This is a genomic window from Kribbella sandramycini (assembly GCF_013131805.1).
GTDB lineage: Bacteria > Actinomycetota > Actinomycetes > Propionibacteriales > Kribbellaceae > Kribbella > Kribbella sandramycini.
This window is the reverse complement of the sequence record NZ_JABJRC010000009.1, coordinates 55,788-286,473: the sequence shown is the minus strand read 5'-3', so window position 1 is coordinate 286,473 and position 230,686 is coordinate 55,788. Positions and strand designations below refer to the sequence as shown.

Below are 230,686 nucleotides of genomic sequence, written 5' to 3'. Positions count from 1 at the left end.
GTCAGCTCACGCAGTTTCTCGACATCGTCGAGCAGCGGCTGACCGGCGTACTCGACCAGCACCTTCCCGAGGATCTCGCCGAGCAGACGAACGTCGGCGCGCAACTCCTCGGGCACCTCGAACCGCGCGCGGGTACGGGTCTCACTACCGGTCTCGGTCACGTTCGCCCACCCTAGCGGGCGCACCCCACCTGCACCCCTCGAAGTCCGCCAAGTGGATGCCGATCGTGACCGTTTTTCACGCTACTTCACGGTACGTCACTCAGACATTGCCGAAACCGCCGCCGACGACCTGCGAGACCACCGTGGCCAGCTCGGCCGGCGTCCGGTCGGTGCCGTCGACGACGAGCATCCGCGCGCAGGACTCCGTCATCGACGCGAGCAGCTCGGCCAGCACCGGGAGGTTGGCGCCGGGGTCGGTGACGCCGGGGAGGGACTTGAGCAGCGTGAGGCGCAGGCCTTCGACCAGGAAGGCCCGGGCGGCCAGCACCCGCTCGGCGACCACCGGGGCGGCGCCGTACTGCGCGCCGAAGACGATCCGCCAGGACTGCGGGTTCTGCGCGGCGGTGGTCAGGAACGCCGTCAGGCCCTCGAGCACATGCTCCTCGGGGGTGCCGACGGTCGGGTCGGCCGGCAGCGCGGCGACGATCGAGACCACCAGGTGCTGCTCCTCGCGGGCGAGCAGCGCCAGCAGCAGCTCGTCGCGGTTGGCGAACGAGTCGTAGACGACGGGTTTGGTCACCCCGGCCGCATCGGCGACGGACTGCATCGTCGTCCCGGCGTAGCCCTTGGCGGAGAACACCTGAAGGGCGGCGTCCAGCAGCATCGGCCGCCGGCGCTCCGGGCCCAGGTGCGCCGCTCGGCGGCGTTTGTCGGACCCCTCCACCACTTGACAAAGCTATCAGATCATAGGAAATTCCTACGGTCTGGTAGGAACTGCCGCGCGGGGGTGGTGGGCTCGATGACCGAACGTGGGAACGCAGTCTGGCTCGAATCGGACCGGCTGACGTCCCTGGACGCGAGTGAGCTGGCCCGGCTGGTCGACCGGACATCGGAGCGAGAGCTTCGGCATCGACTCATCGGGGGAGTGCGAGAGATCGCGTTGCGCGAGATCTTTCGCCGGATGCCGGAGTATCTCCGGCCCGCCCGCGCGGCCGGATTCGACGCCGTCGTCGCCTGGCTGATCACGGGGGCGGGCGCGGACGGGCGATCCGTCGACGAGTACTGGCTGCACATCTCCGGCGGCCGCTGCACCGTTCTCGCAGTGCACCCGCTCAAACCGGACATCTCGATCCGCACCGACCCGGCCACGCTGCTGCGAATCGTCACCGGTAACGAGGACCCGATCCTCGCCGTCCTCAAACAGCACCTCTCCGTCCGCGGCGACCTGGCCCTGGCCGCCCGCCTCACCAAACTCTTCGCCGTCGGCCCAACTCCGTAGGCGTCAGCGCGCAGGTGTACCGCGGGTCGCGATCTGTTCCACGGGCTGCGCCGTCCGCCGTCCCTGGGCCGCTTCACCTTGCGGTACCCGCGGCGCTCCAGCAGCCGGCGCCTGGCCTTCGAGGACACCACGAAGTTTGTCCAGCTCCTGGGTGGGGTGGTGCCAGGTGCGGTAGAACTTTTCGGCGTCGCGGACGACGTCCGACGCGCCGGCCGCGATCTCCAGACCGCGCTGCTTCGAGATCGCGTCCCGATTCGCTCGCGGGTCCCAGTACAGGGCGTCCAGCTCGGCGAATTTCCCCTGGATCCAGTCGGAGATCTCCTCGCGAACGGTCTGCTCCTCGGACGGCGGCACGACGTTCGGGAGGTCGGAGGCGTCGTACAGCAGGTCCGCGACCACGCGCGCCTTGCCTTCCAGGGTTTCCGCGGACATCCGGCGCAGGACCTCGGTGCCGTCGAGGCCGACGTCGGCGCCGACCCGGCCGGCGAGCGACCGCGCCGCCGGCTCCCAGGCCGGGTAGGCGTGCGGGCCGCGCACATCCCGGACCGCCTTGATCTGCTCGGCCATCTCCGCCGGGAGCACCCGGACGGCGACCCGATCGACGACGTCCTGGCTCCACGCCTCGGTGACGCCCTCTTCGATCGGGCGCGCCAAGCCCCTCCTCAGCTGCGCCTCGCGATCGGCGTGCGTGTGCCCGTCGGGCGCCGTGACGTGGCTGTACTCGTGGATGACGGTCTTCAGCGCGTTCCGGCGCTTGATCCACTGTTCCGGAGTGGCCGGCTGTCCGGCCGTCGCGTACATCTCCTGCAACGGCTCGACGACGTCCGCACGGTTGAGGCACATCCGGCCGTCTTCCCAGGTCTCACCGCGGTTGGCGTTGTTGGTGTAGTCGAGCTGACCGTTCCACAGTGACGTCTCCGCGCCGGACTCGGCCTGGACGGCGTCCCGAATCCGCTCCCAGAGCCCGTTGCCGACGTCCGGGATCTCGCTGTCCGGCGTCCGTCCGACGTTCATCTCAGCGCGTTTCGCCGTCGAGGACGCGGATGAACTCGGCGAGCGCTCCGTTCATCTCCAGCGCGGCGTCCCGCTCAGCGCCGGTGGGCGCGGCGGCGGCGATCCGGCCGATCTCCTCGATGGCCGCGCTCGCTCGCGCGCGCTGCTCGGCCGGCGTACCCGTCGTGCTCAGGCCGCGGATCATCGCGTCGTTGGCCGCCCAGACGACCTGGCTGCTGGGCGCCGGCGTCCGGATGCTCTCGATGAACTCGTCGAGGAGCGTCAGGTGCCGGAACGCCTTGGCCCGGTCCGCGTCGCTCGCGATGGCCGCGGACTGGGCGCGGAGCCGGTCGGCGGCGGCCTGGAGGGCCTCGGGGTCGGCGGTCTCCCGGCCGTAGGCGCCGGTGATCCGGCGGTTCTCCGCGTCGAAGTCGGCGTACTGCATGCGCGGATCATCGCACGCGAGGGGTCGTTGCGGCCGAGGTCACAGGCAGCAGGGTCTACTGACGCGTAGGGTGCTGGCATGGGAGAGACGGTGAACATCCACACCACCGCCGGCAAGCTCGCGGATCTGGAGCAGCGGCTGGACGACGCCGCGCACGCCGGGTCCGAGCGCGCGGTGGAGAAGCAGCACGCGCGCGGGAAGAAGACGGCCCGCGAGCGGATCGCGCTGCTGCTCGACGAGGGGTCGTTCGCCGAGCTCGACGAGTTCGCCCGGCATCGGTCGACGAGTTTCGGGCTGGACGCCAACCGCCCGTACGGCGACGGCGTGGTGACCGGCTACGGGACGATCGACGGCCGCCAGGTGTGCGTGTTCGCCCAGGACTTCACCGTCTTCGGCGGCAGCCTCGGCGAGGTCTTCGGCGAGAAGATCGTCAAGGTGATGGACCTGGCGATGAAGATCGGCTGCCCGCTGATCGGGATCAACGACTCCGGCGGCGCCCGGATCCAGGAGGGCGTGGTCAGCCTCGGGCTGTACGGCGAGATCTTCCGCCGCAACGTCCGGGCGTCGGGGGTGATCCCGCAGATCTCGCTGATCATGGGCCCGTGCGCGGGCGGCGCGGTCTACTCCCCCGCGGTCACCGACTTCACCGTGATGGTCGACGAGTCGTCGTACATGTTCATCACCGGGCCGGACGTGATCAAGACCGTCACCGGTGAGGACGTCACCCAGGAGGAGCTCGGCGGCGCCCGGACGCACAACACGAAATCCGGGAACGCGCACTACCTCGGCAGTGACGAGGAGGACGCGATCGAGTGGGTGAAGGCCCTGGTCGCGCATCTCCCGCAGAACAACCTCGAGGACCCGCCGGTGTACGACGCCCCGGCCGACCTCGAGCCGTCGGAGACCGATCTGGCGCTGGACACCCTGATCCCGGACTCGCCGAACCAGCCGTACGACATGCACACCGTGATCGAGGCCGTCGTCGACGACGGCGACTTCCTCGAGGTGCAGTCGCTGTTCGCGCCGAACATGATCGTCGGCTTCGGCCGCGTCGAGGGCCGCCCGGTCGGCGTCGTCGCGAACCAGCCACTGCAGTTCGCCGGCACCCTCGACATCGACGCCTCCGAGAAGGCGGCCCGGTTCGTCCGCACCTGCGACGCGTTCAACCTGCCGATCCTCACCTTCGTCGACGTCCCCGGCTTCCTGCCCGGCACCGACCAGGAGTGGAACGGCATCATCCGCCGCGGCGCCAAACTGATCTACGCGTACGCCGAGGCGACCGTCCCGATGATCACCGTCATCACCCGCAAGGCCTACGGCGGCGCGTACGACGTGATGGGCTCCAAACACCTCGGCGCCGATATCAACATCGCCTGGCCGACCGCCCAGATCGCCGTGATGGGCGCCCAGGGCGCGGTCAACATCCTCTACCGCCGCGAACTGGCCGGCGCCGAAGACCCCGAGGCCCGCCGCCAGCAGCTGATCACCGAGTACGAGGACCACCTCGCCAACCCGTACATCGCCGCCGAACGCGGCTACGTCGACACCGTCATCAAGCCGAGCCGGACCCGCGCCGAGATCGTCCGCGGCCTCCGCCTCCTGCGCACCAAACGCGACACCCTGCCGCCCAAGAAGCACGGCAACATTCCGCTCTGATGGGAGCCCCCGCCATGAACCTCCAGATCACCAAGGGCGACCCCACCCCCGAGGAGCTCGCCGCCCTGGTCGCCGTCCTCGCCGCGCGGCCCGCGGCTTCACCTGAGCCCGTCGAGACCGAACGCGCGAGCAACTGGGCGACGTACTGGCGAAACGCCCGCCAGCCCTTCCACGCCGGCCCCGGCCAGTGGCGGGCCTCAGCCCACCCCTAAACCTGGGTCGCGGGTCTGGCTGGTCGTCTTGGCAGTCACGGCCGGCGGGGCGGCCGGTGCGATACCGCCGACCGGCGGTGCGATACCGAAGCGCGGATCGAACGCGACATCGGCTGATTTGACCGGTTGCTCAAGGCCCTGTTCCTGCTGGGCAATCAACTCGAGCGCCGCGGTCGCCGTCCGGCGTCCGCCGTTGGCCGACTGCGCAACCGGATCGACGCCGCCGATCTTGGTCAGACCGGTGTTCTTGACGTGGCTCAGGTTCTCGAATTCACCGCGGACGAGTTCGGCAACCTCGCCCTCGGCGACGGCGTACTCCGAAGGGTCCTGCTCGGCGAGTTCGCGCATCTGCGGCGAACCGCTCATCAGCAGCCCGGCAGCGACATCCGGCGTCCACTGCAGGGGCGCGTTGTTCATCCGGTGCAGCGCCTGCTCGGCCGACATCCCAGTGCGCTCGGCGATAGCCTCGGCGAACGCGTAGCCGGCCGGAGCGTTGCGGTGCACCTGAGCCAGAATCTGCCGGCGCTGCTGGGGATCTGCCGCCTCCCAGCCGAGTGCGTAGTCCTGCGTCGAGCCGGGCGGGAGGTGGCCGCGGCTCTCCAGATCGGCCAGCACCTTGTCGTAGTGCGCGGCGGTCCAGGCGCCTGCGACCGCCTCCTGAAGTCCGCCGTACTGCGGTTGCACTCCGGCCGCTGACTCGGCGATGGTCTCCTCCATCGACTTCAGCGTCGTGCGCATGCCGGAGTAGGCGAGCTGCCGGTCCCGGGTCCAGCCGTGCTTAGCGCTCAGGACGCCGTGCTTCGGACGGAACGGGTTGTCGTACGCGGCCGACTCGGCCAGGTCGGCGACGGCTCGCAACGACCCGACCAACGCGCCTCGCCGTGCGTCCCGCTGGTCCGCGGACGGTACGTCCGGGCCACGCAACCGCCGGCCGACCCGCTGCGCCGCGTTCGGTGCGACCAGCTCCTTCAGCGTGCGGTGCTCCTGCTCGCCGTACAGCGGGGTGGCCAGGCTGCCCGGCGCGACCGTCAGGACGCCGCTGCGATGCAGGTCGACGCGTGGCTGCTGCATCATCGTCCGATTCGGATGCCCGGCGCCGAGGTCGGTGCCGACGATGCGCATCGACACCTGCATGTGCCGCAGCAGCTCCCAGACGCGCTCGTGCGCCAGCGGCAACGTGTAGAAGCGCGCGAACGGCCCACGCGGCTTCGACGGACCGGTATCGAAAGGACCTGAGACCATTGCGACTCCTCAGCAGGCTGTGTGCCGCCAGCCTCACATCAGCACGGGTCGTCGAGGCCCGGTCGAGGTGGCTCTCGCCAACAGTTCATCCCACGTTCAGTCCGACCCGGGTTGCAGCCTCGACTCGTCGTACCAGAGCTCGGCGGGGACGCGTTGTTCGAGTTCGGTGAGGAGGGTGTCGGCGGCGGCGAACATGGCGGTGGAGATGGGGATCGAGCAGCCGTTGGCGCCGAAGACGATGGTGGGGTTGTCGGCGGAGCCGCGCATGATGCCGGCTACTTCGTCCCAGCGGATCTGGTGGACGCCGTCCTCGTCGCGGAGGGCGAGGGCGTCGTCGGTGCGGACCCAGCGCATGGTGCGGGCGTCCTTGATGACGGCGCGGGCGAAGAGCGGGGGCTTGAAGGTGCGGCCGGCGGGGAGGTCGGTGGTGACGGGGCAGGAGGAGCCGCGGGTGAAGCCGAAGGGCTCCCAGATGGCGGCGGTGTCCTCGGGGGTGTAGGCGAGGGCGGTGGGTAGCGCGTCGGCGAGCAGGGCGGCGATGTCTTGTGGGGTCAGGGCGCGCAGCTGGTCGACGTCGAACGGCTCGACCTCGGGCTCGCCGAACAGGCTGCCCAAGAGGTTGTTGTACTCGTGCCGGAGACCTTCGGGCTCGGTCTTCAGGCGCTCGAGGTAGCGGTCGACCTGGTAGTTGAGCTCCTCGTCGGTCGGGCCGTTCGCGGCGAGGTCGAGCAGGCTGTCGACGACGGCGCGGGCGACGGACTCCTCGGTGCCTTCGCGGGCCTCGGCGTACACGATGAAGTCGGCCGCGCCGGAGGTGCTGGAGACGGAGTCGCCGCCGACCTCGTAGCTGTGGCCGCCGACGTGCCGGCACTGCTCCTCGATCCGCTGGCGGAGGATCTCGGCGGCCAGGGAGGAGCGGCGGACGGCGTCCTCGGGCGGCAGCGTGAGCAGGACGCCGGCGGCCGGGATGGCGTACTCGATGACGGTGCGGCTGGGGAACGTTCGTCCGGCCGGGTAGGAGCGCTGGGGTACGGCGTCCGCGGGCAGCTCGAAGCGGAGGGTGTCGGGGAGCGGGCCGGTGACCTGCAGGACGGCGTTCGACTTCACGTACCAGCGGGCGGTCAGCGCGGTGACGTGGTCGGCGGTGAGGCCGTCGTACCCAGGGCCCTCCAGCCAGGCCAGGCCGGGGCCTTGGGCGCCGTACTTCACGTACAACAGCAGCGCGACGACCGGGTGGGCCGCGTGGCCGTCCTCCGCGGCGAGGACGCCGGCCTCCAGCGCGAGCCGGTCGACGGGCGGGTTGGTGAGGCTGCGGCAGACCTGTTCGAGGAACTCGCCGACGCGCTCGGGTGAGCCGGCGGCCATGAACGACGTCGTCAGCACGTCGACCTCGGCGTTCATCTCGATCGGCATCCGGCGGACGGTGCTCATCACAAGGTGTTCGAGCGCGTGCGCGACGCCGATCGTCCGCAGCGTCTCGTCCCGCGCGCCGACGGCGAACGTCAGCGTGGCTTCGGTGTGGGTCTGCGTACTCGGATGCCGCAGCACCCGGACGCCGTCGAGGTACTCAGGCACGCCGGAATCTTACGACCGGATACACCGGCTCGGCGCCCGCACCGCGCCCCGGCCCGACGAACGACGTCGCGCCGTCCAGCACCAGCCCGTACGCCGCCGCCCGCGCGACCAACCGCGTCAGCCCGTCCTGCGACCGCACTTCGTTCGGCCCGCGCCCGTCCGCGAACCGGCTCGCCTCCGTCTTCTCCACGGTCGTCACGAAAACCCCACCCGGCCGCAACACCCGGGCTACCTCCCCCAACACCACCTCACTGTCGTCGACCAGATGCAACAGCCACACCGCGACCACCGCATCCACCCGCCGATCCCCCACCGGCAGCACCCCGGCGTCCCCAACCGCCACATGCCCCGGCAGCCGCACCTTCGCATGCCGCAACATGTCCGCCGACAAATCGAACCCGTGCACAAGGTGGCCGAGGGCAACAAGCTCCGCCCCCACAATCCCGGTCCCCACCGCCAACTCCAGCACTCGGTTGGTTCCAGTGGGCAGGAGCGCGTGGACCGCCTGCGCGGCGGCTTGGGCGCGGGGTTCGCCGCCGCGGGTTTCGTCGTAGCGGGCGGCTTCGGTTCGGTCGTAGGTGAGGCGGGTCTTGCGTGGGGTCCAGAGGGCGTGCCAGGGGATGCCTACGGTGGCGAGCAGGGTGCGGAGGAGGGGGAGGGAGAGGCCGACGACGTTGTGGTGGTCGCCTTCGATGCGAGTGACGTAGGCGCCGCCGAGGCCGTCGACGGTGAAGGAGCCGGCGACGACGAGGGGTTCGCCGGTGGCGACGTAGGCGTCGATCTCGGCGTCGGTGAGGTCGGCGAAGTAGACCTTGGTGGAGGCCAGTTCGCGGATCTCTTGTTTGGATTCGGTGTCGATGAGGGTGTGGCCGGTGTGCAGGATGCCGACCTGGCCGCGCATCGCGCGGAGGCGTTCGCGGGCGACCTCCGGCGTGCCGGGTTTGCCGTAAGCGACGCCGTCGATCTCGAGAACGGAGTCGCAGCCGAGGACGGTCGCGTGCTCGTCGAGGGTGGCGACGACGGCACGCGCCTTCAGCGCGGCCAGCAGCCGGGCCAGCTCGGCCGGGCTCTCGGCGGTGACGTTGTCCTCGTCGACACCGGAGACGATCACCTCGGGCTCGATCCCGGCGTTGCGCAGGGTCTGGAGGCGCGCCGGCGACTGCGACGCGAGTACGAACCTCACAGCTTCGCCAGCGCCCGGCGCAGCGGGTCCAAGCCGAGCGAGCCGAGGTTCAGCGCGTCGGAGTGAAACTGCCGCAGGTCGAACCCGGACCCCTTGCGCTGCTTGGCCTCCTCCCGCGCCTGCAGCCAGATCCGCTCACCGACCTTGTACGACGGCGCCTGGCCCGGCCACCCGAGGTACCGGTTCAGCTCGGCCTTCAGGAACTCGGTCTCCAGCCCGGCGTGCGCCCGCAGGAACTCGAATCCGAGGTCGGCGTTCCACCGCTCCCCCGGTCGCCAGCCGAACGGATTGTCCTTCGGGATCTCCAGCTCCAGATGCATCCCGATGTCGACGATGACGCGCGCGGCGCGGAAGCCCTGCGCGTCCAGCATGCCGAAGCGGCTGCCCGGGTCGTCCAGGTAGCCGAGCTCGTCCATCAGACGTTCGGCGTACAGGGCCCAGCCCTCGCCGTGCCCGGAGACCCAGCAGCCGACCCGCTGCCAGCGGTTCAGCAGATCGCCGCGAAGGATCGTCTGCGCGCACTGGAGGTGATGCCCCGGGACGCCCTCGTGGTAGACCGTCGTGACCTCACGCCAGGTGGCGAAGTCCTCGATCCCGTTCGGCACGGCCCACCACATGGCGCCGCGCCGGCTGGTCAGATCCTCACTCGGGGGCGTGTAGTAGATCGACCCGTCGGACGTCGGCGCGATCCGGCAGTCCAGCGTGCGGATCGACTCCGGGATGTCGAAGTGCCGGCCGGCAAGCTCCGCGACGGCGGTGTCGGACAGCTCCTGCATCCACTCCCGGAAGGCTTCCTTACCGCGGATCTTGCGCGCCGGATCGGCGTCCAGCAGCGCGGCCGCGGCCTGGATGTTGCGGTCTCCGCCGTTCAGCTCGGCGGCGATCGCGGCCATCTCGCCCTCGATCCGGGCCAGCTCCTGCCAGCCCCAGGCGTAGGTCTCGTCGAGGTCGACGGTCGCGCCGAGGAAGTTCCGCGAGGCCAGCTCGTACACCTCGCGGCCGCAGGCGTCCCGCTGCGGAGCGCGCGGCGCGAGCTCCGCCGTCAGCCAGCCGCCGAACTCCGCGAAGGCCTTCGCCGCGGACGCCGCCGCGGCCTCGACGGTCGGTTTCACCGGGCCGTCCGGCGCCTGCGCGGCCAGCCCGCCGAAGAAGTTGTCGCCGTTCGGATCGGTCCAGCCGGCGATCCGGCCGGCCAGATCCTCGACCTGGCGCAGCGCGGAGACGCGACCGCGGCCGGCCTGCTCGAGCAGCGTCCCGCGGTACTGGTCGAGCGCCGTACCGACTTGGTTGAGCCGGATCGCGATCGTCTCCCAGTTCTCCTGGGTCGCGGTCGGCATCAGGTCGAACACCTTGCGGATATGCGCCGGAACCGACGAGATCGCGTTCAGCTGATGCTGCGGTACGCCGGCCTCGTGGCTCGCCCCGATCAGGCCGAGCCGCTCGACGAACGCGTCCCGGGCGACCTCCTCGCGCGGGCTGCCCGGCTCGATCTCCGTGGTCTCGGCGACGGCCACCCGGGCCAGCTCGGCCAGCCCGTCGAAACCGCCCGGACTGAAGTCGGGGAACTCGTGGTCATGGCCCGGGATCCCGATGAACGTCGCCTCGATCGGCTCCAGGGTGACGTAGTCCTCGAGGTACCGCTCGGAAAGCTGGTCGATCGGGCTGTTCGGCGCGCTGTCGGTCACCCGGCCGACCCTACCCCGGCCCGGGATCCCGCCTCAGGTGGTTAATCGACGAGTTCGGACGGCGCGACCTGCCGCCACGAGTCGAGCAGGATGTCGCGCAGCTCCGCGTCGTCCTCCAGCGCGGCCAGCCGGGCGCGCACCCAGTTCGACCCGGCCTCGTGCCGCGGCACCCAGAACTTGTCCGGCTCGGCCAGGATCAACTCATCCCGCTCCAGCCGCGGACACCGGACCGCGAACGACGTCTGGTCGTCCGGAACGGTCAGGAACATCCGCCCGGCCACGTCGAACGTCGGATGCCCCCACCGCTTCTTCTCCACGGTCTCCGGGAAGGTCAGCGCGATCCGTCGTACGTCGTCAGCGTCCAGCACGGTAACACCTTCTCAAACCCGGGGAGCGTCGTTCGACCGGTTCCGGTCAGCACCTTCGACAACCGCGAAAACCGTTGTTAGCTGCGCGCATCGCTCGCACTGTAAGCATTATTGAACAGTGAGGAGTGTCCGATGAAACCTCCCGGCCTACTGACGGCCGTCGGCGTCGTCGTCCTGTCCCTACTCGGCGCCCAGCAGGCCCTGCCGGCCGGCGCAGCCCCACCGGTTGTCTGGGTGGTGAACAACGCCGACCACGTCTTCTCGTCATCCGCCCGACCAGCCGGCGCGACAGCCGCCATCGACCTGGACGCCGCCCGCGGTGAGGCCGAGGGCGCCCAGGTGCTGATCCGGCCGGACAGCCGGCTCACGGGCGTCCAGCTGGGTACGCCGCAGGCGCTGACCGGCCCCAACGGCGCACAGCTGGCGGCTAGCGCGATCACCGTCCGCCGCCAGTACAACCACCCGAACGTCCTGGTCGCCCAAGACGAGATCCGCCTGCAGGACCCGCATCTGCCGCCCGACGGCAGCCGCAACTACTACGACGCCCTCGTCGATAACACCGCGGTCGAGGTCGCCGCCAACTACACGCAGGCCTTCCACTACGGCGTCAGCGTGCCGGCCGGGCAGGCACCAGGTCTCTACACCGGTTCGGTCGTCGTGCGGAACAGCGCCGGTGACATCACCGTTCCGGTCCGGCTGACCGTGCACGACGTGACTGTGCCGCCGGCCAACCAGTCCGAGTTCAAAATGAACAACTGGTTCACCTCTGTCGGCTGGGACTACACCGGCACCGAACGAGCCATCCCGTTCCAGTACGACAACGCAGCGGCGTACTCACCGAACTGGTGGCGGGTGATCGGCAACTTCGCCAAGCTGCAGGCCAAGCAGCGCAACAACGTCGTATACGTCGACTTCCAGGCCCTGCTCATCCCCGGTACGACGATCGACGCAGCCGGCAACTACACCTTCGACTGGACGCACTTCGACCGGTTCGTCCAGCTGTTCGTGGACTCCGGCGCGATGCAGTACCTCTACACGCCGACGCTGCTGGAGGGCGCCCCGGACGCTCCCCGGCTGGAGATGCTGAAGAACGTCAACGGAGTCACCACGAAAGAGCTGGTGCAGCCGAACACCGCCGAGAGCACGGCGTACCTGCGCAAGGTCTTTCCGGCGCTCAAGGCGCACCTGGACGCCAAAGGCTGGACCGACCGGTTCTACATGAGCGCGCTGGACGAGCCGACCCACCAGAACCAGGCAATCGCCGCACGCTGGCTGTACGACGTCTACGACGACTACTTCCCCGAGCCGCTGACGAACGAGGCGCACGGCTACACGTTCCTCCCGGACGCCGCCGAGAACATCACTACGATGACGCCGTACACCGAGAACTACGAGGACCACGCCGGCTACTGGCAGCAGGCCCGCCGGGACGGCAAGGAGCTGTGGCTCTACACGTGCATGGTCCCGCAGCACCGGCACATGAACCGGCTGATCGGTGAGCCGCTGGCCAAGACCCGCCTGCTGCCCTGGCTGGTCTGGAAGATCGGCGGCAAGGGCTTCCTGCACTGGGGTTGGAACTACTGGCACCGCTCGACCGGCGACAACAGCCGGGTCTACGACACATTCAACGAGCCGCAGAGCGGTGACAACTACATCGTCCGGCCCAACAAGGCGGCGTACGACGTCTACGACAGCATCCGCGGCGAGGCCCAGCGCGACGGCCAGGAGGACTTCGAGCTGTTGGCACTGCTGGCCAAGACGAAGCCGCTGACCGCCCAGGCGATCGCGGAGTCCACCGTCACCGACTTCTCGGTGTACGACCGGTCCGGCGCGACCGTGACCGATCGGCACAAGCAACTCCTGAAGGCGATTGCGTCCACCGCACCGGACGACAGCGCCAGTGCGGCGTTCAGTGACGACTTCGCGGCCGGCGCCGACAACTTCCGGTTCGGCGTGAACCGAGAGGTCAACAAACCCGGTGGCCAGTGGAGCGTCCAGAACGGCGAGCTGGTGCAGTCGTACGTCGGCGACTGGATCACCGCCGCCGCAGCCGTCGAAGGCCGCAAGTACCGGGACGCCGTCGTCGACGCCGACCTGCGGATCACCGCAACCGGCGGCCGCGAAGACAACTGGGCCGGCGTCACACTTCGCAGCATCAACGGCACCGACTACCAGACGGGCTACTTGGCCGCGATCCGCAACAACGGCGCGGTCTTCCTGTATCGCGGCGGCACCACGCTCGGCAAGGCCGCCATCCCCGGCTACCGAGCAGGGCAGTGGACGCATCTGCGTCTGATCGCCGAAGGCACCAAGCTCCGCGTGTACGCCGGGACGACGACAACCCCGCTGATCACCGTCACCGACGACTTCTACTCCGCCGGATCAGCCGGTCTGGTCACAGGCGGAACCGCCTCCCGTTTCGACAACGTCCGGATCAACCCAGGCATCAATCCGGCCGCTGGCGGCACCGTGACGGCGTCCAGCTCGTACGAGGCCGACGGGTGGAGCAAGGCCGCGCTGACGGACGGCAACCGTGGCTCCTCCGCGCAGAGCAACGGCTGGAGCAGTGACGCGAACACTTCGGTCAACCACACGGAGACTGTGACTGTGGACCTCGGTAAGGCAGTCTCGGCCGGCCGGGTGGACCTCTACCCGCGCACTGACTCCGCAGCCGGTTTCCCGGTCGACTACACCGTTGAGGTCTCCGTGAACGGCAGTGCGTGGACAGCGGTCGCCAACCGCACCGGCGCTGCGCAGGCCGCGCAGTCAGTGGACTTCGCCGCCCAACAGGTGCGCTATATACGAGTCACGGGCACCAGTCTGCGGAAGGACCCATTCGGCGCCTACCGGATGCAGCTGGCCGAGCTGGAGGTTGCTGGCGGCAACTACGCAGCCGGGCGACCGGTGACGGCATCGACGTCCTCGGAGTATCTGGACAACGGCTGGCGGCGCAGTGCGCTGACGGATGGCATCACCACCTCCAACCTCGGCTACTCGATGGGATGGAGCAGCGAGGCCAGCCCGGCCAACGGCGCCGCCTCAGCCACTGTCGACCTGGGCGGCGCCAGCCGGATCAGCCAGGTCACGCTGGCGCCGCGGACCGATCTACAGGCCGGCTTCCCGATCGACTACACCATCCAGGTCTCGCCGGACGGGAACACCTGGACGACGGTCGCCAGCCGCACTGCACAACCACAGCCGCTCCAGCCGGTGCAGCTGACCTTCACAACCACCACATCCCGCTACGTGCGGGTGGCCGGGACCAAACTCGATCCCGGCCCCGCCAGCGACTACCGCATGCAACTGGCCGAGCTAACGGTGCACTGACCGGCGGCCGGGGAGAAGGAGAGCGAGGGCGGCGCCGACGGCTACGGCGGCGGCGCCGACCCAGACTGCGGGTACCAGGCCGTCGACGAACCGGATCGGGTTCTCGTAGGAGCCGGCCGAGGCGAAGACCGATGCCAGGACGGCGACACCCATTGCGACGCCGATCTCGCGGATGGTGTTGTTCGTGCCGGACGCGACGCCACGGTCGGCGTCCGGCATCTCGCCCATCACGACACTTGCCAGTGGCGCGAAAGTGAGGCCCATCCCGATGCCGGCCAGGACGAATGCGACGACGTACTCACGGTAGGCAACGTCGGCTGTAGTGACGAGCGCGATCCAGGCGAGCCCGATCAGCAGCAGCACCTGTCCGGTCACGACCAGCAGCCGCGGTCCGACCCGGTCGACCAGGAGGCCGGCGATCGGCGCGACCACCATCGGCGCCATCGTCCACGGCATCGTGCGGACGCCGGACTCCAGTGGGCTGTAGCCCTGCACCACCTGGAAGAACTGCGCCAGCAGGAACACCGAACCGAAGACACCGAGCGAGAACGTGAACCAGACCGCGTTCACGACGCTGAACGAGCGGACGCGGTACAGCCGCATCGGCAGCATCGGCGTCGGCGTACGGCGCTCCCAACCGACAAACGCGGCCAGCAGGACGACTCCGGCGATCAGCGAGCCGAGCACGCCGGCCGACGTCCAACCGTCGTCAGCACCGTGCACCACGCCCCAGACGATCCCGAGCACCCCAGTGCTAGACAGCAGCAGGCCAAGCAGGTCCAGCCGCTGCTTGACGCCGTACGACTCAGACAGCACCCGCGCAGCCAGTACGACGGCGACCACACCGACTGGCACGTTCAGCCAGAAGATCCACTGCCAGTTGAGGCCGTCGACCACTGCGCCGCCGACAACCGGGCCGACCGCCACACCGAGCCCGGAGATGCCACCCCAGACGCCGATGGCAGCACTGCGCTGCTTCTCCGGTACGGCGCCGGCCAGCAGCGTCAGCGACAACGGCATCACCGCGGCCGCGCCAACGCCCTGAATCGCCCGGGCGCCGATCAGCATCCACGGTTCGGTAGCCAGCGCGCAGGCCGCGGAGGCCAGCGTGAACAGTGCGATTCCGGCCAGGAACAGCCGGCGGCGGCCGAGCCGGTCGCCGAGCGCGGCCGCGGTCAGCAGCAGCGCGGCGAAGGACAGCGAGTAGGCGTTCACGAACCACTGCAGGTCGGACAGCGAGGCGCCCAGCTCGGTCTTGATCACCGGCAGCGCGTTCGTCACGACCAGGTTGTCCAGCGTGACCATGAAGGTCGGGATCCCCACCGCGGCCAGCACGGCGCCCAACCCGTACCGACGGCCGGGCGCGGCGACTGCCGGCTCCTCGAGAGCGGTCGAAGTCATCGTCAACTCCTTGTTGTAATTCACTGATAACAAGCTCGATCACCAAAGTATGCATCGACTGATAACTTGTCAAGCGCACCTCGAAATGGGCCGAGATTGCCGCGAGTTCCGCCTGACGGGAATCGGTTCAGATTGCTCGGTAAACGCTTGCCAGCACCTCGCGACGGGCCGCATGATGACCTCCTGATTCCGCCCTCAGGAAGGTGCTCGATGACGAACCTCTTCAGTCGACGCAGCGTGCTCGGCGCCGGCGGCGCGGTGGCCGGGGCCGCCGCGCTCGGCTCCCTGGGCCTGAACCAGGCCGCCGCCGCGTCCGGGACCAGCCGGCTCTGGCAGTCGGAGAAGGTCCGCTACGACTCGCGCTACCGGCTGGTCTACGCCGCCGACGCCGAGGGCAACCGGATCCCCGATTTCAGCTATGCCGGCTACAAGTACGGCGACAGCCCGATCCCGCACGTACGGACGGCCACGACCGTCCGCCCGGTCGCGGGGGACAACACCGCGCACCTCCAGGCCGCGATCGACGAGGTCGGCGCCCGCACCCCGGACCGGAACGGCTTCCGCGGCGCCGTACTGCTTGCTCCCGGCAACTACCCGGTGGCGGGCACGCTCCGGGTGAACCGCTCCGGCGTCGTCCTGCGCGGCTCCGGCGACGGCGCCGACCCGGCCAAGCACACGATCATCCAGGCCACCGGCAACACGCCGGTCTCCCGGGACGTCGTCGTCCTCGGCGGCTCGGTGAGCACGGGCTGGCGCGGTGAGGTTCCCGGCACCCGGACGGATATCACCAGCGACTGGGTCCAGGTCGGGGCGAAGTCGTTCGAGGTGGCCGACGCGAGCGGGCTGAAGCGCGGCGACAACATCATCCTGATCCACCCGTGCACCGAGGCCTGGCTGGCATCGGTCGACTACGGCGGCACCGCGAAGGACGCCGGCTGGGTCGTCGACAGCCAGCCGATCACCTACAACCGCCATATCAAGTCGATCCGCGGCAACACCGTGACCGTCGACGTCCCGCTCTTCGAGCACCTGCGCCGCGCGCGGTCGCAGTCGTACCTGTATGTCTGGGACCGCGCCGGCCTGGTGACCGACGTCGGTGTCGAGAACCTGCGGATCGACATCCAGTTCGCGGGCGATCCGGATGTCGACGAGGCCCACGCCTGGGTCGGTGTGAAGGTCCGGCAGGTCGAGGACGCCTGGGTCCGGGACAGCACGTTCCTGCACTTCGCGAAGGCCGGTGTCGAGACCACCGAGGCCACCCGGGTCACCGTCCGGAACTGCAAGGCGCTGGATCCGGCGTCCGTCGTCACCGGCGGCCTGCGCTACAACTTCAACTCGGAGGCGTTCAGCCAGCAGATCCTGTTCGTGGACTGCTATGCCACCAAGGCCCGGCACGCGTTCATCTCGAACGGCGCGAGCAGCGCGTCGGGCATCGTCTTCCTGCGCGGTACGTCGGAGGGCGCGCTCGCCTCCAGCGAGGGCCACCGCCGGTGGAGCCAGGGCCTGCTCTGGGACAACCACCGCGATATCGCGCCGAAGGTCGATCTCGTGCTGGGCATCTACAACCGGGGCGACTACGGCACCGGCCACGGCTGGGCGACGTCGCACTCGGTCGGCTGGAACTGCGACGTCGGGACGGCGCGGCTCGTCGTCCAGAAGCCGCCGACCGCGCAGAACTACGCGATCGGCGGCAAGGGCGTGATCACCGGCGACGGCCCGTTCCCGAACCCGGCCGGGTTCATCGAGGGGGCGAACCGGCCCGGCCTGTTCCCGCCGTCGCTGTACCAGGCGCAGTACCTGGATCGGCATCGCTGATCGAAAGTATGCATCGACTGATAACATAGGCTCAGGCGATCAGCGGAGGAGTGACGATGACGAAGGTGCGGCTGACAGCGGCCGAGCGGGGCGAGGAGGTGCTGCGGGCCGCCGTGGTCGCCTTCGGCTCCTCGGGCTACGAGGGCACCAAGACCGATGAGATCGCCCGGCTCGCCGGCGTCTCGCAGCCGTACGTCATCCGGCTCTTCGGCACCAAACAGCAGCTGTTCCTGGCCGCGGTGCGGTCGGTCTGCGACCGGATCAAACAGGTCTTCGCCGAGGCGGCGGCCGAATCGCCGGAGCTGGCCAGCCTGGCCCGCGGGTACACGAAGCTGTCGGAGGAGCGCGAGGTTCTGCTCGTGCTCCTCCAAGGCTTCGCGGCCAGCTCGGACCCGACCATCGGCGCCGTCGTCCGGGAGGGTTTCGGCAGCATCTACGAGCTGGTCCGCGAGGCGACCGGGGCCTCACCGACAGAGGTCCGGGAGTTCTTCGCGACCGGCATGCTGCTGACCGTGATGTCGGCGATGAATGTGACCGGCCCGGATGCCTTCCCGGCCGGCTGGGCCGAGGAGATCGCCGGCACCTTCACCGGCGAAATCTGAGGTCAGTCCTCCCCAAGCCGCTGGCCGGCGGCGAACCAGACCGTGACGGTCGCCAGCACCAGCGCGCCGACCGTCACCAGCAGCGACCCCGGTACGTCGGCGCCACGCACGAGCGCCGCCGCGACCGCGACCACCGGGCCGATCAGCACGGCGATCACCGCCGGCGCCAGCCAGCGTCGTAGCGCCTTGCGCCCGACGCGGACGTACGACGGCAGCTGCGCGGTGAAGGCCGTCGCCAGATGCACCAGCAGCAGGGCGATCCCGGTCACCACCACACCCCAGCCCAGCTCTGCCGGGGCCCGCATCAGCCAGCCGATGAGCACCGTCAGCACGAACAGGAGCGCGGTCAGCGAGTCCGGGATCGCAATCGTGGCTATCAGCAACGGAACGGCCAGGATCGGGATCAGGTCGAGCTGATCCCATGGCAACGCTCCCGGCAGCACGATCGCCACCGTGCCGGCGATCGCGATCAGCAGCCGGGACAGCACGATCGTGCGGCCGGCCGCACGCAGCTGCGCCAGCCACAAGGTGAGTCGTTCGGCAACGCTCATGAGCGGATCCTCGGTGCGGAGGCGAGCCGGGCGGCGTCTCGGAGTACCTCGTCGAGAGTGCCTGGGCCACGCCAGGGCACGGTCGGTACGCCGAGGTCGCCGAGCCGGTCGAGTTCCCGGCGGCGCTCGAGGAGGCGGAGCCGCCAGGCCAGCGGCCAGGAGCGGGCGTCGTGCTCCTCGACGTCCACGATGTCGCCGATGTCCGGCGGCAGGGTGTCCACGGCGATCACTGTGCAGCCGGACTGCACGAGGGTGACGACGTACCCGAGGACGACGGAGCGCAGCAGCGGGCTGAGCACGATGACAAGGCTGTCGGAGCGGATGCGGTTCCGCTGTGCGAGCTGCTCCGGGTCTTGCTGCCGGCCGCGGCGATCGGCGTGCACCAGCGCATCCAGGATCCGGCGCAGGTGCCCGCGGCCGCTGCCGGAGCGGACGCCGCGGATCAGGCCGCCGGTGTCGATCAGTCGGACCCGGTCACCATGCCGCAGGTAGTGCTCGGCCACTGCGGCCGCAGCACGGACTGCGGTGTCCAGACTGCTCGATCGGCCGTCGATACCTTCGCTGATACCGATCTCGCCGCCGGTGTCGAGCAGGATCACCACCTCGGTGTCGCGGTCCGACCAGGTCGAGGTGACATGCAGCTCGCGCGTGCGCGCTGACACTGCCCAGTTGATCCGCCGCAGCCGGTCCCCGGTTCGGAACGGCCGCACACCAGCCAGCTCGGTCCCTTCCCCCGGACGCCGGGATCGGTGCAGGCCGACGAGCCCAGCCGGCCGCGGTACCGAGTCAACGGCCTCGAACCCCTCACGTAGTGGCAGCGTCGTCACGCCGAGCGCATTGGTCGAGGTCACCTGCGTCCGGTACGCGCCGAGCACCGAGGTGGCCGCTACCGTCGGCCGCTCCAGGGCTCGCTGCCCCCAGCGCTTCGACCGGACGCCGACCTCCAGCTGCACGGCATCGCCGTTGTGCACCTGCTCGGCGATCGCTGCCTGCGCCGGCGCGTAGTCGAACCACTGCGACCGCGGCAACGCCGCAACGATCAGGTCGACGTCAGGGTCGGCAACCCCGGCCACTCGAAGCCGGTACGTCGTTGCCTGCCCTTCGAACAGCACGTCTGCATCCAGCTCGCTCTCGACCGCAGGCTGCGCGCGCGGCCGGAAGAACCGGCCCCAGACCGCGATAAATGCGAAGGGCAGCCCGATGACCGCGGCGTCCGGCCGCCGCGCGATAACCGCCACCAGCAGCAGTACTGCGGCCACACAGATCGCGCGAACCTGCGCATGGGTCGGCTGCCAACTCACGTCGTGCCCCCGGATCAACGCGCCACGGTGGGCGGAGTCGGTACCGCGCCGAGGACTGTGCGCACCACAGTCGCGCCGGTCACTTCGTGCAGCCAGAGCTCGGGCCGCACAGTGATCCGGTGTGCCAGCGCCGGTACGGCGACCGCCTTCACGTCCTCCGGGACGACGTAGTCCCGGCCCTTGATCACGGCGTATGCGCGGGCCGCCAGCAGCAGTGCGAGTGAGCCACGCGGCGACGCACCGACCAGGACCTGCGAGTCCCGACGCGTTGCAGCGGCAAGGTCGACGCAGTACTGGCCGACGGTGTCGTCAACGGTCACTGTCTCGATGGCCCGCTGTGCTGCGAGCAGACCGGCCGCGTCGGTAACCGCCTCTACTTTCTGGTCTTCAGTGCGGCGGCTCATCCGGCGTCGGAGGACCTCCCACTCCTCTGCCGCAGTTGGGTAGCCGAAACCGATGCGCAGCATGAAGCGGTCGAGCTGGGCCTCGGGCAGCGGATAGGTGCCTTCGTACTCAACCGGGTTCGCAGTGGCGAGGACATGGAACGGCACGGGCAGTGGGAAGGTCTGCCCCTCGACCGTCACCTGATGCTCCTGCATCGACTCCAGCAGGGCGGCCTGGGTCTTCGGTGGCGTGCGGTTGATCTCGTCGGCCAGCAGCAGGCCGGTGAAGATGGGCCCCGGCCGGAAGACGAACTCGGAGTCCTTCTGGTCGTACACGAAGGCGCCGGTGACATCGGAGGGCAGCAGGTCCGGGGTGAACTGCACGCGGCGGAACTCCAGCCCCAGCGCCTGCGCAAACGAGCGGGCAGCCAGGGTCTTGGCCAGGCCGGGGTAATCCTCCAGCAGGACGTGGCCGCCGGCCAGCATGCCGGCCAGGACCAGCTCCAGCGCCTCAGCCTTGCCGACGACCGCCTGACCCACGCGGGCCAACACCTGCTGGCTCAGCTCCGACACGTCGGCCGGCGAGAGCTCCGTCGTCGAGGTGGCGGTCACAGAGTCGGTCACAGTTCCTCACAGGTTCTCGATGGTCTGGATCGCGGCCTCGATCTCGCTGAGGCTCGCAGTGCGCTTCTCGTCTGCCGTGACCAGCTCCCACAGCTGCTCGCCGGCGATCTCCCGGGCCCGCTCGGGCTCTACCGCCGGGTCGACGCCGTGCCGGTGCACAAGCCGGTCGGTCGTCAGCTCCAGCAACAGCGGCTGGATTCGGCGTACGAAGGTCTGGGAGCCTTCACCGGCCCGCCGCTCCCGGCTGGACTCCTGCAGCCAGGTGGCCAGGAACTGCGTCCGGTTGTCGCTGTTTCGGCCCCGCTTGGCCGCCAGCTCCTCGTCGTGCCGCGCAGGCCAGTTCGTCAGCAGGAGCTGCGGAGCGATCAACCGCAGCGCGACCGCACCGAAGCCGATCGCGAGCGCCGTCGCCACGAACCACAGCGGCCGCGGCGCCATCCCGGCCGCACCGAAGATGGCGACGAGCAGCAGACTGAGCACGACGATGCCGCCGACGTACTGGACGATGATCTTGTTCAGCCGCATCGACCGGACCTTGGGCTGCGGCGTCCGCTCGTCGTCCTCCAGCGGCGTCCACTTGTACGACGTCATTCCGGCACCACCGCCGCCAGCTCCGCCCGCAGCCGCAGGAGGGCCGCGCGGGCTTCGCTCCGGGACTCTTCGGTCGAGCCGTGCGTGGAGTAGCGCGCTTCGCGGTAGAGCGCGCCCAGCCGAGTCAGATCGGGCTCGGAAACGCCCTCGACGCCCAGCACGCGCACAGTGAACTCGGTCGGCGTCTCGGCCGGGTCGCGAGTCACACCGGCCGAAGCCGCGGCCTGCTCGAGCGCAACCCAGCAGGCGATCACCGCGTCGGTCGCATGGCCGGTGTCGATCAGCGCGAGGCCGGAGTCAATCGCCTCGGCGAGCTTCTCAGTCGCCACGCGCTCCCAGTCCGGATCCGGAGGCGGAGCGTCCGGCAGCTTGACCCTGCGCAGGACGCGGTAGAGCAGCAGGCCGATCAGCGCCGCGACGGCAGCCGCAATGACGTAAACGAGGGCCTCGAACAGGCCCTGGATCCACTCCGGAGTTTCGCGGGTCTCCTGGTTCCGCTCCGGCGGCGGTGTGACCGACGGATGCGGCGGCGGGGTGATGACCTCCACTGAACGGTCCGGGCCGGGCTTCGGCGTCAGCGTGCTGTCACTGAGCGGCCGGACCGAGCCGCCTGCCGAGGCGAGGACGACGAAACCGGCACCGGCGACTCCGAGGAGCAGCACGGCCACCAGCACCCAGGTGCCCCGGCGTTGGATCGGCATCTGGGCAGGCTAACCGATTAAGGGGCGGGTGGCGGTAAGCGTTTCCTCTTTGTGCCAATAGGTGGGCCCCTCCCCCGCGAGAGGCCCACCTCAGCTGGTCAGACGGTGATCGACCAACCGGTCAGCGTTCCGATGTCGCCGGGCCCGTTGTCACCGATCCGCAGCGTCCAGGTGCCGGCTGCGGTCTCGTCCGCCGGGACGCTGTAGGTCTTGGTGGCCGGCAGCGGGTGACACGTACTGCCGCCGTACCGCTGCAGGTAGTACCAGCGGCCGCTCGGCGAGACCAGGCTGATGTTCAGGTCTTCGAGGCAGGTGTGGTTGCCCTCGACCGTCACCTTGAGCGGACTGGCCGTGCGGCCGGCAGCGGTCGACTTCACCGTGCTGACCGCGACCTGGAAGTCCCGGATCGGGTAGTCGGTCGGGTTGGCGAAGGTGCGCGGGCCGGGCTCCGGGTCGGGGTCCGGATCCGGGTCGCCGGTTCCGGTGAGCAGGGTGAGGTTCCATTTGGCCAGCGCCTCGCTGACCGGCTGGAAGATCGAGTTGTCCTGATCGCCGGTCACACAGGACGAGTTGCCGCCGGAGTGCAGGCCAACAGCCTTGTCACCGCGCAGCCAGGCGCCACCGGAGTCGCCACCCTGCGAGCACGCACTAGTCGTCGTCAGGCCTTCAACCACCACGTTGCCGTAGTTGATGGTCTGGTTGACGGCGCTGACCGTCCCGCATTCCCAGTTCGGCGCAGTGTTGCCGGAGTGGCAGACCGTCTCGCCGACGATCGCGTCAGCGGCGCCGGTGACCGTCACAGCGGGCGAACCGTAGGTGTTGACCTTGGCCGACGTCGTCCAGCCGGTCTCGGTGACCGCGACGACACCCATGTCCCCTTCGCGGGCGTTGATGCTGCGACTGCCGCCGACGTTGGACGTACCGAGGCGGTTGGCCTGGCTGATCGCGCCGTACGCCGCCTGGTTCGCATCGTTGGTGCAGTGGCCGGCGGTCAGGAAATGCTTGTTGCCCTGCGCATCGGTGGCGGGGAAACCCACCGAGCAGTAGGTCTCGCTACCCGGCCACCAACCGTCACCCGGGTTCACCTCACCGGCCTGCTGCTGGAACTTCGTTCTGACCGACTCCACCCGGACGCCGTCGGTTCCGCGAAAGGCGTCCGACCCGCCGACCGCCTTGACGACGACCTGGTTGCTGATCGGGTCGATACCCCAGCTGCGCAGGTTGCTCTGCTGGCGGGCGATCTTGTCGACCTTCGCCATCAGCTGGTCGAGCTGCTGCTGGTCGCGCTGCACGTACTGCGGGGTCGCACCGGCGGCTCGCACCCGCGCAGCGGCGGCGTCCGTGGTGACTGCGATCTTCAGCCGGCCGTTCTCGATCCAGCGACCGGCGAAACCGGCAGAATCCGGAGGGGGTTCAGCGTCGGCGCGGACGGGTGCGACAAGCAGGGCTCCGCTCAGCAGAACCGCCGCTATGAATTTCCTTCGCATGGTGCACTCCTCGGGTTGGGACGGGTGCCCTGACCGTAGGAGTGCAACAAGCGGGTGAAAATTGCCGGAACGCCTTTCACAGTTAAGAGTCCGGCGTTAACAGTTCACACCCAGGCCCAGCGGAAACCGAGCCGCCCGGGGCCGAAGTTGAGGACGACAACGTGCACCTCGGACGCCACGTCGACCGCGCGGGCCTGTTCGGCGCCGTCGTCCAGCTGGGAGAACGCCGTACAGGTCGCGGGCAGCACGTCCGGGTCGAAACAGACCTCCAGGACGAACTCACGCACTGGCAGCCGGAACTTGCGCTCGTAGTTCGTCGCGGGCGGATAGGGCGCAACGTTGACCAGCTCGTGTTCGGTGATGATCGTCTCGCCCTTACGCAGCGGGCGGTCGAAGAGCAGCTCTGCGACGAGCAGGCCGTCCGCGGGACGGCGTACGGTCCGGCCGAGGGAGCAGTGCCGGAGCGGTCGGATGACGGGCAGCGGACGGTCATGCTCGTCGAGGTGCATGATCACGACCCAGCGGTCCGGGCCGTCGGCTTCGGCCCGTAGTACTTGGCGGGAGTGGTACGAATGCTCACCGCGGTCCGCACCGATCGACACGCGGTCGTGCTGGCTGATGCGGGTGAGGCGTTCGTCCCAGTGGATGTCGACCTCGCTGACGGCCGATTCGACTGCATCCGGGCGCGGCCAGTACGCAGCGACATCCGGGCGGTCCGGGACGGTGCTCAGCCAGCGACCACGCGGGCGTGGCGGGCCCAGCGACGCGGAGAGCGTGCCGGCCGGGACCTCCAGCACCTCTTCGAGGACGGCGATCGCGGCGAGCGAGCCCCGCCGTTCAGGGCGGGAACGGCCGGACTGCCAGTAGCTGAGGGTCGCCATGCTGACCGAGACGCCCTGCACCAGCAGGCGTTCGCGGATCCGTTCCAGGCCTAGGCCACGCGCCTGGATGGCCGCGCGCAGCACGTCGGCAAACTCGCGCTCACCCATGGCTGGACCCTAGACACGACTGGCCGTGCGCGACCAGGGTTCACGCGCTTAACTGTTAACAGGACAACGGACTGGAGTTGTGCTGATGAAAACCATTTTCATATACTCGATGCCATGACCGCTCCTCTCTCTGTTGTGCGGGTTGTCGACGACACTGCGGCAACCAGTGCTGGAGGCAATGATCGACGCCGGAACCGTGGCCGTGGTGGTCGATCAGGACGACCTCCAGGCGCGCGGCGTGCTGAACTGGCGCGTCCTGGACGCCTCCGGGCCGATCGACTCCGGTGAGTTCACCGTGGCCGACGACTGCGGCGCGTGTCAGCTGATCGAGTCCCTGCTGCCACTGCTGGAGACGCTGGTCGCCCGCGGGCACTGGGACCACATCGTCCTGTCGGCGCCGCCTGCGATGGAGGCGCGGCCGCTCGCGAGCAGTCTGGTCGCGCTCCTGCCGGAGGTGGTCGTCGACACCGTCACCTGCGTGGTCGACGCCGTACTGCTCGTGGAGCAGCTGTCCGGTGACGAACTGCTCGATGAGCGCGGTCTGGCGCTCGGCCTGCCGGATCGGCGCAACGTGGCCGAGCTGACGGCGCGCCAGATCGAGTACGCCGACGTCTGCGTGCTGGCCAACGCCCACCGCGCCAAAGCGCCGGAGCGCCTGCAGAACCTGCTGGTGCACCTCAACCCGCGGACGACGGTCGTCGCGGCCGACCCAGTCGGCGTACCGGGCGGGCCGGTCGCGCGGACCGGGCGCTTCGACTTCGAGGCGGCCGAGGCGTGGGCGGGTGACCTCGCTGCGTCCGACCGGCTACAGCCGAGCGCGGACGGCGTGACCACAGTCCTGTGGCGGTCGACCAGGCCACTGCACCCGGCCCGGCTGAACGATGCGCTCGAGGACATCGTGGACGGCGTCGTCCGCAGTCGCGGTGTGGTCTGGCTGGCGAACCGGCCGACGCAACGCGTCCGCTGGGAGTCGGCGGGTTACAGCGCGTCGCTGGGCACACTGGGCGAGTGGGCGGACACCGAACACCTGGCTGAGTGCACTGTGGTGGCTACTGGCATGGGTCTTGACCCTGCGAAGCTGCAGTCGGTGCTCGACGCCTGTCTACTCACGGAGTCCGAGCTGGCCAGTATGGACTGGGAGCAGCTGGAAGACCCGTTCGCAGGAGTGCTCTAGCCGCGCGCTACCCGGAGGTGTTCGGCAGCGATCGCCTCTAGGTGGCTCAGGTCGGAGGAGACCGTGGCGAAGCTGTAGCCCTGCTTGAGGCGGCGGTTGGCATTCTCACCGTCAAACGTGTGGATGCCGGCCGCAATGCCTGCTGTGGCGGCCGCCGCCGCGATCCGGGCGACGGCGTCCTCGAACGCGTCCGCGATCTCCGGGTCACCCGGGTAGCGGGCCCCGAGCGCCAGGCTCAGGTCGACCGGACCGACGTACAGGCCATCCAGCTGCGGCGTCGCGCAGATGGCCTCAACGTTCGCCAGCGCCTGCGCGGTCTCGATCATCGCCAGCACGACGGTCTCCGCGTTCGCCTTGGCCGGCTCCGGCCCGAACCGCAACGCCGACCGCATCGGCCCGAACGAACGCCGTCCGACCGGCGGATACTTCGCAGCGCGCACCGCGAGCGCAACGTCGTCCGCAGTGTCGATCAACGGCACGATCACCCCGGCCGCACCGGCATCCAGCGCCCGTCCGATCGGCGTCGGGTCATTGGCCTCGACCCGCACCAACCCGGTCGACCCACCCGCATCGATCGCGAGCAGCCCGTTCAGCAGGCCTTCGTACCCGATCAACCCATGCTGGCCGTCGAGCACGACATAGTCGTACCCGGCCCGAGCGATCCGCTCGGTCGCCGGCGGCGCATCCATCGTGATCCAGTAGCCGACGAGCTGTTCCCGGTCCCGTAATTGCTGCGCGAAGGTCACCGGATCACCGTATCTTGCGTCGCATGGACGCCCTCCTCCGCGAACTGGTCGCAGCCGCCGGCCTCCCCGCCGTCCGCGAAACGACGCCGATCAGCGGCCACGGCTTCGACCACACGATCGTCGTCGCCACCCTCGCCGACAACCGCCGCTGCTGACCGTCGTCCGCGAGGGGCGCGCGACCGACGGCACCTGGCGAGCAGTCGGGAGGGCGTTCCAGCGGCTGCATGCGATCCCGGCATCGGATCTCCCGGCGGGGATGGTCGAGCCGGCGCCGGCGGACCGGGTGCAGGCATTGCACGAGCAACTGGCCGTCGACGAGCGCTATCTGGCCGAGCATCTGCCTGCGGTCGTGCCGGGGCTGCCGCGAGTGCATGCGCTGATCGATGAGCTGGCGGCGGAGCTTCGGCATCCGGCAGTGCTGCTGCACTTCGATGTGAACCCCGCGAACATTATCGTCAGCGCGGATTCCGCACAGTAGATCGACTGGTGCGACCCGGAGATCGGCGATCCGGCGGCGGAGATCGCGGCGCTGGAGGAGCAACTCTATCTGGTCGACCGGTCGGAGCAATTGCCGCCAGCGTTCTACGCGACGTACGGCGACCGCGGCCCGACCGTGGATCTGTATGGGCTGACCGGGGCGATCGGGTGGTTCGCGAGTGGCGACTTCGAGGAGTGGGAAGAGCTCGACCCCGCCCTCCAGCCACGGGCGATCGGCTGGCGGACGGGGCTGGCGACGTACTTGACTGCCCAGCTGACCTAAACCGGCGGGACGCCGTGCCGGCGGGTGGAGAAGTGCCGGTCCTTGGTCTGGGCGGCGCCCAGGCGGGCGATCAGGTCGGTGCGGAGGTCTTCGGGCTCGACGATGGCGTCGATCACGAGGTCGGCGGCCAGGCGGAGGATGTCGATATCGGTCTCGTACTCCTCGCGGAGTTTCGAGACGTACTCGACCCGCTCGGTCTCGTCGGCGATCTCCTGGATCTTGTTGTAGTAGACGGCGTTGATGGCCGCCTCGGGGCCCATCACCGCGATCTTCGCGGTCGGCAGCGCGATACAGGCGTCCGGCTGGAAACCGGGGCCGCACATCGCGTAGAGGCCGGCGCCGTAGGCCTTGCGGACGACCACCGAGACGGTCGGGACGGTCGCCTCCGAGACCGCGGTGATCATCTTCGCGCCGTGCCGGATGATGCCGGCCCGCTCGACCTCGCTGCCGATCATGAAGCCCGGCACATCGCAGAGGTAGATCAGCGGGACGTTGAACGCGTCGCACAGCCAGATGAACCGGGCCGCCTTGTCGGCGGAGTCGACGAACAGGACGCCGCCCTTGACGGCCGGCTGGTTCGCGACGATGCCGACCACCTGTCCGGCCAACAGGCCGAAGCCGACGACCAGCTCCGGCGCGTACGTCGGTTTGATCTCGAAGAAGCTGTCCGCATCGGTGACCGCGTCGATCACGTCGTGGATGTCGAACCCGACGCTCTCCTCGGCCGGGACCAGGTCGCGGGTGAAATCGCGGCCGGGCGGGGCGGCGTCGTACGCCGGGGGTCGGTGCCGCCAGGAGCCGGGGAGGTAGGAGAAGTACTGGCGGGCCAGCTCGATCGCCTCGGTGTCGTCGGACGCGAGCAGGTCGCCGCAGCCGGAGACGCTGGTGTGCATCCGGGCGCCGCCCATCTCCTCCAGCGTCACCTTCTCGCCGACGACCATCTCGGCCATCCGCGGTGAGCCCAGGTACATCGAGGCGTTGCCGTCGACCATGATCACGATGTCGCAGAACGCCGGAATGTACGCGCCGCCGGCCGCGGACGGGCCGAACAGGCAGCAGATCTGCGGCACCTTGCCGGACAGCGCGACCTGGTTGTGGAAGATCCGCCCGGCGCCGCGGCGGCCCGGGAACAGCTCGACCTGGTCGGTGATCCGGGCGCCCGCGGAGTCGATCAGCCAGAAGATCGGCAGCTCGTCGCGGAGCGCGATCTCGGTGATCCGGACGATCTTCTCGACCGTCCGGGCGCCCCACGAGCCCGCCTTGACGGTCGGGTCGTTGGCCACGATCAGGGCCGGCCGGCCGTCGACCAGGGCGCGCCCGGTGACGACGCCGTCCGCCGGGAGGCCCGCCTTCAGCGCGTTGGCGAGCTGCGCCTCCTCGACGAAGGAGCCCTCGTCGACGAGCAGCGCGATCCGGTCGCGGACGTACAGCTTGTGCTGACTGTCGAGTTTGGCCTTCGCCTTCTCCGGCGGGGTGAGTGTCGCCTCGCGGGCGACCTTGACCTCTGTCCAGTGATCCCGGCTCATGCGGCCATCATTCCACTGGGAGGCCGAGGCTTCGGGCGATCAGCATCCGCTGAACCTCCGACGTCCCCTCGCCGATCTCGAGGATCTTGGCGTCGCGGTAGAACCGCGTCACCGGGTACTCCTCCATGAAGCCGTAGCCGCCGAAGACCTGGGTGGCGATCCGGGTCGCGGTCACCGCGGCCTCGGTCGCGTACAGCTTGGCGACCGACGCGGCCTGCTTGAAGTCCTGGACCGACGCGCCGGCGTCCTTCATCGCGGCCGCCTTGTAGACCAGCATCTCGGCCGCGTCCGCCATCACCTTCAGGTCGGCGATCTGGAACGCGACGCCCTGCTTGCGGCCGATCGGGCCGCCGAAGGTCTGCCGCTCCCCGGCGTACTGGACCGACATCTCCAGGCAGGCGCGGATACAGCCCAGCGCCACCGCGGCGATCGCGACCCGGCCGTCGTCCAGCGTCGCGAGGAACTGCGCGAACCCCTTGCCCCGCTCACCGAGCAGGTTCGCCTCGGGGACGCGGACGCCGGTCAGCGCCAGCGGGTGCGTGTCACTCGCGTGCCACCCGAGCTTGTCGTACGCCGCCTCGGCCACGAACCCCGGCGTACCGCTCGGGACGATGATCGTGGAGATCTCCGGCTTGCCGTTCTCGCGGGTCCCGGTCCGGGCCGTCACGGTCACACACGAGGTGATCGTCGAGCCGGAGTTCGTGATGAACTGCTTCGAGCCGTCGATCACCCACTCGCCGCCGTCGAGTGTCGCCCGGGTCTTGGTCGCGCCGGCGTCCGACCCGGCGTCCGGCTCGGTCAGCCCGAACCCGGCCAGCTTCTCCCCCGCCACCAGCTCCGGCAGCCAGCGCTGCTTCTGCTCGTCCGTCCCGTACGTCAGGATCGGGTTGATCCCCAGCCCAACCGCGGCCTCGAGGGTGATCCCCATCGACTGGTCGACCCGGCTGATCTCCTCGATCGCCACGCACAGACTCGTGAAGTCGCCGTCGGACCCGCCGTACTCGGCCGGCGCGGTCAGCCCGAACAGGCCGAGTTTGCCCATCTTCTGCACGACCTCCACCGGGAAGTAGTGCTTGCGGTCCCACTCGGCCGCATGCGGCGCGATCTCCGCCTCGGCGAAATCGCGCACACTGCGCCGGAACTCGCGGTGCTCCTCGGACAGCTCGAACATGTACGCACTCCTCTGTGCTTGACGCTTACGTAAACGTAAAGCACAGTAAGTGCCATGCACAATATCCAGGTGGCCGAAACCTGGACGATCGCCGAACTCGCCACCGAGTACGACGTCACCCTGCGCACGATCCGCTTCTACGAGGACCGCGGCCTGCTCACCCCCGAACGCCGCGGCACCGTCCGCGTCTACCACCCCCGCGACCGCGTCCGCCTGGCCCTCATCCTGCGCGGCAAACGCCTCGGCTTCTCCCTCGACGAAATCGCCACCATCGTCGACATGTACGACACCGCCCCCGGCGAAGAAGGCCAACTCGTCTACCTCCTCGCCCAGATCGCCCACCGCCGAGCCGACCTCGAACAACGCCGCGCCGACCTTGAGCAAACCCTCACCGACCTCGCCGAAGTAGAAGCCCGCTGCCAGGCAGACCTCGACGCCCTCCGGACCCGCCGCGGCTGAGCTGCCGAGCGGGCACGGAGGGCTTGCGCCGGGTGGGTTACTTCCAGGGGGCGGGGGCGATGGTGGTGGTCAGGGAGGTGTAGCCGGTGGTCTTGCCCTTACGGGGGCCGTCGGTGGCTACCTGGCGGTTGCCGATGTAGTCGCCGGTCTTGGGGTCGATGATGACTTCTTCGCGCTGGGAGCCGTCGTCGCTGGAGTAGGCGACGCCTTCGCGGCCGTCGAGGTTGACGGCGCCGTCGACGATCTTGAGGTTCTTGAGGTTGCCGAGGGCGCGGTAGAGGGTGGCGCGGGTCTCGGCGGGGACGACGCCGGAGCGGAGGGCGTCGTTGGCGTAGACGAGGAGCTGGGTCTCGCCGCGGGAGTTGCCTTCGAGCCGGCCGGGGGCGTCCTTGTCGAGGCGCTTGTAGAGGGCCTTGGAGTCCTTGGGGAGGCCCTTGAGCCAGTCGAGGGACGGGTCCTGCCAGCCGCCGTTGGCGCCGCAGAGGCCGCCGCCGAAGAAGGCGCCGCACTTGGCGGTGCTGGTGGTCGAGGAGCGCTTGAAGGTGATGCCGTTCTTGCGGGCCAGCTCGTCGTTGCCGTCGATCCACTGGTGGCGGCCGGTGTTGGTCTCGCGCTTGTACCAGGTGCCGCGGACGTCGGCGGGGATCCAGACCTCGGTCACCGACTCCTCCATCCACTGCAGGCCGCCGCCGCGGATCTCCGAGTAGACGCCGGTCCAGGCGCGGCCGGTGAGCTTCTTGTACTTGCCGGCCGGAATCACCGGGTCGGAGGCCGAGGTGACGTGGTCGGCGGCGCCGTTCAGGGAGTCGGCGACGGCGGAGCCACCGGCGAGGGTGGTGCTGTAGAGGGAGCCGCCGGCGACCAGGGCCAGGGCGGCCGCGGTGGCGATCAGCCAGCGACGGCGGCGGTGCGGCTTGGTGGCGGTCGTCATGAGGGGCTCCTGGGTGATGGCGCCGAGGAAGGCGGCGCGGGTCTGCTCAAGGCGTACGGGGTCGGTCTGGACGTCGTCGTTCAGGGCGGACAGGGCCCGGTCGAGGTCGTCGGTGGAGTGCAGGTCAGGCATGGCGGTTCCCCTCGGTCAGGGTGCGAAGTTGGCGGCGGACCCGGTGCAGGCGCGAGCGGACGGTCCCGACCGGGATACCGAGCGCGTCGGCCACTTCGACCGTGGTCAGACCGGCCCAGGAGGTCAGCAGCAGGACGTCGCGGTCACCCTCGGACAGGTCCGCGATGGCGGGGGCGATCTGGCGAGCCAGGTTCTCGGCGTCCACCCGGTCGGCGATCCGGCCGTCGTGCGCGGCCAGCTCGTCCGGCTCCCGGCGTACGGCGCGGGCGGTGGCCTGCAGACCACGCACCTCCTGCCGGACGTGCCGCCGGGCCAGGTTGGTGGCGATGCCGTACAGCCAGGCCTTCACCGCGGCCAGGGCCGGGTCGTAGGTCTCACGCTGCCGGTACGCCGCCAGGAAGGTCTCGCTCACCAGGTCGTGGGCCTGTTCCGTGCCGACCCGCCGCGCCAGGTACCGGTGCATCGGCGCGGCATACTGGTCGAACAGCCGGGCGAACTCCTCCGCCACCGCAGGCCCGTCCAGCTGCGGACGGTCCCCCACCAGCTCCGGTGGCGGCTCCGCGGCCACGGAATCGGTCGTTTCGGTCAATGTCATACCCCTGGTTGCCCGCTGGCGCCCGGGACGTTCACGCCAATTGCAGGCTAGACCGCCAGGGGTACACCGCGGAGCGCCGCGTCGTAGCGGCTGAGCGCCAGCCGGGCGAGGCGCGGGTCGGCTCCGAGCGGTGCGCTGACGCGGTGGCCCGCGGCCAGGCTGTGCAGGCGGTCGGAGAAGTAGCCGGGGGCAAGCAAGTAGTTGGCGACTGCCAAGCGACCGGGTGTGGTGGCAAGGACAGCTGGTAGCCGTCGGCCACGACCAGCCAGGTAGGCCACGGTGACCGGGCGCTGGATGCGTGCATGCAGGAGGGCTGCGGTCCGCTCGCAGTCGGCCTGTGCGCGCGGGTCGCTGGAGCCGGCTGCCGCTAGTACGACGTGGTCGGTGCGGGAGAGGTTGCCGAGCCGATCCGCCAGTACGTCGGCCAACAACGGATGCGGGCCGAGTGCGGGGGCTGCGGTCAGGCGGGTCGGGTACTGCGCTGTCTGCGCGCCGATGTCGACGCGCACGTGGTAGCCGCTCGACAACAGCAGTGGGACCAGTACGGCGTGCTCGGTGTCAGCCATTACCCGTCTGACCAGTCCTGGCAATGCAGGCCCGACCACATCGACGAAGCCGAGTGAGACCGGGAGCTCAGGCCGCAGCCGAGCCATCTGGCGCACCAGCTGATGTACGACCTGCAGTCCCCGTGGGTCGGCGGTTCCGTGGGCGACCGCAACCAAATCAACACTCATGTGGGGACTCCGGCTGGTTGGGCGGCTAGGCGGTAGCCGCGGCGGACGACCGTGCGGACCAACTCGGGGCGACCAACGGCCGTGCGGAGGCGGTTGACGGTGACTTCGACGGCGTGGACGTCCTCAGCACCCGGCAGCACGGCGAGCAGGTCGGGACGCGAGACCACGTCACCGCCGGCAGCGACGAGAGCGGCCAGGACGGCGCGGGGGCCAGGGCCCAGCGGCAGGACGACGCCGTCGAGCACAGCGGCGCCGCCACGGATCACGAGCAGGCCGAACTCGGTTTCGATCGAGCGGGCGTTCTCGTCGGTGAGGCGGTCGGTGACGATGCGGATGAGCGCGCCGAGCCGGTAGCGGTCCGGAACCAGCGGTTCGAGGCCAAGATTCACGAACGGCGCCGCGGTAACCGGACCGACACAGGCGTTCAGGACGCGACCAGTACGAAGAGCTGCGATCAGAGCGTCGTACTGGCCGGTGAGGGCCGCGGCGTCGAGCATCGCCTGTGCGCCAGGCGCCGACGTGTGGACGACGGCGTCGACTGCACCTGTGCAGACCTGTCCAATCACCCGCTCGACCACAGCCGCATCCGGTGCCGGCCCCCAGCGGTAGACCTCCAGCCCGCGCACAGACGCGCCGGCACTCCGCAGCGCGTCCATCAGGCCCGGATCCGACAGTCCGTGCAACTGGACGACGATCTTCCGCCCCTGCACGCCTTCTGCGCGCAGCCACTCGACGACCTCAGCCGTCGTCTCCGACCGCGCCGACCAGTGCTCCACGAGCCCAGCAGCCCGAATCGCACCCCGCGCCTTCGGACCGCGCGCCAGCAGCCGCGCCTGCTCCAGCGTCCCGAGCAGATCGGCCGCCAGCCCCGCAGTGTCCGCAGCCTCGACCCAACCGCGGAATCCGACCGCGGTGGTGACGACGACGTCGTCCGGCGGGTTGGCGATCACCCGCCGGGTCGCCTCGATCAACGCGTGATCGTCGGCGACCGGCACGATCTGCAGCGTCGGCGCATGCAGCACCTTGGCGCCGCGGCGCTCGAACGACGCGATCAGGTCGTCCGCCCGCCGGTGCGCGGTCACCGCGATCGTGCACCCGCTGAGCGGACCCGGCCTACTGTTCGCTGTCACCGTTCTCCCCTACCCGAACCATCCCGTCGACGACCTCGACCGGATAGACCGGCAGCGCGACCGCCGGATCGTCCAAACACACCCCGGTGCGCAGATCGAAGACCTGCTTGAACATCGGCGACGCCACCGTCGGCACGTCGCCGCGGTCCCCGACGATCCCGCGTGACATCACGTTCGCCCCGCTGAACGGATCCTGGTTGCCGATCGCGTACACAGCCCCGTCGTGCGTGCGGAACAGCGCAATCTGCACACCACCGGCCAGCGCCGCCACCCCGCGCTCCGGCAGCAGTACGTCGTACCGGCACACCACCGTCGACCCCACGGCTACGACACTCATCGACGTACCTCCAATCGGGGGCCGGCGAGCAGCACCGGCTCCAGCTGTCCGCGTTCGGCCGGGGTGGCCGGGCGCGGCTGGTTGCGTTCGACCACGTAGCGCAGGTCCTCGTCCGGCTGGTCAGGTGCATTCACGAACGACACGAAGCGCGCAAGCTTCTCCGGGTCCTCCAGCGTGGCCCGCCACTCATCGACGTACGCACCGACGTGTTCGGCCATCGCAGCGTCCAGGTCGGCAGCAATCCCGAGGCTGTCGTTCAGTACGACGTCCCGCACGTGGTCCAGTCCGCCTTCGATCTCCCGGATCCACACCGACGTCCGCTGCAACCGGTCGCCGGTCCGGACGTAGTACATGAGGAAGCGGTCGATCGCTTGGGTCAGTTCGGCATCCGACAGATCCGAGGCGAGTAGCTCCGCGTGCCGCGGGGTCATACCGCCGTTGCCACCGACGTACAGGTTCCAGCCGTTCTCGGTGGCAATGATGCCGACGTCCTTGCCGCGTGCCTCGGCGCACTCCCGCGCGCAGCCGGACACCCCGAGCTTCAGCTTGTGCGGTGACCGCAGCCCGCGGTAGCGCAGCTCCAGCGCAATGGCCATCCCGACCGAGTCCTGTACGCCGTACCGGCACCAGGTGGAGCCGACACACGACTTCACCGTCCGCAACGCCTTGCCGTACGCGTGACCCGATTCGAAGCCCGCATCTACCAGCCGCTTCCAGATGGCCGGCAGTTGCTCGATCCGCGCCCCGAACAGGTCGACCCGCTGACCGCCGGTGATCTTCGTGTAGAGCCCGAAGTCACGCGCCACCTCGCCGATCGTGATCAGTCCCTCCGGAGTGATCTCGCCACCGGGGATTCGCGGGACGACGGAGTACGTGCCGTCCTTCTGCATGTTGGCCATCACGTGGTCGTTGGTGTCCTGCAGCGGCGCCCGCTCGCGGTCGAGGACATGCCCGGCCGGATCGATGCTGGCCAGGATGGAACCGACCACAGGCTTGCAGATGTCGCAGCCGCGCCCAGTGCCGTGCCGCTCGATGATCTCGCTGAACGTGCGCAGCCCAGTCACCCGCACCACATCGAACAGCTCTGCCCGCGACTGGCTGAAGTGCTCGCACAGCGCCTTGCTGACCTCGACGCCGGCCTTCAGCAGCTCAGCGTTCACCAGTGTCTTCACAATCGGCAGACAGGACCCGCAGCTCGTCCCGGCCTTGGTCCGCCCGCAGACCGACTTCACGTCACCGCAGCCCTCGTCACGGACCGCACAGCGAATAGCGCCCGCAGCAACGTTGTTACACGAGCAAACCGGTGCGTCGTCCGGCAGCTCCAGCTGAACCGGCGCTGCGCCCTCAGGCAGCAGGAAACCGGCCGGGTCTGCCCCCAGCTCGCGCCCGACCATCGGGCGCAGCCCTGAGTACGCCGAAGCGTCGCCAACCAGGATGCCGCCGAGCAGCGTGCGCGCATCGTCGGACAGCACCAGCTTCTTGTACACACCGGCCACCGGGTCGGCGTAGACGATGTCGAGCGCGCCCTCGGTCGCACCGAACGCGTCACCGAAGCTCGCGACGTCCACCCCGAGCAGCTTGAGTTTGGTCGAGGTGTCCGCCCCGGGGAAGGTCGCCGCCCCGCCGAGCAGCCGATCGGCGACGATCTCGGCCATGGTGTTGCCAGGAGCAACCAATCCCCAGACGCGGCCGTCGATACAGGCCACCTCGCCGATCGCCCACACCCCGGGCGCCGACGTCCGGCAGGCCTCGTCGACGACGACGCCGCCGCGCTCGCCGATCGTCAGCCCCGCAGCCCGGGCCAGCTCGTCGCGCGGACGGACGCCGGTCGCGAAGACGACCACATCAGCCGGCAGGTCCGGGCCGTCGGCCACTGCCATCGCCCGGGCGGCGCCCTGCGACGTCAGCTTGACCCGGGTGGTCTGGGTCGAGGTCCGGACGTCGACGTCCAGGCCGCGAATCAACCGGGCCAGCGCCGCGCCGCCACCCTCATCGACCTGCAGTGGCATCAGCCGCGGTGCGAACTCGACCACGGTCGTCGCCGCCCCCAGCGCCCGCAGAGCACCAGCGGCCTCCAGACCGAGCAGACCGCCGCCCACGACCACACCGGTGACCTGCTCGCGCTCACCGCGCAGTCGTTCGACGTACGTCCGCAGTGCGGCTACGTCGTCGATGGTCCGGCAGACGAAACAGCCCTGCGCGTCGCTGTTCTTCACCGGCGGGACGAAGGCCGACGAGCCCGTCGCCAGCACCAGTTCGTCATACGCGATCTGCTCCCCGCGCGCGGTGGTGACGGTGCGCCCGTCGACATCGATCGCCGTCACCTGCGTGCCCTTGCGCAGTACGACGGCTGGGTCGTTCCACAGCTCGGGGTCGCCGAGGGCCAGGTCGTGTGGGTCGCGGCCGGAGAAGTAGCTGGTCAGTGCGACGCGGTCGTACGGAAGTCGCGGCTCTTCGGCCAGCACGGTGATGCGCCACTCCACACCGGTGTCACGGGCTCGCAGCGCCTCCACCAGTCGGTGCGCGACCATCCCGCCGCCCACCACTACAACGTGCCGGGCCTTGCTCAGCTCTGTCATCGTCGCCCTCCTGGCCGGTACTGGTTCGGTCTCGCCGCGGCGGAACCGGTCGAGCAACTCCCCGACCGCGCCGGTGCAACTGCCGCACCCGGTCGTCGCCCGGGTCGTGGCGGCGATGCCGGCGACACTGTCGGCACCTCCACGCCAGGCCGCCTCAAGAGCCGCCCTGGTCACTCCGTTACAGCGGCACACAGTGACCGCTTTCTGCTGCGGTACGACGGGGTCCGCCAACAGCCCGTCGGCCACCACCGGCGTCCCACGGTCCGCCAGCAGCACCAACTCGGCCGCAACCTCCGGTGCGCCCACAGCCACCGCAGCCCGCACCACGCCGTCCTTCAGAACAGCCCGAACCCACCGATCGCCGTCCTCGAGCCGGACCTCCTCGCCTTCGGCCTCCTGGTCGCCCAACACCAGTACGTCGAGCGCACCGGCCGTCAGCCGAATCACCTCCGGCGCGAGCTCAGTCCGGGTCCCGCTCTCCAGCCAACTGGCGAGGGCCTCCGCATGCGCCCACGCCGACGCCACAGTCCCGCTGACCCGACCATCGACCTCGGCACAGTCACCAATCGCGTGCACACGCGAGTCATCCGGGCTGGTCATGGTCTGGTCGACCACAATCCCGCTCCGCACAGTCAGCCCAGCAGCCAACTCAACACGCGGCCGCACACCGCAGGTCGCGACAAGTTCGCCGAAGATCTGCTGGCCGTTCGCAAGAGTCAACACGGTGCCCTGTGCCGCGACGGCCTGCGCGTTGAGCAGGACCTCGATACCGAGCTGCCGCAAGGCCCGCGTGACCCACCGCCCAGCTGCACGCGGCATCTGCTTGTTCAACAGCGTCTCGCCGTCGTGTACCAGCGTGACCGCGACCCCGCGCCCGCGCAGCGCGCACGCTGTCTCGACTCCGAGCACTCCACCGCCCAGCACCACCACACGCCGGGCTGCTGTCCCGGCGAGCAAGCGTGCGTCCTCCGCAGTGCGCAGCACTCGCCCAGCGACGGGTACTACCGGTTCGCCGCCGATTGCGAAGACCAGGTGGTCGTACGACCACTCCGAACCGGCAGAGTCCGTCACCACCCGCCGACCTCGGTCGACTGCGACCACTGTCGTCACCGGCTCGGTTCCCAACACGGGTGCGGGTGCACGGCCGGCGACGTACTCGGTCAGTCGGTGCCGGTGGTACGACACCTCGTTCCCCAGCACGGTCACGTCGTACGACGGCAGCAGCTGCTCCAACCGCCGCCCGGCCATGCCGCCGCCGATGATCACCACGCGCTCGCTCATGCGGACACCTCCGCCACCGGCAGCGCCGCAGCCGTCACCTCGACCGCACAGGCCTTGAACTCCGGCATCCGCGACACCGGGTCCAGTACGTCGTTCGTCAGCTCGTTCACCGCACCCGCACCGCCGTAGTGGAAGGGCACGAAGACGGTGTCCGGACGGACGTCGGTCGTCACCCGAGCCGGTAGCACCATCGACCCGCGCGCAGTCCGCAGCTGAACCGGCCGCCCGTCCGCGATCCCCAACTGCGCCGCAACCCGCGGGTGAATCTCGACGAACACCTCTGGCTCCGACTCGGCCAGCTCCGGTACCCGCCGCGTCTGCGCCCCACTCTGGTAGTGCTGCAACAACCGCCCAGTGACGAGATATATCTGCGCATCAGCATGCAGATCGTCCGCAACCGGCCGGTGGTCGACCGGTACGACGTGCGCCCGACCGTCCGGCGTACCGAATCGGTCGGCGAACAGCCGCGGCGTACCGGGGTGGCTCTCGTGCGGCACCGGCCAGAAGAGCGCCTCCTCGTCGAGGCGCTCCCAGGTGATACCGGAGTAGTCCGCCTTCCCGCCGGCGCTCGCCAACCGCAGCTCGGTGAACACCTCGGCCGGGTCGGTCGAGAAGCCAGCCACCCCGAGCCGATCAGCCAGCCCCGCAAACACCGCCAGGTCGCTGCGCACCTCACCAGGGGGTGTCACAGCGGCCCGGCGGCGCAGCACGCGGCCCTCCAGGGAGGTCATCGTGCCGTCCTCCTCAGCCCACTGAGTGACCGGGAAAACCACATCCGCCAACAGTGCGGTCTCAGAAGGCACCACATCGGCTACCACCAGCAAATCCAACGCAGCAAGGCGTTCCCGCACCGACGCGAGGTTCGGCGCCGACACCAACAGGTTGCTGCCATGTACCAGCAGCGCCCGCGGGCCGTCGCTGGTACCGAGCGCGTTGATCAGCTCCACCGCACTCCGCCCCGGCCCAGGTAGCTCGGACGGATCAACACCCCACACCCCCGCTACATGCGCCCGAGCAGCCGGGTCGGCGATGCTGCGGTAGCCAGGCAGCTGATCGGCCTTCTGGCCGTGTTCGCGCCCGCCCTGTCCGTTCCCCTGCCCAGTGATACAGCCGTAGCCGCTGCCGACGCGCCCCGGCAAACCCAACGCCAGAGCCAGGTTGATACATGCGGTCACTGTGTCCGTGCCCTTGCTGTGCTGCTCAGCACCCCGACCGGTCAGCACGAAGGCCCCAGCACCCCCATGCACCGGAGCGGCAGCCGCCAGCACCCGAGCAGCCCGCCGAATCGTCGCAGCCGGTACGCCGGTCACCCGCTCGCCCCGCTCCGGCCACCACGCCGCAGTCGAGCGGTACAACGCATCAGCGTCGTCCACCCGTTCCGCAAGGTAAGCCGTGTCAGCAAGCCCTTCCTGCAGTACGACGTGCGTCAGCGCGAGCACCAGCGCCAGATCGGTCCCCGGCGTCGCCTGCAGGTGCAGTGCGCCTTCCAGCGCGGCAGTGGCCGACCGGCGCGGGTCAACCACCAACAACTGCGCCTTCTCCAGATGCGCAACCGCCGGCGGCATCGTCTCGGCGATGTTGCTGCCGACCAGCAGTACGGCGTCCGCACCGGCCACATCTGTCAGCGGGAACGGGAGCCCGCGGTCGATACCAAAGGCCCGGTTCGTCGCTGCTGCGGCCGACGACATGCAGAAGCGGCCGTTGTAGTCGACGTTCGCCGTGCGTAACGCCACTCGGGCGAACTTGCCCAGCGCATAAGCCTTCTCGTTGGTCAGACCGCCACCACCGAAGACGGCGATGGTGTCGTGTCCGTGTGCACGCTGCAGGGCCGTGATGCGGTCCGCAACGAAGTCCAGCGCGTAGTCCCAGGTGGTGGCGACCAGCTCACCCGCAGCGTTGCGCACCAGCGGCTGTGTGAGCCGGTCCGGCACCGTGAGCACCTCCGGCGCCGTCCAGCCCTTCCGGCACAGCCCGCCCCGGTTGGTGGGGAACTCGCGCGGCCGCACCTCCACTGCACCCGGCCGGTCGACCGGGTGCAGGGTGGTCGCACACTGCAGCGCGCAGTACGGGCAGTGTGTCGGGACTGCGGTCACACGCGCTCCTGGCTGAGCGGGCTGCCCTTGCGCAGATAGCAGAAGTACGTGACGGCCAGGCAGACGACGTAGAAGCCGCAGAAGACGTACAGCGCCGGGATCAGCGAGCCGAAGTTACTTGTCGACATTGCGAACCCGCGCGGGACCAGGAATCCGCCGTACGCGCCGACCGCCGACGCGATCCCGATACACGCGGCCGCCTCGCGCCGGGCCCGGCCCGGGTCGCCCGGCGTGGTCAGCCGGAAGACCGCGGGGATCATCCGGTACGTCGATCCGTTCGCCGCGCCGCTCGCGACGAACAAGAACAGGAAGCTGATCAGGAACCCGGCGAAGCTGCCCGCCTGCAGCGCGAAGATCGCGGCCAGGATCCCCAGCCCCATTACGACGAACGCGTAGACCGTCACCCGGGCGCCGCCGACGAGGTCGGCCAGCTTGCCGCCGAACGGCCGCGCCACCGAGCCGACCAGCGCGCCGAGGAACGCGATCCCGATCGTGATCGACGGGAACGTCGTCTTGATCAGCAGCGGGAACGCCGCCGAGAAGCCGATGAACGAGCCGAAGGTGCCGATGTAGAGGAACGAGATGATCCAGGTGTGCGGCCGTTTCGCGGCCATGATCGACGTCCGGAACGACGACGTCGCGACCGACAGGTTCGCCATCACCCGCCAGGCCAGGACGGCGGCCAGCAGGATCAGCGGCAGCCAGAGCAGACCCGCGCGGTTCAGCGTCAGCCCGGCGCCCGCGACGATCGCGACCGGCACCAGGAGCTGGACGACGGCGACGCCGAGGTTCCCGCCGGCGGCGTTGATGCCGAGCGCGAACCCCTTCTCCTTCTCCGGGTAGAAGAACGAGATGTTGGTCATGCTGCTGGCGAAGTTGCCGCCGCCCACACCCGCGGTGGCCGCGACCAGCGCCATGATCCAGAACGGCGTCTCCGGCCGGCTGATGAAGAAGGCCAGGCCGCCGGTCGGGATCAGCAGCAACATTGCCGAGACGATCGTCCAGTTCCGGCCGCCGAACCGCGGGACGGCGAACGTGTACGGCAGCCGCAGCGTCGCACCGACCAGGCTCGGCAGCGCGACCAGCCAGAACAGCTGGTCCGTGCTGTAGGTGAACCCGGCTCGCGGCATCGAGACCACCACGATGCTCCACAGCTGCCAGACCGAGAAGCCGAGGAACTCGGCGAAGATCGACGGCCACAGGTTCCGCCGGGCCACCGCCCGGCCCTTGGCGGCCCAGAACGTCGCGTCCTCCGGATCCCAGACGTCGATCCAGCGGCCCCGCCGCGGCGCCTCGACCGTGCCCACCGTCCCGGCCCGCTCGCTGGGAGCGACGACCTCCGGTCCTGCCTCGAGCGTCATCGTGCGTCTCCGTTCGTCCGACCTCACTGATTAGGCCAGGACGCTATGACCGGGGTGTTTCCACGTGGTCATCTCGTTGTTACGCCGCCGAAACGGCTAACGCACACCGCTCGCCGGGTAGTGAGAGGAAGTGGGTACTGTGCCCCTTACCGACGGAGGGGACGGAACCGTGAGCGAGCAGAGCGGGAAGCCGCGGGGGCGCTGGGCGTGGCGGAGCGCGATCGCGCTGGTGCTGATCGGCTGGCTGGTGCTGGGCGGGATCGGCGGGCCCACGGTGGGCAAGCTGAGCGAGGTCCAGGAGAACGACAACGCCAGCTTCCTGCCGAAACAGGCCGAATCGACGCTGGTCAACAACGAGGCGGCGAAGTTCGTCGACTCGGCCGCGCTGCCGTACTTCGTTCTGATCGAGCGTGACAGCGGTATCACTCCAGGTGACCTGACCGCGGCGCAGGCCTTCCTGGCGAAGGTGCCGTCGCTGGAGCTGCACGGCGGGAAGAAGCTCGGCGACTACCTGACCGCCGCGCCGAAGGCCGTCGTCCCGTCGGAGGACAAGAAGGCGCTGCTGCTCACCGTCGAGCTGGACGGCGAGCGTGCGGACGAGGTCGTCACGGAGGGCGAGACCGTGCTGTTCGCGGCCGCCGACACGATGCGGCAGACGATCAAACAGGATCTGACGCCAACTGGTCTGCAGGTCTACGTGACCGGGCCGGGCGGCGTCTTCGCGGACTTCGTGGTCGCCTTCGGCGGGATCGACGGCATCCTGCTCGGCGTCGCGCTCGCGGTCGTCTTCGTGATCCTCCTGATCGTGTACCGGAGCCCGGTGCTGCCGATCGCCGTCCTGCTCACGGCCGTCTTCGGGCTCGCGCTGGCCGCGCTCGTCGTCTATCCGCTGGCGAAGAACGGCGTGATCGAGCTCAACGGGCAGAGTCAGGGCATCCTGTTCATCCTGGTCGTCGGGGCCGCGACCGACTACTCGCTGCTGCTCGTCTCGCGCTACAAGGAAGAGCTGCACGACTACACCAGCAAGTACGACGCGATGCGGATCGCCTGGCGGGCCTCGCTCGAGCCGATCGCGGCCAGCGCCGCGACGGTCATCCTCGGGCTGCTCTGCCTGCTGCTGTCCCAGCTGGGCAGCACGAAGGGCCTCGGGCCGGTCGGCGCGATCGGTATCGCGGGCGCGCTGATCGCCTCGATGACGTTTCTGCCGGCGATTCTGCTGGCCTTCGGACGGCGGATCTTCTGGCCGTCGATCCCCCGCGTCGACCATGTGCACGCTGCGGACCAGGTCGGCGGCCGGAAGCTCTGGGGCCGGGTCTCCGGTCTGGTTGGGCGACACCCGCGGCGGGTCTGGGTGCTCAGCGCGCTCGGTCTGCTCGTCTGCGGCGCGTTCCTGCCGACCTTCCAGGCCAGTGGGATCTCCCAGGAGGATCTGTTCCTGGACAAGGTCGAGTCCGTCACCGGGCAGGAGCAGCTCGCCAAACACTTCGACGCGGGCGCCGGTACGCCGGTGCAGATCCTCACTCCGGCCGATCGGAGCGAGGCCGTTGTCCGGGCGGCGAGCGCGGTGGACGGCGTCGGTTCGGCGTCCGCCTCGCCGGTGCCGGGCCAGCCGCCGAAGGTTGTCGACGGCAAGGTTCTCGTTCAGGCGACGCTGAAGGTGCCGGCCGACTCGCCGGACGCGACCAAGGTCGTCGAGCACCTGCGGACCGAGCTCGACAAGGTCAGCCCGGACATCCTGGTCGGCGGCACCACCGCGATCAACCTCGACGTCCTGGATGCCAGCCAGCGCGACCTGCGGGTGATCATCCCGGCCATCCTGGCGGTGATCTTCCTGGTCCTGATGCTGTTGCTGCGCTCGATCGCCGCCGCCGTGCTGCTGGTCGTCGCGAACGTGATCTCCTTCGGCGCCACCATCGGCGTCAGCGCCCTGGTCTTCAACCACCTCTTCGACTTCCCCGGCGCCGACCCCGCCATCCCGCTCTACGGTTTCGTCTTCCTCGTTGCCCTAGGCATCGACTACTCGATCTTCCTGATGACCCGGGTCCGCGAGGAGTCGATCACCCAGGGCACCCGCCCCGGGATCCTCACCGGCCTCGCCGTCACCGGCGGCGTCATCACCTCGGCCGGCGTCGTCCTGGCCGCCACCTTCTCCGCCCTCGCCGTCCTCCCCATCCTCTTCCTGGTCCAAACCGCCTTCCTGGTCGCCTTCGGCGTCCTCCTCGACACCACCATCGTCCGCTCCCTCCTCGTCCCCGCCCTCGCCCACGACCTCGGCAAGAAGGTCTGGTGGCCCAGCAAACTGGCGCGCCAGAAGTAGCACTAAAAAGAAGAAAAACAAAAGCAAAATATGAATAGAATGTGTGGTCACCTTCGATTGAAGCTGACACTTGGCCTTAGCGCGTCAACTGGCCTTGGAGTGCAGGAGTGAAACGGCTTCTTGCGCCAGATGATCTTCCTGGCCGACGGCAAAAGGCAGGACACCGAGATTGCTCCAAGCTTCCTCTGCGCCTTCGAAGATCTCCCGTTGCACGGCCGAAGACGGCGGAACGTAGAGTACGCGGATCGGCACGTCTCGTGAGAGACGCACCGGCTCCTGCTTGGTACGCGCGGGATTCAGCAGCAGTCCGCCGTCCTCCCGGAGCCGCTTGATCACATAACTCGTCGCCTGAATATCGCCGGACAGGCCATCGAGCGACTGGCGCTTGAAGGACCACACGTGCGACAGTTGAGCAATCCGGTCGCGGCCGATCGCGAACTCGAAGCGCGCTTGCTGCCGGCCGACCTGCAGCCGCACTCTGCTCTGCACATCCTTTGGCGAGAGTTCAGGTACGTTGTAGAAGGCGTCGCGCAGTTCGCGAATCGCCGTGTTTCTATCTGTCGAACGCGGCCCTTGCGTCGACTCCACGATCAACTGGCTGTACAAAATGTCAGCGGCGCTGTCGGCGTCCGCGGCCCGGAGCGGAAGCGGCTCGGTGATCTGGAACGAATTGTTGAGATGACGCCTGATCCGGTCGAGAGACGCGAAGGAAAATCCCGACGACGAACTCTGCGTAGGCGGCCGCATCAAAGGGAGATCGGAACCGACCGCCGCCTGGAATCGTGCCAGCCAGTCTTCAACCCAGCGCGCGTCACCGCCTAGTCGTGAAGCTCTGCTAAGCGACGGCACCGTCCGCACAGCCCAATCAGCCCGTTGTTCGTTGCCGACGATGAGACCGACGTTGACGAACTCTCCACGAGCCGAGTCAGGGACGTAGCGAAGCATCCAGTACATGTACGGCGTGCCACTCACGCGATCCGCTGTCATCCTGCCCTCCCCGCTGCTCTGAGTCGGTTCGCCACCGGCGTGCGCCTTCGATACAAGAACCAGGCTACGGTCTCCAGCTCGAACGGCGGCACGTCCCAGGCTACAGGCACCCCTGCCACGACCTCGATCAACTGCTCTGCGGTGACCGCCTCGATTCGGTCCGCGACGTCACCGAAAGCGGCTTTGTCCATTCCTGTCACGGGCTCGGTCCACCACCAATTGGCAGCAACGTCATGCGCCAACTGGTCGCCGCTCCAGCCAAATCCACCGCCGAGCCACAGCCCGTGATCGAACGTCCAGATCGAGTGGTCGTCGCGGAGGTCGTACAGCCATTGTTCGTCCTCGCCCAGGCACCAGTCCCATAATGCCGCGAGAGCCGGCTGCCGGCGTGCGTTGTCGTCGTCCGACGTGTACAGCAACTCATCGATGACGTCTGCGAACTCCAGGTTCAACGAGCCGTGCGCAATGCCGGCGGACAGGCGGTGTACCTCGCCGTACTTCCACCCAGACAGTTCTTCGGGAATTTCGATGAGCGCCGTCGGCCGCACCGGTGCGCCGATGAGGCGACCGGCCGCAGAGACCAGTTGCTCGGTGACCAGGATCTGATCGCCTTGAGGGTTTCCCAAGGGTTTGATCCAGTACTGCCGCTGGCTCTCGGCCAGCCCCAAGAAGGCTGCGGCTCCGGACTCCGTGCGTCGTATCGGGGCCATCAGCACTTCGGTCGCTTCGTGGCGGCGCACGCCGTCCAGCGCGCCGCGCCAGTCTTCACGGTCGTCCACCCGCATGAGAATCCCACAACCATTGCGGTTTTCCCATTTCCGGCGATCCCAGCACGATGGATCTCGGTTGTCACTGGCGCAGGTAGCGGCCGGTGATGCTCTCCGGTATGCCGGGGAGCAGCTCGGGGGTGGTGGCGGCGACTATGCGGCCGCCTTGGGTGCCGCCGCCGGGGCCGAGGTCGAGGACGTGGTCGGCGTTGGCGATGAGGTCGAGGTCGTGTTCGATGACGATGACGGTGGCGCCGGCGGCGATGAGGCGGTCGAAGACCGAGAGGAGGACTCGGATGTCGGCGGGGTGCAGGCCGACGCTGGGCTCGTCGAAGATGAAGAGGGTGCCGGTTTGGGGCTTTTCGAGGTCGGTGACGAGTTTGAGGCGCTGGGCTTCGCCGCCGGACAGGGCCGGGGTGGCTTCGCCGAGGAGGAGGTAGCCGAGGCCGATCTCGTCGAGGGTGCGTAGGCGGGCCTGCATCTTGCGGAGCTTCTTGAAGTACGTGCGGGCTTGCTGGACGGTGAGTGACAGGGCCTGGGGCATGGTCAGGCCGTCGAGGGTGACGGCGTCCGCGTCGGGGCCGTAGCGGGTGCCGCCGCAGAGCGGGCACGGGATGTCGACGTCGGGGAGGAACTGGACGTCGAGGGAGATCTGGCCGGTGCCGTCGCATTGCGGGCAGCGCAGGCTGCCGGTGTTGTAGGAGAAGTCGGCGGCCGACAGCGGGCCGGCCGCCGCGTAGGCGCGGCGCAGCTCATCGAGTACGCCGCTGTACGTCGCCACCGTGGAACGCACGTTGCGGCCGATCGGGACGGCGTCGACGACGACCGTCCGCTCGATCCCGCCGGCGTCCACCCGGCGGACGTGCGGAGCGCTGCCGGGCCGGATCAGCTCCGCGGCGAGGCTGTCGAGCACGAGCGTCGTCTTCCCGGAACCCGATACCCCGGTCACCGCCGTCAACCGCCGGATCGGGAACTCCGCCGTCAGCGGCTGTAGCGTGAACCGCTGCTCGGTCTCGATCCGGATCCGCCCGTACTCGAAGACCTCCGCAACCCGCGGCCGTACGACCACCGGCTCGGCCCCGCTCAGAAACCCGCCGATCAACGATTCGTCCGACGCTTCCAACGAGGCAACGGTGCCAGCGGCAACAATCGAGCCGCCGTGCGCACCGGCCCCTGGGCCGATCTCGATCAGCCAGTCCGCCCGCCGCAGCACGCGGACATCGTGATCGACCAGGACCACCGAGTTGCCGGTCTCGACCAGCCGCCGCGCGACGTCGATCAGCGCATCGACGTTACTCGGATGCAGCCCGACCGACGGCTCGTCCAGCACGTAGAGCAGGCCGGTCGCGCTGCTCCGCAGTGTCCGCGCCAGCTGCACCCGTTGCAACTCACCGGTCGACAACGTGCGTGAGGCGCGGCCGAGCGACAGATACCCCAACCCGAGCCCGAGCAGATGAGTCGCCGTCGGGGTGAACGCGGCAACGATCTGCGCCGCCATCCGGCGCAGCGACTCCGGCACCTCCAGCGACTGCAGGAAGGACGTCGTCCGGTCCAGCGTCCAGGTCGACAGCTCGTCGAGCGGTACGCCGTTCAGCAGCACCGACCGGGCCCGCTCGTTCAACCGCGACCCGTGACAGGCCGGGCACTCGGCGACCTGCGTGAACCGATCGAGCCTGGCCATCGTCTTCTCGCTCTGAGCGTTGCCCAAGGCATCTTCGATGACCCGGTTCGCGTTCCGGTACGTCGCGTTGAGGTCGAAGACGTTGCCCTTCCGGCTGGTGACGATCACCTGCCGCTTCGTCTCCGGCCCGTGCAGGACGATCTCCCGCTCCGCATCCGTCAGCTCCCGGAACGGTACGTCGGTCCGCACGTCCAGCGCGGCGACCACCTGCGGCAGCAGACTCGCGCCCATCGAACCCCACGCCGCGACGGCGCCCTCGTCGATCGAGAGCGACTCGTCCGGCACCAACGACGCCTGGTCGATCTGCCGGGTCTCGCCCGTCCCTCTGCAGACCTCGCAGGCCCCGTCACCGTTGAACGCGAAGTCCTCCGCACCCGGCACCGCGAACCGCACCCCGTCGACTGGACAGGTCAGATGCCCGGTCGAGGCGATCTCGATACTCGCCGGCACCGGATGCCCGTTGGGACACAAATGCGTCCCCAATCGCGAGTACATCAAGCGGACCGAGTTCAACAGTTCTGTCGCCGTCCCAAACGTACTGCGCACACCAGGCACCGCGGGCCGCTGATGCAGGGCGATCGCGGCCGGTACGCCGTCCACGGCGTCCACATCGGCCCGCGCCGCCTGCGACAGCCGCCGACGGGTGTACGTCGACAGCGCTTCGAGGTACCGGCGCGAGCCCTCGGCGTACAGGACGCCGAGCGCCAGCGACGACTTGCCCGACCCGGACACGCCCGTCAGCCCGACGAGCTGCCGCAGCGGTACGTCGACGTCGACGTTCTGCAAGTTGTGGACTCGAGCCCCACGAACCGCCACCTGCTCGCCCCAGTGCATATGGTCAGGCTAGCCCCGGAGCGCACGCGGTATCTGGTTGCGCCGGGCCGGGAACTGGTTCGCGGCGCTCCAGAACCGCTAACCTCCGGTAAACGGTCGAGACGTGAGGAGCCCGGATGGCTGACACATCGACGGACCACGGCAGATTCGCGCTGCCGACGAAGAACCTCCCCGCTCCCCAGGTCCGGGACCTGCCGGAGCCGCCGACCCAGACCTGGAAGATCGTCGGTCCGGGCATGGTCGGCGCCGGGGTCGGGCTCGCGTCGGGCGAGTTCATCCTGTGGCCCTACATCTCCAGCCAGGTCGGGCTGGTGTTCCTCTGGGGCGCCCTGGTCGGCGTGGTGATCCAGTGGTTCCTGAACATGGAGATCGAGCGGTACACGCTGGCCACTGGTGAGACAGCGTTGACCGGCTTCAACCGGTACGGCAAACACTGGGGCCTCTTCTTCGCGATCATGACCTACTTCGCGAACATGTGGCCCGGCTGGGCGACCAGCTCGGCCTCGATGCTCACCTATCTGTTCGGCGGCGGGGACCCGCGCTGGATCGCGATCGGCATCCTGGCCTCGATCGGTCTCATCCTGACCTTCGCCCCGGTGGTCTACGTCATGCTGGAGCGGCTGATCTTCGTCAAGATCCTGGCCGTCGGCCTGCTCGTCGTGCTGGCGCTGATCTTCGCGATCCGGGCCAAGACGTACGACGCCCTCGGGCACGCGGTCACACATCCGGAGTTCCCGGTCGACCAGCTCGGTTTCGCGCTGATGATGGGCGCGATCGCGTACGCCGGGGCCGGCGGCGGCCAGAACCTGGTGCAGAGCAACTGGATCCGGGACAAGGGTTTCGCCCAGGGCATCCACGTCCCGCGGCTGACCTCACCGGTCACCGGCGAGCCCGAGGCCGATCCGACCGCCAACGGCTACGTCTTCACGCCGAACGACGAGAACCTGGCCCGCTGGCGGCGCTGGTGGAAGTTCGCCAACATCGAGCAGGCGGCGACCTTCGTCGCGATCACCGTGCTCACGATCGCGTTCACCTCGATGCTCGCGCACGCGACGCTGTTCGGCAATCCCGACGTCAAGAACAACATCAGCTTCCTGAAGATCGAGGGCGTCACGCTGCAGACCCTGGTCGGCGGCTGGTTCGGCTACCTGTTCTGGGCGATCGGCGCGTTCTCGCTGTTCGCCGCGGCCGCGGGGATCGTCGACTACACCTCCCGGCTGACCGCCGACATGATCAAGGCCCGCTACCTGCGGACGTCGAAGGTCAGCGAGTCCAAGCTGTACTTCGGCCTGGTCTGGGGTCTCGTTGCCTTCGGCATCATCGTGCTGCTGGCCGGGCTGACCCAGCCGCTGGTGCTGCTGGTGATCTCCGCCTGTACCGCGGGCACGATGATGTTCGTCTACTCCGGCCTGCTCTGGTGGATGAACTCCCGCGCGCTCCCGAAGGCGATCCGGATCACCCCGCTGCGCACCGCCGTCCTCGGGTTCGCCTTCCTGGCCTTCGGTTTCCTCGCGGTCTTCACGATCATCGACCAGCTCAAGAAGTTGTGAGCAGCAACGCTCTGATCGTCTCCTGGTCCGGCGCGCCGTGCCGGACCAGGAGGTCGAGGGCGATCCGCCATTGGACGGCGGCCTCCTCGTGCCGCCCGGCGGCGGCCAGGACGCGGCCCAAGTGCTCGCGGACGCCGACCTCCGGCTGCCAGGTGCCCGCGAGTACGGCGAGGGCCGCGCGCAGGTAGTCCTCGGCGGCGTCGAGGACGCCGCGGGCCAGCTCGATCCGGCCGAGACCTTCGAGCGCCTCGGCGACGGCGAACTCGTGGCCGGCGCCGAGCGCCGTCGTCCGGCACTCCTCGAAGTAGCGCAGGGCCTCGTCGTAGCGGCCGGTCTCCAGGTACGAGGAGCCGACCGTGTTCAGCACCGACTGCCGCGCGTTCGGCGTCCCGGCCCGGCGGACGAGTTCGACAGCGCGGCCGAACTCCTCGTCCTGCGTCGCCGTCCGGCCCTGTCGGCCGGCGATGATACCGAGAATGAGCCGGCCGTCGGCCTCGGTGATCTCGTACTCCCCGCGGACGGCGCCCGCGACCGCGCGCTCGGCCGCGACCCGCGCCTCGTCGTACCGGCCGAGCTCGACCAGGTACTCACCCAGATGGACGTCGGCCTCCAGCGTCTTCATCTCGTAGTCGAGGGCATGCAGCGCCGCGAGCGCGGTGGTCATGTAGCCGAGCGCCCAGGAGTAGTGACCGGCCGCGCCGCATTGCTGGGCCAGCTCGAAAGGCAGCACGGCGGCCGCCAGCGGGTTCGCGATCGCATCCGCGGTGACGACGGCGATCGTGCCGAGCAGGACGCCGTCGGAGTAGCGGCGGCGGAGATGGAAGTACGGCAGCAGACCAGCCACGAGCTCACCGACCAGGACCCGCTCCGCCTTGGTCGCCGCCGCAGTTGCGGCTCGGCGGACCGCGCCGATGATCTCGTCGGCCTCCGCATCGAGCCAGGCCAGGCCCTCTGCCAGCGTGCGATCCTCGGCCCCGGCCACCCAGTCGGCGTCCATCCAGTCGTCGATCAGGCAATCGAGGAAGTCGAACGAGCGGACCCGCCAGGCGACCGAGCGATAGAGCCGCAGCACCCGCATCCGCGCGGCTTCCCGGCCCGCGTCGTCGACGAGCTGGGCCGTCGTCTCCTGGACGAAGCTGCGGAGCAGGTCGTGCAACTGGTAGCGCCGCGGGGCCACCGAGTCGAGCAGGTGCAGATCGACCAGCCGCTCCAGGATCTGCTCCGTCACGGCGACCGGCAGGTCGAGCAGCGCGGCGGCGACCTCGACGTCCAGCTCTTCGCCGTCGTGCAGGCCGAGCAGCCGGAACGCGGCGATCGTCTCCGGGTCGCGGTCGGCCGCGGCGGCGACCGAGAGCTCGATACTGGCCCGCAGGTCCAGGTCCGCGATCGACAGCTCGTCCAGGCGGCGGTGCGCGGCGTCCAGGCGGTCGCTGAGATCCGCCGCCGTCCAGGTCGGTTCGGCGGCGAGCCGGGCCCCGGCGATCCGGAGCGCGAGCGGCACCCCGCCGCAGAGCCGCGCGATCGCCAGCGCGCTGGCCGGATCGGCTGCGATCCGGCCGTCAGCGACGACGGACGCCAGCATCCGGACGGCGTCCCGGTCGGGCAGCACGTCGAGGGTCACATGAGCGACGCCGGGCAGCTCGGTCAATCCGCGGCGACTGGTGATCAGCACCGCACAGGTCGATGCCCCCGGCAACAATGGCGCCACCTGGGCCGCATCGGCCGCGTTGTCGAGCAGTAGCAGCACCCGGCGCCCGGCCAGCGCCGACCGATAGCGCGCGGCCGTCTCACCGACGTCCGCCAGCTCGTCGGCGGCTTGCAGGCCGAGGCTCTCCATCAGCCGGCTGAGCGCCTCTTCGACCGTCATCGGCTCCCCCGGCCCGAAGCCGCGCAGGTTCAGGTACAGCTGGCCGTCGGGGAAGCGGTCGGCCACGCGATGCGCGACATGCACGCCGAGCGCGGTCTTCCCGATCCCGCCCATCCCGGCGATCGCCGACGTCACCACGACGCCCGGGCGGCTCTGCTGGGCCGCGAAGACCCGCTCCAGCTCGGCGATCTGCTGGTCACGGCCGGCGAAGTCGTCGAGGTCGTCCGGCAACTGCCTGGGCACGCTGACCCGCGTCTGCTTCCGGTCGCCCGCGGCCGCGAGCTCAGCGCGCTGCTCGCTCGTCAGGCCGAGCCCGTCGGCCAGCAGGTTGAGCGTGGCCGACCGCGGGTACCGCCGCCGGCCCGACTCCAGCGTCTTGATCGCCTCGACGCTGACACCGGCTGCCTCGGCCAGCCGCTCCTGCGACAGCCCGGCGTCCTTGCGGAACTTCCGCAGTACCGGCCCGAAGTCAGACATGTGCGGCGTACGGCGGGGCCGCGCCGTTCACGGTCGTATAGAGGGAGTAGACCGAGGTCGTGGCGGTGATGAAGAGCCGGTTGCGCTTCGGGCCGCCGAAGGTCAGGTTCGAGACGACCTCCGGGACGAGCAGCTTGCCGAGCAGCGTGCCGTCCGGGTGGTAGACGTGGACGCCGTCCGCGGCCGAGGCCCAGACGCGGCCCGCGGTGTCGACCCGGATGCCGTCGAAGGCGCCGTTCCCGCACTCGGCGAACAGCTCGCCGCCGGAGATCCGATCGCCGTCGACCGTGAAGACGCGCATCGTGGCCCGCTCGGTGTCGGTGATGTAGAGCAGCGATTCGTCGGGTGAGAAGGCCAGGCCGTTCGGCCGGTCGAAGTCGTCGGCGACGCGGGTCAGGACGCCGTCCGGCGCGATCCGGTAGACATGGCAGCCGCCGGTCTCGATCTCGGCCTGATAGCCCTCGAGGTCGTTGTCGATCCCGTACGCCGGATCCGTGAACCAGACGGAGCCGTCGCGCTGGACGACGACGTCGTTCGGGCTGTTCAGCCGGTTGCCCTCGTGCCGATCGGCGAGCACGGTCACCTGGCCGGTGTGCTCGGTCCGCGTCACGCGGCGGTTGCCGTGCTCGCAGCTGACCAAGCGGCCCTGCTGGTCGAGGGTGTGCCCGTTGGTGTAACCGGCGGGCTGCCGGAACACCGACACCTGGTACGACGTCTCGTCCCAGCGCAGGATCCGGTCGTTCGGGATGTCGCTCCAGACCAGGTAGCGGCCGGCCGGTGAATACGCCGGCCCTTCCAGCCAGCGGCCGCCGGTCCACAGCCGCTCGAGGTGGTGGTCGCCCCGGATCCCGTCGAACCGGTCGTCCAGTTTCTCCCACACCGCCGGCACGGTTCCCGCCAGCGGCTCCAGAATCCCCGACATCTCGACTCCCTCAGATCAGCGGCGTACTCAGGTCCTGACCTTATTCCGTCGCTGTTCGGCGGCGCGCCCGGCACCGGATGTGATCAACGCCCTCCCCACTGTCCAGACTTTGGACTCTAGAGTGGCCTCAGGCTTGAAGGGAGTCGTGCATTGTCCGAGATCACCAAAGTACTGGTCGCCAACCGCGGTGAGATCGCGGTGCGCGTCGTCCGGGCGGCGGCCGACGCCGGCCTGGGCAGCGTCGCCGTGTACGCCGATCAGGACCGGGACGCGCTGTTCGTCCGGCTGGCCGACGAGGCCTACGCGCTGGACGGCGCGACCCCGGCCGACTCCTACCTGAACATCGCCAAGATCCTGGACGTCGCGGCCCGCTCCGGCGCGAACGCCGTCCATCCCGGCTACGGCTTCCTGGCCGAGAACGCCGAATTCGCCCAGGCCGTGCTCGACGCCGGGCTGATCTGGATCGGGCCGCCGCCGTCCGCGATCGACTCGCTCGGCGACAAGGTCAAGGCGCGGCACATCGCCGAGAAGGTCGGCGCGCCGCAGGTCCCCGGCACGCCGAACCCGGTCGCCGACGCGGCCGAGGTGGTCGCGTTCGCCGAGGAGTTCGGGCTGCCGATCGCGATCAAGGCGGCGTACGGCGGCGGTGGCCGCGGAATGAAGGTCGCGCGGACGCTCGACGAGGTGCCGGAGCTGTTCGAGTCGGCGACCCGCGAGGCGGTCAGCGCGTTCGGGCGCGGCGAGTGCTTCGTCGAGCGCTACCTGGACAAGCCGCGGCACGTCGAGACCCAGTGCCTGGCCGACTCGCACGGCAACGTCGTGGTCGTCTCCACGCGGGACTGCTCGCTGCAGCGCCGCTACCAGAAGCTGGTCGAGGAGGCGCCGGCGCCGTTCCTGACCGCAGAGCAGCTGGAGACGCTGTACACGTCGTCCAAGGCGATCTTGCGCGAGGCCGGGTACGTCGGCGCCGGGACGTGCGAGTTCCTGGTCGGGCAGGACGGGCTGATCTCGTTCCTGGAGGTGAACACCCGGCTGCAGGTCGAGCACCCGGTCTCCGAGGAGGTCACCGGGCTGGATCTGGTCCGGGAGATGTTCCGGATCGCTCAGGGCGAGGAGCTCGGGTACGACGACCCGGAGGTGTCCGGGCACTCGATCGAGTTCCGGATCAACGCCGAGGACGGCGGGCGCGGCTTCCTGCCCGCGCCCGGCACCCTGACCAAGTGGAAGCCGCCGAGCGGCCCCGGCGTCCGGATCGACGGCGGGTACGACGAGGGTGAGACCGTGCCCGGCGCGTTCGACTCGCTGGTCGCGAAGCTGATCGTCACCGGCCGGGACCGGACGCAGGCGCTGGAGCGGTCGCGGCGCGCGCTGAAGGAATTCGTCGTCGAGGGGATGCCGACGGTCATCCCGTTCCACGCGGCCGTCGTGTCGGATCCGGCGTACGTCGGGGATGACGGGTTCACGGTGCACACGCGCTGGATCGAGACCGAGTACGACAACCAGCTGACGCCGTACGACGGCGCCCCGGGCGAGGCCGCGGAGGCGGGCGAGCGGGAGAAGGTGACCGTCGAGGTCGGCGGGAAGCGGCTCGAGGTCGTGCTGCCGGCCGGTCTCGGTGTCGGCTCCGGTGCTGCGGCCGGTGGCGGCGCGGCGGCCAAGAAGAAGCCGGCGCGGCGGGCCGGCGGGTCCGGTAAGGGCGCCGCGGCGTCCGGTGACTCGCTCACCTCGCCGATGCAGGGCACGATCGTGAAACTCGCGGTCGAGGAGGGCGCCACGGTCGCCGAGGGCGACCTGATCGTCGTCCTGGAGGCGATGAAGATGGAGCAGCCGCTGAACGCGCACAAGGCCGGCACCGTGACCGGCCTGAACGCCGAGGTCGGCGCCACCGTGTCGGCCGGCGCCGTCCTCTGCGAGATCAAGGACTGAGGTCGAGGGCGCCGCGGGCCTGCAAAGCCGCGGCGCCCCGGCGCACTCAGTAGCTGAGCGTGCCCTTGACCAGGTAGCCGCCGGTACCGGTGGCCGGCGAGAGCAGCACCAGGAAGCAGGTGCCCTTCGCGATCCCGGTGGCCAGGGTGTGGCTCGGCGCCTTCTTGGTGAACTTCTTGACGTCGCCGAGATCCGGGCCCTCGCACTCCTCGACGAGGACCTGGGTGTTCTTCTCCAGCGTGCTCAGGTTGAGCTTGATGTCGCCGCCGGTGGCGATGTACGTGCCGCCGGTGTTCCAGTCCTTGCCCTGGACGAGATGGGTGTAGGGCTGCGACGTCTGCGCCTTGGCCGGCGCCGCGTGCGCCGCCACCGGCGCCGCCGCGAGCATTGCCACGCCCAGTGCCGCCCCGATCAGCCGAATCCTCATGATGTATCCCCTCTTGGTGGATTGCATACTCGGTATCTAGATACTGAGTATGCACGATGAAGAGGTCACTCCGCCAGTCACCCCGGGGTCGCCTATAGTCACCGGGTTCGAGTGAGGCTGAGGAGTGGAATATGTGGCGGGCGCGGGCGCGGTACTGGTTCGACAGCACGATGTCGCGGGGGACGCCGGCGCTGGTCGGATGGCTGGGGCTGGCATCGACCTTGCTGGTGCTGATCGTGTCGGTGCTGGTGATCTGGCTGGTGCCCGGCGACGTGCAGCAGCACGGCGGGTGGCCGGATGTCTTCTGGCTGACGCTGATGCGGGCGATCGACGCGGGCACTGTGAGCGGGGACTCCGGGAGCCCTGTGTTCATGGGGTTGATGCTGGCGATCACGGTTGGCGGGATCTTCGTGGTGAGCGCGTTCATCGGGGTGCTGACGACCGGGCTCGAGGGCAAGATCGCGGACCTGCGCAAGGGGCGGTCGAAGGTGGTCGAGCGTGGGCACACCGTCGTCCTGGGCTGGTCCGAGCAGGTGTTCACGGTGGTCGCCGAGCTGGTGCAGGCCAACCACAGCCAGCGGCGGTCGTGTATCGCGATCCTGGCCGACAAGGACAAGGTCGAGATGGAGGACGCGCTCCGGGCGCGCGTCGGTGATCTCGGCCGGACGGTCGTCGTCTGCCGGACCGGGAACCCGCTGCGTCCGGCCGACCTCGACCTGGTCAACCTGGCCGAGGCCCGGTCGGTGATGGTGCTGCCGCCGCCGGTCGAGGACGCCGACATCCAGGTGATCAAGATCCTGCTCGCGCTTGGCGACCGGTCGCGTGCGTCCGGCGGTCCGCAGGTAGTGGCCGCGGTCAACGATTCCGACAACCTCGCCGCGGCGCAGCTGGCCGGTGGGCCGCGGACGCAACTGGTCGGCGCGGACGATCTCGCCGTCCGGCTGATCGTCCAGGCGCACCGGCAGTCCGGGCTGTCCGCGGTCTGCACCGACCTGCTGGCCTTCGCGGGGACGGAGTTCTACCTGCGTGCCGAGGCCTCCGCGGCCGGGCAGCCGTTCGGCGAGGTGAGCCGGACGTTCGACCGCGGTATCCCGGTCGGGCTCCGCGCCGCCGACGGCAAGATCGAACTGAACCCGCCGTCCGCCCGGATCGTCGACGCGACGGACGAGCTGATCGTGCTCGCGGACGACGACAGCCTGATCCATCGTGCGCACACCGCCGTCCCGATCCTGCCGAACGCGATCGCGCCGGTGGTTCGGCGTCCGGCCGAGCCGGCGCGGACGCTGATGATCGGCTGGAACAAGCGCGCCCCGAAGATCGTCGCGCTGCTCGACGAGTTCGCCGCACCCGGCTCGCACCTGCAGGTCGCCGGGCCGGACCCGACCCAGCTCGGCTCGTACACCCACCTGACCGTCGGTACGACGTACTGCGACCCGACCAACCGGGCCGAGCTGGAGGCGCTCGACGTGGCGACGTACCAGCACGTGATCGTGCTGTCGGCCGACGGGCGCGGCGGTCAGGAGGCGGACGCGCGCACACTGCTGACGCTGCTGCACCTGCGCGATCTGGAGCAGCAGCTCGGCGACCCGTACTCGATCGTCAGCGAGATCAACGACGAGGCGAACCGCGAGATCGCCCAGGTCACCCGGGCCGACGACTTCGTGGTCAGCGAGAAGCTGATCAGCCTGCTGCTCACCCAGCTGACCGAGAACCGGAACCTGGCCGGCGTCTTCGCCGAGCTGCTCAGCCCCGACGGCGCGGAGATCTACCTCAACCCGGCCGCGGACTACGTCGTCCCCGGCGAGCCGGCCAACTTCGCCACGCTGGCCGAGGCGGCCCGGCGGCGCGGGGAGACCGCGATCGGGTACCGCACGCACGCCGATTTCCACCGGCCCCCGGCGTACGGCGTGGTCCTGAACCCGGCGCCGGACGCGCCGGTGACGCTCGGCGCGGGTGATCGGGTGGTGGTGCTGGCTGATCACAGTTCGGCCGGTTTAACAGACAGTTCTCAGGTTGACGCTGTAAGTTCCCTCCAGACATCTCGGTGAGGGAGGGTTTGCATGTCCAAGAAGACCCATGAGCAGCAGCTCGCGGCGCGGAAAGCCAAACGGCAGGCCGAGCGGCAGGCTGAACAGGCCAAGCAGCGCCGCAACCTGGCGATCACGGTCACGGCCGTGGTGGCGGTGGTGGCTGTCCTGGTCGGGGTCTTCGTGGTCTTCGGCACCCGCGGCGACGACACCCCGGCCGCCGGCGGCGAGACCCCGCCGCCGACCAACGAGCAGCCGACCGGCGCGGAGAACAAGCCGAAGAGCATCCCGACCGCCCTCGCGGCCGCGCCCAAGCGCGACAAGCCGCTGCCGGCCGAGGTCGACTGCTCGTACAAGAAGGGCGAAGCGCCCGCCAAGAAGGTGAACGCCCCGGAGGACGGCAAGACCAAGGCCTCCGGGACGACGAAGGTCAGCCTGAACACCTCGGTCGGCGACCTCCAGCTCACCCTCGACAGCGCGCTCGCGCCCTGCACCGTCAAGAGCTTCCTGAGCCTCACCGGCCAGAAGTACTTCGACAACACCACCTGCCACCGCCTCACCGTCGGCGACGGCCTCCAGGTCCTCCAGTGCGGCGACCCGTCCGGCTCCGGCTCCGGCGGCCCCGGCTACAGCTTCGCCGACGAGGTCTACTCGACCCTCAAGTACGGCCGCGGCATCGTCGCCATGGCCAACGCCGGCCCCGCCACCAACGGCAGCCAGTTCTTCATCGTCTACGGCGACGCCTCCGCCCTGGGCCCGCAGTACACCGCCTTCGGCACCATCGACGAGCCCTCCCTGAAGATCCTCGACAAGGTCGCCCAAGCCGGCGTCAAACCCCAGAACGGCCCCACCGACGGCGCCCCCGCCACCCCGGTCAAGATCAACACGGCAACCTCAGCCGCCTGAGCAAACAACAGCCGCCGCCGAAGCTCGCCTTCGGCGGCGGCTCTTTGCTGCGCTGCAGGTTCGTGCAATCTCAGCCGAATCCAACGTGCTCGAACTGAGTATCGATCAGCGCGGCAGCAACCTGGTCCGGCAGGTCAAGGTCCGGCCCGGAAGTGGGATCTACCAGACGTCGCACCCACCCGGGTCACTCGGTCTGGAGGTCCCGCAGACCGTTGCGGCCAAGGCCGGCCACAAGCTCACCGTCCCTTATCAGCTGACCCGCAGCTCGAATCGCCCCGATACGCCGACGAAGGTCAGCATTACGGCACAAGGACTTCGGGTCCACGGGGACGCCGCCCGTACGGTCGACTGCGTCGGCGACCGCGCCACCGGGCAGTTCACGCTCACCGGCGCTCCAGGCGACTACGTTGTTCAGGTCGCAGCCGTCGGCGACTACAACAGACCCATCGGCAACGTCGCCGTCCACATAGCGGCCGAGACCTCAGCCGGAGACACCCCACGGCTGATTGCCGGTGCACTGCTGGTCTTCGCCGCGATCGGCGTCACCCGCTGGGGAGCGGTCCGGCGGAGCAGGTCCAAGAAACCTCAGCCCTAGCGGTCGCGGCGCTCGCGCAGGAGTGCCAGGCCGAATCCGCACGCCAGCCCGATCGGGGCTGCGAGCAACGAACCGAAGATGATCGAATCCGATTGCTCACCAGGGCCCGAGACCAGCGTCAACAGCACATTCAGCACAATCAGGATCAGGGCGCCGTACAGCGCCCATGACCGGCGGCGACGGTCCCGCGGGGAGATTCCCATCCACAGACCGTAGCCCGCCCGGACCGATCACCGGAAGGTCAACTCGTCCTCGAGGTTCGGCCTTCGCCGTCGGTGCGACCGCAGCAAGCAGTCGCACCGACGGAGCCGGGTTCAGGCCAGGAGGCCGTATTTGGAGCGGGGCCAGGCCAGCAGGGCGTGGATCTGGGCGATACCGGACTGTTGGAGGAGTTCGACCGGGCCTTCGCGGAACTTGTAGAGGTTGGTGGCGGGGTCGCGGAGGGTGGTCCAGGTGTCGTCGGCGTAGGACTGCATGGCTTTGCGGTAGCGGGGGTCGGGGCTGACGGAGTCGAGGATCAGGAGGTTCTTGAACCAGATGGAGTTGAAGGCGGCGCCGTTCTTGGCGAGGAGTTCGCGGGTGTTGTAGAAGGCCAGGGAGGCGTTGGCAACGGACTTGGCGTCGCGGAGGTAGCGGTGGTCGCCGGTGGCTTTGTAGAGCAGGACGCCGGCGCCGAGCATGACGCCCTGGTTGTAGGTCCACTGGGTCTTCTCGATGGTGCCGGCGAGGTCGATGTGGTCCCAGTAGAGGCCGTTGGGGGCGAGCATGCAGTCCTGGGCCCACTGGTACATGCGCTTGGCCCAGGTCAGGTAGGTGCGGTCGCGGGTGAGCAGGTAGAGGTGGGCGCCGAGTTCGGCGCCCGGGCCGTTGGAGATGGTGTTGCGGTCCTGGCTCCAGGGGGCCTGGGTCCAGTAGACGCCGCCGGCGCAGGGATGGGTCGGGTCGGTGTCCCAGCCGTGGATGACGAGGGTGAAGATCTCGCGGGCGCGCGCGAGGGCGGCGCGGTCGCCGGTGCGCTTGTGGTGCTGGACGAGGTGCAGCCCGATCCACTCGTTGTCGTCGTAGAACTTGTCCCCGCCCTGGCCGAGCGGCGGCCGGACGTAGGAGTCGTAGCCCTTCGGCGTCGTGGCCGCGTTCCAGTACGGCGCGTAGCCGTCGATCCGGCGGTCGGCCTCGGCCGACGCCTTGTGACCGGCGCCCGGGATCCCGGCGAGGTTCTCCGCCGCGACGGCCGCCTGGGAGTAGGGCCAGATGTACGAGTACGGGTTGGAGTGCGTGTTCGGGTACTCCTCCAGCAGCAGCCCGGGCCCGGCGCTGAAGTACTTGTTGATCGCGTCGTACGACGCCTTCGCGCGGGCCGCGTTCGTCGCCGGATTGATCCCGGCTTCAGCCGTCACGGTCTGCAGCGAGCCCACGACCGCGACCGCGAGCAGGCCCGCCGCGATCCGAGTTGATATACCCAATTTTCCAAGCATCGACCGGCTCCTCTTGAGCGGTGGCGGTTGACATCGATGTCATGTTCTAACCGGCACAAGGGATTTCCGTCAATGGGTCAGCGACCGGCGACCGCGGCCGACAGAGTTGTCATATCAAGTGGAGCCGCCGGGAAGGCCAGCCAGGCCGACCGCAGGTGCAGCCGCCCGCGGAGCTTGTCCGCGCTCAGCTCGCGCGTCCCCTTCGAGCCGACGGCGACCACGCGGACGGCACGCCCGCCGCTCGGCCCGACCCCGGTTCGCCGCAACACCCGCAGCGACCGGATCGCGCCGACATCGAAGGCGGCCTGGACGTCGGCGGCCGATCGGGTCACCGTCCAGGTGACGTTCGGGTTGCCGTTACCCGGATAGGCATCCCAGGCGTCGACCTTCATCACCTGGTACGGGACTTTGCCGGCCGCCGTCGCGCCACCGTTCGACGAGGAGAACTCGGCGATGATCGGTTTGCCCTTGTAGAGCCGCACCTGCCCGGCCGTCGCCGTGATCGCGGCGTTCGTCGCGGCCTTCTCCGAGTCGTAGCCGCCGTACACCTGACAGGCGATCGTGTCGCACAGATCGTAAGCCCGCTTGGCACTCCGGCTCCGATGGAAGACCGAATAGGTGCGAGCAGCAACGGACTGTGCCTGCAGCGCGGCCGGCTTCCAGGTCGACAGCGCCTCCCGCGGGACGACGCCGCGCAGGTAGTGCTCCAGCGACACCACGTTGACCGTGTCCAGGTGTTTGCCCCCGACATCGATCGCGCGCAGCCCGCCGCGATACCGCCGGACGGCGCCGCTCGGCAGGATCAGGCTGGTCACCGCGGCGCCCTCGAACTGCGTCATCGAGCCGAACGTCTTCCACAGCGTCCACTTGCGCGTCTTGGTGTTGTACGAGCTGACCTTCGTCCCGTGCTCGCCGTGCGGATCGATCGACCACTGGTTCCGGGTCGATGCCTTCGGCAACACGTAGACCTTCTTCCGGACCAGGTCGCGCACCTTCAGGTTGTTGACCGCGGCAACCCGGATCCCGTCGGTGGTGTCCGCGCTGATCCGGACCCGGATACTCCCGGTCGCCTTCCCGCGGGTCGTCCCCGGGTAGTAGAAGTCCAGGATCTGCTGCGCCGACTTTCCCGCGATCGCCGCGCCCTGGGCGCCGTACTGCGACATCCCGCGCCCGTGCCCGAAGCCGCGACCGCTGATCGTGGTCTCCTTGGCCGCATCCGGCTCGATCTCGCGGGCCTGCGCCGTCGCGCTGACCAGCGCGGACCCGACGACGACAGCAGCGATCAGACGCTTCCTCATGAGCCACTCCGATACTGGACGAGCACCGTCCGCCGGTGCGCGTGGTAAGTCAGCCACCCGTTCTGATACTTCTGCCGCAGACCGCCGCGCACCTTGTAGATATCGGTGATCGGCAGCCCGAGCCGCGACCGCTCGGCCCCGAGCGCGACGTACTTGCGGTAGATCAGCCCGGTCACCGGGCGGACGCCGTACGGGCGCGCCCAGTAGAAGCCGCCGTCCCGGAAGATCTGCACCCGCGTCCCCGGGACGCGGCCGTTGTGTACTTCGGTCGTCGGCAACCCGAGCCGGACGTCGGGGCCCATCCGGCGATAGCGATTCCGGAAGACGCCCGCGGTCGAGTGGGCGCCGGTGGAGACCGAGTAGAAGACGTCCCGGGTACCGAAGTACGTCGCCCAGCCGGTGCGCGTCGGATGCTCACCCCAGTACGGCTGGCCGAGCGTCCGGAAGCCGATCTTCTTCGCGAACCGGTAGATCGGCGTCGTCACCGTGCCGCCCATCAAGGTGTTGACCCGTTGCTTCAGCCAACCGAGTTCGGCGTAGAGCTGTTGCCCGGGGCACGCGGTCGCCTTGGTGTCGCGATGCCCGGAGATCGTGTGCACCTTGTGCCCGGCCAGCACGATACTTGCCGACGGCGACCGGTAGTTCGCGTCGAGTTTCCAGGCGATCACCCGGGCCGTTGCCTCGAGCATCGAGGCCGGCGGCGCGACCTTGTCGAAGTTGCCGATCAGCGCGACGCCGAACGAGTTCCCGTTGAAGGCCTCGGTGTGCGCGCCGAGCACGGGCAGCGCGGCGCCGCCGTACCGGCCCTCGAACGCGCGGCCGAAGCGGTCGACGAGGAAGTTGTACCCGAGGTCGCACCAGCCCCGGCTCTTCACGTGGTACGCGTACATCGCCCGCACCATCGCCGGGGCCTGCGCCCGCGTGTAGTCGTTGCGATCGGCGGTGTGATGGACGAACGCCGCCAGCACCGTCTTGGTGTACTTCGGCCGCGCACAGCCCTTGTTCCGGCTACGCAGCCGCTCGTCGGCGCCCCAGCGCTTGCGGCTCCACACGTTCGGCATCGGGTACGGCGCGCGCGTCGCCGCCGGATCGACGTCCTGCGTGGACGGCGACTCGCCACTGTCACTCGATCGGACGCCGGGCTGGATCAACGTCACCACAGCCCCGGCTACCGTCGCTCCGCTGCCGTCGACCGCGCTGGCCTGGACGCCGTCCGCATCACCGACCCAGAGCGGTTCGGTCCCCGGCCGGCCCTCGGGGACGTCGGGGCCGTGGCTGTCGTCGATGTGCAGCGGCTGCCACTCCGTCCACTGGCCCGCGCGTTTGACCCGGACCTTGGCCTGGACGCCGGCGACGCCGGCCGGCCAGGTGACCCCGAGCAGCGCGAACGGCTTCGTCTCGGCGGCCGTCGAGGGACCGGTGATCGCGAGCTCTTGGTAGCTGTCGTCGGCGGCCGCCGGTGTGGGCGCCGACGTCGGCTCCGGGGCACCCGGCAGGGCCTGCGGCGCGGTCAGCGAGAGTGCGGTCAGGGCGAGCGTGACGAGTCGGAGGGTCTGGCTCATCGAACAGCCTTCCGGCGGAGGTGATGCGGTCGCTGGGCGGCGGTAATCGATTATGCGCGTTCCGTGACCGCATTCGGCGGATTGCGGTCACCCTGCGTGGCGTGCCGGGTTTGCGGGGTTCGATAAGCTCGCCGTAAAGCCCCATAATTTGAAGAGGCCCGACATGACATACATCCTGATCATCGCTGTGGTGGTGATCGCGGTGCTGGCGTACCGCTCGTACCGTCGGACCCAGCTGCAGACCAAGAAGCAGCACGAGATCACCGCGGCCGAGCTCGAGTCGGTCAAGCGGACCGCCGACGAGGACATCACCCGCTTCGGCGAGGAGCTGCAGGACCTCGATCTGGAGATGGTCGGCAAGGATCTCGGCGACGGCGCCCGGCAGGACTACCAGCGCGCGCTGGACGCCTACGAATCGGCCAAGCAGGCCGTCGGCCAGGTCACCGAGGCCGACCAGATCAAACACGTGATCGAGATCCTCGAGGACGGCCGGTACGCCGCTGCCTGCGTCCGCGCCCGGGTGAACGGCGAGCCGCTGCCGCAGCGTCGTCCGTCGTGTTTCTTCAACCCGCAGCACGGCCCCTCGGTCGTCGACGTGATGTGGTCGCCGCCCGGCGGCGCCCCGCGCGAGGTCCCGGCCTGCGCCGCGGACGCCGAGCGCGTCCGGGCCGGCGCCGAGCCCGACGTCCGCAAGGTCATGGTTGGCCCGCAGCGCGTCCCCTACTGGGAGGCCGGCCCCGCCTACTCCCCCTACGCCCAGGGCATGTTCGGCGCCCTCGGCGGCGTGATGACCGGTATGTTCCTCGGCACCATGCTCGGCGGCATGTTCGCCGGCGGCGCCTACGGCGACTTCGCCGGCGGTGACATGGGCGGCGACATGGGCGGTGGCGACATGGGCGGCGACATGGGCGATGCCGGCGGCGACGCCGGCGGCTGGGACTTCGGCGACTTCGGCGGCGGCGACTTCTAGCCAACTCCCGGAAGGCCCCGGCGACCAGCACGGTCCGCCGGGGCCTTTTGCATCAACCTGCAATCCGTTCGCGCAGACACCCCGAGCACCCGAGCGGTAGTCTCCGCCTGCGCGACCGTGGGGTGACGGTCGCCCTCACCAAGGAGACCTCCATGCGTTACCGCTCCCTCACCGCGGCCCTCGCCGTCCTCGCCGCCGGAGTGCTCACCGGCCAGGCGCCCGCCACGGCCGCACCGCAGGCGCTGCCGAAGTGTTCACTGCCGGTGCCGGCAAAGCTGACCATCAACTCGCCGAGCAGCTACATCTACAGCCTGAAGCTGGGCAGCGGCTGCCCCAAGACGGTCCAGGACACCAACTGGTGGGCGGTACGCCCCGACGGCAGGTACAACTACGGCGTCGGCGGTCCCTGGGACAGCGTCACCATCTGGGTGAACAAGACGCCGATCGGCGTCACCACCCGCTGGACTCCCGACGGCTACGGCCGCGACAGCGCCGGTCGCAATGTCGCCACCCTGCTACCGGCCACCTCCACCACCAAGTGCGCCGCCGCCATCGGCCTGACCGGCGTGCGGAAGGGGACCAAGACCACGCTCTCCGCGCGGGCGACGTACTACGCCACCAAGACGAACGCCTTCGCGCGGCACCACGGCCGGGTGCTGTTCCAGAAGCGCGACGTCGGGTCCACCACCTGGACCGACCTCGGCTGGGCGTACCCGAACTCGAAGACCGGCGCCGCCAGCTTCGTCATCACCACCAACCGCGCCCGCGACTACCGCGTGTACGTCCCGTCGAGCCAGACGGTCTGGTACGCGTACTCCGCGACCAAGCGGGTCTGAATCAGCCGACCACGACGACCGTCACGGCCGCTCCGGGTGTCAGGACTGTGCCCGGGGCGGGCCGGACGTCGAGGAGGTCGCCGGCGAATTGGCCGGAGGCCTTCTTGGTCTCGACGACGGGCCGTAGTCCGAGTGCTTTTAGTTGCTCGAGGTACTTCGTGCCCGAGGGACTCGCCGACTGCTTCTCGTGGTACCACGGCTCCGGGACCCCGACCCGATCTGGAGCAACCGTGACCCAGCCGAGCATCCGGTCGACGGTGGCGGCGTCCGTGCTGGACTGCGCGTGGATGATCACGCCGAGGGTCGGGAAGTAGACCGCGCCGGAGCAGGTCTCGACCCGGTTCAGGGCCCCTGGAGCGCAGGTCGTCCGTTGCCGTTCGGCTCGGACGCCACCGATCTCGACCACCTCTTCGGACCGGAACGCGAACCGCTTCGGGTTGCCACCGGCAAGCTCGATGCTCTCGGTGTCCTTCGGTCGCGGCGCCATGCAGAACGTCAGGTGCCGCAGGTCGATCACCACCGTGTCCTTCGTCGGCGTACCTCCGCACCTGACCGCATTCCGGCCCCAGGTAACCGGCACGGCGACCGCCACCTGCCCGATACCCACCAGCCGCGTCGGACCAGCCGGCGGATCGGCGGCCACCGGCGGCTGCGTAGCCGCCGGCCCCTGGGCCAGGAACGCCGTCCCGCCGGCCACCGCCACGATCGCCGCCACCGCACCCGCGACCCCGGCCCGGCGCCGCCGCCGGATCCGCGCCGCACCCGATCGAATCGCGTCGATCCGCGGCGGCCCGACGACCTTGTCCGCCACGGCTCGATCCAGCACATCGCTCAAGTTGGGTTCGGTCATCGTGCCCCTCGCAATTCCGCCAGTCCCGGATCTTCCGCAAGGATCTTCGAAGCGCGCGACAGCCGGCTCTTCACCGTCCCGACCGCCACCCCGAGCGCCGCAGCCGCCTGCTCGTCGGTCAGGTGCGCGTAGTACCGCAACACCACCGCAGCCCGCTGGTCCTGCCCCAACCGCTCGAGCGCCCGCATCACCGCGTCAGTCATATCGACACCCGCCGTCTCGTCCGGCGTCGCCCGCTCCGGAAAAACAGCCACCGGCCGCTCCCCCGACCAGCGCCGCCGCCGCGACGAGATGAACGTGTTGACCAGAATCCGGTGCACGTACGCATCCCGATCCTCAGCCACCCGCACCTTGGCCCACTTCACCAAACAGCGCTCCAGCACCGTCTGCACCAGATCCTCGGCCTCCGGATCACTACACCCGAGCAACATCGCCGCCCGCACCAGCGCACCCCACCGCGCCGCGACGTACGCGGTGAAGTCGGAGTCGTCGGTCATCACTTGGTCCTTCCCGGAGCCCACACTCATACAGACAGGCGGGCTCCGGTCAATGGTTCCCTGGGGTCAGGAGACCGCGAGCGAGGCCCCGTAGTAGGTCAGCACGTTCTGGATCCGGGTGAAGACAATGGACGACGAACACCAGCGGGTATCAGTGGGGTAGGACGAACAGACGAATTGCCCTTCGGCTGTCGTCGGCCCGGTGACAATTCCGGAGTAGCGTAGCCCGGGCGCCACAATGTACACCGGTCCACCACTGTCGCCTTGACCTGCCGCAATAGCCCCGGCGCGGGACGCCTGGGTCAGACCACAACTGTCATGGGCGTCGGAGCAAAAGTTCGTGCGACCGATCTTCAGATTGCAGGATTCGCCGGTGAAAGCACCGCCGGTGCACACCGTCTGCCCGGTGAGGCTTTCCCACGGTGTCGCTTGGACGGTATGGAAGTTGTACCAGGTTCGGTACATCGTCGGGCTCATGTTCGTCGGGATGACCATCGCGTCGAGGTTCGGATAGCCGGATCGGTTCGAGACCCTGCCGATGCTCGGCAGGTTGGACAACACTCCCGGATGTCCCTGCTGGATGAGCTCACCGGTCGTTCGGCCGCAGTGCCCGGCGGTCAGCATGTACTCGTTCGAGCCGATGCGCAGGCCGGGGCCCGAGGTACAGACACCGCCGGTCCAGTTGTTGTGGATGAACGTTCCGGAGCTCCAGGGTGCGAAGTCCTCGACCCGGCTGGAGTAATGCAGATCGTCCTCTGTCGGCGCCGGTCCGGGCACGAACTCGAGTGGGGTGCCGGGGGCGAGGGCGGCGACGCGCTCGCGGAGCTCGGGCGTGCTGGGCCCGTGGACGGCGATCTCCAGGGCGTTGCCGGGCTCGTTGACGTCGACCTGGACGATCTGGGACTTCGCGTCGCTCAGCTTGTCGCGAGCGGCGAAGACCTGCGCCATCCGCGCGTCGAGGGCGGCCAGCGAGTGGGTCACCTTGACGACCTCGACCGGGGCGTCGGTGTCGGCGGACAGCTTGGGCAGCGGCATCGCCTTGGTGACCAGGACCCGGAGTACGCCGTTGTCGGTCACGTAGGCGCCGGCGTAATTCGCGGCCGGCAGGGCGGCCCGGATCTTTTCCAGGGAATCGCCACTGCGAAGGGTGGTCAGGTCGGTTTTCGCGAGCTCCGGCGTCGGGGCCGGGACTTTCGCCGTGGCGACCGGTACCCCACCGGCCGCCACCAGGGCTGCGGATATCGCAACAAATACACCGAATTTGCGCATTTCTCTCCCCACCGCTTTTGAACAGGAGTGTGTGACTCCGGTCTATCAACGGCGGTTCGGGCAGGTCCAGGTACGTTGTGATGTCACAACGTGCAAAGGGCCTGCCACAAAGTGCAAAAGATCAGTTGCGGAGGTGGAGGCGGCGGGCGGCTTCGGCGATGGAGCCGGAGATGGAGGGGTAGACGGTGAAGGAGGCGGCTACCTGGTCGACGGTGAGGCGGGCGGCTACGGCGAGGGCGATGGGGTGGATGAGTTCGGAGGCTCGGGGGGCCACGACGACGCCGCCGACGATGATGCCGGTGTTGGGGAGGCAGAAGAGTTTGACGAAGCCGTCGCGGATGCCTTGCATCTTGGCGCGGGCGTTGTCGGCCAGGGGGACCTTGACGACCATGGCGGTGGAGCCGCCGGCGTCGAGGGTTGCCTGGGTGAGGCCGACAGTGGCGATCTCGGGGGCGGTGAAGACGTTGGCCGAGACGGTGGACTGGTCGAGCGGGGCGACGGCGTCGCCGAGGGCGTGGGCCATGGCGATCCGGCCCTGCATGGCGGCGACCGAGGCGAGCATCAGGACGCCGGTGCAGTCGCCGGCCGCGTAGACGCCGCGGGCGGAGGTGCGGGAGACCCGGTCGACCTGGATGAAGCCGCCGTCGGTGAGCGACACGCCCGACTCGACAAGGCCCATTTCGTCGGTGTTGGGCAGCGAGCCGACGGCGAGCAGGGCGTGCGAGCCCTCGACCGTCCGGCCGTCGGTCAGGGTGACCACGACGCCGTCCCCCTGGCGCTGGACGGACTCGGCCCGGGACTTGCCCAGGACGGTCAGGCCGCGGCGCTTGAAGACGTCCTCCAGGACGGCGGCCGCGTCGGCGTCCTCACCGGGCAGGACCCGGTCGCGGGACGACACCAGGACGACGTCGCTGCCGAGCGCGTCGTACGCGCTGGCGAACTCGGCGCCGGTGACGCCGGAGCCGACCACGATCAGCCGCTCGGGCAGGTCGGTGAGCTCGTAGACCTGCTCCCAGGTGAGGATCCGCTCGCCGTCCGGCTCGGAGCCCTTGAGCACGCGCGGCCTTGCCCCAGTGGCGATCAGGACGACGTCGGCGCTCAGCCGCTCGTCGCCGACGACCACGGTCTCGGGCCCGTCGAGCCGGCCGCGGCCGTTGACGATCCGCACCTTGTCGAACTCGAGCCGGCGCTCGATCCCCTCGCCCTGGGCCGCCGCGAGCGCCTTGACGCGCCGGTTCACGACGGACAGATCGACGCGGACGGAGTTCGCCGGGTCGTCGTCGCCGTCGTCCACCCGGACGCCGAGCTCACCGGCCTCCTCCACCTCGGTCATGAGCTCCGCGGTGGCGATCAGGGTCTTGCTCGGAACACAGTCGGTGAGTACCGCAGACCCGCCGATTCCGTCGGAATCGACGACCGTCACCTCCGCTCCCAATTGGGCGGCCGCACTCGCCGCTTCGTACCCGCCAGGACCGCCACCGATGATCACAACTCGCGCCACGAGAGGCCATTGTTCCGTATCCTGATTTCTCGTGAGCCTGTACGCCGCTTTTGCGTCGAATCTCGACCCGAACCTGATGTCCGAGCGGTGCCCGTACTCACCCCTGCGCGGCACCGGCTGGATCGCCGGCTGGCGGCTCACCTTCGGCGGTGAGGAGCTCGGCTGGGAGGGCGCCATGGCGACCGTCGTCGAGGACGCCGCCGACCCGGGCAACCAGGTCTTCGTGGCGCTCTACGACATCCACCCCAAGGACATCGAGCGCCTGGACGAGTGGGAGTGGATCGACCAGGGCGTCTACCGCAAGATCCAGGTCCGGGTGCAGACGCTGGACGGCGAGCAGCTGGCCTGGATGTACGTCCTGAACGCCTACGAGGGCGGCCTGCCCTCAGCCCGTTACCTGGGCATCCTCGCCGAGGCCGCCGAAGCCGCCGGCGCCCCCGACGACTACGTCGCCGAGATCCGCTCGCGCCCCTGCCAGTCGTCCGGACATTAGTTAACCTGCGGTAGTGACTGATGAGCTGCGTAGCGCCGCCGAAGCCTGGCTGAGTGAAGACCCTGATCCGGACACCCGCGCCGAGCTGACGGCGTTGCTGGCGGCCGGTGACACCGCCGAGCTGGCTGATCGGTTCGCCGGGACGCTGGAGTTCGGGACGGCGGGGCTGCGCGGAGCCGTCGGCGCCGGGCCGAACCGGATGAACCGGGTCGTGGTGATCCGGGCGGCGGCCGGGCTGGCGGCGTACCTGAAGGCGAAGGGGCTGACCGACGGGCCGGTGCTGATCGGGTACGACGCCCGGCACAAGTCCGACGTGTTCGCGCAGGACACGGCCGCGGTGATCCGGGGTGCGGGGCTGGACGCGGTGTTGCTGGATCGGCATGCGCCGACGCCGGTGGTCGCCTTCGGCATCCGGCATCTGAAGGCGGTGGCCGGGGTGGTGGTGACGGCGTCGCACAACCCGCCGCAGGACAACGGCTACAAGGTCTACCTGGGCGACGGGTCGCAGATCGTGCCGCCGGCGGACGCCGAGATCGCGGCCGCCATCGCCGCGGTCGGGCCGCTCGCGTCGGTGCCGCGAGGTGACGACTGGCAGACCATCGGCTCCGAGCTCCTGGACGCCTATCTGGACCGGATCGCCGAGTTGGTGCCCTCGGATGCGCCGCGGGAGCTGAAAGTCGCCTACACGCCCCTCCACGGCGTCGGACGCACCCTCGCCGAGGACGCCGTCACCCGCGCCGGCTTCGCCGTCCCCGCGGTAGTTGCCGCGCAGGCCGAACCCGACCCCGATTTCCCCACCGTCAGCTTCCCGAACCCCGAGGAGCCCGGCGCAATCGATCTCGCTCTGGAGCTGGCGCAGGAGATCGGCACCGACATCGCCGTCGCGAACGACCCGGACGCCGACCGCTGCGCGGTCGCGGTGCCAGACCCGGGGGTAGGAGGCGGGGCGGAGGCGAGCGCCGCAGGCGGGGCCGCGGCGGGCGCGGGCTGGCGGATGCTTCGGGGGGATGAGCTCGGCGCGTTGCTCGGGGAGTTCCTGCTGTCGAGCAGGCCGGACGGGGTGGCGGCCTGTTCGATCGTTTCGTCGTCGCTGCTGGGGAAGATCGCGGCGGCGTACGACGTCCGGTACGTGGAGACGCTGACCGGGTTCAAATGGATCGGGCGGGTGCCGGGGCTGGTGTTCGGGTACGAGGAGGCGCTGGGGTACTGCGTCGACCCGGGCGCGGTGAAGGACAAGGACGGCGTGTCGACGCTCGTCCGGGTGCTGGAGCTGGCGGCTCGGGCGAAGGCCGACGGGAAGACGCTGGTCGACCTGCTCGACGAGCTGGCGGTGAAGTACGGGCTGCACGCGACCGACCAGCTGTCGGTGCGGGTCGAGGATCTGAGCCTGATCCAGACCGCGATGGCGAACCTGCGCGCGACGCCGCCGACCGAGCTCGGGGCGCACGGCGTCGTCCGGGTCGACGATCTGGCGGAGGGTTCGGCGGAGCTGCCGCCGACGGACGGCCTTCGGTACACGCTGTCCGAAGGCGCCCGCGTCGTCGTTCGTCCGTCCGGCACCGAGCCGAAGCTCAAGTGCTACCTGGAGGTCGTCGTCCCCGTGCAGAACGGGGATGTCGCCGCGGCGAGAACCACCGCGGCCGGCGACCTCGCCGGTATCAAGAAGGCGCTCTCCACAGCCCTGGGGCTGTGAATCAGTGCGCGGCGGCGGCCTCGGCCTGCTCGGCGCGCAAGGAGGCCTGCAGCGACGAGTGCAGGATGCGCAGGGTGCTGGTCGACTGCATCAGCGCGTCCCGCTCGTCGGGGTTCCGGGAGGCCAGGCTGGTGATGTCGTTGATCGCGCCCTCGATCCGGCTGATCCGGTCGGCGACCGAACCCTCCTGGCTGCTGGCCCGGCGGATCGCCTCGGAGGTGACCGTCCAGACGTCCTCCTTGTCGTTGGTCCGCCGCGACATGTCGACCATCTGGCTCAGGGCGGCCAGGTCGCTGTCGATCTGCGTCCGCTCCACCGGCGCGGTGATCCCGCCGGTGGCCTGGCGCAGCCGGGTGACATGCCCGGACAGCTCCGACCAGGTGGCCCGACCGCTCTTGATCTTGTCCAGCACCTTCGCGTACTCGGTGTTGAACTCGTCGTAGTTCACTGTCCTTGACTCCTGCCGTTCGACCGTTCGACTCAGAACTGTAGGGCGTGCGGATCCGAAACAAGTAACCACACGATCGCAGATCGTGTGGTTGTCGCCAAAACGCAACAGCCGCCTGGTACGGCAACGCGTACCAGGCGGCTGAGTTACGTGCGGATCAGGAGCAATCAGGAGACCCGCGACGGCGCGGATTCGTAGGTGTTGCACCGGGCCGCGGTGGTCGTCGAGCTGGTCGCGAAGAAGCCGTGCTCCGACCACCAGCCGTGGTTGGCGAACGAGCCGTGGTCGCGCGGGTAGCCCTTGACGTCACCGGAGTGCGTCACCAGCCAGCGCCACTCGTTGTAGAGCGCGCCGGTCATCGGGTAGAAGCGGCGGTTCGCGCCGATGTACGCCGAGCCCAGGCAGGAGGCCTGCAGCTCGCGGCGGCGGCTCTCCTCGAGCTTCTGGGTGTTGGTCTTCATCGCGCGCTGCCGCCACCAGGACGCGTCCATGATGCCGGTCGCCTCCTGGATGTGGTGACCGTACTCGTGCGCCATCGTGTTGGTCGCGTAGACCCGGGCGTACGTCGGGCTGGCGGTCTTCCAGAAGTTCACCACGACCTGCGCCGGGAAGTAGATGTTGTTCTCGCAGTAGAACGCGCGGGTCAGCGAGATCACGCCGCAGGGCGTGTTGGCGCGCTGCGCGGTGGTGACGTGCAGCTTCGGCCCGGCCGTGGACTTGGCGCCGGCCTGGGCCAGGATCGGCTTCCACGCGGCGTACATGCACTTGTACAGCTGGTTCACGTACTGCTGGACGCCGGCCGTCGTCCGCATCGAGACGTTGACCTCTTTGCAGCGCGACGCCGGGATCGGCTTGGTCTTGTAGAGCTTGTTGTACCGCACGATCTTCAGCGCCGACGGGCCGGTGTAGCCGGCCAGTGCGACCGGGGCCGCGTCGACGTGCGCGTGCTCGGACTCGGCCGCCTTCTCGGTGACCGGCAGCGGCCGGTTACCGGTGCTGCCGGCCTGCGCGGCGGTCGGCGCGACGACCGCGAGACCGGCCAGTACGGCGACGCCGGCCATGCCGAGCCGGGTGGTACGGGAGAGGTTGACCATGAGCTCCACTCTCGAGAACTTGGGGACTGTCGGGACCATCCTGGGCCGGCCGGGGGTTCACCTCCCGGCCTGGACACGGACTCCGACGTCAACGATTTCGTCCCAGTTCCCACTAATTTCGAAGTTCCCTGCCGAGGAACTCCAACTGGGCCGGGAGCATGCGCCGCCAGTAACCAGGTGTATGCGCTCCGGCCTGTTGGCCACCGCCCGCGCGCAGCTCGCGCCGCAGGTCGGCGGCGGCCTCGGCGAACGGGTCGTCCCGCCCGCAATCGATGCGGACGGCAACATCCTGTAATCCGACCCGGCGGCCGAAGAGCTGACCGCCGTCGAAGTCCTCTTGGTTGTCGAAGGCCCCTGGTGCGGCATCGGCGTACGAGCGCCAGATCGCCGGGCTGAGCGCGCCGACGGCGACCGCGCGCGTCCCCGGCCGGACGCGGCGCTGCCACGACCGCAGGGCCGCCAGCAACAGCGCGCCGTACCCGCCCATGGACCAGCCGAGGACACCGTACCGGGCGGTGTCGAGACCGCGTTTCGCCAACAGGGGCAGGAACTCCTGGTCGAGCATGAAGCCCGGGTCCTCGTCGGTCACCCGCCGGTGCCAGTACGTGTCGGCGCCGCCGTCGACGGTCGCGAGGGCGAACGGCGGCGTCCCGGATCGGACGGCAGCGGTCAGGTAGCGGTCGATCCCGAGGTCGCGCACCGCGGACGTGTGATCACCGCCACGCCCGTGCAACACCAGTACGACGGGCAACGGGTCGGTCGGCTCGTACCCGTCCGGGTAGAGCACCGAGTAGCGCACGGTCGTCCGCCGCCCGAACGACTCGAAGCTCCCGGACGCCGCCGGGCCGGCCGGTACGTCGGGGATCACACCATCCGGACCGGTCAGTCCGACCAGGTCGTGCACCCGCGCGCGACCAGGGATCAGCCCGGTCTCGAGGCCGACGACACCCGCGGTCGCGCCGACGACCAGCGCGGCGCCCCCGGCGCGCAGGATCGTCCGCCGCTCGACCACGCGGTCAGCGCAGGATCGCGGCCACGACGGCGACGACGGCCAGCACGGCGATCACGATCAGCTCGATCCGCGCCCACGACGTCCGCAGCTCGCCGCCGGGTTCCTTGCCGTACTGGCTCATATGCGCCTCGATCCGGTCCACGACCAGGTCGGCGCGGGACAGCGAGCTCTCGCTCGCGGGCTTGTCGCGGCCCATCCGCTGCTTGCGCAGGTCGCGCATCACGAGCTGGACGCCGGGCGCCCGGAACCGGTCGTTCTCCGTGTGCACGCGGAGGATGTCGGTGATATCGGCCCCGGTCACCTTGTCCCACGGGATCCGGTGGTCGCGCAGATGGTTACGCAGCAGCAGGTCCGTGCGTCCGAGCGTGACCGACGGCCGGATCAGCCCGACGTACGTCAGCATCATCGCGATCGCGATCAGGCACCCCACCAGCAGGCCGGTGACCGTCCGCCATTCGATCACGATGTCCAGCAACCCGAGGGCGCCGATGAACATCACGATCACCCCGGTGATCCGGTTGGACGTGGACAGGTACCGCTCGGTCTCGGCCGTATTCGACTTCACGTGCACAAGGTAACGGGGGCCCTGGAACAGCACTAGACTCGCCAGGGTGACAACTACCGACAGCGGGGTCGACACACTGGCCGACGTGACCTCGTCCGAGGACCGGCTGCGCCGGTTCCTGCTCGGCCTGCCGGGCGTCGACCAGGTCGGCGCGGAGGCCCGCGCGGCCACGCTGAGCACGCGGTCGATCAAGACCACGGCGAAGGCGTACGCGCTCGACCTGGCGATCCAGATGATCGACCTGACCACGCTGGAGGGCCAGGACACCCCGGGCAAGGTGCGCGCCCTGTGCGCCAAGGCGAAGCGGCCCGACCCGGCCGACGCGACCGCCCCGCAGGTGGCCGCGGTCTGCGTCTACCCGGATCTGGTGGCCACGGCGAAGTACGAGCTCAAGGGCACCGGTATCAACGTCGCGAGTGTGGCAACCGCCTTCCCCAGCGGGCGTTCGAGCCTGGCGATCAAGATCCAGGACACCAAGGACGCCGTCGCGTCCGGCGCCGACGAGGTCGACATGGTGATCGACCGCGGCGCGTTCCTGTCCGGCCGCTACGGCCTGGTCTTCGACGAGATTCTGGCGATCCGCGAGGCCGCCGGCGACGCGCACCTGAAGGTGATCCTGGAGACCGGTGAGCTGGTCACCTACGACAACGTCCGGCGCGCGTCCTGGCTGGCGATGCTCGCGGGCGCGGACTTCATCAAGACTTCGACCGGCAAGGTTTCCCCGGCCGCGACGCTGCCGGTCACGCTGGTGATGCTCGAGGCGGTCCGCGACTACCACGAGGCCACCGGCCTGCACATCGGCGTCAAACCGGCCGGCGGGATCCGGACGGCGAAGGACGCGATCAAGTACCTGGTCACGGTCAACGAGACCGCCGGCCCCGACTGGCTGGATCCGGAGCTGTTCCGCTTCGGCGCCTCCAGTCTGCTGAACGACCTGCTGATGCAACGCACCAAGCTGGCCACCGGGCACTACCCCGGCCCCGACTACTTCACGCTGGACTGAGGCATGAGCAGATTCGAGTACGCACCGGCCCCCGAGTCGCGGGCCATCGTCGACATCAAGTCGTCGTACGGGCTGTTCGTCAACGGCGCCTTCGTCGAGGCGACCGACGGCAAACCCTTCAAGACCGTCAGCCCCGCCTCGGAGGAGGTGCTGGCCGAGGTCAGCGAGGCCGGTCCGGCCGACGTCGACAAGGCTGTTCGCGCGGCCCGCAAGGCGTTCGAGAAGGTCTGGGGCCCGATGGCCGGCCGGGACCGGGCGAAGTACCTGTTCCGGATCGCGCGGCTGATCCAGGAGCGCGCGCGGGAGCTCGCCGTGCTGGAGTCACTCGACAACGGCAAGCCGATCCGGGAGTCGCGTGATGTCGACATCCCGCTGGTCGCGGCGCACTTCTTCTACTACGCCGGCTGGGCCGACAAACTCGAGTACGCCGGCGCCGGCGAGGACCCGCGGCCGTGGGGCGTGGCCGGGCAGGTCATCCCGTGGAACTTCCCGCTGCTGATGCTGGCCTGGAAGATCGCCCCCGCGCTCGCCGCCGGGAACACCGTCGTGCTGAAGCCGGCCGAGACGACGCCGCTGACCGCGCTCGCGTTCGCCGAGATCTGTCAGCAGGCGGATCTGCCGCCCGGTGTGGTCAACATCGTCACCGGCGCCGGCCGCACCGGCCAGGCCCTCGTCGAGCACCCGGACGTGAACAAGGTCGCCTTCACCGGCTCGACCGCCGTCGGCCGCGCGATCGCGAAATCCGTCGCGGGCACCGACAAGGCGGTCACGCTGGAGCTCGGCGGCAAGGCCGCGAACATCGTCTTCGAGGACGCCCCGATCGACCAGACCATCGAGGGCATCGTCAACGGCATCTTCTTCAACCAGGGCCACGTCTGCTGCGCGGGTTCGCGGCTGCTCGTCCAGGAGAGCGTGTACGACGAGGTGCTCGGCCGGCTCAAGCGCCGGATGGAGACGCTCCGCGTCGGCGACCCGCTGGACAAGAACACCGATATCGGCGCGATCAACTCCGCGGCCCAGCTGGCCCGGATCCGCGAGCTGGCCCAGATCGGCGAGGACGAGGGCTCCGAGCGCTGGTCGCCCGAGTGCGAGCTGCCGGCCCAGGGCTACTGGTTCCCGCCGACGGTTTTCACCGGCGTCTCCCAGGCGCACCGGATCGCCCGCGAGGAGATCTTCGGCCCGGTGCTGTCGGTGCTCACCTTCCGCACCCCCGCCGAGGCGGTCGAGAAGGCGAACAACACGCCGTTCGGCCTGTCCGCCGGGATCTGGACCGAGAAGGGCTCCCGGATCCTCTGGATGGCCAACCAGCTGCGCGCCGGCGTGGTCTGGGCCAACACGTTCAACCGTTTCGACCCGACCTCGCCGTTCGGCGGTTACAAGGAGTCGGGTTACGGCCGCGAAGGCGGCCGCCACGGCCTGGAGGCCTACCTTGCCCACTAAAGACAGCGGCCGCCTCGAGGTGCGCAAGACCTACAAGCTGTACGTCGGCGGCGCGTTCCCGCGCAGCGAGTCCGGCCGGTCGTACGTGGTGAACAACGCCAAGGGCAAGTTCCTCGCGAACGCGTCCCAGGCCTCCCGCAAGGACGCCCGGGACGCCGTCGTGGCGGCCCGGAAGGCGTTCGGCGGCTGGTCGGCGAAGACGGCCTACAACCGCGGCCAGATCCTCTACCGGATCGCCGAGGTGATGGAGGGCCGGCACGAGCAGTTCAGCGCCGAGGTCGCCGCCTCCGAAGGGCTGTCGATCGCCAAGGCCCGCGGTGTCGTGGACGCCAGTATCGACCGCTGGGTCTGGTACGCCGGCTGGGCCGACAAGATCGCCCAGGTGGTCGGCTCCAGCAACCCCGTGGCCGGCCCGTACTTCGACTTCTCGTTGCCCGAGGCAACCGGCGTGGTCGCGGTGCTGGCCCCGCAGGAGTCCAGCCTGCTCGGGCTGACCTCGGTGATCGCCCCGGCGATCGTCTCCGGGAACACGGTGGTCGCGGTCTCGTCGTTCGAGCGCCCGCTGCCCGCGGTGACGCTGGGCGAGGTGATGGCGACGTCCGATCTGCCCGGTGGCGTGGTGAACATCCTGACCGGTTCGGCGACCGAGATCGGCCCCTGGCTGGCCTCGCACCTCGACGTGAACGCGATCGACCTGGCCGGGATCGACGACCTCGACGAGGCTCGTGAGCTGGAGGCAGCCGCGGCCGAGAACCTCAAGCGGGTCCGCCGCCCGGCCGATGAGGACTGGGCCGAGTCGCCGGGTCTGTCCCGCCTCACGCAGTACCTGGAGCTCAAGACCGTCTGGCACCCGATCGGCGTCTGATCACTGCGGGACCGGGAGTCTGGCCGCCTCTTCGGCCACTCCCGGCGGCGCGGTGGCGATGACCGCCTGCAGGGTGTCGAGGGCCGTGCTGAGCTCGGCGATCGACGCCGCCAGCCGGTCCCGCTCACGGTAGAGGTCGAGCAGCAGTTCAGGGCAGTCGGCGATCAGCCGACCGCCTTCGGAGCCCATACAGGGCAGGACATCGGCGATCGTGATCGTCGAGAGACCGGCGGCGAGCAGGTTGCGAATGTGGCCGACCTTCTCGACGTCGGCCTCGGCGTACTCGCGGTAGCCGCTCGGACGACGGACCGGCTCGAGCAGGCCCTGTTCTTCGTAGTACCGGAGCAGGCGCTGGCTGACCCCGGTCCGGCGTTCGAGTTCTCCGATACGCATGGATCTCCTCTTGACTCTGACATCCATGTGAGACTTTACCGTCGGAGCATGTCACTGAGAAGCACCGCCGGTCCGCGCGAATGGCTCGGGCTCGCGGTCCTGGTCCTGCCCACGTTGCTGCTGGCGATGGACGCCACGATCCTCTATCTGGCCCTCCCCAGCCTGTCCGCCGACCTCCGGCCGTCGCCGAGTGAACTGCTCTGGATCACCGACGCGTACGGCTTCCTGGTCGCCGGATTTCTGGTCACGATGGGGACGCTCGGCGATCGGATCGGCCGGCGCCGGCTGCTGCTGATCGGCGCGGCCGCCTTCCTCGCCACCTCGATCCTGGCCGCCTGTGCGATCAGCCCGACGATGCTGATCATCGCGCGCGCCTTGCTCGGGATCGCCGGCGCGACGCTGATGCCCTCGACCCTCGCCTTGATCAGCAACATGTTCGCGGACGGTCGGCAGCGTGGGACTGCGATCGGGATCTGGGCCGCTGGGTTGTCCGGCGGCGTCGCGCTCGGGCCGGTGGTCGGCGGCGTTCTCTTGGAGTGGTTCTGGTGGGGTTCCGCGTTCCTGGTCGCGGTGCCGGTGATGGCGCTGCTACTGATCGCGGGTCCGCTGTTGCTCCCGGAGTACCGCGATCCGCAGCCCGGCATACTTGATCTGGGCAGCGTGCTGTTGTCGCTCGGCTCGGTACTGCCGTTCATCTTCGGGATCAAGCAGCTCGCCGAAGGACAGCTGGCCCCGGCCGCTGCCGGCCTGGTCGTCGGCGTCGTGCTGGGCGTCTTCTTCGTTCGCCGTCAGCGGGGCCTGAGCGCACCACTGGTGGACGTCGGGTTGTTCGGCAGCCCGCGGTTCCGCGGCGCGCTGATCGTGCTGCTCGGCGCGCTCGCGGCCGTTGCCGGGGGCTACCTTTTCGTCTCGCTCTATCTCCAGCAGGGGCTGGCGTTGTCGCCCCTGCGCGCCGGGTTGTGGCTGCTGCCGTCGGCGGCCGCGATGATCCTCACCTCGATCCTGAGCCCGGCGCTGGCCCAGCGGATCCCGGCCGGCCGGTTGATGGGTTTCGCCTTGTTGCTCTCGGCAATCGGGTTTCTCGTGCTGACACAGGTGAACAGCGCCCTGGCGGCAGCGGCTGGGCTGGTGGTCATCTACCTCGGCCAGGGGCCGATCATGGCCTTGGGCACCGAACTCGTCGTCAGTTCAGCACCGCCGGCGCGCGCCGGCGCCGCCTCCGCGCTCTCGGAGACGAGTGTCGAGTTCGGGCTCGCGTTCGGGGTCGCCGTCCTCGGGAGTATCGGTCTGCTCATTGAGCGTTCGCACGGGTTCACCGATGGGCTGGCAGTGGTTGCGGTGATCGGCGCGGCGGCCTGCCTGGCCCTGGCCGCGGTGGCCTTCCGCTCGATCCGGACGGCTACTTGACGGTCGTTCGGGTGAGGGCCGGGTTCGGGTCGGGGTAGCAGCTGACCGGGGAGTTGATCGTGACGAACTTCCACTTGATCTTCGCGGTCAGCGTGAGCCCGGGGTCGTCGTACGACGTGCCTTTCAGCCGGGTCTCGATGACCGCGCCGCGGCGGCCGGCCTTGAGCCGGACCGTCAGGGTCGGCAGCTGATAGTTGGCGCCGCCGGCGATCGGGCCGGCGACCGAGATCACCGCGACCCGGCCCTCCAGCCGGACGGACGGCGTCGAGTTGAGGCCGGAGCCGCCCGTCAGGGTGGCGCTGACGTACGACGAGTTGGCCGGGATCGGGACCCGGAGCCGGAGGTCGCGGACCTCCTTGAGCTTGAAGCCCTTGACCTCACCGGGCAGTGAACCGGGTTTGAGGTCGACGGTGATCGAGAAGCGGTGGTTGGGTTTGACGGTCGCGGGCGCCTTCGCGTCGACGCCCTGCCGCAGCGACAGCAGGTGCTTGCCAAACTTGGTGTCGGCCCGGCACGCGTAGCTCGCGACCGGCGCGGCCGCGGCGACACCGGCGCCGGCGACGAGGGGGAGGACGGCGGCACCGAGGATCAGCAGATTGCGGTGAGTAGCCATGTCGCTACCCTATGCAGTCGAGTCGGGTCTTGAGGACCCCGCGTCTCACTGACCGAACAAGTACCAGCCACCGGCTCCGGCGGCGACGAAGAACAGCGGCAGCGACACCGCGAACCACAGCCACAGCCGGCGGCGTCGGCGTACGGGCGAGTTGGTGGCGACGGTCGTCGACACCTCGTCAGCGGTGATGCTCGTCCGCTCCTGAGCCCGCAGCGGCGCCTCCTGCTCCAGCCGGTAGGCCTCGGCTTCGAGGCGCTCGGCCAGCAGCTCGGCCCGCTCGAACCGGTCGACCGGGTTGTAGGCGAGGGCGCGGGCCAGCACGTCGTCCAGCGCGCCGACCGCGTCGTGCAGGAGCGGGCGCAAGGACGGCGGCGGCTGGTCGGGGTCGCGGTTCAGCACGTCGCCGATCGAGCCCGCGGAGTACGGCGGGCGCCCGGTGAGCAATGCGTAGGTGACGGCGCCGATCGCGTAGATATCGGCCCGCTCGTCGAAGCCGCCGTCCCCACGGCCCTGTTCGGGCGCCATGTACGCCGGCGTACCGACGGCCTGGGTGAGCCCGGAGGCCTCGGCGGCGCGCTTGGCCAGGCCGAGGTCGGCGAGCACGATCCGGTGCGTGCCGCCGCCGGACTCGATGCCCTGGTTCTCGCGGAGCAGCAGGTTCGCCGGGGTGACGTCGCGGTGCACGACGCCCTCGTAGTGCAAGGCGGCGACGGCGCGGGCCAGATCCGCGCCCCACCAGAGCGCGTCCACCGGCTCGACCGTGCCACCGCGTAGCACGTCGCCGAGCGTCCCGCCGCCGACGTAGTCCATCACGAAGTACGGGCGCCCATCCGGCAGGCGGCCGAGGTCGAAGACCCGGACCACCCGGTCGCTGGAGATCCGGCGCATCAGCCGCGCCTCGGACAGGAACCGCTCCCGGACGTCGGCCCGCGACGCCCAGTTGTCGGCGAGGACCTTGACCGCGACGTCGACGTCGAGGTCGTCGTCGTACCCGCGCCAGACCGTCGCGAACGCGCCCGCGCCGATCTTGTCCCGCAGTCTGTACCGTCCGATGACATCCATCCCGGCTATTGTCGACCACACATGAGCTCACTGCGGACTGGGGCACGATGAACGAGGAACTGGAATCGCTGGCGGCGCGCGTGATCGCGGACCGCTCGGAGATGCCGGAGCTGCTGCAGGCCATCCGGCCGATGGTCCAGCGCCGGGTCGCGAAGTTCCTCCCCTACCGCGAGGACGCCGAGGAGGCCGTCCAGGACACCCTGTTCCAGGTGTCCAGCAAGCTCGACACCTTCAAGGGCACCGGCACCTTCGCGGGCTGGGTGACGATCATCGCGACCAACCAGGCCCGGCAGACCTACCGCTCGCTGAAGCGGCGCTCGGTCGAGCAGACCGCGGAGTACCTGCCCGAATCGGTCGACCCGCGGACGACGTCCGTCATCGCCGGCTCCCGGCTCGACCTGCTGGAGGCGCTCGAACAGCTCGAGGCCAAGCACCCGCAGCTCGTGCAGCCGCTGGTCCTGCGCGACCTCGGCGCCTTGTCGTACGCCGAGATCGCGGACGAGCTCGACGTACCGCTCGGGACGATCAAGGCGCGCATCCATCAAGCGCGGAAGGCCGTCGCCGAGCGGCTCACGGTGCGCTGACCCAATCCTTCAGCAGGTCGGTCGCGGCGGCGCGCTGCGCGGCCGGCAGGTCGGCGATCGCGGCCGCGTGGTTGCCGGCTGGGACGGTGAACCAGTGGCAGTCCTTGCTGCCTGGGCCTGGCTCGAACTTCTCCGCGCTCCAGGGGTCGTTCTCGCCGTAGACGAACAGCATCCGGGTCGCGGCGGACCTGACCCAGCGATCGACGTCCGCCATCGCCTGGTCGTCATGCGGCGGCGGGTTCGGGATGGTGGCGGGGGCGGCGGCTGCTTCCGGGTAGTGCAGCAGGCCTTTCAGCCAGGTCGTGCCGGACGAGACATCGGGCCAGTTGAGCTGCCCGGAGGCTTGGTAGAAGTACGCGCGATAGGGCTCGATTCCGGCGTCGGAGTACGACGTGAAGTCGGCGATCTGGTCGATGAACGTGAAGAGCTGCTGGTCGGTCGCCGTCCGGCCGGGGATCCGCGCGCAGCTCGCTGGGGTCTTGTACTGCCAAAACTTGAACGGGGTCTCCAGGACGGCGGCCTCGAAGGCCCGGTCGGCGGAGCCGTAGGCGGTGGTGTACTTCTCGCCGCGGGCGACGAGCATCGGGAGGAGCGTCGCGCGGCGGTAGAGGGCGTTGCGTTGCAGGGTGCGGAGGGACTCGTTGCAGGTCTCGTCGGCGCCGGCGCGCTGGATGAAGTCGACGTAGGTGTCCTGCTGGTTCACGACGTCCTGGGGAGCGACGTACGCGACGGTGGCGTCGACGTCCGCGGGGTAGAAGCGGCGGTGATAGACCGATGTCATACCGCCCTTGCTCGCCCCGGTCGAGAGCCACTTGGCGGCGTACACGGTTTTGAACGCTTCGACGATGCGGTGATGGTCGGTAGCGGCCTGGCGGATGTCGAGGGTGGACCAGTCCTTGCTCGCGGGTGTCGAGCCGGCGAAGAAGCGCTGCTCGACATTGAGCTGGTTGCCCTCGACGAGCCTGGTGGGCTCGGCCGCGAACGCCCCGGCAACACCTTCGTATCCGGTGGTGTGCAAAACGGTCGGCCGGTCGAATCCCTTGTGCCACAAGGTAATCCGCTGCTCGAACCGCTCCCCTTGCAGTTTGTCGTGATCAGCGGGCTGGGCGTAACGCAGCACGAAGAACGGCCGCCCGTTCATCAGCCTGCCACTCTCGATCCGGAGCCCGGCAATCTTCTCCAGCTTGGCGCGAACGACCGCCACGGAGTCCGCCGCAGTCGCCGGGACGGTCGGACTGAGCAAGAGCCCAAGCACAACCAGGAACCGCACCGATCGCATAGGGTGACTCCTCAGACTCAGGCCGACACTCTGCGTGATCAGACTAACTGAGCTGTCAACCGCCGCTAGGTGAGCTTTTCGTGGATCAGGCGGGCCAGGGCCTGGATCTGGGGGTCGGTGGAGGGTGCCGTGGCCTGGGTGATGGCGGCGGCGTCCTCGGGGTGGGCGAGGGTGGTCAGGACGTTGAGGGCGCTGACGTGGTCGAAGCCGGCTGGTACGTCGGTGTCGCCTGGGGCCGGTGGGCGGGCGAGGATCTGGAGCGCGACCTGGCGGGTGTCGTCGGCCAGCTCTTCCAGGGGGTTGCCGCCACTCAGCTGGGTGTAGGCGGCGGCCACCTGGTACATGTTCAGCGCTCGGCAGACCGTGGCGACGTTGTCGCTGTGCAGCAGCGCGCTATATGCGGCCAGGGGGATGTCGGTCATGCCTGCACGCTAGCTGCCGCGTGCAGGTGCTGGGCGAGGAGGTGGGCGGCCTCGGGGGCTCTGGCGGCGTAACAGAGCAGGTGTGCTCTGGTGGACCAGGCATCCTGGAGTGGGCAGATGTCGATCGAAGGGATCGTGTCGACGGCTCGGCGCGGGACGATCGCCAGACCGGCGCCTGCGCTGGCAAGGGTGATCAGGGTGTGCAGGGTGGGGACGAGCGTTCGGTAGCGCGGGACGGGAGCTTGTGGGCCGAGGCGCTCCTCCATCCAGAGGGCGAGCGGGGTGCCGCGGTCGAGGGCGACGAGTGGGTGTTCGGCGACCTCGGCGTACGCGATCGAGACGCGACCGGCCAGGACGCCGCCGGCTTGGCCGATCACCACGAGCGAGTCGTCGGCGAGCGGCTCGGTGCGGAGCGCGGTCGGCTCATCGTCCAGGATGACGCCGAGGTCTGCCTCGCCGGCGGCGAGGATGCGGACGCTGCGGTTGGTGCGGCGCTCTTTGACGTTGACGTCGTACTCCGGGTGGTCGCGCAGGAAAGTGGCGAGCGCGGCCGGGACGAGCAGGTGCATGGCCGAGCCGCCGGCGACCAGACGGATGGGCTCGGCGCGGGAGACGACGTACGAGGCGACGGCGCTGTCGAGGCGGACTGTTTCGGCGAGCACCTCGCGCGCATGCCGGGCCAAGGTGGCGCCGGCCGGGGTGAGGCGGACGCCGCGGCGCTCGCGGATCAGGAGCGGGACGCCGGCCTGGGCTTCGAGGGCTCTGACCCGCGCACTGGCCGAAGGCAGGCTCAGGTGCATGACGCGAGCACCGCCGGTGATCGAGCCTTCGAGGGCGACGCTGGTGAACAGGCGGAGGTCGTCGAGGTCGTACCGCATGGGTTCAGCCTACGCCTCAGGCTTAGGCTGGCTACGGAGATCGCGCATTGTGAAGTCGGCTGCGAGCGCTGATCCTCGAAACGTGCTGATGATTCTTCTGGCCGGGGTGGCCGCGGGTGCGCTGAACGCCGTCGGCGGCGGCGGGAGCTTCGTCGCGCTGTCCGCGCTGGTCGCGGGCGGGATGCCGCCGGTGCTGGCGAATGCGACGTCGACGGTCGCGTTGCTGCCGGGGAATGCGACCAGCGCGTGGGTGTACCGCCGGCAGATGCACGTGTTCGAGCAGGTGTCGACGCTGCGACTGACGCTGGCGAGTGTGCTCGGCGGGGCGCTCGGCGCGGGGCTGCTGCTGTGGTTGCCGTCCGCATCGTTCGACGCGGCGGTGCCGTGGCTGCTGGCGTTCGCGACGCTGGTGCTTGCTTTTGGCAAGCGATTGAACCGGGCGATCCGGCTGGGAGCGCCGGGGCCGGCGGTGATTCTGGCCGGGCAGTTCCTGCTGTCGATCTACGGCGGGTACTTCGGCGGCGCGGTCGGGGTGATGATGCTGGCGTTCTGGACGGCGACGACGTCACTCGACACGGCTCGGGGGACGCCGTTGCGGGTGATCCAGGTCGGCGCGGTGTTCCTGACCGCGGCGGTGATCTTCATCTTCGCGGCCGATGTCCTCGATCAGCCCCGGCACCTGCTCGCGATGCTCGTCGGGGCGATGCTCGGCGGGTACGTCGGCGCCCACCTGGTGCGCCGGTTGCCGGCCGTCGTCCTGCGGGTGCTGGTGCTGAGCACGGCGGTGGCGATGACCGCGCTGTTCTTCGTCCGGGCCTTCGGATGAACAAGGCCCAGCTGGCGATGGCGTACCAGGCCTGCGAAGTGGCTGACCTGGCGCAGGAAGCGGTCACCGCCTGCCCGGCCGAAGCCCTCGAACGCGCTCACCGCGTCCTGGCCGCCGCCCAACTCCTGGTCGCCGCGGCCGCCCGCCTCGACAACCCGGCCGCGCCCGCCGACCCGCTACAACTCTTCGCCTACGAGCACCCCGACGAGGCCGCCGACGACGTCAGCGACTGGCTGGCCCGTCATCCAGCTGCTGCTTCCGCTCGTGATTCAGGTACAACCCGGCAGCCGTAGAAACACTCGTCAACAACCACACCACCACCCCCGCGTCATCCGTCACCCCGATGATCGGCAACAGATCCGGCAGGATGTCGATCGGCGACACCAGGTAGACGAGCGCGAACACCCACAACGCCATCCGGCTCTTCGGCAGCTCCCCATAAGTCCCCGCCCGAGCCGCCCGCACCAACCGCGGCAACGCCTTCGCCCGCTCGATCACATCCCCCACCGGCACCGGCTCCCCCTTGGCGATCTTCCGCGCCCGCACCTTCCGCCGCCGCACCACCCCAAACCCCGAAGCCGCGGCCCCCACCACCATCAACCCAACCCCAACCCCCACCGCCGGCAACCCCACCACATCGCCGTCCCGGAACAACACCGTCCCAAGCCCAAGCACCGCCAACAGCCCACCGAAATAAACCATCCCCCACTCTAAGCCGCCCCCACCCCGCCACCCCGCCCTCGCGCAAGCAAGCACACGCGCGTCTCCCGCCAGGCAGCTGAAGGCACCACGAACCACCTCCTGCGGCCGCCGTGGACTTGACCATCGGCGAAGTGTTCGGAGCGGACTGGGGCAGGGCGGTCGAGGAGCGCGGAAGCCACCGGCCGCCGGGGGTGGTGAGTACGGCGGGAGGTGGCTGGCGCGCAGAAGTGAAACGGTGTTTCAGTTGCTAAGACGGTGTTTTAGTCGATCAGGGTGCGGACGATGGTGGTCATGCGGTCTACGGGGATGGCGAAGCCGATGCCGATGTTGCCGGAGCGGGAGGCGCCGAGGGTGGCGATGGCGGTGTTGACGCCTACTACTTGGCCGGCGGCGTTGACGAGGGGGCCGCCGGAGTTGCCGGGGTTGATGGCGGCGTCGGTCTGGATGGCGGTCTGGCGGGTGTTGTTGTCGCCGAAGCGGGCCTGGCGGTCGACGGCGCTGACGATGCCGGCGGTCACGGTTCCTTCCAGGCCGAGTGGTGAGCCGACGGCCAGGACCGGGTCGCCGACGCGGAGCTGTGCGGACCGGCCGAGCGTGAGCGCACGCAGTCCCTCGGCCTGGCTCGGTGCGACCCGGAGGACGGCGAGGTCGTTGTTCGCGTCGACGCCGAGCACCTCCGCGTCGACCCGCCGGCCGTTCGGCAGGACCAGTGACACATCGCTCGCTCCTTCCACCACATGCGCGTTGGTGACCACGTGCCCGTCCTGGTCGATCGCGAACCCGGAGCCGGTCGCCCGGCCGGCCCGCACGGACACCACACCGGGCAGCACACTCGCCGCCGCGGCCGAGATCGACCCCTGCGCCGCGGCCGGCGGAGCCGCCGCCTGGGGCAGCTCCACCGGGCCGGTCGTCCCGCGATCCCACCCGCCGGTGACGGCGCCGGCCAGACCGCCCGTCACCAACGAGAGGGCCAACGTGCCGAGGACCAACCCGACATGTCGTTTGGGACCCGTCACCCCGGCCTGAGGTGCCGGCGCCACCGGAGAGGGGGGAGCCAGTGGCGCAGCGGAAGCCGGGGTGACGGAGAACGGAAAGGCAGCCGGTTGCGGCGCCTTGGCCGGAGGTTCGGGCGGAGCTGAGGGTGGTGGGCCGGGGATGTAGTCGGGGCCGCGGAAGGGGGTTCCTAGGTGTGGGGTCATGAGCGTTCCTTCACGACTACGGGAGACGGGAGAACCAGAGGAGGGAGGCGAGGGCGGAGAGCAGGGCGACGGCCAGCGCGAGCCCGGCCACCCAGTTGGTGATCTCGCGGGACTCCGTCGTCCAGCCGATCGAGGACTGCAGGTCGGAGTAGACGTTGCGGAGTTGCTCGTCGCTCTCGGCGGAGTAGAAGGAGCCGTTGGTGGCATCCGCGAGGGACTGAAGCGCCTCGGTGTCAGCAGGCACGGGTACGTCCCGACCGTCGAGGTTCACAGTCCCTTCAGGGGTGCCGTAGGCGATCGTGGAGACCGGTACGCCGGCCTCGACCGCGGCCGCCGCCGCCTCGTCGATCGGACTGCCTGCCGTGTTCCCGCCGTCCGAGATCAACACGATCCGGCTGGGCGGCGGGTCCTCCGGGTCAATCCCGCGCACAGCTTGCAAGCTGGTCAGGACGGCGTCCCCGATCGCGGTGCTGTTACTCAACTGCAGGCCGCTGATCGCGTTGACCGTCGCCTGGTGATCCGTCGTCGGCGGCGCGACCACCGTCGCCGTCCGCGCGAACGAAACCAACCCGACGTTGAACTGCTCCGGCAGCTCCTCCACGAACTCGGTCGCGGCCTGCTTCGCCACCTCGAACCGGTTCGGCGCGACGTCCGTCGCAGCCATCGAGTTCGACACATCCATCGCGACCAGGACCGTCGCCCGCTCCCGCGGCACCCGGATGTCGGCCACCGGCCGCGCGATCGCAATCGCGAGCACCGTCAGCGCCGCCAGGAAGGCCACCGCCGGCGCGTGCCGCCGCCAACCGGGCCGCGTCGGCGCCACCTTCTCCAGCATCGGCAGGGTGGCGAACCGGACGGCGTACTTCGTGCGCCGGCGCTGGGCGATCAGGTACGCGGCAACCAGCGCCGCGACCAGCACCAGCAGCCAGAGCCACAGGGGTTGCTCGAATCTCATCGGATACCGGTCCTCGAAGTCGGATGCCGGCGGGTACTGGACCGACGGCGGGCTGTTGCGAAGGCGGCGACGTCGCGGACCCAGTCCGTGTCCGTCCGCAGCACCAGGTGTGCGGCGCCGGCACCGCGAATGGCTTGGGTCGTCCGCGTCCGGTGCGCGGCCATCGCCTCGGCGTACCGGCGGCGCAACTTCTTGCTACCGGTCTGCACCTCGCGACGACGGCCGGTCTCCGGATCGACCAGCGTGAGCAGCCCGACCTCGGGCAGCTCGAGCTCCCGCGGGTCCAGGACTTCGACCGCGAGTACTTCGTGCCGGGCGGACAGCCGGCGGAGCGGATCCGCCCAGCCGTCGTCGTGGAAGTCGGAGACGACCACCCGCAGCCCGGGCCGCGGGTGCTCCCGGTTCAGCCTGGTCAGCGCGCGGCCGAGATCGGTCCGCGGATACTCGCCCGGTGTTGCCCTCGGCAACGACAGCAGCGTGCGCAGGGACCGTCGCAGCTGGACCCCGCCCCCGGCCGCCGGCAGCCTGCGCAGCTCGTCACCGACCGCGACCCGGACGCCGAGCCGGTTACCGGGACCGGCGGCCAGCAGCCCGACCGCCCCGACGACGGCGATCGCCAGGTCACGTTTCTCGCTGAGCGCCGTCCCGAAATCCATACTGGCCGACGCGTCGAGCAGGGCCCAGGTCTCGAGCTCCCGCTCGGCGAGCGGCGCGCGAACGTGCGCGTCCAGCGAGCGGGCCGTGACGTTCCAGTCCATCCGGCGGACGTCGTCCTGACCGGCTTGGTACGGGCGCGCCTCGTTCGGCTCGCTGCCGGGCCCGCTGCGCAGCCCGGTGATCTCACCGTGCAGGAAACCTTCCAGCTTCCGCTTCACGGTCAGCTCGAGCGCGCGCAACGCACGCTCCCGGCCGGCCAGTAGGTCTGGGCTGCTCATGGTCAGGCCGCCGCGCTGTCGGACGGGACGACGTGCGGCTGCTCGATCGTGTGCAGGATGCGGGCGATCACCGACCGCGGGTCGACGCCGTCGGCGAGCGCGTCGAACGTGAGCACCAAGCGATGCGCCATCACATCGACCGCGACGTCGTACACATCGGCCGGGAGCACGTAGTCCCGACCGCGCAGCAGCGCCAGCGCCCGACCGGCCGCGACCAGCCCGAGCGTCGCCCGTGGGCTGACGCCGAACTCCAGTACGCCGGCCAGGTCGGCCAGCCCGTACTGATGCGGCTCCCGGGTCGCGTGCACGAGGCGGACGACGTACTCGGCCACGGCGTTGTGGACGAACACCTCTTCCGTTGCCAGCTGCAACTGTCGGACCTGCTCGGGAGTGAGGACGGCGTTCGCGTGCGGCCGATGGGCGCTCATCCGCTGCAGGATCGTCAGCTCCTCGAGCGGGCTCGGGTAGTCGACGGTGATCTTCAGCAGGAACCGGTCCCGCTGCGCCTCGGGCAGCGCGTAGACGCCGTCCGACTCGATCGGGTTCTGCGTCGCGAGCACCAGGAACGGCTCGGGGAGCCGGTAGCTCGTGCCGCCGATGCTGACCTGGCTCTCGGCCATTGCCTCCAGCAACGCGGACTGCACCTTGGCGGGCGCCCGGTTGATCTCGTCGGCGAGGACCAGGTTGGCGAAGATCGGGCCCAGCTCGGTGTCGAACCCTTCGGTGGACGGGCGCCAGATCCGGGTGCCCATGATGTCGCCGGGCACCAGGTCGGGGGTGAACTGGAGCCGGGCGAACCGGCCGCCGATCACCTCGGCGAGGGTCCGGACCGCGAGCGTCTTGGCGACCCCGGGCACGCCCTCGAGCAAGCAGTGGCCCTGGGCAAGCAACCCGACGAGCATCCGCTCGACCAGCTGATCCTGCCCGACGACGACCCGCTTCACCTCGAACAACGCGTGTTCGAGGGAAGCGGCCGTTACGCCGGGACGCGCAACGTGAGTGTCGGTCATGCGTTACCGGCCGGGCTGTTCTGATCCGGCTGGGTTGGCTGCGCCTGGCCGCCCTGACCGCCCTGCTTGTCCGGGCAGTCGCGCCCGTCCCGCGCCGCCGTGCCGTCGCTCTGCTGCGGCGCGCCGGTACTCGGCTGCGGGGTGCCTTCCTCGACGGTGACGTAGCCCTGGTCGGGCGCCGGGTCGCCGTTCGCCGCGTAGGCGAAGCCGCCGACGCCGAGGGCCGCGACCGCGACCGCCGTACCGAGGAGGATCCGCTTGCCTGGGATGTTCATGAAAGCTCCTTCGTGTCGAGTGGTCCCACCTCATCAACCAGGTGCGAAAACGACCGGAAAGCCGAACGAAAGTCCGCCGAAAGAGCAGGACGGCGGGCCGCGCCGGGCCCGCTACCTTGGTGTCGTGCGACTACTGGTGGTGGAGGACGAGGAAGGCCTGGTCAGCGCGCTGCGCTCCGGACTCGGCCGGGCCGGCTATGCCGTCGACACGGCGCTGAACGGCGCAGAGGCGGTGGAGAAGCTCGCGACGACGGCGTACGACCTGGCGATCCTGGACATCACGCTGCCGGACACCAGCGGGCTGGACCTGTGCCGCGCCGTCCGTCGCGGCGAGATCGAGGTGGCCTCCGGGCGGGAGCTGCGGGTGCTGATGCTGACCGCGCGCGCCTCGCTGGCCGACCGGGTCCGCGGGCTGGACGAAGGCGCCGACGACTACCTGACCAAACCGTTCGCGCTGGTCGAGCTGCTGGCGCGGATCCGCGCGCTGCTGCGCCGGGATGTGACGAACGGCAGCACGCAATTGCACGTGGGTGACCTCGTGCTGGACTCGTCGCGGCACTTGGCGACGCGGAACGGTCGCGAACTCCCGCTGACGCTGAAGGAGTTCGGCGTCCTGCGGTATCTGATGTCGCGGCCCGGGCATGTGGTGTCGGCCGAGGAACTGCTCGAACACGTGTGGGACGAGAACGCCGACCCGTTCACCCAGAGCGTGCGCGTGACCGTCGGGACGCTGCGCCGCAAGCTCACCCAGGACGGCGAGGAGCCGGTGCTGGAGACCGTGATCGGGCGCGGCTACCGGCTGCGAGGTGAGGACACGTGAGCAAGCTGCCCAGCTGGGCCCAGACGATCCGATTCCGGCTGACGCTGACGTACTCCGCCGTCCTGATCGCCCTGTCGGCGTTGATGCTGGGCGGGGTCTACTTCGCGCTGAAGGCGTACCTGGACCCGAAGCCGCTGAGCCCGATCGTGGTCAACAAGTACTACAAGGACTCCAGCGGGACGGTACACATCAAACCGGGGAAGACGATCGAGGCGGCCGAGATCTCGACGATCCAATCGGCGGTCAACTTCCAGACGCTGGAGATCTTGCGCACGTACTCCGTGGCCGGGATGGGCGCGCTGTTCGTGGTCAGCCTCGGGACGGGGTGGTGGCTGTCCGGGCGGGCGCTGCGGCCGGTCCGGCAGATCACGGCGACCGCGCAGGAGATCTCGGCCACCGACCTGTCCCGGCGGATCGCGCTCGACGGCCCGCGGGACGAGTTGCGCAACCTGGGCGACACCGTCGACGACATGCTCGAACGGCTGGAATCGGCGTTCGTCGCGCAGCGCCAGCTCGTGGACGACGCCTCCCACGAACTGCGCAACCCGCTCGCCGTCATCCAGGCGAATGTGGACGCCGTCCTCGCCCACGACGACACCCCGTCCGAGGACCGCGCCCAGGCGACCGCGATCGTCACCCGCGCCATCCAGCGGATGACCCGCCTCGTCGAGGACCTGCTCGCCTCGGCCCGGCGCTCTTCCCCCGCCTTCGTGGACGCCGACGTCGACCTGGCCGCCATCACCGGCGAAGCCGCCGAGGAGTACCAGCTGATCGCCGCCGATCGCGAGCTGCACGTCGTCCGCCGGCTCTCCCCCGGCCCGATCGCCGCCGGTGACGCCTCCGCCCTGCGGCGCGCGGTCGACAACCTGCTCTCGAACGCCGTCCGCCTCGCCCGCGGCGGCAGTCAGCTCGTGCTGGCCGTCGGCAGCCAGTCCGGCTGGGCCTGGATCGCCGTCCGCGACGAAGGCCCCGGCATCGCCGCCGACGACGCCGACCGCGTCTTCGACCGCTTCTTCCGCGCCGGCCGCCCGCAACCCCCGGCCACCGTCCCCTCCACCGGCCAGCGCCGAGCCGGCCTCGGCCTGGCCATCGTCCGCCAGATCGCCGAATCCCACGGCGGCACCGTAGCCCTGCACTCCGAACTGGGCATCGGCAGCACCTTCATCATCTGGCTCCCCGACCGAGCCCTCAACGACAACATCCGCCGCACCCCCACCCCACCCACCGAAGACCCCCTCGGCCCCCGCCGCTAGTCCCGCAGGTTCACGACCGCCCCGATCAGAAATCCCACGGTCGGCACACCGAGAAAAACGGCGGGAAACCAGTAACTCAGCCCGTAGTCCTCGGCCTGCATCCGCCGCGGCTCGAGCGGGTCGTAAATCACCGCGATCGACTGCCCGACCTCGGCCTCTTCGTAATTCGTCGTCCCCTCGACGATCGTCTCCCCGGCACCGGTCACATACCGCACCTCGATCGACGGGCTCTTCCCACTGCTCTTCTCCAGAACAGTCCCCATCACCACCTCACCCCGCTCCCGCAACCAGTACAGATCAACAATCTGCACCGCCCCCACCACCCCGAACCCAACCGCCGCAGCCAGGAACGCAACGAACTCCCCGCTCACCCGCCAGCCCCGATCCCGCCGATGCCGCCGCCGCTCCACCACGTTCCCTCCCACCCACATCATCCCGCTGCCCACACCCCTACGACGCCCGGCACCCCAAACCGGCTCCCACTCAGGACTGCGAGTCGCGCAATTTGGCGACGCCGAACGCGAGGAAGGCAAGACTCGTCAGGCCGTAGAGCGCCGCCGTCGACCAGGGGTCAGGTGCCCAATCGGCCCCGTGCATCCGTTGCGGCTTGCCGGGGTCGTAGATGATCTGGATCGACTTGCCGACCTCGGCGTCCACGTAGTTCGACGTGGTTTCGACGTAGGTCTCACCGGTGCGCGTCACGTAGCGCACCTCGATCGACGAGTCCCGGCTGCCCCACTCGTCCAGAACGGTTCCCGTCACCACTTCGCCGCGCTGCCGCAGCCAGTACTCGTCCACGACCTGAAACCCACCGATCGCGGCGATCACCAGCGAGAACAACAGACACACGGCGCCGGTGAGCGTCCAGCCCCGACCCAGCAGACCACGCCGTTTCTCCTGCTCGCCCATGTCTCGGCCCATCAGTAGCGGGCGCGTCGGAGCATGGCTAGGCCGCCGCCGGCGGCGGCGAGGCTGAATACGCCGAAGATGATGACCGGCCAGCCGTAGCTGCGGGAGAAGTCGGCGGCCTGCATGCGGTCGGGTTGTTCGGGGTCGTAGATGACGTCGAGTTGGGCGCCGACGCGGATCTTGTCCATGTCGTAGGCGTTGGAGGTGTCCTCGGTGACGGTCTCGCCGGCGCGGGTGGTGTAGCGGACTTCGATCGAGGGAGATCGACCGTCCACGCGGTCGACGACCGTGCCGGTGACGACCTCACCGCGCTGCCGTAACCAGTACAGGTCGTTGACCTGGATGCAGGCGAAGACGACGAACACCACCGCAACCGCCAGCAGAACCGCGCCCTCTTTGCTCCAGCCCCACTGTCGCTGGGCAACGCGTACGCGGGCGCGGCGGCGGCGGATGCCGGCGTTCTCGGCGCGTCGCTGGCGACGGCGTTTCTGGCCTGTCCCGCGGCGGGCCTGCCGCTGCTTACGGCTCACGGCGGCGGATCCGGCGGACGGCGTCGATGATGAAGAGGGCGGGGAAGAGGACGCCGAGGGCGAAGACGGCGTCGCTCCAGAGGGGGATGTCGGCGTCTTTGAGGCGACTGGGCTTCTTGCGGTCGTAGTAGAGGTCGATCGAGTCGCCCTTGGCGTACGGGTTCGCCGCGGTGAGGTCGGTGGTGACGGTTTCGCCGGCGCGGGTGGTGAAGGTGACGTCGACGGACTTCGTCTTCTCGCCCGGAGATCCGGAGACGACGATCCCGGTGGCGGTCTCGGCCCGTAGGAGCAGCGCGAGCTTGCCCGCGCCGTGGATCGCCGCGGGCACGGCGATGAGCAGCGGCAGGACCAGCATCAGCACCGCCGCGAGGCCGAAGCGCGGTTTCGGGGCGCGCGGGTAGGCGGGCTGGGCCGGGTAAGTCATGCCGAGTACGACGCCCGCCGGAGCGCGTCAGTTCCCGTTGTACGACGTGGACAGGAGCGGGCGGGTGTTGGTGAGGACTTGGGCGTAGTTCGCGCGGACGGTGGCGGCGTCGAAGGTGATCGCCGGCTCGGGTTTCGCGGTCGGGACCGACCAGGTGGGGAGGGCGCCGGTGAGGGCCCAGGCCGCTTGGCGGGCGGCGCCGAGGGCGACGTACTCGGCAGGGTCAGGAAGGACGACGTCGGCGCCGAGAAGCCCGGGAGCGAGGGCCTGGACGGCGCGGGACTTGGCGCCGCCGCCGAGGAGGTGGATGCGGTTGACCGGGATGGACTGGGCGCGCAGGGCGTCGACAGCGTCCGCGAGGCCGCAGAGCAGGCCTTCGACGGCGGCGCGCGCCATGGTGTCGGGGTTGGCGGTGGCTCGGGTCAGGCCGTAGACCAGGCCGGTCGAGTGCGGGAGGTCCGGCGTCCGCTCGCCGTCGAGGAACGGCAGCAAGACCAAGCCCTGGCTACCGGACGACGCCAGCGCGGCCTCGTCGAACTCCGCCAACGACATCCCCAGCAGCTGGGCGGTCGCGGACATCACGCGGGCGGCGTTCAGCGTGCAGACCAGCGGGAGGTACTCGCCGGTGGCGTCGGCGAAGCCGGCCACGAAGCCGGTGGTGTCGGCGGTCGCGTGGCTCGACCGGGCGAACGCCGTACCGCTCGTACCGAGTGAAACCGCGACGTCGCCGACCTGCAGGTCGAGCCCGAGCGCGGCCGCGGCGTTGTCACCGGTGCCCGCGGCCAGGGCGGCGCCGGACGCCGTCCGCCCGACGATCTCCGCCGGCCCGGCAACCCGCGGCAGGGCGAGCGGCCGGCCGAACGCGCGGACGACGAGGTCCTCGCGGTAGCTGTTCGTCGCCGGCGACCACCAGCCGGTGCCGGAGGCGTCACCGCGGTCGGTGGTGATGCCCTCGATCCCGCTCCGGTCCGCGGCGAGCCGGTGCGTCATCCAGTCATGCGGCAGGACGACGGCCGCGGCCCGCTTCGCCGCCTCCGCCTCGCGGATCCAGCGCAGTTTGGTGACGGTGAACGACGCGACCGGCACCGAGCCGACCGCCTCGGCCCAAGCCTCCGGACCGCCCAGCTCATCGATCAGCTCCGCCGTCGCATCCGCCGAGCTGGTGTCGTTCCACAACACCGCCGGGTGGACGACGTCGCCGGCCTCGTCGAGCAACACCATCCCGTGCTGCTGCCCGCCGATCGAGATCGCCTCGACGCCGTCCAGCAGCCCGTCGGACGCGGTCTCCCACGCCTTCCACCACTCACCGGGGTCGACCTGCGTGCCGTCCGGATGCGGCGCCCGCCCTTCCCGAAGCACCGCCCCGGTCTCGGCGTCGCACACCACAACCTTGGTCGCCTGAGTGGAACAGTCCACCCCAGCCACCAACCTCGGCTCAGTCATCGAAGCTCCCTCTCGCTGGACGGCGGACCCCAGCCACTGCACAATCTCCGCGTTAACGCTCAGCCGAGCGTCAACCAGGTCCCGAAGGGCCAGTTGTGCAGTGGTGGCGGTCCGGCCCCAGCCTAAAGCCGCTCGAGTGTGGCGCGCGCGCCGATCTCGTGCAGCGAGTCGAGGGCGGCGGCGTACTCGGCGACGAAGCGCCCGTTCTGGGCGAGGTCGGCGAACAGGTCCGGATCGGAGATGAAGGCGAGCGGGTCGTCGACGTTCTGCTGGGCGCGCTCGACCAGCTTGTCGCGGAGCCGGTCGACCACCTCGATCGGCTGCCCCTGCTCGTCCACGCCCTCGGCGTACCGGGCCCAGGAGGCGACGACCAGCGCCGACGCCCTGATCTCCCGATCGGCCGCGAGCTGCTCCCGGATCACCGGGACCAGCCACTTCGGGATCCGGTCCGAGCTCTCCGCGCACAACCGCGCCAGCGTGTCCTTGACCTCCGGGTTCGCGAACCGCTCGATCAGCTGATGCCGATACGCGTCCAGATCGACCCCAGGCACCGGTGGCAGCGTCGGCGTCCCCTCCTCGGTCATGTAGCCGAGCAGGAAGTCCACGAACAGCTTGTCCTGGCAGACCTCATGCGCGTACCGATACCCCGACAGGTACCCCAGGTAGCAGAGCGCCTGGTGCGAGGCGTTCAGCAGCCGCAGCTTCATCAGCTCGTACGGCTCCACGTCCTCGACGATCTGGACGCCGACCTGTTCGTACGCCGGCCGCTCGCCACCGAAGTCGTCCTCGAGCACCCACTGCGTGAACGGCTCGCACACCACCGGCCAGCCGTCCTCGATCCCGAACCGCTCCGACAGCGCGGCCCGATCACCGTCCGTCGTCACCGGCGTGATCCGGTCCACCATGCAGTTCGGGAACCGCACCTCGTTCTCCAGGTACGAGGCCAGCTCCGGGTCCTTCAACCGCGCGAAAGCAGCCAGCATCTTCCGCGCGACGTGCCCGTTACCCGGGATGTTGTCACACGACATCACCGTGAACGGCGGGATCCCGGCCGCCCGCCGCCGGGCCAGCGCCTCGACCACGAACCCGAACGCGCTCCCCGGTGTCGCGCCCGGCTCCAGGTCGGCCTCCAGCCCGGTCGTGTCCAGCTCCCCCGTCACCTGGTTCACGTGGTAGCCGCCCTCGGTGATCGTCAGCGAGACGATCCGGGTGGCCGGGTCGACCATCCGGTCGAGGACGGCGTCCGGGTCGTCCGGCGCGAACAGGTAGCCGACGATCGAGCCGATGACCCGCGGTTCGAGCGTCCCGTCCGGGTGCTTCACCACCAGCGTGTAGAGGTGGTCCTGCGCGGCCAGGACGTCGGCCATCCGCCGGTCGTGCGGGAGGACGCCGACGCCCACGATCCCCCAGTCGAGGGCCTTGCCGTCGTTCATCAACGCGTCCAGGTACATCGCCTGGTGGGCGCGATGGAAGCCGCCGACCCCGAAGTGCACGATCCCCGGCGTCACCGCCGTCCGGTCGTACGCCGGGACCGCGACGTCGTTGCCCAGAGCTCCCAGTACGCCGGTCGCCAGCGCCGTCACTTGACCGCCCCCAGCGACAACCCCTGGACGAGTTTGTCCTGGGCCGCGAAACCGGCGATCAGCACCGGCAACGAGACCACGATCGACGCGGCGCACACCTTGGCGAGGAACAATCCTTGGCTGGTCACGAACCCAGTCAAGAACACCGGAGCCGTCTGCGCCACCGTGCCGGTGAGGACCCGCGCGAACAACAGCTCGTTCCAGCTGAAGATGAAGCAGATCAGCGCGGCCGACGCGATCCCCGGCGTCACCACCGGGGCGACCACCGACCGCAGCGTCCGGGTCAGCGAGGCACCGTCGACCGAGGCCGCTTCGAGGATCTCCGTCGGCACTTCAGACAGGAAGCTGCGCAGCATCCAGACCGCGATCGGCAGGTTCATCGAGGTGTACAAGATGATCAGCAGCCAGATGTTGTCCAGGAACCCGACCGACTGCGCAAACAGGTAGATCGGCAGCAGCCCGGCCACCACCGGCAGCATCTTGGTGGACAGGAAGAAGAACAACACATCCGTCCACTTCCGCACCGGCCGGATCGACAGCGCGTACGCCGCCGGGAACGCCAGCAGAATCACCAGCGCGGTCGACAGCACGCTCGCGGTCAGCGAGTTCGCCAGCGACGGCCACGGCCCGGTCGCGAAGAACTCCTTGTACCCGCCCAGCGACAGCGGCGCCCCGAAGTCCGGCGGGTTCTTCGCCGCGTCCTCCTCGGTGTGGAACGACGTCAGCAGCATCCACAACACCGGCATCACGAACAGCAGACCCACGACCCAGGCCAGCCCGGTCAGCGCGAACCCGCCGCCCCGGTTCTTCTTGCCAGTAACAATTGTCACCTGGCCGCTCATCGTCCGGTCTCCTCTCGGAACAGCGACGACACCGACCGCAGCGCGAAGGTCGCGATCAGGATCGTGCCGATCACCACGATCACGCCGGCCGCCGAAGCGCGGCCGTAGTCGTGCGCGGTGTAGAAGGTCTGGTAGATCGTGTAGGGCAGGTTCGCGGTGCCGAGACCGCCGGACGTGATCGTGAAGACCGCGTCGAAGTTCTGGACGACGTAGATCGAGCCGAGCAGCGCCGACAGCTCCAGGTACTGCCGCAGGTGCGGCAGCGTCATGTAGCGGAAGATGTCCCACTGACTCGCGCCGTCGATCCCGGCCGCTTCGATGACGTCGAGCGGGCGGCTCTGCAGCCCAGCCAGCAGGATCAGCATCATGAACGGCGTCCACTGCCAGACCAGCGCGAAGATGATCGACCACAACGGCTGGTTGCTGATCCAGTCCGGCTGGGGCGCGTTCTCACCGAAGACGCCCTTCAGCAGACCGTTGAAGAGCCCGTACGACGGGTTGTACAGCGCATGCTTCCAGAGCAGCGCCGCCGCGACCGGTACGACGAGGAACGGCGTGATCATCATCGTCCGGACGATGCCGCGGCCGCGGAACTTCCGGTCCAGCAGCAGAGCGATCATCAGCCCGAGCACCAGGCTGATCAGCACGACGCCGACCGTCAGCAGGATCGTCACCCAGATCGCGCTCCGGGTGTTCGCGTCGGTCAGCACCCGGCGGAAGTTGTCGATCCCGGCGAACCCGCGCTCGTCGGGGTAGTAGGCGTTCCAGTCCATGAAGGAGGTGATCAGCGTGACCACGAACGGCAGCTGGGTCACGACGATCATGAAGATCAGCGCCGGCAGCAACGGCGCCCGGCGAGCCCAGTCGCCGGTCTTGCGCATCATCGACCCGCTCTGGCCACCGGAATGCTTCGGTGTCGCGGCCGCGGGCTTGGTGTCAACGGACATGGCTCACTCCCCTCACTTCGCCGCGCGCGAGCGATACCGCTCCGCGACGTCGTCGGCGAGCACCTGCCCGCGTTTCAGCGCTTCCTCGACGGTCATCCGCCCGGCAATCGCCGAGCTCACGTCCTGACTGACCTGGGTGCCGAGATCCGGGAACTCCGGGATGTCGACGAACTGGATCCCGATCGCGGGCCGCGGCTGGGTGCCCGGGTTGCGCGGATCCGCGGTCTCGATGGCCGCCTTGGTCGGGGCCGCGAAGGAGCCGGCCTCCTGCAGGTACGCCGGGTTCTCGTACGTCGACGCCCGCTTACCGGCCGGGACGCGGGACCAGCCGAGCTTCTCGCCGACCAGCTGCTCGTACTCCTTGCTGGACGCCCAGGAGATGAACTTCCACGCGTTGTCCTGTTTCTTGCTGGCCTGCTGGATGCTCCAGGCCCACGCGTACAGCCAGCCCGACGAGTCGGTCTCCTTGACCGGCGCCGGCGCGTATCCGATCTTCCCCTTGACCGGTGAGTTCGGCGCCTCCAGCGAGCCGGCGGCCGACGTCGCGTCGTACCACATCGCGACATTGCCCTGGATCAGGTTGTTCAGGCACTCGGTGAACCCGGCCTGCGGCGCGCCCGCCTCGCCGTGGTTGCGGACCAGGTCGACGTAGAACTTGGTCGCCTCGGTGAACTCCGGCGAGTTCACCTGGGCCTGCCAGTCCTGGGTGAACCAGGTGCCGCCGAAGGTGTTCACGACCGTGGTGAGCGGCGCGAAGAGCTGGCCCCAGCCGGGCTGGCCGCGCAGGCAGATCCCGCGCATATCGGGCTGGGCCTTGTCGACCTTGGCCGCGATATCGGCGACCTCCTGCCAGGTCGGCTTGGCGGGCATCGTGACGCCCTTCGACTCCAGCACGTCCTTGCGGTACATCAGGAACGACGACTCGCCGTAGAACGGCTCACCGTAGATCTTGCCGTCCTCGCCGGACAGCGACTCGGTCATCGGCTTCAGGATGTCGTCCTGGTCGAAGGCGCTGTCCTTGGCGATGTGATCGGACAGCGGCGCGATCCACTTGCTCTTGGCGTAGATCGGGATCTCGAAGTTGCTCAGGGTCGCGACGTCGTACTGACCGGCCTGGCTGGAGAACTCCTGGCTGATCTTGTCCCGGACGTCGTTCTCGGGCAGCACGGTGAAGTTCACCTTGATCCCGGTCTGCTTGGTGAAGTTGTCGGCGGTCAGCTGCTGCAGGTCGACCATCTGCGGGTTGTTCACCATCAGCACGTTGATGCTGTCGGCCCCACCCCCGCCGGCCCCGCCGCCCCAGCCGGCGCACCCGCTCGTCGCACTCACCAGAAGTGCGACAGCGATCGCTCCGACGCGCTTTCCCTGTCTCGACACGAGCAACACTCCTCCGCTCATTTGAGCATGCCTCCGCTCACTGGGCACGAGTGAAGCGGAGTAGGGGTTGACCTGTCAAGAGGTTGTGCCACACTGTGCAGGGACCCGCTCATATGAGCGGCACACGTTTGGGGAGGCGGGATGGAGCCCATCGCGGGCGGACCGGCACAGCTGGTGCTGACGGCGTCGATCGCACGCCGGTACTACGTCGACGGCCGGTCCAAGGTCGAGATCGCGGACGAGTTCCGGCTCAGCCGGTTCAAGGTCGCGCGGCTGCTCGACCAGGCCCGCAGCAGCGGCCTGGTCCGGATCGAGATCAGCCATCCGGGCAACGTCGACCTCGACCTGTCCGCGCGGCTGCAGGAGACCTTCGGCCTGCGCCGCGCGATCGTCGTCGACACCCCCGAGGACGACCCGGCCGCGCTCAGACTCCAACTGGGTAAGGCCGCGGCCGACCTGCTGACCGAGATCGTCACCGCGGACGACGTACTCGGGCTGGCCTGGGCGCGCGCGGTGACCGCGATGACCGACCAGCTCACCTCGCTCGCGACCGTGCCCGTCGTCCAGCTCACCGGGGCCCTCACCCGCCCGGACGTCGAAGCCAACTCGGTCGAGCTCGTCCGGCACACGGCCCGGTTGTCCGGCGGTCCGGCGTACCTCTTCTACGCCCCGCTCGTCGTGCCGGATGCGACCACCGCGCGAGCTCTGCGCCAGCAGCCCGAGGTCGCGGACGCGATCAGCCACTTCGATGTGGTGACGAAGGCCGTCGTTGGGCTGGGCTCGTGGGCGGCCGGCCAGTCCACGCTGTACGACGCGATGGACGAAACCGCGTGTGAGCAGCTCCGGAAGCGGGGCGTGGTCGCCGATATCTCGGGTGTCTTCGTCGACGCGAACGGCGTCCCGGTGCAGAGCAAGGTGACGGATCGGGTGATCGCGATCAACGCCGAGCAGATGAACGCGATCGACGAGGTGATCGCGATCCCGTACGGGTTGGCGAAGGTGGACGCCGTGCGCGCCGCCGTCCGCAGCGGGCTGGTGAATGGCCTGGTGACGCACAGTCCGCTCGCCCGGGCGCTGCTCGACGCCCACAATGAATGAGGTGGAAACCCCTCTGCTCGGCGGCACCGCGAACCGCGGCCTGGTCGTTCGGGTGCGCGACACTGTCCGCCGTCCGATCCGGGCCAGCAGCCCGTCCGTCCATGCGGTCCTTCGCCATCTGGAGTCGGTCGGTTTCGAGGGTGCTCCGCGTTTCCTCGACGTGGACGCTCAGGGGCGGGAAGTGCTTTCCTACCTCCCCGGCGAGACCGTGACACCGCCGTACCCGGCGTGGGCCATGACGGACGCCGCGCTGGACAGCGTCGCGATCCTGCTCCGCGAGTACCACGCGGCGGTCGCCGACTTCCCGGCCGCCGGTTTCAGCTGGCTCGAGCCGGTGCCCCCGGCGTACGTCGACGGCCTGATCAGCCACAACGATCCGAACCTGGACAACATCGTCTTCCGGGACGGCGTCGCCGTCGCCCTGATCGACTTCGACCTGGCCGGCCCCGGCTCCGCCCTCTGGGATGTCGCCGCCGCCGTCCGCCTCTGGGCCCCGCTCCGCCCGGACGCCGACATCCACGACGCCCGCCGCGGCCGGACCCACAGCCGCCTCCGCCGCTTCGCCGACACCTACGGCCTCGACGAACCCGACCGCCACCGCCTCGTCGAAGCCACCGCCGCCAACCACCTCTGGTGCATGGACTACGTCCGCCGCGGCGCCGCCAACGGCCACCGCTGGTTCCACGAACGCTGGACCACCGGCGAAGCCGACCTAACCACCCGCACCAACACCTGGTTCACCCACCAGACCCCAGCCCTCCAGGCCGCCCTGTTGCAGTAGTCACGGCCCCAAGGACAGGACGTAGTCGGCTGCGTAGAGCGGCCCGGGAGCGGGGCGCTCGGGGTGGAGCGGCGGTCCCCAGGGGGCACCTCCTGTCGTTCGTGTCGGAGAATGGGGCGGGTGAGTGCGCGTGTGGTGTTGCTGGCCGGGCCTTCGGGGGCCGGGAAGTCCCGGTTGGCCGAGTTGACCGGCCTGCCTGTGGTTCGGCTGGACGACTTCTACCGGGACGGCGACGACGAGGCGATGCCGCGCTCGCCGCTCGGCATCGTGGACTGGGACGACCCCGCCTCCTGGGACGGCGAACGCGCGGTGGCAGCGCTGGAACAGCTCTGTACGACGGGGTTCGCGGATCTGCCCATCTACGAGATCGCCGCCGACGGGACGGTCGGGCACCAGGAGTTCAGCACCGGCGGCGCATCGCTGATCATTGCCGAAGGCATCTTCGCCGACCAGATCACCGGCGCGCTGCGGGAGCGCGGCCTGCTGGCGGCCGCGTTCTGCGTCTATCACCACCGGGTGGTGACCTTCCTCCGCCGCTTCCAGCGGGATCTGCGCGAGCACCGCAAACCGCCGTTCACGCTGCTGCGTCGCGGTCTGCTGCTGCTCCGTGACGATCCACAGGTCATCCGGCGCTGTGTCGAGGCCGGGTGCGAACCGCTGCGCCCCAAGGCCGCTCGCCGCCGGATCGACGCCTTGTTGGCCGAATCACAGCGCATGGGAGGTACGCCCTAAGTTCGACCGTTGTTCACCTCATCCTGATTCGCTGGGCGGGTGAACCGCACGGCGCCAGGTATCGCCGCTGTTGTGACCGCCCTGCTGCTCGGTCTGACCGGCTGCGGCAGTGACGCGGGCGCTGCGGTACGTCCGGCCGAAGTGCCGAAACCGAGCGTCGCACCGGTCAAAAGCCCACTCGCCGGGCTCGCGGTCCTCCCGCGCGGCTACATTGCCGACCCGAAGAGCGCCCCAGGGCCCTTCACCGCCACGAGCTTCCTGGCCGAGCACTCCGCCGACCCCGCGCTCGACCGCGCCCTGCTGCTGAACGCCGGGTTCGTCGAGGGCTACCGGGCCAGCCGCCTCAGCCCGGACAAGAAGCAGCGGTACGTCGTCCAACTGTTCAAGGCCGCGACCCCAGCGAAGGCCAAGACCCTCCAGGAAGGTCGCTGGTACCAGACCGCCCGCAAACACCCCTTCCGTGTCCCCGGCGCGCTCAGCGACACCCAATCCGGGTACGACGGCAGCCACGGGCGCAATGAGGCCGTCGCCGAGGCGAGCTTCGTCGTCGGCTCCCTGGTCGCCGAGCTGTCCGTCCACGGCTCAGCCCCGCTGGGCACCGACGTACGGCCGGACACCGCGCTCATCACCGCGCTGGCCGCTCAGCAGCAGGCTCGGCTCACCAGCAAGTCCGGCTGACGGTCGCGTTCGGGCTACCCCTGGTGGAGCCCGCGGGGTAGTTCGCTCCTGCCGCGCGATTCGTAACGTGCTGTGAATGAAGCGATTAGGGATCTTGAGCGGCTCGGTCGGCTGGTTCGTCGGGGTGGTGCAGTTCTTCCTGGTGATGACACTGGTCGAGCTCGCCTGGACAACGCCGTACAGCTGGGCGCACAACAACATCAGCGACCTGGGCAACGTCTCCTGCGGCGACTTCGGCGGCCGCTACGTCTGCTCACCCCTACACACCTTGATGAACGTCTCGTTCACCACCGGCGGAGTCCTGATCATCCTCGGCACGATCCTGACGTACGCCGCCTGGCCACGCACCGCGATCAGCTGGCTGATCCGTCTGTTGCTAACAGCAACCGGCATCGGCTGGACCATCGCCGGCCTCTACCCCGCCGACGTCAACGAGAACCTGCACGTAGTCGGCGGAGCCTTCGTCATCTTCACCTGCGGCAACCTGGCCCTACTCCTGACCGCCTTCCTCCGAACCGGCCCCCTGGCCAACCTCCGCCGGCCAGGCCTCACCTTCGGCGCCCTCGGCCTCACCGCAATGCTCCTACACTTCACCGGCACCGGCCTAGGTCTCGGCACCGGCGGCATGGAACGCCTAACCGCCTACGGCATCCCAATCTGGCTAGCCCTCGCCGGCCTCCGCCTGTTCCGCACCGACCCGCTCAAGACACATGACGAGATCGACTCGCCCCCGCCGGCCACAGCTCCTCGATCAGCGCCTCAGTCTCCGGGCTCAACACCAGACCATGCCTGACCACCCGCTCTCCGAGCGCTTCGACAACAGCCTCCGCCGCCGCAACTCCGCCGTACCGATGCTCGGCCTGCAGCAGGTCACGCCACAGCAGATCGGAGCCTGAGGCAAGTCTGAGCCCGGCGCGGGCGGCACTGACCGCACCGGCCGGATCGTCATCGCCCAACGTCAGCTCGAACAGCCGATGGGCAGTATCGACAACCAGATCCGGTACGACGCGCTCAAGGTGGACACGAGCGATCCACGAGTAGCCGCCGCGCGGTCGGCCGCTCAGGAACGGGCCGCGGACGAGGTGCAGACCGCGACGCAGGAGTTCGCGCTCGTCGCGGATCGTCCGGGCGGTGCGGCTGCGCCGGACCAGGTCGCAGAAACAATCCCAGTCGACCGCCACCTCAGGCCCGAGGTAGAGCCGGCCGTTCGGATCCAGGCGAAGCTGGTGGCCGCCCTGCGAGTCCACACCGAGCCACTGCCGAACCCGCTCGACCGCCAGATCCCGAACCTCCGACGTCACACCCCGGGGCCAGACCGACGCACCCAGCACGCTCGGGTGCACGCCGCCGGGATGCAGGGCCAGGAACGTGACGATCTCCGTCGCCAGCGGCCACCGCTCGGCATCGATCGCGTTCGGACTCCGAACCTCGACCGTCCCGAGGACTCCGACCCGGACCGCCGCGGTGACCCAGTTCGAGTCGTCGCCGGCGCTACCAGTGGCCGGAACGCGAACCCGGCTACCGCTCTCCGACGGAAGCCTGGTCGTCGCCCGGGCCGCAGCCAGCAGCTCGGTCACGAGCTCAACAGTCGGTTCGGACAGCCGACTGGCCGAGAGCACCAGCCCCAGCGCAGGAATCAGCAACGTGCCGGACTCGTCCACCTGCAGCTGCCACCGAGCACCAGGCACCTCGCCCGCGACCATCAGCCCGAACCCGGCCCGGGGCCGCGCCGCGAGTACCGCGAGCCGACGCCCGGCGTCCTCGTCCGGCGGAGCGCCCAGGACGACGTACTGCGGCGCTGCGTCAGCCGACCGGGTGACCCGGCCACTGAGCACCTCGGCCGTCGACTCGCCCTGCTCGAAATCGGGGAGTACCGCATCGATGTCCGGGACCACACGGAGCCGGTCGGCGAGCACTTCGCCCACGGATTCCGGTAAACCGGAGGTGGTCACCTGGAGCAGATCACCCCACGGGTTGGTCGCCAGCTGCACCGCGACCGACGTCGCGACCTCGCGGGCGACGACCGAGTCGCCGCGGACACTCAGCGCACCACCGGCCGCCTCGAGGTCGACGAGTACGTCGCGCTCGTGCTGGTCGCGACCGAGACAGACCAGAGCGGGGTACGGCGCGGGGCCGGTCGCGTCGGCCGCGACATCCGATCGCTCCAATCGCCATCGCCGTCCGTCGTCGAGCGCTTGCCACGGAGCCGGAGCGTCCGTGCGGGCCGGCGCCAGCAAGAGCTCGATCGCGTAGTCGTCGACCGCGGCGGCGAACAACGGTGGCAGTGGAACCTCCGCCGCGTCGCACTGACCGACCAGACCACGCAGCGCCCGGTCGAGGGCCTCCGACCGGGCCGGGTCGGAGCCAACCCGCAAGGCCACCTCGGCTACCGCGGCGGCCGGCTCCGGGTCGCGACCGCGCCGCCGGTACCGCTCGGTCAGCAGGAGCCCGAGGATGCCGGCCGCGACGAGTCCGCCGCCGAGCAGGTCGTTCGGCAACCTCCAGCGCGAGTCCTGGTGCCCATTGTCTCCGGCCGGTTGGTGTTCGCCGCCGCCGGTGGGCGTCTGGTGGCCGGAGCCACCCGCGCCGTCGGCACCGCTGCCACCGGTTTGCTCGATGTCTGGGGCGTCCACACCAGGCTGCGGCGAGTCGACCGGCCGGGGGTCGGCCGTCCGGACCGGCGTCGGCGCCGACTCGACCGGCTGTCGCTCGACCCCAGTGGCGTCCTCGGGCATGATCAGCGTCCAGCCCGGCTGGATCAGCCGGGCAAGGTGCAGGTGGCGGCCGTCGGGCTGCACCCGCTCCTTGTTGAGCTCGTAGATCTCCTTGTAGCGCCGGCCATCGCCCAGATGCTTGTCCGCGATGTCCCACAGGCTGTCGTGACGGTGCCCGTGCGGCGCTTTCACGACGTACACCTTCTTACCCGCCAGCGGGTCCTTGCTGGTGACCTTCCCCGACTCCTGGGGTGTGAACCGATCGAGGTCGATCCGCTGCTCGGTGGCCGGCTTGTCGGCCTGGGTACCGGCGGAGATCGAGACCGACGACTTCGGCGTGACCGGGACGCCGACGCCCGCCGTCACCGCACCAGCCTGACCGGCCGCGATCCCGGTCAGCAGCAGAGCGCCGACCAGGACCCTGGCCAGCCGCTGACTCCCACCGCCGAGCGGAATCGCTCGCGGCACGCCGCGGCCGCGGACCGCGCTGACGAACTCGGCGAGCACGCAGCAGGTGAAGTGCAACCAGGCCAGCCAGACGACAGCCCGCAGGACGGTGAGCACGGCGTCGACACCGATCGGCGCCGTCAGGTCCTCGCGGCTCGGCCAGCCGTGCGGGAACGGCGGGGCTCCGGTCAGCAGCAAGAGCGCGACCGGCACGCCGATCACGAGCAGCAGCAGCGCCAGGGCAGCCAGAGCGGCCGTCGCCGTGGACCGACGCTCCACCGGCGGCTCCTGGTGGAAGCGGCCTGGATCCGGTGCCTCGGTGAACCGCTCGGGCCGGGGTCGCTGGGTCGTCATGCTGGTCGTCTCCTAGCCGATCCCGATCTGGGGCACCGCGGTGGCCGCACCGCGGATCGTGAAGGTGTTGATCCCGATCAGCGACAGGATCGCCGTGTCGACGCTCGACTGCGCGGACGCGCTCACTTCGTTGCCGTCCACAACCACCGAGATATCCGTGTAGCCGCGCGCGCTGAGGAAGTCGGTGGCCACCGCTGTGGCCTGATCCGGGTCGACCCGGATCAGCCCGGTGTCGCGCAGGGTGGGAACGTCGATCGCGTTCGCGGCCGAGCGGGCCGCCTGCTCCGTGTCGTCGGTCAGTTGGCTGCGTTTGTTCAGCGCCAGACCGCCGTCGATCACGATGCCGGCGCCGACCATCAGCACCGTGGCGAAACCGAGCATGAAAATGGTCGCCGAACCACGCTGGTCACGGCGCCGCCTGCCGAGCCGGCTCATCCCGTCCTCCGATAGGTGTCGATCGGTGCCGAACTGCTGATCGTCACCGTCTTCGAGCCGGGCAGGCCGATCAGCCCGAGACCGTCGTACGAGACCTCACAGCTGATCGTGACCGTCAGCATGCCGCCGGACACGAAGTTGCCGCTCAGCTCCGGACCAGAACACGCGCCGACGTCCTGCAACGAGGCGGCGGCGATCTCGGCGACGACGGCCAGCGCATCGCCTTCCTCTTTCTCGAGCGTGGCCGCGCGGACGGCGTCCCGGGTCGTGGCCTCGATGTCACCGCGGACAGCGACGTACCGGCCACCGGCGACGACCAGCATCATGAACGCGACCATCAGCGGCGCGAGCAGGACGATCTCGACGGCCATCGAGCCCCGGTCGCCGCGCTGCCGGCGCAGTCGCCACTCAGTCGTCCGCACGGAATTCCTCCAGCGGCGCCTGGACGACCTGGGTCACGGTCGGCGGGTCGACGAACGGTGTGATCTTCTGCGCGTGACCGGTCACCTCGACCCGCACCTGCTCGGTGCCGACCGGGCTGACGACCACCCGCACGTCCTCCAGGATGCCCTTCCCGATCTTGGCGGTGTAGGCGATCCCGGCGGCCTCGGCCTGACCCGCGTCCAAGGTGGTCCGGGCGACCCGAGCGGTCTCCCGGGCCGCTGCGGACGCGGCCTGGTTGCCCAGGTAGATCAGCGACAGCTGGATCGTCAGGAAGATCGCGAGCATCAGAATGGGCATGTAGAGAACGAGCTCGATGCTGCTCGCACCGCGCTCGTCGCGCCGACGGCGGGCCTGCTCCCGGCCGGAAAATTTCATCGGTGTCCGGTCAGCCCAGGTCGAGGTTCTCGGCCTTGCCGGTCAGCTTGTCCAGGATGATCGCGCCGACGGCGATGGCGATCCCGATCAGCAGCGCCGAGATCAGCACCCATTCGACTGCGGAGGCACCCCGCTGTGACCGGCGGGCATGCTGGATCCGGCCTTCGACCAGAATCTTGAGCAGAACGAATGCCTGGTTGGTGGGGTTGAACATGTCGATCACTCCTCGGTGCGGTCCGGGCTCACAGCCCGACCACACGGGCTACCGCTGGATAGGTCAGGAACAGCAGAAATCCCACGCACAACAACATCTGGGCCATCAGCATGGATTGGGACCGCGCCTGCGCGCGGCCTTCGGTGTCGGCGAGTTCTCGGCGGCGCATCGAGACCGCCCGGGCGACCAGTGAGTCGCGGACCTTGGCGCCGTCCTCGGCGACCAGGGCCAGCGCGGCCGAAAGATCCCGTAGCTCGTCGAGCGAGACCTCCTCGCCGAGCTCGCCGAGCGCCGCCCACGGGGTGACACCCTGTAACCGCGCCGTTTCGAGAGTGTCCCGGATCCGGACGAATGCCCACCCGTCGCTGATCCCGGCCGCCGACGACAACGCCTCCGGTACGCCGCGGCCACCGGCCAGGTTCATCGCGACCAAATCCAGGAACGAGCTGACCACGTGGCGGAAGTCCCGTCGCCGGTCGGCCGCGACGGCCCGCAACTGGACCGTCGGCAGGATCGCGCCGGCCACCGCCCCGACGACCGCCAGCCAGATCGGCACGATCCCCGGCAGGCTCCCGGTGACGACGCTGACCGGCAGCAGCAGGAAGAAGGGGACCACGAAACCGGCCAGCGCGCCCACCAGGCTGCTCGCCAGGTGGGCCTCCAGAGACCGGCCGGCGATCCCGAGGTCGGCGCGGACCGACGTCGGCAATTGGATGCCGCGGGCATCGAGTGCCCGACGCAGACCGGACCCGAGCCGCCGCATCCGCAGCGACTCCTCCTGGTGCCTGCGATCCGCGGTCAAGCTCACCTCGCGGCGGTAGCGCCGCCGGTCCGCGTCCAGTTGCAGCAGCCCGGCGGCGCCGCTCGGAGCCGAGCTGCCGAGGAACCGGATCAAGAGCAGTAGGCCCGCACCGACCATCGCACCGGCCAGCATCACCAGCGTCATCGCACCGCACCCCGCTCCGGCACCCGGTCCCGGGCGTGCAGAAAGCGTTCGGGCATCTCGAACGTTGACAGCCGCCGGAGCCAGAAGAAGCCGACCGCGAACAGCCCGAGAATGATCAGCAGCACGAACTGGCCGACCGGGGTCGAATAGGGCTGAACGTACGGCTTGTTGAACAGCGACAGCCCGAGCACGACCACAACCGTGACAGCCATGACGATCTGGACACTGCGCCGGGTGCTGCGCCGGCCGGCATTCACCCGCTGCCGCATGTCCAGCGCGGCGCGGGCCGACTCCGACAGCGAGGTGAGCACCTCACGCAGTCCGGGTCCGCGGAGCCTGGAGTTCAGGATCAGGCTCGCGACGATCAGGTCGACGCTGGAATCGTTCATCTCATCGGCGAACCGCTGCAAGGCCTGCGGCAGCGGAACGCGTACCCGCAGCCGGTCTGCCAGGGCGGTCAGCTCTCTGGAGATCGCCGGCGAGGCGGCGTACGCCGTGGCCGGGATCGCCTGTTCGAGACCGACCGCGCCGGCCACCGTGTCTCGCAGCGACTCCGTCCAGCCTGCCAGCCCCTCGAGCCGGGCGATCGCCTTCGCCTCCGCGGCCGCGCCGCCGAACAGCGCGGGCCAGACGAACACCAGCACGCCCGTCGCCGCGGCGGCCACCGGCCACCTGGTGAGCAACAGGATCAACAGCCCGACGCCGATGGCGATCGGTAGCCGCAGGCCGGCCCGGCGGAGCGCCGCCGTCAGCGCAGACGGCGGCTTCAGCTCCGGGTCCTCCGCACGTGGGATCAGCGCCAGGACCAGAAGCAAGACGCCGCCGCCGACCAGCCCGCCGAGCAGGATGATCAACAGCAGCGTCGCCGACGGAGCCGTCACGAGGCCCACCCCGCCGGGGCCGAGCCGCGGTAGCCGACTGCCTGCAGTTCGGGCAGGCAACTGATCGGCGCGGCGGGCATGATCACGCCGTCCGGTCCGGCCCGGAAGATCTCGCTGGACAGCACCCGGCCGTCGACGCCATTCACCTCGCGCACCGACGTGACGATCCGGCGCAGCTCACCACCGGCCGCGAACTCGTTACGGCGCTCGACGAACACCACGAAGTCGATGGCGCCCGCGATCAGCATCATCGTCGCGTCGGCCGGCAGCCGTTCGGCCGACTGGATCGCGTAAGTGCAGATCCGGTTGAAGACCTCCAGCGAGGAGTTCGCGTGGATCGTCGACAGCGAGCCGTCGTTGCCCTGGCTCATCGCGTTCAGCATCGTGACGATCTCGTCGCCCAGCACCTCACCGACGATCACCCGGCTGGGGTTCATCCGCAGGCTGCGGCGGACCAGATCCGCCATCACGATCGCGCCGTGGCCTTCGGAGTTCGGCAGCCGCTCCTCCAGCGAGAGCACGTTCGGATGCAGGTCCTCGTACTCACCCAGGCCGAGCTCGAGCGCCCGCTCGATGGTGACCAGGCGCTCGTCGGGCGGGATCTCGTTGGCCAGCGCCCGCAGCAGGGTCGTCTTGCCGGCGTTGGTCGCACCGGCGATCATGATGTTCTTGCGGGCCGCGACCGCGGCGGACAGGAACGACGCCAGCTCCGGCGACATCGTGCCGTACTCGACCAGCATGTCCAGGCTCACCCGGGACAGCCGCGCCCGCCGGATCGACAGCGACGGCCGCGCACACACCCCCATCAACGCCGAGAGCCGGCTCCCGTCCGGCAGCCGCAGGTCGAGCTGCGGGTTGGCCGAGTCGAACGGACGGCTGGCCAGGCCCGAGTACGCCGCCAGGGTCTGGATCAGCTCGACCAGTTCGTCATCGGAATCCGCGACCGGCTGCCCGATCTCTTCCCGGCCGTCGGCGTACCCGACGAAGACCCGGTCGCAGCCGTTGATGTCGACGTTCTCGACCATCGGATCGTCGAGCAGCGGCTGCAGCCGGCCGACGCCGAACAGCGCGGCGTGGATCCCGTCGGCGAGCTCCTGCTCCTCGAGCGCACTCGGTGGAGTGCGACCGGACGCGATCTCGCCACGGGCATGCGTCTCGAGGACCCGGCCGACGACGGCTCGGGCGAACTGACGTTCGTCCTCGGCGGTCATCTGCGGCAGACCGTTGGCCGTGTCCTCCCGGCGCTGCCGGGCGAGCACCTCCGCGACCTCTTCGCGCAACCGCCGGACCAGCGACTGATCCATCAGGCCACCCCCCAGCTCTCGGCAGCCTTGGCGTTCTGCAGCGCGATTCTGCGGAGCCGCTCGGTCAGATCGGCTGCCGAACGCACCAGCAACGACGCCCTGGCCTTGCGCCCGGCACCGGCCCGGATCGCCGCTGCGGCCTTCACGTCCTCGGCCAGCACACCGAGCACGGTGGCCTGCAGCCGGGCCCGATCCAGGATTGCCTGCACTTCACCCACGACGTGGGTGTCCCGGTACGACGCGATCAGCGCGACACCGACCGGTACGGCGTCGTACGTGCCCAGCCGGAGCACCTCGGAGAAGCCGCGGATCCACTCCCGCAGATGGGACAGCCCCTCGACGGTCGGTCGCGCGATCAGCAGCAGCGCATCAGCATTCTGCAACACCGGGACCGTCGCGGACCCGGGCATCAGCCGGCCGCAATCGGCGATCACGTCCCGGCCCGGCACGCTCCGGAACAGCCGCGCCAGATGTTGCCAGGCCGGCCCGAGGCCTTGCACCTGACTGGGCGAAGTCACCCCGACCAGCACCTCGAGACCACCGGACAGCATCTGCACGTGGTCGGCGAGCTGCACCTCGGTGCTCCCCCGGCGCACCGCCGCTCCCAGCGAAAGCAGACCGCGCTCCGAGTCCAGTGGTACGCCGGCCTGGTCGCGGTACCGCAACGCGATGTCGCCACCGGCCGGATCGAGGTCGGCCAGGATCGGATCACCCGGCCAGGCTCCGGCCAGCGCGACGGCGGCCGTCGTGACGCCTGGAGAACCCTTGGCCGCAGCCAGGACGAAGAGGCCCATTACTTCGGCTCCACCGACGTACCGCGCTTGAGGACGGCCGCCGCGATCCGATTGTTGCCTGAGGCATCAGTAATCGCCTTGACCAGGGACCGCTCCACCAGCACCGTCGCGCTCTGCGCGGTGGTTGCCTTGTCACCCAGCCCCGACCCGGTGGCGGCCGGCTTCGGTACGTCGAGCACCGTCCCGGTGCCGATCGTCACCGGCGCCGTGGTGCCGTTCCCGATCTTCACCAGCTCGACCAGATCGCCTTTCAGCAGCCCGCCGGCGGGCACCCGGCCGCCGACCAGCACGATGCCGACCTCCGCCTTGCCGTCGGCGATCGGCGCCTCGGCGGTCGTCTGCTGCGGATCGAGCAGCTGCCCCTTGAGCATGTTGACCTTGGCGTACCGGTTGAGGATCTGATCCACCTGATCGACCCGGACGACACGGAGCGAGTCACCCGCCACCCGGGTCTCGGCCAGGTCCGCCCGGGTGATCCGCTGCCCGACGCCGATGTTCTCGCGAACCTGTACGACCGCCTGGCGCTCGTCCATCCGGATCGCCAGCAATCCGGCGATCAGCGCCCCGCCCACGATCAGCAATGCGGCCAGGGCCGCAACCGCCGGCCGCCGCCGCGCCGAGTTCGTCGGCAGCTTTCCGCCGGGCCCACGAGTCGTCCCGACCCCACGCTCGGCCCGCTGCCGCTGCCGGTCGACCGCTTCCCTGCCGGTGCTCGTGGACATCTGCCCCGCTCCTCGAAATCGCAGGGCAACTCTGAACCGTTCCGGCGCAGCTCGCCCCCGTCTGGCGTCCCGTCCGACCCTAGTGCCCGACCGGACCAGACCCACCAGGCCCAGCTCGATCCGCCCAGCCGAACCTCTGAATCCTAGCCCACGAGCCGCAATCGATCGAACACGAACAGTTGTCGATCGCAGCCCCGGAGCACGGCTGAGCGCGCGACGGAATCCGCCGTCCAGCCGCGCACATGGTAAACGTTGACACTGCCATCCGGTCCCGGATCCGGCACCCTTTGCACCTTCCTGCAAAGGTTTCATCGCCTCGGCCGCGCGGCGCCGGGTGCGCATTGCAACAAAGTGCAGCCTGGTTGCGGGTGTTACTCGGGAGCTGTCAGGCTGCGGATTGATGCCCTGAGCAGGTATTGCCGGGTGTCTGGCGAGGGGGCCGTCGACTGGCCCTCCGGAGCGTTACGTTGTAGCTACGAGGTGCTTGGTTCGCACCACCAGGAGATTGGGGAGTTCCGATGTCGGGAGACATGGTCGGCGGCAGCCTGCCGGAGATGGAAGCTTTGAAGAAGAAGCTGACCGAGTTCCAGACGCAGCTGAGCCAGCTGAAGACCGCGTCCTCGGGTGTGGTCACCAGCACGACCTGGAAGGGCAAGTACGCCGACGACTTCCGCACGGCCTGGAGCCAGTGCGAGAAGAACATCGGCAACATCGAGACCGACCTGGCGCACGCCTCGACCGCGGTCGAGAAGAACCGCCAGGCCATTCAGACCGCCACCGGCGGCTGACCCAGCTCTCCTCCGGGAGCCGGCCGACCTCATCGAGGTCCGGCCGGCTTTCGCGTTCCGGCGGTTTCAGGTTGCCGAGGGCAATCAGTCGCCGGGCGCGGCGACCTGGACGGGTTCCCAGCGGCCGCCGGCGACGAACAGCGCCCGGCCGGGCGGAGTACCCCCGGCCATCCCGCGCGGCAGGTTGATGCCGAAGATCTCGGCATCGTCGTACTTCTGCGGGCTCAGGACGATACCGGCCCTGGACTTCTTCATCGAGGCTGCCGGGCCGCGGTACATCGTGGTCAGATCGCCGGCTGTGCCCGCTCCGATGACCAGGTTGCCGGTATCGCGCAGCAACCCGACCCGGGCGTCCACCAACTCGGCCATCGGGCTGTCCATGCCGAGCAACTCCAGGTCGTCGACAACGATCGCGAAGGGGCTGGTCAGTCCGTCCAGGACACTCTTGACCTGCTCGATATCGGCCTCCGCCCCATACACCCCGGCGATCCCCGGCTGTCCGGTCAGCTCCCGCAGTGGGCTACGCCGCGGCACCACGGCGAGCACCTGCCAGCCGCGCCTGGTGACCGAGTCGATCATCGTCAGCAGCGTCGTACTGCGCCCGGACCGCGGTGGCCCAACTACCAGTAGCCCAGGCCCGTGCTCGTACGCGTCGAAGGCCCGGATGCCGAGGTCGTCGCCACCGACGCCGACCAGAACCTCGGTCGGCCGCAAGGGCTGCGGACCGAGCTCCAACGCAGCGGCCGTGCCGATCGACGCCGGCAGCGCGTCCACCCGGAACGGCCGAAGACCGATCGGGATCTCCGACTTCGGCGTCGCGGCTGCGCCGATCCGGTGCAGTGCGGCAACCTGCGCCGTGCCGTCGTCGTCCTTGTCCAGCAGGGCGACTTGGGTCTCCAGCAGGCCCGACGAGCGGAATCCCCGGCCGGGCGGGAACTTCTCCGGAACCTCCTTGGTCGGCATACCGATCATCAGGAAGTCGGACGGATCGGTCATCCGCAGCATCAGCCGGTCCTCCATCAGGGTGGAGATCCGGCCGACCAGCGCCGTCCGGTCCGCGGTCATCACCACCTTGACGCCCACCCCCGCCCCTTCCTGCAGGATCTGCATCCAGGCATCGACCAGCCGGCCGCCGTCGACCGATTCGAACGCCGCCACGAATCCTTCCCAGCGGTCGAGCAGGACGACGAGATAGGGCAACCGCTCGTCCGCGGGGGCGGCTCTGCGCTGCTCGGCGACGTCGGCGAAGCCTTTCGTGGCCAATTGCTGCTGGCGGTTGCCGATGACCGCCTGAAGCCGGCCGGTCAAGCGGGTCAACCGGTCGACCTGCTCACGGGACACGACCGCGCCGGTGTGCGGAAGGCTGATCAGCGGAAGCAAGGCGTTGTTACCGCAATCGACGCCGTACAGGTGCAGATCCCTCGGCTCGATCAAGCGGCCGATCGAGCCGGCGATGGCGCGTAGCGTGGCCGAGCGCCCGCTGCGGGGAGCTCCGATGATCGCCAGCTGGCCGGCTGACTCCAGGTCGTAGGTCGCCACCTCGCGAGCCTGCCGGTTCGGCACGTCGGTCAGGCCGAAGGGGATCGGCGGCAGCACGCCGTCCTTGTCGGCGGCTGCCACCTCCAAGTCGGCCAGGGTGATGATGTCGCCCAGCGGCGGCAGCCAAGGACTCGGCGGCGTCTCGATCCCGGCCAACTCCGCCGCACCCCGCAGAGCCTTCACCAGCGTCGCCAGGTCGGTCGGCACCATGACGTCGTCCTCGGCCTCCTGCACCTCGAAGATCGCCGGTCGGCCCAGGTCACGCCACTCGATCGGCCGGACGCCGACCGTCGCGGCCACCAGGCCCGGTGGGCGGCCACCGACGCGGGAGGTCTGGAACGGGATCAACGAAGAGTGTCCCAGCCGGGCGTAACCCCGGCCGGGTGTGCTCTTGGAGATGTACGCCGCATCGGGCGCTTCGAGCACATCGGAGCTGTCCCCGGCATCGGTGACCCGGAGTGCGATCCGCAGGTTCGTGTTCGCCTTGATGTCATCGCTGACCACACCGGCTGGGCGCTGGGTGGCCAGGATCAGGTGCACACCGAGCGACCGGCCGCGCCGAGCGATATCGACGATTCCAGTGACGAAGTCGGGCAGCTCGGACACCATCGCGGCGAACTCGTCGATCACGATCAGCAGCCGTGGCATCCGTTCGTCGGTCGCGCCCATCCGCTCGAGGTACGCCTCGATGTCCTTGGCGCCGGCACGGTCGAGCTGGCGCTCGCGGCGGTGCAGCTCAGCAGCCAGCGAGGCGAGGGCCCGCGTGGTCAGGTGACCGTCGAGGTCGGTGACCATGCCGACGGTGTGCGGCAGGTAGCTGCAGTCCTTGAACGCCGCGCCGCCCTTGTAGTCGACGAGCACGAAGGTCATCTCGTCGGGTCGGTTGCCAACGGCAAGCGATGCGATGATCGACTGGAGCAGCTCGGACTTTCCGGCGCCCGTCGTACCGGCCACCAGACCATGTGGACCGTCCCGGACGATGTCGACGCCGAACGGGCCTTCGGCGTCCTCGCCGATCATCGCGTAGGTGGTGCGGCCGCCGCTCAGCGCCCACCCGTTGGCGAGCTGGTCGGGTGCCGGGGTTTCCATCCCGAGCACCGTCAGCAATCGGCTCGAGGCCGGAACGGACGTAGCGTCGTCGCCACCGGAGACATCCTGGATCGGCGCCAGCGATCGGGCCAGCCGGTCGAGCCACTGCGGAGTGACGAGGTCCGGGCGGATGCCGTCGATGATCGGCGTACCGGTCCGCCGCAGCCGCCACCACTGGCCGTGCGGCTCGATCACCGCGTTCGCCTCGTCGGGCAACTGCCGCCCGTCGCTGTCCAAGCAGATGAATCGGACACCCACCGACGGCCCGTCGTTCAGCAGCCCGACCACACCGGGGATCAGCCGCAGCCGGCGGGCGCCGTCCATGATCACCACGATCTGCTCCGCGAACAAGGCCGGTTGCGGGATCGGCGAGTGGGAGTTCAGCGCCTTCCGGCGCGCCTCGACCAACCGGGCCAGCTCGTTGATCCGCCGTACGGTCGTCTCGTCGTCGTTTCCGATCGTCCCGAGGAAGCCGTCGTCCTCGGTACCGCGAACGTGCGGAAGCCAGCGCATCCACTGCCAGTTCGCCGCGGATTCGGGCGGGCAGAGGACGGTCAAGCGCAGCGTCCGAGGACTGTGCAGGGCCGCGAGCTGACCGGCCAGCCAGGCGCCGATTTGCTGGGCCGAACCGCCGCTGCCGGAGACACCGAGCACACCGACGCCGACGAGCGGAAGGGTGGCCGGCACGTCAGGCGCCGTCCAGGTCCGCTTGCGCAGATGACTGTCGAGCGACTGGTCCTCGACCATCACCTCACTGGGGAGATCCGCGATGCCGACCCTTAGTTCCAACCAGTCAGGGTCGGTCGGACGCCGTTCCCACAGGCGAGCACGCGGACCGGTGGCGAGCAGCAGCACAGCGGCCGGATCCGGCAGGTCGCGGCGCCGAGCGTTGCGTTCGGCAACGAGTGCCCGGCGGGCATCACGCTCGACCCGGGCCTTGTGTTCCTGGTACTTGGCAAGCTGGACACGGTATCCGGTCTTGCCTTCTTTCCGGCTCTGCAGATACTGGCCGACGTACATCAGCGGCGACAACAGCCCGAACAACAACATGCCGGGCTGCTTGAGGATCAGTGCGAGGGTGACGCTCCCGACCAGCGGCAACATCATCACGAGAAGCGGGAAGGTGGGTTTCTGGGCCTTCTCCGGCTCGGTGGGCAACGCGAACTCGGTCATTCGCGGCGGCGGCAGCAAGCGTGGCGGGCGGTTGAAGTCGAGCGTCCCCCCGGCCGGGTTGGGCGACAGCGAGGCATCCGGAGGCTCGACGGCGGCGAGGGTGAGCATCACCGGGCCGATGGTCAGCTGGGCGCCCGGAGGCCAGTCGCTGCCGGTCCAGCGGCTCCCCGCGCTCAGGTCGCGGCGGTCCAGCTCGACCAGCGCCGGCTGCTGCCCGGGCTCCAGGACGTACGTCGTCTCCTCGGCGCCCGTCTCGTCCGGGATCACGATCGGGCCGGCCAGCGGATTGATCGGGCGCTCCATCCCGGTCGCACCGCCGAACTCCTCGGGCCGGATCGTCACTTCCCCGGTCACCGCGACGTTCAGCGTCGCCACCAGCGGCGGAACACCGGAGCCGATCAGGCGAACGCCCGCATCGGCCGAGCTCCCCATCGTGTAGGTGCCCATCCCCAGCCGATGCACCGACCCCGCACCAGGACCACTGACGACCCGAACCTCGACCACCCCGAGCGGCTCGGTCGGCAGACAACCGCGCGAGTCACCGATACTGAGCAGCGTCCCCTCGCGCAATGGCGAAGCGGCCAGCGCCAGCCGCGGATCCACCGGCTTCCCGTCCACGAACACCGGCGGCACGACCTCCCCGACCGGCGCCGATTCGTGCAGATTGACCACATTCCCGGGCCTCGCCGTCCCCCGCCCGACCGCCGCCACCAACCGCGGAACCAACGCCCCCACCGTCAGCCCGGCCTCAGCATCGACCAACACGTCGACACTCTTCCCAGCCGCCGGATCAGCCACCGTCAGCACAAACCGCATGCGTCCCAATCCCTTACCTCGACCAGCGCGACCCACCGATCCTGCCACGCCCGGACCGCAAACCAGCCCGCCCAGCCCCTAACCCCCCGGCGTAGCCGTCGGACGCGGCAACTTCCCCGTCGTCGGCAAACCCAACTGCGTCACCGTCTGCCGAATCAACGCCACCGCGTCCTGAATCGCGTCCCGGCCATCGACGCGCGGGTGAATGCTGACGAAGTAGTGCCAGTCGCCGACGATCAGATGGGCTGTAGCTGCCTCGTCCAGGTCGTTCTTGCTGGTCGCGAATCCCATTCCTTCACCCGCCGGGAAGACGAACTCCACTCCGCCGCCCGCCAACTTCGAGGGCACCAGGTTGTCCCAGCGCGCAACGCCACCGATCTGCGTCACCGAGATATCCAGCGCCTTGAGCGGAGAGTCGTTGGTGTAGACGCTGCAGCCGGCCTGGTTCAGCTTCGAGCCGTCCTGGTTCCGGTTGTTGCCACGCAGGTCCGTCTTGGCACCCTGAATCGAGAACTTCGAGGTACCGATCGCCGTGACGACGCTCTGCTCGGACACGAACCCGCAAACCGTTTTCCCCGTCACACTCTCAGTCGGCAGCGGCGTCGCTCCGACCTTCTTGTCCGGGTCTGCGGTACAACCTGCCAGCACCATCCCAGCGACCGTGATCGCGACCACACCTCGCCGTACCGTGCTGCTGATCATGCTTGTCATCACCCACCAAACAGCGGGAACTCGTCCCGGTAGACATCCACGATTGTGCCCTGGATCCATTCGTACGGCGCTTGCCCACCGCGCTCGCCCCAATCGAGATACGCCTTGCTCTCGAAGTCGAACCGCAACGGAACCAGCGGCTTGCCGTCAGGCCCCATCTTGAAGGCTCCCGGCGGCGGTGGGACGAACTTGTTCGGTGCATCGGGCGTATTGGCCTGCTGGTAGAACTTCGGATCGAAGTACCCATTGGCCAGCAGGCTGTTCATGGCCAGCTTCCGCAGACTGTCCTGACCGTCGCCGGCCGCCGGGTTGTAGAGCTCCTTGGCATCCTGTTTTGGGCCCTTCCCGAGCCCGTCCAGCGCCGCGGACTTCGCCTGGTCGATGATCAGGCCGGACCAGTCGCCGGTCGGCGACGGAATGACCGGCAGTTTCAGCGCCACCCCGAGCGCCTTGGAGATGGCCTCGGCCCGCTTCTTCTGGAACTCCTGGTCAGTCTTGTCGCCTTCGTAGCCGGCCGTCATGACGAAGCCGAGTGTATTGGCCAGCTGTGTGGCGGCAGCGTTCAGGACCGGCGACTTCTCGTCGTCCTTGATCATGTCGACCGCGGCGTTCGGATCCTTCTTGAGCGCCTCGGCCATCGAGTGACCGAACATGAGCTGACCGGCCGCCAACACTCCGGTGGACACGATGGTGAGGTTCTTCTGCTCCTCACCGACCACGCCGAGCAGCTTCCTCATCAAGCCCGCGCTCATGACCGCGCCGTACGGCCCTCCCGGTGGGAAAGAGTCGCCGGCTTCTGCCGTCCAGCCACCACCGAGCGGATCACTGGACGGATTCTCGGTACCCGCGACGCGGATCAGGTCGGGGCTGTAGCTGGCGAGGATGTGGGCGAGGCTGTCGCGCATGTCGGTGCCGGGTTTCCAGCCTTGGCGGGAGTTGAGGCCCAGGGCCCAGACGTCGCCGCTCTTCTTGCCTTCGCCTGCTTTCTGGCCGAGGAGGAGGAAGGTCTGGCTCGCGATCACCGCCGAGATGCGGCCGTTCTCGGAACGGTCCCGCCAGTTGGTGGTTGCCGCCTGGAGGGCGTTGCCGAGGGCGTCGGCGTTGTCGTACTTCCAGGTTCGGGCCTGGAGCAGGTACTTCATCCGGTCGTTGACCTTGAGCTTCTGACCGTTGACCTCGATGTCGGCGGTCTTGGCGTTGGGGTTGCCGACGTCGAAGAAGTTCTGCGCGGCCTGCGGGTTGTGGCTCAGCGCCTCCATGATGTTCGCCATCGGGTCCGGCATGATGCCGCCGTCCGGCATGTAGGCGCCGCCGAAGGCGTGGTCCGGCGGGTAGTAGCTGCGCGGCTGCCAGACCGGGCCCTTCTTGCCGTGCTCACGTTCGTAGTCGTACACGGTGTTGCTGACCGTGCCGAGGAATTCGGTGGAGTACTGCCCGTAGCGCATCAGCAGTGTGAGTGCGGAGGCTTGGCCGTACTTGACCTGGCCACCGTCACCGGGCTGCGTCCCACCCTCGGTGATGGCCGCGGCGTACTTCCTCGCGAAATCCGCCGGTAGCGCGAGCTCACCGGTGTTGCGGGTCGCCGTACCGAGCGTCGTTCCCATTGCGGAGACCAGCGCCGGGTAGTTCGTCTTCCACTTCTCGTACTCCGCGGCCGTGCGCGAGGTCGGGTGGCGCATGATTTCGTCGCGCTGACGGGACACCCTGAGCAGGTAGTCCGACATCTCGGTCGGCGTCATACTCCTGGCGAACCCGGCCGCGAAGTACGGGTCGTTCTGGTACTTCGTGATCTGCGCGATCAGGTCCGGATCGAGCTTCCCGTCGGATTCCTTCAGCTTCTTGGCCGCGGCGGCGCCATCGGCCTGTGCTTGTGCCGGCGGGACGTTCGAGAGCAGCGACTCGTCGATCTGGACCGTCGACTGCGGGCCCTGCGTCTGCGCCTCGATCTGCTGGGCCAACGCGAGCCGACGCCGCAGGCCTGGGAGCTGGTCGTTGATCCAGCCGGCCGACTGGCTGATCTTCGTCGTACCGGACGCCGTACCGAAAACATGCGTACTGCTGGACTTCATACTGCCCGCCGAGTCGGTCAAGGACTTCGACGCCTCGGCCAGCTTGCCGATCAGGTCGGCCATCGCCGCCAGCCCGATGCCGGACATCACCATCTCGGCACGCTCCGCCCGGTCACAGGTTCCGCCAATGAATCTGCCAGGCGCCCGGCTCGACCTTGTCCGGCTCCTTGGCGTAGATCGACTCGAGCTCCGTCACACAGGCGTCCGCGCCGCCTTTGGCGCTCGTCCCGTTACCGGTGAGATCGGTCAGGAAAGCGGCCGACGTCCCGCCGGTCCAGGCGCCCGCGGCAAAAGCCTTCTTCGCCGCATCCAGCGCCGTCGACACCGTCGTCGCATGCCCGCGCACCGTCCCCAGCGCACGCCCAACAGCGGACTTGTACGGATTAGGCACCTCGCCGGTCATCGCCCCGTCCTCCCCGAAGGAACCAGTCGTCGAAATCGTAGTCTGTAGCCGGTCCAGTCACACACTGTGACGCCCGCGCGTCAGCCGACCTTCCCGGTACTCGGCCGGAGACGGGTGTACGACTGCGCCGACTGGCGGGTCGACACGGTCAGATCGCGCAGTTCGGACGACGCTCCGGACCCGAACGGCATCGTCTCCCGCACCAGCGGCGCCGGGCTTCCGCCAGCTTCAGTGCCCTGCTGGATCAGGTTCCGCACCCGCGTCCGCAACCGGTCGGATGCCGCGCCGACGTCCTCCAGCGCCTTGACCAGCAGCCGGACGCGTGACGGCGTGATCGAGACGTATCCGATCATCGCGGGCCCGCCGCTTTCTCCTTCTCCTTGCGGCGCTGGTCCCCGGCCTGTTCGTCGAACGCGTTCGCATCCCGCTCGAACTGCAGCGCCGCGTCCCTGATCGCGTTCTCCGCGCCTCGGACGCTGCTCTCCCAGCCGCCCAACGAAGCACCGAACTCGGCAGCCACCGGCCCTTCCCAGGTCTCCTTGGTCTGGAGCTCCTTGGCGCCTCTCAGCAGATCCGCCACCTTCGGAGCCTCCTTGCGCAGATCGCCCGCGATCTCGCGCAGCCGAAGCGCCTTCTTCTCGAGCTCAGCGGGCGACGTCACCCACCGATCCTCCCAGACCCCAGGCCCACCCCTGCCAAACTTGCACCAACCTGCAACCCGATCCGCTGCGCGGTCAGCAACCTGCGGCTGAGGACGCACTCGTGCAGCGGGTCGGGTACCGGATGGTCAGCGGTTGTAAGTGCCGATTTCGCTCACCTGGATCGTCGTCAATGAGGGGGTCACGACAGGCTGAGTGGGGATGTCGCCTTGCGGGGCGCCGTTCGCGGACCAGGTGGCGTGCCAGGTGCTCTGCGTACTGACGGCGGTGGGGCCGGGCCGGGTCAAGGTGATAGCGCACGCGCCGGTGGCCGAGGGCGAGTACGGGACGCCGGGGCCGTCGCACACCGCGGTCTCCGCACCGTCCGCGGAGACGGTGATACCGGTCAGCATCACGTCCACTCGGGCCGAGGTCGGACCGCCCATGGTGTTGGCCGTCGCTTCGACGTACAGGCTGTCGCGGCGGTCGGTCAGCCAGACCCAGGTATCGAGATTGACGATCGTGCCGTTGCTCTCAGCCGTCTTCGGGTTCCAGTCGATGGTTGGCGTCGGCAACTCCATCTCGGCAATGGCCGCGTCGCGCAACACCTCCGGCGGCACCGGCGGCACCGGGACCGGACGACCGGCGCGGATGAAGGTGAAGGGATGCTCCTCGAAGTACGCGGCGGACACCTCGAGGAACTCCTTCGTCGGCCCGTCGTAGTTGCCCGAGTTACACGTCCCGCCCCACCAACGCCCGGTGATGTCGTCCTTGTACTGCTCGTACCCGGGCTCGGCAGTCAGATTCTCACCCATGTGCTGATTCACCCAAGCCATCCCGCCACGCTCGCGGTACTGGCCAGTGCCTGTGACGAACTCGTAGTACTGCTTGCCCGTGTAGCTCGGCTCCATCCAGCAAGGCGACGGCACCGACACCTTCCTCGACACCGCACGCCCCGGAGACCCACCCTTCAACGCCGTCCCCGACACCGTAATCGTGACCGTGCCGCCGGTGGTGACAGGCTTGCTCGGCGGAGGATCTTCCTCGCCGAAGCCCGCGGAAGCGATCGTCGACGTTGTGATCGCCAGCGAAACGCTCAGTACTGCCACGGCGAGACAACTCGCTGACCTGGTCAGCATGGTGTGCTTTGCAGCTTGTACTCGCTGACGCGCCAACCGGCCGCGCTCCGGATAGTGATTGCCTGGATCCCCAGTCGCGGCTTCCGCTTGACCAGGTCGTTGCCGAACCGGGTACCGTCCGAGTGGATGCCGTAGCTCTTCGACTGATCGAAGCAACCCCCGATCAGAACGATTCCCGTCTTGGCTTCTTCCACCGTGGCTGTCACGGTCAAAGTGCCACCCAATCGGTCGCCGTCCTTGGTCTGGTTCTTCAGTACCTTCTGGACATAGTCGAGGACGGCCGGGGCGGCAATTGTCTTCAGCGACGGATCGAAGGTGTTCGTGCCCAGAGTGCGGCGGAAAGCTTGCTGGAAGAGTTTGTAGGCTTTCAACGCAGGGCGGGTCTCGACGGCGACATTCGCCGGCTGATTGAACACCAGCGTCAGATCCTTGTACTTCGTGACGACCTGCGTCGGATCCGCGGTCGGTGTCGGAGTCGTGCTCGGAGTGGAGGTAGGGCTCGTGCTGGTGATCGGCTCCGGGGTGAGAGTCGGCAGGTCGCCGGAGCTGGCGTCCGTACCGCCGCAAGCGGCCAAGGAACATGCCAAAGCAGCTGCGAGCACCACGGACCAGACGCCAGACTTCGTCATCACATCATCCCCTGAGCTTGTCGACGAACCTGTCCCTCACACTATCGACCCGGGCGACCACCGAGTCACATCCAGTAGTTGCGTAGGCCGATCTTGCACTTTGTTGCAAAGGGGACCGGCAGATTCGGTCTCGTCAGCGGTTGTGGGTCTGGACTTCCGTGACAGGGACGTTTGTGGTCAGCGGAGGTGGATCCAGTTGCTCTGGGGTCAAGCCCTGAGGCACACCGTTGGACAGCCAGGTCGTCTCCCAGCGGGTCTGCACGGTGACCGGCGTGCCGGAACCGGCGGGGCTTGCACGGCGAAACTTGATACTGCACTCACCGACGGCGCCACGAGCGTAAGGAACACCGCCGTCCGCGCAGTCCGCCGACCCGTCAGTCGGCGTGCTGACAGTCATCCCGGTCAAGTTGGCATCCACTCGCGCCGAGATGCGCCCAGCAATCGAGTCGACCGACGCCTCCACGAAGAAGACTGTCCGGCGATCCCTCAGCCAGACCCAGGTATCGAGATTGACCACCGAAGCGCTACCCGAATATTTGGGATTCCAGTCGATGGCCGGCGGCGGCACCGTCATCGCCTCGAACGCGGCGTCACGCAACACGACCGGAGGAACCGGCGGCACCGGCGGCCGTCCCCCCGCAGGTACGTAAATCGCCGGATGTTCGGCGAACCACTTCGTAATGAACTCGTTGAACGCGGCCATGTCATGGCCGAAGAGCTCCGACGAGCACATACCGCCGTACCAGTGGCCCTCGTCGTCGTCCTTGTACTGCTCGTACCCGGGATGCGGCTTGAACGGGACGCCGTCCTTGTCACGCCCCAGCGGGGCGCCACCCGCGATGTACTCGTAGTACTGCTTGCCAGTCATCCCTTGGATGTAGTTGCAGGGAACCGGTACCTGTTTGACCAAAGGTCGCCCAGGACGTCCGCCTTTGCCGTTACCAATACCCGTGCCGGTGATACGCACGCTGATCGTGTTGCCCGAGGCACCAGGGGTGGGCGGCGGAGGCACCAGCTCCGCGTGAGCCTGCAAAGTTCCGGCCACCAACGACAACGTGACCGCGGATGCCGTTCCCAGGGCCGCGAGAACCTGTCGGCTCAGCATTTTTCCCGCTTGATGTTGTACTCCGCGACCTTCCATTGGCCGTCGAAAACTCCAAGGACGACAACGACCTTGATCCGCGGGAAAGCCTTCGTGCCGGGCCCGACGTAAGCGGTGCCATTGGCCCTGACCAATACCGACTTCGATTGATCGAAGCAGGTGGTCAGCGCCCCGATCCGGTCGATGATCTGAACCTTTGTGGTCAGGTTGACCTGGCCACCGGTCACGACCTTTTTCGCCTTCTGATCCGCCAACTGAGCACGTATCGTGGTCAGCGCCGCGCCAACCGCATACTTCGGTAGCGTCGGGTCCTCGACATTGGTGGCCGTCGACTTGTTGGCGGCCCGCTCGAAATTGTCGTACGCCGCCAGCACGTCGTCGGAGTTGGCAGGCGGGTTCGGGTGGTTCAAGATCACCGTCAGCCCGCCGTACTTCTGAGTGCTGGTGGTTGGCAGCGCCGTGGGCTTCGGCGAGGCCGACTGAGTGGGGGGCGGGCTCGTGGTGCTGGGCTCAGCGGTGAGGGTCGGGAGGTTGCTGGACTTGGCGTCGTTGTCGCCGCAGGCGGCCAACGAACAGACAAGAGCAACTGCGGGCAGCACGGACCAGACGCGAGACCTCGTCATGACTTCTTCCCCTGAGCTTGTCGACGAACCTGCCCTTCACACTAACGGGTCAAGCGGTCACTAAATCACACTGAGTGGTCGCGTGGTTCGTTATTGCACCTTGTTGCAAGGGTTAGCCGATGCGGTCGATGATGAGGGGACCCGCCTCGTAGGAGGTTGAGACGGCGACTGCGTCGGTCAGGGACTCCAGGGCGCGGTCGAAGCGGGTTGGGTTGTCGGTGTGGAGGGTTAGGAGTGGTTGGCCGGCGGTGATGGGGTCGCCTGGTTTTGCGTGTAGTTCGATGCCGGCTACGGCGGATACCGGGTCCTCTTTGCGGGCGCGGCCGGCGCCGAGGCGCCATGCGGCTACGCCGACGGCCAGTGCGTCGAGTTTGGACAGGACGCCGGACTGCGGTGCTGTGACGACGTGCTGCTCGGGGGCGACGGGCAGCTCGGCGTCGGGGTCGCCGCCCTGGGCCGCGATCATCGCGCGCCACGCATCCATCGCCGTACCGTCGCGCAGCTTCTCGGCCGGGTCGACGTCGGTGACGCCGGCCGCGTTGAGCATCTCGACGGCCAGCGCGACCGTGAGCTCGACGACGTCCGCCGGGCCGCCGCCGGCGAGCACCTCGACGGATTCGCGGACCTCCAGGGCGTTCCCGGCGGTCAGCCCGAGCGGGACGGACATGTCGGTGAGCAGGGCAACGGTTTTCACGCCGGCATCGGTGCCGAGCGCAACCATCGTCTCGGCCAGCTCGCGCGCGTCGGCGAGGTCCTTCATGAAGGCGCCGGAGCCGACCTTCACGTCCAGCACCAATGCGCCGGTGCCCTCGGCAATCTTCTTGCTCATGATCGAGCTGGCGATCAGCGGGATCGCCTCGACGGTGCCGGTCACGTCGCGGAGCGCGTACAGCTTCTTGTCGGCCGGGGCGAGGCCGTCGCCGGCCGCGCAGATGACGGCGCCGACGTCCTCCAGCTGGCGCAGCATCTCGTCGTTCGACAGCGCGGCGCGCCAGCCCGGGATCGACTCCAGCTTGTCGAGCGTGCCGCCGGTGTGGCCGAGGCCGCGGCCGGACAGCTGCGGGACGGCGACGCCGCAGGCGGCGACCAAGGGTGCCAGCGGGAGCGTGATCTTGTCGCCGACGCCGCCGGTGGAGTGCTTGTCGGCGGTCGGGCGGGACAGTTTCGCGAAGTCCATCCGCTCGCCGGAGGCGATCATCGCCGCCGTCCAGCGGGCGATCTCGCGGCGGTTCATCCCGTTCAGCAGGATCGCCATCGCCAGTGACGACATCTGCTCGTCCGCGACGTCGCCGCGGGTGTAGGCGTCGATCACCCAGTCGATCTGCCCGTCGCTCAGCTCACCGCGATCCCGCTTGGTGCGGATCACGTCGACCGCGTCGAAGCTCACTTCTCCTCCAGGAACTCAGGGCCGAACGCATCCGGCAACAACTCCCGCAGCGGCCGGCTCCCGGTCGCGGTCTCGATCCGCAACTCCGGCCCGCCGTGCTCCTGCAACAACTGCCGGCACCGTCCGCACGGCGTCAGCAACTCCTCGTTGTGGTCCACACAGGTGAACGCGACCAACCGGCCGCCGCCGGTTCGGTGCAACTCCGACACCAGGCCGCACTCGGCGCACAACGTCAATCCGTACGACGCGTTCTCCACGTTGCACCCGGCAACGACCCGGCCGTCGTCCGTAACTCCGGCCGCGCCCACGGCGTACCCGGAGTACGGCGCGTAGGCGCGGCGCATCGCCTCGACCGCAACGGCTCGCAACCCGACCCAATCCACATCCACCACCCCAGCATCCCTCACCACCCCACCCTCACCCACCCCCACCCGCCTTTGCTGGGCCCACCCAGCCATTTGCTGGGCCCGCCCACACGACCGTGGGTGTACCAGCCGCACGCGGTTGGCCCACCCACCACGCCGTGGGCCGGCCCACCAAAGGGTGGAGTGCGGAGCCAGCCCTGAGGTGGGGTGGGTGGCCGGCGGAGTCGCCGGCCCGAGGTCGTGCGGTTGGGTGGGTGGGAGGTCGGATGGGTGGGTTATTCGGTCACATACGGTTCGCCATCTGCCTTGGGAGCGCGGACCCGGCCGACCAGACCGGCGACGGCGATGATGGTGGCCAGGTAAGGGGCCATCAGCAGCAGCTCACCGGGGATCGGCGTCTGGATGATCTGGAGCTGGGACTGGAGCTGGGTGGCGAAACCGAAGAACAGCGCCGCGACCATCGCGCCGATCGGGTGCCAGCGGCCCATGATCAGGGCGGCCAGCGCGATGAAGCCGTTACCGGCGGTCATCTCCTTGGTGAAGGAGCCGGCGTACCCGACGGTGAAGAACGCGCCGCCGAGACCGGCCAGCACCCCCGCCCAGAGGACGGCGGAGTACCGGACGCGCTTGACCCGGATGCCGACCGTGTCGGCCGCCTTCGGGTGCTCGCCGACCGCGCGGACCCGCAGGCCCCAGCGGGTCTGGAAGAGCACGAACGTGACGACGGCGACCGCAATGTAGGTCAGGTAGACGAGCGCGGTCTGGTTGAACAGGATCGGCCCGATGAACGGGATGTCGCCGAGCCCGGGGATCTTCACCGCGGACAGCACGTCCGGGGTGTTCAGCTTGGCCGCGTCCTCCTGCAGGAACTGATCGAACAGGAACCCGGTGATACCGGTCGCGAACACGACCAGCACGACGCCGAGGACGACCTGGTTGACCAGGTACTTGATCGAGAACACCGCGAGCAGCAGCGCCATCAGGACGCCGGAGACCGCGGCCGCGATCAGGGCCGCGACCGCGCTGCCCGTCGTACTCGCGACCACCGCCGCGGTGAACGCGCCGACCAGGAACTGGCCCTCGATCGCGATGTTGATGACACCGGCCCGCTCGCACAGGACGCCGGCCAGCGCGCCGAGGATCAGCGGGGTGGCGAAGTTCAGCGTGCCCTGGAACTGGTTGGCCAGCGGGAAGGTCTTGCCGGCCGCGGCCCAGCACAGGAACGCGCCGATGAAGCAGACGCCGAGCACGATCGCCAGCCAGCCGGAGTACTTCTGCGGCACCCGGCGCAGCACGTAGGCAACCGCGGCCAGCACACCGAGCGCGCCGAGCAGCAGCGCGACCGGCTGCGCGGGCAGGCCGAGCAGGTTGTTCTGCAGGTCGCCGGAGACGAGCTGGAAGGTCGCCTCGCCGCCCTTGGTGAAGATCGCCAGCCCGAGGCCGATCAGCGCGAAGACGAGCATCAGCCCGCCGACGCGCAACCGGCGGACCCGGTCGGCCGGGGCCTCGATCGCCGCCGGAGCGGCGGCCGGGACCGTGTCCTGAACCGTCACGTCGCTCATCCGTTCCAGCCTTTCGCGAGGATGGCGCCGGCGCCGCGATCCTTCGGCAGGAACCGGAAGATCGAGCGGACCAGCGCGGGCGCGGCGACGAACAACACGATCGTTGCCTGCAGCACCGTCGTCAGGGTCAGCGGCGTCTGGGTGATCAGCTGCATTTGCAGGCCGCCCGCGTTCAGCGCGCCGAAGAGCAGACCGGCCAGCACGGTGCCGAGCGGCGTCCCGCGGCCGAGCAGCGCGACCGTGATCGCGTCGAACCCGACCGACGCGGCGACGCCGTCCGTCAGCGGCAGGTCGGTGCCGAGCACCTGCTGGGTACCGGCCAGGCCGGCCAGCGCGCCGGCGACGACCATGGCGACGACGTACGCGCGGCCGACCGACATACCGGCCGTCTTGGAGGCGTCGGCGTTCGCGCCGACGGCCCGCAACTCGAAGCCGATCGTCGACTTGTTCAGCAGCCACCAGACGAAGACCGCGGCGACCAGCGCGAGCAGGAAGCCGACGTGCAGCCGGGTGTCCCCGAACTGCGGGTACTGCGCGTTCGCGTCGACGATCGGCGAGATCGGGTCGGCGCGGCCGGGGCGCTGGAAGGTGGACGTCGTCAGCAGCCACTGCAGCAGGTAGATCGCGACGTAGTTGAGCATGATCGTGACGATCACCTCGTGGGCGCCGGTACGGGCCTTGAGCAGACCGACCATGCCGCCCCAGATCGCGCCGCCGATCAGGCCGGCCACGATCGCGACGATCAGGTGCAGAACCGGCGGCAGGTGCCACGCGAAGCCGACGTACCCGGCGAGGATCGCGCCCATGATCAGCTGGCCCTGGGCGCCGATGTTGAACAGACCGGTGCGGAAGGCCAGCGAGACGGCCAGCCCGCCGCAGATCAGCGGCGTCGCCTGGGTCAGCGACTCGCTGATCGGGGTGATGCCGCCGATCGCGCCGACCGCCAGCGCCTGGTAGGCCTCGCCGACCGCGGAGAACGCGGCCGAGATGGTGTCCATCGGCGCGGCGCCGAAGTACTTGACCGCGGCGTTCACCTCGTCGTCGCCGACGATGATCAGGATCGCGCCGACCAGCAGCGCGAGCACGATCGCGCTGACCGAGACGAGGCCCTGGATCGCCCACGACGGCAGCCCGGACCGCTCCGGTTTCGCGACCGGCGGGGTGGCAGTTGCTGTGCTCATCTAGATGGTTCCCAACGTGGTCGGGTTCTCGATCGCGACATCGTGCGCCTCGGTCTTGGAGGCGCCGGCCATCATCAGGCCGAGCTCGTCGCGCGGGGTGTCGGCCGGGACGACGCCGACCACCTTGCCGCGGTACATCACCGCGACCCGGTCGGCCAGCGCGGCGATCTCGTCCAGCTCGGTGGACACGATCAGGACGGCGGTGCCCTGGTCGCGCTCGCGGACGATCCGGCCGTGCAGGAATTCGATCGAGCCGACGTCGACGCCGCGGGTCGGCTGCGAGGCGACCAGCAGCTTCAGCGGCCGGGACAGCTCACGGGCCAGCACGACCTTCTGCTGGTTACCGCCGGACAGCGACGAGACGGTCAGGTCGATGCCCTGGGTGCGGATGTCGAACTCCTCGACCCGGGCGTGCGCGTTCTTGTCGATCTCGTCGGTGTTCAGCGCCAGGCCGTTGCCGAACGGCGCCTTGCGGAACAGGTCGAGGACGAGGTTCTCCGCGACCGTGAACGAACCGACGAAACCGTCGTGCCCGCGATCCTCGGGGACGTAGCCGATCCCGGCGTCCAGGCGGTGCCGGGTGGATTTGCCGGTCAGCTCCGCGCCGCTCAGCTTGATGCTGCCGGCGGCGATCGGCGTCAGACCGAGGAGCGCCTCGGCCAGCTCGGTCTGACCGTTGCCCTGGACACCGGCCACGGCGAGGATCTCACCGGCCCGGACCTCCAGGTCGACGTTGTCGACGGCGGTGAACCCACGCTCGTCGATCACGGTCAGCCCGGTCACCTGCAGGACGGCGTCCTGCGGCTGGGCCGGCTCCTTGTCGACGACGAGGTCGACCGCGCGGCCGACCATCAGCTCGGCCAGCTGCTCCTCGGTCGCCGAGGGCTCGGCCTGGCCGACCACCTTGCCGCGGCGGATCACGGTGATCTTGTCCGCGATCGCCTTGACCTCTTTGAGTTTGTGGGTGATGAAGACGATCGAGGTGCCGTTCTCCTTGAGCTGGCGCATCACCGCGATCAGCTCGTCGATCTCGGCCGGTGTGAGCACCGCCGTCGGCTCGTCCAGGATCAGCACGCTGGCGTCGTTCGTCAGCGCCTTGATGATCTCGACCCGCTGCTGGACGCCGACCGGGATGTCCTCGACCAGCGCCTCGGGGTCGACCTCGAAGCCGTACCGCTCGGACAGCTCGCTGACGAGCGCGTTCGCCTTCTTGCGGTCCAGCACGCCGCCGGGGTGGGTGTTCTCCCGGCCGAGCATGATGTTCTCCGCGACGGTGAACACCGGGACCAGCATGAAGTGCTGGTGGACCATGCCGATGCCGTGTTTGATCGCGTCACTCGGCGAGGTGATGGTCACCTTCCGGCCGTCGATGACGATCTCGCCGGAGTCGGGCTGCAGCAGCCCGTACAACATGTTCATCAGCGTGCTCTTGCCGGCGCCGTTCTCACCCAGCAGGCAGTGGATCTCGCCCGGCTCGATGACCAGGTCGATGTGATCGTTGGCGACCAGGGAGCCGAAGCTCTTCGTCAGGCCGGACAGCTCGAGATGCATGCGCTTCCCTCTCGGACCTCTCGTAGCGCGAGCCAGGAAGGCGCGACCTGTCGGTCTGCCTTCCTGGCTCGCACCGTACTACGCGATGGTTCAGGACGCCTTCGGCTGCGCCTTGGACTCGATGGTGATCTTGCCGCCGACGATGTCGGTCTTGAGCTGCTCCAGCTCGGTCTTCAGCTCGGCCGGGATCTTCGAGTCGAACTCGTGGAACGGCGCCAGCGAGGTGCCGCCGTTCTCCAGCGTGCCGATGAACTGCGAGTTGTCGAACTTGTTGTCGACGACGGAGACGATCGCGTCCTGGACGGCGACGTCCATCCCCTTCTTGACGCTCGTCAGCAGCACCGAGCAGTACTCCGCGGCGGACTCGCAGCCGTCGGTGTCGACCCAGATCGCGTTGACCTTGCCGTTGCTGGCCTTGGCCGCCTGCAGACCGCCCAGACCCGCCGGACCGGCGACCGGGAAGATGATGTCGGCGCCCTGGGTGATCAGGTTCTGGGCGTTGTTCTGGCCCTTGGCCTTGTCCTCGAAGTCACCGGTGAACAGACCCTCTTGTTTGACGTCGTCCCAGCCCAGCACGGCGACATTCTTCGACTTCTGCTTGTTGTAGTACTTCACGCCCTCGGCGAAACCGTCCATGAAGATGGTCACCGGCGGGATCTTGACGCCGCCGAAGGTGCCGACCTTGCCGGACTTCGACATCGCCGCGGCCAGGTAACCGGCCTGGAAGCTCGACTGCGCGGTGTTGAAGCCGAGCGGCTTCACGTTCGCGATCGGCTTGGCCGGCGCGGAGTCCACGATCGCGAACTTGACGTCCGGGTTCTTGGTGGCCGCGTCGTCGGTGGCGTCCTCGAGTTTGAAGCCGACCGAGATGATCACGTTGCACTTGGCGTTGACCATCGCGGTCATGTTGGTCGGGTAGTCGTTGTCCGACTTCGACTCCGCCTTGACCTCGGTCAGGCCCTTGGCTTTCACCGCGTCCTGCAGCCCCTTGTACGACGTCTGGTTGAACGACTTGTCGTCGAAACCGCCCGAGTCGGAGACCATGCACGCCTTGAAGGCCTTGTTGTCAGAGCCTCCCGTCGAGCCGCTTTCGGTCGGCTTGCTGCCACAAGCTGCGACGGCGAGCGTCAGGACGCCCACGATCGCGGTTCCCCGCACGTACTTCTTCACCGGACGTCTCCTTCGTCGTACCAGTCTGTTTGCCCGCACGCCTGCCCCTGCGTGCCATCCGCAGACTATAGGTGCGGCCAGTGCTTCTTTGAACGCCAAGTTGGCCTCGATACCGGAAAGTGATCGGCACTTTCGTCACATTTCCGCAACTCCTGCGGCGCGATCACCGTCAGCCTGGTAGTAGTCACGGTGCGCAAGCCCTCTGGTGGCACTGGTATGACGGTGAGTGAACGATTCAGGCCCGTGCCACAATCGCGGGATGAGTCATCAGCTGCTGGTCGCCGACGTCCTCGCCCGGGTCGAGGAGGTTCGCGAGACCACGGTCGAGCTGCGCCGGGACCTGCACGCGCACCCCGAGCTCGGCTGGCACGAAGTCCGCACGACCGAGCTCCTGGAGCGCCGCTTGAAGGAGGCCGGCCTGTCGCCGCGCGTCCTCCCGACCGGCACCGGGCTCATCTGCGACATCGGCTCCGGTGACTCCTGCGTCGCGCTCCGCGCCGATATCGACGCCCTGCCGGTGCCGGACGGCGTCGAGGCGCCCTGGCGCTCCACGATCGACGGCGTCGCGCACGCCTGCGGCCACGACATCCACACCGCCGGCCTGCTCGGCGCCGGCCTCGTCCTGGCCGGGATGGCGCGGGACGGCGTCCTGGACCGCCGGGTCCGGCTCATCTTCCAGCCGGCCGAGGAGGTGATGCCCGGCGGCGCGCTCGGCGTCATCGCGGCCGGTGGCCTCGACGGCGTCCGCCGGATCTACGGCGTCCACTGCGACCCGCGCCTCCAGGTCGGCCAGGTCGGCCTCCGCGTCGGCGCCCTCACCGCGGCCGCCGACCGCATCCTCGTCCGCCTCAGCGGCCCCGGCGGCCACACCTCCCGCCCGCACCTCACCGGCGACCTGGTCTACGCCCTCGCCACCCTCGTCACCGAACTCCCCGCCGCCCTCTCCCGCCGCGTCGACCCCCGGGCCGGCATGTCCCTCGTCTGGGGCCGCATCACCTCCGGCTCCGCCGCCAACGCCATCCCGTCGCGAGGCGAAGCCGAAGGCACCCTCCGCTGCCTCGACGTCAACGCCTGGCGCCAAGCCGCCGACCTGATCCCCAAACTGGCCAACCAGCTGGTCGCCCCCTACGGCATCCAGGTCGACACCGAGGTCACCCACGGCGTCCCCCCGGTCATGAACGACCCCGCCGCCATCGAAACCCTCCGCAACGCCGCCACCCAAACCCTCGGCGCCGGCGCCATCAGCCCCACCGACCAATCCCTCGGCGGCGAAGACTTCGCCTGGTACCTCGAACACGTCCCCGGCGCCATGGCCCGCCTAGGCGTCCGCCCACCCACCCTCGACACCACCGGCGACCTCCACACCCCCACCTTCGACCCCTCCGAAGAATCAATCTCCCTAGCCACCACCCTCCTGACCTCCACCGCCCTCCTCGACTAGGGCGAACCGCCACCACTCACCAACAATGCGGAGCAGCTGCTGACGCAACCGCTCCGAGCGTGCGCGTACCCCGGAGCACCCGGCCGTAGGCGAGTTGGTGAGTGCCCCAGATCCGCTCCCACCGAAGGCGGCACGGGCAGTCACCGCGAGCGGCCGTCCCCGAGCGATGTTCGGGGCGATGCCATTCGAGTACTCAATCGCGTTCTTGGGCAGTTGAACGCGGCTGGCGGCGAGTGGTCGAGTTCGTCGGAGCCGCAGTGGGCTGCCGCTGCGGTTGACGGTTCGCTAGTAGGCGCTCGGCTCTGAGCGCGAGTAGCTGGAGCTCACGGTCGACGTCGCTGCCGTCGAGGATGAACTCGAGCGCGCCTTCGTCGGTGTAGTAGCGACGGACGAGCTGTTCGAGGTCGGCGGCTGAGGGGGCTTGCAGGTGTATGGCGGTCGGCGAGTACGACGATGTCTGCGGCGTCCTTGCGGCGTTGTGCCACGAGTTTGGTGGCCAGGAGGAACTCGTCGGCGGCGTAGGTGATGTGCAGGCCCGCAACGTCGTCGTGCTGCAAGGCGTCCGGCGGCAGCGGTGGCACCCAGGCGCCGGCTCGGGTGTTCAGCCAGTCCTCGGGGAGTTTGCGCTGTGCTGCGATCGCGCGGGCTTCTTCGAGGACGACGTCGTCCCGGGTGATGGCGTCGATGTCCTCGGTCCGCCGAGGGTTGTCGCGTGCGGTGACGGCGATCGCGGCGCCGCGGGCCTTCAGTCTCTTGTCGAGCTCCGAGAGGAGGTCGACGATTTCGGCGGCTCTGAACTCGTGGGGTGTTTCGCTCATGCGGTCACCAGGTCTCGTGCGGGGACGAAGATGTTGAGGCGGGCCAGGTAGTCCGGGGTCTGAGCGATGATCTCGTCGCGGCTGAGGAACGGGTGGTCGGGGATCCACGGTTCCGCGAGCGGTTCGACTTCGGTCCAGGTCGGGGGATCTTCGCCGGCGGCGGCGAACTCGCGGGCGGTGAGAGTCGCGAGCAGGGTGTCGAAGGCGGTTTGGCCGGTGGTGGCCGGGGCCGCCTCCCAGGCTGCTTCGGCGCCGTCGTGGCGCGCGAGCAGCAACCGCAGGTGGTCCCGGCCCTGGAGCAGCACTCGCCAGGCCCACTCGACATCGGTTGCTTCGCGGATGGCGGCGGCCGTCGCCGGGGCCGTCAGGATGCGGTACTCCCGAGCAGCCTGAAGCGCGCTCGCGATTCGGCCGGCTCGCAGGAAGAACTGCGCGGTGGGCTTGGTCTTGCCGGATCGATAGGTCGAGAACCGCGAAGCCGATGTCCCGAGCGCGGTCGCGAACGCAGCCTGCGACAGCCCGCTCACCGCAACCGCACGCCCGAGCGCCTCAGAAACCGCCAGGCTGTCCCGATCCATCACTCCTCCAAGTATTATCTAATTAGATAATACTTGGAGATGGTCAGAAGGTGTCGGCGGGGACGTAGACGCCCCAGACGGCGCGGAGGGTGTTGCAGACTTCGCCCACGGTGGCTCGGGCTTTGAGGGCTCGTTTCATGGGGTAGAGGCAGTTGTCGGAGGTTTCGGCGGCCTTTGTGAGCTCGGCGAGGGCTTCGTCGACTTCGGTTTGGTCCCGGGAGGCCCGGAGGGCTTTGAGGCGTTCGACTTGCTGAGCCTCGATGGCTGGGTCGACGCGGAGGGGTTCGTAGGGTTCTTCGGCGGAGATCTTGAACTTGTTCATGCCGACGACGACGCGTTCGGCGGCGTCGATCTCGAGGGAGATGCGGTAGGCGGACTGTTCGATCTCCTGTTTCTGGAAGCCCTTTTCGATGGCGGCGACGGCGCCGCCGTACTCCTCGACCTGGTTCATCAGCTCGACGGCTTCGGCTTCGACCTTGTCGGTGAGGGCCTCGACGACGTAGGAGCCGGCGAAGGGGTCGACGGTGGCGGTGATGTCGGTTTCGTAGGCGAGGACCTGTTGGGTGCGCAGCGCGAGACGGGCGGCTTTCTCGGTGGGCAGGGCGATCGCTTCGTCGTAGGAGTTGGTGTGCAGGGACTGCGTGCCGCCGAGGACGGCGGCCAGGCCCTGGACGGCGACGCGGACCAGGTTCACCTCGGGCTGCTGGGCGGTCAGCTGGACGCCGGCGGTCTGGGTGTGGAAGCGCAGCATCATCGACTTCGGGTTCTTCGCGCCGAACTCGTCGCGCATCACCCGTGCCCAGATCCGCCGGGCGGCGCGGAACTTGGCGACCTCTTCGAGCAGCGTCGTCCGGGCGACGAAGAAGAACGAGAGCCGGGGCGCGAACTCGTCGACGTCCAGCCCGGAGGCGACGGCGGCGCGCACGTACTCGATCCCGTCGGCGAGGGTGAAGCCGATCTCCTGCGCGGGCGTCGCCCCGGCCTCGGCCATGTGGTAGCCGGAGATCGAGATCGTGTTCCAGCGCGGCAGCTCCGCCTTGCAGTACGCGAAGATGTCGCTGATCAGCCGCAGCGACTCCTTCGGCGGGTAGATGTACGTCCCGCGGGCGATGTACTCCTTCAGGACGTCGTTCTGGATCGTCCCGGTCAGCTTGTCACCGGCGACGCCCTGCTCCTCGGCCACCAGTTGGTACAGCAGCAACAGCACCGACCCCGGTGCGTTGATCGTCATCGAGGTGGACACCTGGTCCAGCGGAATGCGGTCGAACAGCACCCGCATGTCGTCGATCGAGTCGATCGCCACGCCGACCTTGCCCACCTCGCCGGAGGCGATCGGCGCGTCGGAGTCGTACCCCATCTGGGTCGGCAGGTCGAACGCAACCGACAGGCCCATCGTCCCGGCGTCGATCAGCTGGTGGTACCGCTGGTTCGACTCCGCGGCCGTCCCGAACCCGGCGTACTGACGCATCGTCCACGGCCGCTGCGTGTACATCGTCGGGTACACACCCCGGGTGAACGGGAACTTCCCCGGCTCACCCAGCTTCGCCGCCGGGTCGAACCCGTCCAGCGCGTCCGCGTCGTACACCGGCGCGAACTCGAACCCGGACTCACTGCGATGACTCATCTCCCCACCGTAGGCCGAACCACCCCGCCACAGGTATGCAGCAGCCGGGTGAGATCGAGCACTACCGGTCCGTAACCACGCGCTGTTCGCCTGCCCGCCGCCGCCGGACGCCCACCGGTCACCGCGCAGACATCAAGCGGCATTGAAGGCGTCGACAGGGCATCGACCACGTGTCACGGAGTCGTCGCCGAGGGTTCACGCACGACCCGGAACCTCCGAAGGGTGCGAATCGTGATGGTTGCCGAGACCTTCCTGCCGCAGATCAATGGCGTGGCGAACACGGCTCGCCACGTCGCCGACCGGCTGCGTGCCCGCGGGCACGAGCTGCTCATCATCGCGCCCGGGCCGGGGCCCGATCGGTACGGCGACGTCCCGGTGATCCGGGCCCGGAGCTTCCGGACGCCGGGGTACAAGGAGTTCCCGGTCGGTCTGCCGGACCCGTCGATCGAGCGGGCGATGGCCGATTTCCGGCCGGATCTGGTGCACCTCGCGTCACCGTTCATCATCGGCGCCTACGGACTGCGCGCCGCGCGCAAACTCGGCCTGCCGACGGTCGCGATCTTCCAGACCGATATCGCCGGTTTCGCCCGTCAGTACCCCTGGTTCGCCGCCGCGGACCGCGGGATCTGGCGCTGGGTACGCCGGACCCACGGACGCGCGGATCGCACGCTGGCCCCGTCGTCCGCCTCGGTGGAGGCGCTCGTCCAGGGCGGCGTCCCGCGGGTGCACCTGTGGGGCCGCGGCGTGAACCTCGACCTGTTCGACCCCAAGCACCGCGACGACGCGTGGCGCCGGGAGATCTCCCCGGACGGTCAGCCGATCGTCGGGTACGTCGGCCGGCTGGCCGCGGAGAAGAAGGTCCGCCGGCTCGCCGAGCTGGCCGACCTCGGCTGCCGGCTCGTCATCGTCGGCGACGGACCCGACCGCGCGGCCCTGGAACACGCGTTGCCGACGGCAACCTTCCTCGGGATGCGCCGGGGCGCCGACCTGGCCGCGATCTTCGCCGGGCTCGACGTCTTCGTGCACACCGGTGAACACGAGACGTTCTGCCAGACGATCCAGGAGGCGCAGGCCTCCGGCGTCGCCACGGTCGGCCCGGCCGCGGGCGGCCCGCTCGACCTGATCCACCCCGGCGAGAACGGCCTGCTGTTCGAACCCGGTAAGCCCGGCTCGCTGCGTGCGGCGGTCAGCACCCTGCTCGACCACCCGGAGGCGCGCGCCCGGATGGCGGCGAAGGGGCTGGAGCGCGTCCAGACCCGGACGTGGCCCGCAGTCGTCGACGACCTGGTCGACCGGCACTACGCCGAGGTGCTGGCCGAAGCCGCGGCCGTCCGGCGGGTCGCGTGAACGGCCTCCGGATCGCCCAGCTGGCCAACTTCGTCGGCCCGACCTCCGGCGGTATGCGGACGGCGATCGAACACGTCGGCCAGGGGTACGTCGAAGCCGGCGCCGAGCGGATCGTCATCACGCCGGGTGAGCGGGACGTCGTCCTGGAGACCGAGTTCGGCACCGTCGTCCGGATCAAGGCGCCCAAGGTCGGCGGCGGCTACCGCCTGATCACCGACCCGTGGAAGGTGATCGACACGCTGGAGAAGTTCGGCCCGACCACGGTCGAGATCTCCGACAAGTCGACCCTGCTGCCGGTGGCCCGCTGGGCGCGGCGGAACGACATCGGGTCGGTCCTGTTCAGCCACGAGCGCCTGGACGCGATGCTCTCGCTGCGGACCGCCCGTCCGAAGATGCTCGGCGGCGAAGGCGCGCAGTACCGCCCGAGCGTCGCGACCGGCGTCGGCGCGCTCTATCGCCTGCTCAGCCGGACGTACGACGCGGTCGTGGTCACCTCCCGGTACGCCGCCGCCGAGTTCGACGAGGTGACGACGCCGCTCGTCCGCATCCCGCTCGGCGTCGACCTGGACACCTTCCACCCGGAGCTCGGCGAGCCGACCGACGACGGCGTCCTCAAACTCGTGCACGCCGGGCGGCTGTCCCGCGAGAAGAGCCCGCACCTGGCCGTCGCGACCGCGGTCGAGCTGCACCGCCGCGGCGTCCCGCTCCGGATGGACGTCTACGGCTCCGGGCCGCACCTCGACGAGCTGGAGGCGATCGCCGGCGACGCGCCGATCACCTTCCACGGGTACGTCGACGGCCGCCGCAACCTGGCCAGGCACCTCACCGAGGCGGACGTCGCACTGTCCGTCTGCCCCGGCGAGACCTTCGGCCTGGCCGTCCTGGAGGCGCTGGCCGCCGGGACGCCGGTCGTCACCGCCGACACCGGTGGCGCCCGCGAGCTGGTCGACGACTCCTGCGGCCGCTGGGCACCCGCCAACCCGGCCGCGCTGGCGGACGCCGTACTGGAGCTCGCCCAGCTCCCCGGACGCCGATCCGCGGCCCGGCACCGCGCCGAGCGCTACGACTGGCCCACCTGCATCCGCCACATGCTCGCCCTGCACCACCGCCTGGCCACCGCCAGACTCGCCGCTTAGGACAGGAGGTACTCGCCGGATCCGGCGACGGTCAGGCGGCGCTGAGCCTGCGAGCGGCACCGGCGGCGCACTACCTCCTGTCGTTAGCGACGCCTAGGTGAGGTGGTCGTTGGCGCCGCTGGTCCAGGCCATGTGCCGGTCGGCGGAGCGGCGGACGATCGCCTTGGCGTCGACCGGGATGACCGAGCCGAAGTTGTTGTAGAGCCGGTCGTACTCGAACCGGTCGACGGCGCGCGCCACCCGATCCACCACCGCGCCCGACAGCGGGATGCGGTTCGGGTAGCTGCGCATAAAGCTCACCGACGTCCGGTCCGGGTTGGCGAAGATGGTGTCGCCGGACAGGATCACGCCGCGCCCCTCCGCTCCGGCGGCCCAGTGCACCACCGCGCTCCCCGGGAAGTGCCCACCCGGCTGGATCAGCGTGACGCCGGGCAGCGGGTTGAGCTCACCGGACCACGGCCGGATGACGTCATCCGGCCGGGCGACCCACTCGGCGTCCGCCTCGGAGACGTAGACCGGGACACCGCCCAGCCGGTGGCTCCACTCGACCTGAACGCCGTACATGTGCGGGTGGCTGGCAACGATCCCCACCACGTCGCCGAGCTCGCGGACCCGCGCGACGGCGTCGTCGTCCACGAAACCGATCGGATCCCAGAGCAGGTTGCCCTCGGCCGTTGTCACGAGCATCGACTGTTGGCCGATCCCCACCGGCGGCTTGGAGGTGACGCCGTACAGACCCGGCTCGACCTCCTCGATCGCCACCGTCGTCCCCGCCGCGGCCAGCTCGTCGAGCGTCGTCCACTGCTGCCCGTCGGCGGGCACCCACTGCCGCTCGTCGGCGCAGATCAAGCACACCTCGACCTGCTCGGCATGCTCGACAGCACAGGTTGCACAGATCCAGAAACTCACCGTGATCTCCCCTCATTCGGATCCTCAGCCTGGAGGTTAAAGACCGGTTGAGGTCAACCCGCCGCGAGAGCGATGTCACACCTGTCAGGACAAAAGCCGCCGAACGGCAGGACTACCATCGAACCGGCGCGGTTTCCGACCGGGCCGAGCCGAGATCGCGGCAGCCGCATCGGCTCTCGAATCCGAGATCCGATCGGAGGATCGGTTTGCCCAGCAAACCAGCCGGCACGCTCTACCGTGGCCGGGAGGGCATGTGGTCGTGGGTCGCGCACCGGATCACCGGCGTGGGAATCTTCTTCTTCCTGCTCGTGCACGTACTCGACACCGCGCTGGTCCGGGTGTCGCCGGAGGCCTACAACGAGGTCATCGGCACCTACAAGAACCCGATCGTCGGCCTGATGGAGGTCGGCCTGGTCGGGGCCATCCTGTTCCACGCGTTCAACGGCATCCGGCTGATCCTGGTCGACTTCTGGGCCAAGGGCCCGCGGAACCAGCGCAAGCTGATGATCGGCGTCGGCGTGGTCTGGGTCGTGCTGTTCGTCCCGTTCGTCGCCCGCCACCTGACCCACGTCTTCGGAGGCTGAGATGAGCGACATCGCGGCGCCCCGCTCCAGCTCCCGCGCCCGCAACCTCAAGGGCGGCGGCCGGAACCGCTCCGGCCAGACCAACTTCGAGCTCTACAGCTGGCTGTTCATGCGGCTGTCCGGCCTCGCGCTGGTGGTGCTGGTCCTCGGGCACCTGTTCACGAACCTGATGCTCGGCGACGGGATCAACGGCCTGGACTTCGCGTTCGTGGCCGGCAAGTGGGCCAGCCCGCTCTGGCAGGTCTGGGACCTGCTGATGCTGTGGCTGGCGATGCTGCACGGCACCAACGGCATGCGGACGATCATCAACGACTACGCCGAGAAGGACCAGACCCGGTTCTGGCTGAAGGCGCTGCTGCTCACGGCCTCGATCGTGATCGTCGTCCTCGGCACGCTGGTCATCTTCACCTTCGATCCCTGCCTCGACCCGCACAGCACGCTGTCGGTCTGCCAGTAGTTTTAGGAGAGGTTCACAGATGCAGCGGCATCAGTACGACGTGGTCATCGTCGGCGCCGGCGGCGCGGGGATGCGCGCCGCCCTCGAGTCCAGCAAGCGGACCCGGACGGCCGTGCTCACCAAGCTCTACCCGACCCGGTCGCACACCGGCGCGGCCCAGGGCGGCATGTGCGCCGCGCTGGCCAACGTCGAGGAGGACAACTGGGAGTGGCACACCTTCGACACCGTCAAGGGCGGTGACTTCCTGGTCGACCAGGACGCCGCCGAGGTGATGTGCCGCGAGGCCGTGGACGCCGTCCTCGACCTGGAGAAGATGGGCCTGCCGTTCAACCGGACGGCCGAGGGCAAGATCGACCAGCGCTTCTTCGGCGGGCACACCCGCAACCACGGCGAGGCCGTCGTCCGCCGGTCCTGTTTCGCCGCGGACCGCACCGGCCACATGATCCTGCAGACGCTCTACCAGCAGTGCATCAAGCAGAACGTCGAGTTCTTCAACGAGTTCTACGTCCTCGACCTGCTGATGGTCGCCGGGAAGGCGACCGGCGTGGTCGCCTACGAGCTGGCCACCGGCGAGCTGCACATCTTCAGCGCGAAGTCGATCGTGTTCGCCTCCGGCGGTTTCGGCAAGGTGTTCCGGACGACGTCGAACGCGCACACGCTGACCGGCGACGGGATGGGCATCGTCTGGCGCAAGGGCCTGCCGCTGGAGGACATGGAGTTCTTCCAGTTCCACCCGACCGGCCTGGCCGGCCTCGGCGTCCTGCTCTCGGAGGCGGCCCGCGGTGAGGGCGGCATCCTGCGGAACAAGGACAACGAGCGCTTCATGGAGCGCTACGCCCCGACCGTGAAGGACCTCGCGCCCCGCGACATGGTCGCCCGCGCGATGGCCAACGAGGTCCGCGAAGGCCGCGGCTGCGGCCCGGACGGCGCGTACGTGATGCTCGACCTGACCCACCTCGAGCCCGCGCACATCGACGCCAAACTGCCGGACATCACCGAGTTCGCCCGGACGTACCTGGGCGTCGAGCCGTACACCGAGCAGATCCCGGTCTTCCCGACCGCGCACTACGCGATGGGCGGTATCCCGACCAACATCAAGGGCGAGGCGCTGGCCAACAACGACGACGTCATCCCCGGCCTGTACGCCGCGGGCGAGGTCGCCTGCGTCTCGGTGCACGGCGCCAACCGGCTGGGGACGAACTCGCTGCTCGACATCAACGTCTTCGGCCGCCGGGCCGGGATCGCCGCCGCGGAGTACGCCGAGACCGCCGCCTTCGAGGAGCTGCCGGAGGCGCCGGAGGCCTTCGTCGTCGACCTGATCGAGGGGATGCGGAACGCCACCGGCGAGGAGCGGGTGGCCGCCATCCGCAACGACCTGCAGGCCACGATGGACCTGAACGCCCAGGTGTACCGCACCGAGGGCTCGCTGAAGCAGGCGCTGGTCGACATCGAGCGGCTGAAGGAGCGGTTCGCGCAGGTTTCCGTGCAGGACAAGGGCAAACGGTTCAACACCGACCTGCTCGAGGCCGTCGAGCTCGGCTTCCTGATCGACCTGGCCGAGGTGCTGGTGGTCTCCGCGCTGGCCCGTAAGGAGTCCCGCGGCGGGCACTTCCGCGAGGATTACGACAAGCGCGACGACGTGAACTTCATGCGGCACACGATGGCCTACCGCGAGCTCGATGCCGAGGGCAACATCAATGTCCGCCTGGACTACAAGCCGGTGATCCAGACCCGCTACAAGCCGATGGAGCGGAAGTACTGATGGACGTCAAGGTCAAGATCCTCCGGTACAACCCCGAGGTCGTCGACGAGGCCGAGTGGAAGACGTACGCCGTCACCCTGCAGCCGACCGACCGGGTCCTGGACGCGCTGCACAAGATCAAGTGGGAGCAGGACGGCACGCTGACCTTCCGGCGCTCCTGCGCGCACGGCGTCTGCGGCTCGGACGCGATGCGGATCAACGGCCGCAACCGGCTCGCCTGCAAGACGCTGATCAAGGACCTGAACCCGGAGAAGGAGATCACCGTCGAGCCCATCAAGGGCCTGCCGGTGCTCAAGGACCTGGTCGTCGACATGGAGCCGTTCTTCGACGCGTACCGCTCGGTGATGCCGTTCCTGGTCACCAGCGGCCACGAGCCGACCCGGGAGCGGATCCAGTCCCAGGCCGACCGGGACCGGTTCGACGACACCACCAAGTGCATCCTCTGCGCCGCCTGCACGACGTCCTGCCCGGTCTTCTGGTCCGACGGCCAGTACTTCGGGCCGCAGGCGATCGTCGGCGCGCACCGGTTCATCTTCGACAGCCGGGACGAGGGCACCGAGCAGCGACTCGAGATCCTCAACGACAAGGAGGGCGTCTGGCGCTGCCGGACGACCTTCAACTGCACCGACGCGTGCCCGCGCGGGATCGAGGTCACCAAGGCGATCCAGGAAGTGAAACGCGCGCTGATCTTCCGCCGCGTGTGAGCTAGCTCACATCAGGCAACCAGCCTCTGCCCCTCAGGAGTCGTGCGGGGCAGAGGCTGATTGCTGACTGGGGGTATGCGATGGAGGACCTGCGCGAGGTCTACGAGGGCTGTTACCGCCGGCTGGTCAGTCAGCTCTTCGCCGTGTGCGGCAGCCTGGCCGAGGCCGAGGACGCCGTCCAGGAAGCCTTCGTCCGGGCGATCGAGAAACCCAGCCGCTTCGCCCAGGTCGACAACCCCGAGGCCTGGCTGCGGATGGTCGCACTGAACATCGCGCGCAGCCGGTTCCGCCGGGCGGCGACCTTCCACCGGCTGATCAGCCGCGCCGGCCCACCGCCGGACACCGTCCCCGGCGTCTCGCCGGACCACGTCGCCCTCGTCACGGCCCTGCGCCGCCTGCCCTGGGACCAGCGCGAAGTGATCACCCTGCACCACATCGTCGATCTCCCGACCCGCGAGATCGCCGCCCAGCTCAACATCCCCGAAGGCACCGTCAAGGCCCGCCTGGCCCGCGGCCGGGCCCGCCTGGCGCCCTTCGTCCGCGAATTCACCGAGGAGGTCGACCATGTCTGATCTCAAGGACCTGGTCTTCTCCGTCCAGGAAACCGTCGACGCCCCGCCCTTCGCGACCCTCGCCCGCCGCGCCTCGCACCGCCGTGCGCGCCGCCGTACGTCGTTGCTGGTCGCCGTCACGGCCGTCGTGGCCACCGTCTACCTGCTGCTCAACCTCCCCGGCGCCGACGGCTCGAAGGTCCCGATCGCACCTCAGCCGTCGGTCAACACCCCCGCCCCCGACCTCGACAACGGTGAGGATCTGGTGCGCGGCCCCGGCGCGACCCTGCTGGGCGTCGCCGCGACCGGCCCGACCCGCTGGGTCTCGAGCTGGAACGCCTGCCCGCGGAGTGAGTGCCGCTTTGCGGCCGCACTCGGCAGCGAAGGCATGATGGCCTTCGCCCCCACCCGGCCGAACCCGTGGCGGACGCTGATCGTCGCCGGCGATCCAGTGGCTCTGTACACGTCGGACCTCGCGCTCGAGCCGGACCACCCCGGCTGGGGCAGCGCGATGTTCGTGACGCTCAACGCCGAGGGCTCGACGCAGTCAGGGCTGAGCTACGCGTCGCCGACGGCGACCTACGACTCGGACGAGGTGGTGACGGACTTGGGGCAGCCGGGCCTGCTCGCCGTCCTGAATCTGCAGAACTCGACCCTGCGCCGCCTGGAGCTCCCGGACTCCGTCGGTAAGCCTGGACGGCCGGTGCGGGATCTTGCCGGCAATGTGTACTTCCTCGGCGGCCAGGCGAACGACACGATCTACTGGACGCTCGACCGCGGGCAGACCTGGAAGCACGAACCGCTCGACGACCGCGACGCGGGCCGGTGGCTGGCGGTCAGCCCGAGCGGCGGCACGATCGTCGCGACCTCCTCGAAGCCGGCGACCGATGCGCTGGACCGGCTCGCGACGACCAAGGTCTCCGTCGACGGCGGCGCGACCTGGCGCATCGTCCAGAACACGCCGTACGGGATCGACGGAGCGCCGGTCGCGCTGGACGACAACACCGTCCTGATGGCCGGCCGGAGCCCTGGCGCCGCCGTCTCGTCGCTGTACAGCATCACCGACGGCAAGGTTCAGCTGATCAAGCCCGCACCGCAGGTGCTGGCCGGTCTCGCCGGGAACACGATGCTCGTGTACGGGACCACCGTCGAGAAGCCTTCGGCGACCCTGACCCGGGTTGCGTTCACGACGGATCGGGGCCAGAGCTGGAGTTACTTCACGCCGCGCTAGGGATGCATTCGGGCGCCCTTGAGGGTTTTGTCGACGGCGGTCTTCGGGCCGTAGCAGGCGATCCCGACCAGGTCGAGCGCGTGCGTTCCGACCGCCTTGACGGCGGCGCGGTTGTCCCGGTCGTTGCCGGTGGCAAATAGATCTTGGGTGAAGACGGAGTACTCGACGCCGCGCTGGAGCGCACGCTGGTGAGCGGTCGCCATGAACTCCTTGCTGCCCTCGAAGACGAGCACCGGCTGCCGGAACATCGGCAGGTAGCGCACGCCGTCCGCATCCTCGTACGGCTCCCCGACCACCTCGGCATGCGTACCCGCGATCCCACTCACCAGGAACGCGGTCACATTGAGCCGCTGCCAGGTCGGCAGATCCTCCCGCAGCAGCACGGCGATCTTGGTCTCGAAGCGAATCGGTTCGTTGTCCACCGGCTCATCCTCAGTCTCCCCCCACCACCCCGTCTTGTACGTTCTGAACCTCCCTCAGCACCCGCATCGTCAAATACAAAGCCCGCAACAACCCCGCCGCCCCCACCCCCTCCGCCGGATAAACCCCCAACCCAACCCCCCGAAGCCCCGCCACCCGCCTCCCCAACTCCCCCTCGAACCCCACCCCAACCCCCCGTTCCCCCACCCCCACCAACCACTCCCAAAACCCCACCACCACCCCACCAACCTGCTCCACAGCCGACACCCCACCAACCACAGCACGCCCACCCCCTTCAACCACCCCGAAGTGCAAAGACACGATCGCCATGCCACCGGGTGACTCCGCGTCCGCGGAGGGAGCGGTTCCCGCGGGACGCCCGCCGCCGTCGACCACAGCCGCTCGACCCGCCGCGCCGGGTGACTCCGCGTCCGCGGACGCCGGATGCCCGCTGGCGGCGGGTGGGACTGCTCCGACCGGAGGTTGTGCGGCGGGTTTGGGGTCGCGTGCTTCGGGCGGTTGAGCGGCGTCAGCCGCGGGTGGGGTGGGGGTGATGAGGGTTATGGGTTGGGGGGATTGGGGGTGGAGGTGGACCAGGAGGAGGGTGGGTGGGGTGGGTGGGGGGAGGGATTCGAGGTGGGTGATGGCTTGGTGGGATTCGGGGGTGTAGGGGAGGTGGAGGGTGAGGGTGGCGCCTTGGGTGTCGGTGAGGGGCCAGGTGAGGTGTTGGTGGGCTTGGTCGAAGTGGGGGGTGCCGTAGGTGGTGGGGGCGAGGACGGCGTAGGGGCGGGGGTGGTCGGGGTCGGCGAGGGGGGTGATGGGGTGGGGGGAAGGGAGGTCTGACCAGCGGGTGATGGGGCGCAGGTTGGGGGTGGTGAGGGGGGTGCAGGTGGCGTGGGTGGCTTCGGTGCCGGAGAGGCGGCCGGAGGGGGTGATGCGGGCGTTGAGGAGGGTTACGCGGGCGCCGGTGAGGGCTGCGGGGTTGAGGACGCCACTCCAGGGGCCGGGTGCGGTGTAGCGCGCGCGTGGGTCGAACGGTACGCCGGGCGGGCGGCTGTCGGTCCAGGTGACGAACTGCTGCTCGCTCTCCGACCAGAGGACGACGGTCAGCCCAGCGTGGCCGGACGCCGTCCGCCAGGGCACAGCGCCAAGTCCGACCAGTTCCAACCGACCACTGGCCTCGAAGCGACCGCGCGCAGTACCGACCAGGCGCGGCAGGTCGCCCAGCGTGCCCAGCGCGGTCACCAACGCGTACGTCGTCGCGAGCTGCTCCAGCAACGCCTGCTCATCCGCCCGCGCCGATCGCGTCAACACCCGCTCGACCTCACCGGTGAGACCACGCAGCATCGACGCCAGCCGGTAGTACTCCGCGCCCTGCGCCGACACCGCAAGCGTTTCGTACCGCTGCCGCAACGACTCCGACAAATGCGCCACCCCGACCTGCACGGTGTCACATGCCAACCGCTCGACCGCCTCCCGGACGGCGGCCCGCCGGGCAGCCAACGCACCATCCAGCCCGGCCCGCGTCCGCACCGGCTCCAACTCGACGCCGTTCGCCCGCTGGTACGCCAGGACGACGGCGACCTGGTACCGCTCGACATTCGGCAGCTTCACATCCGCCACCACCCCGGCCAAGCCACCACCCGTCACATGGAAGCTCACCCGCGGACTGGTCAGCGACAGCACCAGATGATGCCCCTCCACCACCCGGAACCGATCAGCCGGCAACTCCTCCACGAACTCCCGAGCCCACCGATAAGCAGCAGCCCCAGCCGCTGCCCGCAACTCCCCCGCCGACATCCTCAACAGCTCGTCGCCCGGCGACACTGACTGAACCTCGCCGCCGGCAGCTGGATCGGCCGCGACCAGCCATAAGGCTGCAGTGATGACGTGCTGGCAAGTAGCACCAGCCGGGCAGGTGCAACGAGCAGCCGGTGGGCCGGCTGGGCCGAAGCTGACCGTCGCGTCACCGACCACGACCTCCAGCATGTCGGGGCCTTCAGCAACTACCTCCGGTGTGAGCCGCTCCAGATCCTTACGCGCTCGCCGCAACAACCCCCGCGAGGCCAGAGCTGACCACGCGGCGTCGTCGTACCGCTCCAGGACCGCGATCACCTCGACGCGCACCGTCATCCCGTCACCTCGACCAGCCAGGACGCGAGCTGCCCCGGCGTCAGCGCGGCGATCTCCATCCCCTCGTCGGCCAATCGGCCCGCCATCGCGCGGTCGTACGCCGGAGCGGCGTCGCCATCCAGCGCGGCCAGCCCCAGCAGGCGCACCCGGGCCGCGGCCAGCTCACGCACCACCCGAATCAGCTCGGACGGCGGCCCGCCCTCACAGAAGTCCGTGACGAGCACCATGACCGTGCGCTGTGGGTTCTCGACCAGCTGCGCGCAGTACCGGACCGCACGCGCGATATCCGTCCCGCCGCCCAGCTGAACACGCATCAGGATGTCGACCGGGTCGTCGACGTACGCGGACAGATCCACGACCGAGGTGTCGAACAGGACCAGCCGGACGCGGAACGCGGGCAGCCCGGACAGGATGCCCGCCATCACCGCGCTGTGGATGATCGAATCGGCCATGCTGCCGCTCTGGTCGACGCAGACGATGATGTCCCAGGGCAGGCGGCGCGCGTTGCGCTGGAAGAAGAGGACGTCGGCGAGGACGAGGCGCTGCCCCTCGGGGTCGTAGTGCTTGAGGTTGCGCCGGATCGTGCCGTGCGGATCGAAGTTCGCGGCGATCGCGAGCGGGGAGTGCCGGTGCTGGCTCAGCCGGCCTGCCATCGCCGCGCGCACCTCCAGCTCCAGCCGCCGGCGCAGCTCGTCGATCACCTGCCGGATGATCCGCCGGGCCACCTCCAGCGTCTCCTCACCCAGATGTCCCTTCAGGGCGAGCAGCGTCTTCAGCAGCCCGATATCCGGCTCCAGCCGTTCGAGCAGCTCAGGGTCGGTCACCAGCTCGGTCAAGCCGTACCTGTCCAGCGCGTGCCGCTCGACGATCTCCACCGTCTCCCGCGGGAACAGCTCCCGTACCTCCGACAACCAAGTCACCAAAGCCGGCGCCGAAGGCTCGCTCCCCGCCCCACCAGCTCCCGACCCGCGGCCGCCGCCCAAACCGTCCTCCGAGTCGCCCGCACCGCTGGGCTCGCGCACCCCGCGCCCGCCGTACTCGCGGCCGTACAGGTAGTCGAGCGCGGCCTCCATCCGCGCCTGCTCACTCCCCGCGGCCGCCTCTCCCAGCTGCGAGCCGGCGTACCGCCCAAGCACCAGCCGCCACCGCTCCACCTCCCCGGCCGTCATCTGCGCTCACCACTCCATTCGGCCAGCCCGTCCGCAGCCAGCTGCGCCGCGACCCGCGCGGAGACGGCCAGGTAGTCGTCCACCTCATCCGCGGTGACGCCAGGCGTCGTCAGCGGCCCCAACTCGGTCAGGCCTTTGAGGTGCGCGACCAGACCGGCGACCCGGTCGGTCTCACTCGGCGTCAGCTCCGCGAAGGCCAGGCGCAGCTCGGGAAGATGCCGGACGAAGGTCTCCTGATCCCAGGCCGCCAACCGCCGGTCCAACTCGGTGAGCAACTGCTGCTCGTGCCAGGCCGCTTCGCGCGCCGTCAGCAGCACACCACACAGGAAGGCGACGCTCTCATCGACCGGCAACCCGCCGGCCAAGTACGCGGCGACCTGCCGGCTGAGCTCACCACTCGCCACCCGCCCCGCCGAGTAGGCCAGCCCAGTGGCCGCGCCGCGGACGAACGTCGACGAATGCTCAGCCGCGACGACGTCTATCAGCTCCCAGTACAGCTCGGCGTCCAGCCCGCTCCCGGTCGTCGAGACCAAGAGATCGCGCAGCTGGACGAGCGCGGCAGCAACCGGCCACGGCTCGCCATTCAACTGCCGCCCGAGCAACAACGCCCGCTGGTACGCCGATCGCACCAGCCCGAGCAGCTCATCGCCCAGCCGCCGCGCCTCAAGCGGCTCCCGCGCCTCCCACAGCAGGGCAAGCTGACTCACCGCCGTCGCCACCTCGACGAACGACACTTCCGCCGCGACCTGCTCCCGCACCAGCTCGACCGCCACCGCGGCCTGCTCGTGCAAGCCCAGCACACACGCCTGGACCAACAGGGACGACGCCTGCCGCGCCCCGAGCGCCGTCGTACGCCGAGCCGCCAGCACCTCCCCGAAGCGCGTCGCGACCGCCGTGGGCACGGTGGACCCGTAGACCGACGCCTCGACCAGTGTGCCCTCCACGATCGGTGACCAGCCCACCTCCCATTTCTCGTGCAACCGGTTCAGCTCGAAGCCGCCGACGAAGTCCGGCCCGGCGGTGCGGTTGGCGATCGGCACACCGAGCATTCTGAGGCCGTGCAGCAGCCGGGAGGTCTCGCGATGCGCCGCACTCCGGTAGAGGTCGAGGGACACGCTGTGCCGACCGGCGTCGTCCACTCGGATGCGCTGGGCCCGCAGCCGCTGCCGCGCATCCTCGACGAGCGGTGTCAGCCCGGCGCCGGGCGGTAGCTCGCCGACCACCTCACCGGTCAGCGTCTGCCGGCAAGCCGCTCGGACCAGCACGCCTTCGACGCCGATATCGCCTTTCACGAAACAGCTTTGCACTGCGTCGAGCAGGTCGCTCCGAAGCGGCGCGGGGCGCTCGCGCAGCTCCGCCAGCCGCACGGCCTGCTCGAACGCGGCTGCTACCGCGGGCATCGGCAGCGGCACCCGATGCCGATCACGCAGCTCGGCGCTGATGTCGAGGACGGCGGTCAGCGTCGCGGCGACGCGTGGATGCTGGCCGGCCGGTGGGTCGACGAGCTGTTGCCAGAGGCGCTGATGCCAGGCCGGTGCGGTCATCCCGGCGCCGTAGCCGTTGAGCCGCTCCAGCCGCTCGAATGTGTAGCGGATCAGGGCGGACTGCCCCGTCACGCCGTCGACGTCGATCTCCGGGCGCGGCACGTCGTCCGCGAGCAGCTGCGGCAGGACCACACCGTGGAAACCACCGAGCACGACCAACACTGGGCCGTCACCGGGGCTCCGGCTCCGCAACGCCTCTCGGACATGCCAGGCCATCTCTGCCTCGCGCAGCGTCGTCCCGTCGGCGGTCAGCTCGGCCTCGCTCCGGTCCGCCCGAGCCAGCAGGCAGTACGCCGCCATTCGCGCGATTTGCTCGGCCGGCTCCGTCGTACCGGCGTCGGACTCGAAGAGCAGCTCCCACAGGTCTTCGTCGTCGGTGCACCCGAGCCGCTTGGCCAGCAACTCCAGGCTGCGGCTGTGCCGGAAGTGCCGCTCGTCGAGCAGCGAGACCCCCTCCTCGCCGACAGCCTCCGCCTCGATCGTCTGTTGCTCAGCCAGGTCGAGGTCGATGAACCGGCTGGGGACCCCCGCCGCGGCCGCCTCCCGCAGCGCCACCAGCTCCGGCGAGTAGTCGCAGAACGGGAAGTACGCCGCCCACCGCTCGGACCCGCGTGACGCGTAGCTGTAGACCGCCAGCGGCATCCGCGCCGCCGAATCCGTCAGCAGCGGAATCAGCTCGCTGAAAGACCGCGGCCCCTCCACCAGCACCACACTCGGCCTGCGCTCCCGAATCAACCGCCGAACCAACACCCCACAAGCCGGACTGTGATGCCGAACCGGCACCACAACCAACTCATCCCGCACCAACCCCGCCGCAACCTCCCGCACCCCCTCGGCGCTGAACACGGCCTCGTCTGAGCTGACCATCGGGTGGGCCTTAACGGTCGAGGTCGTGGCGGGTGGTGTGGAACTGGCGCCAGGTGGGGTTGGATTGGGCTCGGGGTTTGACGACGATGTCGAAATAGTGGCGCAGTTTCTTGCCGTCGTCGGGGTTGTCTTTGAGGACGGTGCCGATGAGCTGGCGGGCGATGTGGTCGCCGCCGACCTCGCCCGTGCCGAAGTACTGCGCGTCGAGGCCCGCGGCGTAGCCGACGGCGACTGCCTCGGCCGACGAGAGGACGGCGCTCGGTCGCTCGATCACCGTGCCCTCGGCGGTGACGCCTTCGCGCAGGTCGTGGAACGCCGTGACGAGCAGTGTGACGACGTCGTCGGTCAGCCGGGTCTCGACCTCGGACTGGGCGAGCAGGGCCGCCGTCTGCTGCCGGATCAGCTCCGCCTCGAGGCGCCGGTCCGCGATCGGGCGTACCGTCTCGAAGTTGAACCGGCGTTTCAGCGCGCTCGACATCTCGTGGACGCCGCGATCGCGCAGGTTCGCCGTGGCGAGCACGTTGAACCCGCGCTCGGCGAATACCGTCGACTCGGCACCGGCCAGCTCCGGCACGTGAATGACCTTGTCCGAGAGCAAGCCGATCAGCACATCCTGGATCTCCGGCTGGACCCGCGTCACCTCCTCGAACCGGCAGACCTTGCCCAGCTCGACAGCCTGATACATCGGCCCCTTCACGAGCGCACGTTGCGTCGGCCCCTCGGCCAGCAGCAGCGCGTAATTCCACGAGTAGGTGATCTGATCCTCGGTCGTACCGGAGGTGCCCTGCACCGTGCAGGTGGAATCGCCGCCGATGGCCGCGGCGAACAACTCCGACAGCATCGATTTCGCCGTCCCCGGCTCGCCGACCAGCAGCAGCCCGCGGTTGCTCATCAGCGTGACCACACACCGATCCACCAACGCGTCGTCGCCGTAGAACTTCGGCCGCACCTCCAGCTCGTCATCACCCAGCACAAACGCCCTGACCGCCCGCGGCGACAACCGCCACCCAGCCGGCCGCGGCCCCGCATCTGCCGCCGCAAGCCGCGCCAGCTCCCCGGCGTACACCACCTCGGCCGGCTCTCGCAGAATCGTTGCCTTATGCATCAGAACTCCGTCTTCTTCGCCCAGTCCGGATCGAATCCGGACCCGTCGGCCGCGAGCAGCCGAAGATCGTTGTACACCTCGGACAACAGCACCGGCGGGACGTCGCCGAGTGCCAGCAGCGGGCCGCCGCGCCGGCCAACGGCGCGGGCGACGTACAGGGCTCGGAGCGCGACCACGCGGTTCTCCTCGGGGAGCATATTGCCGGTGAACTCGATGACGACCGTCAAGCCGATCGAGGGAAAGCGTTTCTCGTACTCGTAGAACCAACCGGCATCTTGGGCTTCACCGCGCTGGTAGCCGAGCTTGGCGGCGCGGCCGCGCAGGGCGAAGGTCTCCAGCAGGTGGCCCTCGAAGTCGAGTAGACGGGTGTCGCCGGCCTTCGCGGCCGGCAGCCGGAAGAGCTCCTTGCCGAACTGCTGGAAGAGCGGGGCCACCTCATAGTCGACGAAGTGCTGCTGCCAGCTGCGGACAGTGGCCGGCTCGAGCGCGGTGTCGTGGGCGAGCCGGACGACCGCATCGGCGGCGAGCTCGACCGGATCGTCGGCGGCGTCCGTCAAGGTGCCGTCGTCGAGCGGACGGAACACGACGTCGTCCGCACTCCAGGCCAAGCGTTGGACCAGCTGACGCAGGATCAGATGACCGTTCAGGAAGCGTTGCCAATCGGCAGCCGGCCACGCGCGACCGGTGCAGAGCGCCTCGTACAGGCGCTGAGTCTGCAGCTCGACCACCGCTTTGAGCTCGCGCTTGGTGGCGGTCAACGCTTTCTTCGCGGCCTTGACGGCGTCCTCGTCATCGGACTGCCGCGGCGCGGGCAACGCCTTGAGCGGTTTGCCCTGCGGGTCGATCAGCGCGACGGTCAGCTCGGGCGTCAGCTCGGCAACGAAGACCCGATCCCCGTACGAGAGCTCGGCACGCCCGTCGTCGTCCAGCCCGGCCACCGGCACGCTCCGGTCGGCCAGCTCGTCAAGCGTCCACCCCTTCCGCTCGGCCAGCGCCGCCGCCTGTCGATTCGCCTCATCCTGAAAGCTCTTCGTCCGGAACCGCGATCCGACCGCCAGCATCAGCTGCGTCGCCGCGGGATCGTCGACCCAGGCCAACATCGCGATCAACGCCTTCCCCTGCGCCGCCCGGCTCCCGAACCATTCCTTCAAATACCGCTGAACCGGCGCAGCCACCCCAGCCCCACCACAAGCCGCGACGACGGCCAACAACCCCTTGGACGAAGCCGCCGACCCGGCCAGCTCCTGCAGGTTCATCGGCAGCAGCTCGGCGACCAGCTCCGCATGGCTCAGGCCGGCCATCCACGACTGCTGGTACTGCGGGTCACCTATGAGCCACGACGCCTCCTCTTGGGAGGTTCGCAGCGCATCCTCCGGAGCAACCGTCCGGACGTCTTCGGCGAGCCAGGCCTCCAGAAGGTACTGGCCGAATGCCTCGCGGGTGCTGCGCTCGAACAGGCCGCAGTAGTTGCGCAGAAGCGCGTTGGGCTCGGCCGACTTGCCGCGGACGGCTTGGACGACGAACCACTGCAACACCGCGCGCGGGACCTCGACGCCGGTCTTTGCCCAGTGCACGGCCGGAACAGCGTCCCAGCTCAGCCAGTCGAGGTTCTTGGGAAGGCCTTTGGCGACAGCGGTTTCAGCTTGGGACCGCAGGGTTTCGAGGTCGAGGTACTGCGCGACCGGGCGGCCCAGTGACTCCAGCGTGTCCAGGAGCGCGCCTTGGGTGAGATCGTGTCGCTCCTTGGCCACGGCGGCTTCCAGGGCTGGGATCGCGGGCTCGTGCCGGAGGCGTTGTAGCCATTGCGCGGCGATCGCTCTGACCTCGGCTTTGCCGTCCGCCAGGGCCGCGATCGGGAGGTCCTCGACGCCCTCGTTGCGGGCGAGCAGGTCTTGGGCTTGACGGCGTGCGGCTTTCCGCGAGCCCAAGGCCAGCTCGGTGAGAGCTGTTACTGCGGCCGGTGGGAGCGCGGGCAGCGTGGCGAGGGCTCGGAACGGGCCGTCGTCGTCCTCATGCCAATCGCCGGTACGGCCTAGTTTCTCGAGGACTTCGGGCAGCACGGTCTGGATGAACGGTGCGACGGCCGCATCCGGCCAGCCCATACCGAGCGGCTGGAAATACCGCCCGGTGTAGTGCTGCAGGACGAAACCGGAGCCGTCCAGACCGACGGCGTTGAGCAGGCCCGCGATCTCCAGGAGGGTCGGGTGGCCGGTCTCCTCGAAGAGGCGGGTGTAGAAGGCGGCGGCTCCGTTGCTGAGCGAAGGACGACCGCCGTCGTCAAGCAGGTCGAGGGCTGCGTAGATGACGGTCGTGAGCACCGGGCCGAACTCGAGCACGTGCGGGCCGAGGATGTAATGCGCCCAGCGACCGGGCTGGTTGGCCAGCATCCGGCCTGGTGGAAGCTTGCCCGACTCCAACGTGTCCAGAACGCGTTGCAAGTCTCGATCCTTGAGCGGCCGGTCGTACACGGACGGCGATGGCGGCGGCTGGACGGCGAACAGCGCCTCCAGCTTGGCGCGCAGCTCAGGACTGACCGGCATCCGAAGATCCATGACCGGGACCAGCCCGTCGTCGGCGATCATCAGCGGCCCGTCGTCTGTTGCCAGGCCGGGTCGAAACCTGAGCCGTCGGCGGCGAGTTGGCGGAGGTCGTTGTAGGCCTCGGAGAGCAGGACTTGGGGGACGTCGCTCAAGCGGAGGGCCTGGTGTCCGCGGCCGCGGACGGCGAGCTCGGTCAGAGCGACGGTCTTGTTCTCCTCGGGGAGGAGGTTGCCGGTGAAGCCCAGCTCGACGGTGAGACCGATGGCGGGTAGGCGTTTCTCGTAGGAGTAGAACCAACCGCCGTCGCCGGTCTCGCCGCGGAGGTAGCCGAGCTTTCCGGCGCGGCTGCGGAGCGCGAAGGCTTCGACGAGGTGCCCTTCGAAGTCATGCAGGGCTTTGTCGGTGGTCTTCTCCGGTGGCAGCAGGTAGGAGCCACGGCCGAACTGCTGGAAGAGCGGAACGAGCTCGTAGTCGGTGAAGTGCTCCTGCCAGGCCTGGACGGCGTCGCTGGTGAGGAGGGTGTCGTGGGCGAGGGTGATGACGGCGTCGGGCGCCAGCTCGATCGGGTCGTCGTCGACGGTGGTCAGGGTGCCGTCGTCGAGTGGACGGAAGACCCGGGCGCCGTCCGCGATCCAGGTCAGCCGCTGGCTGAGGCGGCGGAGAATCGGGTGGCCGTTGAGGTAGAGCTGCCAGTCTGCCGCGAGCCAGCTGCGGCCGGTGCACATGGCCTCGTAGAGGCGGGTGGTCTGGGCCTGGACGAGCGCTTTCAGCTCACGCTTGGCGGCGCCCAGGGTCTTCTTCGCCGCGGCCGCCGCATCCGCGTCGTCCGACTGCCGTGGCGCCGGCAGGGCCTTGAGCGGCTGGCCGGTCTCGTCGGCCAGCGCGACGGTCAGATCGGGCGCGACCTCGGCGGTGAACGCGCGATCGCCGTACGAGAGCTCGATCCGGCCGGTTTCGTCGAACCCCGCGTACGGGACGGTACGGTCGGCCAGCTCGTCGAGCGACCAGCCTCTGCGCTCGGCCAGCGCTGCGGCCTGCTGGACGGCCTCCTCCTGGATGCCCTTCGTCCGGAACCGCGATGCCACCGAGAGCACCAGCTGCGTTGCACTCGCCTGCTCGATCCAGCCGAGCATCACGACCAGCGCCTTGCACTGCGCAGATCGTGTCCCGTACCAGTACTTCAGGTAACCGCCGGCGACCGGTACGACGTCCGCGCCGGCGCAGGCTGCGACCACCGCCAGCACCCCCTTGGACCCGATCGCCGACCCGACCGGCCAGTCGGCGAAGTCGGGATCTTGCACCTCATCGGGTTCGGGCAGCCGGGTGTCCTCGGCGATCCAGGCATCCAGCAAGGCACGGCCGAACCGCTCGCGCTCGGCCGGTTCGATCAGGGCGGCGTACGTGCGCAGCAACGCACCCGGCTCCGGCGACTTTGCCTTCACCGCTTGGTTGGTCAGCCACTGCAGCACCGGGAGCGGGACGGCGTCGCCGCTCTCGGCCCAATGCACGACCGGCAGGGCGCTCCAATCCAGCCAGGCCAGCTCCTTGTGCAGGCCCTTGGTCACCGAGGCATTCGCCTCGCCGAGCATCGCCTCGTGATCGAGGTAGCTCTCGATCGGCTCGCCAAGCCCTTGGAGGGCATCCAGGAACGCAGCCTTGGCCAGCTCGTTCTTCTCCTTGCGCAGCGCGGTCTCCAGCGCCGGAACTGCCGCTACGTGGTTGATCCGCTGCAGCCACTGGGCTGCGACCTGACGAGTGGTCGCCTTGCCGTCGGTCAGCGCCGCGGCGATGCGGTCAGCAATCCCGGGCACGTGCGCGACAGCATCCTGGGCGAGGACGCGGTAGGTCTTCTGTTGCCCCAGGCCCATCCGGAGCAACTTGTCGACCGCATCGAGCGGCAGATCTCCTTGCAGGGTAGCGATTGCGTGGTAGATCGCGTCGTCGTCGGAGTACCAGACATCTGGCGAGGTCAACATGGTCAGGTAGTGCGGCAGCGCGTGCCGGGCGAACGGCGCGATCGCCTCGTCGCTCCACAGACCGCGCAGGCCTTCGTAGTCACCACGGTCCCAGTAGGCGAGGACGGCGGCGCCGTCGAAGCCGACCGCGTCGAAGATCCGGGCGATCTCCAACGGCTCCGGCCGCCCGGTCTCCTCGTAACACCGGACGTAGACGCGGCTCGCCGCGTAAGACAGCCCATCCGTCGGGCGCGTCAACAGACCGGCCCGCGCCAGCAGCAGGGTCGCAACGACCGGACCGACCGCGCCGACGTGTGGCGCGAGCACATCGGCCACCCAGTTCGGATGCAGCTCCGCGCCGCGCGGTTGCAGCTCGAACATCCGCCCGGTTTCCAGCGTCTCGAACACGGGCGCGAGCTCCGCGTCGGAGAACGTGTACTTGCCTGTCCGGCCTGGCAATCCGGCGACCTTCTCGCCCTCGGTGGCGAGCTGTCGCAGCTTCTCCCGCAGCTCCGGCGTCACCGGCACCCGCAGATCGACCGGCGGCGCTTCCGTCGACGGCTCAGCGGCCGCGGCGAGCTGCGCATCCCAACTGCTGACGAGATCACGCACGCTGGCCGCGCGATCAGCCGTCGCGCGTTCGTGGGCCCATCGGCGCTGCTCAGGGTCTTCTGTTGCCCACAGCGCCTTCAGCGCCGCAGATCGGACGGCCGGTTTCGCTGTCTCGATGAAGCGCCGTAGCTCGCCGAGCACCCCCGGTACGCCGAGGAGCGGCGCGGCGTCCCGGCGGATCGCGGCGTCCGTCGACGCGACGATGGGCACGAGCATCGGCACGAAGTGGGTCAGCGATTCGGGCGTCAGCGAGCGCAGCATGTACCACGCGTCGCGCTGCGCGTCGGGTTTCGCCACGTCGACCTCAGCCGTGATCGCGGCGGCATGGCGGACGGCTGCCGCCTCGTAGCCCGGCAGTTCGAGCACGGTGGTCGAGACGGTGGTCGGGAGCGCTCGACCGAAGGCCCAGATCAGCGGTTTCGCCGGTTCGACAACACAGAGCGTCGCGACCTTCTCGAGCCAGGCGTGGTCGAGGCCGGCGGGGCGGACGACGTCGTCGTCGAACGGCGGCCACAGGCTGTTGAGCTGGACCAGGACGGCGTCGAGACCGTACGTGGGGTCGAGCGGCTCCTCGGACGGCGGCCAGGTCGACAACAGCGCGCCGAGCACCCCGATCCATCGCTGCAGCACGTCGTCCGGGACCTCGGCGAGCCCGCCGACGAACTCGGTGAGCGGGCCGCTCTGAGGCAGCCGGGCGATCGAGTACTGGCCGGCCAGCCCTAGCCGAGCGAGGGTCTCGAACCCGCCCGGGGGTAGGCCGTTCAGCGGCGAACCCGTCAGCACATGGTCCGCGATCCCTTGCCAGACAGCGGAATCGCCCTTCTTGCCGATCAGATCCGTCACCGATCGAAGCAAGTCCATACCCACCCCCAGATCATCGAGACCTGAAAGCTACAAAAGGCCTCCGACAGTTTTCGTTCAGCAGTACGGCGGGTTCGACGTGACCGCGGTGGCAACGCGCAGGAACAGGTTGAACATCCGGTACAACTGGAGCATGTCGCCCGTCAGGGTTACCGTCCGATCGTCCCGACGGGTGACGCCGGGGATGGCGGTCAGGTGGGAGGCGACCGAGGCGGACTGCCAGCGGACAGTGAGGGTGTGGTCGCCCTGCGGGGCGACGGCGGGGAGGGCGCCGAGCGCGAGGGCGGCGGCGGTCTCGATGGCTGTGCGGGCCTCGGCGACCGGGACGAGCTGGGCGGCGAAGCGGTCCTTGGCGTGTTTGACCGCGACCGTGCGGACGGCGTGGTCCCAGGCGGTCATCTCGGCACAGGCGGTGTCGTCGCCGGTGAGCATTGCGACCGGTACGCCGTACGCCGCCGCAGTCGCATGGAAGAGGCCGATCTCGCCGGTGACCCGGTCGTCGAGCCAGATGTCCTCGATCTCGTGGCCCATGAAGCTGTGGCTGAGGACGCCGAGGACGCCGGCCCGGGCGTGAAACCCGACGCACAGGACGGCGTCGTACGCACTCGTCAGGCCCTCGATCATGCCCATCGGCTTCGGCCGGCCCTTGATCAGCACGGCACGCTGGTCGAGCAGATCCGGCAGCAGGTTGCGCATCGGGCCGTGCGCGTCGTTGACCAGGACGCTGGTCGCGCCACCGGCGTACGCGCCGCGGATCGCCGCGTTCACGTCCTCGGTCATCATCACCCGGCCGCGCTCGTAGTCCCGGCCCGGGGGCTGGACGTCCTCCGCGTCGACCAGCCCGGTAATGCCTTCCATATCTGCGCTGATGTAGACCTTCACGCCGAGAAGCGTATGTTCTGGAGGTGTGAAGCCCAGTGTGAAGGCCTGGCGGCCCGCGCTCAGCGGAGTCGTCGAAGTCCTGCACGCGCACTTCCCGTCGCACGCCTACCCCAGCCACACCCACGACGCCTGGACGGTCCTGATCGTCGACGAAGGCGCCGTCCGCTACGACCTGGACCACCGCGAGCACGGCCTGGCCCAGGCGCAGGTCTCGCTCCTACCACCCCACGTGGCGCACGACGGCCGCTCGGTCCGCCCGGGTGGCTTCCGCAAACGCGTCCTGTACCTGGAGAGCGACCGGCTGGGCGCCGAGCTGATCGGCGCAGCGGTCGACCAACCCGAGTACGCCGACGCCGCGCTCCGACACCGCATCCACCAGCTGCACGGCGTCCTCGTCGACGGCAAAGAGGATCTGGAAGCCCAGAGCAGGCTGACTCTGATCGAAGAGCGCCTGCGGCAGCACCTGCACCGAGCCATCACCGCTCCACCGGACCAGCGCGACCCCGGCGTCGCCCAGCAGCTCCGCGACCTACTGGACGCCCAGCTCCCGCAGGGGATCACCCTCGACGAGGCGTCCCGCATCATCCAGGCGCACCCGGTCCACCTCGTCCGCTCCTTCAGCCGCGAGTACGGCGTACCACCCCACCGCTACCTGACCGGCCGCCGAGTCGACCTCGCCCGCCGCCACCTACTCGACGGCCGCCCACCAGCCGAAGTAGCCACCCTCGCCGGCTTCTACGACCAGTCCCACCTCACCCGCCACTTCCGCAAACTCCTCGGCGTCACACCGTCGGCTTACGCCCGCCGCTGACCCTGCTCGCCTTGTAAGCCTTCACACCCCACGTCCCCAACACCCCGGCAATCGCCAGGTTCACCACGATCAAGATGCTGTGCGCAACGTAGTACCCCGTCGGCCGATCCTCCGGCGTCTCCACCAACGCCTTGATGAACCGCAGATAAGTCACCACGTTCCACACCGCGATCCCCAACAGCACCACCGCATGCTTCCGCTCAAGTTTCACCCCACCATTGTGAAGCTCCCCCGAAATCACGAGTGCGGGCGGTCGACCATGCGGAGGAGTTGGGTGCGGTTGGCTACGCCGAAGCGGCGGTAGAGGCGGGTCAGTTGGGACTCCACGGCTTTGACGGAGAGGTAGAGGGCGGCGGCTATTTCGCGGTTGGTGGAGCCGTCGCGGACCATGGCGACGATTTGTTGTTCGTTGTCGGTGAGCTCGGAGGGTTGGCGGCTGCGGCTGGGGACGTCGAGGCGGGCGAGTTCGGTTTCGGCTACTTCGCGCCAGGCGGGGGCGCCGTAGGACTCGAACTGCTCGATGGCGTCGAGGAAGGCGGTTCGGGCTACTGAGCGGCGGCGGGCTTGGCGGGCTACGCGGCCGCGGGTGAGTTCGCAGCGGGCGAGGTCGAGGGGGTAGACGCGGTCGCCGGCGGTGCTGATGGTTTTGTCGAGGAGGTCGAGGGCGGCGGCCGGGTCACCTTGTTTGGCGATCAGGAGGGCTTCGGAGCGGGCCAGGCCGACGAGGACGACGGAGCGGTCGAGGGTTTCGGCTCGGGAGCGAATGTCGGCGATCAGGGCGGCGGCGTCGTCCAGGCGGCCGGCTGCGACGAGGGCTTCGGCGTAGTCGGCGTGCCAGGGGATGATCACGGGGTCGAAGGGCATGGCTGCTTCGCCGGACTCCGCGATCGCGTCGAAGGCCTCGACTGCGCGCTGCGGGTCGCCGGTGAGGACGCCGATCAGGCCCTGCGATGCCAGGGCCGGGCCGGTCCATTCGTCGTTGCCGACCAGCCGGACGCCCTCCAGCGCGGCATCGGCCAGCTGACGCGCCATGGCTGCGGTACCGCCGGCCCACTCCGAACGGCTCGCCACGATCAGACCGACCTCGGCCTCTTCGCCGATGTCCTGCATCAGTTGGTAGCACTCGTGACCGGCGGCGACGGCATCCGCACCACGGCCGCTGCGCTCGTAGATGGCGGTCGACGAGATCAGCACCGAGGCGAGCCAGCGCATGGCGCCGCCGTCACGGACCTCTTCGACCAGAGAGCTGATGGCGGTGATCGCCTCTGCTGTCTGGCCGCGGAAGAGCTTCTGCATCGCAGCCATCTGACGCGCGTTGACCACAGCCTTGGTGAGCGGCAGGTCCCGAGCCAGCTCGGCGGCCTGCTGCAGGAGCGAGTCGGCGCTCTGGCCGGCGTCCCAGGCCATCAGCACCGAGCTGGTCGCGCTCAGCGCGTCGACCAGCGCTTCGGTGTCACCGGACGCCCGGGCCAGCGCCTCGGCCACGCGTGCGTGCTCCTGGGCGTCTTCGAGTCGACGGTCGAAGTACGCGCTGTGGCTGAGCATGATCCGGACCCGCGCCTCGAGCCGGTCGTCGCCCTGCGCCGCCTCGAACGCCTCGTCCAGCAGCTCGACCCGACGGTCCCGGTCCGGCCAGGCGGCGTCGACCTGCAGCAGCAGGGCCGGCACCTTCGTGTTCGACTGGGTCGCGGCCTGGACGGCGAGGCGCGCCATGTCTGCCGACTCGGCCAGGTGGCCAGCGGCAGCGGCGTCATCGGCAGCACTGGTCAGACGACGCGCCCGGTCGTCCGGCAGGCTGCTCGGTGTCCGCTCGGCGGCCAGCCGCCACAGCGTGGCGGCCGCACCGGGTGCGCCGCGGCCGGCAGCGACCGCAGCGGCCGCCTCAATGGCCACTGCGAGCTCGGCGTCCGCCTCTTGGGTCGCCAGGGCTCGGTGGGTGGCGTTCTCGACCGGTTCGTCGACGACGGCGGCCAGCTGGGCGTGGGCCTGGCGGCGGGCCGCGGACGTCGCTTCGGCGTACACGAACTCGCGGAGCAGCGGGTGAGCGAACCGCAGCCGCTCGGAAGCGATGTCGACCAGGCCCAGCGCCTCAGCCTCGGCCAGCTCGGTCTCGATCGAGCGCCCGAGGGACTGCGCGAGCTGAGTGGTCGTGGGACGTGGCGAGGACGCCGCATGCAGCAACAGCTCATGTGCGCCATCGCTCAGATCGGACAGCCGGTCGCCGAGCAGCGTCTTCAACCGACTCGACACCGGGAGCGGATCGTTCGGCGAGACACCCTGCGGATGCCGCAGCACGGCCCGGCCGAGCTCCAGCGCCATGAACGGGTTGCCGGCGCTCGCAGTGAAGATGCGGCGCGCAGTACGCACGGGAAGCGGGCTGGAGAGCCGCTGGCGGAGCAGGCTGAGGACGTCGGTCTCGGTCAGCGGCGGCACCTCAAGCTGGAGCACCGGCTCCGGACACGCCTCGGCCATCACTGGCAGGTCCCCATCGGCAACCTGCTCAGTCGACAGCATGTGCACACCCTCGGACAGCCGCCGGGCGCAGAACGTGAGCACCTCAAGACTGGACGGGTCCACCCACTGGATGTCGTCGACGACCAACAGCACCGGCCCCTGCGCCGACAGCCGGCGCAGCACGTGCAGTACGGCGAGGCGGACGGCCAGCTCATCGCGGACGGTGTCCGGAGCGCTCGCCTTCAGCAGGGCGACCTCCAGCGGCTGACGGAGATGGTCAGGCAGGACCTGCCACGCGAGCTCGAGCTGGTTGGAGAGGAGATCGAGGAGCGTGACGTACGGGAGCCCGGCCTCGCTCTGCGACGGCGCCGCGCTGAGCACGCGGTAGCCGGCTTTGGCCCGGTCCGCGACCAGGGCCCGGCCGAGCGCCGACTTGCCGATCCCGGTCGGACCGTAGAGCAGCACGCTCCCACTGGTCTCGAGCTGCTTGCGGGCACGCTCGACCAGCGCGCCCCTGCCTACCAGCTCGTCGTCAGTCATCGATCACTTAGCTCCTCGGAGGTTATCCCTTGCTGATTAAAACAGCCGAAGACCGTCCGACACGGCGAGTGTCACATGAGGAAACCGTCTCGACACCATCCTGTCACCCGAACCTGGGCTGATCAGAGCGCTCAGAGCGGCACGACAGTGCCGGGGCACCAGATGGCGACCCGGCACAATCGGTGACAGACAGTGATTTAGATGACGTCGAGGTCGCGTTCGATGGCGGCCAGCTCCTCCTCGCTGCCCTGGACCTTGGGGCCGGTGAACCACTTGCGCGCGGAGACGAACCAGTAGGTGGCCGCGAATCCGAGGACGACCAGGACGGCGACCGGCGTGTAGTTGAAAGTGCTACCGGTGATCGGGCTGACCTGCGGCAGCATGAACAGGATCGTGATGAAGCAGACCCAGACGATCGCGATGATCCCGACCGGCCGGCTCCAGCGGCCGAGTGACCACGGCCCCGGCTGGAACTTCGAGCCCTGGAGCAGCCGGAGCAGCGTCGGCAGCACGTAGGCGATGTAGAGCCCGATGACCGCGATCGACGTCACCGCGGCGTACGCCGTCTGGTTCCACAGGTAGGGCAGGCCGAGGACGAACGCGCCGCCGGCGGCCAGCCAGATCGCATTGGTGGGCGTCCGGGTCTTGGAGTTGATCTTGTGCCAGATCGACGAGCCGGGCAGCGCGCCGTCCCGGGAGAACGCGTAGATCATCCGCGAGTTCGCCGTCACCGACGCCATCCCGCAGAACAGCTGTGCGCCGATCACGACCAGCAGCAGGATCTTGCCGAGCACCAGGCCGACGGCATCGATGAAGATCTGCGCGGGCGGGACGCCGGTCTCGCTGCCGAGCGCGCCGTCGTAGCTCTGGATCGCGAACGTCAGGCCGATCAGGAGCACCCAGCCGGCGCCGAGCGAGACCAGGATCGACATCACGATCCCGCGCGGGCCCGAGCGAGCGGCGTCGTGCGTCTCCTCGGTCATGTGCGCGGAGGCGTCGTACCCGGTGAAGGTGTACTGCGCCAGCAGCAGACCGAGCAGGCCGACGTAGAAGGTGGATCCCCAGCCGGTGTTGTTGACGAAGTGGCCGAAGACGAAACCGGCCGACTGGTGCTTGTCGGGGATGATCACCAGCGCGCCGACGATGAACAGGACGCCGACGATGTGCCACCAGACGCTGATGTCGTTGAGTTTCGCGACCAGTTTGACGCCGAGCGAGTTCAGCAGGGCGTGGACGAGCAGGATGATGCCGAACAACAGGATCGTGTGTTCGGGGGTCGCGCTGAAGCCGAACTGCAGGTCGAGGAACGCGTTCAGGAAGAACGCGGCGCCGAAGTCGATCCCGGCGGTGACGGCGACCTGGCCGAGGAAGTTGAACCAGCCGGTGAACCAGGACCAGGCCGCGCCGTTCGACGGGGCGAGTTTCGCGGCCCAGTAGTACAAGCCGCCGGCGGTCGGGTAACTCGAACACACCTCGGCCATCGCGAGGCCGACGAACAGCGTCATCAGACCGACCAGCGGCCAGCCCCAGACGATCATCACCGGGCCGCCGGTGTTCAGCCCGAACCCGTAGAGCGTCAGACAGCCGGACAGGATCGAGATGATCGTGAACGAGACCGCGAAGTTCGAGAACCCGGACATGGTCCGGGACAGCTCCTGCGCATAGCCGAGCTGATGCAGACGTTTTTCGTCATCGGTCATCGGAGTGTTCTGCTGCTCGCTCACGGATCCTCCTTGGCGATGAAAGATCCCCCAATGGTCTTCCCCCAGACCATTGGTGTCAACGGATCAGGTGAGGAAGCCGTGGAGGAGGGTGGCGGTGCCGGAGAGGTGTTCGGACATGGCGGCGCGGGCGGCTGCCTGATCGCCTTCCAGGATGGCTTGGATGATGGCTTCGTGTTGTTCGTTGGAGTGGGTGATGTTGCGGGAGAGGAGGGGGATGGCGTCCAGGAGTTCGTTGAGGCGCATTCGGGCGTCGGCGACGGCGGAGGTGAGGGAGGGGGAGCCGGTGACTTCGGCGATGGCGAGGTGGAGGCGGGAGTCGAAGCGGCGGTAGTCGGTGAGGTTTGCGGCGGAGGTGTCGGCCAGACAGCGTTGCAGGTGGTCGATTTCGGCCACTGACAGCTCACGGGCCGCGGCGGCTTCGGCGGCGCCGGTTTCGAGGGCGCCGCGCAGGGTGAGCGCGTCTTCGAGGCCGTCGCCGAGTTCGCGGGCGATCCGGCGCGCCGGGGTACGCCGGGGCTTCGGCAGCTGCTCGTTGACGAATGTGCCGCCGTACCGGCCGCGGCGGGACTCGACGTACCCGGCCTCGGTCAGCGCGTGGATCGCCTCCCGCAGGGTGACGCGGCTGACGTTCAGGCGGGTCGCGAGATCCCGCTCGGCCGGCAGCCGCTCCCCCGGCGCGACCACCCCCAGTTTGATTGCCTGCAGCAACCGCTCGACCGTCTCCTCGAACGGGTTACCGGTCCGGACCGGCCGGAACACGGCGTCATCTGCCTGGGCAACCATGGGAGCAGCCTAGAGCGGCGTCACGTAGGCGCCGGAGATTCCGCCGTCGACGAGGAACGTGTTGGCGGTGATGAACGACGCGTCGTCGCTGGCCAGGAAGGCGACCGCGGCGGCGATCTCCTCGGGCTCACCGAAGCGGCCCATCGGCACGTGGACGAGCCGCCGCTGCGCGCGCTCGGAGTCCTTGGCGAACAGCTCCTCCAGCAGCGGGGTGTTCACCGGCCCCGGGCAGAGCGCGTTGACCCGGATCCCCTGCCGGGCGAACTCGACGCCCAGCTCGCGGGTCATCGCGAGGACGCCGCCTTTCGAGGCCGAGTACGCGATCTGCGAGGTGGCCGCGCCCATCACCGCGACGAAGGACGCCGTGTTGATGATCGACCCCTTGCCCTGCCGCTGCATGAACGGGAGCGCGGCCTTGCAGCACAGGTACACCGAGGTCAGGTTGACTTCCTGCAGCTTGCGCCAGGTCTCCAGGTCGGTGTCCAGGATGGAGGCGTCCTCGGGTGGCGAGATGCCCGCGTTGTTGAACGCGATGTCGACGCTGCCGTAGGTGTCGAAGGTCTGCTGGAACAGGTTGTCCACCGCGGTCTTGTCCGTGACGTCGACGGTGACGAACAGCCCGCCGACCTCGTCCGCGGCCGCCTTCCCGGTGGCCGGGTCGATATCGGCCACCACGACCTTGGCGCCTTCGGCGGCGAAGCGGCGTACCGTCGCCAGGCCGATCCCGCTGGCGCCGCCGGTCACCACCGCGACGCGACTCTCGAGCCGGTGTGCCTTCACGTCCGTCATTCAGTCCTCCGTGCTGATGAAGATGTTCTTGGTCTCGGTGAACGCGTCCAGCGCGTCCGGTCCGAGCTCACGGCCGAGCCCGGATTGCTTGTAACCGCCGAACGGCGTCGAGTACCGCACCGACGAGTTCGAGTTCACGGACAGGTTGCCCGCCTCGACACCGCGGCTGACGCGGAGCGCGCGACCGACGTCCCGGGTCCAGATCGAGCCGGACAGCCCGTACTCCGAGTCGTTCGCCTGCCGGACGGCGTCCGCCTCGTCGGTGAACGGGACCACACTGACCACCGGACCGAAGATCTCGTCCGGGACGACGTGTTCGAGCACCGTCGGCGGGAACCAGAAACCGGGCCCGGACGGCGCGCTGCCCTGGAAGGCCGGATTCTCGACGTACGACGCCACCCGGTCGAGCTGCTGCCGCGAGATCAGCGGACCCATCTCGGTCGCCGGGTCGCTCGGGTCGCCGACCTTGAACGCTTTCACGGCCGGTTCGAGCAGTTCGAGGAACCGGTCGTACGCCGTCCGCTCGACCAGGATCCGCGATCGGGCGCAGCAGTCCTGACCGGCGTTGTCGAAGACGCCGTACGGCGCCTGGGCCGCGGCCTTGGCCAGATCGGCGTCCGCGAAGACGATGTTGGCCGATTTGCCGCCGAGCTCCAGCGTCACCCGTTTCACCTGGTCGGCGCAGCCGGCCATGATCTGCTTGCCGACGGCAGTCGAGCCAGTGAAGACGACCTTGCGGACGGCCGGGTTCGTCACGAACCGCTGACCGACGACCTTGCCCGCGCCGGGGAGCACCTGGAAGACATCCGCGGGCAAACCTGCCTGCAACGCCAGCTCCCCAAGCCGGATCGCGGTCAGCGGCGTCAGCTCGGCAGGTTTGAGCACCACCGTGTTGCCGGCGGCAAGCGCCGGGGCGAAACCCCAACCGGCGATGGGCATCGGGAAGTTCCAGGGCACGATGACGCCGACCACGCCGAGCGGCTCCTGGAAGGTGACATCGATGCCGCCGGCAACGGGAATCTGCTTGCCGAACAGGCGTTCCGGCGCGGCCGCGTAATACGTGAGCACGTCGCGAACGTTGCCGGCCTCCCACCGCGCGTTGCCGATGGTGTGACCGGCGTTCTCGACCTCCAGCGCGGCCAGGTGGTCGAGGTCGGCGTCGACGGCGTCCGCGAACCGCCGAAGGAGCCGGCCGCGGTCGGCGGGGGTGACGTTTCGCCACGTTTCAAAGGCTTTCGCGGCCCGCGCGATCGCCGCGTCGGTCTGCGCCTCGTCGGCCGGCTCGACCGTGCGAACGACCTTCTCGGTGGCCGGGTTGATCACGTCGTACGTCATGCGGTCCTTCTCCTGGATGCGTCGATCAGTGCGGTGAACAGCCGCAGGTCCTCGGCGTTCTCCTCGGGATGCCATTGGACGCCGAGCGCGAAGCCGTAGCCGTCGGCCTCGGCCGCCTCGACCGTCCCGTCCGCGGCGCGGGCGGTCACGCGGAGCGCGGGGGCGACGGCATCCAGGGCTTGGTGGTGGTAGCAGTGCACGCTGCTGCGGTCGCCGAGCAGGCGAGCAGTGAGGCTGTCGGGTTCGAGTTCGACCTCGGTACGGCCGAAGACCGCCGGGGACGGGCGGTGCTCGTCACTGGTGATCAGGTCGGGCAGATGTTGGTGCAGGGTGCCGCCGAGCGTGACGTTGAGCATCTGGAGGCCGCGGCAGATCGCGAGCAGTGGGAGGTCCCGATCGAGCGCCGCCCGGATCAGGGTCGCCTCGTGCTCGTCGCGGCCCGGCCGGGTGTCGACGGTCTCCTCGTGCGGGACAGCGTCGTACGAGCCGGGGTCGACATCGCAGCCGCCGGCGATGATCAGGCCGTCGAGGACATCGAGGATGCTCGGATCGGTGCCGAGCGGCGGGAGCAGGATCGGTACGCCGCCCGCGGTCACGACTGCGTCGAGGTAGACCCGCGGGAGCAGGGCGGCTTCGCGCTGCCAGATCCCCCAGGTGGCGGGTTCGAGGTAGGTCGTGATGCCGATCCGGGGCCGGTCAGAGGCGTTCGAAGCCACGGATCCGCTCCCAGTCGGTGACGGCGGCGTCGTACGCGTCGAGTTCTACGCGGGCGGCGTTCGCATAGTGGTCGACCATCTCGTCGCCGAAGGCTTCGCGGGCGAGTTTGGAGCCGGTGAAGAGAGCCGCGGCTTCGCGGAGCGTCGAGGGAACGTGATCCTTGTCGGACTCGTAGGCGTTACCTTCGAGGAGGGGTTCGAGCTCGAGCTGGTTCTCGATACCGTGCAGACCGGCGGCGATGATCGCGGCGACGGCGAGGTACGGGTTCACGTCGCCGCCGGGGAGGCGGTTCTCGACCCGGAGCGACTCGCCGTGGCCGACGACGCGGAGCGAGCAGGTGCGGTTGTCGAGACCCCAGGCGACCGCGGTCGGCGCGAAGCTGCCCTTCTGGAAGCGCTTGTAGGAGTTGATGTTCGGCGCCAGCAGGTAGGTGAACTCGGACAGGCATGCGAGCTGACCGGCGATGAAGTACTCCATCAGCTCGGAGAAGCCGTGCTCCCTGTCCCCCGCGAGGACGGCGGCGCCGTCGTCCGAGCGGAAGCTGAGGTGAATGTGGCACGAGTTGCCCTCGCGCTCGTCGTACTTCGCCATGAACGTGAGGCTCTTGCCGTGCTGGGCCGCGATCTCCTTCGCCCCGGTCTTGTAGATCGAGTGGTTGTCGCAGGTCTTCAGGGCTTCGTCGTACTTGAACGCGATCTCGTGCTGCCCGAGGTTGCACTCGCCCTTGGCGGATTCGACGTACAGGCCCGCGCCGGTCATGCCGTTGCGGATGGCCCTGAGCAGCGGCTCGACGCGGGAGGTGCCGAGGAGGGAGTAGTCGACGTTGTACTGGTTGCCGGGAGCCAGGCCCTGGTAGCGCTTGTCCCAGGCAGCCTCGAAGGTGTCGTCGAAGACGATGAACTCGAGCTCCGTCCCGACGTACGCCATCAGGCCGCGCTCGGCGAGCCGCTCGAGCTGCCGGCGCAGTACCTGCCGGGGCGACGCCACGACCGGCGTCCGGTCCAGCCATTGGACGTCGCACAGCACCATGGCCGTGCCCTCCAGCCAGGGGACCAGCCGGAGCGTGTCGAGATCGGGCGCCATCACCAGGTCGCCGTACCCGCGCTCCCAGGAGGACATCGCGTACCCGTCGACGGTGTTCATGTCGACGTCGACGGCGAGCAGGTAGTTGCAGCCCTCCGTCCCGTGGCCGAGCACCTCCTCGACGAAGTACCGGCCGCCGCAGCGCTTGCCCTGCAGCCGGCCCTGCATATCGGTGATCGCCACCAGCACGGTGTCGATCTCGTCGCTCGCCACCAGATCCCGCAGTTCCTGCACACCCAACCGACCGGTCACAGCGGCTCCTCACTCAATGGTCTGCCGACGATCCATTGAGTCAATCGTAGGGGCTGGTGTCAACGCCGGGAGAGCAGGTTCTCGCCGTCCACGCGAAGGCAAACCCTTGCTGTGCGTCATCGCACGGGGACCGAGAGCAACTTTCCCTTGCTTGGTATACCGGAATTCCTCATGGTTTCAGGACGCCGTTTTCGGCGGTACTCCGTGTTTCCCGCCCCACCGCCCTGTGAGGAGCACAACCGTGAGGAACTTTCCTGCCCACCGCCGGGCAGTCCGACTGGCTGCGGCCAGCGGTCTGACCGTCGCCCTGGTCGGCGCCAGCCTGGCCAATACCAGCTTTGCCGCATCGCCCGTCGAGCAGAGCACCCCGCCGGACGCCACCGCGACGGCCGTCGCCGCGGCCGACAAGGCGGTCAACGCACTCGGCCTGCGAAAGAGCTCGGCCGAGCAATTCGTCCGGCTCGGCGTCGTCGAGGGTGGCGACGCCACCACCCAGGACGTGTTCTACGTGAACTACGACAAGACCTACCAGGGACTCCCGGTGGTCGGCGGCGACGCTGTCGTCTCGACCGACGCCGCCGGGAACGTCCTGTCCACGATGGTCGCCTCCAAGGCGCCCATCGCCGTCTCGACCACCCCGAAGCTGACCTCGGCCCGCGCCACCACCGCGGCCCGCGGCTCCTTCACCAGCGTCGCGGCGACCGGTAAGCCGGAGCTCGTCGTCCTGGTGGTCGACCAGCCCAAGCCGATCCTGGCCTGGCGCGTCCCGGTCTCCGGCAAGGCCAAGCACGCCGGCCACGACCACGGGACGGGCGACACCCAGGAGCTGGTGTACGTCGACGCCGCCACCGGCCGCGTCGCGTACAACTCCGAAATGACGGCGTCCGGCACCGGAACCGGCGTTTGGAACCGCACCGGACTCTCCTTCGGCACCACCCTGTCCGGCGGCACCTACCGGATGACCGACCCGGCCCGGCCGGGCCTGTCGTGTATCGACTACAGCACCAACGCCGTGATGAGCGATGCCGACGACGTCTGGGGCAGCGCCAGCCGCACCGACAAGGTCTCCGGCTGCGTCGACGTCATGTACGTCGCCAAGGGTGAGTGGGACCTGCTGAAGAACTGGTACGGCCGCAACGGCCTGAACGGCAGCGGCAGCTGGGCGGACGCCGAGGTCGGCCTGCCCGACATCAACGCGTACTGGAACCACTCGGCCAACCCGGGCGGCGTGACGTTCGGCTACAACAACCAGAACCAGTGGATCACCGCGACCGACGTCGTCGCCCACGAGTACGGCCACGGTCTCGACGCCCTGACCCCGAGCGGCATCTCCGGCGGCCGCACCCAGGAGGCCGTCGCCGACATCTGGGGCGCGATCACCGAGGCCTACCTGAACAACCCGAACGACAAGCCCGACTACACCGTCGGCGAGCAGGTCAACCTGGTCGGCCAGGGACCGATCCGGCACATGTACAAGCCGGACAACGTCTCCGGGCACCCGAACTGCTGGTCGACCAGCCTGCCGACGTCGGTGCACGCCGCCGCCGGCCCGATGAACCACTGGTTCTACCTGCTGGCCGAGGGCACCAACCCGACCAACGGCCAGCCGGTCAGCCCGACCTGTAACAGCACCACGCTGACCGGGATCGGCATCCAGGAAGCCGGCCGGATCTTCTACAACGCCATGCTGATGAAGACCAGCGGCATGACGTACGGCAAGTACCGCATCAGCACCCTGCAGGCCGCCAAGAACCTGGACGCGACCTGCGCGAAGTACAACAAGGTCAAGGCCGCCTGGGCGGCCGTCAACCTGGGCGCCCAGCCCGGCGAGCCGACCTGCTGATCCAAGCATTTGACCGCCGCCCACCTGGTTCTGCCAGGTGGGCGGCGTGCTGGTGCCGTGGCACTGCGTGGTCAGGTAACAGGTTGCGAATCGCGGAGCGGCGCGGAAAATCGGGGGGATTCGGCCGCACCGCCCATAGCGGCCCATCTTCTGGAGGACGCGCTATGCGATCTTTCATCACCCGTCCCCGCGCACTCGCCGTACTCGTCGCCGGCGGCGCACTCGCGTTCAGCCCGCTCGGAGGTACGGCGACAGCGCAGTTGCCGGCCAGTCAGACCGGGAATCCGTGTATCCAGCCGGCCGCGGGGCCGGAGGCTCGTGGTGGCCACGGAGCCGACCACCGGGAGTTGTCGAAGGCCGAGCAGGTGTCGATCGAGGCGAAGACGGCCGAGCTGCTGAAGGCCAAGCGGGCCCGCGGCCTGGCGCCCGCGCCCGGCAAGCTGGCCGCGGCGAACGTGCCGGTCTACGTGCACGTGATGCGGAACAACTCCGGCGGCGGCGACGTCACCAACACCCAGATCAGCCAGCAGATCGCCGAGCTGAACCAGAACTTCGCCGGCGGCGAGTCGTCGCAGGCGGCGAACACCGGGTTCACGTTCACGCTGGCCGGGACGTACCGGTACAACAACAGCACCTGGCACACCGACGGTCAGAGCACGACGTACCGGTCGCAGACCCGTAAGGGCGGGAAGAACGCGCTCAACATCTGGCTGGTCAACTTCTCCTACCTGGGGATCGCGACCTTCCCGTGGGACTACGCGAGCAACCCGGGTATCGACGGCATCCGGGTGCAGTACACCTCGCTGCCGGGCGGCTCGGCGACGAACTTCAACCTCGGTAAGACCGCGACCCACGAGGCCGGTCACTGGTTCGGGCTCTACCACACCTTCCAGGGCGGCTGCACGAGTACGAACGACTCGGTCGCCGACACCCCGGCCCAGGGCAGCGCGTCGAGCGGGTGCCCGACCGGGCGGAACTCCTGCTCGCTGCCGGGGCTGGACCCGATCCACAACTACATGGACTACTCCTACGACTCCTGCTACAACCAGTTCACGCCGGGGCAGAGCACCCGCATCAGCAACATGTGGACGGCGTACCGAGCCTGATTCTGGGCTTGACCGGAATCGGCAGGTCAGATGACTCCTGCCCCGTCGGGCGTCTAGAGTGCCGCCGATGCGTTTGCTTCTGACGGTCTGTGTGACCACCGCGCTGGTGGTCACACAGCCGCTGACAGCGACCGCCGCCGACCGGGGCCCGCACGGCCCGGTCGGCGGCGCGCTGCTGACGGGGAAGCCGACGGTGGTCGCCGCGGGGGCGACGCCGCCGGCCGTCCAGTCGTCGGCGTACGTCGTCGCGGATGTCGACACCGGCGACGTCCTGGTCGCGAAGGCGCCGCATGCGAAGCTGCGGCCGGCGTCCACGCTCAAGACACTCACCGCGCTGGTGCTGCTGCCGCGGCTGAAGAAGACCGACCGGGTGATCGGGACCGACGAGGACGCCGGGATCGTCGGCAGCAAGGTCGGGGTGTCGCCGGGGTTGAAGTACACCGTCGATCTGTTGTTCGAGGGGATGTTCCTGGCCTCGGGGAACGATGCGGTGAACGCGCTCTGCGAGCACGACGAGGGCGGCGTCGACGGGTGCATCCGGCGGATGAACGCGAAGGCGAAGGAACTCGGAGCCCTCGACACCCACGTCACCGATCCCACCGGACTGGACGCCGACGGGCAGCTCTCCAGCGCCTACGACCTGGCGTTGTTCGCCCAGGCCGGGCTCGAGCGGCCCGACTTCGCGAAGTACGCGGCGACGAAATACACGAACTTCCCGCTGGCGACGAAGGGCACCTATCAGGTCGCCAACCAGAACAAACTGCTCTTCACCTACGACGGCGCCCTCGGCGTCAAGACCGGTTACACGACGCTCGCCCGCAACACCTTCGTCGGCGCCGCCCGCCGGAACGGCCACACCCTCGTCGTCACGATGCTCGACTCCCCGCACGGCATCACCACCGACGCCGCCACCCTCCTCACCTGGGCCTTCGAGCACTACGACGACCTCACCCCCGTCGGCACCCTCGCCAAACCCACCCCACCCCCCAAACCGGCCCAAGCCGACAAACCCCAGGCCGCGGGCCCCCTCCCCACCACCCGCACCGTGGACACCCCCGTCCACCCCGTCAACTCCGTCTTCGCCATCCCCGCCTGGCTCTGGGCCGCCCCCGCCATCCTCCTGCTGGCCCTGTTCCTCCGCCGCCCCCGCCGACGCCGCCACTAACTGTTGGCACGAACGACAGGACGTACCCGCCCACTCGAGGCGCGGTAAGCCCGACTCAGGCGCACGTCACGCACCTACGTACCCAACTACGTCCTGTCCCTCGTGCCCGCCCCCTCCCCACGCACCATTTGGTTGGCCGACCCACCCGTTTGCTGGGCCAGCCAACCAACGAGTGGGTGTGCCCACCGCCTGCGGTTGGCTGACCCACCACTTGCCTGGTCAGCCCAGCAAACGGCCGAGGCCGTGGGCGGTGGTTGGTGCTTGGGGGTCGGCCCACCGGCTTGGGGGTGGGCGAAGCGGGTGGGCGGTTAGCGGCGGAGGGAGCGGGCGGCTTTGGTGAGTTGGACGGCGATGGTGGTGAGGGCGATGCCTACGACGGCGCCGGCGGTGACGGCTACGGTGTCGGCCTTCTTCTGAGGGATGGGGACGACTTTGTAGCGTTTGCCGGGTGGGCCGGGGAGGAGTGGCTCGTAGGGCGGGAGGGGCGCCTCGGCGATGCGGAGGCGGGCGTCGTCGGTGGCGGCGCGGGCTTCGGCGTCCAGGGCGGCTTCTTTGGTCCAGGCGGCGATGAGCATGATGACGCGGGTCATCAGGTAGATCCAGACCAGGAGGGCCAGCGGGAGCGCGAGGGCGCCGTACGCGGCGTTGGAGCCGAGGACGTGCTTGACGTAGACGTTGCCGAGTTTCTGGGCGAGGTAGAAGAGGATGCCACCGGCCAGGGCGGCGATCAGGAGGACCTTGCGGGGCAGGGCGATCCGCGGGAGGGCCGTCTGCAGGTAGGCGAACAGCAGCGCGCCGGCGGCGATGCCGAGGACCAGGCTGATCAGGTCGAGACCCCAGTTCGCCAGCCAGGTGCCGTCCAGGTCGGCGGCGGCGACGATGCGCTCGGAGAGACCGGTCAGGATCGACGACGCGCCGGTGCCGACGGCGCCGATCAGGCCGAGGCCGACCAAGGCGCCCAGGTCGACGAGTTTGAGCTGGACGGCGTTCCCCGGCTGGTCGTCGAGCTCGTGCATCGAGCGGATCGAGGCGCGCAGCGAGTCGATCCAGCCGAGGCCGGTGAACAGCAGCGAGATCCCGGAGACGACGCCGATCGTGCCCGCGTTGGCGATCAGCGAGTCGATGTCGATCTTGTCGCCGATCCCGGGCAGGTTCGTCTTCAGCGCCGTCTTCAGACTCTGGACGGCGGCGCTGCCGAGCAGCGGCCCGGTGACGGCGGCGGCCAGCACGATCAGCGGGAACAACGAGAGGAATCCGAAGAAACTCGTTGCCCCGGCCAACCGGTTGCCGCGACGATCGCCGTACCGCTGCCAGGCCCGCCAGACCTGGGTGCGGGCGAACCGCGCCCAGACAGCCTTGATGTTCATAGCACTCCTGTACCCCGAAGCAGGAAGCTCAGCCTGCCAGGGGGAACGAGCGTTGCGGCCGCCACACGCCGTCCGCGCCGTGCTCGTACCGGCTGAACGCGTCGACGTCGAACGCGCAGTCGTACTCCGAGAGCGTGTCGTACGCGCGGTCGAGCGCGGACTTCTCCAGGTCGTGGGCGACCGTGACGTGCGGGTGGTACGGGAACCGCAGGTCGACCTGCAGCGGACCGGATCGGACCTGCGACTGCAGGACCTCGCACGACGAGATGCCCTCGGCCAGCGGCACGAAGACCACCGGCGAGATCGGCCGGAAGGTCGCCGTCCCGCGGAGCCGGATCCGGAACCGCGGGAACCGCGCGGCGACCGCGAGCAGGTGCTCGTCGATCGCGGCCAGGTCGCCGTCCGGGATCTCGGTCGGCGGCAGCAGCGTGACGTGGGTCGGGATCGAGGCGGCCATCGGGTCGCCGAACTCGGCCCGGTACTTCTGCAGCTCGGAGCCGTACGGTTCCGCGATCGGGATCGCGACGCCGATCGTCGTCATCGGGGGCTGCCCGGGACGAACCCGAGCTTGTCGTAGACGCGGGTCAGCGTCCGCTCGGTGACCGCGCGGGCCCGCTCGGCGCCGGCGGCCATGATCGCGTCCAGCTGGGCCTTGTCATCGAGGTAGCCGAGGGTCTTCTCACGGAACGGCGTGACGAACTCGACCACGATCTCGGCCAGGTCCTTCTTGAAGTCGCCGTAGCCGCGACCGGCGTACTCGTCCTCGAGCTCGCTGATCTTGCGGCCGGTCAGGGCCGAGTAGATGGTCAGCAGGTTGGCGACGCCGGCCTTGTTCTCCGGGTCGAAGATCACGTCCCGGCCGGAGTCGGTGACCGCGGAGCGGATCTTCTTCGCGCTCACCTTCGGGTCGTCGAGCAGGTCGATGATGCCGGCCGGCGACGAGCTGGACTTGCTCATCTTGGCGGTCGGGTCCTGCAGGTCGGAGATCTTCGCGGTCTCCTTGACGATGTACGGCTCGGGCAGCCGGAAGGTCTTGCCGAACCGGTGGTTGAAGCGGCCCGCGAGGTCGCGGGTCAGCTCCAGGTGCTGGCGCTGGTCCTCGCCGACGGGGACGCGGTCGGCCTGGTAGATGAGGATGTCGGCGGCCTGCAGGATCGGGTACGTGAACAGGCCGACCGTCGCGCGGTCCGCGCCGCCCTTGGCGGACTTGTCCTTGAACTGCGTCATCCGGCTGGCCTCGCCGAAACCGGTCAGGCAGCCGAGCACCCAACCCAGCTGCGCGTGCTCCGGGACATGCGACTGGACGAACAGCGTCGACCGCTCCGGGTCGATACCGGCGGCCAGCAGCTGGGCGACCGAACGCCGCGTCCGCTCGCGGAGCTTCTTCGGCTCGTACTCCACCGTGATCGCGTGCAGGTCGACCACGCAGTAGAACGCCTCATGGTCGTCCTGCAGGGCCACCCACTGCCGCACCGCGCCGAGGTAGTTGCCGAAGTGAAACGAGTCCGCCGTCGGCTGGATCCCGGACAGCACCCGCGGGCGCCGCTCGGTTCCGGCTGCGGAGGGGTCAGACGCAGCGAGGGACATACCCCCGATTCTGCCAGCGTCCCGGTCCTCCCCCACACCGGGTCACCCCCAAGGTCATACAGTCCACGTTATGCCTGCCCGCACCGCGATCGTCGTCCCCGGCGGCCAGAACGGCCCGACCGCCCCACTCCCCATGTACGCCGCCGACGCCGCCGAACACCGCGGCGCCCACATCCACCGCATCTGGTGGGCCGACCCCGACATCCCCCTCACCCTCACCGAACCAGAACGCGGCCCCTGGGTCTGCCACCAGGTCGAACGTGCTCTGGAGGCCGCATCCGGGGAAGTGCTGGTGATTGGGCGGTCTTTGGGGGGTTATGCGAGTTCGGTGGTGGCGGAGTGGGGGGTGGCGGGGGTTTGGTTGAGTCCGATTTTGACGAGTGAGTGGGTGGTGGAGGGGTTGCGGGGGGCGCGGGCGCCGTTCTTGTTGGTGGGTGGGACGGCGGATGCGGCTTGGGACTCGGGGGTGGCGCGGGAGTTGACGCCTTATGTGTTGGAGGTGCCGGGGGCCGGCCACGGGATGTATGTCCCGGGCCGGCTGGCGGCGTCGGCGGCCGTGTTGGGGCGGGTGGCTACGGCGGTGGAGGATTTTCTGGACGAGGTGGTGTGGCGTTAGGCCGTCGTCGTGGGGTTGCCGTCGAGGGCGGCGGTCAGTTTGGGGACGAGGTGTTTGAGGACGGTGGGGAGGCTGAGGACGGAGACGAAGCTGGTGGCGCCGTAGAACTCGTCGTCGTAGTTCTCCTCGATGAAGATCTCGCGGCCTTCGGCGCGGGCCTTGAGGTTCTTCAGCAGGGGGTCGGCCTTGAGTTTGGCGGTGCCGTCCTTGGGCGGGAACCAGACCAGGACCTGCTGGTCGACGACGGCGATCCGCTCGGCGCTCAGGTTCGCGCCGAACTTGTCGCCGACGATCTTGTCCATCTCCGGCGGCAGGGTGAAGCCGAGGTCGGCGAGGACCTTGGAGCGCGGGTCCTGGCGGCCGTAGAGGAAGTAGCCCTCCCACGGCGACGCCATCAGGCCGGTCTTGCCCTGGAACTCCGGGTGCGCGGCGCGGGTCTCGGCGAACTGCTTCTCGATGCCGGCGACCAGCTCGGCGGCGGCCTTCGGCTTGCCGACCGCCTGGCCGACGGTCTTGGTCGCGGTCTGCCAGGTGACGCTGTAGTCGGCGCTGCCGTCGGCAGGCTGGGCGACGGTCGGCGCGATCGCCTCGAGCTTCTTGTAGTCCGCCGCGGTGATCGACGAGTACAGCCCGATGATCAGATCCGGCGCCAGCCCCGCGACCTTCTCGAACTGGATGCCGTCCTTGTCCGACAGCACCGTCGGCAGCGGCGCGTCGCCGAGCTTCTCCTTCGCCCACGGGAACAGCGCGCCCGGCTTGTCGCCGAACCACTCCGTCGTCCCGACCGGTGCGACGCCGAGCGCGAGCAGCGCGTCCTGCTCGATCAGCCCGACCACGACGACCCGCTTCGGGGCCTCCTTGATGACGGCGTCGCCCCACTTGTTCTTGATCGTGACGGGGAACGCGCCGTCCTCGACACCGCCCTGCGCCGACGCCGCGGCCGGGCTTTCCTTGGCCGAACCGCTGCCGCAGGCGGCGGTCAGCGCGAGCAACGGGACGACGAGCAGCACCACAGGGCGCAAGAACTTGCGCATCGGGACCTCACAGGAAGTAAGTACGTTAGGAAACCCTAAGCTAACCTATTCACTCTCGGTGATATTTCGTTACACCAGAGTCCTGCTTCAAGGCATCCGCCGCGGCCTGGATGCGCAGCATCCAATCGGACGCCGACACCCCGCCGGCCAGCAGCTGCCCGGTGATCCCGGCGGCCGTCGCCGCGAACGTCGGATACCAGCTGTCGAAGTACCAGCCGACGGACTGATCGCCCGCGACCGTGAGCAGATCACGCGCCGACCGCAACGCCGTACTCAGCTCCAGCCCGTCGGCCGCGCCGCGGACGATCGTGAGCAGATTGGCCTCCGCGGTCACCTGCGCGGCGACCTCCTTCGACAACGCGGCCCGCAGGTACTCCAGCCCACCTGCCTTGTTCTTCGCCTGCTCCGCCACCAGGTACGGCGCGGTCGTGGCGACATGCAACCCCCGCGGCAGCGCGGCCGATCCGTCCAGCGGCGGGACGCCGAACATCGTCAGCGCGAAGTTCTCCGGGATCAGCGGCTTCATCTCGTTCTCGAGCCAGTTCCCGCACGGCAGCACCCCCGCCTTCCCGGCCAGGAAGCGTTTCTGCGCGGCCAGATGGTCGTACTTCGCGCTCCCCGGCGCGAGCAGCCCGCGCTTGACCAGCTCGGCGACGGCCGCGATCGCCCGGGTGACGCTCGTGTCCTGCCAGGCGCCGTCCTCGAGGTTGTCGATCCGCTTCAGCACCTCGTGACCGCCGGTCTTCGCCGCCAGCGTGAGCACCAGCTCCAGCATGTAGTACGGGTTCGCGCCGGGATGCACCACCGACCCGAGCCCGGCCGCCTTCATTTTGGTGCCCAAGGCAAGCAACTCCGGCCAGGTTCGCGGCACGTCCCAGCCGAACCGCTGGAAGAGCGCGGCGGAATACCAGAGCCCGTAGACGTTCACGACGTAATTGACCGTCCGCTGGACGCCGTCGTACCGGCCGGTCTCCAGCATCCCCGGCAACAGCCCGTCCCGCAGCTCCAGCAACGAGGACAGATCCGCCACCTGTCCCTGGGCAACCAGCCGCCCGACATCCAGCGGCTTGGCGCCGGCGTTCAGTACGACGTCCGGCGGCGACCCGGCCTGGAATCGCGGCAGCACGCCGTCCCGCAACTGGCTCACGACGACCGGCTTCAGCACCGCGTTCGGATACTTCTTCCGGTACGCCGAAGCGGCGAAACCGCCGTAGTCGGCACCGGCCGCCACCTCCAGCGGCAACGTGCCCGGATCAACAGAAGGAGCGCCCACCGGCGTACCCGTCGAGCATCCGCTCAGAACGGCGCCGGCGAGCGCTCCTTGCAGAACTGTTCGCCGTTTCAGCACCCCGGCAGGCTACTTCACGCCGCCCTGGGTGACCGAGACCTGCAGCTGACGCTGGAAGATGATGTAAACCACCAGCACCGGGGCCACGGTGATGATCACGGCCGCGAACAACGCGCCGAAGTCCACCGCGTAACCGGCCTGCGACGCGAACGACGCCATGCCCTGGGAGAGCACGTAGTTGTCCGAGTCGGTGTTCAGCGCGACCGGCAGCAGGAACTGGTTCCACAACCCGAGGAAGTTGAAGATCGCGACCGACGCCATTCCGGGCTTGGCCATCGGCAACATCACCGAGAAGAACGAGCGCCACTCACCGGCGCCGTCGATCTGCGCGGCCTCGTAGATCTCCCCGGGCAGCGCCTTGAAGAAGCTGTGCAGGAAGAAGACCGTGAACGGCAGCGCGAAGGCGACGTAGGTCATGATCAACCCGGGCAGCGTGTTCAGCAGCGACAGGTTCTTCAGGACGAAGAACAGCGGCACGATCGCCAGGAAGACCGGGAAGGTCAGACCGGCCAGCATCGAGTAGTAGATCAGCCGGTTGCCGGGGAACGTGAACCTGGCCAGCACGTACGCGCACATGGCGCCGAGCACCATCACCAGCACCAGCGCGGTGCCGACGACGATCACCGTGTTCAGGAAGTACCGGCCGATCCCGGCCGTCGTCCAGGCGTTGGCGTAGTTCTCGAAATGCAGCTTGCCCGGCAGCGACAGCGGGTTGCCGAGCACCTCCTGCGTCGACTTGAACGAGGAGAGCAGCGTCCACAGTAGCGGCAGGATGACCAGCAGCGACCAGATGATCAGCGCGATGTGGGCGATCGTCGCCACGCCGCGGCCTTCTTTGCTCCCCCGCGACGGGGAGCCGGCGGCGAGTGTCGTCATCGGCGTACCTTTGCTTTCCGCGGGTCACGTCCGCCGGTCAGGGCGTTCACCGTGAAGACGATGAGCGCGAACAGCATCGTGACGGCGGCGAGGACCACGCCCATCGCCGTCGAGTACCCGAACTGTCCTTTGCTGAAGGCCGTGGTGAACAGCTGCTGCGGCATCACCAGGGTCGAGTTCTGCGGACCGCCGCCGGGGTTCAGCGCCTGCATGTAGACGAACGCGTCGAGGGCGGCGATCCCGAGATAGATGTACGCCGTCTGCACGTTGTCGCGGATCAGCGGCACGGTGATCCGGGTCGCGGTCCGGAACCGGCCGGCGCCGTCGATCCGGGCCGCCTCGAACACCTCGGGGTCGATCCCCCGGATGGCGGCGATGAACAGCACCATGTAGAAGCCGACGGCGCCCCAGATCATCACGAACATCGAGGCCGGCATCGCGGTCCGCGCGTCACCGAGCCAGGCGAAGTCCTTGAACCCGGTCAGGCCGATCTGGTTCAGGACGGCGTCCAGGATGCCGGAGGTCGGCGTGAACACCTGCGCCCAGATCAGACCGATCACGATCGCCGGGATCACGTACGGGAAGAACGAGATGATCCGGTAGAACCCCGCGTTCTTCAGACCGCGGACGGTCCCGGTGCCCGAGCCGCCGATGGTGACCAGGGTCGCCAGCGTCAGCGACAACACGATCGTGACGATCGGGACCACGATCGCCAGCAGCACGTTGTTGCGGACGGCCTTGAGGAAGATGTCGTCGTTGAACAGCTTCACGTAGTTGTCGAGGCCGACGAAGTTCATCCCCGAGCTGAACCCGGACCAGTCGGTCAGCGAGTAGTACAGCGCCTGCACGAACGGCGAGGCGACGAAGATCACGAAGACCGTCAGCGGCAGGCCGAGGAACACGACCATGAAGCTGACGCGATCGAAGGTCAACGGCCGGCGACGCCGGGTGACGGTCCGCTGCTGCGGACCCTCACCCGGCACGGCCTCGTGCGTTGTGGTCACTTGGTGACCGGGATCTTCTTGACGGAGCTGTCGTTACGCACCTTGTCGGTGATCTCCTGCAGGCCCTTGGTCAGGCCCGCGGCGTCCAGCTGACCGGACAGGAACGAGTTCCAGACCACGAGCTGGTCGGTGTTCATGCCGTAGAGGCCGAAGACCTGGTAGTCGAAGATGTTCGTGCCGGCCGCGTCCAGCATCGCGGTCTGCGACTGCAGCGCGGTCGAGCCGAAGCCGTCGGCCGGAACCAGGCCCTTGACGATGGTCGGCGCGAGCCGGGTCTTGGCGAAGTTGGTCGCCGCCTCCTTGGACAGCATGGCCCGGAGCAGCTCCTTGCCGCCGGCAACGTTCTTGCCCTTGGCCGGGATGATGAACGGCTCGCCGGCCGCGCTGCGCAGCGACTCGTACGGCAGCTTCGGCGCGTCGGTCAGCGTCGGCTCCGGAACGCCCTTCATGTCGAAGCCGGCCTTGGTGGCCTTCTTCATCTCGTTCTCGATCCAGGAACCCGACGGGTAGAGCAGCGCCTGCTGGTCGTTGCTCCACTTGGCCTGGGCGGCGGTGAACTGGGTACCGGCGCCACCGGGTACGAAGTACCCGTTCTTGACCATGGTCTCCAGGGCCTTGAAGATGCCCTGGAACTGCGGCATCGACCAGCAGTTCTCCTTGAGGTTCTCCAGCGCCAGCCGGACCTCGTCGCCACCCTCCTTGATGGCGCCGTCGACGGCCATCGTGTGGTAGTAGGTGGCGGCTTCCTTGCCCCAGACGAACAGGTACTTGCCCTTGGCCTTCGCCTTGGCGCCCAGCTCGAGCAGACCCTCGTACGTCTTCGGCGGCTCCCAGCCGTTCTCCTTGAACAGGCTGTCGGAGTACCAGATGCCGTACAGGGTGAGGACGTAGTTCATCGCGACGAACTTGCCGTCGAAGGTGCCCGGCACCTTCGCACCCGGGTACAGGGTGTCGGCGATCTTGGTGCCCTCGTAGTTGTTGGCCTCGAAGACGTCGTCCAGCGTCGACAGCTGGTCCAGGATCGTGTTGAAGCCGATCTGGTTGGCGCCGGAGTTGTCGATCAGGTCCGGCGGGTTGCCGCCGACGAAGCGCGGCTGCAGCTGCTGGGCGATCTGGGTCGACGGGTCGACCTTGAACGTCGAGCCGGCCCACTTCTTCTGCGCGATGTCGGCCGCGAAGGTCACGTAGTCGTAGCCGTAGCCGCCGTTGAAGATGATCGCCTCGACGGTCGCCTTCTCCGCCAGCCCGAACGGGTTGTCCGCGGTCTTGTCGGCGCCACCGCCGCTGTTACCGCTGTCGTTGCTGCCGCTACCGGCACAGGCCGCCAGCAGCGTGCTGCCGCCGGTGGCGAGCAGGGTGCCGACCGCCGCGCGCTGCAGGAACAGCCGCCGCGACAGGGGGTTGGGAGTGGTCATGGTCCCGCCTTCCGAGTGTGTTTCAGGCAGTACGCCGGATCCGGCCGGCGTACTGGGCTTCAAGGGCGTGGTTGTGCTCGTCGCCGCCCGGGATGTTCGCGGACAGGTAGACCGGCGGGGTCTCGCCCGCGTCGGTCAACCGGCGGAGCACTTCCGCGACCAGCATCTGCGCAATCAGCGCTGCCGTGATGGAGGACACGGCGCAGACCTTGCCGCCGCCCGGCAGGTCCAGTACGGAGTCGCCGTAGGGCGCGTGGTTGTCGAGGACGACGTCGGCGTAGTCGATCAGCTTCTTCCCGGACGGGTGCCGGGAGTCGACGCCCGCGGTGTGCTGCAGCGAGGTGATCGCGATCAGCGCGTGACCGCGCTCCTTGACCACCTTCGCGAGCTCGACGATCGAGCCGTTCACACCGGAGTTGGACGCGATCACGAACAGATCGCCGTCGCGCGCGGCGGACAGCTCGTAGAGCTTGCGGGAGTACGACGGGTCGCGCTCGAGCTCGGCGCTGTGCAGCAGCTCGACCGGCTCACCGCCGAGCAGGACCAGGTCGCGCAGCGCGATCCGGTTACTCGCGATCAGGCCGCCGGCCCGCCCCGCGATCTCCATCGCGAGGGCCTCGGAGTGCCCGGAGCCGAAGGCCTGGATGACGCCGTTCGCGCGCAGGGAGGTGACGAAGAGGTCCGCCGCCTGCTGGATCGGGCCGTCGATCTGCTCGGTGACGGCAGCCAGGATCGGGGTCAGCGCGTGAACAAAACTCTGCGCGCTCACCGCCGTGCTCTCCCCCGGTCCGCTCTGGTCACTGCTGGCCATTATCGGCCCCACCCCTCAAATAATGTGTTCGCTGCGACACTCTTCATGCCGACAACTGCGCAAGTTTGCGGTTTGCTGGACAGAACTTTTCTCAAGTGGCAGCTAAAGTCAAGGCTCATCTCACTCCGGCCCCCAGATCGGGACCGTTGTGTGACCTTGTCCGCTGATGTCCATAAAGGCCTCTTTTGAGCAGTTTGGAGCATTGCGTATGTCGGTAGAACGCCCGCTGCCGGAACCTGTGGACACATTGGTCTTGAAGCCCGCCGGCTCGCTGGTCCTGGGCGGCGATCTCGGCGGCACCTCCACCCGGATCGTGATCGCGGACCATGAGGGCAACGTAGTCGGCCGGGGGGCCGCTGCCGGGGGAAATCCGATCAGCCACCCGGCGAGCGCCGCGGCCAACTTCGGCCAGGCTCTGCGGGCCGCCGCGGAGGGGGTCGATCCGGCCGCCGTGAAGGCCGCCGTGATCGGCGCGGCCGGCGGCTCGGCGCTGGCCCGACCGGACGTCCGGGCCCAGTTCGACGCGGCCTGGTACGGCGCCGGACTGACCGTCGAACCGGAGTTCATCGGCGATATCGAGGTCGCTTTCGCATCCGGTACGCCGGAAGCGGACGGAACAGTGCTGATTGCGGGCACGGGATGCGCGGCCGGCCTGGTCCGGGACCGCAAACTGGTCCGGACCGCTGATGGTCACGGATGGTTACTGGGCGATGACGGCTCGGGTTTCTGGCTCGGCCGGGAGGCAGTGCGCAGTTTGCTGCTCGCGTTCGATCTGGGCGAGCCGCTCGGCCTGCTCCAGGACGCCGTCCTGCAACAACTGCTGCCGGACCACGATCCGGCCGTGATTGCACGCCGTGAGGGGTACGACATCGTGCGTGACGAGCTGATTCGCGAGGTGAACCGGCGGCCACCGGTGCTCCTGGCCGAGTTGGCCCGCACGGTGGTGTCGGCGTACGGGCAGGGCGACCAGACCGCGCAGGCCCTGGTGAAACGCGCAGCCGAATTGCTCACAGCAACGGTCGGAAGGATCCGGACAACGAAGGACAACACCCCCTTGGTGCTGGCCGGCAGTGTCGCCGGTGAACAATCTCCGGTCGGCCTGTTGCTGAGGGAGACCTTTCACCAGCGGTTCGACGGGGAAATCCTGACCGCCCGGGACGGCGTCAGCGGCGCCACCTGGCTGGCCCTCGGCGTCCTCGACCCGACGCTGGCTACCCGGAGTAACCACACCCGGCTGGTCAGTTAGGGCCGGCCTGTCGAGCCGAAAGGGACGGCTCCGACGTATCGCTCACCAGGGCAGATTCCTCTTCTTAAGGTGAGCAGCATGTTCGAGACCGACCTACGGCTGCCGGACGGGCGCGTCCTGCGCACGTATGACAGCGCGCCATGTGACGACGCCCGGCTGGCCGTCGTCTGGTGCCACGGGACGCCGAACCTCGGCGCGCCACCGGTCCCGCTGTTCGAGGCGGGCGACTGGCTCGGCATCCGCTGGATCTCGTTCGACCGGCCGGGGTACGGCGGCTCGACCGCCGCCCCGGGGCGCGGTGTCGCCGCCGTCGCGGCGGACCTGGCCGCGGTCGTCGACGCTGCCGGGATCGACACCTTCGCACTGATGGGCTACTCCGGCGGCGGCACCTTTGCCCTCGGCGCGGCCGCCCTGCTCCCCGAGCGGGTCGAGGCGGTCGCCACCTTCGCCGCGATCGCGCCGTACGACGCCGCCGGGCTCGACTGGTACGACGGCATGCTCGCCTCCGGCCGGATCTCGCTCCGCGCCGCCGCCGCGGGCCGCGCGGCCAAACTCCACCACGAGACCTTCGGTCCCGAGTACGACCTCGAGTTCACCCCGACCGACCTGGCCATGTTCGACGGCCCCTGGAGCTGGCTCGGCTCGGTCGCCGGCGATCAGTCGATGCCCGCCGGCCCCGACGGCCTGATCGACGACGACTGCGCCTACGTCCGCCCGTGGGGCTGCGACCTCACCGCCATCCAAGCACCCACCCTGCTCTGCCACGGCGAAGCCGACCGCATCATCCCCAGCACGCACGCCCGCTGGCTGGCCGCCCACCTCCCTTCGGCCACCCTCGACCTGCACCCCCACGAAACCCACATCTCGATCCTCAACCAGGCCGAACCCGCCCTGGAGTGGCTCCGCGACCACACCTTCTGAGCTATTCCAAGCAACAGCTTGACATCGGGTGGCGGCTCGGCGCATATTCCAAGTATGTCCTTGGAAAAGCGGACCCGCTTCCTCGACGACCCGTTGGCGATCCGGGCGATGGCGCATCCGGTGCGGCTCGACCTGCAGGCGCTGCTCGGCCAGGAAGGGCCGCTGACGGCGGCGGACGCGGCCCGGCGGCTCGGGATCAGCCAAGCGCTGGCATCGCATCACCTGCGGCAGTTGGCGAAGTACCAGTTCGTCGAGCCCGCGCCCGGGAAGGACAACCGGGAGCGTCCCTGGCGGTTGGTGTCGACGTCGCAGTCCTGGCGAGACGCGGCTCGGACGCCGGAGGGCGCCGCGGCCGCCGACGTCCTCGAACAACTGCTGGCCGAGCGGGCGCTGGAGTCCCTCGCGCGCTGGCAGCAGCAGCGGCTCGACGAGGAGCCGGTCTGGCGTGACCACGCGGGGATCGGGCAGAGCGGCATCTATCTGACCGGCGCCGAGTTCGCCGAGCTGACCGAGCAGATCGACGCACTGATCAAGCGGTACGTCGCCGAGCGGCCGATCGACGACAAGACGACCCGGCCGCCGGGCAGCAGGCACATCTCGATCACCCAGATCGTCACCGTCTCACCGGAGGAGTAGCGATGAAGGACTTGTGGGGCGTCCTCGCGCGGCAGCGCGACTACCGGTTGGTGCTGAGCGCCGGTCTGATCTCGCTCACCGGCGACTGGCTGTTGCGGACCGGTCTCGCCTTCCAGGTCTACGTCCTGACCGGGTCGACGCTCGCCTCCGGCGGGCTGCTGCTCGCGTCGTTCGCGCCGACCGTCCTGCTCGGCTCACTCGCCGGCGTCTTCGTCGACCGCTGGGACCAGCGCCGCACGATGATCGTCGCGAACCTGCTGAACGCCGCCGTCCTGCTGCCGCTGCTGTTCGTTCGCGACGCGAGCGTGCTCTGGATCGTGTACGCCGTCGTCCTCGCCCAAGCCTGTCTACAGCAGTTCTTCCAGCCTGCCGAGCAGTCGGTCATCCCTCTGCTCGTGCCCAGCGAACAGCTGATCACCGCGAACGCTCTCAACAGCCAGATCCGCGACGTCGCGCGTCTCGTCGGAGCCGCCGTCGGCGGGCTCCTGGCAGCTGTCGGCGGGCTGCCGCTGCTGGCCGTCGCCGATGCGGCTGCACTTCTGATCGCCGCAACACTGCTGAGTGCCGTCCGGCATCGCACCACCAGGGTTCGCGAGCTGACGGAGGCCGCCGGAAGCGCGGTCCGCAGACTGCGGACTGAGTGGATCGAGGGGCTTCGGTTGTGTGTTGGTGGGTCGGCGATGCGGCTGCTCTTCGTGTTCTGCCTGGTGACCGGGTTGGGCGAGGGCGTGATGAGCACGTTGTTCGCGCCGTTCGTCTCGACCGAGCTCGGCGGTGACGGGAAGGCGTACGGACTGATCGTCTCGGCGCAGGCAGTGGGCGGAATCGTCGGCGGGCTGGTCGCCGCGAGTCTGGGCACTCGGTTGCGGGCGGCAACTATGTGGGGTGTCGGCGCCCTGCTCTTCGGGGTGATCGACCTGGTGCTGTTCTGCTATCCCCTGGTCTGGGACAGTTTGGCGCCCGCGTTCGTCTGCATGATCGCGGTCGGGCTGCCGGGCGCGTTCGCCGTCGCCGGGATGATGACGGTGCTGCAGCGGCTCACCACCGACGGCACCCGCGGCCGGGTCTTCGGCGCCGTACTGGCCGCCAAAGGCCTGACCGTGCTGATCGGGATCGCCGCCGCCGGGCTGCTCGGTGAGGTGGTCGGGATCATCCCGCTGCTGATCTTCCAGGGCCTCGGGTACGTCGGCGGCGGCGTCGTGATCCTCAGTCGGCGACGGCTGCTGGAGACTCGAGCGGCAGATCCGGCTGCTGGTCTTCCGTCTCCGGTCTGACCCGGTGGACGCGGACCCGGGCGACCCGGCGGCCGTCCATCTCCTTCACCGTGAGGGTGTGGTGGTCGACGCGGGCCTCGTCGCCGACGGCGGGCACCCGGCCGAGCTGCGCGGCGAGGAAGCCGCCGACGGTCTCGTACGGGCCGTCGGGCAGTTCGAGGCCGGTCTCGTCGGCGAAGTCGTCGAGGTTGAGCAGGCCGTCGACCTCCATGTCACCGCTGCGGAAGCGGGTCGTCTCGGCGGACTCCTCGTCGTACTCGTCGCGGATGTCGCCGATCAGCTCCTCGACCAGGTCCTCCAGGGTGACGATGCCGGCCGTGCCGCCGTACTCGTCGAGGACGATCGCGAGATGGGTGCTGCGGCGGCGCATCTCGGTCAGCGTCGGCAGCAGTTTCGCGGTGTCCGGCAGCATCAGCACCTCGCGGGCCAGGTCGCCGACCCGGACCGAGCGGGAGGCGACCGCCGGGTCGAACAGATCCCGGACGTGGACGAAGCCGACGATGTCGTCGGCCGAGCCGTTCATCACCGGGTAGCGCGAGTGCGGCCGGTCGGAGGCGAACTTGACCGCCTTGTACGCCGGCATCTCGGCGTCGACGAAGTCGACCTCCGTCCGCGGCAGCATCAGCTCGCGGAGCTGGCGGCTACCGGCCTCGAAGACGTCGTCCACGATCCGGCGCTCCTCCTCGCCGAGCGACTCGTGCGCGGAGATGACATCGCGCAGCTCCTCGTCCGACATCACCTCACGGTTCGCGTTCGGGTCGCCGCCGAGGGCGCGGACGACCAGGTCGGTGGACTTCGAGAGCAGCCAGATCACCGGGCGGGCGACCGACGCGATCCGGTCCACCAGCGGGGCCAGGCCGAGCGCGAACGTCTCGGCCCGCTGCAGCGCGAGCCGCTTGGCCGCGAGCTCGCCGAGCACGATCGAGACGTACGAGATCAGCACGGTGATCAGCACCAGCGCGACCGTGTCGGCCACGCCCTGCGGGAGCCCGAGCTCCTGCAGGTGCGGGGACAGCGCGTCGGCCAGGGTCGCGCCGCCGAAGGCCGCGGACAGGAAGCCCATCAGCGTCACGCCGATCTGCACGGCGGACAGGAAGCGGTTCGGGTTCGCGGCCACCTTCGCCACGATCGCGCCGCGGCGGCCACGCTGTGACAGGGCCTTCAGCTGCGACTCGCGCAGCGAGACCAGGGCCATCTCGGCCGCGGCGAAGACGCCGCCGATCAGCACGAAAACCAGGATCAAGACGATATTGAGCAGGGTGTCGTTCATGGCTGGGAGTTCCTAGAGCCCTCTCGGTCTTGGGCGAGAGGGCGGGCGTAGGGCGTAGTCGTCCATCCGTCAAGAGTACCGGTGGCACGTCTCACGATGCATGTTCGAGTTTGTTGGTTTACGATGATTAGCGTGAACACACCGCGTGGCGCGCGCCGAACGGATACCCGGCTGTCCGACGGCCGGGAGCTCTTCTACTACGACCCGGCCGACACTCCCGCCCGCGTCCCGCTCGCGGACACCCGCGGCCTGCCCGCGCCGCAGCCGCAGGTCGAGCTGCGCACCGACCCGCTGACCGGCGACGTGATCACCTACGCGACGCACCGCAACACCCGGACGTACCTGCCGCCGGCCGACCAGTGCCCGCTCTGCGCGAGCAAGCCGGGGAACGCGACCGAGATCCCGGACCACGACTACAACGTCGCCGTCTTCGAAAACCGGTTCCCGTCGTTCGCCGGCCCGGGCCGGACCGAGGTGGTCTGCTTCACCAGCGATCACAACGGCTCGTTCACCCAGCTCTCCCAGGGCCAGGCCCGCCTGGTCGTCGACACCTGGGCGGACCGGAACGCCGACCTCGGCGCCCGCGACGACGTCGAGTACGTGTTCCCGTTCGAGAACCGCGGCCGCGAGATCGGCGTCACGCTCAGCCACCCGCACGGCCAGATCTACGCCTACCCGTTCGTCCCGCCGCGGATGCGGACGCTGCTGGACCGGGCCCGCGCCCACCAGCAGGTTGCCGGCAGCAACCTGTTCGCCGACGTCCTGGCCGCCGAGCGCAAGGACGGCGCCCGCGTCGTCGCCCAGAACGGCAACTGGACGGCGTTCGTGCCCGAGGCGGCCCGCTGGCCGGTCGAGGTGCACCTGTACCCGCACCGCCAGGTGGCCGGGATCGACGAGCTGTCGATCGGCGAGCGCGACGACTTCGCGCAGCTCTACCTCGACGTCCTGGACCGCTTCGACAGCCTGTACGGCGATCCGCTCCCCTATATCGCCGCCTGGCACCAGGCCCCGGTCCGGATCGACCGCGAGCTGGGCTACCTTCACCTGGAAGTGCTCTCCATCCGCCGCGCGGCCGACAAGATCAAGTACCTGGCCGGCTCGGAGTCCGGGATGGGCGCCTTCATCAGCGACACCCGGCCGGAGGACGTGGCCGAGACCCTGCGGAAGGTGGGCTCGTGAGCTTCGAGGACGTTTTCGGTACCGCGCCCGACGGCAGCTGGCGCGCGCCCGGCCGGGTCAACCTGATCGGTGAGCACACCGACTACAACGACGGCGTCGTCCTGCCGATCGCTCTGCCGAACCAGATCGTCGTCACCGCCTCGAAACGCGCTGACGGCCGCGTCGCGGTCTCCTCGGCCGGGCACCAGCGGGTGATCGAGTTCGCGATCGACGAGCTGGCGCCGCGCTCGGTCGACGACTGGGCGGCGTACCCGGCCGGCGCGGCCTGGGTGCTGCGCGAGGCCGGCTACCCGATCGGCGGCGCGAACCTGCTCTTCGAGTCCGACCTCCCGTCCGGCGCCGGGTTGTCGTCGTCCGCGGCGCTGCTCTGTGCGACGCAGATCGCGCTGCTCGGGCTGATCGACGTCGAGGTCGAACCGGCCGAGGTCGCCAAACTCGCGCAGCGCGCCGAGAACCAGTACGTCGGCGCCCCGGTCGGCCTGATGGACCAGACGGCGTCCATGTGCTGTACGGCCGGGCATGCGCTCGCCTTCGATATCCGCTCGGGTTCACTCGACCAGATCCCGTTCGACCCCGAGGCTGATGGCCTGACGCTGCTCGTCGTCGATGTGAAGGCCCCGCACCGGCATGCCGACGGCGAGTACGCCGCCCGTCGGAAGAGCTGCGAACACGCCGCGGCGCAGCTCGGCGTCCCGGCGTTGCGGTCGATCGCGTACGACGATCTGGACGCCGCGCTGACGCGACTCGACGACGAGGTGGACCGGCGGCGCGTCCGGCACGTGGTGACCGAGATCAAGCGGACCGAGGACGCCATCGCGCTGATGAAGGCCGGTCGGCTGCGCGACGTCGGCCCGCTGTTCACCGCCTCGCACGTCTCGCTGCGCGACGATTTCGAGGTCACCGTGCCTGAGCTCGACGTCGCGGTCGACACCGCGCTCGCCGCGGGCGCGATCGGCGCCCGGATGACCGGCGGCGGATTCGGCGGCTGCATCATCGCGCTGGTCCCGACCGCCGATGCCGGCGCCGTCCTGGGCGCGATCGAGAAAGCCTTTGCGGAGCAGGGTTTCACGGCCCCGACGGCACTCGCTGCAACCCCCTCGAACGGAGCGTCGAGAATCAACTGATTGATCGCCTGCCCGTTCGGGCGAAGGCCGTTCCGAGGCCTGGGCAAGCGCCGTCTCCCGGCGTACTTTCCCCTTAAGGGGAAGGACTAGGGTGTGCCGAGCGCCCCGCAGTAGGCGGGGAATCACCAGACGCACCCTCCAAGGGGGAATGGGGTGGGGGCGATGGCCCAGCCTTTGCCTGCCGGAAAACTGACGGTCGGCACCAGATGGCGTTATTCCAAAGGCGGTTTGCACGCCGCGTTCGACTATCCCGTGGTGACCGGTACGCCGGTCTTCGCGGTCGCGGACGGCGTCGTGCTGGACTGCAACGACGGCGTGACGAACAAACCGAAACAGGTCACCGGGGCGCCGTCCAACTGGGTGTTGCTGGGGATCACGCACGCCGGCCGGAAGGCGTCGGTGCTGTATCAGCACCTGTCGCCGGGGATCGACGTGCAGAAGGGGCAGAAGGTCAAGGCCGGGCAGAAGCTCGGCGACTCGGGCAGCTCGGGAAACGCGACCGGCCCGCACCTGCACCTGGCCGCGATGTGGGGACACCGCGACCGGGCCGGCCGGTACGACTACCTGAAGGGGATCGGCTCGAAGGAAGGCGTGCCCGGTGACGGCACGGCGTCCAACGAGATCTGCATCTTCCCGCCGTCGCTGGTCTTCAGCGCGGGCGCGCCGCAGCGGCTGATGGCGGCGGCCACGGTACTCGCCTCCGGGCTCGTCTTCGTCGACAAGCTCCGGTTCGGGACGTCGAACTCCGACAGCGTGAAACGGCTGCAGTTCGTGCTGAACGGGATCAAGCTGAAAGACGGCCGGAACCTCAAGCTGAGCGGCAACTACGACATCGACACCAAGAACGAGGCCACCAAGTGGCAGATCCAGAAGGACGGTTGCGCGCCCGGCAGTATCGGGGCCGATGGCAACATCGGGCTCAAACAGGCGCACAAGCTGTTCGGCAAGACCTACACGGTCAAGGCGAAGTCCTGAGCTCCCGCCGGATCAGCGGCGCGTAGGCCAGCGTCGCCAGGAACAGGATCACGCCCATCACCAGGTACGGCGTGCGCAGGTCGGTGCGGTGGGCAAGGAAACCCGCGCCGACCGCGCCCAGCGGCGCGGCGCAGAACGCGACCATCCGGTAGACGGCGGTGACCCGGCCGAGCAGCTCGGCCGGGACGATCCGCTGCCGCAGGGTGATCGAGACGACGTTCCACCAGGTGCCGCCGAATCCCATCAGGATCGCGCCGGGGATGATCGCGGCCAGCGTGCCGAACAGACCGAAGACGACGGTCGACAACGCCAGCACGAGCATCGAGACGATCAGGTTCGCCGACGTCGAGAAGCGGCGGGCCAGGGCCGGCGCCAGCGCGGCCCCGGCGATCCCGCCGACGGCGTAGATCGCGACCAGCCAGCCGAACCAGGCCTCAGGCAGGTGCAGTGCCTCCAGGACGTAGAGCACGAGGATAGCGATGATGCCGGAGCCGACCGCGTTCGAGACCATCAGCAGCAGGCACATCGAGCGCAGCAGTTTGTGCCGCCACAGGAAGGACAGGCCCGCGTGCAGCTCGCGGCCGAGGTGGCGATCCGGCGACGGCTCGCGGGCGGGCGCGGCTCGGCGTACGGCGAAGACCAGGATGGCGGCGAGCGCGAACGAGATCGCGTCGACCAGGATCGGCAAGCCTTTGTGCAGGACGAACAGGACCGCGCCGAACGGCGGGCCGAGCAGATTGGACAGCAGGAGCAGCGCGGCCTGGTTGTAGCCGTTGGCGCGTTCGAGCGCGGCCGGACGGACCAGGTCGGGGATGATCGCGGACGACGCGTTGTCGAAGAACGGCGCGAGCATGCCGAGCAGGAAGCCGGTGATCAGCAGTAGCGGGATGCTCTCGTGGCCGAGCAGCACAGCGGCCGCGAACGCGCCGGCCACCACCGCGCGAATCGCATCGACGATCCACATCGTCGACGTCCGGCGCCAGCGGTCGACCAGGACGCCGGAGACCAGCCCGAGCAGCAGCCAGCCCAGGCCCGCGACCGCCTCGGACAGCGAGACGATCCGCGGGTCGCGGCTCATCGACGCGGCCAGCAGCGGCAGCGCGCCGAACATGATCCCGTCCCCGAGGAACGACACCGCCCCCGCGACCCACAGCACCCAATAGGGCCGGCCGAGCCGTTCGGACTTCACGAAGCTATTACTAGCTCACAACCGGTGTCACGCATCGCCTTGCGGGCCGGGGTGGACAGGCCGTCGTCGGTGATGATCACGTCCAGGTCGGCCCAGGTGGCGAAGGTGCTCAGCCCGACCGTGCCCCACTTGGTGTGGTCGGCGACCACGACGACCTCGCGGCTGGCCGCGATGAACGACCGGTTGGTCTCGGCCTCCATCAGGTTCGGCGTGCTCAGACCGTGCTCGGCGTCGACTCCGTGCGCGCCGAGGAAGAGCAGGTCGAGATGCAGTGAGCCGAGCGCGGCGGTCGCGATCGGGCCGACCAGCGCGTCGGACGGCGTCCGGATCCCGCCGATCAGCACGACCGTCCGGTCCGAGCGGGCGTTGCCGTGGAAGACGTCGGCGATCCGGGCCGAGTTCGTCACGACGGTCAGGTTCTCCACCCGGAGGAGCTGGCGGGCCAGCGCGTACGTCGTCGTCCCGGCGCCGATCCCGATCGCGGAATCGGGTTGCACCCGGTGCGCGGCCTCGGCGGCGATCGCCTGTTTGGCGCCCGACTCCTGGGTCAGCTTGGCGTCGAACCCGGGCTCGTGCGCGCTGCGCAGCCCGACCGACGTCGCCCCGCCGTGCACCTTGTGCAACAGGCCGCTGGAGTCCAGCGCGTCCAGATCGCGGCGGATCGTCATGTCCGACACGCCGAACCGGTCGACCAGCTCGGCCACCGTGATCGCGCCCCGACTGTTGACCTCGGCAACGATCGTGGCCTGCCGCTGGGCGGCCAGCTGTCCACCCCGGCCGCGTGGCGGCTCGCCTCCGGTCTGATTCACGGGTCAAGACTAAACGGAGATCGTGATGCTGTCAGGGAAATGCCGTTGCCCGGGCGGGGACGGCTTGTCACCCTGGAACATGCGATTCCCCGAAGACGTGCCGCAACTGGCCGACGACCTGGTCCGGCTCCGCGCGCACCGCGCCGATGATCTCGACGACCTGTACCTGCTCTGTCAGGACCCGGCGATGCAGCGCTGGACCGTCATCCCGGTGCCGTACCAGCGCTCCGACGCGGAGTTCTTCCTCAGTGAGCTGGTGCCGAACGGGTGGCGCGCCGAGCACGGCGAACGCGCCCTCGCGATCGAGGTGGACGGCCGGTTCAGCGGTTCGGTCAGCCTGCACGGCGGCGAGGGCGGCGTCGGGGAGGTCGGCTTCTCGGTCGCGCCCTGGGTGCGCGGCCGCGGGGTGATGACCCGGGCCGCGCGGCTCGCGATCCGGTACGCGTTCGACGAGCTCGGCTGGCAGCGGGTGATCTGGCGCGCCTACGTCGGCAACTGGGCCTCGCGGCGGGTCGCCTGGAAGCTGGGCTTCCGCGGGCTGGTCGTCGTACCGGGTGAGGGCCTGGCCCGCGGCGTCCGGTACGACGACTGGGTCGCCACGCTGGCCCGCGACGAGGAGATGGCGCCCCAGGGCAACTGGTGGGCCGTCCCGGAGCTCGACGGCGGCACGTTCAAGCTGCGCGCCTTCCGGCCGACGGACGCGCAGCGGGTCCAGGAGGCCTGTAACGACGAGCGAACGCAGTACTGGCTGGCCGGGCTGCCCGCGCCGTACACCCTGGACGACGCGAAGGGGTTCATCGAGGGCCGCCTGGAGAACGCGGCGTCCGGGGAAGGCGTCAGCTTCGCGATCGCCGATCCGGTCACCGACGAGCTGCTCGGGTGTGTCAGCCTCTACGACCTGAACAACCGGCTGAACAAAGGGCACGGTGAGATCGGGTACTGGATGCACCCGGCCGGCCGCGGCCGGAAGGTGATGACGAACGCCGTCCGGCTGCTCGTCGACCACGCTTTCACGCCGATCGACGCGGGCGGCCTCGGCCGGAGCCGGCTGCTGTTGCTGGCCGCCGTCGAGAACACCGCATCGGTGCGCGTCGCCGAGGCCAACGGCATGCACCGGATCGGGATCGCCCGGGCCGAGGGGCCCACCCGGGACCGTCCGCGCGACGACTCGGTGATGTTCGATCTGCTGGTGACCGATCCGCGTCCGTGACCACATCGAGACGGCGAGTTGGTGTCAGGCGACACCGTTCCCCTCGCCGTCTCGGCATTCGGCTGGTTGAATCGACAGGTGAGAGATCGTGAGGAGCTCGTCCGCCGCTGGCAGGCCGGGTGGTCGGTTTCGAGGGGCTGGACCACCGTGGAGGACGACAACGACGGCATCCTGACCGTCCGCGCGGGTGAGGACAACCGCGCCATGGAGTACGTCGTCCTGGACGCCGACGACAAACCCGAGCGTGTCGAGCGGGCCGCCGAGCTCGCCCGGGCCGCGGGCAACGAGCGCGGCGCGGGCTGGATCACGCTGGCGACCGACGACAAGGAAGCCCGGATCGACCAGCTCGAGGACCTCGGCCTCGAGGTGCAGCCGGAGCAGGACTGGCTGATGACGATCCAGCTGTCCGAGCAGCCGGCGCTGAAACTGCACGAGCGCTACGCGCTGCACACCGAGCTCGAGTCCGATCTGATCATCACCCGCGCCACGCTGCACGGCGGCGTCGTGTCCAGCGGCCGGATGGCGGTCGTCGGTGAGGACGCGGTCGCCGATCGGATCGAGACCGACCCGGCGCACCGCCGGCGCGGGCTCGGCAGCGCGGTGATGGCCTCACTCGTCGAGACGGCCGCGGCCCAGGGGGCGAAACGCGGCATCCTGATCGCCTCGATCGACGGCCTCCGGCTGTACCGCAGCCTGGGCTGGAAGGTGATCGCGGACGTAGTTTCCGCACGTCCTTAACTATCAGACGTGCGTTAAGGGACTCCGGTTGGTGGAGTCAGCTCAGTGGCTGGTGGGCAAGGCTGCTCACCATGACGAACCGTGAGGGGTCCCGAGGCCGCGCCGTCGCCGGTCCCCTGCTTGCCGCCCTGTCCGCGCTGGTCCTGCTCACCGGGATCGGGTGGTTCGTCCTGCGCGACCTCGACGGGGGTCAGAAGGTCACCGGGCAATCCGATCCGTTGACGATGCCGACCGCGACCGACGACGCGTCGATCGCTCCGACGACACCGACGCCTGTCCCGCCGACGAGCCCGTCGGCGACGCCGCGGCGGACGACGGCCACTCCGACGCCGACCCGGACCGCGAGCAAGACGCCGTCCGCGACGCCGACGCGCGCGAAGACGACGGCGAGCCGCGAAGGCACCCGGTCGCCGAAGCCGAAGCCCACGCCGAAGCCGAGTCACACCGCGACCCCGAAGCCGGAGCCGAAGCCGAGCAGCGGGTCGGGGGCGCCGGAGGCGCAGGTGCTGTCGCTGACCAATGCCGAGCGGGCCAAGAAGGGCTGCGGACCGCTGCGGGCGAACAGCGCGCTGACCAGGTCGGCCGAGGGGCACGCGGTCGACATGGTGCTCAAGCACTACTTCGCGCACGACAGTCTGGACGGGCGGTCGCCGTTCGACCGGATGAAGGCCGCGGGGTTCAAGGGCGGCGCGATGGCCGAGAACATCGCGGTCGGTTACACCAGCCCGGCGGCGGTCGTGAAAGGCTGGATGAACAGCCCCGGGCACCGGGCCAACATCCTCAACTGCGACTACACGATGCTCGGTGTCGGTTACAGCTCCGGACAGGTGAAACCCGAATGGGGTAAGGGATCCTGGGTGCAGAACTTCGGCGGTTGAGCCGAACCTTCAGGAAGTGTTAAGTCGCGTCGCGAAACTGTAACGGTGACCGGCCGTGTCGGTTAAGGTCGCTGTTCGGTAACCAGGGGGGACCTGGCAAGTACCGCGGGGAACGACGTACTCGGCACGACGCACACGAAGAGGATTCGCCCACTCATGACGGATGCGCCAACCCCCCGGCGGCACCGCGGTACCCGACGCGCGGCGAAGCGCAAGCGCGGCCTGGTCGGCCCGATCGCCAGCGCGCTCTCGGTCCTGGTCGCCATCGGCCCGGTGATCTATCTGATGTCGCGGGACAACTCGACGGTCAATGACGCGACCAAGGTTCTGAACGTCTCCGAGGACACCCGCGACAACTCCGGCGGCTCCCTGGTCGGCGACGCGAGCAAGGGCCCGCTGAAGACCGTCACCCAGACGCTGGCCAACGGCAAGGTGACCACCGCCGTGATCGGCACCGGCGCGAACGGCATGGAGACGACGTCGACGCCGTCCACCCCGGGCGGCACGCCGCCGAGTGGCTCCCCGTCGAACGTGCTGACCACCCCGACCGCGCCGACCACCGGTGTCACAACGGTGACGGTCGACCCGAGCAACCCCAAGACGCCGGACGGGCGCCCGAGCGACCCGCGGCCCAGCCGCCCGACGCCGACCAAGACCCGGACGACGACGCAGCCGACCCAGCCGACGCAGGAGCCGAGCAACGACCCGGAGCCGCCGCCGTCGGGTGGCGGCGGGACGAACGCGCAGGAGCGTGAGGTCCTCGAGCTGACCAACTCCTACCGCGAGCAGGCCGGCTGCGGCCCGCTGCGGCTGAACAGCGCGCTCGTCGAGGCGGCCGGCCGGCACGCGTCCGACATGGTCCGCCGGCACTACCTGGACCACACCAACCCCGACGGCCAGGACCCGGGCGACCGGATGCGCGCCGCCGGGTACAGCGGCTCCAGCTGGGGCGAGAACATCGCCGCCGGCTACCCGAGCGCCCAGAAGGTGGTGTCCGCCTGGATGAAGAGCGAGGGCCACCGCAAGAACATCCTGAACTGCCGGTTCACGGTCATCGGCATCGGGTACGACGACGGTCGCGTGAAACCGGACTGGGGCCCCGGTAGCTGGGTGCAGGACTTCGGCCGCAACTGAGGTTGCGTCGTCATTGTGCCGAACACACCGAGTGTGGCGCAGACGTTGTTCCGATGCCACAACGTCCGGTCGATTTCCGGCCGGTCACCGCGGGTAGATCCGTCCTTGTCATGGCGTTTGACGAGGCACGTCCTGGGGGCGCGACAGTGAAGGGAACAACGACATAATGTCGTCGGAGTCCGGCAACGGCCGGCAGAAACCACGCCGGAAGGCGACCCGCGCCGCCAACCGCGGCACCCGGTTCAACAACCGCCCGTCCGCCCCCGAGGCGGAAGTCCCGGCCCCGCCGCCCGAGCCGCCCCGCTACGCGCCGCGCGACGGCTCCCCGTTCTGGGCCAACGCCCAGCCCCGCACCGACCCGCAAGCCTGGGCCGACACCCACCTCGACCCCCCGCGCACCACCTTCCAGTACGCCCCCCGCCCGGCCACCACCGGCGGCTGGGTGACCCAGTCCACGACGGGCAACCTCACGCCCGCCGCGCCGCCCCCGGTCCCCGGCATGCCCACCCCCACCACCCACCCCACCGACTGGACCAAACCCGCCACCCCCACCCCCTCCCGCCGCCGCGCCCGCACCACCACCGCAGCCGCCGAAGACCTAGCCGGCCTAGGCACCTGGGCCACCCCAACCCCCGCCGACCCGCGCGTCGGGGACACCGCTTCGCGGGACCGCGGAGCCGAGAGCGGCAGCGCGCTGCCCGCAAGCACCGCCTACGCACGCGAGGCGGGCCGCGCCAGCACGCCGTCCGGCGCTGCAGCAGACGCCGCCTACACGCGCGCGGCGGACGCCGCGTATGCACGGTCGGGGGACGCCGCCACCCGCCAGTCGGGTGCAGCAGACGCCGGCTACTCGCGGGCGGGGGATACCGCTTCGCGGGAGCGCGGAGCGGAGAGCGGCGGCGGGCTGCCTGCAAGCACCTCGTATGCACGTGAGGCGGGGCGCGCCGGGGGGCCGGCGGGTGCGGATGCTGCTTCCGCGCGCTCTGCGTTTGGGCAGACGGCGGGGAGTAGTGCGTTGGCGCCGGAGTGGGCGCGGGTTGTGGAGGATGAGGGGGTGCCGGCGGATGCTGGGGAGTTTGCTCGGTCGGCGGCTGCGGCGGCGCGGGCGAGTGAGCCGGTGGGTCGGGCTGGGAGTAGTGCGTTGGGTGGGCCCCGGACTTCGGGGGGTGGGGGTAGTGGGGGTGGGCGGGTTGCGGCTCGGGCTGCCAAGCAGCCGGGTGGGAAGAAGCGGGTGGGGGTTGCCGCGCTGGTAGTGCTGCTTGTCGGCGCGCCGATCACGTGGCTGCTCGTCCACCAGCCGAACAAGGACCAGGTCGACTCGTCGATCCCGATCGTCACGAGCACCGACGACCGCTACGTCACCCCGACCACCCAGCCGGTGGACGCGCCCACCACCCCGCCGGCCACCCCGCCCAAGACCCCACCGCCCACCCCGTCGGCCACGCCCACGGCCACCCCGACGGACGGCGTCACCCCCACCACCCCACCCACCGGCGGACCCACGTCCGTCCCCACCAGCGCCCCCACCGACAACCCGACCACCACCGCCCCGCCACCCCCCAACCCCACCGACCCGACCCCCACCCAACCCACCACCAGCAAGCCGCCGCCTCCCCAGCCCCCGCCGGACGACGGCGACATGCGAGAACTGGAACTGGACCTGTTCAAGCGCATCAACGACGCCCGCATCAGCAACGGCTGTGCGGCTCTGAAGCGTGACAGCAGCGTCACGCACGGCGCTCGCGGCGAGGCTCAAAACCGAGCCGAGGACAACAACGTCAACGGCGGTGACACATCCTCGAAGGCAACTGTCGGCGGTAACAGCATGTCCGCGTCGGCGGCGTTCGACCGGATGATGTCCGACAACCGCAGCACCGTGCTGAACTGCAACCTCACGACGCTGGGGGTGGGCAGAGGAGCGGCAGACTACAGAGATTGCGCGGTCGTCGTCCTCATCTGCTCGGACCGGACGCGGGTCGGGTGGGTTGCGAACTTCCGGTAGCAGGCGTTCTTACCGTGTAGGTGCGACTATGGGAGGACTGCGGCGGCGGGAGGGTGCATGTTCGGTGGACGGGATGACGACCTGGATGCGGCGGGGCCGGCGCATTTCGGGATTCCGGCGGAGGCGCTGGCGGACGAGCGACCTGATCGGCGGCCGGAGGAGGCGAAGCGGATGGGGTTGAGCCGGCATACCGAGGAGGGGGCGGTGTTGTCGTTCGCCTCGTCGCTGGATCGGGCCAAGCCGGGGCATCGGTTGATGGCGTGGATCCTGTTGGTGGCGTTCGCGGCGCCGGCGTTGTACACGCTGTTGATCCTGCTCTGACGACGGGCTTCGTTGAGCCCTTGACGAACACGGAGCGTCACCCCTAGGGTCGCAGCGCCGGGGGGAACCGGCAGCAGTACACAGCTCGGGCCGGGGGGAATTCGGCCCACTGCCGAAGGGGAATCTCTTGTTCACGCGACGCTTCAGCCTGCCCGTTGCCGGGATCACCGTCACGCTGCTGGCGGCCAGTACGGCGGTGCTGCCGGCCGCCGCGGCGGCCCCGCAGTTCCTGGTGGCCGGGATCCAGTACGACCCGGCCGGTACGGACACCCGTACCAACGCGCACATCAACCAGGAGTACATCAGCATCCGCAACAACACCACCCGACCGCTCAGCCTCAAGGGCTACCGCATCCGGGACGCCGCCAGCCATGTCTATTTCTTCCCGCCGACGTTCGTCCTCAAAGCCCGCTCGACGGTGCTCGTGCACACCGGCAAGGGCCGCAACAGCGCGAACCACCTGTACTGGGGTTCGGGCAACTACATCTGGAACAACACCGGCGACACCGCGCGGCTGCAGAACGCGGCGAACACCGTGATCGACTTCTGCACCTACCAGCAGGTCACGGGCCGCGTCGCCGTCAAGTGCTAGGCCACGCCGTGCGTCCGCCAGAAGGCGGACAGATCGACTGAGCTGGCGGCCTGCGCGGCGTCCCGGAACGCAGCCGCGGTGACCACCCCGTGCCAATGGGCCTTCGCGTAGGCCGCCAGTAGCCGATCCATCGCCGGCGTGCCGATCAGCCGCTCCAGCTCGTGCAGCATGCAGGAACCGTAGGTGTAGACGTAGGTCCCGTACGACGACGCATGGGCACCCCAGTAGCCCATGTCCTTTGTGATTGCCACCGGCAACGTTCCCGGCCAGCAGCCGGCCCGGTGGTTCCCTTCGTGCACATCGGTGGCGTACGTCGCGAACGCCTCGTCCAGCCACGGATCGGCGTACTCGTTGTTGCCGACGATCCCGTACCACCATTGATGCGCGACCTCGTGGACGACGGGCGCCCCGGGTGAGATCAGCAACACGAACCCCGGGTACTCCATCCCGCTGAACGTCGTCCACCGATCGTTCAGCACCAGATCGAGCTCATGATCCGGATACGCGCCGTACCGCCGCCCGAAATCGTCGAGCGCCGCGACGGCCTCATTCCGCGCCTTGACCACCGCATCCGCAGTGACCGTCGGCGTCGCCCAGGTTCGCACCTTCACACCACCCGGCGACGTCGCCTCTGTGCTGACGAACGGCCCGGCCGCCCACGCGAAATCCCTGACCTGCCGGGCATTCACGACCCCATCAGCCAGGACGCCGGTCGCCGGCACCGCCAGGTTCCCGGTATGCGTCAGCCGGACGGCGAAGTCGGCCGCGACCGTGTAGAAGCTCTCGCCGATCCCGACATCGGACTCCAGATGCCACCCGGCCGCATCGCGGACGGCGAGCACCGGCAACGCGTTCCCGAAGAAGCTGAACGCCCCCGATCGCCCGAACCGGTCCTCCCGGTCCGGCGCCGTCATCGTCACGCCGAAGCTGATCGACATCCGCTTCCCCGGCTTCAGCGGCTCGGCCAGTGGGAACTTCCGGACCGTGCAGTCGCGCGTCTCCGTACCGCCGGTGACGACGACCGCGCCGCATCCGCGCGCGTTCCCCCAGAGCCGGAGGTAGATCTCCGGCAGCGGTTCGGACGCCGTGTTCGTGAAGCTGACGGTCTCCCGCCCCGACCACGTGCGGCCATCGGCCGAGCCGGTCAGCTCCACCTCGTACGACGGCGTCCCCGGCGTCGACGGTGTTGCCACCAGCAACGAGATGGGGGCTGCGAGCAACAACAAGAGCCGGTGCACAGCACCGGAAACTACCGGGTCGCGGGTGCCGGGTCCGTACCGTCCGGAATCCATTCGTGTACCAAGATCTCATCACCCACGGTGACCAGACCGCCGGTCAGCACCGCGGCCTTGATCCCGAAGCTGACCCCGCCGCCGTACGCCGGCTCCCGCCGGTACGACGCCAGCGTGCGGGTCGGCTCCGGGCCGGTCTTGCGCCCGGTGTCCTGGTCGACGGTGGGGACCGCGCAGCGGATCGAGCGCGCGGAGTACCCGATCTCGACCTCGCCGGCCCGCATCCGCAACACGCTGTCCTCGGTGTGCGGCTCGGGCCAGCCGGAGACGACCAGGTTCGGCCGGAAGCGGTTCATCGGAATGGCCTCGCCGCCGCGCTCGACGATCCGGGCGTTCAGCCCGTCCAGCGATGAGAGCGACGTGATCAGCAGCGCATGCGCGTCCCCGAAGCCGACCTGGCCGCGATGGACACCCCACCCGGGCCGATCGTGCTCCGGCGTGATCCGGACCAGCCCGACCGGCCGCCCGAGCTGCTCCGAGAGCCACTCGTCAGCCGCCGCATCCTGCGCGATGCCCTGACCGAACCATGTCCCGAACAAGCTGACATCGCGCCGCTTGCCGTCGTACCGGACGTCGATCGCGAGTTCATCGGCCCCGGCAGCGGACAGCCGGATGACGTCGTCGGCAATCGCGGCGCGCAGCGCGGCCATCGCCGGAACGCTCCGCTGGCTGACGAAGGCGCCGTCGGGGTCGACCACCATGAACTCACGGTCCCCGACGACACCGGCCGGGCCGAGCTGAGCCTGCTCGACGGGCACACCGGTCAGACCCTTCACCGGGTAACGGATGACAGCGGCAACGCGCGCGACGGACATGACCTCATCCTAACGGCAGCAAGTCTCTTGAATTGTTCGATCATGTTGACTTATGTTTGATCGCGAGGAGGTCGTCCATGGAGCTGGAAGCATTCGCCGCCGCCCTGCGCCGGGTCCGGCAGGAGGCCGGCCTGACCTATCGCGAGCTCGCCGACCAGGCCCACTACTCGCATGCGCATCTGGTCCGCGCCGCCGGCGGTAAACAGCTGCCGAGCTGGCCGGTCGCCGTCGCCTTCCTGACCGGCTGCGGGGTACCGGCCGAGGTGCTGCCGATCTGGCGCCGGCACTGGGAGGCCGCCGCGCGTGACCCACAGGACGTCGGCGCCCTGCTCCGCACCGCCAGCACCCCTGAAGACCTGGGTGCGGCGCTGACCGCCCTGACCCGGCCCAGGTCACTCCGCTCGCTGGAGCGGCTCACCGGCGTCCCGCGGGCCACCCTGCAGAGCTGGCTGCGGGGTGGCCGCGTACCGCGCCCGGATCGGCTCGACCAGTTCATCCAGGCGCTCGGCGCGACCCGCACCGAGCGCCTGGCGTTCAGCGACTGTGTCGATCGCCTCGCCGGCTGACCACGATCAGCAGCACGCCCGCCGCCAGCAGCGCGAACGCCGCGATCACGCCTGCGAGCCCGACCGGCGCGCCCGTCTCCGGGAGCTCGCCATCCGGCTTCCCCGGCTTCGGCTTCACGTCGACCGTGACCGAGCTGCTGTTGTCACTCGGATCGGGATCGGGTGTGCTCGAGGTCGCCGTCACCCGGTTGGTCACCGACTTCCCGCCGTACGCCGCGTCCACGGTCACCTCGATCGTCCCGACCGCGGTCTGCCCTGGGTCGAGCCGGCCGACCGGACAGGTCACCCGTTGCCCTTCGACCGAGCAGCCGTCCGCCTTCCGCAGCCGCAAGCCGGCGGCGAGGACGTCGGTCACTGTCACATCGAGCGCGGCCGACGGACCGGCGTTGTAGACCTCGATCCGGTAGGTCAGCCCCGACCCCGCGACGACCGAGTCGGTCGCGGCAGCCTTCCGGACTGCGAGGTTCGCACCCCGGCCGATCTTCCCGGTCACCGTGGCCTCGTTGTTCCCGGTCACCGGATCCGGCGTCGCCGAGCCGACCCGCGCCCGGTTCTCCAGCAGCCCGTTGAAGCCCGGGACCACCGTCGCGACGATCGTGACCACCAGCGAATCACCGTTCGCCAACGACTTGACCGAGCACTGCACCGTGCCCGCCTCGGGCGCGTCCGGCGACCCAGGGGTGGCCGGCGGCAGGACGACGCACCCCTTCGCGACCACCATCGTCAGACCGCGCGGCAACTCGTCGGTGACGGCCACCTGCTGCGCGTCGGACGGCCCGTTGTTCTTGATCGTCAGTGCGTAGGTGACCTTGCCGCCCGCAATGGGGTTCGCCGGTGTCATGGTCTTGGCGATCGCCAGGTCGGCCAGCGCAGTCACCGGCGAGACGATCTTTCCGGTGTTGTTGTCCTTGTCCGGATCAGATGTCGGTGAAGTCGCCGTCGCGGTATTCGTCAGCGTCTGCCCGTCGTACCCAGCCGCGAGCCGAACCCGGAGCGACAGGATCAACTGCCCGATCGGCACATCGCCAACAGCACACCGCACGACCGAACCGTCAGCCTGACAAGGCGCCTGAGTCGAGACGACGGTCAGGCCGGCCGGCAGGGTGTCGGTCACGACCACCGAACGCGCCACCGACGGTCCCGCATTGGTGAGCTGCAACGTGTAGTCGAACGTGCTGCCCGGCGTCACCGCGGCCGGCTCGGACTGCTTGACGAGCTGCAGGTCCGCACTGGTCCCGACCGGGATCGTGACGGTCGAGCTGTTGTTCGCCGGATCCGGATCCGGCACCGGCGATTTCGCACTCGCCGTGTTCGCTAGCGACTTCCCCGCGTACGCCGGGTCCAGCGCCGCGGTGACCACCACCTTCGCCGACTCACCCGCCTTGATCGTCCCCAGGCTGCAGATCAGCTGCGGGCAGTCCGGCTGGACGCCGATCAGGGTCAACCCGGCCGGCAGCGTGTCGGTGAAGGTGACCGCGGTCGCGTCGGACGGGCCGTGGTTGGCGACGGTGATCCGATAGGTGACGCCGCCGCCCGCGGTGGCCGACTGCTCGTCACTGGTCTTGATCACCTCGAGGTCGGCCGACTGCTCGACCTCGGTCGTGATCGTGCTGGTGTTGTCCGGCTCGTTCGGATCCGGTGTCGGGCTGGTGACGGTCGCCGCGTTGGTGAGCGCCGCCGTCTGCCCGGCGTCGACCCGCACCCGGATCTGGATGACCGCGTCACTGCCCGGCCCCATCGAGCCGAGGTCGCAGCTGACCGCCGTCGTACAGGTGCCCTCGGCACTCGTTGCCGACAGCACCGAAAGCCCGCTGGGCAGCTGGTCGGTCACCGTCACGGCGGTCGCGGTCGACGGGCCGTTGTTGTGCACAGTCAGCGTGTAGAGACCTTCGCCACCGGCAATCAACGGCGACGGCTTGACGGCCTTGGTGATCGACAGATCGGCCGATGCGGTGACCGTCGTGTCGGCCGTGTCGCGGTTGTTGCTGTCATCCGGGTCCGGCGTCTGCGAGGTCGCCGTCGCCGTGTTCGTCAGCTTCCCGGTCACCGCTGGGCCGACGCGAACCACGACAGTGATCATCAACTCGCCGCCCGGCTTCAGCCGCCCGCCCGGGCAGATCACGACCGGCTCGGCCGTCGACGGATCCTGCAGGCAGTCGCCCGCGCTGCTCGAGCCGCGGACGTACGCCGTACCCGGCGGCAGCGTGTCGGTCACCACCGCACCTACTGCATCCGACGGCCCGTCGTTGCGCACGGTCAGCGTGTAGGTCAATTCGTTGCCCGCGACAACAATTGCCGGCGCGCTCTTGGCGATCGAGAGATCCGCACCCGCAACCACCTCGGTCGTCGTGGTCGACGTGTTGTCGGATTCGGTCGGGTCCTCCGGCGTCCGCGATCCTGCGGTCGCCGTGTTGATCAGCTTCCCCGGCGCCGTCGCCGGTGCGACCGTGCCGGTGATGGTCACGCCGAACTCCGCCCCGGCGGCAAGAGTGTCCGCCGAACACCGGACCTGATTCCCGTCCAGCGTGCAGGTCGCACCGCCGGTCGCGGCTGCGTTCACCCCGTTCAGCGCGGCCGGTACGTCGTCCTCGACCGTCACGCCCTGCGCATCGGACGGCCCGGCGTTGCGCACGGTCAGCACGTAGGTGAGCTGCTCACCCGCGACCACGGGATCGGGACGCGCAGTCTTGGTCAGCGTGATGTTCGCCTGCGCGCCGGTCAGCAGCGTGTACGTCGCGGTGTTGTTCTCAGTCACCGGGTCGGGTGTCGGCGACGCCACCTTGGCCGTGTTGTCGAGCTTGTTCGGCGGTGTCCCGGACGGAACGTTCGCGACCACCGTCACCGTGACGACGTCGCCTGGCGCGATGGTCCCGATCGCACAGCTCACAGTGCCGTCAGCCTGCTCACAGCTGCCTGCGGACGTCGCAGCCGACACATAGACCAGGGGCGCCGGCACCGGGTCGGTCACCGTCACCGATCGCGCCGCGGACGGCCCGTTGTTGGTTGTCGTCAGCGTGTAGGTGACCGGACGCCCAGCCTGCACCGGAACCGGCTGCGCGGTCTTGGCGATGGCCAGATCCGCACTCGGGCTGAGCTCGTCGGTCGTCCGGCCGGTGTTGTTGCCAGGCTCCGGATCCGGCGTCGAGCTCGTCGCCGTGGCCGCGTTGACCAACGAGCCCGTCGCCGTCACCGAGACGGTCGCCAGCACCGTGATCGTGGCCGCCGAGCCGGCCCCGAGATCACCCAGCTCACACCGAACCTGGCCCGCCGAGACGGTGCACGACCCGGCCGTCGTATTCGCCGACGCGTCGATCAAAGCGGCCGGCAGGTCGTCAGCCACCTCGACCGCGAGCGCATCCGACGGCCCGTCGTTCCGCACCGAGATCTGATAGGTCACCGGCTGCCCAGGCACGACCGGCGATGTCATCGTCTGCTTCCCGACCACCAGATCGGCCTTCGGCGCAGCCGGCGTCACCGTCGCCGTGCCGGTGTTGTTCGAAGGATCCGGGTCCGGGGTCGCACTCGACACCGCCGCCGTGTTGGTCAGCGGCCCACCCTGATACGCCGAATCCAGCACAGCCGTCACCTGGACGACGAGCGTCGCCTTGCCCGCCAGTCGATCCACGACACAGCTGACGTCCTGTCCAGCCGCCGAACAGACCGCCGGAGCCGGCACCTGGACGTCGAGAATCGTCAACCCGGCCGGCAACGAGTCCGCGATCCGTACCTGCTCGGCATCCGACGGCCCGTTGTTCCGGATCGTCAGCGTGTACTTGACCTTCTCCCCCGGTGCCGGGCCGGTCGGCGCGACCGCCTTCTGCAGCTGGAGATCGGCCGATCGGGTCACCGGCGTCGTGACCGTCGCGCTGTTGTTCCCCGGATTCGGGTCGGATGTCGTACTGGTCACGGTCGCCACATTCGTCAGCGCGGTCGTGGCCGGCACCCGGACCACGACCGTGATCGTCGCCTCCGCACCCGACGCGACCTCACCGATCGCGCAGTCGACCTTGCCCGGGCTCGACGTACAGGCGCCCTGGGTCGACGTCGCGGAGACCAGCGTGACGCCATCGGGCAGGGTGTCGGTCACGGCGACGTTCTGGGCCACGCTCGGACCGTTGTTGTGGGCAACGAGTTTGTAAGTCAGCTCGGCACCGGCCGGAACCGGATCCGGCGTACCGGTCTTGGTCAGCACCAGATCGGCCGACTCCGCGACCGGCGTCCGGACCTCTTCGGCGCGGTAGGTGTACGGCTTCTTCAGCGTCGCGGCCGTGTAGTCCAGGTAGCCGGTGTTGACCACAGTCGTCCCGGCCGAGGCCGCGTCGAGTGTGACGCGGAACCGGACGGTCGTCGTGTCGTTGGTGCGCAGCCGGCCGCCCTTGTTGGCGTTCGCGCCGGTGCCGACCCGGAACCGCACGCTGCGCGCGGTCTCGTCGTACTCCGCCTGGTCGTCACCGGCCTGATCGGTCTTACCGGCCGTCCCGATCGCGAGCGACCCGGGGACGTACGTCGTGTTCGGCGGCAGATCGTCGCGGACGATCGAGTCGAGCGCGTCGTCCTCGCCGGTGTTGCCGTAGCTCAGCGTGTACTCGAGCGTGTCCCCCACCTTCGCCGGATCGTTCCCGGCCAGGTTGCGGACGGTCTTCGTGCCCTTGATCGTCGGGGCGTAGAGATCGATCTGCGTGGTCAGCGCGGCCGGGTAGTAGAAGTCGCCGGTGCTGGCGAAGGTGAGCTCGGCGGTCGTCGCGCTGTTCGCGAGGATGCCGGCCGCATCGACCACCTTCGCGTCCAGGCCGAGGTTGTTCAGGGCGGCCGGCGTCCGGTCGGTCAGGTTCGCGCCGGCGTCGGTGACCCGGCTGCCGAAGAAGTTGGCCGACGGGCTCTGGGCGTCCGCGAGCCGGGTGCCGTTGACGGCGAAGTAGTCGCCGCTGATCCCGGCGTCCCCCTCGTAGGTGACGCTGCCGAAGCGCGCGTTGACCGGGCCGCTCGGCGGGGCCAGGAAGCCCGAGATGCTGGTCTTGATCACGTCGCCGGTGGTCACCCGGGCGTACCCGTTGAAGACGGACAGGTCGCGCAGCGGCTCGTCGGCGTCCTCGTAGGCGATCACCAGGCTCCACCCGGCGTACCGGTCGGCGCCCGTCCCGGCGGCGATGTCGGCACCCCAGTACTCACCGGGGCCGGCCTCCTGGACGAGCGTCGTCACGTCGAGGTAGGAGGAGTAGTCCTGCGTCTGGGCGCTCAGGTAGTCCGTCCGCCCGGCGGTCAGCGTCTGGTACTCCGTCTTGTTCGGAAGCCGGAGCTTGATCGTCTTACCGTCGCCGGTGCTCGCCGTCCCACCAGTACCCGCGGCCCGGCTCGCACCCCAGAACAGGCCCGCGTAGAGCACCTTCGCGCCATCCGGCAGGCTCACCTTGGCCGCCGAGGACGACTTGGTGCCGGCATCGGCGTCCGCATCGAGCAGGCGCATCGCCCACTCGTTGTTGGAGGCGCCGGTAGCGCTGCCGGCCAGCGCCGACCGGCAGGCGGCGACGCCGGTGTCACAGGTCTCCAGCGCGTTGCCGGTGATCCGGATCGCGCCGTTCGTCTGCGTGCCGAAGACCTTGCCGAAGGTGCGGATCGTCTCCGCCGCTGCTGTTGCATTCGGCACCAATCCGGAGCCGGCGAGCAGTAGCAGAGCGAGTAGCAGGCGCAGCCGACCAGCCATCGATGATCCCCGTTCAGTCGCAGATGGCGGCGGAAGCCGTCATCTACATACCACACTCCGTAGCCGAACAGCTACGCGAAGTGCCGAGGTCAGGCGCGAAAAGTTCCCGGCGGCGCGGCGGGCGGCGTGAATCCGTCGCCGTCGGTGAGCACGGCCGCCTTCCCAGCGAGCTCGCTCAGCGCGAGCACCTCGTACGGCGGCTGGGCCCGGCGACCGGCGGCGGCGAGCTCCGGGAGCGGGTGCCGAGAGGCGACCAGGATGACGTTGCCGAAGCCCTTGCCGCGGAGGACCTTGCGCTCGGCCAGGACGACGCCCTCCCCGAGGGTGGCCCGCACGGTGGCCGCCGTCCGCCGGATGAACGGCAGACCGGCCGTGCCGTCGATCAGGTTGGCGATCAGAACGCCGGTCGGCCGCAGGACGCGGGCGCATTCGGCGAAGAACTCACTCGTCACCAGGCTCGCCGGGACCGCTTCGCGCTCGAACGCGTCCAGGATCAGGACGTCCATCGAGTCCTCGTAGAGGTCGGTGACACCGGCGCGGCCGGTCACGCCGCGGACCTTGATCCCGGAGCGCTTCGGCAGCGGCAGCGTCTCCCGGACGAACTCGGTCAGGTCCTCGTCGGGTTCGAGGACGACCTGCCGCGACCGCGGCCGGGTGCCGGCGACGTACCGCGGCAAGCTGAGCGCGGCGCCGCCGACGTGCGCGACCGCGATCGGCTGCTTGCGCGGCGCGATCACGTCCAGCACGTCGGCGATCCGCCGCATGTACTCGAACGAGAGGTGGGTGGGGTCCGCGAGGTCGACCTGCGACTGCAGTGAGCCGTCGACCCGCAGCACGTACGTGCCGTCGGCCTCCGCCTCGACCGTCGCCGTCCCCGAGCCGACCTTGCGTTCCACCCGCCTATCTTCGCAGCACCTACTTGCTTTCCTTCTCCTGCGCCACCGCGACGTCGGGGTTGTCGCTGAACAGGCCGTCGATCCCGGTCGCCCGGTAGGCCGCGATCTCGCCGAACAGGTTGCCCGACTCGAACGGCACAGCCGAGCTGTCGAAGTTCGCCGGGAGGAAGTTGTTCTCGATCCGGAAGGTGTACGGGTGCACGACCAGGCCGGCCCGGTGCGCGTCGGCGACCAGCGTGGTCGGCTTGCCGAGCTTGCCCTCGGCGGTGAACGGGATGACCTGCTCCTTGTACGGGCCGAGGCCGGACGCGTAGCGCGCCACCTCACGCAGGCCCTTGGGGCTGGTGATATCGGCGTACGTGCGCTTGTCGCCCGCGACCGTGAAGTCGTACGGCTGCCCCTCGGCGTCGGTCAGCTGGACCAGCGGCACCCGCAACTGCTTGTGCAGGGCCTTCAGGTTCGCCACCTCGAACGACTGGACGAAGACCTTCGCGTCCGGCCGGTTCAGGCCGTTGCGGTTCAGCGTCTTCACCAGGGCCGGCTCCAGCGCGAGACCCTGCTGCTGGAAGTAGGTCGGGTGCTTGGTCTCGGGGTAGATGCCGACCGGACGGCCGAGCTCCTTCGAGAGCCGCTTGCTGAGGTCGATGACCTCCTGCAGGGTCGGGATCTGGTAGCGGCCGTTGAACACGGTGTTGTGCTGCCGGATCGCCGGGATGCGCTCGGCCGCGCGCAGGGTCTTCAGCTCCTTGAGCGTGAAGTCCTCCGTGAACCAGCCGGTCGTCGCGACGCCGTCGAGCTGCTTGGTCTTCTTCCGCTTGGCGAACTCGGGCCGGCTCGCGACATCCGTCGTGCCGCCGATCTCCGGCTCGTGCCGGGCGACCAGGACGCCGTCCTTGGTGGTGACCAGGTCCGGCTCGATGTAGTCGGCGCCCATCCGGGCAGCCAGCTCGTACGACGCCAGCGTGTGCTCGGGCCGGTACCCGGACGCGCCCCGGTGGCCGACGATGACGAAGTCGTCGCGCTGGTGCGACGCCCCGCTCACCTGGGCCTGGCTCTGGGACTGGTTCTGGGTGAGCACCTGGGGAACCAGGGCCGTCGCGGTGACCGCGAGCGCGGACACCACCACCGGGACCAAACGCTTCATGGAGTTACTCCTTACAAGTCAGGGACTGGGAGAACCTTCGGCGACCTCTGCAGACCCGCGACGTACGGCGGATGACCGAACGGTGAACGATGAGACCGGGTGTGAGCAAGTCGGGGGCGACCCAGGGTTGGGCCGCGCGGTGGATGTTGCTAGCGTCCGAAGCACCAAGAATGCACAGATAGGAGCTGTCGTGAGCAATACACCGGTGAAGGTGGCCGTAACCGGCGCCGCTGGTCAGATCGGCTACAGCCTGTTGTTCCGGATCGCGAGCGGCGCGCTGCTCGGCCCGGACACCCCGGTGGAGCTGCGGCTGCTGGAGATCACCCCCGCGCTGAAGTCGCTCGAGGGCGTGGTCATGGAGCTCCAGGACTCGGCCTTCCCGACGCTGGCCGGGATCGAGATCGGCGACGACCCGAACGTCATCTTCAACGGCGCCAACGTCGCGCTGCTGGTCGGCGCGCGGCCGCGGACCAAGGGTATGGAGCGCGGTGACCTGCTGGAGGCCAACGGCGCGATCTTCACCGTCCAGGGCAAGGCGCTGAACGACCACGCCGCCGACGACATCCGGATCACCGTCACCGGTAACCCGGCCAACACCAACGCGCTGATCGCCAAGAGCAACGCGCCGGACATCCCGGCCGAGCGCTTCTCCGCGCTGACCCGGCTGGACCACAACCGCGCGCTCGCCCAGCTGGCGAACAAGACCGGCGTCCACGTCACCGATCTGAAGAAACTGACGATCTGGGGTAACCACTCCGCCACGCAGTACCCGGACATCTTCCACGCCGAGGTTGCCGGTAAGAACGCCGCCGAGGTCGTCAACGACCAGGACTGGCTGGAGAACGACTTCATCCCGACCGTGCAGAAGCGCGGCGCCGCGATCATCGAGGCCCGGGGCGCGTCCTCGGCCGCCTCCGCCGCGGCCGCCACCATCGACCACACCCGGGACTGGCTGCGCGGCTCGGCCGACGGCGACTGGCTGTCGATGGCGGTCGTCTCCGACGGCTCGTACGGCGTCCCGGAGGGCCTGATCTCCTCGTTCCCGGTGACCACCAAGGACGGCGACTGGGAGATCGTCCAGGGCCTCGAGGTCAACGACTTCTCGCGCGCCCGGATCGACGCGTCCACCGCCGAGCTCGGCGAGGAGCGCGAGGCCGTCAAGGCCCTCAAGCTGCTCGGCTGATTCACCGCTTGCGAAGGCCCCCGCGGATCGACTCCGCGGGGGCCTTCGGCGTTACTTGAGCAGGTACGCCGCGATCACGGCCTGCTCGGTGGTGTTCCCCGCCTTGTCGACGAGCTGCGCCCGCAACGAGACACTCGGCCCGGCCGGCGTCGCGAAGCTCGCCCGATAGCCCTTCGCCGTCCGCTGCACCTTCGCCTCCGTCCACTTCGTCCCGTCACCCGACACCTGGACCTTCAGCGACTTCACCGCCGTTGTGCCGTCGACCACCACCGGCAGCTCGGTCACCGCCGTCCGCGCCACCTTGTTGTGCAGATCCACAACCGGCTGGAACCGCACCGTACTGATCGGCAGATCGGTCGGCACCGTGGTCGCCGCCGACGTGAAGGTCACCGTCAGATCAACCTTGCTCGCGAACGGCAGCACCGACTGGGTACCGGTGGCGACCACCTTGTACGTCGCCTCCCCAGCCGGCAACCCGGACACATTGACCGAGCCGAAGGCGCCCGTGGTCGCGATCTGCTGACCGTCCCGGTAGAAGACGGTCTGCGCGGTTCCACCCACAACCCCGCCGAATCGGCCGTCCGAGTCGCCCAGCCGATCGATCCAGATCAACATCCGGTCGGCGGTCCGCTTGGCGTGGAAGGCTCGTGGGCCGAAGGCCGCCGCGTTCCAACGATCCTGGTAGGTCCGGCCGGCCCGGTACCGCACCGGGTCGACCGAATCCGAACGCCAGATCAGTTCGGGCGGACGTCCTCCGCCCTGCTCTTCCACCGCTCCCAGCCAGCCACCCGGCAGGTCGTCGTAGTAGTACCGAACGGTCCGCGGGGTGTCGAACTTCAGTCCGCTGAGCCAGAGTGAGCCTCGCCCTCCCGGAACCTCGGGCCAGGTGTACCGATTGATCCGGGCGCCGGACGTCGCATGCAGCGTCGTATCGACGACCGCGAGCTCCGAACGCCGGACGACGCGCTGGTCGCCGGTCGGGAACTCGCCAGGCTGCGTTTTCGCCAACTGGTAGACGTACGGCGAGTTCACGAAGCGGCCGTCTGCTCCGGGCACCGCCCACTCGGAGATCAGGTGTCCGCTGAACTCGTCAGCCGACAGCTTCGGTCCGATGCCGGCGGTGAAGAGGCCGTCCGGGCCGTAGCTGGGGCCGGAGTAGAAGTAGCCCTGGCCGCCTGGCGACGCCGGCCTCCGAAAGAAGCCGATCTGCTGGCCGGTCTGCTCGGCCTCGGCGTCCGGCAGCTTCGTCGTGACGCCCTTGGCCGTCCGCGCGTCCAGAACCACCGTGCGATCGGTGTCGAGCTCGACCTGCGGAGCCACCAAGTGGATCGAGACCCAGTCCTCCGGCGCTCGCTCGAACTCCGCCCATTGCCGCAGGAGGTACTTGCCCTTCGGCAGCCGGATCTGCACCGTGCCACGCGAGGTGTCGAGCGACTTGCGCTCTTCGCGTTCGATCGAGAACAGGTCGACCGGCCAGTCGGAGGGTTTCCCGTCCCGGGCGATCGCCTCCAGGGTCAACGTGTACGACTCGACCTCCTTGTCGACGCCGAGCGCCGTACCGACGGTCTGGTCGCCGTCGGTCGCCGTGATCCGGCCGGCGTACGTCCCGTCCGGGCCGGTGTGCTTGGTGTTCGAGGTGACCTGCACGGACGCCGTTCCGTTCGCGGGCACGGTCAGCGTTTCGGCACTGAGCCGAAGCGCGCCCGCCGGGGCGGCCTTACCGTCGGGCCCGGTGAGCTTGCCGTCCAGCTTCAGGGTGATGGGCTGGTCGCCGCTGTTGCGATAGGTGAGCGCCTTGGTGACCGGCTCGTCGTCGGTGTGCGGGTATGCCGCCAAACCGAACGACAGACTGCCTTCGACGGCCTGCACGGTCTGCTTGATGCCTTGGGCAACATCGATCCGCCCGGCGCCCTGCTGGAACCCGGTCTGCCCGGCGATCTCCTTCGCCGACCCCAGCAGCGCGCTCTTCAGCTCGGCCGCCTTCCAGGCCGGGTGCTGCTGTGCGAGCAACGCCGCGGCGCCGGCGGTGTGCGGCGTCGCCATCGACGTACCGGACGCGGTGGTGTAGTGGTCACCGACCGGATCACCCATGAAGCCGTCCTTCGACTTCGCGGCGATGATATCGACGCCGGGCGCGGTCACGTCCGGCTTGAGCGCTCCGTCGCCGGTCCGCGGACCGATGCTGGAGAAGTCCGCCAGACCTTCCTCCTTGTCGACCGCTCCGACGGTCAGCGCCGCGTCCGCGCTGCCCGGGGACTCGACCGTCCCGGCCCGCGGCCCACTGTTACCGGCCGCGACCACGAACAGTGTCCCGGTCTGCGCGGTCAACCGGTTGATCGCCTCCTCGAGCGGATCGAGCTCGGGGAAGTCGGGTCCGCCGAGGCTGATGTTGACGACATTCGCCTTGATCTCATTGGCTGCCCAGTCCATCGCGGCAAGGATCGCGGAGTCGGCGCAGCTACCGGACCCGTTGCAGACCTTGCCGTCGTACAGCTGTGCCTCGGGCGCGACCCCCTTGTACTTGCCGTCGGACGCCGCGCCGGTACCGGCGATCGTCGACGCGACATGGGTACCGTGGCCGTACCGGTCGCCGTCCGCTTCCGCGGTGAAGTTCTTGCCACCGGCAATTTGGGTGACCAGATCCGGGTGGGTCTTGTCGATCCCGGTGTCCAGCACCGCGACCTTGACGTCCTTGCCGGTGAAGCCCGCTTGCCAGGCGGCCGGGGCGCCGATCTGGGGGACGGATTTGTCCAGGCTGACCTTGCGTTTGCCGTCCAGCCAGACCTTCGCGGCGGCGGTCAGCAACGCCGGCTTCGCCTGCTTCTTGTCCACCTTCAGGGCGGCGCCGTTGATCGCCGGCAGCTGCCGGGTCACCGTCGTACCGGCAGGCGCCGACCGCTTGCCCTTGCCCTGGTACGTCGCCAGGATCGGGATCTCCTTGGTCGACGCGTCGTCGTACCCAGCCTCGATCAGGCCGGTGATGTCGAAGAGCCGTTCGTCCACTCGCCCGGCGCCGATCGCCTTCACGGCGTCCCCGGGAATGACGTACGTGTGCCCTCGCACGCTGTAGGTCTGGAAGCCGATCCGCTCCCGCCCCGGCCCACGCTCGATCGTCGGCTGCTTGCCGTGCAGAACGACGCGGTCACCCGTGATCAGCGTGACGCTGACTGACCTGCCACCAGGCTCGGCAGCGACCGGCTCGGCCGCGGCCGGCCCACTCACCGTACTCAACGCCAGACCCGCGACCGCCACGGCGGCGATCGCGGGTCTGCTTCTCCTACTCGGAGCCATCTTCAGGCCCTCCCCAGGTCTCGGTTACCGCCGAGACGCAACGGTCGCGACCAAGGGTTGCAGGGCTCAGCGAATTCGATAGGCGTCGAACACCGCTTGTTCGGTGGAGTTTCCGTCCCGGTCGACCACTTGCGCCTTGAGCGCGACACTCGACCCGGCCGGGGTCGGGAAGACGGCCCGATACCCGGCGGCCGTCCGCTGCACCGTCGCCTCGGTCCACGTCGCGCCGTCACCCGACACCTGGACCTTCAACGACTTCACGGATTTCGCGCCGTCCACCAGCACCGGCAACTCGGTCACCTTCGTCCGATCCACCTTGTTGTCGAGCCCGACCGCCGGCCGGAAACGGACCGTGCTGATCGGCAGCTTGGTGTCCTGCGCGCTGGAGGTGAACGTCGCCGTCAACTCGATCTTCGTCGCGAAGTCCGCCAGCGACTGGGTGCCGGTCGTCACGAACTTGTACGTCGCCTTCGCCGCCGGCAGTCCGGTGGCCGCCGCGTATCCGAAGCTCGGCGAGCTGGTCACCTCCTGCCCATCGCGGAGGAGCGTGCTGACCGCCTGGTCGGACCAGAGGTTCCCGAACCGGCCGTCCGCGTCACCGCGATTCCCGATCAACAACTGCAGTTTGTCGGCGGTCCGGGTGGCCGCAGCGACGCGCGGCCCGAAGGCAGCGGCCTGCCAGCGCTCGTGGTAGTTCCGGCCTGGCTGATACGTCTTCGGCGAGCTCGCGGTGTACCCGACGACGTTGTCGTCGGCATCGAAATCGATCGCCTCGCCGAACCACTGCGGAGCACCGCGGTCGACGTACTGCCGGACCGTGCGCGGCGCGTCGAGGGGGAACACCCGCACCCAGACGCCGGACACCTCAGGCAACACCGGGACGATCGTGCGCCCCACCTCCCGGTCCGAGGTCAGATGGATCGGGGAGTCGATGATCGCGAAGTCCTGCGGCTTGGGGACCCGGTTGTATCCGGTGACGAACTCCCCTGGCTGGTAGTCGGCCAGGGCGTAAATGTACGGCGTGTTCCGGTGTCTACCCGCACCGTCCGGGAGGGCCCACTGCGACGCCACGTACCCGGTCAGCTGCTCAGGCGGCAACTTCGGGCCGAGGCTGAGCGTGTACGCCGTTCCGAGCCGGAAGTTCAGCAGGCCCGTAGCCAGTCCCAACTCGTCGGGGTCGGTCAACCTCCGGTCGTACCCGATCACGGACTGGGCCTGCGTCGCGCCGGCCCGCGGCGCGGAGGTCAGGACGGGCTTCGCTTGTCGCGCGTCGAGGACGATCGTCCGGTCGGCGTCGAGTTTCACCTGTGGGGCAGCGAGTTCGAAGAAGATCCAGTCCTCCGGGCCGCGCTCGAACTCCTGGAACTGGTCGATCAGGTACTCGCCCTTGGGCAGCGTGAGCTCGAGTGTTCCGGTCGTCTCGGGGTACGAGATCTCCCCGGTGGCGAGGTCCAACAGCAGCAACGGACCGTCGGACGGTTTACCGTCGCGGGCGATCGTCTGGATGGTCAGCTGATACGACTCGGCAGCCTTGTCGACGCCGGTTGCGACGGTGACTTTCTGGCCGCCGCCGGTTGCGGTGATGCGGCCGGAGTAGAGGCCGTCCGGGCCGGTGTGCTTGGTGTTCGAGGTCGCCTGGACCGCAGCCGTACCGCCCGCTGGGATCGTGACGGACGTCGCGCTGAGCTGGAAGGCGTCGGCCGGAGCGGGATTGCCGTCCGGGCCGGTGAACGATGCTTCGAGGTCGAGGGTGATCGGCTGGTCGCCGAGGTTGCGATAGGTCACCGGCTTGGTGACGGGTTCGTCGTCAGTATGCGGATAGGTCGCCTGGCCGAAGGAGATGTTGCCCGGCTCGGCGATCACGGTCTGCTTGATCGCGGTGGTCAGATCGACCCGCCCGGCACCCTGCTGGAAGGCAGTCTGGTCGGCGGCCGGCTTGGCCGAGCCCATCAGCGCGCCCTTCAGTTCGGTCGCCTTCCAGGCCGGATGCTGCTGGGCGAGGAGGGCAGCTGCGCCCGCGGTGTGCGGTGCGGCCATCGACGTACCGGAGAGGTTCAGGTACTGATCGCCGACCGGCCGGCCGATCGTCGCGTTCTTGGCCTTGGCCGCGACGATGCCGGCACCGGGTGCGGAGATATCCGGTTTGACCGCGTGGTCACCCACCCGCGGGCCCTGGCTGGAGAAAGGGGTCGGCCCATCCTGTTTGTCGACGGCGCCGACCGTCAGTGCGGCGTCCGCGCTCCCCGGTGAGCCGACCGTCCTGGCCTTCGGACCTTCGTTGCCCGCGGAAATGACGAACAGCGTGCCGGTCTGCGCGGTCAACCGGTTGACGGCGTCTTCCAGCGGGTCGATCTCCGGCCCGTCCGGACCGCCCAGGCTGATGTTGACGACCGTGGCCTTGACCTCGTTCGCGGCCCACTCCATCCCGGCCAGGATCGCCGACTCCGGACAGCTCCGGGTGGCGCAGACCTTGCCGTCATAGAGCTTCGCCTCCGGGGCGACGCCCTTGTACTTACCGCCGGACGCCGCACCGGTGCCGGCGATCGTGGACGCGACGTGGGTGCCGTGACCAACGGCGTCGTCGGCCGAGGTGTCGGTGAAGTCGCGCGCGCCTGCGACCTGGCCGGCCAGATCGGGGTGGGTGGCGTCGATCCCGGTGTCGAGGACCGCGACCTTGATGCCCTTACCGGTGAACCCGGCCTGCCAGGCAGCCGGTGCGCCGATCTGCGGCACCGACTGCTCCAGGTTGAGCTCTCGCTTACCGTCGAGCCAGATCTTGGTCGCCGAGCCGAGGTCGGCGGTGGCCTTGCGCTTGTCGATGCGCAGCGCCGCGCCCTTCACGGCGGCGAGCTGGCGGGTGACCTCGGCGTTGGCCGGGACGGTGCGTTTCGCCTTGCCCTGGTACGTCGCGATGACCGGGATCTCGGTGGTCGACGCGTCGTCGTACCCGGCGGCGATCAGGCCTTTGACGTCGAACAGGCGCCGGTCCAGACGGCCATCGGCGACTGCCTTGGTCAGGTCCGCCGGGATCACGTACGAATGGTCCTTCGTCCGGTGGGCCTGGAAGCCGATGCGCTCCCGGCCGGGACCGGGTTCGATCGACTGCCGGGCCGGATCGCCGCCATGCAGCCGCACGGTGTCGCCGCTGATCAGCGTGACCCGCACGTCTTGCGGCCCAGCCGCCGGCGGCGGCGCGGCCTCAGCGTGCAGGCCGGGTACAGCAAGGCCCGCGACCGCCAGTACGGCGATCGCGGGCCGCTTTCTCATCTTCGGAGCCACTGTCGGCCCTCCCAGGTCTCGGTCGGTTCTGCAGTGTCGATACGCAGTGACCGAAACCTGGGGTTGCGCGGGTCAGCGGATTCGATAGGCGTGCAATACCTTCTGCGCCGAGACGATGCCGGCGCTGTCCTTGACCGAGGACCGCAGCGAGATCGTCTTACCTGCTGGGGTCTTGACGACGGCCTGGTAGCTGCCGTCGGCCAGCTTGGTGACGGCGGTGCGCTGCCAGGTCTTCCCGCCGTCACCGGAGACATCGACCGCGACCGCGGTGATCCCGGCCGGCTTCGCATTCTGCGCGTTGACGATCCGGAACGGCAGCGTGGTGGTCGCCGTGCGGGCGACCGCGTTCTGCTGGTCCACCGCCGGTGTGAAGTGGACGTCGCGCAGCGGCAGGATCTCCTTGACATCGCCGGTGTCCTGCGAGTCGAAGCTCCAGACATGGTCGACCTGCGTGGCCAGCTGCATCTTGCTGCGCTTGATCGAGACCTCGATCCGGTACGCCGCCTTCGCGGCCGGCACCGCCGGGATGTTGATCTGCCCCGCGACCGAGGACCAGTTCAGCAGCTTGCCGTTGTGGAACACCTTGGTCGTCTCGGAATCCGAGCCGGCCAGCGACGTCCCGAGATGGCCGTCGGCATCCGAGACCGGGAAGACCAGCACGTCGAGCTCGTTGCCCTGGCGATACACGCCGTCCCCGGCGTCGAGTGCGGCGTTCGCGACCGACCGGCCCCACTGCTCGGCGTATCGGCTGCCCGGCTTGAGCTTCGGCCCGGTCGAGTTCAGCATCAACGGCAGGTAGACCTCCTCGCCCTCGATCACGCTGTACGTCGCCGCGCCGTACCAGTGCATCGGGCCGGTGCCGGCATTGATCTCGACGAAGTGTGTCGCGGTCGCCGGAGCGTTGTAGAACGTGCTGATCCCGGCCGTGCTCTGATCCAGGCCGGGGACCCAGCCGAACCGCTCGTCCGACAGCAGCCCGCCGACCGCGTCCGCGGCGTACTTGGAGTCGATCCGCGCCAGGTCGGATTCGCGCACCACGCGCCGGTAGCCGGTGTAGTAGCTGCCGCGGCGGTTCTGGACCAGGTTGTAGTCGTACGGCGCGTTCCGGTTGTCACCGGGTTTGCGCTGCACCACCCAGCGCGAGTTGCTCGTCACGTGGAACTTGTCGAGCGGGGCCGCCGCGCCCATGGACCCGACCCAGAGGTTGTCGGGGTTGCCCTCGACCTCCATCCCGCCCTCGACCTCGAGATCGTTCGCGCCCTTGCGGAGGTACTCGAACTCCGCCTTGATCAGCGCGGTGTTCTTGCGCGGCAACGTCACCTTGATCGGCTTGGTCTTCCGGGCGTCGACGTCCAGCTTCATCGCCCGGCCGATGCTCAGGTTCGGCCAGATCAGCTGGTAGACGCGGGTGCTGGTGTCCCCGAGGATCGACTCGACGAAGTACTTGTCCTTCGGGATCCGGACCTTCGCGGCGCCGTTGGCGTCGGTGGTGATGTCGATCGCGAGCGGTTTGGTCAGCGAGTACAGCCGGGTGAAGTTCTTGTCGGTGCCCTTGCCGTCGAGCATCAGGTGCCGGACGGACACGTCGTAGCTCTCGATCTCCTTCTCGACGGCGAGCGGCGTCCCGATGCTGACACCGGGCGCGGTCGCGACGACCCGGCCGGAGTACAGGCCGTCCGGCCCGCGGTGGTTCGTGTCGGAGGTGACCGTCACGGCCGCGGTGCCGTTGGCCGGGACCGTGAGCTTGGCGGCGCTGAGCTTGAACGCGCTCTCCGGACCCGCCGCGCTGCCGGTGATCGAGCTGGCCTGCAGCGACAGCGTGACCGCCTTCGCGCCGAGGTTGCGATAGGTGAGCTGTTTGGCGACCGGCTTGTCGTCGGTGTGCGGCCAGAGCGCCGTGCCGAAGTCGATGCTGCCGGGGACCGAGACGACGGAGCCGGTGATCGCGCGGGCGACGTCGATCCGGCCGGCGCCCTGCTCGAACACGGTGGCGGCCTTGATCACCTTGCCGGTGCTCATCAGCGCGGCCTTCAGCTCCGCCGCCTTCCACTTCGGATGCTGCTGGGCCAGGATCGCGGCCGCCCCGGCCACGTGCGGCGTCGCCATCGACGTGCCGCTGGCCATCACGTAGTTCTCGCCGACCGGCTCGCCTTCGTTCGTGCCCTTCGCCCGGGCCGCGACGATGTCGACGCCGGGGCCCATCACGTCAGGTTTGATCCCGACGCCTTCGAGCAGGGGGCCGCGGCTGCTGAGATCGGCCAGCGCGTCCTGCTTGTCGACCGCGCCGACGGTCAGCGCGGACACCGCCGTACCGGGCGAGCGAACGGTCTGGCCGTCGGGGCCCTCGTTACCGGCGGCGACCACGAACAACGCGCCGGTCTTCGCCGTCAGCCGATCGAGTGCGGCCTCGATCGGGTCGAGCCCCGGCTCGTCGTAGATCCCGAGGCTCATGTTGATCACCCGGGCCTTCTGCTCGACCGCGGCCCACTCCATCCCGGCCAGGATGGCGGAGTCGGGGCAGCTGCCCTCGCCGTCGCAGATCTTGCCGTCGAGCAACCGCGCGCCAGGTGCGACGCCCTTGTACTTACCCTTCGACGCGGCGCCGGAGCCGGCGATCGTCGAGGCGACATGGGTGCCGTGACCGAGTTGGTCGCCGGCCGGGTCCTTGGTGAAGTTCTTGCCGCCGACAACCAAGCCCTTGAAGTCCGGGTGGTTGGCGTCGATCCCGCTGTCGAGCACCGCCACCGGCACGCCCTTGCCGGTGAACCCGGCCTTCCAGGCCGCCGGCGCGCCGATCTGCGGAACGCTCTTGTCGAGTTGCGTACGGCGTTTGGCGTCCAGCCAGATCGTGCCCGCCGACCGGCTGCGCAGCCCCCGGCTCAGACTGGCGAAGAACGCGCCGCCGGCGGCTTTGTCGACCGTCGCCGCGGCCAGCCCGGAGGTCCCGATCGGCCGCGGCATCGTTGCCCCAGGCAACGTGCTGCGCAGCTGGACGCCGGCCGCCGGCAACAGCACCGGCGTCGCCTTCGTCCGGGCGTCGTCGTACCCCATCTCGATCAGCCCGGTGACGTCGAAGAACCGGCGGTCGAGGCGCCCCGACTTGACCGCGGCCAGCACGTCGACCGGCAGCACCCGCAGCCGGCCACGCTCCCGGCTGGTCTTGAAGACCATCCCGGCCCGCCCCTTGCCCGCGGTCACCGTTGGCGCCTGCCCCGGCCGGACGACGACCCGGTCACCGGTGATCAACGTGACCACCTTGGCCGGCTCCGGCTTCGCAACCGCCGGCTTCGCGGCCGCGGCAGCCGGCTGGGCCGCCTGCGCACCGCCGCCGGCCAAAGCCGCGGTCGAGACAAGCGCCGCGGTCCCCACGACCGCGGCGCCCGCCAACGCAACTCGTTTTCTGTTCAACCTCATCTACCTTTCCAGTCGACGCACAAGTCGATCAGGCAGACGTCGCGAAGGACACAGAGGTTGATCTCAACTTCCCTTCATTTCAAGGGATATGCGCCAATCGTGGTCTGATCCGTAGTGTTGCCTTCGGCATCGGCCACATGAACCCTCAGCGAGATATCCTGCGCCCCCTTCGGCGTCGCGAACACCGCCCGATACTCACCCTTGCTCCCGCTCACCTTCGCCGCCCGCCACGTCTTCCCGCCGTCCCCGGACACCTGAACCTCGACCTTCTTGATCTTCGGTAGCGGCTGCTCGACGCCGTTGACATCCCGGGAGGCGGTCAGGAAGACCGGCAGCACGGTGACCGGCGTCCGGTCGACGCGGTTGCGCTGGTCGACCTTCGGGCGGTAGCCGACGCCGACCATCGGGATCCGCTTCTCGCCGTCCCCGGGCGCGGACGTGAACTCGAAACGCAGGTCCGTACGGGTACTGAGGGCGGAGTGCGACGGGCGCGACTGCGTGGTCTCGTACACGTAGCGGGTCGGTTCCTTGGGCAGCCCGTCCATGACGACGAACCCGAACCGGTCGACCTCGTAGACGAGCTCGCCGTTGCGGAAGAGCTTGCCCGACTCGCTGTCGACCAGCATGTTGCCGCGGTTACCGTCGGCGTCCACCAACGGGTCGAGGAACAGCAGCATCAGGTCGCCGGACCACATCGGCTCGGACGGCCCGGTCCCGAAGGCGGCCGCGTTGAAGCGTTCGCGATAGGTCTTACCGGGCTGGTAGACCTTGTACGGGCTGTCGATCCAGCTGTGCCAACCGAACGGGAGACCGTGAGGATCCTGACTCAGATCCATCGGCTCGATGATGCTGGTCGACCAATGCGCGGCTTTCGCCTCCACGAATACCTTGGCCGAGCTCGGCTGACTGTTGCTGAAGGCGCGGGTCCACAACGACAGCCGGCCCGGAGTCAGCGCGTTGACCGACCGCCAGATCGTCCGGTCGCTGACCGCGTTGACCTGCTGCTCGATCGTCGCGAAGTCCTGCTGCCGCAGCTTTCGGGTGACGCCGGTCGGGAACCGGCCGTAGTCGCTGTGGAACTGCGCATAGCTGAACGGCGAGTTGTCGAATCCACCGGACGCGTCCGGCTTGGCCCACTGTGTGCTGAGAAAGCTGAACAGCTGATCGGTCGGGAGTTCGGGGCCGAGGTGCAGCGTGTAGAAGCTGTCGATCCCTGGAAGAATCGCCGCCGGCGCCCACAGCTTGTAGTCCGGCAGCGGGCGTTCGTACCCCAGCACCGCGGTGGCGAGCTCGGCCTCCTGGTTCGGCACCGAGACCTCGAGCGGTTTCGCGGCGCGGGCGTCGATGACGATCGTGGTGTCCTCGGTCAGCTGCAGACTCGGCTGCGCCGTCCAATAGTTCGAGCTCTTCGCCGGGTTGTTCGGGTCGGGCACGATCAGGCGGTTGTCCAGAATGTGCTCGCCCTTGGGCAGCCGGAGCTTCACCTCGGACTTTCCGGTGCCGTAGAAGTGCAACTGGTCGTCGGCGATCTCGTAGAGCATTCCGCGCGGCGCCACCGGCTCGCCGTCCGGCCCGACGCCGCGCAAGGTCAGTACGTACTTCTCCACCTCACGGTCGATGCCGATCGGGCTGGTGAGCGTGAGGCCTGCGGCGGTTGCGGTGACCCGGCCGGAGTACAGGCCGTCCGGTCCGTCGTGTTTGGTGTCGGAGGTGACCTGGACGGTCGCGGTGCCGCCCGCCGGCACGCTGACCTGGTTGGCGCTCAGTGCGATTGCGCTGCTCGGCGCGGGGTTGCCGTCCGGCCCTTTCAGGTCGGTGGCCAGGTTCAGGGTGACCGGCTGGTCGCCCAAGTTGCGGTAGGTGAGCGGTTTCGTCACCGGCTGGTCGTCGTCGTGCGGCCAGGACGCCGTACCGAACGACAGCGCGCCGGGCTCGGTGACGACGTTCTGCTTGATCGCCTTCGCCACGTCGACGAGGCCGGCGCCCTCTTGGAACGCTGTCTGCCCATCCGTGGCTTTCGCCGTTCCGGTCAATGCGCTCTTCAGCTCGGCAGACTGCCAGGCTGGATGCTGTTGCCGCAGGAGCGCCGCGGCGCCGGCCGCATGCGGGGTGGCCATCGACGTGCCGCTGAGCACCAGGTACTGATCGCCGACCGGCCGACCGATGATCGCGTCCTTGGCCTTGGCGGCAATGATTCCGTCGCCTGGTGCGATCAGGTCCGGTTTCACAGCGGCGTCGCCGATCCGCGGACCACGGCTGGAGAACTCGGCCAACTGGTCGAACTCGTCCAGGGCGCCGACCGTCAGCGCGGCGTCCGCGCTGCCGGGCGACTCCACCGTTCCGTTCGTCGGGCCGGAGTTGCCGGCGGCGATCACGAACAGCGCGCCGGTCTCGGCCGACAGCCGGTTCACCGCGGCTTCGAGCGGATCGATCTCCGGAGTGTCCGGGCCGCCCAGGCTGAGGTTGACCACGTCCGCCTTGACCTCCTTGGCGGCCCACTCCATCCCGGCCAGGATCGCCGAGTCCGGACAGCCCTCGACGACGCACACCTTGCCGTCGTACAGCTTGGCGTCCGGGGCGACGCCCTTGTACTTGCCGCCGGACGCCGCGCCGGTCCCGGCGATCGTCGAGGCGACGTGGGTGCCGTGGCCGACCTTGTCGGCGCCGGGCTCGTCGGTGAAGTTCTGCGTACCGGCGACCTGCGTCGCCAGGTCCGGGTGGGTCTTGTCGATGCCGGTGTCCAGGACGGCGACCTTGACCCCCTGACCGGTGAAGCCGGCCTTCCAGGCTTCGGGGGCGCCGATCTTCGGCACCGAGAGGTCGAGCGACGGCTTGCGCTTCCCGTCCAGCCAAACCTTCGCCACGGCGCCGGCCGAGCGAGCCTTACCGACACCGGCCAGGAAGCTGCCGGCGTCGGTCTTGCGCACCTGCAGCGCCGTGCCGTTCACACTCGGCAATTGCCGGGCAACCTTGGCGCCCGGTAGTACCGCGCGCTGTTTCGCCCTACCTGCGTAGGTGACGATGACCGGGATCGAGGGACTCGACTTGTCGTCGTACTGTGCCGCGATCAACCCGTTGACGTCGAAGAGCCGCTGGTCGAGCCGGCCGCTCGCGACGTCCGGCTGCACATCCGACGGGACGACGTACAGCCGCTCGCGGACCCGGTAGGTGTTGAAAGCGATCTGGCGGCGTCCCGGCCCCGGCTCGACAACGGCCAGGCCGCGACCACCGTCGTCCAGTAAGACACGGTCTCCGGTGATCAGAGTGACCTGATGTTTGGTCGGCGACTCCGCTCGCGGCGGCTTCGGTGGCGCGGCCTGCGCCGGCGCACTCAGTCCGGCGGTCAGGATCGCGAGCGCAGCAACGGCGACGGCGCCTGCCTGCCTGGATCGGGCGGTAGATGGCACGTGAGTCCTCCCATGTGGTGGTCTGCATGGGTAAAGCGACTCGGGGTGCCGAAGGTTGAGGGAAGGGCCTGCCCTGGCAGTAAGTTGCCAGGGCAGGCCGATTTCATCGGGTACTAGCGCAGGGGGTAGGCGCCGATCGTGGTCTGATCGGTGATGTTGCCCTGGGCATCTACCAGGTGGGCCTTCAGGGAGATGGTCTTCGCGCCCTTGGGGGTGCCGAAGATCGCCTTGTAGGCGCCCTTGCCGGACGGGGCGACCGCGGCCTTGTGCCAGGTCTTGCCGTCGTCGCCGGAGACCTGGAGCTCCAGCTTCTTGACCGCCGGGACCTTGACGCCACGCTGGGCGACCAGGGTGATCGGCAGCACGGTGACCGGCGTCCGGTCGGCGACGTTGTGGTCGTCGACCTTCGGCGAGTACTGCAGGCCGGCGATCGGGATCGGCGTCTCCTTGTCGGTGGCGGCCGACGTGAACGTGTAGGTCAGGTCGGTCCGCGTGCTGAGCGAGGAGATCGACTCCCGGGACTGCGTGGTCTGCAGCTGGTAGGTCGCCTTGCCGGCCGGCAGGTCGAACGCCTCGGCGTTGCCGAAGCCCTCGAACTCGCCGATCAGCTCGCCGTTGCGCAGCAGCTTCGACGATCCGGAGTCGGACCGGGTGAAGCCCGCGTTGCCGTCGCCGTCGAGCAGGCTGTTGGCCAGCACGAGCAGGTAGTCCTGGTCCCGGATCACCAGGTTCGGCGCGGTCGAGAACGCGGCGCCGTGGAACCGCTCGTCGTACTTCTTCCGGGCCTGGTAGCCCTTGAACGGCGACTGCACGTCGGTGATCAGGTCCGGGAACGGGTTCTCCGGGTCGGCGCTCGGGACGACCTCGCTGAAGCCTGTGCTCCAGGTGGCCGGCTTGTCGTCGACGAACGCCTTGAGTGCGGTCGGCTGGTCGTACTCCAGGATGGCGCCCCAGCCGCCGCCGAGGTTCGGCGCGGCGGCGTACGCCACCCGCTCCAGCAGCCGGTCGCTGTTCACGTTGACATGCTGGTCGAGCTGGGCGAGCTCCTTACCCTTCACGGCGCGGGCGAGCCCGGTCGGGAAGGCACCGGGAGTCGGGTCCATCTGGCCGTAGAAGACCGGAGAGTTGCGGAACCGGCCGTCCGCGCCCGGCTTGGCCCACTGCGACGACACGTAGCCGGTCATCTGCTCCGGCGGCAACGCCGGCCCGACCTGCGCGGTGTAGGCGCCGTCGTAGTTCTGGCCGAGGTAGGTCGCATCCAGACTGCCTTGCCCACCGGACGGCGTCCAGACGAAGCCGTACGTCGCGAGCACCGACTCGACGCCGGATTCGGCTACGGCCACCTCGAGCGGCTTGGCCTTCCGGGCATCGTGCACCGACGTGACGTCCTTGGTCAGCTTCACACCCGGCTCGACGAGCGAGTAGGACTTGAAGCTCGCCGGGTCCTCCGGGTCACCCTCGTACTGCGAGGTGTCGGCGACGTACGAGCCCTTCGGCAACCGGACGGTCGCGCCGTCGGCGGGGACCTCCAGGAAGACGAAACCGGTCGGGCCGAACAGGCTGCCGAACGCCTCGGCGGGCTTGCCCTGGCGGTCGAGCGCCTTGAGCGTGTAGTTGTAGCTCTCGACCTCCTTGTTGACGCCGAGGCCGGAGATGACCGTGGCGTCACCGCCGGTCGCGGTCACGCGGCCGGAGTAGGCGCCGTCGGGGCCGTTGTGCTTGGTGTTCGAGGTGACCTGCACCGAGGCGGTGCCGCCGGCCGGAACGGTGACCGAGTTCGCGCTCAGCGCGAATGCGCCCGCCGGGGCCGGGTTGCCGGCCGGGTCGGTGAAGGTGGCGGCCAGGTTCAGCGTGACGGTCTGGCTGCCGAGGTTGCGGTAGGTCAGCGTCTTGGTGACCGGGGTGTCATCGTCGTGCGGCCAGATCGCCGTGCCGAACGAGACGGTGCCCGGGTCGGTGACGACGGTCTGCTTGATGCCCTTGGCGACGTCGATGCGACCGGTGCCCTGCTGGAAGACACCCAACTCCGGAGCCGGCTTGGCGGAGGCCATCAGGGCCGCCTTGAGCTCGGCGGCCTTCCACTCCGGGTGCTGCTGGGCCAGGATCGCCGCGGCGCCCACGGTGTGCGGGGTCGCCATCGACGTACCGGAGGCGCTGAAGTACTTGTCACCCGGCAGGGCGCTGTCCTTGGAGCGGGCAGCCACGATGTCGACGCCGGGCGCGGTCACGTCCGGCTTGACGCCGCCGTCGCCGACGCGCGGGCCGAGGCTGGAGAAGTAGGCCAGCTTGTCCTGCTTGTCGACGGCGCCGACGGTCAGCGCGGCCTCCGCGCTCCCCGGCGAGCCGATCGAGCCAGGGCCCCGCAGGCCGGAGTTGCCCGCGGCGATCACGAAGAGCGTGCCGGTCTGCTCGGTCAGCTGGTTGACGGCCGCTTCGAGCGGGTCGATCTCCGGAGTGTCCTGACCGCCCAGACTGAGGTTGACCACCTTGGCCTTCACCTCGTTGGCCGCCCACTCCATCCCGGCGAGGATGCTCGACTCCGGGCAGTCGAAGGCGCCGCAGACCTTGCCGCTGTACAGCTTCGCGTCCGGAGCGACGCCCTTGTACTTACCGCCGGACGCCGCGCCGGTGCCCAGGATCGTCGACGACACGTGCGTGCCGTGGCCGTCGGTGTCACCGACCGGCTCCTCGATGAAGGTCTTGGCCTCCGCGACCTGCGTCGCCAGGTCCGGGTGCGCGTCGTCGACACCGGTGTCGAGGACGGCGACCTTCACGTCCTTGCCGGTGAAGCCGGCTGCCCACGCGGTCGGCGCGCCGATCTGCGGGACGGACTTGTCGAGGAACAGCTCGCGTTTGCCGTCGAGCCAGATCTTGTCGATCCCGGCCGCCGACCGCGCCGCGGAGCCGGTCAGGAACTCGGCCGCCTTGGCCTTGTCGACCTTGAGCGCCGCGCCGTTGACGACCGGCAGCTGGCGGGTCACCGTCGCCCCGGGCGCGGCAGCCCGCTGTTTCGCCTTACCTGCATAGGTGACGATCACCGGGATGGTCTTGGCC

201 protein-coding genes (2 of these 201 only partly in view) are annotated in these 230,686 nt (G+C 69.3%); 66 read left to right on the top strand and 135 right to left on the bottom strand.

The window, feature by feature from the left end; translation table 11 throughout:
• Both HPO96_RS31395 and HPO96_RS31390 read right to left on the bottom strand, forming a co-directional pair.
• A protein-coding gene (locus tag HPO96_RS31395; protein WP_171678005.1) for a phosphoenolpyruvate carboxylase crosses the window boundary here: on the bottom strand, positions 1–161 show its 5' end (the start). Its footprint begins 2,467 nt before the window's first position; the window shows 161 of its 2,628 coding nt (coding positions 1–161); it begins with the start codon at positions 159–161; its stop codon lies beyond the left edge, outside the window.
• A 100-nt stretch (positions 162–261) separates the two neighbouring features.
• Complete coding sequence (locus HPO96_RS31390) at positions 262–888, bottom strand: TetR family transcriptional regulator (protein ID WP_171678004.1); 627 nt, start codon at positions 886–888, stop codon at positions 262–264.
• A gap of 72 nt (positions 889–960) precedes the next feature.
• Here HPO96_RS31390 and HPO96_RS31385 point away from each other — a divergent pair, with 72 nt between their 5' ends.
• Positions 961–1,440 carry an SCP2 sterol-binding domain-containing protein gene (locus HPO96_RS31385; RefSeq protein ID WP_171678003.1) on the top strand — a complete coding sequence of 160 codons (480 nt, stop codon included), beginning with the start codon at positions 961–963 and terminating at the stop codon, positions 1,438–1,440.
• A 3-nt stretch (positions 1,441–1,443) separates the two neighbouring features.
• On the opposite strand, the gene HPO96_RS31380 is transcribed toward HPO96_RS31385, so the two are convergent.
• Together HPO96_RS31380 and HPO96_RS31375 are read right to left on the bottom strand one after the other, a co-directional pair.
• Positions 1,444–2,454, bottom strand: coding sequence for a hypothetical protein (locus tag HPO96_RS31380; RefSeq protein ID WP_171678002.1), 1,011 nt, complete (start codon positions 2,452–2,454; stop codon positions 1,444–1,446).
• Between the two features lies 1 nt (position 2,455).
• Complete coding sequence (locus HPO96_RS31375) at positions 2,456–2,878, bottom strand: hypothetical protein (RefSeq protein WP_171678001.1); 423 nt, start codon at positions 2,876–2,878, stop codon at positions 2,456–2,458.
• A gap of 78 nt (positions 2,879–2,956) precedes the next feature.
• Between HPO96_RS31375 and HPO96_RS31370 the strand changes: the two genes are divergently transcribed.
• Together HPO96_RS31370 and HPO96_RS31365 are read left to right on the top strand one after the other, a co-directional pair.
• On the top strand, positions 2,957–4,534 hold the full coding sequence (locus tag HPO96_RS31370) for an acyl-CoA carboxylase subunit beta (RefSeq protein WP_171678000.1): 1,578 nt from the start codon (positions 2,957–2,959) through the stop codon (positions 4,532–4,534).
• Between the two features lie 14 nt (positions 4,535–4,548).
• Positions 4,549–4,746, top strand: a complete 198-nt coding sequence (locus HPO96_RS31365; protein ID WP_202886632.1) for an acyl-CoA carboxylase subunit epsilon — start codon at positions 4,549–4,551, stop codon at positions 4,744–4,746.
• Here the strand turns inward: HPO96_RS31365 and HPO96_RS31360 are convergent.
• The 5 genes from HPO96_RS31360 to HPO96_RS31340 form a co-directional block, all read right to left on the bottom strand.
• Positions 4,732–5,988 carry a hypothetical protein gene (locus HPO96_RS31360; protein WP_171677998.1) on the bottom strand — a complete coding sequence of 419 codons (1,257 nt, stop codon included), beginning with the start codon at positions 5,986–5,988 and terminating at the stop codon, positions 4,732–4,734. The two genes, HPO96_RS31365 and HPO96_RS31360, sit on opposite strands and share 15 nt — an antisense overlap.
• Before the next feature lie 96 nt (positions 5,989–6,084).
• Positions 6,085–7,563 carry an insulinase family protein gene (locus tag HPO96_RS31355; protein ID WP_171677997.1) on the bottom strand — a complete coding sequence of 493 codons (1,479 nt, stop codon included), beginning with the start codon at positions 7,561–7,563 and terminating at the stop codon, positions 6,085–6,087.
• Positions 7,556–8,746 carry a Maf family nucleotide pyrophosphatase gene (locus HPO96_RS39760; RefSeq protein ID WP_171677996.1) on the bottom strand — a complete coding sequence of 397 codons (1,191 nt, stop codon included), beginning with the start codon at positions 8,744–8,746 and terminating at the stop codon, positions 7,556–7,558. The genes HPO96_RS31355 and HPO96_RS39760 overlap by 8 nt, the downstream gene beginning before the upstream one ends.
• Positions 8,743–10,431, bottom strand: coding sequence for a DUF885 domain-containing protein (locus HPO96_RS38625; protein WP_337796886.1), 1,689 nt, complete (start codon positions 10,429–10,431; stop codon positions 8,743–8,745). Before HPO96_RS38625 ends, HPO96_RS39760 begins: the two co-directional genes overlap by 4 nt.
• A gap of 41 nt (positions 10,432–10,472) precedes the next feature.
• Positions 10,473–10,799, bottom strand: a complete 327-nt coding sequence (locus HPO96_RS31340; RefSeq protein ID WP_171677995.1) for an MmcQ/YjbR family DNA-binding protein — start codon at positions 10,797–10,799, stop codon at positions 10,473–10,475.
• A gap of 132 nt (positions 10,800–10,931) precedes the next feature.
• Here HPO96_RS31340 and HPO96_RS31335 point away from each other — a divergent pair, with 132 nt between their 5' ends.
• Positions 10,932–14,126, top strand: coding sequence for a glycoside hydrolase domain-containing protein (locus tag HPO96_RS31335; RefSeq protein ID WP_171677994.1), 3,195 nt, complete (start codon positions 10,932–10,934; stop codon positions 14,124–14,126).
• Here the strand turns inward: HPO96_RS31335 and HPO96_RS31330 are convergent.
• Positions 14,112–15,527 (bottom strand): MFS transporter, encoded by a 1,416-nt coding sequence (locus HPO96_RS31330; RefSeq protein WP_171677993.1) that lies wholly within the window; start codon positions 15,525–15,527, stop codon positions 14,112–14,114. The genes HPO96_RS31335 and HPO96_RS31330 overlap by 15 nt on opposite strands.
• A gap of 210 nt (positions 15,528–15,737) precedes the next feature.
• Between HPO96_RS31330 and HPO96_RS31325 the strand changes: the two genes are divergently transcribed.
• Together HPO96_RS31325 and HPO96_RS31320 are read left to right on the top strand one after the other, a co-directional pair.
• Complete coding sequence (locus tag HPO96_RS31325) at positions 15,738–17,342, top strand: peptidoglycan-binding protein (RefSeq protein ID WP_171677992.1); 1,605 nt, start codon at positions 15,738–15,740, stop codon at positions 17,340–17,342.
• Positions 17,343–17,398: 56 nt separating this feature from the next.
• Positions 17,399–17,944 (top strand): TetR/AcrR family transcriptional regulator, encoded by a 546-nt coding sequence (locus tag HPO96_RS31320; protein WP_171677991.1) that lies wholly within the window; start codon positions 17,399–17,401, stop codon positions 17,942–17,944.
• Between the two features lie 2 nt (positions 17,945–17,946).
• On the opposite strand, the gene HPO96_RS31315 is transcribed toward HPO96_RS31320, so the two are convergent.
• The 7 genes from HPO96_RS31315 to HPO96_RS31285 form a co-directional block, all read right to left on the bottom strand.
• Positions 17,947–18,495, bottom strand: coding sequence for a hypothetical protein (locus HPO96_RS31315; RefSeq protein WP_171677990.1), 549 nt, complete (start codon positions 18,493–18,495; stop codon positions 17,947–17,949).
• Positions 18,492–19,796, bottom strand: coding sequence for a DUF58 domain-containing protein (locus HPO96_RS31310; RefSeq protein WP_171677989.1), 1,305 nt, complete (start codon positions 19,794–19,796; stop codon positions 18,492–18,494). Before HPO96_RS31310 ends, HPO96_RS31315 begins: the two co-directional genes overlap by 4 nt.
• Positions 19,797–19,810: 14 nt before the next feature.
• Positions 19,811–20,803 (bottom strand): AAA family ATPase, encoded by a 993-nt coding sequence (locus HPO96_RS31305; RefSeq protein ID WP_337796885.1) that lies wholly within the window; start codon positions 20,801–20,803, stop codon positions 19,811–19,813.
• 6 nt (positions 20,804–20,809) lie between these two features.
• Positions 20,810–21,394, bottom strand: coding sequence for a hypothetical protein (locus HPO96_RS31300; protein WP_238355689.1), 585 nt, complete (start codon positions 21,392–21,394; stop codon positions 20,810–20,812).
• Positions 21,391–22,095, bottom strand: a complete 705-nt coding sequence (locus tag HPO96_RS31295; protein WP_238355688.1) for a DUF4129 domain-containing protein — start codon at positions 22,093–22,095, stop codon at positions 21,391–21,393. The genes HPO96_RS31300 and HPO96_RS31295 overlap by 4 nt, the downstream gene beginning before the upstream one ends.
• Positions 22,096–22,193: 98 nt before the next feature.
• Positions 22,194–23,582 carry a proprotein convertase P-domain-containing protein gene (locus HPO96_RS31290; RefSeq protein ID WP_171677988.1) on the bottom strand — a complete coding sequence of 463 codons (1,389 nt, stop codon included), beginning with the start codon at positions 23,580–23,582 and terminating at the stop codon, positions 22,194–22,196.
• 104 nt (positions 23,583–23,686) lie between these two features.
• The gene (locus HPO96_RS31285; RefSeq protein ID WP_171677987.1) at positions 23,687–24,571 is read right to left on the bottom strand and encodes a helix-turn-helix domain-containing protein; all 885 of its coding nucleotides are present in this window, start codon (positions 24,569–24,571) and stop codon (positions 23,687–23,689) included.
• Between the two features lie 178 nt (positions 24,572–24,749).
• On the opposite strand from HPO96_RS31285, the gene HPO96_RS31280 reads away from it, so the two are divergent.
• On the top strand, positions 24,750–25,745 hold the full coding sequence (locus HPO96_RS31280; RefSeq protein WP_171677986.1) for a CobW family GTP-binding protein: 996 nt from the start codon (positions 24,750–24,752) through the stop codon (positions 25,743–25,745).
• Here HPO96_RS31280 and HPO96_RS31275 read toward each other — a convergent pair.
• On the bottom strand, positions 25,742–26,491 hold the full coding sequence (locus tag HPO96_RS31275) for an HpcH/HpaI aldolase family protein (protein WP_337796884.1): 750 nt from the start codon (positions 26,489–26,491) through the stop codon (positions 25,742–25,744). The genes HPO96_RS31280 and HPO96_RS31275 overlap by 4 nt on opposite strands.
• Before the next feature lie 23 nt (positions 26,492–26,514).
• Here HPO96_RS31275 and HPO96_RS39320 point away from each other — a divergent pair, with 23 nt between their 5' ends.
• The 3 genes from HPO96_RS39320 to HPO96_RS31265 all read left to right on the top strand — a co-directional run bounded on the left by HPO96_RS39320 (position 26,515) and on the right by HPO96_RS31265 (position 27,251).
• Entirely contained in the window at positions 26,515–26,646 is a 132-nt protein-coding gene (locus HPO96_RS39320) for a hypothetical protein (RefSeq protein ID WP_272954742.1), read from the top strand.
• Entirely contained in the window at positions 26,640–26,969 is a 330-nt protein-coding gene (locus HPO96_RS31270) for a phosphotransferase (protein WP_337796897.1), read from the top strand. The genes HPO96_RS39320 and HPO96_RS31270 overlap by 7 nt, the downstream gene beginning before the upstream one ends.
• Before the next feature lie 90 nt (positions 26,970–27,059).
• A complete protein-coding gene (locus tag HPO96_RS31265; protein ID WP_171677984.1) occupies positions 27,060–27,251 on the top strand; it encodes a hypothetical protein in 192 nt (63 codons plus the stop codon).
• Here the strand turns inward: HPO96_RS31265 and HPO96_RS31260 are convergent.
• On the bottom strand, positions 27,248–28,777 hold the full coding sequence (locus HPO96_RS31260) for an acyl-CoA carboxylase subunit beta (protein WP_171677983.1): 1,530 nt from the start codon (positions 28,775–28,777) through the stop codon (positions 27,248–27,250). The genes HPO96_RS31265 and HPO96_RS31260 overlap by 4 nt on opposite strands.
• A gap of 7 nt (positions 28,778–28,784) precedes the next feature.
• The gene (locus tag HPO96_RS31255; RefSeq protein ID WP_171677982.1) at positions 28,785–29,948 is read right to left on the bottom strand and encodes an acyl-CoA dehydrogenase family protein; all 1,164 of its coding nucleotides are present in this window, start codon (positions 29,946–29,948) and stop codon (positions 28,785–28,787) included.
• 54 nt (positions 29,949–30,002) lie between these two features.
• On the opposite strand from HPO96_RS31255, the gene HPO96_RS31250 reads away from it, so the two are divergent.
• Positions 30,003–30,407: a MerR family transcriptional regulator gene (locus HPO96_RS31250; RefSeq protein ID WP_171677981.1), complete on the top strand. Its 405-nt coding sequence runs from the start codon at positions 30,003–30,005 to the stop codon at positions 30,405–30,407.
• Between the two features lie 37 nt (positions 30,408–30,444).
• Here HPO96_RS31250 and HPO96_RS31245 read toward each other — a convergent pair whose 3' ends face one another.
• The 8 genes from HPO96_RS31245 to HPO96_RS31210 are packed head-to-tail and all read right to left on the bottom strand — an operon-like array spanning position 30,445 to position 41,580.
• Positions 30,445–31,470, bottom strand: a complete 1,026-nt coding sequence (locus tag HPO96_RS31245) for a CU044_5270 family protein (protein ID WP_171677980.1) — start codon at positions 31,468–31,470, stop codon at positions 30,445–30,447.
• Positions 31,463–32,065 carry an RNA polymerase sigma factor gene (locus HPO96_RS31240; protein WP_171677979.1) on the bottom strand — a complete coding sequence of 201 codons (603 nt, stop codon included), beginning with the start codon at positions 32,063–32,065 and terminating at the stop codon, positions 31,463–31,465. The genes HPO96_RS31245 and HPO96_RS31240 overlap by 8 nt, the downstream gene beginning before the upstream one ends.
• 47 nt (positions 32,066–32,112) lie before the next feature.
• Positions 32,113–32,799, bottom strand: coding sequence for a sirohydrochlorin chelatase (locus HPO96_RS31235; protein ID WP_171677978.1), 687 nt, complete (start codon positions 32,797–32,799; stop codon positions 32,113–32,115).
• Positions 32,796–33,929, bottom strand: a complete 1,134-nt coding sequence (locus HPO96_RS31230; RefSeq protein ID WP_171677977.1) for a uroporphyrinogen-III synthase — start codon at positions 33,927–33,929, stop codon at positions 32,796–32,798. Before HPO96_RS31230 ends, HPO96_RS31235 begins: the two co-directional genes overlap by 4 nt.
• Positions 33,913–34,266 carry a nitrite reductase small subunit NirD gene (nirD, locus tag HPO96_RS31225; RefSeq protein WP_171677976.1) on the bottom strand — a complete coding sequence of 118 codons (354 nt, stop codon included), beginning with the start codon at positions 34,264–34,266 and terminating at the stop codon, positions 33,913–33,915. The genes HPO96_RS31230 and nirD overlap by 17 nt, the downstream gene beginning before the upstream one ends.
• Entirely contained in the window at positions 34,263–38,126 is a 3,864-nt protein-coding gene (nirB, locus tag HPO96_RS31220) for a nitrite reductase large subunit NirB (protein ID WP_171677975.1), read from the bottom strand. The genes nirD and nirB overlap by 4 nt, the downstream gene beginning before the upstream one ends.
• Complete coding sequence (locus HPO96_RS31215; RefSeq protein ID WP_171677974.1) at positions 38,123–40,219, bottom strand: molybdopterin-dependent oxidoreductase; 2,097 nt, start codon at positions 40,217–40,219, stop codon at positions 38,123–38,125. Before HPO96_RS31215 ends, nirB begins: the two co-directional genes overlap by 4 nt.
• Positions 40,216–41,580, bottom strand: a complete 1,365-nt coding sequence (locus tag HPO96_RS31210) for an MFS transporter (RefSeq protein ID WP_171677973.1) — start codon at positions 41,578–41,580, stop codon at positions 40,216–40,218. Before HPO96_RS31210 ends, HPO96_RS31215 begins: the two co-directional genes overlap by 4 nt.
• 169 nt (positions 41,581–41,749) lie before the next feature.
• Here HPO96_RS31210 and HPO96_RS31205 point away from each other — a divergent pair, with 169 nt between their 5' ends.
• Positions 41,750–43,897: an MMPL family transporter gene (locus HPO96_RS31205; protein ID WP_171677972.1), complete on the top strand. Its 2,148-nt coding sequence runs from the start codon at positions 41,750–41,752 to the stop codon at positions 43,895–43,897.
• Between the two features lie 84 nt (positions 43,898–43,981).
• Here the strand turns inward: HPO96_RS31205 and HPO96_RS31200 are convergent, their stop codons facing one another.
• From HPO96_RS31200 to HPO96_RS31190, 3 genes are all read right to left on the bottom strand, one after another.
• Entirely contained in the window at positions 43,982–44,884 is a 903-nt protein-coding gene (locus HPO96_RS31200) for a DUF3037 domain-containing protein (RefSeq protein ID WP_171677971.1), read from the bottom strand.
• Positions 44,881–45,663 carry a hypothetical protein gene (locus HPO96_RS31195; RefSeq protein ID WP_171677970.1) on the bottom strand — a complete coding sequence of 261 codons (783 nt, stop codon included), beginning with the start codon at positions 45,661–45,663 and terminating at the stop codon, positions 44,881–44,883. The genes HPO96_RS31200 and HPO96_RS31195 overlap by 4 nt, the downstream gene beginning before the upstream one ends.
• A 70-nt stretch (positions 45,664–45,733) precedes the next feature.
• Positions 45,734–48,166 carry an excinuclease ABC subunit UvrA gene (locus tag HPO96_RS31190; RefSeq protein ID WP_171677969.1) on the bottom strand — a complete coding sequence of 811 codons (2,433 nt, stop codon included), beginning with the start codon at positions 48,164–48,166 and terminating at the stop codon, positions 45,734–45,736.
• Between the two features lie 116 nt (positions 48,167–48,282).
• Between HPO96_RS31190 and HPO96_RS31185 the strand changes: the two genes are divergently transcribed.
• Positions 48,283–49,716 carry an Nramp family divalent metal transporter gene (locus HPO96_RS31185; RefSeq protein ID WP_171677968.1) on the top strand — a complete coding sequence of 478 codons (1,434 nt, stop codon included), beginning with the start codon at positions 48,283–48,285 and terminating at the stop codon, positions 49,714–49,716.
• Here the strand turns inward: HPO96_RS31185 and HPO96_RS31180 are convergent.
• Together HPO96_RS31180 and HPO96_RS31175 are read right to left on the bottom strand one after the other, a co-directional pair.
• Entirely contained in the window at positions 49,703–52,060 is a 2,358-nt protein-coding gene (locus HPO96_RS31180) for an ATP-binding protein (protein WP_171677967.1), read from the bottom strand. The two genes, HPO96_RS31185 and HPO96_RS31180, sit on opposite strands and share 14 nt — an antisense overlap.
• Entirely contained in the window at positions 52,053–52,982 is a 930-nt protein-coding gene (locus HPO96_RS31175; protein ID WP_171677966.1) for an SMP-30/gluconolactonase/LRE family protein, read from the bottom strand. The genes HPO96_RS31180 and HPO96_RS31175 overlap by 8 nt, the downstream gene beginning before the upstream one ends.
• A gap of 150 nt (positions 52,983–53,132) precedes the next feature.
• Here HPO96_RS31175 and HPO96_RS31170 point away from each other — a divergent pair, with 150 nt between their 5' ends.
• Positions 53,133–54,908 carry an acetyl/propionyl/methylcrotonyl-CoA carboxylase subunit alpha gene (locus tag HPO96_RS31170; protein ID WP_171677965.1) on the top strand — a complete coding sequence of 592 codons (1,776 nt, stop codon included), beginning with the start codon at positions 53,133–53,135 and terminating at the stop codon, positions 54,906–54,908.
• A 46-nt stretch (positions 54,909–54,954) separates the two neighbouring features.
• Here the strand turns inward: HPO96_RS31170 and HPO96_RS31165 are convergent, their stop codons facing one another.
• The gene (locus HPO96_RS31165; RefSeq protein WP_171677964.1) at positions 54,955–55,335 is read right to left on the bottom strand and encodes a hypothetical protein; all 381 of its coding nucleotides are present in this window, start codon (positions 55,333–55,335) and stop codon (positions 54,955–54,957) included.
• Between the two features lie 131 nt (positions 55,336–55,466).
• On the opposite strand from HPO96_RS31165, the gene HPO96_RS31160 reads away from it, so the two are divergent.
• From HPO96_RS31160 to HPO96_RS31150, 3 genes are all read left to right on the top strand, one after another.
• On the top strand, positions 55,467–57,383 hold the full coding sequence (locus HPO96_RS31160) for a CASTOR/POLLUX-related putative ion channel (protein ID WP_171677963.1): 1,917 nt from the start codon (positions 55,467–55,469) through the stop codon (positions 57,381–57,383).
• 12 nt (positions 57,384–57,395) lie between these two features.
• On the top strand, positions 57,396–58,268 hold the full coding sequence (locus HPO96_RS31155; RefSeq protein WP_171677962.1) for a peptidylprolyl isomerase: 873 nt from the start codon (positions 57,396–57,398) through the stop codon (positions 58,266–58,268).
• A gap of 85 nt (positions 58,269–58,353) precedes the next feature.
• Positions 58,354–58,863 (top strand): hypothetical protein, encoded by a 510-nt coding sequence (locus HPO96_RS31150; RefSeq protein ID WP_171677961.1) that lies wholly within the window; start codon positions 58,354–58,356, stop codon positions 58,861–58,863.
• On the opposite strand, the gene HPO96_RS31145 is transcribed toward HPO96_RS31150, so the two are convergent.
• The 4 genes from HPO96_RS31145 to HPO96_RS31130 form a co-directional block, all read right to left on the bottom strand.
• Positions 58,860–59,066, bottom strand: a complete 207-nt coding sequence (locus tag HPO96_RS31145) for a hypothetical protein (RefSeq protein WP_171677960.1) — start codon at positions 59,064–59,066, stop codon at positions 58,860–58,862. The genes HPO96_RS31150 and HPO96_RS31145 overlap by 4 nt on opposite strands.
• A 111-nt stretch (positions 59,067–59,177) precedes the next feature.
• Positions 59,178–60,338, bottom strand: coding sequence for a glycoside hydrolase family 76 protein (locus HPO96_RS31140; RefSeq protein ID WP_171677959.1), 1,161 nt, complete (start codon positions 60,336–60,338; stop codon positions 59,178–59,180).
• 77 nt (positions 60,339–60,415) lie between these two features.
• Positions 60,416–61,636, bottom strand: a complete 1,221-nt coding sequence (locus HPO96_RS31135; RefSeq protein ID WP_238355687.1) for a SpoIID/LytB domain-containing protein — start codon at positions 61,634–61,636, stop codon at positions 60,416–60,418.
• Positions 61,633–63,198, bottom strand: a complete 1,566-nt coding sequence (locus tag HPO96_RS31130; protein ID WP_171677958.1) for an N-acetylmuramoyl-L-alanine amidase — start codon at positions 63,196–63,198, stop codon at positions 61,633–61,635. The genes HPO96_RS31135 and HPO96_RS31130 overlap by 4 nt, the downstream gene beginning before the upstream one ends.
• A 163-nt stretch (positions 63,199–63,361) precedes the next feature.
• Here HPO96_RS31130 and HPO96_RS31125 point away from each other — a divergent pair, with 163 nt between their 5' ends.
• The gene (locus HPO96_RS31125; RefSeq protein WP_171677957.1) at positions 63,362–64,168 is read left to right on the top strand and encodes a hypothetical protein; all 807 of its coding nucleotides are present in this window, start codon (positions 63,362–63,364) and stop codon (positions 64,166–64,168) included.
• Positions 64,169–64,320: 152 nt separating this feature from the next.
• A complete protein-coding gene (locus tag HPO96_RS31120) occupies positions 64,321–65,004 on the top strand; it encodes a hypothetical protein (protein ID WP_171677956.1) in 684 nt (227 codons plus the stop codon).
• Position 65,005: 1 nt separating this feature from the next.
• Here HPO96_RS31120 and HPO96_RS31115 read toward each other — a convergent pair whose 3' ends face one another.
• The 4 genes from HPO96_RS31115 to HPO96_RS31100 all read right to left on the bottom strand — a co-directional run bounded on the left by HPO96_RS31115 (position 65,006) and on the right by HPO96_RS31100 (position 69,121).
• Positions 65,006–65,854 carry a hypothetical protein gene (locus HPO96_RS31115; protein ID WP_171677955.1) on the bottom strand — a complete coding sequence of 283 codons (849 nt, stop codon included), beginning with the start codon at positions 65,852–65,854 and terminating at the stop codon, positions 65,006–65,008.
• Positions 65,851–66,351 carry a SigE family RNA polymerase sigma factor gene (locus tag HPO96_RS31110; protein ID WP_171677954.1) on the bottom strand — a complete coding sequence of 167 codons (501 nt, stop codon included), beginning with the start codon at positions 66,349–66,351 and terminating at the stop codon, positions 65,851–65,853. The genes HPO96_RS31115 and HPO96_RS31110 overlap by 4 nt, the downstream gene beginning before the upstream one ends.
• A 66-nt stretch (positions 66,352–66,417) precedes the next feature.
• Positions 66,418–67,620 carry a chymotrypsin family serine protease gene (locus HPO96_RS31105; RefSeq protein WP_171677953.1) on the bottom strand — a complete coding sequence of 401 codons (1,203 nt, stop codon included), beginning with the start codon at positions 67,618–67,620 and terminating at the stop codon, positions 66,418–66,420.
• Between the two features lie 121 nt (positions 67,621–67,741).
• Positions 67,742–69,121, bottom strand: a complete 1,380-nt coding sequence (locus HPO96_RS31100) for an NAD(P)H-quinone dehydrogenase (protein ID WP_171677952.1) — start codon at positions 69,119–69,121, stop codon at positions 67,742–67,744.
• 31 nt (positions 69,122–69,152) lie between these two features.
• Between HPO96_RS31100 and HPO96_RS31095 the strand changes: the two genes are divergently transcribed.
• Complete coding sequence (locus HPO96_RS31095) at positions 69,153–69,614, top strand: gamma-glutamylcyclotransferase (RefSeq protein WP_171677951.1); 462 nt, start codon at positions 69,153–69,155, stop codon at positions 69,612–69,614.
• Between the two features lie 13 nt (positions 69,615–69,627).
• A complete protein-coding gene (locus HPO96_RS31090) occupies positions 69,628–71,307 on the top strand; it encodes a phospho-sugar mutase (protein ID WP_171677950.1) in 1,680 nt (559 codons plus the stop codon).
• A 1-nt stretch (position 71,308) separates the two neighbouring features.
• On the opposite strand, the gene HPO96_RS31085 is transcribed toward HPO96_RS31090, so the two are convergent.
• The 4 genes from HPO96_RS31085 to HPO96_RS31070 form a co-directional block, all read right to left on the bottom strand.
• A complete protein-coding gene (locus tag HPO96_RS31085; RefSeq protein ID WP_171677949.1) occupies positions 71,309–71,755 on the bottom strand; it encodes a hypothetical protein in 447 nt (148 codons plus the stop codon).
• A gap of 167 nt (positions 71,756–71,922) precedes the next feature.
• Entirely contained in the window at positions 71,923–72,849 is a 927-nt protein-coding gene (locus tag HPO96_RS31080; RefSeq protein WP_171677948.1) for a neutral zinc metallopeptidase, read from the bottom strand.
• A 112-nt stretch (positions 72,850–72,961) separates the two neighbouring features.
• Positions 72,962–73,861, bottom strand: a complete 900-nt coding sequence (locus tag HPO96_RS31075) for an alpha/beta hydrolase (protein WP_337796883.1) — start codon at positions 73,859–73,861, stop codon at positions 72,962–72,964.
• A gap of 4 nt (positions 73,862–73,865) precedes the next feature.
• Entirely contained in the window at positions 73,866–74,426 is a 561-nt protein-coding gene (locus HPO96_RS31070) for a PH domain-containing protein (protein ID WP_171677947.1), read from the bottom strand.
• A 46-nt stretch (positions 74,427–74,472) separates the two neighbouring features.
• Here HPO96_RS31070 and deoC point away from each other — a divergent pair, with 46 nt between their 5' ends.
• From deoC to HPO96_RS31055, 3 genes are read left to right on the top strand one after another with little or no spacing between them, the layout of a single operon-like run.
• Entirely contained in the window at positions 74,473–75,429 is a 957-nt protein-coding gene (gene deoC / locus HPO96_RS31065) for a deoxyribose-phosphate aldolase (RefSeq protein ID WP_171677946.1), read from the top strand.
• 3 nt (positions 75,430–75,432) lie between these two features.
• Complete coding sequence (locus HPO96_RS31060; RefSeq protein WP_171677945.1) at positions 75,433–76,869, top strand: aldehyde dehydrogenase family protein; 1,437 nt, start codon at positions 75,433–75,435, stop codon at positions 76,867–76,869.
• Positions 76,859–77,734 carry an aldehyde dehydrogenase family protein gene (locus HPO96_RS31055; protein ID WP_171677944.1) on the top strand — a complete coding sequence of 292 codons (876 nt, stop codon included), beginning with the start codon at positions 76,859–76,861 and terminating at the stop codon, positions 77,732–77,734. Before HPO96_RS31060 ends, HPO96_RS31055 begins: the two co-directional genes overlap by 11 nt.
• Here HPO96_RS31055 and HPO96_RS31050 read toward each other — a convergent pair whose 3' ends face one another.
• Entirely contained in the window at positions 77,735–78,127 is a 393-nt protein-coding gene (locus HPO96_RS31050) for a MerR family transcriptional regulator (protein ID WP_171677943.1), read from the bottom strand.
• Positions 78,128–78,175: 48 nt separating this feature from the next.
• Here HPO96_RS31050 and HPO96_RS31045 point away from each other — a divergent pair, with 48 nt between their 5' ends.
• Positions 78,176–79,534: an MFS transporter gene (locus HPO96_RS31045; RefSeq protein WP_171677942.1), complete on the top strand. Its 1,359-nt coding sequence runs from the start codon at positions 78,176–78,178 to the stop codon at positions 79,532–79,534.
• On the opposite strand, the gene HPO96_RS31040 is transcribed toward HPO96_RS31045, so the two are convergent.
• Together HPO96_RS31040 and HPO96_RS31035 are read right to left on the bottom strand one after the other, a co-directional pair.
• On the bottom strand, positions 79,527–80,147 hold the full coding sequence (locus HPO96_RS31040; protein ID WP_171677941.1) for a hypothetical protein: 621 nt from the start codon (positions 80,145–80,147) through the stop codon (positions 79,527–79,529). The two genes, HPO96_RS31045 and HPO96_RS31040, sit on opposite strands and share 8 nt — an antisense overlap.
• A 45-nt stretch (positions 80,148–80,192) precedes the next feature.
• Positions 80,193–81,209: a serine/threonine-protein kinase gene (locus HPO96_RS31035; protein WP_171677940.1), complete on the bottom strand. Its 1,017-nt coding sequence runs from the start codon at positions 81,207–81,209 to the stop codon at positions 80,193–80,195.
• A gap of 47 nt (positions 81,210–81,256) precedes the next feature.
• Here HPO96_RS31035 and HPO96_RS31030 point away from each other — a divergent pair, with 47 nt between their 5' ends.
• On the top strand, positions 81,257–81,793 hold the full coding sequence (locus HPO96_RS31030; protein ID WP_171677939.1) for an RNA polymerase sigma factor: 537 nt from the start codon (positions 81,257–81,259) through the stop codon (positions 81,791–81,793).
• On the opposite strand, the gene HPO96_RS31025 is transcribed toward HPO96_RS31030, so the two are convergent.
• From HPO96_RS31025 to HPO96_RS31015, 3 genes are all read right to left on the bottom strand, one after another.
• Positions 81,780–83,072: a S28 family serine protease gene (locus tag HPO96_RS31025; RefSeq protein ID WP_171677938.1), complete on the bottom strand. Its 1,293-nt coding sequence runs from the start codon at positions 83,070–83,072 to the stop codon at positions 81,780–81,782. The two genes, HPO96_RS31030 and HPO96_RS31025, sit on opposite strands and share 14 nt — an antisense overlap.
• A gap of 65 nt (positions 83,073–83,137) precedes the next feature.
• Positions 83,138–83,494, bottom strand: coding sequence for a hypothetical protein (locus HPO96_RS31020; RefSeq protein WP_171677937.1), 357 nt, complete (start codon positions 83,492–83,494; stop codon positions 83,138–83,140).
• Positions 83,491–84,372, bottom strand: coding sequence for a LysR family transcriptional regulator (locus HPO96_RS31015; protein ID WP_171677936.1), 882 nt, complete (start codon positions 84,370–84,372; stop codon positions 83,491–83,493). Before HPO96_RS31015 ends, HPO96_RS31020 begins: the two co-directional genes overlap by 4 nt.
• Before the next feature lie 88 nt (positions 84,373–84,460).
• Here HPO96_RS31015 and HPO96_RS31010 point away from each other — a divergent pair, with 88 nt between their 5' ends.
• Both HPO96_RS31010 and HPO96_RS31005 read left to right on the top strand, forming a co-directional pair.
• The gene (locus HPO96_RS31010; RefSeq protein ID WP_238355719.1) at positions 84,461–85,198 is read left to right on the top strand and encodes a sulfite exporter TauE/SafE family protein; all 738 of its coding nucleotides are present in this window, start codon (positions 84,461–84,463) and stop codon (positions 85,196–85,198) included.
• On the top strand, positions 85,195–85,491 hold the full coding sequence (locus HPO96_RS31005) for a hypothetical protein (RefSeq protein WP_171677934.1): 297 nt from the start codon (positions 85,195–85,197) through the stop codon (positions 85,489–85,491). Before HPO96_RS31010 ends, HPO96_RS31005 begins: the two co-directional genes overlap by 4 nt.
• Here HPO96_RS31005 and HPO96_RS39315 read toward each other — a convergent pair.
• The 6 genes from HPO96_RS39315 to HPO96_RS30975 all read right to left on the bottom strand — a co-directional run bounded on the left by HPO96_RS39315 (position 85,421) and on the right by HPO96_RS30975 (position 90,274).
• Entirely contained in the window at positions 85,421–85,900 is a 480-nt protein-coding gene (locus tag HPO96_RS39315; protein WP_171677933.1) for a YkvA family protein, read from the bottom strand. The genes HPO96_RS31005 and HPO96_RS39315 overlap by 71 nt on opposite strands.
• A 260-nt stretch (positions 85,901–86,160) precedes the next feature.
• Entirely contained in the window at positions 86,161–86,859 is a 699-nt protein-coding gene (locus HPO96_RS30995) for a S1C family serine protease (RefSeq protein ID WP_337796882.1), read from the bottom strand.
• 256 nt (positions 86,860–87,115) lie between these two features.
• Positions 87,116–88,054 carry a VWA domain-containing protein gene (locus HPO96_RS30990; protein WP_171677931.1) on the bottom strand — a complete coding sequence of 313 codons (939 nt, stop codon included), beginning with the start codon at positions 88,052–88,054 and terminating at the stop codon, positions 87,116–87,118.
• Positions 88,051–88,989 carry a DUF58 domain-containing protein gene (locus tag HPO96_RS30985; protein WP_171677930.1) on the bottom strand — a complete coding sequence of 313 codons (939 nt, stop codon included), beginning with the start codon at positions 88,987–88,989 and terminating at the stop codon, positions 88,051–88,053. Before HPO96_RS30985 ends, HPO96_RS30990 begins: the two co-directional genes overlap by 4 nt.
• Before the next feature lie 2 nt (positions 88,990–88,991).
• Positions 88,992–89,999, bottom strand: coding sequence for an AAA family ATPase (locus HPO96_RS30980; protein WP_171677929.1), 1,008 nt, complete (start codon positions 89,997–89,999; stop codon positions 88,992–88,994).
• Positions 89,996–90,274 (bottom strand): hypothetical protein, encoded by a 279-nt coding sequence (locus tag HPO96_RS30975; RefSeq protein WP_171677928.1) that lies wholly within the window; start codon positions 90,272–90,274, stop codon positions 89,996–89,998. Before HPO96_RS30975 ends, HPO96_RS30980 begins: the two co-directional genes overlap by 4 nt.
• A 124-nt stretch (positions 90,275–90,398) precedes the next feature.
• Here HPO96_RS30975 and HPO96_RS30970 point away from each other — a divergent pair, with 124 nt between their 5' ends.
• Positions 90,399–91,094, top strand: coding sequence for a response regulator (locus HPO96_RS30970; RefSeq protein WP_171677927.1), 696 nt, complete (start codon positions 90,399–90,401; stop codon positions 91,092–91,094).
• Positions 91,091–92,347 carry an ATP-binding protein gene (locus HPO96_RS30965; protein WP_171677926.1) on the top strand — a complete coding sequence of 419 codons (1,257 nt, stop codon included), beginning with the start codon at positions 91,091–91,093 and terminating at the stop codon, positions 92,345–92,347. Before HPO96_RS30970 ends, HPO96_RS30965 begins: the two co-directional genes overlap by 4 nt.
• Here HPO96_RS30965 and HPO96_RS30960 read toward each other — a convergent pair.
• The 9 genes from HPO96_RS30960 to HPO96_RS30920 all read right to left on the bottom strand — a co-directional run bounded on the left by HPO96_RS30960 (position 92,344) and on the right by HPO96_RS30920 (position 100,402).
• A complete protein-coding gene (locus tag HPO96_RS30960) occupies positions 92,344–92,772 on the bottom strand; it encodes a DUF3592 domain-containing protein (protein ID WP_171677925.1) in 429 nt (142 codons plus the stop codon). The genes HPO96_RS30965 and HPO96_RS30960 overlap by 4 nt on opposite strands.
• Positions 92,773–92,830: 58 nt before the next feature.
• Positions 92,831–93,256 carry a DUF3592 domain-containing protein gene (locus tag HPO96_RS30955; RefSeq protein WP_171677924.1) on the bottom strand — a complete coding sequence of 142 codons (426 nt, stop codon included), beginning with the start codon at positions 93,254–93,256 and terminating at the stop codon, positions 92,831–92,833.
• An 11-nt stretch (positions 93,257–93,267) separates the two neighbouring features.
• Positions 93,268–93,786 (bottom strand): DUF3592 domain-containing protein, encoded by a 519-nt coding sequence (locus HPO96_RS30950; RefSeq protein ID WP_171677923.1) that lies wholly within the window; start codon positions 93,784–93,786, stop codon positions 93,268–93,270.
• Positions 93,776–94,210: a DUF3592 domain-containing protein gene (locus HPO96_RS30945; RefSeq protein WP_171677922.1), complete on the bottom strand. Its 435-nt coding sequence runs from the start codon at positions 94,208–94,210 to the stop codon at positions 93,776–93,778. Before HPO96_RS30945 ends, HPO96_RS30950 begins: the two co-directional genes overlap by 11 nt.
• 27 nt (positions 94,211–94,237) lie before the next feature.
• Positions 94,238–95,653, bottom strand: a complete 1,416-nt coding sequence (locus HPO96_RS30940; RefSeq protein ID WP_171677921.1) for an FGGY family carbohydrate kinase — start codon at positions 95,651–95,653, stop codon at positions 94,238–94,240.
• Between the two features lie 122 nt (positions 95,654–95,775).
• Positions 95,776–97,236, bottom strand: coding sequence for a mannitol dehydrogenase family protein (locus HPO96_RS30935; protein ID WP_171677920.1), 1,461 nt, complete (start codon positions 97,234–97,236; stop codon positions 95,776–95,778).
• Entirely contained in the window at positions 97,233–98,078 is an 846-nt protein-coding gene (locus tag HPO96_RS30930; protein ID WP_171677919.1) for a carbohydrate ABC transporter permease, read from the bottom strand. The genes HPO96_RS30935 and HPO96_RS30930 overlap by 4 nt, the downstream gene beginning before the upstream one ends.
• Positions 98,075–99,025 (bottom strand): carbohydrate ABC transporter permease, encoded by a 951-nt coding sequence (locus HPO96_RS30925; RefSeq protein WP_171677918.1) that lies wholly within the window; start codon positions 99,023–99,025, stop codon positions 98,075–98,077. The genes HPO96_RS30930 and HPO96_RS30925 overlap by 4 nt, the downstream gene beginning before the upstream one ends.
• 12 nt (positions 99,026–99,037) lie before the next feature.
• Positions 99,038–100,402: an ABC transporter substrate-binding protein gene (locus HPO96_RS30920; RefSeq protein WP_337796881.1), complete on the bottom strand. Its 1,365-nt coding sequence runs from the start codon at positions 100,400–100,402 to the stop codon at positions 99,038–99,040.
• A gap of 141 nt (positions 100,403–100,543) precedes the next feature.
• Here HPO96_RS30920 and HPO96_RS30915 point away from each other — a divergent pair, with 141 nt between their 5' ends.
• The 5 genes from HPO96_RS30915 (at position 100,544) to HPO96_RS30895 (ending at position 104,484) form a co-directional block, all read left to right on the top strand.
• Entirely contained in the window at positions 100,544–101,500 is a 957-nt protein-coding gene (locus HPO96_RS30915) for a sugar-binding transcriptional regulator (RefSeq protein WP_202886630.1), read from the top strand.
• The gene (locus HPO96_RS30910; protein WP_171677916.1) at positions 101,493–102,281 is read left to right on the top strand and encodes a phosphotransferase; all 789 of its coding nucleotides are present in this window, start codon (positions 101,493–101,495) and stop codon (positions 102,279–102,281) included. The genes HPO96_RS30915 and HPO96_RS30910 overlap by 8 nt, the downstream gene beginning before the upstream one ends.
• Positions 102,282–102,401: 120 nt before the next feature.
• A complete protein-coding gene (locus HPO96_RS30905; RefSeq protein ID WP_171677915.1) occupies positions 102,402–103,013 on the top strand; it encodes an ATP-binding protein in 612 nt (203 codons plus the stop codon).
• Positions 103,014–103,052: 39 nt separating this feature from the next.
• Positions 103,053–103,691, top strand: coding sequence for a hypothetical protein (locus HPO96_RS30900; protein ID WP_171677914.1), 639 nt, complete (start codon positions 103,053–103,055; stop codon positions 103,689–103,691).
• A gap of 76 nt (positions 103,692–103,767) precedes the next feature.
• Positions 103,768–104,484: a DUF998 domain-containing protein gene (locus HPO96_RS30895; protein ID WP_171677913.1), complete on the top strand. Its 717-nt coding sequence runs from the start codon at positions 103,768–103,770 to the stop codon at positions 104,482–104,484.
• On the opposite strand, the gene HPO96_RS30890 is transcribed toward HPO96_RS30895, so the two are convergent.
• From HPO96_RS30890 to HPO96_RS30845, 10 genes are read right to left on the bottom strand one after another with little or no spacing between them, the layout of a single operon-like run.
• Complete coding sequence (locus HPO96_RS30890; RefSeq protein ID WP_171677912.1) at positions 104,393–107,206, bottom strand: BTAD domain-containing putative transcriptional regulator; 2,814 nt, start codon at positions 107,204–107,206, stop codon at positions 104,393–104,395. The two genes, HPO96_RS30895 and HPO96_RS30890, sit on opposite strands and share 92 nt — an antisense overlap.
• A 12-nt stretch (positions 107,207–107,218) precedes the next feature.
• Positions 107,219–107,641, bottom strand: coding sequence for a pilus assembly protein TadG-related protein (locus HPO96_RS30885; protein WP_171677911.1), 423 nt, complete (start codon positions 107,639–107,641; stop codon positions 107,219–107,221).
• Positions 107,638–108,063: a TadE/TadG family type IV pilus assembly protein gene (locus HPO96_RS30880; RefSeq protein ID WP_337796880.1), complete on the bottom strand. Its 426-nt coding sequence runs from the start codon at positions 108,061–108,063 to the stop codon at positions 107,638–107,640. Before HPO96_RS30880 ends, HPO96_RS30885 begins: the two co-directional genes overlap by 4 nt.
• The gene (locus tag HPO96_RS30875) at positions 108,050–108,460 is read right to left on the bottom strand and encodes a TadE/TadG family type IV pilus assembly protein (RefSeq protein ID WP_171677910.1); all 411 of its coding nucleotides are present in this window, start codon (positions 108,458–108,460) and stop codon (positions 108,050–108,052) included. The genes HPO96_RS30880 and HPO96_RS30875 overlap by 14 nt, the downstream gene beginning before the upstream one ends.
• A gap of 10 nt (positions 108,461–108,470) precedes the next feature.
• On the bottom strand, positions 108,471–108,674 hold the full coding sequence (locus HPO96_RS30870) for a hypothetical protein (protein ID WP_171677774.1): 204 nt from the start codon (positions 108,672–108,674) through the stop codon (positions 108,471–108,473).
• 28 nt (positions 108,675–108,702) lie between these two features.
• Positions 108,703–109,620: a type II secretion system F family protein gene (locus HPO96_RS30865; RefSeq protein ID WP_171677909.1), complete on the bottom strand. Its 918-nt coding sequence runs from the start codon at positions 109,618–109,620 to the stop codon at positions 108,703–108,705.
• Positions 109,617–110,501 (bottom strand): type II secretion system F family protein, encoded by an 885-nt coding sequence (locus HPO96_RS30860; RefSeq protein ID WP_171677908.1) that lies wholly within the window; start codon positions 110,499–110,501, stop codon positions 109,617–109,619. The genes HPO96_RS30865 and HPO96_RS30860 overlap by 4 nt, the downstream gene beginning before the upstream one ends.
• Positions 110,498–111,805, bottom strand: a complete 1,308-nt coding sequence (locus HPO96_RS30855) for a TadA family conjugal transfer-associated ATPase (RefSeq protein WP_171677907.1) — start codon at positions 111,803–111,805, stop codon at positions 110,498–110,500. Before HPO96_RS30855 ends, HPO96_RS30860 begins: the two co-directional genes overlap by 4 nt.
• Positions 111,805–112,599, bottom strand: coding sequence for a CpaE/TadZ family protein (locus HPO96_RS30850; protein ID WP_171677906.1), 795 nt, complete (start codon positions 112,597–112,599; stop codon positions 111,805–111,807). Before HPO96_RS30850 ends, HPO96_RS30855 begins: the two co-directional genes overlap by 1 nt.
• Positions 112,599–113,321, bottom strand: coding sequence for an SAF domain-containing protein (locus HPO96_RS30845; RefSeq protein WP_171677905.1), 723 nt, complete (start codon positions 113,319–113,321; stop codon positions 112,599–112,601). The genes HPO96_RS30850 and HPO96_RS30845 overlap by 1 nt, the downstream gene beginning before the upstream one ends.
• A gap of 518 nt (positions 113,322–113,839) precedes the next feature.
• Between HPO96_RS30845 and HPO96_RS30840 the strand changes: the two genes are divergently transcribed.
• Positions 113,840–114,109: a hypothetical protein gene (locus HPO96_RS30840; RefSeq protein WP_171677904.1), complete on the top strand. Its 270-nt coding sequence runs from the start codon at positions 113,840–113,842 to the stop codon at positions 114,107–114,109.
• A gap of 84 nt (positions 114,110–114,193) precedes the next feature.
• Here the strand turns inward: HPO96_RS30840 and HPO96_RS30835 are convergent, their stop codons facing one another.
• From HPO96_RS30835 to HPO96_RS30760, 16 genes are all read right to left on the bottom strand, one after another.
• A complete protein-coding gene (locus HPO96_RS30835; protein WP_171677903.1) occupies positions 114,194–118,726 on the bottom strand; it encodes an FtsK/SpoIIIE domain-containing protein in 4,533 nt (1,510 codons plus the stop codon).
• Between the two features lie 78 nt (positions 118,727–118,804).
• Positions 118,805–119,401: a hypothetical protein gene (locus HPO96_RS30830; RefSeq protein ID WP_171677902.1), complete on the bottom strand. Its 597-nt coding sequence runs from the start codon at positions 119,399–119,401 to the stop codon at positions 118,805–118,807.
• Between the two features lie 35 nt (positions 119,402–119,436).
• The gene (locus tag HPO96_RS30825) at positions 119,437–121,599 is read right to left on the bottom strand and encodes a DUF6571 family protein (RefSeq protein ID WP_171677901.1); all 2,163 of its coding nucleotides are present in this window, start codon (positions 121,597–121,599) and stop codon (positions 119,437–119,439) included.
• A 19-nt stretch (positions 121,600–121,618) separates the two neighbouring features.
• Entirely contained in the window at positions 121,619–121,909 is a 291-nt protein-coding gene (locus HPO96_RS30820; RefSeq protein ID WP_171677900.1) for a hypothetical protein, read from the bottom strand.
• Positions 121,910–121,989: 80 nt separating this feature from the next.
• Positions 121,990–122,262 (bottom strand): hypothetical protein, encoded by a 273-nt coding sequence (locus HPO96_RS30815; RefSeq protein ID WP_171677899.1) that lies wholly within the window; start codon positions 122,260–122,262, stop codon positions 121,990–121,992.
• Positions 122,259–122,570, bottom strand: a complete 312-nt coding sequence (locus HPO96_RS30810; protein WP_171677898.1) for a hypothetical protein — start codon at positions 122,568–122,570, stop codon at positions 122,259–122,261. Before HPO96_RS30810 ends, HPO96_RS30815 begins: the two co-directional genes overlap by 4 nt.
• 126 nt (positions 122,571–122,696) lie before the next feature.
• Positions 122,697–123,458: a hypothetical protein gene (locus HPO96_RS30805; protein ID WP_171677897.1), complete on the bottom strand. Its 762-nt coding sequence runs from the start codon at positions 123,456–123,458 to the stop codon at positions 122,697–122,699.
• Between the two features lie 221 nt (positions 123,459–123,679).
• Positions 123,680–124,291: a hypothetical protein gene (locus HPO96_RS30800; protein WP_171677896.1), complete on the bottom strand. Its 612-nt coding sequence runs from the start codon at positions 124,289–124,291 to the stop codon at positions 123,680–123,682.
• Positions 124,292–124,448: 157 nt separating this feature from the next.
• Positions 124,449–125,420 carry a hypothetical protein gene (locus HPO96_RS30795; protein WP_171677895.1) on the bottom strand — a complete coding sequence of 324 codons (972 nt, stop codon included), beginning with the start codon at positions 125,418–125,420 and terminating at the stop codon, positions 124,449–124,451.
• Complete coding sequence (locus HPO96_RS30790; RefSeq protein WP_171677894.1) at positions 125,414–126,016, bottom strand: hypothetical protein; 603 nt, start codon at positions 126,014–126,016, stop codon at positions 125,414–125,416. The genes HPO96_RS30795 and HPO96_RS30790 overlap by 7 nt, the downstream gene beginning before the upstream one ends.
• A 136-nt stretch (positions 126,017–126,152) precedes the next feature.
• The gene (locus tag HPO96_RS30785) at positions 126,153–127,427 is read right to left on the bottom strand and encodes a thymidine phosphorylase (RefSeq protein ID WP_171677893.1); all 1,275 of its coding nucleotides are present in this window, start codon (positions 127,425–127,427) and stop codon (positions 126,153–126,155) included.
• Positions 127,424–127,816, bottom strand: coding sequence for a cytidine deaminase (locus tag HPO96_RS30780; RefSeq protein WP_337796896.1), 393 nt, complete (start codon positions 127,814–127,816; stop codon positions 127,424–127,426). Before HPO96_RS30780 ends, HPO96_RS30785 begins: the two co-directional genes overlap by 4 nt.
• A gap of 251 nt (positions 127,817–128,067) precedes the next feature.
• Entirely contained in the window at positions 128,068–129,354 is a 1,287-nt protein-coding gene (locus tag HPO96_RS30775) for an ABC transporter permease (RefSeq protein ID WP_171677891.1), read from the bottom strand.
• On the bottom strand, positions 129,351–130,535 hold the full coding sequence (locus HPO96_RS30770; RefSeq protein WP_171677890.1) for an ABC transporter permease: 1,185 nt from the start codon (positions 130,533–130,535) through the stop codon (positions 129,351–129,353). Before HPO96_RS30770 ends, HPO96_RS30775 begins: the two co-directional genes overlap by 4 nt.
• Positions 130,536–132,086 carry an ABC transporter ATP-binding protein gene (locus HPO96_RS30765; RefSeq protein WP_171677889.1) on the bottom strand — a complete coding sequence of 517 codons (1,551 nt, stop codon included), beginning with the start codon at positions 132,084–132,086 and terminating at the stop codon, positions 130,536–130,538.
• 90 nt (positions 132,087–132,176) lie between these two features.
• Positions 132,177–133,256, bottom strand: a complete 1,080-nt coding sequence (locus HPO96_RS30760; RefSeq protein WP_171677888.1) for a BMP family ABC transporter substrate-binding protein — start codon at positions 133,254–133,256, stop codon at positions 132,177–132,179.
• A gap of 259 nt (positions 133,257–133,515) precedes the next feature.
• Here HPO96_RS30760 and HPO96_RS30755 point away from each other — a divergent pair, with 259 nt between their 5' ends.
• Complete coding sequence (locus HPO96_RS30755) at positions 133,516–134,697, top strand: amidohydrolase (protein WP_171677887.1); 1,182 nt, start codon at positions 133,516–133,518, stop codon at positions 134,695–134,697.
• A 323-nt stretch (positions 134,698–135,020) separates the two neighbouring features.
• Here the strand turns inward: HPO96_RS30755 and HPO96_RS30750 are convergent, their stop codons facing one another.
• From HPO96_RS30750 to HPO96_RS30740, 3 genes are read right to left on the bottom strand one after another with little or no spacing between them, the layout of a single operon-like run.
• Positions 135,021–135,515 (bottom strand): hypothetical protein, encoded by a 495-nt coding sequence (locus tag HPO96_RS30750; protein ID WP_171677886.1) that lies wholly within the window; start codon positions 135,513–135,515, stop codon positions 135,021–135,023.
• Complete coding sequence (locus HPO96_RS30745) at positions 135,512–136,093, bottom strand: helix-turn-helix domain-containing protein (RefSeq protein ID WP_171677885.1); 582 nt, start codon at positions 136,091–136,093, stop codon at positions 135,512–135,514. The genes HPO96_RS30750 and HPO96_RS30745 overlap by 4 nt, the downstream gene beginning before the upstream one ends.
• Positions 136,094–136,136: 43 nt before the next feature.
• Positions 136,137–137,717, bottom strand: coding sequence for an acyl-CoA mutase large subunit family protein (locus tag HPO96_RS30740; protein WP_171677884.1), 1,581 nt, complete (start codon positions 137,715–137,717; stop codon positions 136,137–136,139).
• 222 nt (positions 137,718–137,939) lie between these two features.
• Here HPO96_RS30740 and HPO96_RS30735 point away from each other — a divergent pair, with 222 nt between their 5' ends.
• Both HPO96_RS30735 and HPO96_RS30730 read left to right on the top strand, forming a co-directional pair.
• On the top strand, positions 137,940–139,064 hold the full coding sequence (locus HPO96_RS30735) for a glycosyltransferase family 4 protein (RefSeq protein ID WP_337796879.1): 1,125 nt from the start codon (positions 137,940–137,942) through the stop codon (positions 139,062–139,064).
• Positions 139,061–140,200 (top strand): glycosyltransferase, encoded by a 1,140-nt coding sequence (locus HPO96_RS30730; protein WP_337796878.1) that lies wholly within the window; start codon positions 139,061–139,063, stop codon positions 140,198–140,200. The genes HPO96_RS30735 and HPO96_RS30730 overlap by 4 nt, the downstream gene beginning before the upstream one ends.
• Positions 140,201–140,293: 93 nt before the next feature.
• Here the strand turns inward: HPO96_RS30730 and HPO96_RS30725 are convergent, their stop codons facing one another.
• Positions 140,294–141,109: an MBL fold metallo-hydrolase gene (locus HPO96_RS30725; RefSeq protein WP_171677883.1), complete on the bottom strand. Its 816-nt coding sequence runs from the start codon at positions 141,107–141,109 to the stop codon at positions 140,294–140,296.
• Between the two features lie 206 nt (positions 141,110–141,315).
• Between HPO96_RS30725 and sdhC the strand changes: the two genes are divergently transcribed.
• The 6 genes from sdhC to HPO96_RS30695 all read left to right on the top strand — a co-directional run bounded on the left by sdhC (position 141,316) and on the right by HPO96_RS30695 (position 146,398).
• Positions 141,316–141,693, top strand: coding sequence for a succinate dehydrogenase, cytochrome b556 subunit (gene sdhC, locus HPO96_RS30720; protein WP_171677882.1), 378 nt, complete (start codon positions 141,316–141,318; stop codon positions 141,691–141,693).
• A 1-nt stretch (position 141,694) separates the two neighbouring features.
• On the top strand, positions 141,695–142,150 hold the full coding sequence (locus tag HPO96_RS30715; RefSeq protein ID WP_171677881.1) for a succinate dehydrogenase hydrophobic membrane anchor subunit: 456 nt from the start codon (positions 141,695–141,697) through the stop codon (positions 142,148–142,150).
• A 19-nt stretch (positions 142,151–142,169) separates the two neighbouring features.
• The gene (gene sdhA / locus HPO96_RS30710) at positions 142,170–143,912 is read left to right on the top strand and encodes a succinate dehydrogenase flavoprotein subunit (protein ID WP_171677880.1); all 1,743 of its coding nucleotides are present in this window, start codon (positions 142,170–142,172) and stop codon (positions 143,910–143,912) included.
• Positions 143,912–144,616, top strand: a complete 705-nt coding sequence (locus HPO96_RS30705) for a succinate dehydrogenase iron-sulfur subunit (protein ID WP_167217328.1) — start codon at positions 143,912–143,914, stop codon at positions 144,614–144,616. The genes sdhA and HPO96_RS30705 overlap by 1 nt, the downstream gene beginning before the upstream one ends.
• Positions 144,617–144,696: 80 nt before the next feature.
• The gene (locus tag HPO96_RS30700; RefSeq protein WP_171677879.1) at positions 144,697–145,188 is read left to right on the top strand and encodes an RNA polymerase sigma factor; all 492 of its coding nucleotides are present in this window, start codon (positions 144,697–144,699) and stop codon (positions 145,186–145,188) included.
• Positions 145,181–146,398, top strand: a complete 1,218-nt coding sequence (locus HPO96_RS30695; protein ID WP_171677878.1) for a beta propeller repeat protein — start codon at positions 145,181–145,183, stop codon at positions 146,396–146,398. Before HPO96_RS30700 ends, HPO96_RS30695 begins: the two co-directional genes overlap by 8 nt.
• Here HPO96_RS30695 and HPO96_RS30690 read toward each other — a convergent pair.
• Genes HPO96_RS30690 through HPO96_RS30655 form a run of 8 tightly spaced genes read right to left on the bottom strand, consistent with a single transcriptional unit; the run spans position 146,395 to position 160,486 of the window.
• Complete coding sequence (locus HPO96_RS30690; RefSeq protein WP_171677877.1) at positions 146,395–146,820, bottom strand: DUF2000 family protein; 426 nt, start codon at positions 146,818–146,820, stop codon at positions 146,395–146,397. The two genes, HPO96_RS30695 and HPO96_RS30690, sit on opposite strands and share 4 nt — an antisense overlap.
• Positions 146,821–146,830: 10 nt before the next feature.
• The gene (locus HPO96_RS30685; RefSeq protein ID WP_171677876.1) at positions 146,831–148,951 is read right to left on the bottom strand and encodes a YML083C domain-containing protein; all 2,121 of its coding nucleotides are present in this window, start codon (positions 148,949–148,951) and stop codon (positions 146,831–146,833) included.
• On the bottom strand, positions 148,948–150,120 hold the full coding sequence (locus tag HPO96_RS30680) for a VWA domain-containing protein (protein ID WP_171677875.1): 1,173 nt from the start codon (positions 150,118–150,120) through the stop codon (positions 148,948–148,950). The genes HPO96_RS30685 and HPO96_RS30680 overlap by 4 nt, the downstream gene beginning before the upstream one ends.
• Complete coding sequence (locus HPO96_RS30675) at positions 150,117–152,531, bottom strand: DUF5682 family protein (RefSeq protein ID WP_171677874.1); 2,415 nt, start codon at positions 152,529–152,531, stop codon at positions 150,117–150,119. The genes HPO96_RS30680 and HPO96_RS30675 overlap by 4 nt, the downstream gene beginning before the upstream one ends.
• A 10-nt stretch (positions 152,532–152,541) precedes the next feature.
• The gene (locus tag HPO96_RS30670; RefSeq protein WP_171677873.1) at positions 152,542–153,636 is read right to left on the bottom strand and encodes an ATP-binding protein; all 1,095 of its coding nucleotides are present in this window, start codon (positions 153,634–153,636) and stop codon (positions 152,542–152,544) included.
• Positions 153,636–156,176: a DUF4132 domain-containing protein gene (locus HPO96_RS30665; protein ID WP_171677872.1), complete on the bottom strand. Its 2,541-nt coding sequence runs from the start codon at positions 156,174–156,176 to the stop codon at positions 153,636–153,638. The genes HPO96_RS30670 and HPO96_RS30665 overlap by 1 nt, the downstream gene beginning before the upstream one ends.
• Before the next feature lie 41 nt (positions 156,177–156,217).
• Positions 156,218–159,604 carry a DUF4132 domain-containing protein gene (locus HPO96_RS30660; RefSeq protein WP_171677871.1) on the bottom strand — a complete coding sequence of 1,129 codons (3,387 nt, stop codon included), beginning with the start codon at positions 159,602–159,604 and terminating at the stop codon, positions 156,218–156,220.
• A gap of 57 nt (positions 159,605–159,661) precedes the next feature.
• Entirely contained in the window at positions 159,662–160,486 is an 825-nt protein-coding gene (locus HPO96_RS30655) for a M55 family metallopeptidase (RefSeq protein ID WP_171677870.1), read from the bottom strand.
• Between the two features lie 25 nt (positions 160,487–160,511).
• On the opposite strand from HPO96_RS30655, the gene HPO96_RS30650 reads away from it, so the two are divergent.
• Positions 160,512–161,297: an AraC family ligand binding domain-containing protein gene (locus tag HPO96_RS30650; RefSeq protein ID WP_171677869.1), complete on the top strand. Its 786-nt coding sequence runs from the start codon at positions 160,512–160,514 to the stop codon at positions 161,295–161,297.
• On the opposite strand, the gene HPO96_RS30645 is transcribed toward HPO96_RS30650, so the two are convergent.
• The 8 genes from HPO96_RS30645 to HPO96_RS30610 form a co-directional block, all read right to left on the bottom strand.
• Entirely contained in the window at positions 161,269–161,508 is a 240-nt protein-coding gene (locus tag HPO96_RS30645; RefSeq protein ID WP_171677868.1) for an SCO4848 family membrane protein, read from the bottom strand. The genes HPO96_RS30650 and HPO96_RS30645 overlap by 29 nt on opposite strands.
• A gap of 26 nt (positions 161,509–161,534) precedes the next feature.
• On the bottom strand, positions 161,535–164,291 hold the full coding sequence (locus HPO96_RS30640) for a helix-turn-helix transcriptional regulator (RefSeq protein WP_171677867.1): 2,757 nt from the start codon (positions 164,289–164,291) through the stop codon (positions 161,535–161,537).
• 197 nt (positions 164,292–164,488) lie between these two features.
• Positions 164,489–166,015: an amino acid permease gene (locus HPO96_RS30635; RefSeq protein ID WP_337796877.1), complete on the bottom strand. Its 1,527-nt coding sequence runs from the start codon at positions 166,013–166,015 to the stop codon at positions 164,489–164,491.
• Between the two features lie 63 nt (positions 166,016–166,078).
• A complete protein-coding gene (locus HPO96_RS30630) occupies positions 166,079–166,798 on the bottom strand; it encodes a FadR/GntR family transcriptional regulator (protein WP_171677866.1) in 720 nt (239 codons plus the stop codon).
• Between the two features lie 9 nt (positions 166,799–166,807).
• Complete coding sequence (locus HPO96_RS30625; protein WP_171677865.1) at positions 166,808–167,587, bottom strand: 3-oxoacyl-ACP reductase; 780 nt, start codon at positions 167,585–167,587, stop codon at positions 166,808–166,810.
• Positions 167,588–168,922 (bottom strand): aldehyde dehydrogenase family protein, encoded by a 1,335-nt coding sequence (locus HPO96_RS30620; protein WP_171677864.1) that lies wholly within the window; start codon positions 168,920–168,922, stop codon positions 167,588–167,590.
• Positions 168,919–169,638 (bottom strand): gamma-glutamyl-gamma-aminobutyrate hydrolase family protein, encoded by a 720-nt coding sequence (locus HPO96_RS30615; RefSeq protein WP_171677863.1) that lies wholly within the window; start codon positions 169,636–169,638, stop codon positions 168,919–168,921. Before HPO96_RS30615 ends, HPO96_RS30620 begins: the two co-directional genes overlap by 4 nt.
• Positions 169,619–170,974 carry a glutamine synthetase family protein gene (locus tag HPO96_RS30610; RefSeq protein ID WP_337796876.1) on the bottom strand — a complete coding sequence of 452 codons (1,356 nt, stop codon included), beginning with the start codon at positions 170,972–170,974 and terminating at the stop codon, positions 169,619–169,621. Before HPO96_RS30610 ends, HPO96_RS30615 begins: the two co-directional genes overlap by 20 nt.
• A gap of 241 nt (positions 170,975–171,215) precedes the next feature.
• Between HPO96_RS30610 and HPO96_RS30605 the strand changes: the two genes are divergently transcribed.
• The 3 genes from HPO96_RS30605 to HPO96_RS30595 all read left to right on the top strand — a co-directional run bounded on the left by HPO96_RS30605 (position 171,216) and on the right by HPO96_RS30595 (position 175,088).
• Positions 171,216–172,817, top strand: a complete 1,602-nt coding sequence (locus HPO96_RS30605; protein WP_337796875.1) for a M4 family metallopeptidase — start codon at positions 171,216–171,218, stop codon at positions 172,815–172,817.
• A 164-nt stretch (positions 172,818–172,981) separates the two neighbouring features.
• Positions 172,982–173,923, top strand: a complete 942-nt coding sequence (locus tag HPO96_RS30600) for a zinc metalloprotease (RefSeq protein ID WP_171677861.1) — start codon at positions 172,982–172,984, stop codon at positions 173,921–173,923.
• A 67-nt stretch (positions 173,924–173,990) separates the two neighbouring features.
• The gene (locus tag HPO96_RS30595; RefSeq protein ID WP_171677860.1) at positions 173,991–175,088 is read left to right on the top strand and encodes a D-alanyl-D-alanine carboxypeptidase family protein; all 1,098 of its coding nucleotides are present in this window, start codon (positions 173,991–173,993) and stop codon (positions 175,086–175,088) included.
• Between the two features lie 308 nt (positions 175,089–175,396).
• Here the strand turns inward: HPO96_RS30595 and HPO96_RS30590 are convergent, their stop codons facing one another.
• Genes HPO96_RS30590 through trpS form a run of 3 tightly spaced genes read right to left on the bottom strand, consistent with a single transcriptional unit; the run spans position 175,397 to position 178,042 of the window.
• Positions 175,397–176,455 (bottom strand): YihY/virulence factor BrkB family protein, encoded by a 1,059-nt coding sequence (locus tag HPO96_RS30590; RefSeq protein WP_171677859.1) that lies wholly within the window; start codon positions 176,453–176,455, stop codon positions 175,397–175,399.
• A gap of 28 nt (positions 176,456–176,483) precedes the next feature.
• Positions 176,484–176,996 (bottom strand): 2'-5' RNA ligase family protein, encoded by a 513-nt coding sequence (locus HPO96_RS30585; RefSeq protein WP_171677858.1) that lies wholly within the window; start codon positions 176,994–176,996, stop codon positions 176,484–176,486.
• Complete coding sequence (gene trpS, locus HPO96_RS30580; protein ID WP_171677857.1) at positions 176,993–178,042, bottom strand: tryptophan--tRNA ligase; 1,050 nt, start codon at positions 178,040–178,042, stop codon at positions 176,993–176,995. Before trpS ends, HPO96_RS30585 begins: the two co-directional genes overlap by 4 nt.
• A gap of 70 nt (positions 178,043–178,112) precedes the next feature.
• Here trpS and HPO96_RS30575 point away from each other — a divergent pair, with 70 nt between their 5' ends.
• Complete coding sequence (locus HPO96_RS30575) at positions 178,113–178,658, top strand: alpha/beta hydrolase family protein (RefSeq protein WP_202886627.1); 546 nt, start codon at positions 178,113–178,115, stop codon at positions 178,656–178,658.
• Here HPO96_RS30575 and HPO96_RS30570 read toward each other — a convergent pair.
• The 6 genes from HPO96_RS30570 to HPO96_RS30545 are packed head-to-tail and all read right to left on the bottom strand — an operon-like array spanning position 178,655 to position 185,146.
• Complete coding sequence (locus HPO96_RS30570) at positions 178,655–179,692, bottom strand: iron-siderophore ABC transporter substrate-binding protein (protein WP_171677856.1); 1,038 nt, start codon at positions 179,690–179,692, stop codon at positions 178,655–178,657. The two genes, HPO96_RS30575 and HPO96_RS30570, sit on opposite strands and share 4 nt — an antisense overlap.
• Before the next feature lie 49 nt (positions 179,693–179,741).
• Positions 179,742–181,040: an N-acetylglucosamine/diacetylchitobiose ABC transporter substrate-binding protein gene (ngcE, locus tag HPO96_RS30565; RefSeq protein WP_171677855.1), complete on the bottom strand. Its 1,299-nt coding sequence runs from the start codon at positions 181,038–181,040 to the stop codon at positions 179,742–179,744.
• 9 nt (positions 181,041–181,049) lie between these two features.
• Positions 181,050–181,916: a carbohydrate ABC transporter permease gene (locus HPO96_RS30560; RefSeq protein WP_171677854.1), complete on the bottom strand. Its 867-nt coding sequence runs from the start codon at positions 181,914–181,916 to the stop codon at positions 181,050–181,052.
• Positions 181,913–182,920: a carbohydrate ABC transporter permease gene (locus HPO96_RS30555; protein ID WP_337796874.1), complete on the bottom strand. Its 1,008-nt coding sequence runs from the start codon at positions 182,918–182,920 to the stop codon at positions 181,913–181,915. Before HPO96_RS30555 ends, HPO96_RS30560 begins: the two co-directional genes overlap by 4 nt.
• Positions 182,917–184,335 carry an N-acetylglucosamine/diacetylchitobiose ABC transporter substrate-binding protein gene (gene ngcE, locus HPO96_RS30550; RefSeq protein ID WP_171677853.1) on the bottom strand — a complete coding sequence of 473 codons (1,419 nt, stop codon included), beginning with the start codon at positions 184,333–184,335 and terminating at the stop codon, positions 182,917–182,919. Before ngcE (HPO96_RS30550) ends, HPO96_RS30555 begins: the two co-directional genes overlap by 4 nt.
• A 22-nt stretch (positions 184,336–184,357) precedes the next feature.
• Complete coding sequence (locus HPO96_RS30545; RefSeq protein WP_171677852.1) at positions 184,358–185,146, bottom strand: sugar isomerase domain-containing protein; 789 nt, start codon at positions 185,144–185,146, stop codon at positions 184,358–184,360.
• A gap of 208 nt (positions 185,147–185,354) precedes the next feature.
• Here HPO96_RS30545 and HPO96_RS30540 point away from each other — a divergent pair, with 208 nt between their 5' ends.
• From HPO96_RS30540 to HPO96_RS30525, 4 genes are all read left to right on the top strand, one after another.
• Entirely contained in the window at positions 185,355–186,392 is a 1,038-nt protein-coding gene (locus HPO96_RS30540) for an N-acetylglucosamine kinase (protein WP_171677851.1), read from the top strand.
• Between the two features lie 78 nt (positions 186,393–186,470).
• Positions 186,471–187,313: an alpha/beta fold hydrolase gene (locus HPO96_RS30535; protein ID WP_171677850.1), complete on the top strand. Its 843-nt coding sequence runs from the start codon at positions 186,471–186,473 to the stop codon at positions 187,311–187,313.
• Positions 187,314–187,367: 54 nt separating this feature from the next.
• Entirely contained in the window at positions 187,368–187,949 is a 582-nt protein-coding gene (locus HPO96_RS30530) for an ArsR/SmtB family transcription factor (protein WP_171677849.1), read from the top strand.
• 2 nt (positions 187,950–187,951) lie between these two features.
• Positions 187,952–189,223, top strand: a complete 1,272-nt coding sequence (locus HPO96_RS30525; RefSeq protein WP_171677848.1) for an MFS transporter — start codon at positions 187,952–187,954, stop codon at positions 189,221–189,223.
• On the opposite strand, the gene HPO96_RS30520 is transcribed toward HPO96_RS30525, so the two are convergent.
• The gene (locus tag HPO96_RS30520; protein ID WP_171677847.1) at positions 189,156–190,493 is read right to left on the bottom strand and encodes a hemolysin family protein; all 1,338 of its coding nucleotides are present in this window, start codon (positions 190,491–190,493) and stop codon (positions 189,156–189,158) included. The two genes, HPO96_RS30525 and HPO96_RS30520, sit on opposite strands and share 68 nt — an antisense overlap.
• Positions 190,494–190,625: 132 nt before the next feature.
• Here HPO96_RS30520 and galT point away from each other — a divergent pair, with 132 nt between their 5' ends.
• The 3 genes from galT to HPO96_RS30505 all read left to right on the top strand — a co-directional run bounded on the left by galT (position 190,626) and on the right by HPO96_RS30505 (position 193,771).
• Entirely contained in the window at positions 190,626–191,672 is a 1,047-nt protein-coding gene (gene galT / locus HPO96_RS30515; RefSeq protein WP_337796873.1) for a galactose-1-phosphate uridylyltransferase, read from the top strand.
• Complete coding sequence (galK, locus tag HPO96_RS30510) at positions 191,669–192,796, top strand: galactokinase (RefSeq protein ID WP_171677845.1); 1,128 nt, start codon at positions 191,669–191,671, stop codon at positions 192,794–192,796. Before galT ends, galK begins: the two co-directional genes overlap by 4 nt.
• A gap of 162 nt (positions 192,797–192,958) precedes the next feature.
• On the top strand, positions 192,959–193,771 hold the full coding sequence (locus HPO96_RS30505; protein ID WP_238355686.1) for a M23 family metallopeptidase: 813 nt from the start codon (positions 192,959–192,961) through the stop codon (positions 193,769–193,771).
• Here HPO96_RS30505 and HPO96_RS30500 read toward each other — a convergent pair.
• Positions 193,755–194,960 carry an MFS transporter gene (locus tag HPO96_RS30500; RefSeq protein ID WP_337796872.1) on the bottom strand — a complete coding sequence of 402 codons (1,206 nt, stop codon included), beginning with the start codon at positions 194,958–194,960 and terminating at the stop codon, positions 193,755–193,757. The genes HPO96_RS30505 and HPO96_RS30500 overlap by 17 nt on opposite strands.
• Positions 194,957–195,769 (bottom strand): DeoR family transcriptional regulator, encoded by an 813-nt coding sequence (locus tag HPO96_RS30495; RefSeq protein WP_171677843.1) that lies wholly within the window; start codon positions 195,767–195,769, stop codon positions 194,957–194,959. The genes HPO96_RS30500 and HPO96_RS30495 overlap by 4 nt, the downstream gene beginning before the upstream one ends.
• Before the next feature lie 79 nt (positions 195,770–195,848).
• On the opposite strand from HPO96_RS30495, the gene HPO96_RS30490 reads away from it, so the two are divergent.
• From HPO96_RS30490 to HPO96_RS30460, 7 genes are all read left to right on the top strand, one after another.
• Positions 195,849–196,979 (top strand): GNAT family N-acetyltransferase, encoded by a 1,131-nt coding sequence (locus tag HPO96_RS30490; RefSeq protein WP_171677842.1) that lies wholly within the window; start codon positions 195,849–195,851, stop codon positions 196,977–196,979.
• A 78-nt stretch (positions 196,980–197,057) separates the two neighbouring features.
• Positions 197,058–197,717: a GNAT family N-acetyltransferase gene (locus HPO96_RS30485; protein WP_171677841.1), complete on the top strand. Its 660-nt coding sequence runs from the start codon at positions 197,058–197,060 to the stop codon at positions 197,715–197,717.
• A gap of 71 nt (positions 197,718–197,788) precedes the next feature.
• A complete protein-coding gene (locus HPO96_RS30480) occupies positions 197,789–198,595 on the top strand; it encodes a CAP domain-containing protein (protein WP_171677840.1) in 807 nt (268 codons plus the stop codon).
• A gap of 156 nt (positions 198,596–198,751) precedes the next feature.
• Entirely contained in the window at positions 198,752–199,729 is a 978-nt protein-coding gene (locus tag HPO96_RS30475) for a CAP domain-containing protein (protein WP_171677839.1), read from the top strand.
• Positions 199,730–199,895: 166 nt separating this feature from the next.
• Complete coding sequence (locus HPO96_RS38615) at positions 199,896–201,731, top strand: CAP domain-containing protein (RefSeq protein ID WP_171677838.1); 1,836 nt, start codon at positions 199,896–199,898, stop codon at positions 201,729–201,731.
• A gap of 57 nt (positions 201,732–201,788) precedes the next feature.
• On the top strand, positions 201,789–202,052 hold the full coding sequence (locus tag HPO96_RS30465; protein WP_171677837.1) for a hypothetical protein: 264 nt from the start codon (positions 201,789–201,791) through the stop codon (positions 202,050–202,052).
• A gap of 127 nt (positions 202,053–202,179) precedes the next feature.
• A complete protein-coding gene (locus tag HPO96_RS30460) occupies positions 202,180–202,644 on the top strand; it encodes a lamin tail domain-containing protein (protein ID WP_171677836.1) in 465 nt (154 codons plus the stop codon).
• On the opposite strand, the gene HPO96_RS30455 is transcribed toward HPO96_RS30460, so the two are convergent.
• Entirely contained in the window at positions 202,641–203,882 is a 1,242-nt protein-coding gene (locus HPO96_RS30455; RefSeq protein ID WP_171677835.1) for a M1 family metallopeptidase, read from the bottom strand. The two genes, HPO96_RS30460 and HPO96_RS30455, sit on opposite strands and share 4 nt — an antisense overlap.
• 11 nt (positions 203,883–203,893) lie before the next feature.
• Positions 203,894–204,751 carry an MOSC domain-containing protein gene (locus HPO96_RS30450; RefSeq protein WP_171677834.1) on the bottom strand — a complete coding sequence of 286 codons (858 nt, stop codon included), beginning with the start codon at positions 204,749–204,751 and terminating at the stop codon, positions 203,894–203,896.
• A gap of 77 nt (positions 204,752–204,828) precedes the next feature.
• Here HPO96_RS30450 and HPO96_RS30445 point away from each other — a divergent pair, with 77 nt between their 5' ends.
• The gene (locus tag HPO96_RS30445) at positions 204,829–205,317 is read left to right on the top strand and encodes a helix-turn-helix transcriptional regulator (protein ID WP_171677833.1); all 489 of its coding nucleotides are present in this window, start codon (positions 204,829–204,831) and stop codon (positions 205,315–205,317) included.
• On the opposite strand, the gene HPO96_RS30440 is transcribed toward HPO96_RS30445, so the two are convergent.
• The 3 genes from HPO96_RS30440 to HPO96_RS30430 all read right to left on the bottom strand — a co-directional run bounded on the left by HPO96_RS30440 (position 205,286) and on the right by HPO96_RS30430 (position 213,058).
• Entirely contained in the window at positions 205,286–211,018 is a 5,733-nt protein-coding gene (locus tag HPO96_RS30440; protein ID WP_171677832.1) for a DUF11 domain-containing protein, read from the bottom strand. The two genes, HPO96_RS30445 and HPO96_RS30440, sit on opposite strands and share 32 nt — an antisense overlap.
• A gap of 89 nt (positions 211,019–211,107) precedes the next feature.
• On the bottom strand, positions 211,108–211,914 hold the full coding sequence (locus HPO96_RS30435; RefSeq protein WP_171677831.1) for a fused MFS/spermidine synthase: 807 nt from the start codon (positions 211,912–211,914) through the stop codon (positions 211,108–211,110).
• 19 nt (positions 211,915–211,933) lie between these two features.
• Positions 211,934–213,058, bottom strand: a complete 1,125-nt coding sequence (locus tag HPO96_RS30430) for a glycerophosphodiester phosphodiesterase (RefSeq protein ID WP_171677830.1) — start codon at positions 213,056–213,058, stop codon at positions 211,934–211,936.
• A gap of 190 nt (positions 213,059–213,248) precedes the next feature.
• On the opposite strand from HPO96_RS30430, the gene HPO96_RS30425 reads away from it, so the two are divergent.
• Positions 213,249–214,241 (top strand): malate dehydrogenase, encoded by a 993-nt coding sequence (locus HPO96_RS30425; protein ID WP_171677829.1) that lies wholly within the window; start codon positions 213,249–213,251, stop codon positions 214,239–214,241.
• 51 nt (positions 214,242–214,292) lie between these two features.
• Here HPO96_RS30425 and HPO96_RS30420 read toward each other — a convergent pair whose 3' ends face one another.
• From HPO96_RS30420 to HPO96_RS30400, 5 genes are all read right to left on the bottom strand, one after another.
• Entirely contained in the window at positions 214,293–217,532 is a 3,240-nt protein-coding gene (locus tag HPO96_RS30420; protein ID WP_171677828.1) for a S8 family serine peptidase, read from the bottom strand.
• 66 nt (positions 217,533–217,598) lie between these two features.
• Positions 217,599–220,799 carry a S8 family serine peptidase gene (locus HPO96_RS30415; protein WP_171677827.1) on the bottom strand — a complete coding sequence of 1,067 codons (3,201 nt, stop codon included), beginning with the start codon at positions 220,797–220,799 and terminating at the stop codon, positions 217,599–217,601.
• A gap of 84 nt (positions 220,800–220,883) precedes the next feature.
• A complete protein-coding gene (locus HPO96_RS30410; protein ID WP_171677826.1) occupies positions 220,884–224,225 on the bottom strand; it encodes a S8 family peptidase in 3,342 nt (1,113 codons plus the stop codon).
• A 74-nt stretch (positions 224,226–224,299) separates the two neighbouring features.
• Complete coding sequence (locus tag HPO96_RS30405; RefSeq protein WP_171677825.1) at positions 224,300–227,632, bottom strand: S8 family serine peptidase; 3,333 nt, start codon at positions 227,630–227,632, stop codon at positions 224,300–224,302.
• Between the two features lie 113 nt (positions 227,633–227,745).
• On the bottom strand, positions 227,746–230,686 hold the 3' portion of the coding sequence (locus tag HPO96_RS30400) for a S8 family serine peptidase (protein WP_171677824.1). 383 nt of this gene lie beyond the right edge of the window; 2,941 of the gene's 3,324 nt are visible here — the last part of the coding sequence; its start codon lies off the right edge, out of view; it ends in the stop codon at positions 227,746–227,748.

Excerpts from the sequence above, each read along its gene's own strand:
- HPO96_RS31200 (WP_171677971.1), bottom strand. The coding sequence starts at position 44,884 with ATGACAGCGGATCGCGTGAGTGGCACGCCGTACATGTACTGGATGCTT.
- HPO96_RS30440 (WP_171677832.1), bottom strand. The coding sequence starts at position 211,018 with ATGGCTGGTCGGCTGCGCCTGCTACTCGCTCTGCTACTGCTCGCCGGC.
- HPO96_RS31315 (WP_171677990.1), bottom strand. The coding sequence starts at position 18,495 with ATGAGCGTTGCCGAACGACTCACCTTGTGGCTGGCGCAGCTGCGTGCG.
- HPO96_RS31125 (WP_171677957.1), top strand. The coding sequence starts at position 63,362 with ATGACATACATCCTGATCATCGCTGTGGTGGTGATCGCGGTGCTGGCG.
- HPO96_RS30695 (WP_171677878.1), top strand. The coding sequence starts at position 145,181 with ATGTCTGATCTCAAGGACCTGGTCTTCTCCGTCCAGGAAACCGTCGAC.
- HPO96_RS30465 (WP_171677837.1), top strand. The coding sequence starts at position 201,789 with ATGTTCGGTGGACGGGATGACGACCTGGATGCGGCGGGGCCGGCGCAT.
- HPO96_RS30490 (WP_171677842.1), top strand. The coding sequence starts at position 195,849 with ATGCGATTCCCCGAAGACGTGCCGCAACTGGCCGACGACCTGGTCCGG.
- HPO96_RS30640 (WP_171677867.1), bottom strand. The coding sequence starts at position 164,291 with ATGACTGACGACGAGCTGGTAGGCAGGGGCGCGCTGGTCGAGCGTGCC.
- HPO96_RS30415 (WP_171677827.1), bottom strand. The coding sequence starts at position 220,799 with ATGAGAAAGCGGCCCGCGATCGCCGTACTGGCGGTCGCGGGCCTTGCT.
- HPO96_RS31155 (WP_171677962.1), top strand. The coding sequence starts at position 57,396 with ATGTCCAAGAAGACCCATGAGCAGCAGCTCGCGGCGCGGAAAGCCAAA.
- HPO96_RS30595 (WP_171677860.1), top strand. The coding sequence starts at position 173,991 with ATGCGTTTGCTTCTGACGGTCTGTGTGACCACCGCGCTGGTGGTCACA.
- HPO96_RS30755 (WP_171677887.1), top strand. The coding sequence starts at position 133,516 with ATGAGTCATCAGCTGCTGGTCGCCGACGTCCTCGCCCGGGTCGAGGAG.
- HPO96_RS30775 (WP_171677891.1), bottom strand. The coding sequence starts at position 129,354 with ATGAGCGACGTGACGGTTCAGGACACGGTCCCGGCCGCCGCTCCGGCG.
- HPO96_RS30705 (WP_167217328.1), top strand. The coding sequence starts at position 143,912 with ATGGACGTCAAGGTCAAGATCCTCCGGTACAACCCCGAGGTCGTCGAC.
- HPO96_RS31160 (WP_171677963.1), top strand. The coding sequence starts at position 55,467 with ATGTGGCGGGCGCGGGCGCGGTACTGGTTCGACAGCACGATGTCGCGG.
- HPO96_RS31080 (WP_171677948.1), bottom strand. The coding sequence starts at position 72,849 with ATGGTCAACCTCTCCCGTACCACCCGGCTCGGCATGGCCGGCGTCGCC.
- HPO96_RS38615 (WP_171677838.1), top strand. The coding sequence starts at position 199,896 with ATGTCGTCGGAGTCCGGCAACGGCCGGCAGAAACCACGCCGGAAGGCG.
- HPO96_RS31210 (WP_171677973.1), bottom strand. The coding sequence starts at position 41,580 with ATGACGCTCGAGGCAGGACCGGAGGTCGTCGCTCCCAGCGAGCGGGCC.
- HPO96_RS30530 (WP_171677849.1), top strand. The coding sequence starts at position 187,368 with ATGTCCTTGGAAAAGCGGACCCGCTTCCTCGACGACCCGTTGGCGATC.
- HPO96_RS30680 (WP_171677875.1), bottom strand. The coding sequence starts at position 150,120 with ATGACGGCCGGGGAGGTGGAGCGGTGGCGGCTGGTGCTTGGGCGGTAC.
- HPO96_RS30850 (WP_171677906.1), bottom strand. The coding sequence starts at position 112,599 with ATGGGCCTCTTCGTCCTGGCTGCGGCCAAGGGTTCTCCAGGCGTCACG.
- HPO96_RS30430 (WP_171677830.1), bottom strand. The coding sequence starts at position 213,058 with ATGAAGCGTTTGGTCCCGGTGGTGGTGTCCGCGCTCGCGGTCACCGCG.
- HPO96_RS30480 (WP_171677840.1), top strand. The coding sequence starts at position 197,789 with ATGACGAACCGTGAGGGGTCCCGAGGCCGCGCCGTCGCCGGTCCCCTG.
- HPO96_RS30835 (WP_171677903.1), bottom strand. The coding sequence starts at position 118,726 with ATGCGGTTTGTGCTGACGGTGGCTGATCCGGCGGCTGGGAAGAGTGTC.
- HPO96_RS30975 (WP_171677928.1), bottom strand. The coding sequence starts at position 90,274 with ATGAACATCCCAGGCAAGCGGATCCTCCTCGGTACGGCGGTCGCGGTC.
- HPO96_RS39320 (WP_272954742.1), top strand. The coding sequence starts at position 26,515 with ATGGACGCCCTCCTCCGCGAACTGGTCGCAGCCGCCGGCCTCCCCGCC.
- HPO96_RS31320 (WP_171677991.1), top strand. The coding sequence starts at position 17,399 with ATGACGAAGGTGCGGCTGACAGCGGCCGAGCGGGGCGAGGAGGTGCTG.
- HPO96_RS30945 (WP_171677922.1), bottom strand. The coding sequence starts at position 94,210 with ATGACTTACCCGGCCCAGCCCGCCTACCCGCGCGCCCCGAAACCGCGC.
- HPO96_RS30560 (WP_171677854.1), bottom strand. The coding sequence starts at position 181,916 with ATGACGACACTCGCCGCCGGCTCCCCGTCGCGGGGGAGCAAAGAAGGC.
- HPO96_RS31185 (WP_171677968.1), top strand. The coding sequence starts at position 48,283 with ATGGCTGACACATCGACGGACCACGGCAGATTCGCGCTGCCGACGAAG.
- sdhA (WP_171677880.1), top strand. The coding sequence starts at position 142,170 with ATGCAGCGGCATCAGTACGACGTGGTCATCGTCGGCGCCGGCGGCGCG.
- HPO96_RS30570 (WP_171677856.1), bottom strand. The coding sequence starts at position 179,692 with ATGCGCAAGTTCTTGCGCCCTGTGGTGCTGCTCGTCGTCCCGTTGCTC.
- HPO96_RS30625 (WP_171677865.1), bottom strand. The coding sequence starts at position 167,587 with ATGACGGACGTGAAGGCACACCGGCTCGAGAGTCGCGTCGCGGTGGTG.
- HPO96_RS30585 (WP_171677858.1), bottom strand. The coding sequence starts at position 176,996 with ATGACGACGATCGGCGTCGCGATCCCGATCGCGGAACCGTACGGCTCC.
- HPO96_RS30520 (WP_171677847.1), bottom strand. The coding sequence starts at position 190,493 with ATGAACGACACCCTGCTCAATATCGTCTTGATCCTGGTTTTCGTGCTG.
- HPO96_RS30955 (WP_171677924.1), bottom strand. The coding sequence starts at position 93,256 with ATGGGCGAGCAGGAGAAACGGCGTGGTCTGCTGGGTCGGGGCTGGACG.
- HPO96_RS31370 (WP_171678000.1), top strand. The coding sequence starts at position 2,957 with ATGGGAGAGACGGTGAACATCCACACCACCGCCGGCAAGCTCGCGGAT.
- HPO96_RS30770 (WP_171677890.1), bottom strand. The coding sequence starts at position 130,535 with ATGAGCACAGCAACTGCCACCCCGCCGGTCGCGAAACCGGAGCGGTCC.
- HPO96_RS31135 (WP_238355687.1), bottom strand. The coding sequence starts at position 61,636 with ATGAGGAAGCGTCTGATCGCTGCTGTCGTCGTCGGGTCCGCGCTGGTC.
- HPO96_RS31280 (WP_171677986.1), top strand. The coding sequence starts at position 24,750 with ATGATCGACGCCGGAACCGTGGCCGTGGTGGTCGATCAGGACGACCTC.
- HPO96_RS30845 (WP_171677905.1), bottom strand. The coding sequence starts at position 113,321 with ATGTCCACGAGCACCGGCAGGGAAGCGGTCGACCGGCAGCGGCAGCGG.
- HPO96_RS30665 (WP_171677872.1), bottom strand. The coding sequence starts at position 156,176 with ATGCCGGTCAGTCCTGAGCTGCGCGCCAAGCTGGAGGCGCTGTTCGCC.
- HPO96_RS31375 (WP_171678001.1), bottom strand. The coding sequence starts at position 2,878 with ATGCAGTACGCCGACTTCGACGCGGAGAACCGCCGGATCACCGGCGCC.
- HPO96_RS30915 (WP_202886630.1), top strand. The coding sequence starts at position 100,544 with ATGGAGCCCATCGCGGGCGGACCGGCACAGCTGGTGCTGACGGCGTCG.
- HPO96_RS30660 (WP_171677871.1), bottom strand. The coding sequence starts at position 159,604 with ATGGACTTGCTTCGATCGGTGACGGATCTGATCGGCAAGAAGGGCGAT.
- trpS (WP_171677857.1), bottom strand. The coding sequence starts at position 178,042 with ATGTCCCTCGCTGCGTCTGACCCCTCCGCAGCCGGAACCGAGCGGCGC.
- HPO96_RS31380 (WP_171678002.1), bottom strand. The coding sequence starts at position 2,454 with ATGAACGTCGGACGGACGCCGGACAGCGAGATCCCGGACGTCGGCAAC.
- HPO96_RS30870 (WP_171677774.1), bottom strand. The coding sequence starts at position 108,674 with ATGTTCAACCCCACCAACCAGGCATTCGTTCTGCTCAAGATTCTGGTC.
- HPO96_RS31005 (WP_171677934.1), top strand. The coding sequence starts at position 85,195 with ATGAACAAGGCCCAGCTGGCGATGGCGTACCAGGCCTGCGAAGTGGCT.
- HPO96_RS31290 (WP_171677988.1), bottom strand. The coding sequence starts at position 23,582 with ATGCGAAGGAAATTCATAGCGGCGGTTCTGCTGAGCGGAGCCCTGCTT.
- HPO96_RS31165 (WP_171677964.1), bottom strand. The coding sequence starts at position 55,335 with ATGAGGATTCGGCTGATCGGGGCGGCACTGGGCGTGGCAATGCTCGCG.
- HPO96_RS31325 (WP_171677992.1), top strand. The coding sequence starts at position 15,738 with ATGACGAACCTCTTCAGTCGACGCAGCGTGCTCGGCGCCGGCGGCGCG.
- HPO96_RS31145 (WP_171677960.1), bottom strand. The coding sequence starts at position 59,066 with ATGGGAATCTCCCCGCGGGACCGTCGCCGCCGGTCATGGGCGCTGTAC.
- HPO96_RS30820 (WP_171677900.1), bottom strand. The coding sequence starts at position 121,909 with ATGACCGGCGAGGTGCCTAATCCGTACAAGTCCGCTGTTGGGCGTGCG.
- HPO96_RS30685 (WP_171677876.1), bottom strand. The coding sequence starts at position 148,951 with ATGACGGTGCGCGTCGAGGTGATCGCGGTCCTGGAGCGGTACGACGAC.
- HPO96_RS31120 (WP_171677956.1), top strand. The coding sequence starts at position 64,321 with ATGCGTTACCGCTCCCTCACCGCGGCCCTCGCCGTCCTCGCCGCCGGA.
- HPO96_RS31365 (WP_202886632.1), top strand. The coding sequence starts at position 4,549 with ATGAACCTCCAGATCACCAAGGGCGACCCCACCCCCGAGGAGCTCGCC.
- HPO96_RS31025 (WP_171677938.1), bottom strand. The coding sequence starts at position 83,072 with ATGCGATCGGTGCGGTTCCTGGTTGTGCTTGGGCTCTTGCTCAGTCCG.
- HPO96_RS30525 (WP_171677848.1), top strand. The coding sequence starts at position 187,952 with ATGAAGGACTTGTGGGGCGTCCTCGCGCGGCAGCGCGACTACCGGTTG.
- HPO96_RS31035 (WP_171677940.1), bottom strand. The coding sequence starts at position 81,209 with ATGGATGTCATCGGACGGTACAGACTGCGGGACAAGATCGGCGCGGGC.
- HPO96_RS30805 (WP_171677897.1), bottom strand. The coding sequence starts at position 123,458 with ATGGAGCCGAGCTACACGGGCAAGCAGTACTACGAGTTCGTCACAGGC.
- HPO96_RS30865 (WP_171677909.1), bottom strand. The coding sequence starts at position 109,620 with ATGACGCTGGTGATGCTGGCCGGTGCGATGGTCGGTGCGGGCCTACTG.
- HPO96_RS30505 (WP_238355686.1), top strand. The coding sequence starts at position 192,959 with ATGGCCCAGCCTTTGCCTGCCGGAAAACTGACGGTCGGCACCAGATGG.
- HPO96_RS30445 (WP_171677833.1), top strand. The coding sequence starts at position 204,829 with ATGGAGCTGGAAGCATTCGCCGCCGCCCTGCGCCGGGTCCGGCAGGAG.
- HPO96_RS30620 (WP_171677864.1), bottom strand. The coding sequence starts at position 168,922 with ATGACGTACGACGTGATCAACCCGGCCACCGAGAAGGTCGTTCGCACG.
- HPO96_RS31190 (WP_171677969.1), bottom strand. The coding sequence starts at position 48,166 with ATGCACTGGGGCGAGCAGGTGGCGGTTCGTGGGGCTCGAGTCCACAAC.
- HPO96_RS30895 (WP_171677913.1), top strand. The coding sequence starts at position 103,768 with ATGAAGCGATTAGGGATCTTGAGCGGCTCGGTCGGCTGGTTCGTCGGG.
- nirD (WP_171677976.1), bottom strand. The coding sequence starts at position 34,266 with ATGAGTGTCGTAGCCGTGGGGTCGACGGTGGTGTGCCGGTACGACGTA.
- HPO96_RS30825 (WP_171677901.1), bottom strand. The coding sequence starts at position 121,599 with ATGGTGATGTCCGGCATCGGGCTGGCGGCGATGGCCGACCTGATCGGC.
- HPO96_RS31180 (WP_171677967.1), bottom strand. The coding sequence starts at position 52,060 with ATGTCTGACTTCGGGCCGGTACTGCGGAAGTTCCGCAAGGACGCCGGG.
- HPO96_RS31050 (WP_171677943.1), bottom strand. The coding sequence starts at position 78,127 with ATGCGTATCGGAGAACTCGAACGCCGGACCGGGGTCAGCCAGCGCCTG.
- HPO96_RS31030 (WP_171677939.1), top strand. The coding sequence starts at position 81,257 with ATGAACGAGGAACTGGAATCGCTGGCGGCGCGCGTGATCGCGGACCGC.
- HPO96_RS30475 (WP_171677839.1), top strand. The coding sequence starts at position 198,752 with ATGACGGATGCGCCAACCCCCCGGCGGCACCGCGGTACCCGACGCGCG.
- HPO96_RS30450 (WP_171677834.1), bottom strand. The coding sequence starts at position 204,751 with ATGTCCGTCGCGCGCGTTGCCGCTGTCATCCGTTACCCGGTGAAGGGT.
- HPO96_RS31285 (WP_171677987.1), bottom strand. The coding sequence starts at position 24,571 with ATGGGTGAGCGCGAGTTTGCCGACGTGCTGCGCGCGGCCATCCAGGCG.
- HPO96_RS31255 (WP_171677982.1), bottom strand. The coding sequence starts at position 29,948 with ATGTTCGAGCTGTCCGAGGAGCACCGCGAGTTCCGGCGCAGTGTGCGC.
- HPO96_RS30765 (WP_171677889.1), bottom strand. The coding sequence starts at position 132,086 with ATGCATCTCGAGCTGTCCGGCCTGACGAAGAGCTTCGGCTCCCTGGTC.
- HPO96_RS39315 (WP_171677933.1), bottom strand. The coding sequence starts at position 85,900 with ATGGTTTATTTCGGTGGGCTGTTGGCGGTGCTTGGGCTTGGGACGGTG.
- HPO96_RS30795 (WP_171677895.1), bottom strand. The coding sequence starts at position 125,420 with ATGCTGAGCCGACAGGTTCTCGCGGCCCTGGGAACGGCATCCGCGGTC.
- HPO96_RS30535 (WP_171677850.1), top strand. The coding sequence starts at position 186,471 with ATGTTCGAGACCGACCTACGGCTGCCGGACGGGCGCGTCCTGCGCACG.
- HPO96_RS31300 (WP_238355689.1), bottom strand. The coding sequence starts at position 21,394 with ATGACGTCGTACAAGTGGACGCCGCTGGAGGACGACGAGCGGACGCCG.
- HPO96_RS30990 (WP_171677931.1), bottom strand. The coding sequence starts at position 88,054 with ATGAGATTCGAGCAACCCCTGTGGCTCTGGCTGCTGGTGCTGGTCGCG.
- HPO96_RS31105 (WP_171677953.1), bottom strand. The coding sequence starts at position 67,620 with ATGCGCAAATTCGGTGTATTTGTTGCGATATCCGCAGCCCTGGTGGCG.
- HPO96_RS30545 (WP_171677852.1), bottom strand. The coding sequence starts at position 185,146 with ATGGCCAGCAGTGACCAGAGCGGACCGGGGGAGAGCACGGCGGTGAGC.
- HPO96_RS30815 (WP_171677899.1), bottom strand. The coding sequence starts at position 122,262 with ATGATCGGATACGTCTCGATCACGCCGTCACGCGTCCGGCTGCTGGTC.
- HPO96_RS31020 (WP_171677937.1), bottom strand. The coding sequence starts at position 83,494 with ATGACCGACATCCCCCTGGCCGCATATAGCGCGCTGCTGCACAGCGAC.
- HPO96_RS31110 (WP_171677954.1), bottom strand. The coding sequence starts at position 66,351 with ATGACCGACGACTCCGACTTCACCGCGTACGTCGCGGCGCGGTGGGGT.
- HPO96_RS31385 (WP_171678003.1), top strand. The coding sequence starts at position 961 with ATGACCGAACGTGGGAACGCAGTCTGGCTCGAATCGGACCGGCTGACG.
- HPO96_RS30700 (WP_171677879.1), top strand. The coding sequence starts at position 144,697 with ATGGAGGACCTGCGCGAGGTCTACGAGGGCTGTTACCGCCGGCTGGTC.
- HPO96_RS30630 (WP_171677866.1), bottom strand. The coding sequence starts at position 166,798 with ATGGTTGCCCAGGCAGATGACGCCGTGTTCCGGCCGGTCCGGACCGGT.
- HPO96_RS30420 (WP_171677828.1), bottom strand. The coding sequence starts at position 217,532 with ATGGCTCCGAGTAGGAGAAGCAGACCCGCGATCGCCGCCGTGGCGGTC.
- HPO96_RS31130 (WP_171677958.1), bottom strand. The coding sequence starts at position 63,198 with ATGAGCCAGACCCTCCGACTCGTCACGCTCGCCCTGACCGCACTCTCG.
- HPO96_RS31015 (WP_171677936.1), bottom strand. The coding sequence starts at position 84,372 with ATGCGGTACGACCTCGACGACCTCCGCCTGTTCACCAGCGTCGCCCTC.
- HPO96_RS30925 (WP_171677918.1), bottom strand. The coding sequence starts at position 99,025 with ATGTCCGTTGACACCAAGCCCGCGGCCGCGACACCGAAGCATTCCGGT.
- HPO96_RS31060 (WP_171677945.1), top strand. The coding sequence starts at position 75,433 with ATGAGCAGATTCGAGTACGCACCGGCCCCCGAGTCGCGGGCCATCGTC.
- HPO96_RS30590 (WP_171677859.1), bottom strand. The coding sequence starts at position 176,455 with ATGAACATCAAGGCTGTCTGGGCGCGGTTCGCCCGCACCCAGGTCTGG.
- HPO96_RS30840 (WP_171677904.1), top strand. The coding sequence starts at position 113,840 with ATGTCGGGAGACATGGTCGGCGGCAGCCTGCCGGAGATGGAAGCTTTG.
- HPO96_RS30575 (WP_202886627.1), top strand. The coding sequence starts at position 178,113 with ATGCCTGCCCGCACCGCGATCGTCGTCCCCGGCGGCCAGAACGGCCCG.
- HPO96_RS30750 (WP_171677886.1), bottom strand. The coding sequence starts at position 135,515 with ATGAGCGAAACACCCCACGAGTTCAGAGCCGCCGAAATCGTCGACCTC.
- HPO96_RS30930 (WP_171677919.1), bottom strand. The coding sequence starts at position 98,078 with ATGAGCGGCCAGGTGACAATTGTTACTGGCAAGAAGAACCGGGGCGGC.
- HPO96_RS30890 (WP_171677912.1), bottom strand. The coding sequence starts at position 107,206 with ATGACGACCCAGCGACCCCGGCCCGAGCGGTTCACCGAGGCACCGGAT.
- nirB (WP_171677975.1), bottom strand. The coding sequence starts at position 38,126 with ATGAGCGAGCGCGTGGTGATCATCGGCGGCGGCATGGCCGGGCGGCGG.
- HPO96_RS30940 (WP_171677921.1), bottom strand. The coding sequence starts at position 95,653 with ATGACTGAGCCGAGGTTGGTGGCTGGGGTGGACTGTTCCACTCAGGCG.
- HPO96_RS31360 (WP_171677998.1), bottom strand. The coding sequence starts at position 5,988 with ATGGTCTCAGGTCCTTTCGATACCGGTCCGTCGAAGCCGCGTGGGCCG.
- HPO96_RS31175 (WP_171677966.1), bottom strand. The coding sequence starts at position 52,982 with ATGTCGGGGATTCTGGAGCCGCTGGCGGGAACCGTGCCGGCGGTGTGG.
- HPO96_RS31245 (WP_171677980.1), bottom strand. The coding sequence starts at position 31,470 with ATGCCTGACCTGCACTCCACCGACGACCTCGACCGGGCCCTGTCCGCC.
- HPO96_RS30910 (WP_171677916.1), top strand. The coding sequence starts at position 101,493 with ATGAATGAGGTGGAAACCCCTCTGCTCGGCGGCACCGCGAACCGCGGC.
- HPO96_RS31330 (WP_171677993.1), bottom strand. The coding sequence starts at position 15,527 with ATGACTTCGACCGCTCTCGAGGAGCCGGCAGTCGCCGCGCCCGGCCGT.
- HPO96_RS31040 (WP_171677941.1), bottom strand. The coding sequence starts at position 80,147 with ATGGCTACTCACCGCAATCTGCTGATCCTCGGTGCCGCCGTCCTCCCC.
- HPO96_RS30885 (WP_171677911.1), bottom strand. The coding sequence starts at position 107,641 with ATGAGCCGGCTCGGCAGGCGGCGCCGTGACCAGCGTGGTTCGGCGACC.
- HPO96_RS30985 (WP_171677930.1), bottom strand. The coding sequence starts at position 88,989 with ATGAGCAGCCCAGACCTACTGGCCGGCCGGGAGCGTGCGTTGCGCGCG.
- HPO96_RS30410 (WP_171677826.1), bottom strand. The coding sequence starts at position 224,225 with ATGAGGTTGAACAGAAAACGAGTTGCGTTGGCGGGCGCCGCGGTCGTG.
- HPO96_RS30600 (WP_171677861.1), top strand. The coding sequence starts at position 172,982 with ATGCGATCTTTCATCACCCGTCCCCGCGCACTCGCCGTACTCGTCGCC.
- HPO96_RS30875 (WP_171677910.1), bottom strand. The coding sequence starts at position 108,460 with ATGAAATTTTCCGGCCGGGAGCAGGCCCGCCGTCGGCGCGACGAGCGC.
- HPO96_RS31250 (WP_171677981.1), top strand. The coding sequence starts at position 30,003 with ATGCACAATATCCAGGTGGCCGAAACCTGGACGATCGCCGAACTCGCC.
- HPO96_RS30540 (WP_171677851.1), top strand. The coding sequence starts at position 185,355 with ATGTCGGTAGAACGCCCGCTGCCGGAACCTGTGGACACATTGGTCTTG.
- HPO96_RS30715 (WP_171677881.1), top strand. The coding sequence starts at position 141,695 with ATGAGCGACATCGCGGCGCCCCGCTCCAGCTCCCGCGCCCGCAACCTC.
- HPO96_RS30855 (WP_171677907.1), bottom strand. The coding sequence starts at position 111,805 with ATGGATCAGTCGCTGGTCCGGCGGTTGCGCGAAGAGGTCGCGGAGGTG.
- HPO96_RS31010 (WP_238355719.1), top strand. The coding sequence starts at position 84,461 with ATGATTCTTCTGGCCGGGGTGGCCGCGGGTGCGCTGAACGCCGTCGGC.
- ngcE (WP_171677853.1), bottom strand. The coding sequence starts at position 184,335 with ATGACCACTCCCAACCCCCTGTCGCGGCGGCTGTTCCTGCAGCGCGCG.
- HPO96_RS31260 (WP_171677983.1), bottom strand. The coding sequence starts at position 28,777 with ATGAGCCGGGATCACTGGACAGAGGTCAAGGTCGCCCGCGAGGCGACA.
- HPO96_RS31335 (WP_171677994.1), top strand. The coding sequence starts at position 10,932 with ATGAAACCTCCCGGCCTACTGACGGCCGTCGGCGTCGTCGTCCTGTCC.
- HPO96_RS30740 (WP_171677884.1), bottom strand. The coding sequence starts at position 137,717 with ATGAGTCATCGCAGTGAGTCCGGGTTCGAGTTCGCGCCGGTGTACGAC.
- HPO96_RS31240 (WP_171677979.1), bottom strand. The coding sequence starts at position 32,065 with ATGACATTGACCGAAACGACCGATTCCGTGGCCGCGGAGCCGCCACCG.
- HPO96_RS31045 (WP_171677942.1), top strand. The coding sequence starts at position 78,176 with ATGTCACTGAGAAGCACCGCCGGTCCGCGCGAATGGCTCGGGCTCGCG.
- HPO96_RS30745 (WP_171677885.1), bottom strand. The coding sequence starts at position 136,093 with ATGGATCGGGACAGCCTGGCGGTTTCTGAGGCGCTCGGGCGTGCGGTT.
- HPO96_RS30675 (WP_171677874.1), bottom strand. The coding sequence starts at position 152,531 with ATGGTCAGCTCAGACGAGGCCGTGTTCAGCGCCGAGGGGGTGCGGGAG.
- HPO96_RS31235 (WP_171677978.1), bottom strand. The coding sequence starts at position 32,799 with ATGAGTGTTGATTTGGTTGCGGTCGCCCACGGAACCGCCGACCCACGG.
- HPO96_RS31140 (WP_171677959.1), bottom strand. The coding sequence starts at position 60,338 with ATGCTTGGAAAATTGGGTATATCAACTCGGATCGCGGCGGGCCTGCTC.
- HPO96_RS30980 (WP_171677929.1), bottom strand. The coding sequence starts at position 89,999 with ATGACCGACACTCACGTTGCGCGTCCCGGCGTAACGGCCGCTTCCCTC.
- HPO96_RS31295 (WP_238355688.1), bottom strand. The coding sequence starts at position 22,095 with ATGCCGATCCAACGCCGGGGCACCTGGGTGCTGGTGGCCGTGCTGCTC.
- HPO96_RS31115 (WP_171677955.1), bottom strand. The coding sequence starts at position 65,854 with ATGACCGAACCCAACTTGAGCGATGTGCTGGATCGAGCCGTGGCGGAC.
- HPO96_RS30670 (WP_171677873.1), bottom strand. The coding sequence starts at position 153,636 with ATGCATAAGGCAACGATTCTGCGAGAGCCGGCCGAGGTGGTGTACGCC.